The sequence below is a fragment of the Aneurinibacillus tyrosinisolvens genome (genome assembly GCF_001015055.1).
GTDB classification, from domain to species: domain Bacteria; phylum Bacillota; class Bacilli; order Aneurinibacillales; family Aneurinibacillaceae; genus Aneurinibacillus_A; species Aneurinibacillus_A tyrosinisolvens.
This window is the reverse complement of record NZ_BBWZ01000005.1, coordinates 1-230,686: the sequence shown is the minus strand read 5'-3', so window position 1 is coordinate 230,686 and position 230,686 is coordinate 1. Positions and strand designations below refer to the sequence as shown.

At 48.3% G+C, this 230,686-nt stretch carries 241 protein-coding genes and 12 pseudogenes (1 of these 253 cut by a window edge); 31 read left to right on the top strand and 222 right to left on the bottom strand.

What is annotated here, in order from left to right; genetic code table 11:
- The 60 genes and pseudogenes from fliQ to MBEAL2_RS07055 all read right to left on the bottom strand — a co-directional run.
- Positions 1-224 carry the 5' portion of a flagellar biosynthesis protein FliQ gene (fliQ, locus tag MBEAL2_RS07335; protein ID WP_047151656.1) on the bottom strand. It extends 46 nt beyond the left edge of the window, so 224 of the gene's 270 nt are visible here — the first part of the coding sequence; it begins with the start codon at positions 222-224; the stop codon falls past the left edge of the window.
- Between the two features lie 10 nt (positions 225-234).
- A complete protein-coding gene (gene fliP, locus MBEAL2_RS07330) occupies positions 235-996 on the bottom strand; it encodes a flagellar type III secretion system pore protein FliP (protein WP_082129805.1) in 762 nt (253 codons plus the stop codon).
- Entirely contained in the window at positions 993-1,556 is a 564-nt protein-coding gene (locus MBEAL2_RS07325) for a flagellar biosynthetic protein FliO (RefSeq protein WP_236692706.1), read from the bottom strand. The genes fliP and MBEAL2_RS07325 overlap by 4 nt, the downstream gene beginning before the upstream one ends.
- A 22-nt stretch (positions 1,557-1,578) precedes the next feature.
- Positions 1,579-1,938 carry a response regulator gene (locus tag MBEAL2_RS07320; protein WP_047151655.1) on the bottom strand — a complete coding sequence of 120 codons (360 nt, stop codon included), beginning with the start codon at positions 1,936-1,938 and terminating at the stop codon, positions 1,579-1,581.
- A 27-nt stretch (positions 1,939-1,965) separates the two neighbouring features.
- Positions 1,966-3,297 carry a flagellar motor switch phosphatase FliY gene (gene fliY / locus MBEAL2_RS07315; protein WP_047151654.1) on the bottom strand — a complete coding sequence of 444 codons (1,332 nt, stop codon included), beginning with the start codon at positions 3,295-3,297 and terminating at the stop codon, positions 1,966-1,968.
- A complete protein-coding gene (gene fliM / locus MBEAL2_RS07310; RefSeq protein ID WP_047151653.1) occupies positions 3,290-4,285 on the bottom strand; it encodes a flagellar motor switch protein FliM in 996 nt (331 codons plus the stop codon). The genes fliY and fliM overlap by 8 nt, the downstream gene beginning before the upstream one ends.
- A 46-nt stretch (positions 4,286-4,331) precedes the next feature.
- On the bottom strand, positions 4,332-4,796 hold the full coding sequence (locus MBEAL2_RS07305) for a flagellar basal body-associated FliL family protein (protein ID WP_047151652.1): 465 nt from the start codon (positions 4,794-4,796) through the stop codon (positions 4,332-4,334).
- Entirely contained in the window at positions 4,780-5,028 is a 249-nt protein-coding gene (locus MBEAL2_RS07300) for a flagellar FlbD family protein (protein ID WP_047151651.1), read from the bottom strand. The genes MBEAL2_RS07305 and MBEAL2_RS07300 overlap by 17 nt, the downstream gene beginning before the upstream one ends.
- Before the next feature lie 80 nt (positions 5,029-5,108).
- On the bottom strand, positions 5,109-5,933 hold the full coding sequence (flgG, locus tag MBEAL2_RS07295; RefSeq protein ID WP_047151650.1) for a flagellar basal body rod protein FlgG: 825 nt from the start codon (positions 5,931-5,933) through the stop codon (positions 5,109-5,111).
- A gap of 80 nt (positions 5,934-6,013) precedes the next feature.
- Positions 6,014-6,409 carry a TIGR02530 family flagellar biosynthesis protein gene (locus tag MBEAL2_RS07290; RefSeq protein ID WP_047151649.1) on the bottom strand — a complete coding sequence of 132 codons (396 nt, stop codon included), beginning with the start codon at positions 6,407-6,409 and terminating at the stop codon, positions 6,014-6,016.
- On the bottom strand, positions 6,406-6,906 hold the full coding sequence (flgD, locus tag MBEAL2_RS07285) for a flagellar hook assembly protein FlgD (RefSeq protein ID WP_047151648.1): 501 nt from the start codon (positions 6,904-6,906) through the stop codon (positions 6,406-6,408). The genes MBEAL2_RS07290 and flgD overlap by 4 nt, the downstream gene beginning before the upstream one ends.
- Positions 6,907-6,922: 16 nt before the next feature.
- The gene (locus tag MBEAL2_RS07280; RefSeq protein ID WP_047151647.1) at positions 6,923-8,239 is read right to left on the bottom strand and encodes a flagellar hook-length control protein FliK; all 1,317 of its coding nucleotides are present in this window, start codon (positions 8,237-8,239) and stop codon (positions 6,923-6,925) included.
- A 95-nt stretch (positions 8,240-8,334) separates the two neighbouring features.
- Positions 8,335-9,030 carry a MotE family protein gene (locus tag MBEAL2_RS07275; protein ID WP_052947544.1) on the bottom strand — a complete coding sequence of 232 codons (696 nt, stop codon included), beginning with the start codon at positions 9,028-9,030 and terminating at the stop codon, positions 8,335-8,337.
- A gap of 12 nt (positions 9,031-9,042) precedes the next feature.
- On the bottom strand, positions 9,043-9,495 hold the full coding sequence (gene fliJ, locus MBEAL2_RS07270; RefSeq protein ID WP_047151646.1) for a flagellar export protein FliJ: 453 nt from the start codon (positions 9,493-9,495) through the stop codon (positions 9,043-9,045).
- 9 nt (positions 9,496-9,504) lie between these two features.
- A pseudogene (fliI, locus tag MBEAL2_RS07265) lies at positions 9,505-10,819 on the bottom strand (flagellar protein export ATPase FliI).
- A gap of 4 nt (positions 10,820-10,823) precedes the next feature.
- Complete coding sequence (locus MBEAL2_RS07260; RefSeq protein WP_052947543.1) at positions 10,824-11,633, bottom strand: FliH/SctL family protein; 810 nt, start codon at positions 11,631-11,633, stop codon at positions 10,824-10,826.
- On the bottom strand, positions 11,626-12,639 hold the full coding sequence (fliG, locus tag MBEAL2_RS07255) for a flagellar motor switch protein FliG (RefSeq protein ID WP_047151645.1): 1,014 nt from the start codon (positions 12,637-12,639) through the stop codon (positions 11,626-11,628). The genes MBEAL2_RS07260 and fliG overlap by 8 nt, the downstream gene beginning before the upstream one ends.
- Positions 12,640-12,654: 15 nt before the next feature.
- Positions 12,655-14,244, bottom strand: a complete 1,590-nt coding sequence (fliF, locus tag MBEAL2_RS07250) for a flagellar basal-body MS-ring/collar protein FliF (RefSeq protein WP_047151644.1) — start codon at positions 14,242-14,244, stop codon at positions 12,655-12,657.
- Between the two features lie 28 nt (positions 14,245-14,272).
- A pseudogene (gene fliE / locus MBEAL2_RS07245) lies at positions 14,273-14,580 on the bottom strand (flagellar hook-basal body complex protein FliE).
- An 11-nt stretch (positions 14,581-14,591) separates the two neighbouring features.
- Positions 14,592-15,050, bottom strand: coding sequence for a flagellar basal body rod protein FlgC (gene flgC, locus MBEAL2_RS07240; protein ID WP_047151643.1), 459 nt, complete (start codon positions 15,048-15,050; stop codon positions 14,592-14,594).
- 2 nt (positions 15,051-15,052) lie between these two features.
- Positions 15,053-15,454: a flagellar basal body rod protein FlgB gene (flgB, locus tag MBEAL2_RS07235; RefSeq protein WP_047151713.1), complete on the bottom strand. Its 402-nt coding sequence runs from the start codon at positions 15,452-15,454 to the stop codon at positions 15,053-15,055.
- Between the two features lie 212 nt (positions 15,455-15,666).
- Positions 15,667-16,446, bottom strand: a complete 780-nt coding sequence (codY, locus tag MBEAL2_RS07230) for a GTP-sensing pleiotropic transcriptional regulator CodY (RefSeq protein WP_047151642.1) — start codon at positions 16,444-16,446, stop codon at positions 15,667-15,669.
- 23 nt (positions 16,447-16,469) lie between these two features.
- A complete protein-coding gene (hslU, locus tag MBEAL2_RS07225; protein WP_047151641.1) occupies positions 16,470-17,870 on the bottom strand; it encodes an ATP-dependent protease ATPase subunit HslU in 1,401 nt (466 codons plus the stop codon).
- Positions 17,871-17,885: 15 nt separating this feature from the next.
- Positions 17,886-18,431: an ATP-dependent protease subunit HslV gene (gene hslV, locus MBEAL2_RS07220; RefSeq protein WP_047151640.1), complete on the bottom strand. Its 546-nt coding sequence runs from the start codon at positions 18,429-18,431 to the stop codon at positions 17,886-17,888.
- A 25-nt stretch (positions 18,432-18,456) separates the two neighbouring features.
- The gene (gene xerC / locus MBEAL2_RS07215) at positions 18,457-19,359 is read right to left on the bottom strand and encodes a tyrosine recombinase XerC (RefSeq protein WP_047151639.1); all 903 of its coding nucleotides are present in this window, start codon (positions 19,357-19,359) and stop codon (positions 18,457-18,459) included.
- A gap of 48 nt (positions 19,360-19,407) precedes the next feature.
- Positions 19,408-20,736, bottom strand: a complete 1,329-nt coding sequence (gene trmFO, locus MBEAL2_RS07210) for an FADH(2)-oxidizing methylenetetrahydrofolate--tRNA-(uracil(54)-C(5))-methyltransferase TrmFO (protein WP_047151638.1) — start codon at positions 20,734-20,736, stop codon at positions 19,408-19,410.
- Positions 20,737-20,744: 8 nt separating this feature from the next.
- Positions 20,745-22,826, bottom strand: a complete 2,082-nt coding sequence (gene topA, locus MBEAL2_RS07205; RefSeq protein ID WP_047151637.1) for a type I DNA topoisomerase — start codon at positions 22,824-22,826, stop codon at positions 20,745-20,747.
- Between the two features lie 77 nt (positions 22,827-22,903).
- Entirely contained in the window at positions 22,904-23,461 is a 558-nt protein-coding gene (locus tag MBEAL2_RS33505) for a DNA-processing protein DprA (RefSeq protein ID WP_052947540.1), read from the bottom strand.
- Positions 23,370-24,011, bottom strand: a complete 642-nt coding sequence (locus MBEAL2_RS33500; protein ID WP_052947539.1) for a DNA-processing protein DprA — start codon at positions 24,009-24,011, stop codon at positions 23,370-23,372. The genes MBEAL2_RS33505 and MBEAL2_RS33500 overlap by 92 nt, the downstream gene beginning before the upstream one ends.
- A gap of 104 nt (positions 24,012-24,115) precedes the next feature.
- A complete protein-coding gene (gene sucD / locus MBEAL2_RS07195; protein WP_047151636.1) occupies positions 24,116-25,021 on the bottom strand; it encodes a succinate--CoA ligase subunit alpha in 906 nt (301 codons plus the stop codon).
- A gap of 20 nt (positions 25,022-25,041) precedes the next feature.
- Positions 25,042-26,202 carry an ADP-forming succinate--CoA ligase subunit beta gene (gene sucC, locus MBEAL2_RS07190; RefSeq protein WP_047151635.1) on the bottom strand — a complete coding sequence of 387 codons (1,161 nt, stop codon included), beginning with the start codon at positions 26,200-26,202 and terminating at the stop codon, positions 25,042-25,044.
- 238 nt (positions 26,203-26,440) lie between these two features.
- Complete coding sequence (locus MBEAL2_RS30060; protein ID WP_082129804.1) at positions 26,441-26,578, bottom strand: sporulation histidine kinase inhibitor Sda; 138 nt, start codon at positions 26,576-26,578, stop codon at positions 26,441-26,443.
- Positions 26,579-26,765: 187 nt separating this feature from the next.
- Positions 26,766-28,319: a YifB family Mg chelatase-like AAA ATPase gene (locus MBEAL2_RS07185; RefSeq protein ID WP_236692705.1), complete on the bottom strand. Its 1,554-nt coding sequence runs from the start codon at positions 28,317-28,319 to the stop codon at positions 26,766-26,768.
- A 169-nt stretch (positions 28,320-28,488) separates the two neighbouring features.
- Positions 28,489-28,851, bottom strand: a complete 363-nt coding sequence (locus MBEAL2_RS07180) for a YraN family protein (RefSeq protein WP_047151633.1) — start codon at positions 28,849-28,851, stop codon at positions 28,489-28,491.
- The gene (locus MBEAL2_RS07175) at positions 28,841-29,116 is read right to left on the bottom strand and encodes an EscU/YscU/HrcU family type III secretion system export apparatus switch protein (RefSeq protein ID WP_047151632.1); all 276 of its coding nucleotides are present in this window, start codon (positions 29,114-29,116) and stop codon (positions 28,841-28,843) included. The genes MBEAL2_RS07180 and MBEAL2_RS07175 overlap by 11 nt, the downstream gene beginning before the upstream one ends.
- Positions 29,113-30,630 (bottom strand): TP0910 N-terminal domain-containing protein, encoded by a 1,518-nt coding sequence (locus MBEAL2_RS28980; protein ID WP_052947538.1) that lies wholly within the window; start codon positions 30,628-30,630, stop codon positions 29,113-29,115. The genes MBEAL2_RS07175 and MBEAL2_RS28980 overlap by 4 nt, the downstream gene beginning before the upstream one ends.
- A gap of 48 nt (positions 30,631-30,678) precedes the next feature.
- Positions 30,679-31,449 carry a ribonuclease HII gene (gene rnhB, locus MBEAL2_RS07165; RefSeq protein ID WP_047151631.1) on the bottom strand — a complete coding sequence of 257 codons (771 nt, stop codon included), beginning with the start codon at positions 31,447-31,449 and terminating at the stop codon, positions 30,679-30,681.
- A gap of 124 nt (positions 31,450-31,573) precedes the next feature.
- Complete coding sequence (gene ylqF, locus MBEAL2_RS07160; RefSeq protein WP_047151630.1) at positions 31,574-32,476, bottom strand: ribosome biogenesis GTPase YlqF; 903 nt, start codon at positions 32,474-32,476, stop codon at positions 31,574-31,576.
- 20 nt (positions 32,477-32,496) lie between these two features.
- Positions 32,497-33,069 (bottom strand): signal peptidase I, encoded by a 573-nt coding sequence (gene lepB / locus MBEAL2_RS07155; protein WP_047151629.1) that lies wholly within the window; start codon positions 33,067-33,069, stop codon positions 32,497-32,499.
- Between the two features lie 127 nt (positions 33,070-33,196).
- Positions 33,197-33,544 (bottom strand): 50S ribosomal protein L19, encoded by a 348-nt coding sequence (gene rplS / locus MBEAL2_RS07150; RefSeq protein WP_047151628.1) that lies wholly within the window; start codon positions 33,542-33,544, stop codon positions 33,197-33,199.
- 142 nt (positions 33,545-33,686) lie between these two features.
- Positions 33,687-34,433, bottom strand: a complete 747-nt coding sequence (trmD, locus tag MBEAL2_RS07145; RefSeq protein ID WP_047151627.1) for a tRNA (guanosine(37)-N1)-methyltransferase TrmD — start codon at positions 34,431-34,433, stop codon at positions 33,687-33,689.
- A gap of 9 nt (positions 34,434-34,442) precedes the next feature.
- The gene (gene rimM / locus MBEAL2_RS07140) at positions 34,443-34,961 is read right to left on the bottom strand and encodes a ribosome maturation factor RimM (protein WP_047151626.1); all 519 of its coding nucleotides are present in this window, start codon (positions 34,959-34,961) and stop codon (positions 34,443-34,445) included.
- A complete protein-coding gene (locus tag MBEAL2_RS07135; RefSeq protein ID WP_047151625.1) occupies positions 34,951-35,376 on the bottom strand; it encodes a YlqD family protein in 426 nt (141 codons plus the stop codon). The genes rimM and MBEAL2_RS07135 overlap by 11 nt, the downstream gene beginning before the upstream one ends.
- 79 nt (positions 35,377-35,455) lie before the next feature.
- Positions 35,456-35,683 carry a KH domain-containing protein gene (locus MBEAL2_RS07130; RefSeq protein WP_047151624.1) on the bottom strand — a complete coding sequence of 76 codons (228 nt, stop codon included), beginning with the start codon at positions 35,681-35,683 and terminating at the stop codon, positions 35,456-35,458.
- A gap of 29 nt (positions 35,684-35,712) precedes the next feature.
- The gene (gene rpsP, locus MBEAL2_RS07125) at positions 35,713-35,985 is read right to left on the bottom strand and encodes a 30S ribosomal protein S16 (protein ID WP_047151623.1); all 273 of its coding nucleotides are present in this window, start codon (positions 35,983-35,985) and stop codon (positions 35,713-35,715) included.
- Positions 35,986-36,079: 94 nt separating this feature from the next.
- Positions 36,080-37,432, bottom strand: coding sequence for a signal recognition particle protein (gene ffh, locus MBEAL2_RS07120; RefSeq protein ID WP_047151622.1), 1,353 nt, complete (start codon positions 37,430-37,432; stop codon positions 36,080-36,082).
- A 10-nt stretch (positions 37,433-37,442) separates the two neighbouring features.
- Positions 37,443-37,787, bottom strand: coding sequence for a YlxM family DNA-binding protein (gene ylxM, locus MBEAL2_RS07115; RefSeq protein ID WP_047151621.1), 345 nt, complete (start codon positions 37,785-37,787; stop codon positions 37,443-37,445).
- 98 nt (positions 37,788-37,885) lie between these two features.
- Positions 37,886-38,881, bottom strand: coding sequence for a signal recognition particle-docking protein FtsY (gene ftsY, locus MBEAL2_RS07110; protein ID WP_047151711.1), 996 nt, complete (start codon positions 38,879-38,881; stop codon positions 37,886-37,888).
- A 323-nt stretch (positions 38,882-39,204) separates the two neighbouring features.
- Positions 39,205-42,764, bottom strand: a pseudogene (gene smc / locus MBEAL2_RS07105) (chromosome segregation protein SMC).
- 157 nt (positions 42,765-42,921) lie between these two features.
- Positions 42,922-43,998 carry an elongator complex protein 3 gene (locus MBEAL2_RS07100; protein WP_047151620.1) on the bottom strand — a complete coding sequence of 359 codons (1,077 nt, stop codon included), beginning with the start codon at positions 43,996-43,998 and terminating at the stop codon, positions 42,922-42,924.
- Positions 43,995-44,693, bottom strand: coding sequence for a ribonuclease III (rnc, locus tag MBEAL2_RS07095; protein ID WP_047151619.1), 699 nt, complete (start codon positions 44,691-44,693; stop codon positions 43,995-43,997). Before rnc ends, MBEAL2_RS07100 begins: the two co-directional genes overlap by 4 nt.
- A gap of 24 nt (positions 44,694-44,717) precedes the next feature.
- A complete protein-coding gene (gene fabF, locus MBEAL2_RS07090; RefSeq protein ID WP_047151618.1) occupies positions 44,718-45,959 on the bottom strand; it encodes a beta-ketoacyl-ACP synthase II in 1,242 nt (413 codons plus the stop codon).
- 120 nt (positions 45,960-46,079) lie between these two features.
- Positions 46,080-46,313 carry an acyl carrier protein gene (locus MBEAL2_RS07085; RefSeq protein ID WP_047151617.1) on the bottom strand — a complete coding sequence of 78 codons (234 nt, stop codon included), beginning with the start codon at positions 46,311-46,313 and terminating at the stop codon, positions 46,080-46,082.
- A gap of 36 nt (positions 46,314-46,349) precedes the next feature.
- Positions 46,350-47,090, bottom strand: a complete 741-nt coding sequence (gene fabG / locus MBEAL2_RS07080; RefSeq protein WP_047151616.1) for a 3-oxoacyl-ACP reductase FabG — start codon at positions 47,088-47,090, stop codon at positions 46,350-46,352.
- A 14-nt stretch (positions 47,091-47,104) separates the two neighbouring features.
- Positions 47,105-48,052 carry an ACP S-malonyltransferase gene (fabD, locus tag MBEAL2_RS07075; RefSeq protein ID WP_047151615.1) on the bottom strand — a complete coding sequence of 316 codons (948 nt, stop codon included), beginning with the start codon at positions 48,050-48,052 and terminating at the stop codon, positions 47,105-47,107.
- Between the two features lie 2 nt (positions 48,053-48,054).
- Positions 48,055-49,071: a beta-ketoacyl-ACP synthase III gene (locus tag MBEAL2_RS07070; RefSeq protein ID WP_047151614.1), complete on the bottom strand. Its 1,017-nt coding sequence runs from the start codon at positions 49,069-49,071 to the stop codon at positions 48,055-48,057.
- Positions 49,064-50,068, bottom strand: a complete 1,005-nt coding sequence (gene plsX / locus MBEAL2_RS07065; protein ID WP_047151613.1) for a phosphate acyltransferase PlsX — start codon at positions 50,066-50,068, stop codon at positions 49,064-49,066. Before plsX ends, MBEAL2_RS07070 begins: the two co-directional genes overlap by 8 nt.
- Before the next feature lie 8 nt (positions 50,069-50,076).
- Complete coding sequence (gene fapR, locus MBEAL2_RS07060) at positions 50,077-50,625, bottom strand: transcription factor FapR (RefSeq protein ID WP_236692712.1); 549 nt, start codon at positions 50,623-50,625, stop codon at positions 50,077-50,079.
- Between the two features lie 252 nt (positions 50,626-50,877).
- A complete protein-coding gene (rpmF, locus tag MBEAL2_RS30055) occupies positions 50,878-51,054 on the bottom strand; it encodes a 50S ribosomal protein L32 (protein WP_082129803.1) in 177 nt (58 codons plus the stop codon).
- Between the two features lie 108 nt (positions 51,055-51,162).
- The gene (locus MBEAL2_RS07055; protein ID WP_047151611.1) at positions 51,163-51,681 is read right to left on the bottom strand and encodes a YceD family protein; all 519 of its coding nucleotides are present in this window, start codon (positions 51,679-51,681) and stop codon (positions 51,163-51,165) included.
- Positions 51,682-51,850: 169 nt separating this feature from the next.
- Here MBEAL2_RS07055 and MBEAL2_RS07050 point away from each other — a divergent pair, with 169 nt between their 5' ends.
- A complete protein-coding gene (locus tag MBEAL2_RS07050) occupies positions 51,851-53,089 on the top strand; it encodes a nucleotidyltransferase (protein WP_369405475.1) in 1,239 nt (412 codons plus the stop codon).
- 18 nt (positions 53,090-53,107) lie between these two features.
- On the opposite strand, the gene MBEAL2_RS07045 is transcribed toward MBEAL2_RS07050, so the two are convergent.
- Positions 53,108-54,199, bottom strand: a complete 1,092-nt coding sequence (locus MBEAL2_RS07045) for a SepM family pheromone-processing serine protease (protein ID WP_047151609.1) — start codon at positions 54,197-54,199, stop codon at positions 53,108-53,110.
- Positions 54,171-54,974 carry a patatin-like phospholipase family protein gene (locus tag MBEAL2_RS07040; protein WP_047151608.1) on the bottom strand — a complete coding sequence of 268 codons (804 nt, stop codon included), beginning with the start codon at positions 54,972-54,974 and terminating at the stop codon, positions 54,171-54,173. The genes MBEAL2_RS07045 and MBEAL2_RS07040 overlap by 29 nt, the downstream gene beginning before the upstream one ends.
- Positions 54,975-55,117: 143 nt before the next feature.
- Here MBEAL2_RS07040 and spoVV point away from each other — a divergent pair, with 143 nt between their 5' ends.
- The gene (spoVV, locus tag MBEAL2_RS07035) at positions 55,118-56,341 is read left to right on the top strand and encodes a dipicolinic acid transporter SpoVV (RefSeq protein ID WP_047151607.1); all 1,224 of its coding nucleotides are present in this window, start codon (positions 55,118-55,120) and stop codon (positions 56,339-56,341) included.
- A gap of 21 nt (positions 56,342-56,362) precedes the next feature.
- On the opposite strand, the gene coaD is transcribed toward spoVV, so the two are convergent.
- A complete protein-coding gene (gene coaD / locus MBEAL2_RS07030) occupies positions 56,363-56,851 on the bottom strand; it encodes a pantetheine-phosphate adenylyltransferase (RefSeq protein WP_047151606.1) in 489 nt (162 codons plus the stop codon).
- Positions 56,848-57,423 carry a 16S rRNA (guanine(966)-N(2))-methyltransferase RsmD gene (gene rsmD, locus MBEAL2_RS07025; protein WP_047151605.1) on the bottom strand — a complete coding sequence of 192 codons (576 nt, stop codon included), beginning with the start codon at positions 57,421-57,423 and terminating at the stop codon, positions 56,848-56,850. The genes coaD and rsmD overlap by 4 nt, the downstream gene beginning before the upstream one ends.
- 383 nt (positions 57,424-57,806) lie before the next feature.
- On the opposite strand from rsmD, the gene MBEAL2_RS07020 reads away from it, so the two are divergent.
- Positions 57,807-58,301 (top strand): MgtC/SapB family protein, encoded by a 495-nt coding sequence (locus MBEAL2_RS07020; RefSeq protein WP_439644834.1) that lies wholly within the window; start codon positions 57,807-57,809, stop codon positions 58,299-58,301.
- On the opposite strand, the gene recG is transcribed toward MBEAL2_RS07020, so the two are convergent.
- From recG to MBEAL2_RS06990, 6 genes are all read right to left on the bottom strand, one after another.
- Positions 58,298-60,358: an ATP-dependent DNA helicase RecG gene (recG, locus tag MBEAL2_RS07015; protein WP_047151604.1), complete on the bottom strand. Its 2,061-nt coding sequence runs from the start codon at positions 60,356-60,358 to the stop codon at positions 58,298-58,300. The two genes, MBEAL2_RS07020 and recG, sit on opposite strands and share 4 nt — an antisense overlap.
- The gene (gene sdaAA, locus MBEAL2_RS07010) at positions 60,355-61,248 is read right to left on the bottom strand and encodes an L-serine ammonia-lyase, iron-sulfur-dependent, subunit alpha (protein ID WP_047151603.1); all 894 of its coding nucleotides are present in this window, start codon (positions 61,246-61,248) and stop codon (positions 60,355-60,357) included. Before sdaAA ends, recG begins: the two co-directional genes overlap by 4 nt.
- 53 nt (positions 61,249-61,301) lie before the next feature.
- Positions 61,302-61,970: an L-serine ammonia-lyase, iron-sulfur-dependent subunit beta gene (gene sdaAB / locus MBEAL2_RS07005; protein ID WP_047151602.1), complete on the bottom strand. Its 669-nt coding sequence runs from the start codon at positions 61,968-61,970 to the stop codon at positions 61,302-61,304.
- Between the two features lie 69 nt (positions 61,971-62,039).
- The gene (locus MBEAL2_RS07000) at positions 62,040-62,894 is read right to left on the bottom strand and encodes a DegV family protein (protein ID WP_047151601.1); all 855 of its coding nucleotides are present in this window, start codon (positions 62,892-62,894) and stop codon (positions 62,040-62,042) included.
- Positions 62,895-62,922: 28 nt separating this feature from the next.
- Positions 62,923-64,644, bottom strand: coding sequence for a DAK2 domain-containing protein (locus MBEAL2_RS06995; RefSeq protein ID WP_047151709.1), 1,722 nt, complete (start codon positions 64,642-64,644; stop codon positions 62,923-62,925).
- 20 nt (positions 64,645-64,664) lie between these two features.
- Positions 64,665-65,027: an Asp23/Gls24 family envelope stress response protein gene (locus MBEAL2_RS06990; protein ID WP_047151600.1), complete on the bottom strand. Its 363-nt coding sequence runs from the start codon at positions 65,025-65,027 to the stop codon at positions 64,665-64,667.
- Positions 65,028-65,255: 228 nt separating this feature from the next.
- Between MBEAL2_RS06990 and rpmB the strand changes: the two genes are divergently transcribed.
- Positions 65,256-65,444, top strand: coding sequence for a 50S ribosomal protein L28 (gene rpmB / locus MBEAL2_RS06985; RefSeq protein ID WP_047151599.1), 189 nt, complete (start codon positions 65,256-65,258; stop codon positions 65,442-65,444).
- Positions 65,445-65,640: 196 nt separating this feature from the next.
- Here rpmB and spoVM read toward each other — a convergent pair whose 3' ends face one another.
- The 19 genes and pseudogenes from spoVM to MBEAL2_RS06900 all read right to left on the bottom strand — a co-directional run bounded on the left by spoVM (position 65,641) and on the right by MBEAL2_RS06900 (position 85,036).
- Positions 65,641-65,718: a stage V sporulation protein SpoVM gene (gene spoVM / locus MBEAL2_RS30050; RefSeq protein WP_082129808.1), complete on the bottom strand. Its 78-nt coding sequence runs from the start codon at positions 65,716-65,718 to the stop codon at positions 65,641-65,643.
- A gap of 178 nt (positions 65,719-65,896) precedes the next feature.
- The gene (gene rpe / locus MBEAL2_RS06980) at positions 65,897-66,556 is read right to left on the bottom strand and encodes a ribulose-phosphate 3-epimerase (RefSeq protein ID WP_047151598.1); all 660 of its coding nucleotides are present in this window, start codon (positions 66,554-66,556) and stop codon (positions 65,897-65,899) included.
- Positions 66,557-66,558: 2 nt separating this feature from the next.
- Entirely contained in the window at positions 66,559-67,437 is an 879-nt protein-coding gene (gene rsgA / locus MBEAL2_RS06975; protein WP_047151597.1) for a ribosome small subunit-dependent GTPase A, read from the bottom strand.
- 14 nt (positions 67,438-67,451) lie between these two features.
- Positions 67,452-69,437, bottom strand: coding sequence for a Stk1 family PASTA domain-containing Ser/Thr kinase (gene pknB / locus MBEAL2_RS06970; protein WP_047151596.1), 1,986 nt, complete (start codon positions 69,435-69,437; stop codon positions 67,452-67,454).
- Positions 69,438-69,453: 16 nt separating this feature from the next.
- Positions 69,454-70,197: a Stp1/IreP family PP2C-type Ser/Thr phosphatase gene (locus MBEAL2_RS06965; protein ID WP_047151595.1), complete on the bottom strand. Its 744-nt coding sequence runs from the start codon at positions 70,195-70,197 to the stop codon at positions 69,454-69,456.
- Between the two features lie 13 nt (positions 70,198-70,210).
- Positions 70,211-71,251, bottom strand: a complete 1,041-nt coding sequence (rlmN, locus tag MBEAL2_RS06960) for a dual-specificity RNA methyltransferase RlmN (RefSeq protein ID WP_047151594.1) — start codon at positions 71,249-71,251, stop codon at positions 70,211-70,213.
- A 173-nt stretch (positions 71,252-71,424) separates the two neighbouring features.
- Entirely contained in the window at positions 71,425-72,339 is a 915-nt protein-coding gene (locus MBEAL2_RS06955) for a chemotaxis protein (protein WP_047151593.1), read from the bottom strand.
- A 287-nt stretch (positions 72,340-72,626) separates the two neighbouring features.
- The gene (gene rsmB, locus MBEAL2_RS06950) at positions 72,627-74,015 is read right to left on the bottom strand and encodes a 16S rRNA (cytosine(967)-C(5))-methyltransferase RsmB (RefSeq protein WP_047151592.1); all 1,389 of its coding nucleotides are present in this window, start codon (positions 74,013-74,015) and stop codon (positions 72,627-72,629) included.
- Positions 74,012-74,947: a methionyl-tRNA formyltransferase gene (fmt, locus tag MBEAL2_RS06945; protein ID WP_047151708.1), complete on the bottom strand. Its 936-nt coding sequence runs from the start codon at positions 74,945-74,947 to the stop codon at positions 74,012-74,014. Before fmt ends, rsmB begins: the two co-directional genes overlap by 4 nt.
- A gap of 44 nt (positions 74,948-74,991) precedes the next feature.
- On the bottom strand, positions 74,992-75,453 hold the full coding sequence (def, locus tag MBEAL2_RS06940) for a peptide deformylase (RefSeq protein ID WP_047151591.1): 462 nt from the start codon (positions 75,451-75,453) through the stop codon (positions 74,992-74,994).
- A 69-nt stretch (positions 75,454-75,522) separates the two neighbouring features.
- Positions 75,523-77,952, bottom strand: coding sequence for a primosomal protein N' (priA, locus tag MBEAL2_RS06935; protein WP_047151590.1), 2,430 nt, complete (start codon positions 77,950-77,952; stop codon positions 75,523-75,525).
- Between the two features lie 4 nt (positions 77,953-77,956).
- Positions 77,957-79,166: pseudogene (gene coaBC / locus MBEAL2_RS06930) on the bottom strand (bifunctional phosphopantothenoylcysteine decarboxylase/phosphopantothenate--cysteine ligase CoaBC).
- 102 nt (positions 79,167-79,268) lie between these two features.
- On the bottom strand, positions 79,269-79,466 hold the full coding sequence (rpoZ, locus tag MBEAL2_RS06925; protein ID WP_047151589.1) for a DNA-directed RNA polymerase subunit omega: 198 nt from the start codon (positions 79,464-79,466) through the stop codon (positions 79,269-79,271).
- Positions 79,467-79,469: 3 nt separating this feature from the next.
- Positions 79,470-80,087 carry a guanylate kinase gene (gene gmk, locus MBEAL2_RS06920; protein WP_047151588.1) on the bottom strand — a complete coding sequence of 206 codons (618 nt, stop codon included), beginning with the start codon at positions 80,085-80,087 and terminating at the stop codon, positions 79,470-79,472.
- 16 nt (positions 80,088-80,103) lie between these two features.
- A complete protein-coding gene (remA, locus tag MBEAL2_RS06915; RefSeq protein WP_047151587.1) occupies positions 80,104-80,364 on the bottom strand; it encodes an extracellular matrix/biofilm regulator RemA in 261 nt (86 codons plus the stop codon).
- Positions 80,365-80,515: 151 nt separating this feature from the next.
- Positions 80,516-80,893: a DUF1732 domain-containing protein gene (locus MBEAL2_RS28975; protein WP_052947537.1), complete on the bottom strand. Its 378-nt coding sequence runs from the start codon at positions 80,891-80,893 to the stop codon at positions 80,516-80,518.
- Complete coding sequence (locus MBEAL2_RS28970) at positions 80,887-81,393, bottom strand: YicC/YloC family endoribonuclease (protein ID WP_052947536.1); 507 nt, start codon at positions 81,391-81,393, stop codon at positions 80,887-80,889. The genes MBEAL2_RS28975 and MBEAL2_RS28970 overlap by 7 nt, the downstream gene beginning before the upstream one ends.
- A 53-nt stretch (positions 81,394-81,446) precedes the next feature.
- Positions 81,447-82,289 (bottom strand): diaminopimelate epimerase, encoded by an 843-nt coding sequence (dapF, locus tag MBEAL2_RS06905; RefSeq protein ID WP_047151586.1) that lies wholly within the window; start codon positions 82,287-82,289, stop codon positions 81,447-81,449.
- On the bottom strand, positions 82,286-85,036 hold the full coding sequence (locus tag MBEAL2_RS06900; RefSeq protein ID WP_047151585.1) for a calcium-translocating P-type ATPase, SERCA-type: 2,751 nt from the start codon (positions 85,034-85,036) through the stop codon (positions 82,286-82,288). Before MBEAL2_RS06900 ends, dapF begins: the two co-directional genes overlap by 4 nt.
- A gap of 256 nt (positions 85,037-85,292) precedes the next feature.
- Between MBEAL2_RS06900 and MBEAL2_RS06895 the strand changes: the two genes are divergently transcribed.
- The gene (locus MBEAL2_RS06895; protein ID WP_047151584.1) at positions 85,293-87,017 is read left to right on the top strand and encodes an Rqc2 family fibronectin-binding protein; all 1,725 of its coding nucleotides are present in this window, start codon (positions 85,293-85,295) and stop codon (positions 87,015-87,017) included.
- A gap of 9 nt (positions 87,018-87,026) precedes the next feature.
- Entirely contained in the window at positions 87,027-89,012 is a 1,986-nt protein-coding gene (locus MBEAL2_RS28965; RefSeq protein ID WP_052947535.1) for an oligosaccharide flippase family protein, read from the top strand.
- Between the two features lie 27 nt (positions 89,013-89,039).
- Here the strand turns inward: MBEAL2_RS28965 and MBEAL2_RS06880 are convergent, their stop codons facing one another.
- The 20 genes from MBEAL2_RS06880 to MBEAL2_RS06780 form a co-directional block, all read right to left on the bottom strand.
- Positions 89,040-89,219, bottom strand: a complete 180-nt coding sequence (locus MBEAL2_RS06880) for a hypothetical protein (protein WP_047151583.1) — start codon at positions 89,217-89,219, stop codon at positions 89,040-89,042.
- Positions 89,220-89,458: 239 nt separating this feature from the next.
- Positions 89,459-90,088: an orotate phosphoribosyltransferase gene (pyrE, locus tag MBEAL2_RS06875; protein ID WP_439644840.1), complete on the bottom strand. Its 630-nt coding sequence runs from the start codon at positions 90,086-90,088 to the stop codon at positions 89,459-89,461.
- Between the two features lie 2 nt (positions 90,089-90,090).
- Positions 90,091-90,816: an orotidine-5'-phosphate decarboxylase gene (gene pyrF / locus MBEAL2_RS06870; protein ID WP_047151581.1), complete on the bottom strand. Its 726-nt coding sequence runs from the start codon at positions 90,814-90,816 to the stop codon at positions 90,091-90,093.
- Positions 90,816-91,745, bottom strand: coding sequence for a dihydroorotate dehydrogenase (locus MBEAL2_RS06865; RefSeq protein WP_047151580.1), 930 nt, complete (start codon positions 91,743-91,745; stop codon positions 90,816-90,818). The genes pyrF and MBEAL2_RS06865 overlap by 1 nt, the downstream gene beginning before the upstream one ends.
- Positions 91,742-92,539 (bottom strand): dihydroorotate dehydrogenase electron transfer subunit, encoded by a 798-nt coding sequence (locus tag MBEAL2_RS06860; protein ID WP_047151579.1) that lies wholly within the window; start codon positions 92,537-92,539, stop codon positions 91,742-91,744. Before MBEAL2_RS06860 ends, MBEAL2_RS06865 begins: the two co-directional genes overlap by 4 nt.
- Complete coding sequence (carB, locus tag MBEAL2_RS06855) at positions 92,532-95,759, bottom strand: carbamoyl-phosphate synthase large subunit (protein WP_047151578.1); 3,228 nt, start codon at positions 95,757-95,759, stop codon at positions 92,532-92,534. The genes MBEAL2_RS06860 and carB overlap by 8 nt, the downstream gene beginning before the upstream one ends.
- Complete coding sequence (locus tag MBEAL2_RS06850) at positions 95,743-96,846, bottom strand: carbamoyl phosphate synthase small subunit (RefSeq protein WP_236692704.1); 1,104 nt, start codon at positions 96,844-96,846, stop codon at positions 95,743-95,745. The genes carB and MBEAL2_RS06850 overlap by 17 nt, the downstream gene beginning before the upstream one ends.
- Complete coding sequence (pyrC, locus tag MBEAL2_RS06845) at positions 96,846-98,144, bottom strand: dihydroorotase (protein ID WP_047151577.1); 1,299 nt, start codon at positions 98,142-98,144, stop codon at positions 96,846-96,848. The genes MBEAL2_RS06850 and pyrC overlap by 1 nt, the downstream gene beginning before the upstream one ends.
- A 240-nt stretch (positions 98,145-98,384) precedes the next feature.
- Entirely contained in the window at positions 98,385-99,767 is a 1,383-nt protein-coding gene (locus MBEAL2_RS06840; RefSeq protein ID WP_047151576.1) for a solute carrier family 23 protein, read from the bottom strand.
- 46 nt (positions 99,768-99,813) lie between these two features.
- Entirely contained in the window at positions 99,814-100,383 is a 570-nt protein-coding gene (pyrR, locus tag MBEAL2_RS06835; protein WP_047151575.1) for a bifunctional pyr operon transcriptional regulator/uracil phosphoribosyltransferase PyrR, read from the bottom strand.
- A 238-nt stretch (positions 100,384-100,621) separates the two neighbouring features.
- Entirely contained in the window at positions 100,622-101,551 is a 930-nt protein-coding gene (locus tag MBEAL2_RS06825) for an RluA family pseudouridine synthase (RefSeq protein ID WP_047151573.1), read from the bottom strand.
- A complete protein-coding gene (lspA, locus tag MBEAL2_RS06820; protein WP_047151704.1) occupies positions 101,544-102,011 on the bottom strand; it encodes a signal peptidase II in 468 nt (155 codons plus the stop codon). The genes MBEAL2_RS06825 and lspA overlap by 8 nt, the downstream gene beginning before the upstream one ends.
- 19 nt (positions 102,012-102,030) lie before the next feature.
- Positions 102,031-104,799, bottom strand: a complete 2,769-nt coding sequence (gene ileS / locus MBEAL2_RS06815) for an isoleucine--tRNA ligase (RefSeq protein ID WP_047151572.1) — start codon at positions 104,797-104,799, stop codon at positions 102,031-102,033.
- A gap of 170 nt (positions 104,800-104,969) precedes the next feature.
- Entirely contained in the window at positions 104,970-105,467 is a 498-nt protein-coding gene (locus tag MBEAL2_RS06810; RefSeq protein WP_047151571.1) for a DivIVA domain-containing protein, read from the bottom strand.
- Between the two features lie 90 nt (positions 105,468-105,557).
- Positions 105,558-106,328 (bottom strand): YlmH family RNA-binding protein, encoded by a 771-nt coding sequence (locus tag MBEAL2_RS06805; RefSeq protein ID WP_047151570.1) that lies wholly within the window; start codon positions 106,326-106,328, stop codon positions 105,558-105,560.
- A gap of 12 nt (positions 106,329-106,340) precedes the next feature.
- Positions 106,341-106,610, bottom strand: coding sequence for a YggT family protein (locus MBEAL2_RS06800; protein WP_047151569.1), 270 nt, complete (start codon positions 106,608-106,610; stop codon positions 106,341-106,343).
- Positions 106,611-106,628: 18 nt separating this feature from the next.
- The gene (locus MBEAL2_RS06795) at positions 106,629-107,063 is read right to left on the bottom strand and encodes a cell division protein SepF (protein WP_047151568.1); all 435 of its coding nucleotides are present in this window, start codon (positions 107,061-107,063) and stop codon (positions 106,629-106,631) included.
- 26 nt (positions 107,064-107,089) lie between these two features.
- A complete protein-coding gene (locus MBEAL2_RS06790) occupies positions 107,090-107,782 on the bottom strand; it encodes a YggS family pyridoxal phosphate-dependent enzyme (protein WP_047151567.1) in 693 nt (230 codons plus the stop codon).
- Positions 107,783-107,791: 9 nt separating this feature from the next.
- Complete coding sequence (pgeF, locus tag MBEAL2_RS06785; protein WP_047151566.1) at positions 107,792-108,616, bottom strand: peptidoglycan editing factor PgeF; 825 nt, start codon at positions 108,614-108,616, stop codon at positions 107,792-107,794.
- A gap of 54 nt (positions 108,617-108,670) precedes the next feature.
- Positions 108,671-108,967 (bottom strand): YlmC/YmxH family sporulation protein, encoded by a 297-nt coding sequence (locus MBEAL2_RS06780; RefSeq protein ID WP_047151565.1) that lies wholly within the window; start codon positions 108,965-108,967, stop codon positions 108,671-108,673.
- Between the two features lie 187 nt (positions 108,968-109,154).
- Here MBEAL2_RS06780 and MBEAL2_RS06775 point away from each other — a divergent pair, with 187 nt between their 5' ends.
- On the top strand, positions 109,155-109,940 hold the full coding sequence (locus MBEAL2_RS06775; protein WP_047151564.1) for a basic amino acid ABC transporter substrate-binding protein: 786 nt from the start codon (positions 109,155-109,157) through the stop codon (positions 109,938-109,940).
- A 54-nt stretch (positions 109,941-109,994) separates the two neighbouring features.
- On the opposite strand, the gene sigG is transcribed toward MBEAL2_RS06775, so the two are convergent.
- From sigG to nirB, 36 genes and pseudogenes are all read right to left on the bottom strand, one after another.
- On the bottom strand, positions 109,995-110,771 hold the full coding sequence (gene sigG, locus MBEAL2_RS06770; protein WP_047151563.1) for an RNA polymerase sporulation sigma factor SigG: 777 nt from the start codon (positions 110,769-110,771) through the stop codon (positions 109,995-109,997).
- Positions 110,772-110,884: 113 nt separating this feature from the next.
- Complete coding sequence (gene sigE, locus MBEAL2_RS06765) at positions 110,885-111,607, bottom strand: RNA polymerase sporulation sigma factor SigE (RefSeq protein WP_047151562.1); 723 nt, start codon at positions 111,605-111,607, stop codon at positions 110,885-110,887.
- Between the two features lie 23 nt (positions 111,608-111,630).
- Entirely contained in the window at positions 111,631-112,563 is a 933-nt protein-coding gene (gene spoIIGA, locus MBEAL2_RS06760) for a sigma-E processing peptidase SpoIIGA (RefSeq protein WP_047151561.1), read from the bottom strand.
- A 219-nt stretch (positions 112,564-112,782) separates the two neighbouring features.
- Positions 112,783-113,946, bottom strand: a complete 1,164-nt coding sequence (ftsZ, locus tag MBEAL2_RS06755) for a cell division protein FtsZ (RefSeq protein WP_047151560.1) — start codon at positions 113,944-113,946, stop codon at positions 112,783-112,785.
- A 36-nt stretch (positions 113,947-113,982) separates the two neighbouring features.
- Complete coding sequence (gene ftsA / locus MBEAL2_RS06750; RefSeq protein WP_047151559.1) at positions 113,983-115,260, bottom strand: cell division protein FtsA; 1,278 nt, start codon at positions 115,258-115,260, stop codon at positions 113,983-113,985.
- A gap of 118 nt (positions 115,261-115,378) precedes the next feature.
- Positions 115,379-115,741 carry a small basic family protein gene (locus MBEAL2_RS06745; RefSeq protein ID WP_047151558.1) on the bottom strand — a complete coding sequence of 121 codons (363 nt, stop codon included), beginning with the start codon at positions 115,739-115,741 and terminating at the stop codon, positions 115,379-115,381.
- Positions 115,742-115,745: 4 nt separating this feature from the next.
- Positions 115,746-116,480 carry a DUF881 domain-containing protein gene (locus MBEAL2_RS06740; protein WP_047151557.1) on the bottom strand — a complete coding sequence of 245 codons (735 nt, stop codon included), beginning with the start codon at positions 116,478-116,480 and terminating at the stop codon, positions 115,746-115,748.
- A 24-nt stretch (positions 116,481-116,504) separates the two neighbouring features.
- On the bottom strand, positions 116,505-117,257 hold the full coding sequence (locus tag MBEAL2_RS06735; RefSeq protein ID WP_047151556.1) for a DUF881 domain-containing protein: 753 nt from the start codon (positions 117,255-117,257) through the stop codon (positions 116,505-116,507).
- A complete protein-coding gene (locus tag MBEAL2_RS06730) occupies positions 117,241-118,014 on the bottom strand; it encodes a cell division protein FtsQ/DivIB (RefSeq protein WP_047151555.1) in 774 nt (257 codons plus the stop codon). The genes MBEAL2_RS06735 and MBEAL2_RS06730 overlap by 17 nt, the downstream gene beginning before the upstream one ends.
- A 110-nt stretch (positions 118,015-118,124) precedes the next feature.
- A pseudogene (gene murA, locus MBEAL2_RS06725) lies at positions 118,125-119,377 on the bottom strand (UDP-N-acetylglucosamine 1-carboxyvinyltransferase).
- Between the two features lie 14 nt (positions 119,378-119,391).
- Positions 119,392-120,297 (bottom strand): UDP-N-acetylmuramate dehydrogenase, encoded by a 906-nt coding sequence (gene murB / locus MBEAL2_RS06720; RefSeq protein ID WP_047151554.1) that lies wholly within the window; start codon positions 120,295-120,297, stop codon positions 119,392-119,394.
- 95 nt (positions 120,298-120,392) lie between these two features.
- Positions 120,393-121,493 carry an undecaprenyldiphospho-muramoylpentapeptide beta-N-acetylglucosaminyltransferase gene (gene murG / locus MBEAL2_RS06715; protein WP_047151553.1) on the bottom strand — a complete coding sequence of 367 codons (1,101 nt, stop codon included), beginning with the start codon at positions 121,491-121,493 and terminating at the stop codon, positions 120,393-120,395.
- A gap of 62 nt (positions 121,494-121,555) precedes the next feature.
- A complete protein-coding gene (spoVE, locus tag MBEAL2_RS06710) occupies positions 121,556-122,647 on the bottom strand; it encodes a stage V sporulation protein E (protein WP_047151703.1) in 1,092 nt (363 codons plus the stop codon).
- Between the two features lie 85 nt (positions 122,648-122,732).
- A complete protein-coding gene (gene murD, locus MBEAL2_RS06705) occupies positions 122,733-124,154 on the bottom strand; it encodes a UDP-N-acetylmuramoyl-L-alanine--D-glutamate ligase (protein ID WP_047151552.1) in 1,422 nt (473 codons plus the stop codon).
- Entirely contained in the window at positions 124,154-125,116 is a 963-nt protein-coding gene (gene mraY, locus MBEAL2_RS06700) for a phospho-N-acetylmuramoyl-pentapeptide-transferase (RefSeq protein WP_047151551.1), read from the bottom strand. Before mraY ends, murD begins: the two co-directional genes overlap by 1 nt.
- A 31-nt stretch (positions 125,117-125,147) precedes the next feature.
- Positions 125,148-126,629: a UDP-N-acetylmuramoyl-L-alanyl-D-glutamate--2,6-diaminopimelate ligase gene (locus MBEAL2_RS06695; RefSeq protein WP_047151550.1), complete on the bottom strand. Its 1,482-nt coding sequence runs from the start codon at positions 126,627-126,629 to the stop codon at positions 125,148-125,150.
- 81 nt (positions 126,630-126,710) lie between these two features.
- Positions 126,711-128,627, bottom strand: a complete 1,917-nt coding sequence (locus MBEAL2_RS06690) for a stage V sporulation protein D (RefSeq protein WP_047151549.1) — start codon at positions 128,625-128,627, stop codon at positions 126,711-126,713.
- A 93-nt stretch (positions 128,628-128,720) separates the two neighbouring features.
- The gene (locus MBEAL2_RS06685) at positions 128,721-130,889 is read right to left on the bottom strand and encodes a PASTA domain-containing penicillin-binding protein (RefSeq protein ID WP_052947534.1); all 2,169 of its coding nucleotides are present in this window, start codon (positions 130,887-130,889) and stop codon (positions 128,721-128,723) included.
- A 12-nt stretch (positions 130,890-130,901) separates the two neighbouring features.
- Positions 130,902-131,285 (bottom strand): cell division protein FtsL, encoded by a 384-nt coding sequence (gene ftsL / locus MBEAL2_RS06680; protein ID WP_047151548.1) that lies wholly within the window; start codon positions 131,283-131,285, stop codon positions 130,902-130,904.
- Positions 131,286-131,300: 15 nt separating this feature from the next.
- A pseudogene (rsmH, locus tag MBEAL2_RS06675) lies at positions 131,301-132,238 on the bottom strand (16S rRNA (cytosine(1402)-N(4))-methyltransferase RsmH).
- Between the two features lie 29 nt (positions 132,239-132,267).
- Positions 132,268-132,699, bottom strand: a complete 432-nt coding sequence (gene mraZ, locus MBEAL2_RS06670; RefSeq protein ID WP_047151547.1) for a division/cell wall cluster transcriptional repressor MraZ — start codon at positions 132,697-132,699, stop codon at positions 132,268-132,270.
- Positions 132,700-132,886: 187 nt separating this feature from the next.
- A complete protein-coding gene (locus MBEAL2_RS06665) occupies positions 132,887-134,149 on the bottom strand; it encodes an adenosylhomocysteinase (protein ID WP_047151546.1) in 1,263 nt (420 codons plus the stop codon).
- A gap of 19 nt (positions 134,150-134,168) precedes the next feature.
- On the bottom strand, positions 134,169-135,431 hold the full coding sequence (bshC, locus tag MBEAL2_RS06660) for a bacillithiol biosynthesis cysteine-adding enzyme BshC (RefSeq protein WP_052947533.1): 1,263 nt from the start codon (positions 135,429-135,431) through the stop codon (positions 134,169-134,171).
- On the bottom strand, positions 135,379-135,795 hold the full coding sequence (bshC, locus tag MBEAL2_RS28960; RefSeq protein ID WP_052947532.1) for a bacillithiol biosynthesis protein BshC: 417 nt from the start codon (positions 135,793-135,795) through the stop codon (positions 135,379-135,381). Before bshC (MBEAL2_RS28960) ends, bshC (MBEAL2_RS06660) begins: the two co-directional genes overlap by 53 nt.
- 99 nt (positions 135,796-135,894) lie before the next feature.
- Positions 135,895-136,452: a TetR/AcrR family transcriptional regulator gene (locus MBEAL2_RS06655; RefSeq protein WP_161798183.1), complete on the bottom strand. Its 558-nt coding sequence runs from the start codon at positions 136,450-136,452 to the stop codon at positions 135,895-135,897.
- Positions 136,453-136,551: 99 nt separating this feature from the next.
- Positions 136,552-138,108 (bottom strand): acyl-CoA carboxylase subunit beta, encoded by a 1,557-nt coding sequence (locus tag MBEAL2_RS06650; protein WP_047151544.1) that lies wholly within the window; start codon positions 138,106-138,108, stop codon positions 136,552-136,554.
- A complete protein-coding gene (locus MBEAL2_RS06645) occupies positions 138,101-139,021 on the bottom strand; it encodes a hydroxymethylglutaryl-CoA lyase (protein WP_047151543.1) in 921 nt (306 codons plus the stop codon). Before MBEAL2_RS06645 ends, MBEAL2_RS06650 begins: the two co-directional genes overlap by 8 nt.
- Before the next feature lie 12 nt (positions 139,022-139,033).
- Complete coding sequence (locus tag MBEAL2_RS06640) at positions 139,034-139,249, bottom strand: acetyl-CoA carboxylase biotin carboxyl carrier protein subunit (RefSeq protein ID WP_047151542.1); 216 nt, start codon at positions 139,247-139,249, stop codon at positions 139,034-139,036.
- A gap of 12 nt (positions 139,250-139,261) precedes the next feature.
- Positions 139,262-140,608 carry an acetyl-CoA carboxylase biotin carboxylase subunit gene (locus tag MBEAL2_RS06635; RefSeq protein WP_047151701.1) on the bottom strand — a complete coding sequence of 449 codons (1,347 nt, stop codon included), beginning with the start codon at positions 140,606-140,608 and terminating at the stop codon, positions 139,262-139,264.
- 165 nt (positions 140,609-140,773) lie between these two features.
- A complete protein-coding gene (locus tag MBEAL2_RS06630) occupies positions 140,774-141,442 on the bottom strand; it encodes an RsfA family transcriptional regulator (protein ID WP_047151541.1) in 669 nt (222 codons plus the stop codon).
- Between the two features lie 131 nt (positions 141,443-141,573).
- On the bottom strand, positions 141,574-142,101 hold the full coding sequence (locus MBEAL2_RS06625) for an enoyl-CoA hydratase/isomerase family protein (protein WP_269082446.1): 528 nt from the start codon (positions 142,099-142,101) through the stop codon (positions 141,574-141,576).
- On the bottom strand, positions 142,074-142,340 hold the full coding sequence (locus MBEAL2_RS33495) for an enoyl-CoA hydratase/isomerase family protein (protein ID WP_269082445.1): 267 nt from the start codon (positions 142,338-142,340) through the stop codon (positions 142,074-142,076). The genes MBEAL2_RS06625 and MBEAL2_RS33495 overlap by 28 nt, the downstream gene beginning before the upstream one ends.
- Positions 142,341-142,365: 25 nt before the next feature.
- Positions 142,366-143,274 carry a 5'-3' exonuclease gene (locus MBEAL2_RS06620; protein WP_082129799.1) on the bottom strand — a complete coding sequence of 303 codons (909 nt, stop codon included), beginning with the start codon at positions 143,272-143,274 and terminating at the stop codon, positions 142,366-142,368.
- Between the two features lie 125 nt (positions 143,275-143,399).
- Complete coding sequence (gene nasC / locus MBEAL2_RS06615; RefSeq protein ID WP_047151540.1) at positions 143,400-145,592, bottom strand: assimilatory nitrate reductase catalytic subunit NasC; 2,193 nt, start codon at positions 145,590-145,592, stop codon at positions 143,400-143,402.
- 15 nt (positions 145,593-145,607) lie between these two features.
- Positions 145,608-145,925, bottom strand: a complete 318-nt coding sequence (gene nirD, locus MBEAL2_RS06610; RefSeq protein WP_047151539.1) for a nitrite reductase small subunit NirD — start codon at positions 145,923-145,925, stop codon at positions 145,608-145,610.
- 13 nt (positions 145,926-145,938) lie between these two features.
- The gene (nirB, locus tag MBEAL2_RS06605) at positions 145,939-148,377 is read right to left on the bottom strand and encodes a nitrite reductase large subunit NirB (RefSeq protein ID WP_047151538.1); all 2,439 of its coding nucleotides are present in this window, start codon (positions 148,375-148,377) and stop codon (positions 145,939-145,941) included.
- 202 nt (positions 148,378-148,579) lie between these two features.
- Between nirB and MBEAL2_RS06600 the strand changes: the two genes are divergently transcribed.
- Positions 148,580-149,785, top strand: a complete 1,206-nt coding sequence (locus MBEAL2_RS06600; protein WP_047151537.1) for a nitrate/nitrite transporter — start codon at positions 148,580-148,582, stop codon at positions 149,783-149,785.
- A 76-nt stretch (positions 149,786-149,861) separates the two neighbouring features.
- Here MBEAL2_RS06600 and MBEAL2_RS06595 read toward each other — a convergent pair whose 3' ends face one another.
- Positions 149,862-150,218, bottom strand: a complete 357-nt coding sequence (locus MBEAL2_RS06595) for a Spx/MgsR family RNA polymerase-binding regulatory protein (protein WP_047151536.1) — start codon at positions 150,216-150,218, stop codon at positions 149,862-149,864.
- Between the two features lie 205 nt (positions 150,219-150,423).
- Here MBEAL2_RS06595 and MBEAL2_RS06590 point away from each other — a divergent pair, with 205 nt between their 5' ends.
- Both MBEAL2_RS06590 and MBEAL2_RS06585 read left to right on the top strand, forming a co-directional pair.
- Positions 150,424-151,128, top strand: a complete 705-nt coding sequence (locus MBEAL2_RS06590) for a helix-turn-helix transcriptional regulator (RefSeq protein WP_047151535.1) — start codon at positions 150,424-150,426, stop codon at positions 151,126-151,128.
- A gap of 116 nt (positions 151,129-151,244) precedes the next feature.
- The gene (locus MBEAL2_RS06585; RefSeq protein ID WP_047151534.1) at positions 151,245-151,532 is read left to right on the top strand and encodes a DUF2626 family protein; all 288 of its coding nucleotides are present in this window, start codon (positions 151,245-151,247) and stop codon (positions 151,530-151,532) included.
- A 58-nt stretch (positions 151,533-151,590) separates the two neighbouring features.
- On the opposite strand, the gene MBEAL2_RS06580 is transcribed toward MBEAL2_RS06585, so the two are convergent.
- From MBEAL2_RS06580 to MBEAL2_RS06560, 5 genes are all read right to left on the bottom strand, one after another.
- Positions 151,591-152,739, bottom strand: a complete 1,149-nt coding sequence (locus MBEAL2_RS06580; RefSeq protein ID WP_052947531.1) for a class I SAM-dependent methyltransferase — start codon at positions 152,737-152,739, stop codon at positions 151,591-151,593.
- A gap of 242 nt (positions 152,740-152,981) precedes the next feature.
- A complete protein-coding gene (locus MBEAL2_RS28955) occupies positions 152,982-154,505 on the bottom strand; it encodes a sensor domain-containing diguanylate cyclase (RefSeq protein ID WP_152667724.1) in 1,524 nt (507 codons plus the stop codon).
- A gap of 89 nt (positions 154,506-154,594) precedes the next feature.
- Positions 154,595-154,780 (bottom strand): cbb3-type cytochrome oxidase assembly protein, encoded by a 186-nt coding sequence (locus tag MBEAL2_RS06570; protein WP_047151533.1) that lies wholly within the window; start codon positions 154,778-154,780, stop codon positions 154,595-154,597.
- A gap of 157 nt (positions 154,781-154,937) precedes the next feature.
- Positions 154,938-155,573 carry an MBL fold metallo-hydrolase gene (locus tag MBEAL2_RS06565; protein ID WP_047151532.1) on the bottom strand — a complete coding sequence of 212 codons (636 nt, stop codon included), beginning with the start codon at positions 155,571-155,573 and terminating at the stop codon, positions 154,938-154,940.
- A 104-nt stretch (positions 155,574-155,677) separates the two neighbouring features.
- A complete protein-coding gene (locus tag MBEAL2_RS06560) occupies positions 155,678-157,012 on the bottom strand; it encodes a PhoH family protein (protein ID WP_047151531.1) in 1,335 nt (444 codons plus the stop codon).
- Positions 157,013-157,185: 173 nt separating this feature from the next.
- Here MBEAL2_RS06560 and MBEAL2_RS06555 point away from each other — a divergent pair, with 173 nt between their 5' ends.
- Positions 157,186-157,725 (top strand): YhcN/YlaJ family sporulation lipoprotein, encoded by a 540-nt coding sequence (locus tag MBEAL2_RS06555; protein WP_082129796.1) that lies wholly within the window; start codon positions 157,186-157,188, stop codon positions 157,723-157,725.
- 35 nt (positions 157,726-157,760) lie between these two features.
- Here MBEAL2_RS06555 and MBEAL2_RS06550 read toward each other — a convergent pair whose 3' ends face one another.
- The 9 genes and pseudogenes from MBEAL2_RS06550 to MBEAL2_RS06510 form a co-directional block, all read right to left on the bottom strand.
- Positions 157,761-158,216 (bottom strand): pyridoxamine 5'-phosphate oxidase family protein, encoded by a 456-nt coding sequence (locus MBEAL2_RS06550; protein WP_047151530.1) that lies wholly within the window; start codon positions 158,214-158,216, stop codon positions 157,761-157,763.
- Between the two features lie 405 nt (positions 158,217-158,621).
- Positions 158,622-160,748, bottom strand: coding sequence for a sigma-54-dependent Fis family transcriptional regulator (locus MBEAL2_RS06545; RefSeq protein ID WP_047151529.1), 2,127 nt, complete (start codon positions 160,746-160,748; stop codon positions 158,622-158,624).
- A gap of 85 nt (positions 160,749-160,833) precedes the next feature.
- A complete protein-coding gene (locus MBEAL2_RS06540) occupies positions 160,834-161,106 on the bottom strand; it encodes a hypothetical protein (RefSeq protein ID WP_047151528.1) in 273 nt (90 codons plus the stop codon).
- Between the two features lie 22 nt (positions 161,107-161,128).
- On the bottom strand, positions 161,129-161,563 hold the full coding sequence (locus MBEAL2_RS06535; protein ID WP_047151527.1) for a hypothetical protein: 435 nt from the start codon (positions 161,561-161,563) through the stop codon (positions 161,129-161,131).
- Between the two features lie 2 nt (positions 161,564-161,565).
- Positions 161,566-161,814 (bottom strand): YlaH-like family protein, encoded by a 249-nt coding sequence (locus tag MBEAL2_RS06530; protein ID WP_047151526.1) that lies wholly within the window; start codon positions 161,812-161,814, stop codon positions 161,566-161,568.
- A 133-nt stretch (positions 161,815-161,947) separates the two neighbouring features.
- The gene (gene speD, locus MBEAL2_RS06525; RefSeq protein WP_047151525.1) at positions 161,948-162,352 is read right to left on the bottom strand and encodes an adenosylmethionine decarboxylase; all 405 of its coding nucleotides are present in this window, start codon (positions 162,350-162,352) and stop codon (positions 161,948-161,950) included.
- Between the two features lie 177 nt (positions 162,353-162,529).
- Positions 162,530-163,036 (bottom strand): DUF4446 family protein, encoded by a 507-nt coding sequence (locus MBEAL2_RS06520; protein WP_152667723.1) that lies wholly within the window; start codon positions 163,034-163,036, stop codon positions 162,530-162,532.
- A 138-nt stretch (positions 163,037-163,174) separates the two neighbouring features.
- Positions 163,175-164,415, bottom strand: a pseudogene (locus MBEAL2_RS06515) (M20 family metallo-hydrolase).
- 61 nt (positions 164,416-164,476) lie between these two features.
- Entirely contained in the window at positions 164,477-165,871 is a 1,395-nt protein-coding gene (locus MBEAL2_RS06510; protein ID WP_439644839.1) for an aspartate aminotransferase family protein, read from the bottom strand.
- A 191-nt stretch (positions 165,872-166,062) separates the two neighbouring features.
- Between MBEAL2_RS06510 and MBEAL2_RS06505 the strand changes: the two genes are divergently transcribed.
- From MBEAL2_RS06505 to MBEAL2_RS06495, 3 genes are all read left to right on the top strand, one after another.
- Positions 166,063-167,013: a PucR family transcriptional regulator ligand-binding domain-containing protein gene (locus tag MBEAL2_RS06505; RefSeq protein WP_047151523.1), complete on the top strand. Its 951-nt coding sequence runs from the start codon at positions 166,063-166,065 to the stop codon at positions 167,011-167,013.
- Positions 167,014-167,138: 125 nt separating this feature from the next.
- Positions 167,139-167,702, top strand: coding sequence for a PucR family transcriptional regulator (locus MBEAL2_RS06500; RefSeq protein ID WP_047151522.1), 564 nt, complete (start codon positions 167,139-167,141; stop codon positions 167,700-167,702).
- A gap of 227 nt (positions 167,703-167,929) precedes the next feature.
- The gene (locus tag MBEAL2_RS06495; RefSeq protein WP_047151521.1) at positions 167,930-169,453 is read left to right on the top strand and encodes an NCS1 family nucleobase:cation symporter-1; all 1,524 of its coding nucleotides are present in this window, start codon (positions 167,930-167,932) and stop codon (positions 169,451-169,453) included.
- Between the two features lie 46 nt (positions 169,454-169,499).
- Here the strand turns inward: MBEAL2_RS06495 and MBEAL2_RS06490 are convergent, their stop codons facing one another.
- From MBEAL2_RS06490 to MBEAL2_RS06470, 5 genes are all read right to left on the bottom strand, one after another.
- Entirely contained in the window at positions 169,500-170,090 is a 591-nt protein-coding gene (locus tag MBEAL2_RS06490) for a hypothetical protein (protein ID WP_052947529.1), read from the bottom strand.
- 261 nt (positions 170,091-170,351) lie between these two features.
- The gene (locus MBEAL2_RS06485) at positions 170,352-171,239 is read right to left on the bottom strand and encodes a nitrilase-related carbon-nitrogen hydrolase (RefSeq protein WP_047151520.1); all 888 of its coding nucleotides are present in this window, start codon (positions 171,237-171,239) and stop codon (positions 170,352-170,354) included.
- Positions 171,240-171,253: 14 nt separating this feature from the next.
- Positions 171,254-172,639: a dihydropyrimidinase gene (gene hydA / locus MBEAL2_RS06480; RefSeq protein WP_047151519.1), complete on the bottom strand. Its 1,386-nt coding sequence runs from the start codon at positions 172,637-172,639 to the stop codon at positions 171,254-171,256.
- A 24-nt stretch (positions 172,640-172,663) separates the two neighbouring features.
- Complete coding sequence (gene preA, locus MBEAL2_RS06475) at positions 172,664-173,917, bottom strand: NAD-dependent dihydropyrimidine dehydrogenase subunit PreA (protein ID WP_047151518.1); 1,254 nt, start codon at positions 173,915-173,917, stop codon at positions 172,664-172,666.
- A 19-nt stretch (positions 173,918-173,936) separates the two neighbouring features.
- The gene (locus MBEAL2_RS06470) at positions 173,937-175,304 is read right to left on the bottom strand and encodes an NAD(P)-dependent oxidoreductase (protein ID WP_082129794.1); all 1,368 of its coding nucleotides are present in this window, start codon (positions 175,302-175,304) and stop codon (positions 173,937-173,939) included.
- Between the two features lie 221 nt (positions 175,305-175,525).
- Here MBEAL2_RS06470 and MBEAL2_RS06465 point away from each other — a divergent pair, with 221 nt between their 5' ends.
- Entirely contained in the window at positions 175,526-176,044 is a 519-nt protein-coding gene (locus tag MBEAL2_RS06465; RefSeq protein ID WP_052947528.1) for a hypothetical protein, read from the top strand.
- A complete protein-coding gene (locus MBEAL2_RS06460; protein ID WP_047151517.1) occupies positions 176,037-176,429 on the top strand; it encodes a hypothetical protein in 393 nt (130 codons plus the stop codon). The genes MBEAL2_RS06465 and MBEAL2_RS06460 overlap by 8 nt, the downstream gene beginning before the upstream one ends.
- Positions 176,430-176,550: 121 nt before the next feature.
- Here MBEAL2_RS06460 and MBEAL2_RS06455 read toward each other — a convergent pair whose 3' ends face one another.
- Together MBEAL2_RS06455 and MBEAL2_RS06450 are read right to left on the bottom strand one after the other, a co-directional pair.
- Positions 176,551-178,059, bottom strand: coding sequence for a leucyl aminopeptidase (locus MBEAL2_RS06455; protein WP_052947527.1), 1,509 nt, complete (start codon positions 178,057-178,059; stop codon positions 176,551-176,553).
- A 124-nt stretch (positions 178,060-178,183) separates the two neighbouring features.
- The gene (locus tag MBEAL2_RS06450; protein ID WP_047151516.1) at positions 178,184-178,783 is read right to left on the bottom strand and encodes a YkzI domain-containing protein; all 600 of its coding nucleotides are present in this window, start codon (positions 178,781-178,783) and stop codon (positions 178,184-178,186) included.
- Positions 178,784-178,936: 153 nt separating this feature from the next.
- Between MBEAL2_RS06450 and MBEAL2_RS06445 the strand changes: the two genes are divergently transcribed.
- Positions 178,937-179,569 carry a DUF1054 domain-containing protein gene (locus MBEAL2_RS06445; RefSeq protein ID WP_047151515.1) on the top strand — a complete coding sequence of 211 codons (633 nt, stop codon included), beginning with the start codon at positions 178,937-178,939 and terminating at the stop codon, positions 179,567-179,569.
- A gap of 49 nt (positions 179,570-179,618) precedes the next feature.
- Here the strand turns inward: MBEAL2_RS06445 and MBEAL2_RS06440 are convergent.
- A pseudogene (locus tag MBEAL2_RS06440) lies at positions 179,619-180,602 on the bottom strand (NAD(P)H-dependent flavin oxidoreductase); the annotation flags it as partial.
- Positions 180,603-180,843: 241 nt separating this feature from the next.
- Between MBEAL2_RS06440 and MBEAL2_RS06435 the strand changes: the two are divergent.
- Positions 180,844-182,313 (top strand): aminotransferase class I/II-fold pyridoxal phosphate-dependent enzyme, encoded by a 1,470-nt coding sequence (locus MBEAL2_RS06435; RefSeq protein ID WP_047151513.1) that lies wholly within the window; start codon positions 180,844-180,846, stop codon positions 182,311-182,313.
- A 67-nt stretch (positions 182,314-182,380) separates the two neighbouring features.
- Here the strand turns inward: MBEAL2_RS06435 and MBEAL2_RS30045 are convergent, their stop codons facing one another.
- Together MBEAL2_RS30045 and MBEAL2_RS06430 are read right to left on the bottom strand one after the other, a co-directional pair.
- Complete coding sequence (locus MBEAL2_RS30045) at positions 182,381-182,497, bottom strand: GapA-binding peptide SR1P (RefSeq protein ID WP_082129793.1); 117 nt, start codon at positions 182,495-182,497, stop codon at positions 182,381-182,383.
- Between the two features lie 229 nt (positions 182,498-182,726).
- The gene (locus MBEAL2_RS06430) at positions 182,727-183,020 is read right to left on the bottom strand and encodes a DUF3055 domain-containing protein (RefSeq protein WP_047151512.1); all 294 of its coding nucleotides are present in this window, start codon (positions 183,018-183,020) and stop codon (positions 182,727-182,729) included.
- A gap of 207 nt (positions 183,021-183,227) precedes the next feature.
- On the opposite strand from MBEAL2_RS06430, the gene MBEAL2_RS30040 reads away from it, so the two are divergent.
- Both MBEAL2_RS30040 and MBEAL2_RS06425 read left to right on the top strand, forming a co-directional pair.
- Positions 183,228-183,602, top strand: a complete 375-nt coding sequence (locus MBEAL2_RS30040) for a 4Fe-4S binding protein (RefSeq protein WP_161798182.1) — start codon at positions 183,228-183,230, stop codon at positions 183,600-183,602.
- On the top strand, positions 183,556-184,215 hold the full coding sequence (locus MBEAL2_RS06425; protein ID WP_047151511.1) for a FixG Ig-like domain-containing protein: 660 nt from the start codon (positions 183,556-183,558) through the stop codon (positions 184,213-184,215). The genes MBEAL2_RS30040 and MBEAL2_RS06425 overlap by 47 nt, the downstream gene beginning before the upstream one ends.
- 35 nt (positions 184,216-184,250) lie before the next feature.
- Here MBEAL2_RS06425 and MBEAL2_RS06420 read toward each other — a convergent pair whose 3' ends face one another.
- Positions 184,251-184,763 carry a MarR family winged helix-turn-helix transcriptional regulator gene (locus tag MBEAL2_RS06420; protein ID WP_047151692.1) on the bottom strand — a complete coding sequence of 171 codons (513 nt, stop codon included), beginning with the start codon at positions 184,761-184,763 and terminating at the stop codon, positions 184,251-184,253.
- A gap of 201 nt (positions 184,764-184,964) precedes the next feature.
- On the opposite strand from MBEAL2_RS06420, the gene MBEAL2_RS06415 reads away from it, so the two are divergent.
- The gene (locus tag MBEAL2_RS06415) at positions 184,965-185,453 is read left to right on the top strand and encodes a DUF1885 family protein (protein WP_439644830.1); all 489 of its coding nucleotides are present in this window, start codon (positions 184,965-184,967) and stop codon (positions 185,451-185,453) included.
- Between the two features lie 27 nt (positions 185,454-185,480).
- Here MBEAL2_RS06415 and MBEAL2_RS28950 read toward each other — a convergent pair whose 3' ends face one another.
- From MBEAL2_RS28950 to MBEAL2_RS31660, 7 genes are all read right to left on the bottom strand, one after another.
- Complete coding sequence (locus tag MBEAL2_RS28950; protein ID WP_152667721.1) at positions 185,481-185,966, bottom strand: hypothetical protein; 486 nt, start codon at positions 185,964-185,966, stop codon at positions 185,481-185,483.
- A gap of 86 nt (positions 185,967-186,052) precedes the next feature.
- A complete protein-coding gene (locus MBEAL2_RS06405) occupies positions 186,053-186,433 on the bottom strand; it encodes a DUF4912 domain-containing protein (RefSeq protein ID WP_047151509.1) in 381 nt (126 codons plus the stop codon).
- Between the two features lie 115 nt (positions 186,434-186,548).
- Complete coding sequence (locus tag MBEAL2_RS06400; protein WP_047151508.1) at positions 186,549-187,172, bottom strand: stalk domain-containing protein; 624 nt, start codon at positions 187,170-187,172, stop codon at positions 186,549-186,551.
- Positions 187,173-187,294: 122 nt separating this feature from the next.
- A complete protein-coding gene (locus MBEAL2_RS31665; protein ID WP_161798181.1) occupies positions 187,295-187,450 on the bottom strand; it encodes a hypothetical protein in 156 nt (51 codons plus the stop codon).
- Positions 187,451-187,601: 151 nt separating this feature from the next.
- The gene (locus MBEAL2_RS06395) at positions 187,602-188,015 is read right to left on the bottom strand and encodes a hypothetical protein (RefSeq protein WP_047151507.1); all 414 of its coding nucleotides are present in this window, start codon (positions 188,013-188,015) and stop codon (positions 187,602-187,604) included.
- Between the two features lie 75 nt (positions 188,016-188,090).
- Positions 188,091-188,645, bottom strand: coding sequence for a phosphatidylglycerophosphatase A family protein (locus MBEAL2_RS06390; RefSeq protein ID WP_047151506.1), 555 nt, complete (start codon positions 188,643-188,645; stop codon positions 188,091-188,093).
- A 174-nt stretch (positions 188,646-188,819) separates the two neighbouring features.
- Positions 188,820-188,996, bottom strand: coding sequence for a hypothetical protein (locus MBEAL2_RS31660; protein WP_161798180.1), 177 nt, complete (start codon positions 188,994-188,996; stop codon positions 188,820-188,822).
- A gap of 95 nt (positions 188,997-189,091) precedes the next feature.
- On the opposite strand from MBEAL2_RS31660, the gene MBEAL2_RS06385 reads away from it, so the two are divergent.
- The gene (locus MBEAL2_RS06385; RefSeq protein ID WP_047151505.1) at positions 189,092-189,541 is read left to right on the top strand and encodes a GNAT family N-acetyltransferase; all 450 of its coding nucleotides are present in this window, start codon (positions 189,092-189,094) and stop codon (positions 189,539-189,541) included.
- A gap of 37 nt (positions 189,542-189,578) precedes the next feature.
- Here the strand turns inward: MBEAL2_RS06385 and MBEAL2_RS06380 are convergent, their stop codons facing one another.
- A complete protein-coding gene (locus MBEAL2_RS06380) occupies positions 189,579-190,412 on the bottom strand; it encodes a PHP domain-containing protein (RefSeq protein ID WP_047151504.1) in 834 nt (277 codons plus the stop codon).
- Positions 190,413-190,438: 26 nt separating this feature from the next.
- The gene (gene fabI, locus MBEAL2_RS06375; protein WP_047151503.1) at positions 190,439-191,209 is read right to left on the bottom strand and encodes an enoyl-ACP reductase FabI; all 771 of its coding nucleotides are present in this window, start codon (positions 191,207-191,209) and stop codon (positions 190,439-190,441) included.
- A 205-nt stretch (positions 191,210-191,414) separates the two neighbouring features.
- Between fabI and MBEAL2_RS06370 the strand changes: the two genes are divergently transcribed.
- On the top strand, positions 191,415-191,636 hold the full coding sequence (locus tag MBEAL2_RS06370) for an aspartyl-phosphate phosphatase Spo0E family protein (RefSeq protein WP_047151502.1): 222 nt from the start codon (positions 191,415-191,417) through the stop codon (positions 191,634-191,636).
- 308 nt (positions 191,637-191,944) lie between these two features.
- Here MBEAL2_RS06370 and spo0A read toward each other — a convergent pair whose 3' ends face one another.
- The 29 genes and pseudogenes from spo0A to MBEAL2_RS06230 all read right to left on the bottom strand — a co-directional run bounded on the left by spo0A (position 191,945) and on the right by MBEAL2_RS06230 (position 215,329).
- The gene (gene spo0A, locus MBEAL2_RS06365; RefSeq protein ID WP_047151501.1) at positions 191,945-192,721 is read right to left on the bottom strand and encodes a sporulation transcription factor Spo0A; all 777 of its coding nucleotides are present in this window, start codon (positions 192,719-192,721) and stop codon (positions 191,945-191,947) included.
- A gap of 223 nt (positions 192,722-192,944) precedes the next feature.
- Positions 192,945-194,270: pseudogene (spoIVB, locus tag MBEAL2_RS06360) on the bottom strand (SpoIVB peptidase).
- Between the two features lie 133 nt (positions 194,271-194,403).
- Positions 194,404-196,128 carry a DNA repair protein RecN gene (gene recN / locus MBEAL2_RS06355; protein WP_047151500.1) on the bottom strand — a complete coding sequence of 575 codons (1,725 nt, stop codon included), beginning with the start codon at positions 196,126-196,128 and terminating at the stop codon, positions 194,404-194,406.
- Between the two features lie 18 nt (positions 196,129-196,146).
- A complete protein-coding gene (ahrC, locus tag MBEAL2_RS06350) occupies positions 196,147-196,596 on the bottom strand; it encodes a transcriptional regulator AhrC/ArgR (protein ID WP_047151499.1) in 450 nt (149 codons plus the stop codon).
- A 42-nt stretch (positions 196,597-196,638) separates the two neighbouring features.
- Positions 196,639-197,496: an NAD(+)/NADH kinase gene (locus MBEAL2_RS06345; protein WP_047151498.1), complete on the bottom strand. Its 858-nt coding sequence runs from the start codon at positions 197,494-197,496 to the stop codon at positions 196,639-196,641.
- 147 nt (positions 197,497-197,643) lie between these two features.
- Positions 197,644-198,459: a TlyA family RNA methyltransferase gene (locus MBEAL2_RS06340; RefSeq protein ID WP_152667720.1), complete on the bottom strand. Its 816-nt coding sequence runs from the start codon at positions 198,457-198,459 to the stop codon at positions 197,644-197,646.
- Entirely contained in the window at positions 198,460-200,343 is a 1,884-nt protein-coding gene (gene dxs / locus MBEAL2_RS06335; RefSeq protein ID WP_047151496.1) for a 1-deoxy-D-xylulose-5-phosphate synthase, read from the bottom strand. It abuts the gene before it with no gap.
- A 455-nt stretch (positions 200,344-200,798) separates the two neighbouring features.
- Positions 200,799-201,038 carry a hypothetical protein gene (locus MBEAL2_RS06330; RefSeq protein ID WP_047151495.1) on the bottom strand — a complete coding sequence of 80 codons (240 nt, stop codon included), beginning with the start codon at positions 201,036-201,038 and terminating at the stop codon, positions 200,799-200,801.
- 190 nt (positions 201,039-201,228) lie between these two features.
- A complete protein-coding gene (locus tag MBEAL2_RS06325) occupies positions 201,229-202,125 on the bottom strand; it encodes a polyprenyl synthetase family protein (protein ID WP_152667719.1) in 897 nt (298 codons plus the stop codon).
- Positions 202,122-202,367: an exodeoxyribonuclease VII small subunit gene (gene xseB, locus MBEAL2_RS06320; protein ID WP_047151494.1), complete on the bottom strand. Its 246-nt coding sequence runs from the start codon at positions 202,365-202,367 to the stop codon at positions 202,122-202,124. The genes MBEAL2_RS06325 and xseB overlap by 4 nt, the downstream gene beginning before the upstream one ends.
- Positions 202,348-203,726 (bottom strand): annotated as a pseudogene (gene xseA / locus MBEAL2_RS06315) (exodeoxyribonuclease VII large subunit). The gene xseB and the pseudogene xseA overlap by 20 nt, the downstream one beginning before the upstream one ends.
- Positions 203,727-203,750: 24 nt before the next feature.
- Entirely contained in the window at positions 203,751-204,614 is an 864-nt protein-coding gene (folD, locus tag MBEAL2_RS06310; RefSeq protein WP_047151493.1) for a bifunctional methylenetetrahydrofolate dehydrogenase/methenyltetrahydrofolate cyclohydrolase FolD, read from the bottom strand.
- Positions 204,611-205,600, bottom strand: coding sequence for a tRNA (adenosine(37)-N6)-threonylcarbamoyltransferase complex transferase subunit TsaD (locus MBEAL2_RS06305; RefSeq protein WP_047151492.1), 990 nt, complete (start codon positions 205,598-205,600; stop codon positions 204,611-204,613). Before MBEAL2_RS06305 ends, folD begins: the two co-directional genes overlap by 4 nt.
- A gap of 5 nt (positions 205,601-205,605) precedes the next feature.
- Entirely contained in the window at positions 205,606-206,034 is a 429-nt protein-coding gene (nusB, locus tag MBEAL2_RS06300) for a transcription antitermination factor NusB (protein WP_047151491.1), read from the bottom strand.
- Positions 206,035-206,187: 153 nt separating this feature from the next.
- The gene (locus MBEAL2_RS06295; protein WP_047151490.1) at positions 206,188-206,406 is read right to left on the bottom strand and encodes a DUF2273 domain-containing protein; all 219 of its coding nucleotides are present in this window, start codon (positions 206,404-206,406) and stop codon (positions 206,188-206,190) included.
- A gap of 10 nt (positions 206,407-206,416) precedes the next feature.
- Positions 206,417-206,983 carry an alkaline shock response membrane anchor protein AmaP gene (gene amaP / locus MBEAL2_RS06290; RefSeq protein ID WP_047151489.1) on the bottom strand — a complete coding sequence of 189 codons (567 nt, stop codon included), beginning with the start codon at positions 206,981-206,983 and terminating at the stop codon, positions 206,417-206,419.
- 43 nt (positions 206,984-207,026) lie between these two features.
- Positions 207,027-207,425 (bottom strand): Asp23/Gls24 family envelope stress response protein, encoded by a 399-nt coding sequence (locus MBEAL2_RS06285; RefSeq protein ID WP_047151488.1) that lies wholly within the window; start codon positions 207,423-207,425, stop codon positions 207,027-207,029.
- Positions 207,426-207,525: 100 nt separating this feature from the next.
- Positions 207,526-208,878 (bottom strand): acetyl-CoA carboxylase biotin carboxylase subunit, encoded by a 1,353-nt coding sequence (accC, locus tag MBEAL2_RS06280; RefSeq protein ID WP_047151487.1) that lies wholly within the window; start codon positions 208,876-208,878, stop codon positions 207,526-207,528.
- Between the two features lie 10 nt (positions 208,879-208,888).
- Complete coding sequence (gene accB / locus MBEAL2_RS06275) at positions 208,889-209,404, bottom strand: acetyl-CoA carboxylase biotin carboxyl carrier protein (protein WP_047151486.1); 516 nt, start codon at positions 209,402-209,404, stop codon at positions 208,889-208,891.
- A 224-nt stretch (positions 209,405-209,628) separates the two neighbouring features.
- A complete protein-coding gene (locus MBEAL2_RS06270; RefSeq protein WP_047151485.1) occupies positions 209,629-210,201 on the bottom strand; it encodes a SpoIIIAH-like family protein in 573 nt (190 codons plus the stop codon).
- Positions 210,202-210,213: 12 nt separating this feature from the next.
- Complete coding sequence (gene spoIIIAG / locus MBEAL2_RS06265; protein ID WP_047151484.1) at positions 210,214-210,840, bottom strand: stage III sporulation protein AG; 627 nt, start codon at positions 210,838-210,840, stop codon at positions 210,214-210,216.
- Between the two features lies 1 nt (position 210,841).
- Entirely contained in the window at positions 210,842-211,516 is a 675-nt protein-coding gene (spoIIIAF, locus tag MBEAL2_RS06260) for a stage III sporulation protein AF (protein ID WP_047151483.1), read from the bottom strand.
- Positions 211,517-211,528: 12 nt separating this feature from the next.
- Positions 211,529-212,716 carry a stage III sporulation protein AE gene (gene spoIIIAE, locus MBEAL2_RS06255; protein WP_152667718.1) on the bottom strand — a complete coding sequence of 396 codons (1,188 nt, stop codon included), beginning with the start codon at positions 212,714-212,716 and terminating at the stop codon, positions 211,529-211,531.
- 15 nt (positions 212,717-212,731) lie between these two features.
- Positions 212,732-213,121: a stage III sporulation protein AD gene (gene spoIIIAD / locus MBEAL2_RS06250; protein WP_047151482.1), complete on the bottom strand. Its 390-nt coding sequence runs from the start codon at positions 213,119-213,121 to the stop codon at positions 212,732-212,734.
- A gap of 13 nt (positions 213,122-213,134) precedes the next feature.
- The gene (spoIIIAC, locus tag MBEAL2_RS06245) at positions 213,135-213,338 is read right to left on the bottom strand and encodes a stage III sporulation protein AC (RefSeq protein ID WP_047151481.1); all 204 of its coding nucleotides are present in this window, start codon (positions 213,336-213,338) and stop codon (positions 213,135-213,137) included.
- A gap of 12 nt (positions 213,339-213,350) precedes the next feature.
- Positions 213,351-213,884: a stage III sporulation protein SpoIIIAB gene (spoIIIAB, locus tag MBEAL2_RS06240; RefSeq protein ID WP_236692702.1), complete on the bottom strand. Its 534-nt coding sequence runs from the start codon at positions 213,882-213,884 to the stop codon at positions 213,351-213,353.
- Complete coding sequence (gene spoIIIAA / locus MBEAL2_RS06235) at positions 213,860-214,696, bottom strand: stage III sporulation protein AA (protein ID WP_500778838.1); 837 nt, start codon at positions 214,694-214,696, stop codon at positions 213,860-213,862. Before spoIIIAA ends, spoIIIAB begins: the two co-directional genes overlap by 25 nt.
- On the bottom strand, positions 214,591-214,857 hold the full coding sequence (locus tag MBEAL2_RS32675; protein WP_236692701.1) for a hypothetical protein: 267 nt from the start codon (positions 214,855-214,857) through the stop codon (positions 214,591-214,593). Before MBEAL2_RS32675 ends, spoIIIAA begins: the two co-directional genes overlap by 106 nt.
- A 109-nt stretch (positions 214,858-214,966) precedes the next feature.
- Positions 214,967-215,329, bottom strand: a complete 363-nt coding sequence (locus tag MBEAL2_RS06230; RefSeq protein WP_052947525.1) for a CD1247 N-terminal domain-containing protein — start codon at positions 215,327-215,329, stop codon at positions 214,967-214,969.
- A gap of 111 nt (positions 215,330-215,440) precedes the next feature.
- Between MBEAL2_RS06230 and MBEAL2_RS06225 the strand changes: the two genes are divergently transcribed.
- A complete protein-coding gene (locus tag MBEAL2_RS06225; RefSeq protein WP_047151479.1) occupies positions 215,441-216,247 on the top strand; it encodes an alpha/beta fold hydrolase in 807 nt (268 codons plus the stop codon).
- 169 nt (positions 216,248-216,416) lie between these two features.
- Here MBEAL2_RS06225 and efp read toward each other — a convergent pair whose 3' ends face one another.
- The 3 genes from efp to MBEAL2_RS06210 form a co-directional block, all read right to left on the bottom strand.
- A complete protein-coding gene (gene efp / locus MBEAL2_RS06220) occupies positions 216,417-216,974 on the bottom strand; it encodes an elongation factor P (RefSeq protein ID WP_047151478.1) in 558 nt (185 codons plus the stop codon).
- 65 nt (positions 216,975-217,039) lie between these two features.
- Positions 217,040-218,110: a M24 family metallopeptidase gene (locus MBEAL2_RS06215; protein WP_439644829.1), complete on the bottom strand. Its 1,071-nt coding sequence runs from the start codon at positions 218,108-218,110 to the stop codon at positions 217,040-217,042.
- A 184-nt stretch (positions 218,111-218,294) separates the two neighbouring features.
- Positions 218,295-218,654, bottom strand: coding sequence for a c-type cytochrome (locus MBEAL2_RS06210; RefSeq protein ID WP_047151476.1), 360 nt, complete (start codon positions 218,652-218,654; stop codon positions 218,295-218,297).
- Positions 218,655-218,798: 144 nt separating this feature from the next.
- Here MBEAL2_RS06210 and MBEAL2_RS06205 point away from each other — a divergent pair, with 144 nt between their 5' ends.
- Entirely contained in the window at positions 218,799-219,749 is a 951-nt protein-coding gene (locus MBEAL2_RS06205; protein ID WP_047151475.1) for a DUF1385 domain-containing protein, read from the top strand.
- A 39-nt stretch (positions 219,750-219,788) separates the two neighbouring features.
- Positions 219,789-220,190 (top strand): SA1362 family protein, encoded by a 402-nt coding sequence (locus MBEAL2_RS06200; RefSeq protein ID WP_047151474.1) that lies wholly within the window; start codon positions 219,789-219,791, stop codon positions 220,188-220,190.
- Between the two features lies 1 nt (position 220,191).
- Here MBEAL2_RS06200 and MBEAL2_RS06195 read toward each other — a convergent pair whose 3' ends face one another.
- The 4 genes from MBEAL2_RS06195 to MBEAL2_RS06180 form a co-directional block, all read right to left on the bottom strand.
- The gene (locus MBEAL2_RS06195; protein WP_047151473.1) at positions 220,192-221,094 is read right to left on the bottom strand and encodes a patatin-like phospholipase family protein; all 903 of its coding nucleotides are present in this window, start codon (positions 221,092-221,094) and stop codon (positions 220,192-220,194) included.
- Positions 221,095-221,202: 108 nt separating this feature from the next.
- Complete coding sequence (mntR, locus tag MBEAL2_RS06190) at positions 221,203-221,625, bottom strand: transcriptional regulator MntR (protein ID WP_047151472.1); 423 nt, start codon at positions 221,623-221,625, stop codon at positions 221,203-221,205.
- Positions 221,626-221,739: 114 nt separating this feature from the next.
- Complete coding sequence (locus MBEAL2_RS06185; protein WP_047151471.1) at positions 221,740-222,231, bottom strand: YajQ family cyclic di-GMP-binding protein; 492 nt, start codon at positions 222,229-222,231, stop codon at positions 221,740-221,742.
- A gap of 127 nt (positions 222,232-222,358) precedes the next feature.
- Positions 222,359-222,904: a hypothetical protein gene (locus tag MBEAL2_RS06180; RefSeq protein ID WP_047151470.1), complete on the bottom strand. Its 546-nt coding sequence runs from the start codon at positions 222,902-222,904 to the stop codon at positions 222,359-222,361.
- 167 nt (positions 222,905-223,071) lie between these two features.
- On the opposite strand from MBEAL2_RS06180, the gene MBEAL2_RS06175 reads away from it, so the two are divergent.
- Together MBEAL2_RS06175 and MBEAL2_RS06170 are read left to right on the top strand one after the other, a co-directional pair.
- Positions 223,072-223,626, top strand: coding sequence for a hypothetical protein (locus MBEAL2_RS06175; protein WP_047151469.1), 555 nt, complete (start codon positions 223,072-223,074; stop codon positions 223,624-223,626).
- A gap of 116 nt (positions 223,627-223,742) precedes the next feature.
- The gene (locus MBEAL2_RS06170) at positions 223,743-224,222 is read left to right on the top strand and encodes a CarD family transcriptional regulator (protein ID WP_082129789.1); all 480 of its coding nucleotides are present in this window, start codon (positions 223,743-223,745) and stop codon (positions 224,220-224,222) included.
- 187 nt (positions 224,223-224,409) lie between these two features.
- On the opposite strand, the gene MBEAL2_RS06165 is transcribed toward MBEAL2_RS06170, so the two are convergent.
- From MBEAL2_RS06165 to MBEAL2_RS06150, 5 genes and pseudogenes are all read right to left on the bottom strand, one after another.
- Entirely contained in the window at positions 224,410-224,610 is a 201-nt protein-coding gene (locus MBEAL2_RS06165; protein WP_047151468.1) for a cold-shock protein, read from the bottom strand.
- A gap of 170 nt (positions 224,611-224,780) precedes the next feature.
- Entirely contained in the window at positions 224,781-224,918 is a 138-nt protein-coding gene (locus MBEAL2_RS33490) for a diguanylate cyclase domain-containing protein (protein ID WP_269082449.1), read from the bottom strand.
- Positions 224,919-225,003: 85 nt separating this feature from the next.
- Positions 225,004-226,266: pseudogene (locus MBEAL2_RS06160) on the bottom strand (sensor domain-containing diguanylate cyclase); the annotation flags it as partial.
- Between the two features lie 344 nt (positions 226,267-226,610).
- Positions 226,611-226,934, bottom strand: coding sequence for a YflT domain-containing protein (locus MBEAL2_RS06155; RefSeq protein WP_047151467.1), 324 nt, complete (start codon positions 226,932-226,934; stop codon positions 226,611-226,613).
- A 111-nt stretch (positions 226,935-227,045) separates the two neighbouring features.
- Positions 227,046-227,960 carry a HipA family kinase gene (locus tag MBEAL2_RS06150; RefSeq protein WP_052947524.1) on the bottom strand — a complete coding sequence of 305 codons (915 nt, stop codon included), beginning with the start codon at positions 227,958-227,960 and terminating at the stop codon, positions 227,046-227,048.
- Positions 227,961-228,233: 273 nt separating this feature from the next.
- Between MBEAL2_RS06150 and MBEAL2_RS06145 the strand changes: the two genes are divergently transcribed.
- From MBEAL2_RS06145 to MBEAL2_RS06135, 3 genes are all read left to right on the top strand, one after another.
- Complete coding sequence (locus MBEAL2_RS06145) at positions 228,234-229,004, top strand: alpha/beta fold hydrolase (protein WP_047151466.1); 771 nt, start codon at positions 228,234-228,236, stop codon at positions 229,002-229,004.
- 68 nt (positions 229,005-229,072) lie between these two features.
- Complete coding sequence (locus MBEAL2_RS06140; protein ID WP_047151465.1) at positions 229,073-229,549, top strand: YqeG family HAD IIIA-type phosphatase; 477 nt, start codon at positions 229,073-229,075, stop codon at positions 229,547-229,549.
- Between the two features lie 546 nt (positions 229,550-230,095).
- Positions 230,096-230,425, top strand: coding sequence for a hypothetical protein (locus MBEAL2_RS06135; protein WP_047151464.1), 330 nt, complete (start codon positions 230,096-230,098; stop codon positions 230,423-230,425).
- 82 nt (positions 230,426-230,507) lie between these two features.
- Here the strand turns inward: MBEAL2_RS06135 and MBEAL2_RS31015 are convergent.
- Positions 230,508-230,686, bottom strand: a pseudogene (locus MBEAL2_RS31015) (NADH oxidase); the annotation flags it as partial.

The window sequence follows — 230,686 nt, the reverse complement described above, 5'->3', positions numbered from 1 at the left end:
TCCAGCAGGTGGTTTAACATCCAGGGCCCAAATAGGATGAGCGCAAGCATTGTGGCAACAATTTTCGGAACAAAGGCAAGCGTTGCTTCCTGAATGGACGTCGTCGCCTGGAAGATGCTAACGAGTAAGCCTGCAACAAGGGCAATTCCTACCAGCGGGGCACTTGTCAGCAATACGGTAAAGACCCCTTTCTGGGCAAGAGAAATAATAAATTCCTGCGACAAACCTTTCACCTCATTGATAGCTTAATAGCAAAGATTTTACGACGAGATACCATCCATCTACGAGAATAAAGAGCAAAATTTTAAAGGGCAGTGAAATCATAACAGGCGGCAGCATCATCATCCCCATTGCCATCAGCACGCTGGCAACGACCATATCAATAACGAGAAAAGGGATAAAAATCATAAAGCCCATTTGCAGCGCTGTTTTCAGTTCGCTAATCGCATAGGCTGGAACGAGCGCCGTAAGCGGGATGTCCTTCACCGTTTTCGGCTTTGGCGCCTTGCTGTACTCAAGAAATAAATTCAAATCTTTCCCTCTTGTATGCTTCGTCATAAAATTCTTGAAGGGAAGCTCCGCCCTTTGTATGGCCTGCTCCTGTGTAATCTGTTTCTTAAAATAAGGCTGGAGCGCCTGGTTGTTCACCTCGGAAAAAGTAGGAGCCATAATAAAGAAGGTTAGGAACAAGGCCAGTCCAACAAGCACTTGCGTTGGCGGTGCTTGCTGCGTCGACAGGGCAGTCCTTGTAAAGGACAGGACAATTACAATTCTCGTAAAACACGTCATCATAATAAGAATGGATGGCGCAATGGACATTATCGTAAAAAGAAGCAAAATTTGCAGTGTGACGGATACATCCTGCGGATTATTGGACGTGCCGAATTTAATATCAACGCCCGGCACAACGACCTGGTTTGCCGCAAATGTTCTTTCTGGGAAGAACAGGAATAAAGCAGCTGCTGTAAGGATGAACAATAAATAAGTGCGTTTCATTTTTTGTTTCCATTCTCCCTATCGTCGAACAATTCTTCTTCCATCATTTCTCTGCGCTGCTTTGCTTCTTCTATCTTCAATTGAAAAGCGGCTTCGAAATCATCCGGTATTGCGCCCTTGCGCCTCTTCCTTAGCTGCTTCATCCATGATCCCACTGCTGCGATGCTCGGGGCCGGCTCTTCGTATTGAGCTTCCATCGATGCGAGAAGCGCCTGCACTTCTTCCGGATCGTTGATATGGCGTATGAGATTGACACTTTCCCCCACTCCGACGATGTAGAGAGAATCCCCGACCTGTACAACTTGCAGCGTTTTTTGCGGGCCAAGGGAGCATCCTCCTAACGTCCGGATAAACGATTTCCCGAAAAGGAGGGTCGAGCGCTTCCCCAGAAAACGAAGCAGTAAGTAAATAAATCCAATCATTAAAGCCAGAACAAAAATCGTCTGCAGAATCATTGCCGCTGTCGATGTGGCCGAACTTCCCACAAGCGCTTCCTGTTCACCCAGCGGCGTTTTCGTGGGCAGGGCAGGATTTGCTAGAACATGTACCTGGTTAGCCAAAAAGAAAACCGCCGTCATGATACTACCCAAGCGTTTTCTTAATCGCTTCAATTACACGATCAGCCTGAAACGGCTTTACAATAAAATCTTTTGCCCCGGCCTGAATCGCATCGATAACCATTGCCTGCTGGCCCATTGCAGAACACATAATAACTTTGGCATTCGCGTCGATTTTTTTAATTTCTTTTAAAGCAGTGATGCCATCCATCTCGGGCATTGTAATATCCATGGTAACGAGATCGGGCGTAAGCTCTTTATACTTCTCTACAGCCTGTGAACCGTCGCTCGCTTCTCCTACAACTGTAAAACCGTTCTTAGATAGAATTTCTTTAATCATCATACGCATAAAGGCTGCATCGTCTACAATCAATACTTTACTCATTCACTTCGTCCTCCCAATATGCCAATATTATTGTAATTTTTGAACGCGATCCCACTGGCTGATAATATCCGTGACCCTCACTCCGAAGTTTTCATCAATCACGACTACTTCGCCTTTCGCGATTAACTTATTGTTCACAAGTATATCTACCGGTTCACCGGCAAGCTTGTCCAGTTCTATGATAGAGCCGGGAGATAGATCAAGGATGTCTTTGATTTGTTTTTTTGTTCTGCCTAGCTCCACGGTTACCTGCAATGGTATATCAAGCAGCATACCAAGGTTTTGCGGATTCGCCTGTGCCATCCCTCCCGAATCAAAGGCGGAAAACTGCACCGGCTGCACATTCATTGGCGGTGGCTGATAACCGCCACCTGGTTGAGAGGGCTGCTGGTACATCGGCGGCTGCTGATAATACATCGGCTGCTGGTACGTCGGTGGCTGCTGGTACATCGGTGGCTGTTGATACGCCGGCGGCTGCACCGGTTGTTCAGGCATGTACCCTGGCTGCGCCGGCTGCTGGGGGGGATAAGGGTATCCCGTTCCCTGCGCCGCTACCGGATCTTCTCCCATTGGCATTGCTCCTTGAGCGGCTAACGGTGGCTGTTCCTGCTGCGGAGCTGGTGCCGTCTCTTCTGGAACCGGTGCCGCCGGTTCCTCGTCCATTCCCCCGATGAGTTGATTTATCATGGAACGGGCAAAAGGGACAGGAAGCAGCTGCATAAGGTTTGAATCAATCAAGTCGCCAACCTTCAGCCTAAAGGAAACCTTGACCAGGATATTGTCGTTTGGTATGTTCTCCGCACCTTCGCCTTGCGCCAAGTCCATCATATCAATGCCCGGGGGCGATATATTTACGAGTTTATTAAAAATGGTAGACATCGAGGTAGCGGCGGAGCCCATCATCTGGTTCATCGCTTCCTGGACGGCGCTTAGATGAATTTCCGACAATTCCTCCGGAGGAGCGGTTCCGTCCCCGCCCATCATAAGGTCCGCAATAATTTGCGCATCTTCTTTACGGATGACGAGCAAATTTATCCCTTGAAAACCTTCTGTATATTCTACATGCACAGCGACATAAGGACGGGGAAATTGCTCCTCAACATCCTCTCTTCGAATAGCCCCAACTTTCGGAGTCGTAATATCCGTTGCCTGGCCGAGGAGGCTGGACAGAGCCGTTGCTGCGCTTCCGAAGGTAATATTTCCAATCTCACCAAGGGCGTCCTGCTCGAAAGGAGATAAAAAGTCATCAATATCAGGCGTAGTCTCCAGGTCGTCTCCATTATCTTCGTTATCCTCTTCCAGGTTATTCTGCCGGAGCAGCGCATCAATTTCATCCTGGGATAGCATTTCCCTACTCATCTTCCCCCACCTCTTCCTCTAAAACATCCTCAATCATGATAGCCGTTTTTCCCTTTGCCGTACCGGGCCGTGCAAGGAATTTTGTTTTTTGGCCTACACGCACTTTCACTTTATCATCTGTCCCCTGGTCAAGCTGGACAACATCTCCAACACTCAGATTCAAAAATTCCCCAACAGATATCGTTGACGTGCCGAGTTCGGCAATGAGAGGGAGCTTCGCCTTTTGGACTCGTTCACGCAATGCCTCTATTTCACGCTCATCCCTTACTTTCTTCTGCGTAGACAGCCAGTAATGAGCTGATAATTTTACCATTAAAGGTTCCAGTACCACATGAGGCAAACAGAGATTAATCATTCCCGTTGTCTCACCAATCTTCGTACTAAATGAGATAACCGCAACCGTTTCGTTGGGAGACACAATCTGCATAAACTGCGGATTTACTTCCATCAGTTCCAATTCCGGTTCAATATCGATTACGTTTTTCCAGGCTTCCGCAAAGCTTTGCAAAGCCCGGCTAAAAATACGTTCCATTATAATCGTTTCGATCTCTGTCAGCGTTCCGACTTTATTGGGAGCTGTTCCCGAACCGCCCAGCAATCGTTCAAGCATCGCATAGGCAATGTTAGGATTTACTTCCATTACCATTCTTCCCTCAAGAGGTTCTGCTTCGAAAATATTAAGAATGGTCATTTTCGGGATGGAACGAATAAATTCTTCGTAGGGTAGCTGATCAACAGATGCGACACTTATTTGTACAAATGTTCGCAATTGAGCTGAAAAGTATGTAGTGAGTAACCTGGCATAATTCTCGTGGATGCGAGTAAGCGTACGAATCTGATCCTTAGAAAAACGAAGAGCCCTTTTGAAGTCATATACTTTTACCTTTCTTTCCGTGTCTTCTTTTTTCAGCTCTTCCGCATTCATTTCCCCTGAAGATATCGCAGCAAGCAGCGCGTCTATCTCCGACTGGGACAATACCTCTGTCATAAGTGTCACCTCCTTATTGTGCGGCTACAAACTAGCAAAAGTAAGACTATAAATCTACTATTTTATTCGTAGTAATCACTTGTACTACTTTGCCTTCCTGCATGACCCCGTTTAAATCTTTTTTCATTGTTTCCTGCATTTTGTCTATCCCTTTTGCATCCTTTATGTCATCAGGCTTCATCGAAGAAAGTGCTCTTATAATGATGTTATTCACCTGCGCTTTTCGCAACTCAAGTTCATTCTTTGCATTCTCGCCGTCCGCTTGAATTGCAAACTTAGCTACAATTAAAGTTCCGGTTGCAAGGTTTGTCCGGATTTCTTCGGTTTCATATGTTACTTTTTGAAACTCCGCTGCACTAACCTCTTTTTTCGTTTCTTGTGCCGCCGTCCCGGCAGGTGCCGGTTTTAGATACGTCTGCCACAAAACAAAGGTAACAACTCCAAGGAGAGTAATCGCAATAATAATAATAAGTGCAATATTAAATAGTTTATTCTTAAATAGATTCCCCATCGTCTGGCTCCTCCGACTCTTTCTCTCTAGTATGCATCGTTAACGCTTTGATTGCATTGATTTCTTTATAATATATACTTACCAGGGAAAGAACATCTGGCAAACTTTCTTTAACGACAAACTTTTTCCCATTTACTAGTGTAATGACGGTATCCGGCGTGGCTTCGAGTGTTTCAATGAGCAGCGCGTTGATCACATGCTTCTTTCCGTTCAACCGTGTAAGGTATATCATATAGCCTCCGAAAGGATAAATTGTATGGCTCTTTTTATAGATGAAAAGAGGGGAGGAACCCCCCTCTCCATCCTATTGCTTTAGCGCTTCAGGTTTACAAGTTCTTCAAGAATAGAGTCTGAGGTCGTAATAATGCGAGAGTTCGCCTGGAATCCGCGCTGTGTAATAATCATTTCAGTAAACTCTTCCGCTAAATCGACGTTTGACATTTCAAGCTCGCCGGCAATAACATCTCCTCGTGTGCCCGCCTTGGTCATCAGTTCAGTAACATCTCCCCCATCAGAAATGGTTACATCAGAAGCCGGGGTTGCTCTATATAAGGATCCGCCAACCTTTTCAAGCCCTCCCGGGTTTTGCACAAGGGCAATCCCGATTTTTCCGGCAGGGGTCGTTTGTCCGGCCTCATCCGTTGCGTTTACAGTTCCATCCGGTGCGATAGAATAGCTTTTCGTACCATCAGGCAGGGTGATCGGCGCGCCCCCCTCGTCTACAACGAGCATTCCGCTTGAAGTAACCAGCTGATTAGCAGCGTCAATCGTGAAGTTGCCTGCACGCGTCAAAAACATTTCTCCAGCATCCGCTGTAGGCCTAACAACGAAAAAACCGTTGCCGTGAATCGATAAGTCGGAGCCCACGTTTGTTACTTGAGGGGAACCGGGTGTATGGATAACATCAATGGAAGAAACCGTCGACCCAAGTCCGATTTGCTTACCGTTAATCCCGCCTGTTGCTCCCGCTTCTGCTGCTTTTCCTCCGGCAACTGTCTGACTCAGGATATCCTGAAACATGACCCGGCTCTTCTTGTAACCAACCGTGTTTACGTTTGCGATGTTATTTCCGATAACATCGAGCTTTGTTTGGAATCCGCGCATGCCCGCAACACCAGAATATAAAGATCGAAGCATTCTTATTTCCTCCTCTTAAATGTACCGCTTCTGTCAGTCAGCGGTACGGGGCTCCCTCAGTGAGGTCCGGCCCATCCTATTTATTCATTGACGATAATTGCACTATCGATGCTCGTAAACACATGATCCTGCATCGAATGGCTATCAACAGCTGTGATTACTTTTTTATTCGGCACACTTACGATATAAGCTACATTCTTCATCAGAATAAGAGATTCACGTGCACCTTTTTGCCCCGCTTTTTCAACTGCACCGGCCAGTTTCGTTAGCTCTTCCTGGTTTAGCGTGATTCCCCGTTTCTCCAGCCTTTGCAAAGCATGGTTAGAGAATTGAAGCTGCTCCGTCGTTTTCCCCTGAATTTTCTGCTGCAGTACATTTCCAAACGATTGTTCCGGCTGGACAGCCGTTTTTTTTCTTTGCTGAACCTGCGGCAGTGATTGAGGAAAATAAACTTGTCCTGCTTTTATTTGATTCATTGCCCTGTACCCGTGCCGGCCGGTGATTCTGGCGGTTTGGCGGACGGATCGGAAACCGTTTCGATCTTCGTCACATCCAGCTTTTTGCCGTCTTCAAGCACGGCCTGCGTTTTGCCGTCCTTCATGCTGACCGCGGAGACAATTCCTTCCCTGGTAACGTCTTTCTCTACCGCATTATCGCCGGTGCCTTCTGTTTCAGTCTCCGTCCAGGTAATCTTCTTGCCAATCATGTTTGAAAAACCGCCAATCGTTTGGGATTGGGCGAACTGGCTGAACATTTCATTGAGCTGTGTCATCTGCTCAAGCGAACTGAACTGTGTCATTTGCGCAATAAATTCCCGGTCCTGCAAAGGCTGTGTCGGATCTTGATTCTGCAGCTGTGTAACAAGAATTTTTAAAAAATCATCTTTCCCGAGCTTAGACTGTTCTTGAAACGATTTCTGTTTCGCATTTGAAAAAGATGCGGTATGGTTTACAGCTGTTTCAATCGTACTCATCCCGTCTCCCCCTTCCTCATGCAATTGTATTAATTTCCTTACTCATGCTGCTGCCTGCCGCAGGTTCATCCTCCTGGAGAAGGGAAGCCAAATCAAACACGGGAGCAGGCTCAGACGATTCCTCTTGCTTCTCACCCTGCTGTTGCTGGCGGGAATTTCCTTTCCCCTGATCCAGCATATCGTTGTTTGAAGCGCCTGCTGCTGTGGTACTGTTCTGGGAGACCTCTATTTTTTCTACATAAAGCCCCTGCTGTATGAGTGCGCTGCGCAGCTGATGAAGCTGCTGTTCCACCGCTTCTTTTCCTGCCGTACTGCTCGTTACGAAGTGAGCCGTTATCTGTCCGTTTAATGCTGTAATGCGGACGTCAACCTGGCCAAGGTTTTCCGGGAAAAGGCGAAGAGTCGTTTCCACTGCCCCGGTTCCACGGTTCACCTGGATTTGTCTTGCAACCATGGCTTCGATTTCTTTAGCGAAGAAGCGAGACGGAATTAAAGGCGTATCCGTGCTGGATTTCCATACTGTTTGATTCTTTTCAACACTGGCTGGCATTGGATTTTGTGACTGGTGATGGCCAACCTTTGTTGCCTCCCCGTCTTCTTGAACCGGCGTTTGGCTTGTTTCACTATCATTTGGCTGTTCCACAGGAGCCATTACTGCTCCCTTTGCCGGTACTTGTTTGGTATCTGCTTGAACCGGCGCTGTAGCCTGCTCTATCCTCGATCCAGTTTCCCCGGTAGTTGCCGCTGTCTGTTTGCCGGGTGAATTTAGCAAACGAAGAGCTTCCTGCACTTTTGCCAGAAAGTCCTTTGGCAGATTTCCCTCTTTTTCAGGCGAAAGGGAGGAAAGTAAATTCACAACCTTTTGTGTTAGTTCCGCTGCCCCTGGGAGGGTTTCCTTTTTCGCGCCGAGGTTTTGATAGATGGCTAACAGTTGCTGCGATGAAACAATAAGCTGCTGTTCCGCCGGGCGGGTGAGTTGTACCTGAATCTGGTTTTCACCGGTCATCAGTTGATATATTTGCTGCAAAACCGAATAAAGTTCCGGGCTTATCTCACTGTTATCCTTGCCAGGATCAGGCTGCGCCTTCATGAGAGCAAGAAGTGAATCGAGCATTTTCTCAAGGGCCGAGAGGTTTGTTTCTTCCAGCTGCTGTGCGCCTGTTCCGCCTGTCGAAATTTGTTCTTGCGGCACTGCCACTGATGTAATCGCCGCTACCGCAGATTCCATCTCTTTCCCAAATGAGCCCCCGTCTGTGCTGGCCGTTTTGTTTGCGGAGCCCGCTGCCGGGGAAATCGGCTTCTCTGCGTTCCCGTTTACTTGTATTGTCGTCATTTTTCCACCTCCTTTCCCCTAAATATATTGTAATCTCTTGTAAAATACAATAAAATCCGCGATTAATATGTCACTCATTTTTAGCTAATTCAGTATTACTTCTTCTTTGCATTTCCAAGAGAGGCAACCAGTGCCTGAATGCGTTTTTGCATGGAGGCAATATCCGCGTCTTTCGACAATGTCATATCTTTAAGCAGGATCGATAGATCAGCCGCTTTTTGCGGGTCCATTTTCGCAAAAATGGCAGCTCTTTCTTCCGGCTTCATAGCAAGCATTACATAGGATGCCTCCTGTAATGTCAGCTTTTCAATAATAGGGGCAGCTTTACCGGCGGACATTGATGTGTATGTTTTTGCTACGTCCTGAATTTGCTTTTTCCTATCTGCTGCTGCCGCCTCGCTGCCCGCAGCTGAAGCTTGTTTGAGGCTTGCTATCTGCTGCTCCAACTGCCTGATTGTTTGTTTATCATTGTTTGATGCCTCTTTAATCGCTGCAATTTCCTTGTCTTTGCTCAGAATCTGGGCACGTAATTCCCCGGTCGTGTTATCGTTCGTTCCTGACGTTTTTTTACCCTCTGTCGCTGTCGGAGGCGCAGGTGCAATCGAGTCTGGAATTACTTTTTCAACAACTGGGATTTGATTTAATCCTTTGGCCAGTACACCTACGACATTGTATCCGAACATCTGCGCGATAATCCCAGCCAAGACAACAGTAAAAAGAAGCGGGATAAAAACGATATAAAAGAACCACTCCAGTTTACTATAGGATTGCTCCTCACCCATCTCTTCCATAAGCAAACCTCCTTACTCCCGGCGAGCTGCCCTTTGCCTGTAATAGCGCGCGATTGCAATTTCGTCTAACTCCTTTTGTTCTGTCACTTTCATTGTCTCTATATATCTTACATACGACTTATCTTTAAGCTTGGACCACACTTTCTCATCCATCGCTTTCTCTGTAAGAATCTCCTGCTTGTACTCTACTTCTTTTTCTGCCTGGATCGTCGTATGATGTGCCTGCAAGACTAGCTTCTGCAAATGGTGTAAGTACTGGTAGGAGTCTTTCAGTTCAGAAAGAGAAATGCTCTCTTCATTCCGGATCATGCGCCGCTCCATCTCTTCTTTTGTCTGCTGCAGGGTGAACAGGCGCTTCTGTTCCACTTGAAGGGTCTGCATTGACTTGCTGTAGCTCATCTCAGCCTGCTCCTTCTCCTTCTCTTTCATATCCAGGATTTTCTGAAATGAATAATGAAATGACATAATCAACACCTACTTTTTCGTACTAAACGTAGCCGTAAGCGACGCAATCGCGTTATCGAGCGAAGAAATTTCGTCGGTTCCCTGGCCCGTATAATGCATAATAATGTCCCGGTATTTAATCGCCATATCAATATCCCGGTTTGCCCCCATTTTATAGGCTCCGATATTAATCAAGTCTTCAGCATCACGGTAGATAGCCATCAGCCGCTTCAACTCCCTGCGGCAGCATTATGCTCAGGGGTGACAATTTCTTTCATTACGCGGCTCACACTTCCTAATATATCAATGGCAGGGTAGTGGCCTGTGTGGGCAATTTTACGACTGAGAACAATATGTCCATCCAGTATCCCACGCACGGAGTCGGCAATCGGATCGTTCATGTCGTCTCCTTCTACGAGAACGGTATAAAAAGCAGTGATCGTCCCTTTAGAAGAAGTTCCCGCCCGTTCCATCAGCTTGGGCAGCATGGCAAAAACCGACGGCGTATACCCGCGGGTTGCGGGCGGTTCGCCAATCGCCAGCCCAACTTCACGCTGGGCCATTGCGAACCGGGTGACAGAATCCATCATCATCATAACGTTCAATCCCTGATCGCGGAAATATTCAGCAACCGCAGTCGTAAGCAGTGCTCCCTTAATCCTTACGAGTGCAGGTTGATCAGATGTGGCCACGATGACAACGGAGCGGCGCAGCCTTCTTCTCCAAGATCGCGTTCGATAAAATCAGCTACCTCTCGCCCGCGCTCTCCAATTAACCCGATGACATTAACATCTGCTTCTGTATTTCTTGCGATCATGCTCAGAAGGGTACTCTTTCCAACGCCGCTTCCGGCGAAAATCCCGATTCGCTGCCCTTTTCCTACGGTAAGCAGCCCATCAATCGCCCGCACACCAACCGAGAGCGGTTCCCTGATTCTGGGCCGCGCCAGAGGATTGGGCGGCTGGTTGTCTACGGGGTACTCCGCCATTCCTTTGGGTAAACTTCCGCCATTCATCAGCCTTCCGTTTCCATCGAGAATGTTCCCCAGCAGTTCAGGGCCGACTTTCACGGTGAGGGGCTTGCCTGTTGCTACTACATCACATCCCGGACCGATGGCCCCTAAATCACCGAGCGGCATGAGGAGGACTTTGTTATCTTTGAACCCTACAACCTCGGCAAGTGAAGGAGCCGCAAGCCCGGAAGGATAAATTTCACAAACTTCCCCGACACGAACATCCGGCCCCATCGATTCTACGGTTAGTCCGATAACCTGGGACACTTTGCCATTCACCCGTATTGGATTTATGTTGTGCAATGCAGATAAATACTTCTCAACATCCAGCATACGTTTACTCGCTTCCATTTGTCGTAAGGTCTGCTAACGCCTTTTTGATTTCCTCAAGCTGTGTGTCCACCCTTGCATCAACGCTTCCCAATGAGGTCCGAACCACACACCCGCCTTCGGTTATGGATTCGTCCGGAACAATCAACATCTCGATTTGACTGTCAAGCACCTCAAGCAGTTTACCACGGTTCTCCTGGACGTATTCATAGGCGTCCGGGCTTACCGCTACGCTCAATGATTTGTATTCCTGCGTTTGGGACAGGGCCTTGCGTATGAGAGCAAGCAGATTCTCTTTATCGGCAGCGAGCTGCTCACCGATAATCTTCCTGGCAATACCAAGCGTTAGATCCAGTACAAACGATTCGGCTTCCCCGATAACCGTTCGCTTCATAACCGGAGCTTCTTCGAGAATGGCCCTCGCCTGCTGCAGCGCTAATGAATACTCTTCGTACACCATGCGCTGTCCTTCCTCTTTACCAAGCTCAAGCCCCTGTTGAAACGCCTGCTCCTGCACCTGGGCGCGGACAGCTTCATCCTCCTGCCTTCGCTGCTCCCACCACCATTCAATCTCCTGCCTGGACTCATTCGCCGTTTGTTCCGTTTGCTGAACAGCATCCTGAATGATTTGTTCCGCCTGTTCCTGTGCCTGACGAATGACTTGGTCAACCCCGGTTGAAACCTGTGCATCCATATTTAGCGGAGCATCGCCATCCACCATATTGTCCTCAGGTTCAGCGGGCGCCTGTACCGGATGCTCAATAACACGTTTATTTCCCACTGTGGAATAAGAAGAAGATTTAATAATTCTAGACAATTATTTCATCTCCCCCACCACGGGCAATGATAATCTCACCAGATTCCTCAAGGCGCCTGATCGTTCCGACGATCCGCGTCTGTGCTTCTTCAACATCGCGCAGACGCACCGGTCCCATAAATTCCATCTCTTCTTTAAATGTATCAACCATACGCTTCGACATATTGCGGAATATAACGTTGCGCACCTCTTCGCTGGCAACCTTCAGCGCCAGCATTAAATCAGCATTTTCAATATCACGAATGACGCGCTGGATCGACTTATCATCAAGCGTAACGATATCTTCAAACACAAACATTCTTTTCTTGATTTCTTCCGCAAGTTCAGGGTCCTGGATTTCAAGCGTGTCCAGAATCACACGCTCTGTTCCACGGTCTACGTTATTCAGCACATTTACGACCGCTTCTACCCCGCCTGCCTGCGTGTAATCCTGTACAACGGTAGAAGAGAGCTTCTGTTCTAAAACATGTTCCACCTGGCTGATAACTTCCGGTGATGTGCTGTCCATTAAAGCGATCCTCCTGGCAACCTCAGCCATTCTCTCCTGCGGTAAAGCCGACAGGATAATCGCTGATTGTTCCGGTTCCAAGTAAGAAAGGACAAGGGCAATCGTTTGCGGATGCTCATTTTGAATAAAGTTTAAAATTTGTGCCGGGTCAGCCTTCCTGGCAAAATCAAAAGGCCGAACCTGAAGGTGGGCCGTCAACCGGTTGATAATATCGAATGCTTTCTGCTGGCCCAGCGCCTTCTCAAGGATTTCCTTCGCATAATTAATTCCGCCCTGCGAAATATACTCCTGGGCAACACAAATCTGGTGAAATTCCGTTAAAACCGTATCTTTTTCCGTAATATCTACTTTCCGTACATTCGCAATTTCAAGTGTTAGCTGCTCTATCTCTTCTTCACGCAAATGCTTGAAAACCTGGGCAGATACTTCTGGACCAAGCGAAATGAGAAGAATTGCGGCCTTTTGTCTCCCGCTTAATTCCTTTGCCGGCCTTGCCATGTCCATCCCTCACTTTTATTCATCTGCTAACCATGTGCGAAGCAAGCCGACAAATTCCTCCGGCCGTTGTTTGGCCAATTTTTCCAGCTGCTTGCGCACGATTGCCTCTTCCCCTTCATCGGCATATTCAAGTTCGGGAACTTCAAGCGGCGGAGCCTGCAGCACTTCTTCCTCTTCTTCCTGGTTCCTTCTGCGGCGAACGAGAATAAATGCAATGATACCGGCGATAACAACAAGGCCGATGCCGCCGTAGATCGCGATGTTTCTCCACATGTTATTAGCCGGCTGAGCAACCTGCTGCTTTCCGCTAAACGCCTGTGGGAACACGCTGATTCTGTCGTTAATTTGCTGCTGTGTGAATTGGGTTCCCTGAGAGGAGAGGGAAGCCCGCACCACATTTCCAAGCAATTGCTGAATACGATTCTGCGTGTCCGGAGTAAGGCTCGCCGGCTTTGTCGGATCCGGAGGCTCTACCCCTACATTAATCGTAATATCATCGATTTTGTACGGCTGCCCTACGATATTCTGCTTAACCCGGTTCACTTCACGATTGACCCGGTCCTCTGTTTTTTCGTATTGGCCGTCCCCGGTGCCTGCCGCTCCCGGATAGCCTGGAATTTGTGTTTGGCCCGTCCCGGCGGTTCCGCCAGCCTGGGCGCCTTTTCCACTGTACGTTTCCTGTATCTTCTCAGCGCTGATAATAATACCCTCATTGTTTTGCTTGTCAACAGGTTCGACAAGGTTTTCTTCTCTTTGTGTCTTGTCAAAATTCAGCTTGACGTACGTATATACAAAGACCTTGTCCCGTCCTAAGATCGTGCCAAGCATGTTTTGCAGGTTGCGCTGAATGTCCATTTCTATATCTTTTTTGATTTTTCGCTGTTTTTCGTACTGATCGAGGGCGTAAACATCCCCGTTATCCGTCTGAGGCTCCAGCATTTCGCTGTACTGGTTCATGATCACAATGTTTTCTTTCGGCAAGTTGGGCACGCTTTTGGAAACTAAATTATAAAGGGCATTAATCTGCGGCGCCTCCAGCTGCTTGCCGGGTTCAACATCAACAACAATCGATGCGGTAGCTTTTGATGCCTCTGCGTCCGGACGAATAAATACTTCCTTTGTTGGCATGGTGAGGACAACTTTCGCATCCCGTACGCCATCAACCGTCTTAAGTAAATCCGCAAGCTGTGTCTGCATAGCGTCGCGTTCCACGACATCAAACTGCCTGTCGGTCATGCCCATCCCGATATTCTGGCTGAAAATATCAAGCCGTACACCGTCCCCTTTCGGGATGCCTTTTGCTGTTAAATCGGCCGCCAGGTTATACTTGTCCTTCTCCGGAACAAGAACATTATTCCCCTGGATTTGATACTGCCCTTGATACCCCGAGGCATCAAGCTCCTGTTTAATCTGGGCGACGTCTACTTCGCTCAAGTTTCCGCTGAATAGCGGAACGTAATTCGGCCTTGATGCAATGTAAATAAATAACGACATCGCAATAATAAGAAATGCCGTAGTAGCTCCAATCAACATTCTTTGTTTATTTGAAAAGCGGCCCCAGAATGCTCCGATTCTCTCACGCCACTGCTGTAATCTCTCTTTCATCCTCCACCCCGCCAATGACCATTAATTGCTAAATTTGCATTCTCATAATCTCCTGATAAGCCTCTACCGCTTTGTTGCGGATTTGCAGAGTCATATCCAGGGCAATCGCTGACTTTTGCGAAGCATCATTACTTGATGCAAATCTTGAACCTGGCCTGTAGCAAGCCCCTGATTCATTTTATCCGCAGCGCCCTGCAGTTGGTTTACTTCATTTAGTGCGTTCTTTAAATAGGAAGAAAAAGAACTCGTCACTTCATATGGCGTCGCAACCCCAGGATTGCTTGCCGGTTCCTTTATTGTTTGAATCGGCAACCCTGATATAATTTTATCTATCATTTGTCTTCTCCTTATCTGCCAATTTCCAGAGCTTTTATCGCCATCGCCTTTGCGGCGTTCACTGCGGTTGCGTTTGACTCGTACGCACGCGTCGTTGACATTAAATCCACCATTTCTTTCAGCATATCAACATTCGGCATTGCCACATATCCGTCCGCATTCGCATCCGGGTGTGTCGGGTCATATACATATTTAAAAGGCGTGCTGTCAGGAACAATCTCTGAAACACGAACGCCGGCCGCTTGTGCAGTTCCCGCATTTCCCACCGCTGCCTGCAAAAAGCTGTCAAAGTTGGAATTGGTCTTTGGTTCAACAACCGCCAGCTTACGGCGATAAGGCTGCCATTGCCCGTTGACATATTCACCGCGCGTCGTGTTGGCATTCGAGATATTGCTCGATATTACATCCATACGCAGGCGGTTGGCTGTCAAGGCGGATGCGCTTATATCAAAACTGCCGAATAACCCCATCGCTATTTTCCTCCTCCGATTACGCTGCGCAATTTTGTGAATTGACCGCTTGTTTGCTGAACAAGCGCATTATACCAGAGTTGATTTTTTGCCAGATTGCTCATTTCATAGTCCAAATCTACATTATTATCCGAATTCTGCATGGGGCCCACTGAAGTATCTTTATGTAAACGGGGCATGATATTCTGCATCGACGGGGTCCCAAAAGTAAAATGTTTCGGATCTGTCCGGTACGCGGTAAAGGAGGTGCTGTTTTGATTCAATGCTTTCTGCAGCTCGTCCTCAAAAGATACACTCTCCGACTTATAGTGCGGCGTATCAACATTTGCGATGTTATTGCTGATGGCCTGCTGACGCATCGATGCAGCATCGAGCGCTCTTTCAAAAATCGACAAAGTGGGCATGGTAAGCACGCATTATTCCCCCAATATATAGATAAAACTTGTTCAATAGCTGAATCCTCAACCTACTATATTCCATACTACGACAAAATCTCCTGCATATTCGACAAATATACACAATTTAATTAACGATCTTATATTAGCAGATTGCAGTAAATGAACAAAGCCCTATCTTAAAGATAGGGCTAATTTACCGAACAAGTATTTTAACGTGTTTACGAAGTCTTTAATTTTTCTAATTCAGGCAGCAGCTTCTCATTCAAAATCTTAATGTATGTTCCCTTCATCCCAAGCGAACGAGACTCAATGACACCTGCGCTTTCCAGCTTACGAAGCGCATTGACAATCACGGAACGCGTAATCCCTACCCTGTCTGCAATTTTACTTGCAACGAGCAAGCCCTCCCTGCCATCCAGTTCTTCAAAAATATGTTCAACCGCCTCCAGCTCGCTGTAGGACAGAGAGCCAATCGCCATCTGTACGACTGCCTTGCTGCGCGCTTCCTGTTCAATCTCTTCCGCCCGTTCTCTCAGAATTTCCATTCCGACTACGGTAGCCCCTACTTCAGCCAGAACTAAATCGTCATCCGTAAATTTTTCGTTTACGCGGGCAAGTATGAGTGTGCCGAGACGATCCCCTCCGCCGATAACGGGTACAACCGTTGTTAAGGCATTTTTGAATAAATCTTTCATCTCAACCGGGAATGCAGTATATGGGCTTTCAATATCAAGGTTTGCAGACGTTTCGTCCACCCGCAGGAGCTGGGTGCTGTAATCTCCCGGAAAACGCTTCTCTTCCAGCATTTTACGAATGCGTTCATTATCCACTTCCTGCGCGATCGCGTGGCCAAGAATTTTTCCTTTGCGGCTGAGAACGAAAATGTTGGCTCCAATGATTTCGCTTAGTACCTCAGCCATCTCCATAAAGTTTACAGGGTGTCCTGCCGTTTTTTGCAGCAAGCGGTTAATGCGTCGTATTTTTGCAAGTAAGTCCATTGTTGTAAATCCTCCTTCATTTTCTATAATATATAACGGCTTAAATCGCGATCTTCCACAATGTCTTTGAGTTTCTCTTTCACATACTCAGGTGTAATTAAAATTTTCTCCAAGTTAATATCGGATGCCTCAAATGATAAATCTTCAAGCAATTTTTCAAGAATTGTATGTAATCTTCTGGCTCCGATATTATCTGTGTTTTGATTCACCTCAGTTGCGAGTGCCGCGATCTCCCTAACAGCTTCGTCAGAAAATTCAACTTTTATTCCTTCCGTCTCTAAGAGCGCGGTGTATTGTTTAATTAGGGCATTTCTCGGTTCCGTAAGGATGCGGATAAAATCCTCCACCCGCAGGCTTCCCAGTTCCACACGAATCGGGAAACGTCCCTGCAATTCGGGGATTAGATCCGAAGGCTTCGCCATGTGAAAAGCACCCGCGGCGATGAACAGGACGTAGTCTGTTTTCACAGGGCCGTATTTCGTTATCACGGTCGAACCTTCTACAATCGGTAAAATATCGCGCTGTACCCCTTCCCGGGACACTTGCGCCGAATTGGATTCCTTGCCCGCGATTTTATCAATCTCGTCGATAAAAATAATGCCTGATTGCTCTGCCCGCTGTACAGATTCCTGCATCACTTCATCCATATCGATGAGCTTCTGTGCCTCTTGAATTACGAGTACTTTTCTCGCTTCACGGACAGGCAGCTTGCGGTTCTTCATTTTTTTGGGCATGAAATTCCCAAGCATCTCTTGCATATTAATACCCATTTGTTCAATTCCTGAACCCGAAAACATATCCAGCATCGAAGGTGCGGCATCCTCTACTTCGATTTCAACGACCGTGTCCTCCAGCTGGCCCATCGCAAGCTGGTGAGCAACCTGCCGTCTTTCCTGGGACAGAGAAAGTTCTTCGGAATCAGGGGATTGCGAGGTCTGATTCGCTTCCTGGTTGCCAAAAAACATCTCAAGCGGGTTTTTAAACGATTTGTTTGCTTTTTTACCAGGCACGAGGACGTGAACAAGCCGTTCATTCGCCATCGCTTCGGCTTTATCTTTTACCTCTTCGGTCTTTTCCGCCTTTACAATTCGAACGGCCGTTTCCACGAGATCGCGCACCATCGATTCCACGTCTCTTCCGACATAACCTACCTCGGTAAACTTGGTAGCTTCTACTTTAATGAAAGGAGCACCGGTCAGTTTGGCCAGACGCCGGGCAATCTCTGTTTTCCCGACTCCCGTTGGCCCAATCATTAAAATGTTTTTCGGGACAATTTCGTCCTTCATATCTTCCGGAAGCAAATTTCTTCTATATCGGTTGCGAAGCGCAATGGCAACCGCCCGCTTCGCCTCTTTCTGGCCGACAATGAAGTGATCCAGCTGCTCAACAATTTGTCTGGGAGTTAAACGTTCCGTATTTTTCAAAGCACTTCCCCCCGGTTAGTCGATTTCTTCCACTACAAGGTTATGATTCGTATACACACAAATATCCGCGGCTGTCGTAAGCGCCGCTGTCGCCATTTCTTTGGCTGTCAGTGAAGGAGCATGCTGCTTGAGCGCCCTTCCGGCGGCCAGCGCGTAATTGCCGCCGGATCCGATTGCAAGAATCCCATCATCCGGTTCAATAATTTCCCCATTTCCGGAAATGAGCAGCATATTATCCTTATTCATCACAATCATCAGAGCTTCCAGCCGGCGCAAAACCTTGTCTAAACGCCAGTCTTTTGCAAGTTCTACAGCAGCCCGCTGCAAATTACCGTGATACTCTTCAAGCTTCGCCTCGAACTTCTCAAATAGCGTAATCGCATCTGCAACAGACCCGGCAAACCCGGCCACTACCTGCCCATGGTATAACCTTCTGACTTTCTTCGCTGTTTGTTTCATAACAACCGCATTGCCAAAAGTTACCTGGCCATCACCCGCCATTGCCGCACTTCCGTTATGTTGAACAGCAAAAATAGTTGTCGCATGGAAAGACATTTCCATTACATCGCCTCCGTTATGTATATCACTATGCCCGCGGATGAGCCTGATTGTATACCATACGCAATCGTTCCTTCGTTACATGCGTGTAAATCTGCGTTGAAGAAATATTAGAGTGACCCAGCATTTCCTGCACGCTTCGCAAATCGGCGCCATTGTCGAGCAAATGCGTCGCAAACGTATGGCGGAATGTGTGCGGGCTTACTTTCAAGAGCTCACTCGCCTGTTCGACATACTTGTTAATCATACGCCTCACGCTGCGATCGGTCAGCGGTTCTCCCCGCGCGTTCAAGAACAGAATGTCCGTTCGATTTTCCTTAAGAAGTGCCGGCCTTGCGTGCTGTATGTATTTCTTATACGCTTCAATGGCATACTTGCCAAGCGGAACATAACGCTCCTTCGCTCCTTTACCAAAAACAAGCGCAGTGCCAATGATCATATCAATCGAGCGAACCGTTAGGCCTGCCAGTTCAGACACGCGCATCCCGCTGCCGTATAACACTTCTAAAATGGTTCGATCGCGCATCCCGAGGTGTTTCGTTTCATCCGGAAGGCTTAGAAGCATTTCCACTTCCTTCGGGTACAGAAACGAAGGGAGGCGCTTCTCGATTTTAGGGGTTGAAACCATTTTAAACGGGTTGCTGTCAAGGTATTCCTCGCGCATAAGAAACCGGTAAAAGCTGCGCAGGCTTGAGAGCTTTCTTGCAATCGAACGGCGGGAATACTGTTTCTCGTTCAATGAAGAAAGGTATGCACGCACATGAACATAAGAAACAGCAGCATAGTCCGAGACAGCATGCTGCTTCATAAATTCCATAAAGGCAAGTATGTCCTTCTCATAGTTTATTATTGTAAGAGGTGAAGCGTTTTTCTCTATCTGCAGGTATTGTTTAAAGAGCAGAAGCATCGAATCAGGCTGCGAACCGTCCATTCTTTTACCTCCCTCACCGAGCAAATCAATAGTAACATATCCCATCCGTTAACTGCAACTTAAATTGTGGATGTTTCGAGAAAAATTCTGAATCTTATCAAGGGCTCGCTGCGCGTATTGTTCGTACCGTTCTTTTTTATTGCGTATTTTCTTTTCCAGAGGCGGAAATAACCCGAAATTGGCGTTCATTGGCTGGAAGCTATCCGGATTCGCGGTCGTAATATAGTGCGCCATACTGCCCATTGCTGTTTCTTTAGGGAATTCTACGGATTCAAGCCCGCGCGCGAGCCGCCCTGCATTAATGCCCGCAATCAAACCGGAGGCGGCGGATTCGACGTACCCCTCTACTCCTGTCATCTGCCCGGCAAAGAACAGGTCATCCCGGTCTCTGTATTGATACGAGGGGCGCATCAGCCGCGGAGAGTTAATAAACGTATTGCGATGGATGACGCCGTAGCGGACGATTTCCGCGTTTTCCAGCCCCGGAATCATTTGAAAGACCCGTTTTTGTTCCGGCCACTTCAGATGGGTTTGAAAACCTACGATATTATACAGGGTACCCGCACTGTTATCCTGCCGCAATTGAACGACGGCAAACGGCTGTTTGCCGGTTCGGGGATCCGTAAGGCCAACCGGCTTCATCGGTCCGAACAGCATCGTCTGTTTCCCGCGTTTTGCCATGACTTCAATGGGCATGCAGCCTTCGAAAAACACTTCCTTCTCAAATTCCTTGAGCGCAACCTCTTCCGCTGTTATAAGCGCCTCATAGAAAGCATCGAACTCTTCTTCGTTCATAGGGCAATTCAGGTAAGCCGCTTCTCCTTTGTCGTAACGTGAAGCGAGAAACACTTTATCCATGTTGATCGTTTCTTTATCGAGTATCGGTGCCGCAGCGTCATAGAAATAAAGGTATTCCTGGCCTGTCAGCCCTTTTAAGCAATTGGACAGGTCAGGGGACGTAAGCGGACCTGTCGCAATGATGACAATTCCATCCGGGATTTCCGTTATTTCTTCATTGCGTACCTCAATCCGCGGATGATTGCGAATACGGTCCGTCACCGCCTCGGCGAACTCGTGCCGGTCAACGGCAAGCGCTCCCCCGGCCGGTACCGCGCAATCATCTGCAGCATCGATAATAATCGAAGAAAAACGGCGCATCTCTTCTTTTAAAATCCCGACTGCATTGGTTAACGAATTCGCGCGCAGGGAGTTGCTGCAGACGAGTTCCGCGAACTTGTCGGTATGGTGCGCCGGCGTCTGTCTAACCGGGCGCATTTCATAAAGAGTGACCTCAACTCCCTGCTCTGCAATTTGCCAGGCCGCTTCACTTCCCGCAAGCCCGGCTCCAACGACTGTTACTTTCTTCATTGCTGTCATGCTCCTTCTTATGTTGTTTCTTCTTCGTAATCACAAACCGCACAGTTCACGGTTGTTCCCTTACCTTTGCTTTTGCCCTTCTTTTCAACGAGCATATTCTCACACTTCGGACATTTGCGCGGCAGCGGTTTGTCCCAGGAAACAAAATCACATTCCGGGTAGCGGTTGCACCCGTAAAACACCCGGTTCTTCTTGCTCTTCCGTTCTACGATTTGGCCTTCCGCACACTTCGGGCAGCTCACCCCGACTTCTTTTACAATCGCCATCGTGTTGCGGCAATCAGGAAAAGAGGAGCAGGCGAGAAACTTTCCGTACCGTCCCATTTTGTAAACCATCGGGCTTCCGCATTTATCGCAGGCAATATCGGACACTTCGTCTTCAATTTCCACTTCCTGCATATGCTGCTCCGCTACTTCAAGCCGCTTGGCAAACCCGCTGTAAAAGCCTTGAAGCACTTCAGACCAGCGGGCTTTCCCCTCTTCGATATGGTCCAGGTCATCTTCCATCTTTGCGGTAAACTCGGTGTCCAGAATTTCCGGGAAGAATTCTTCCATTAACCCGATGACAATCTCCCCGAGCTCAGTAGGCACGAAACGGCGCTCCTGCATTGCTACGTATCCGCGCTTCTGGATTGTATCAAGCGTTGGTGCATACGTGCTTGGCCTTCCGATACCTAGTTCCTCAAGCGTTTTAACGAGCCTTGCCTCTGAGTAGCGGGGCGGCGGCTGGGTAAAGTGCTGCTTCGGTTCTATTTCGCTAAGCTTAGGCTTCTGCCCCTCAACGAGAGGAGGAAGCATTTTATCGTCTTCCTTCTGGGCATCATCGGTTCCCTCTACGTACACCTTCATAAAACCCGGAAATTTGACCTGTGAACCGTTGGCGCGAAATTTTGCGCCCTCCACATCAATGTCCGCTGTTACGGTGTCAAGCACGGCTGCAGCCATCTGGCTTGCAATAAAGCGCTCCCAAATAAGCCGGTATAGCTTTAATTGATCACGCGACAGATATTCTTTTAAAGAGCCGGGATCTTTATTTATCAGCGTCGGGCGGATGGCTTCATGGGCATCCTGTGCCTTTTCTTTCTTGCTGAATTGTCTTGGCTCCGTCAAAGCATAGGCATCTCCGTATTCCTCGGAAATGTAGTTCTTCGCTTCTTCCTGCGCAAGGGGAGACAGTCTTGTCGAGTCCGTTCTCATATACGTAATGAGACCTACTGTTCCTTCTTTTCCGATATCGATTCCCTCATACAGCTGCTGGGCAACCATCATGGTCTTCGCTGCCCGGAAGTTTAACTTTCTGGCTGCCTCCTGCTGCAGAGAGCTTGTCGTAAACGGAGCGGCCGGGTTGCGTCTGCGTTCCCGCTTTTTCAATTCAACTACAGTATATTCACCGTTTTTTATTTTAGCCAGGAGCTGATTGACTTCCTCTTCCGAATGGAGTTCTGTTTTTTCATTATTATAGCCATAAAACTTAGCCTCAAAGCCTTCTTCCCCCGCTAGGAGGTGCGCGGTCACTGACCAGTATTCTTCAGGGATAAAGGCGTTAATCTCTTTCTCGCGGTCAATGATTAACTTGACGGCCACTGACTGCACACGTCCAGCGCTTAACCCCTTCTTCACCTTCTTCCAGAGAAGCGGAGAAATGTTGTAACCGACAAGCCGGTCAAGGATCCGCCGCGTTTGCTGGGCGTTTACACGATCCATGTCAATTTTTCTCGGATGTTTAAACGCTTCTTTGACCGCCTGCTTCGTAATTTCATTGAACACAACACGGCATGCTTTCTCTTCGTCTATATTCAAACTGTGGGCCAGATGCCAGGCAATCGCTTCCCCCTCACGATCCGGGTCAGCGGCAAGATAGATGTTTTTTACCTTTTTCGACGCATCGCGCAATTCTTTCAGTACATCGCCTTTTCCACGGATCGTTATGTACTTGGGCTCGAATCCGTCTTCCACATCTACACCCATTTGACTTTTAGGCAAGTCCCTCACATGGCCCATCGATGCTTTCACAATATATTTCTTACCGAGATATTTCCCGATTGTCTTCGCCTTTGCGGGAGACTCTACTATTACAAGCGAATCTGCCAAGCATGTTTCCCCCTTTTGGATGAAAAAGAATTCCTCCTATTATTTCTTACTTCCCTCTGGTTTGTCAAACAGCCGTGCTAGGGAGTAATGCGAACATATGCAGGCCCCGGCAGCTGCATGATTAGTTTTTTTACTTGCAACGATAACAGAATATAGTGCAAATAGGAAGAAGAAAATGAGGTTCGACACAAAACTTCTTCATACGACACCGGTTCCCACTGTATGGCTTCAAGGACAATGGACTCCTCCTTCGTAGCACGGCCGGACGCATTTGTACTTTCGGTCCCATTTATACTTTCATTTGTACCCGAAACGGTATCAGGATATTCTGACAGCACATCATCAATATTTTGTACCAATTTTGCCCCCTGCTGAATCAGCCAGTGGCAGCCCGCGCTTTTCGGAGAATGAATGGAACCGGGAACAGCAAATACGTCTCTTCCCTGGTCCCCGGCAAAATCGGCTGTAATAAGAGAGCCGCTGCGCGAAGCTGCTTCGACTACAATCGTCCCGCGCCCAAGTCCGCTTATAATGCGGTTTCTTTCAGGGAAGAAGCCTTTTTGCGGAACTGTCCCCGGTGCGTACTCCGAGAGCAGGAGCCCCTGGTCTTTTATTTTTTTCGGCGAGCTTTTCATTTTCTTTCGGATAGATCTGGTCGATACCGCAGCCAAGCACCGCAATCGTAACCCCATTTGCTTCAACGGCGCCCCGATGAGCCTCGCCGTCAATTCCTCTCGCCAGCCCGGAGATGGCCGCCCACTTTCTTTTCGCCAACTCCATCCCAAACTGCCTGGCAATGTTTTTGCCATAAACGGTTGGGTTTCGGGTTCCGACCAGAGCAATGGCCGGCATCGATAAAGACTCAAGCTTTCCCATAGCATACAGCAGTTCGGGAGGATCTGCAATTTCCCGGAGCCAAGCAGGGTATTCCGCATCGTTATATGCAAGCAGATGAATCTTGCGTTTGGTAAGCCATTCATATTTTTCTTTGCCGCTCTCAAGGGAAAAATCTCCCTTTATCTGTTCCGCTATCGTATTTGTTACACCGAGCCGTTCCTGTATTTCTCTTACATGCCAGGTCGAAAACCCGGCTGTCCACCCACCTTTCCTCGCTCTTCGCAGCGCCTTTCTCCCTACACCATCGAGTCCGGCGAGCGCCAATAAACCGTATTTGCTGTTTCCCATCTTCACTCCCCTTTCCCCATTAATTTCTACGCTTATCTGGGATTTCCTTCCAGTATATGATGACAAAAAAAGAAGCGCTGCAAGAGCACTTCTTTCTCCTCTATCTACTTCACTGTTTTACAAACATCGAGCAATCCGCGCTCGATGAGGGCATTGATCATCGTTACACCCATTTCTGAAGGTGTCTTGGCAACAGGAATACCACATGCTTCCATCGTTCTAATCTTCTCAGCGGCTGTTCCTTTCCCGCCGGAAATGATAGCACCAGCATGTCCCATGCGCTTTCCTGGAGGTGCTGTTTGTCCGCCAATGAAGCCGACAACCGGTTTCTTCATGTTCGCTTTCACCCATTCAGCCGCCTCTTCTTCCGCAGTACCGCCAATTTCGCCGATCATGATGACCGCTTCTGTATCCGGGTCTTCATTAAACAGCTTCAGGCAGTCGATAAAGTTCGTCCCGTTTACAGGGTCTCCACCAATACCGACAGCCGTGGATTGTCCGATTCCATTCGTAGTCAGCTGATGCACAGCTTCATATGTAAGGGTTCCGGAACGGGAAACGATGCCCACTTTACCAGGAGCATGGATATATCCGGGCATAATCCCGATTTTACTTTCCCCTGGTGTAATAACGCCCGGACAGTTTGGCCCGATAAGACGGGTTCTGCTGCCTTCCATGTAGCGTTTTACTTTTACCATATCAAGAACAGGGATTCCTTCTGTAATACATACCACAAGATCAAGATCTGCGTCTACCGCTTCCATGATAGAATCGGCCGCGAAAGCCGGTGGAACATAAATAACCGATGCATTCGCGCCTGTTTCTCTTACCGCCTGGACAACTGTATCGAAAACCGGGAAACCTTCAACTTCTGTGCCGCCTTTTCCCGGTGATGTACCGCCAACCATTTGCGTACCGTATTCACGGCAGCCTTTCGCATGGAATAAACCTGTCGCACCCGTAATACCCTGGGTAATGACTTTTGTGTCTTTATTAATAAGAATACTCATAACTCTCCAGTCCCACCTTTCTATTTCACCAAGGAAACAATTTTTTCGGCACCGTCTGCCATGGATTCTGCTGCAACGATATCTAAACCGGATTCATTCAGAATCTTTTTACCAAGGTCAACATTTGTACCTTCGAGACGAACAACGAGCGGACGGTTAAGCTGAACCTGCTTCGCAGCCTCAACAACACCCTCTGCGATAACGTCGCACTTCATAATACCGCCAAAGATATTGATAAAGATACCTTTTACGTTTTCATCGGAAAGAATAAGCTTGAAGGCTGCTGCAACTTTTTCAGCTGTAGCACCGCCGCCCACATCAAGGAAGTTGGCCGGGTTTCCGCCATAATGCTTAATGATGTCCATTGTTGCCATAGCAAGGCCTGCACCGTTAACCATACAGCCGATGTTTCCATCAAGCGCGATATAGTTAAGGTCATAGTTAGACGCTTCGATTTCTTTCGGATCTTCTTCATCGAGGTCACGAAGCTGTACAATATCCTGGTGGCGATAAAGCGCATTCGAGTCGAAATTTAACTTGGCGTCAAGCGCCATCACATTGCCGTCTCCCGTTACAACAAGCGGATTGATTTCGGCAATCGAACAGTCTTTGTCAACAAACGCCTGATAAAGGCTCAGCATGAACTTCGCTGCTTTATTTACAAGGTTTTTCGGAATATTGATTGAAAAAGCGAGTCTTCTTGCCTGGAACGCCTGCAGGCCAACCGCCGGATCAACAACTTCTTTGAAGATTTTCTCCGGTGTTTTCTCAGCCACTTCTTCGATTTCCGTACCGCCTTCTTCTGAAGCCATCATAACCACGCGGTTCGTGTTGCGGTCTACTACGATTCCAACATAGTATTCTTTCTGAATATCGCATCCTTCTTCAATAAGAAGGCGCTTTACTTCTTTTCCTTCAGGGCCTGTCTGATGTGTGACAAGCGTTTTTCCGAGGATTTCCTGCGCGTATGTACGGACCTCGTCCAAATTCTTCGCGATTTTTACGCCGCCCGCTTTTCCACGGCCACCGGCATGGATTTGCGCTTTGACTACATATACATTTGAATCCAGAGTTTTTGCTGCTTCAACCGCTTCGTTTACCGTAAAAGCTACTTTTCCGTTCGGCACAGCAACGCCGTACTGTTTAAGTATCTCTTTACCTTGATACTCATGGATATTCATTCTCCATCCTCCTAACCAAGATTTCCATAAAATAAACGCATTACGCTTATCTAGTGTAAGCTATTCTGCGCATTCAGTATAGCTTATTCGGCATGGTTCGGCAAATACCTGCCGATTTTTTTAAATTTTTCCACAACACTCGTTACCCTGTCCTGTGATTTCTGCACGAAAAAAGGGGCTGCGTACAAAAATAAAGAGACAGAAGTCAATCCTTCTACCCCGGATTTTTTCTGTCTCATTAATTGTATTGAGAAGGAACAAGCAAAGCCCGCTTCGCTATTTCATCCTCCAGCAATGCGATAAAATCATTTTCTAATTGCAACTTTACAGCTTTGCAGTAGGCATCCAGCAACGTTTCGTCTGAGAGTAATTTCATTCAAGTACCCTCCCTGCTACTTAATTATGATAATTATAATATTCAGACGAAGCTAGAACAATGACTCCCTATCCACAGCCATCTGTTAATAACATGTGCACATCATATTCGAATCCTTTATACGGTAAGGGAAAAATCTGTAGATAAACTTATCCACAGAAAACGCTGTCGAAAACTTTTTCTTTCGTCATTTTTTGCAATAGATCTGCTCAAGTGTCCGGTACTGAATCGCTTCAGCAATATGGGATTCATCGATATCCTTGCATTGTTCTAAATCAGCTATCGTTCGGGCAAGCTTCAAAATTTTATCGTATGAGCGGTGGCTAATCCCTAGTGCTTGATACAGGGAAGAGACCCATTTCTTTACGGGTGGCGAAAGAGGGATGTACCGCTCGATCCACTGTCCCTCCAATTCCGCGTTAAAACGGAAGGGAGTGTTTTTATACCTCTCCTGCTGCCTCCCCCTTGCCTCTATAATCCGCTCTTTCATTTGCCGGGATGTAAAGGACGAACCGGCTTGAAATTGCTCTGCAGGTACGCGCGGAACTTCCACCTGCACGTCGATTCTATCAACGAGGGGACCCGATATTTTTCTGCGGTACTGCTTTATTTGGTGCGGGGTGCAAGTACATTCATGTGAGGGCGTCTCGAAGCCGGAATACCCGCACGGACACGGATTAAACGCGGACAGGAGCAGAAATCGGCTGGGGAAGACCAGCTTTGCGCCGCTTCGAACGATCGTTATGTTCCCCTCCTCCATCGGCTGACGCAGCACCTCCAGTACGGATCGGGGAAACTCTGCCGCTTCATCGAGAAAGAGGACTCCGCAATGGGATAAGCTTATTTCACCCGGTCTCGGCTGCGTGCCCCCTCCCGTCATAGCGGCAGGCGTAACGGAGAAGTGCGGCGCACGGTAGGGTGCCAGCATCTCCTGCCCCCATCGCTCCCGCTGCATGCCTGCCGCACTGTATATCGTGCTGACAGTAAGAGACTCCTCTTCACTTAACGGCGGAAGAATCGTCCGAAAACGCCGGGCCATCATTGTTTTTCCTGTTCCCGGCGGCCCCATCATCAGCATATGGTGAAAGCCGGCGGCCGCTACCTCAAACGCGCGCTTTACGTGGGTCTGTCCCTTTACATCACTAAAGCAGTACGTATCAGGCACAGTATGTATGCGCCCGTTTTTATTCGGTCCACACACGAAAGGGAGAGAATCCATGGGTTTCTCAAAACAATCGACGCATTCTTTTAACGTCCGGATTCGCAAGATCGGCAGACGGGCCCGTTCTGCATCCTCCTTGCAATCGTATGGGATAACAACCCCGACGAGCCCTTGCTCCTTCGCCGCCAAAATCATCGGTAAAATTCCATGAATCGGCCGAAGTTTTCCTTCTAAAGACAACTCCCCGAGAAACAGCCAGCCGGCCATTTCGTTTTTTATTTTTATCTGGCTGCTTGCAAGCAAAATCCCAATCGCAATGGCACAATCAAGCATGGAACCCGCCTTACGAACGTCGGCAGGCGCAAGATTGATCGTTATTTTCTGCGCGGGAAATGAAAAACCGCTGTTCTTTATCGCTGCCCGTACCCGGTCTCTAGCTTCTTTTACAGAGGACGCAGCAAGCCCGCTCACCTCAAAGTACGGCAGCCCGTTTGATATATCCACCTCGACCTCCACACATACACCTTCAATACCGAGTACAGTTGCACTGTAAGCACAAGCAAACATGGGCGCTCTCATTCCTTTTTTATCCATAATACCATATTTTTACATATAATGTAAAAAAAATAACCTGCCGGGGAGCAGGTTATCATGAAGGAGGTGTTACACGTCGAGTACTATACAATATGCGTGAATAAAAGCCAGAGTGTTGGACATGTGCCCGGGTTTTTCAAAAAGGGGCGGATGTTTAGAAAGCGGAGGGGATATGGAGGATTTCAGGGCTGGCCTGCCGGTACGTTATAATGACCGCATCGAAGCGAATGCTTGCGGCATACTCTTCTCGCCACCTCATGTACGCAAGTGCGGTTTCCCGGATTTTGTTCTGCTTTGCCCGCGTAATAGATTCACCACCATGCCCGAAGGAATGGCTCCTTCTTGTTTTCACCTCAATAAACACAAGGGTGTTTGTATCCCGCATAATTAAATCGATTTCACCTGTCCGGGTGCGGAAATTAGCGGCCTCCAGCTGGAATCCAATGCTTTCGAGATAGCGGCAGGCGAGCTCTTCCCCTTCACGTCCCAGCTTCTTCCTTGCGTATTTATCCGCCATTTTGCTTCTCTCTTTGATCAGTCTGATACACAAAGGCAAGAATTTCAGCAACAACCTGGTACAGCTGGGCAGGGATTTGTTCATTGAGCTCGAGCTTGGCAAGAACTTCAACAAGAGAAGGATCCTCCTGAATCGGAACGAGGTTTTCCCTGGCTTTTTCGAGAATGGTTTCCGCCATATGCCCCTGTCCCTTTGCGATAACCCTCGGCGCCTCTCCCTCCTTTGGATTATAACGAAGCGCCACGGCATTTTTCCGCTGATTCATATGCGTAAATCAACCCCCTTGTAATTTACAAGACTTGACGAAGAGGCGGGATACGGCGCGCCTGCTGTCGGTTTTCCGGCAGCGGACTCCTGGCCGGGAAGCGGGAGCACACGCATGCCGGAGAGGCGATACCCCTGTTCATCCAATTTAGCCTCCAGTGAAGAACGCAAAGCCTGAACGATGGCGGGCAGCTTCTGCTGATTATTATACAGGCTGACAGAGAGGATTTTGTTTACGATCGATACATCAAGCATCGTCTCTCCGATGTTCTGCATCGACAGATAGAAAAAGAGCCGGCAATTGTCAGGGTCAAGTTCCCCCTGGGCTTTTTTTCTCGATTCAATCTGAATTAATGCGTTTTCCCCTTCCTTCTGTCCGGGGATAGGCAGCTGTATTGCAACCTGCACAAAGGCAGAGTTGTTGTCTCCTGCCAGCATGAGCTGTTGGCCTGTCAACTGCTGGACCATGTGCTCTAACTGTTCCCGGCTGCCCTGGTGCAGACTATTTACGTCAGGGCTTTGCAGCACTTGAAGCAGCGCCGATTTAACATTTTCCATCCGTACGGTGTCCGCCTGATTTATAGTGGCGGCCCCCTCCAAGATTTGACGTTCATGCTGAAGTCCGAGCCGGTTAAACAACTCCAGGACGGCGTTCTTTGCCTTCCCGCCTGCATCCCGGGCTATTTCTATATCGGCAGCGTTTTTCGCCAGGCCTGGGATTTCGTCCGTCCCTTCGCTTCTGCCCGCCTGCTGGGCAGGCAGCGTTGTTTGAGCCTTATCAGGGAGATAATTTGCCGGGTCCTGAGCCGGCACCGGGGCTGAGGATGATAGCATGGATGTCCACCGTTCGGCAGCGGCTTTTGCCCCTCCCAGCTGCATCACAAGCTGTTTCAACTGGTCGCGAAAAGCAGGGGGCATATCCTTCTTCGGATCGGCCAGCGCCTGCTGCAGCGTCTCAGTCAGCTTCCCCAGGCCGGTCTCCATATTCTGGCCGCCGTAAAAAGCCCGGACGGAGAGCACCGTGTCTTTTGTGACCGGGAGACCCTTCTTAAAAACGAGCAGGGCCGCGTCGATTGTCTCCTTATCCCCGCCAGCTTCTCCAATAACATCCTGAAGAAGCCGCATCGACTCCGGGCGGAGCGGAATTTTCTCGTCCAGTGCTCTCTGCAGCAGGGACAAACCTTCTTTGCTTACCTGTGAACCAATCGCTTTAGCCAGTCCCTCAATGCTCGGATCAGCCGCTTCCGCTGATTTCCCTGGCTGGCTAATCACCTTAAGTGTAACCGGGTTTCCTCCCGGCTGCACCTGAAGCCACGTCTTCTGTCCGAGCTCAAGTGCGGTCTCCAGCCGGGCTGTTACGGTTAGTCCGCCTAACTGTACGGTAGCCAGGTTGTCGGGAAACAGCTTCAGTACGGTTCCGCGGAAAATCTGTCCCGGCTGCAGTTCAATTTGCGGAACATTTACCGATGAAGCTGTCTGCCCCATTAAATAATTAACAATTGACCCGGGTATCATATCCCCTCTCCTCCCTTGATTCCATTCTTATTCGCTTTTTCTTTATGCTCATACCAGGACGCCGGCAAACGTTTTCCTGTGAATCGGTGTCGGACCTAAGCTTTTCAATGCTGCCAGGTGTTCTGCGGTGCCATATCCCATGTTGGACGCGAAGTTATACCCGGGATATTGCTCATCGTACTGGGCCATCATCCGATCGCGCCTGACCTTTGCTACGATGGAAGCAGCCGCAATGGATACACTTTTACCGTCGCCGCCGATGATGGGGTGCTGCTTCATATGCAAGCCGGGAATCGTCACCGCATCGTTTAGCGTCGCTGTCGCTTTTACATGCAGAGATTGGACGGCGGCCAGCATGGCTCGGAGTGTAGCCTGGTATATATTGATTTCATCGATGAGCGGAGCATCGCACATGCCGATGGAAACGCTAACCGCTTCTTCCATAATCGTCTCATACATCTTTTCCCGGTCTCCCGCTGGAACTTTTTTAGAGTCGTTAAGGCCCGGCAGGTAAAAATCCTGGGGTAAAATGACAGCCGCCGCAAGCACAGGGCCGGCAAGCGGTCCCCTGCCCACCTCATCGATACCTGCAATGTATACATGTCCTTCCTTCCAAAGCGCCCGCTCCATTGTACTCATTTCATCCCACTGTTTGGCCAGACGTTCCTCCTTTTCCTTCCGGCGCAGCCATTGCCTGTATGCATTTAATACCCCGGCGCGTGAATCCGCCGCCAGAACGGCTGCCTCTTCCGCTGCCAGCGCCTTTTGGCTGTCTAAATAAACCTTTATTTCTTTTATCGTCATCTGATGAATATTCAATGAGACCTTCTCCTCTTTTCTCTCACTGTTGACCTTGCGGTCTTTTTCTCTAGTACTTTAAAGCAAATATACTTTCTTATTCAGCAAAAAAACGCGCAGTTTTACACTGCACGTTCTCATTTTACTACGCATATGGATTGATTTCATCCATGCTAACCCGGGCCATTTCCACGGTGAAAGGATCATCCGGGCGCTCCAGCGTAATGTTTCCTATTTTTCCGCCCCGCATTTCGCGAAGGATGAGCTCGGACACCTTATCGTAATCAATATGTCCTCCGCCCACGATACAGCCTCTCCTGCGGCCTATTTCGTCCAGGATGGCCAGCTTGCTTTCCGGCAGCTCTTCCAGCTGGTAGCGCGCTTTAAATGGCTCCGCATAATGCATGCGCAAGTAGGCGACAACAAACAGGGCCACTTCCTGAAAATCGATGATTTCATCTTTAATCGCACCGCTCGCTGCAAGGCGAAGGCCTACGAGCGGGTCTTCAAACTTCGGCCACAAAATCCCCGGCGTATCAAGCAGTTCAAGCGATTTCCCAACCTTCACCCACTGCTGTGCTTTCGTTACCGCCGGGCGATCGCCCGTTTGTGCCACCTTCCGGCCGGCCAGCCGATTCATGAGCGAAGATTTCCCTACGTTCGGGATTCCCAGAATCATAGCCCGGATGGCTCTATCCTGCATTCCCTTGGCGCGGCGCTTTTCCATCATTTCTTCAACAAGGATCTGGCACTCCACCGGGATTTTGTTAACCCCTCTTCCGGACAGCGCATCAATCGGAAGCGCCTTGATGCCCCGGGAGGCAAAATACTGGATCCACTGTCTCGTTACTGCCTCGTCAGCCAGGTCCGATTTATTGAGTAAAATGAGACGCGGTTTGTCTGAAACAATCTCGTCGATCATCGGATTCCGGCTTGATAGTGGAAGCCTCGCGTCGAGCAGTTCAATCACGACATCGATTAATTTCAATTTTTCAGTAACCTGTCTTCGCGCCTTGGCCATATGACCAGGAAACCATTGAATCGTCATATGCCTCACCTGCTTTTCTTCTAGTTAAATTTTATTTTATTAAGCGGCCAGATTACGAACTCGGAACGGCCAACGACTTTGTTTACCGGTACCGGCCCAATCATCCGGCTGTCCGTACTGTTCCGGCGGTTATCACCCATAACGAAAATATGTCCGGGGGGTATTTTTTCTTCTCTAAAATCTTTCGTCAGCACATCATAGCCTGCCGCTTTGGCCTCTTTTTTATACTGCTGCAAGTACGGCTCATCCACCGGCTTGCCGTCAATATAAAGCTGATCATTCCTATATTCCACCGTCTGGCCTTCTGTGGCGATGACGCGCTTTATGTAATCCTTCTCTTCTGTAGCATGGAAAACGATAATGTCACCATGCTTTGGACTTTGAATATAATAGATAAGTTTGCTCACGATAAGCCGTTCCCCGTCCTCAAGCGTCGGCATCATCGAAGAGCCGCTTACGAGAACCGGCGCAAACAAAAACGTCCGTATAAGCAGCGCCAGAATCACGGCGATCCCAAGCGCTTTCAGCCATTCCCACGCTTCGCCCTTCGCCTTGCGGTTTTGCTTTGCTCCAGAGGAGGCCTCTTCAACCATTTTACTTCCTCCTTGTTTTCTGAGTCAGTTGAATGAGTCAATGTGTAAAAACATTACTTGTATAGCATACACGATAAGGCCAATAAAAGGCAAAAAAGGAGCTTGCAACCAAGCTCCTTTTCTCGCATTAACGGCGAATTTCTTTAATACGTGCTGCTTTACCCACGCGGTCGCGAAGGTAGTAGAGCTTCGCACGACGAACTTTACCGTAACGTACTACTTCAATTTTATCAATTTTCGGAGAGTGCAGCGGCAATGTACGCTCAACCCCTACACCGTAGGAAATTTTACGAACAGTGAAAGTTTCACTGATTCCGCCTCCGCGGCGCTTAATTACTACGCCTTCGAACACCTGAATACGTTCGCGTTGACCCTCGATAACCTTTACGTGTACACGTACTGTATCTCCAGGACGGAAACTAGGGATATCCGCTTTCATGTTGCCATTTGTAATTTCACGAATGATATGTTGCATAACCATTCCTCCTTCCAACAGATGTTCATTCCGTATAAGAAGTAGAGCCGGTTATGTTACCGGAACTTCAAGATAGGAAGAGGACCATCTTATTCTGAGCATTTTTGCCCACAAAGAGTATAATAACACAGTCAGAGTAGCTTTACAACTCCTGTTGTATTTCCTCGATTAATTTTTTCATTTCTTTGGTTAATTCCTGTCTCTCAAGAAGGTCCGGCCGGCGTTCCAGGGTGCGGCGTAATGACTCCTTCAACCGCCACCGCTCAATGTTCTCATGGTGGCCGGACAGCAGAATGTCCGGGACAGACAAATCGCGAAAGCTGGCGGGTCTTGTGTAGTGCGGATATTCAAGCAGGCCTGTGCTGTATGAATCCGTTACAGCTGACTGTTCATTCCCGAGTGCACCCTTCTGCAGGCGCACGAGACTGTCAATAATAACCATGGCAGGCAGTTCGCCTCCGGTCAGCACGTAATCTCCAATCGATACTTCATCGGTTACAAGGTGAGTTCGAATCCGTTCGTCATACCCTTCATAGTGTCCGCAGATGAAAATCAAATGTTCTTCTTTCGCCAATTCCTCGGCCAGCCGCTGATCGTACCGCTTTCCCTGCGGGCACAGCAGGACAACCCGCGGTTTTGCGGCCGCCGCCTCTCCATTCGCCTCGGTCAATGATTCTACAGCGTGAAAAATCGGTTCAGGCTTCAGTACCATCCCGCCGCCGCCGCCGTACGGTGTATCGTCTACCTGTCCGTGCTTATTTCCGGCATAGTCCCGGAAATTCACGACACGGAAAGAAACAAGTTCCTTCTGTACCGCCTTTCCGATAATACTGGATCCCAATACACCTGTAAACATTTCCGGAAAGAGCGTTAAAATATCAATTTTCATCCTGTCCTCCTAGATAAGTCCCGGCAGCAGATGGACAACAATGCGCTTCTGTGCAATATTGATTTCCTTTACAACATCCTCAATGTAAGGAATAAGAATATCCTTTCCTTTTTCCGGCTTGACTACCCACACATCATTGGCGCCGGGCTGGAGAATTTCTTCTACCAGGCCAAGCTTTTCGCCTTCTTCTGTGTACACCTGGCAGCCGATAATATCCTGGAAGTAGAATTCTCCCTCTTCCAGCGGCTCCCGTTCATCGCCTCTGACTTTTAATATGCCGCCTTTATACTTCTCCACCTCATTTATCGAAGTTACCCCTTTAAAAGTGAGCAGGTAAAAATTTTTGTGCTGGCGTGATGAAGCAATTTCTAAAGGTATCGGTTCAGCTGCAGACGGATGAAATAAATAAAGGGTTTGCCCTATCTTATAACGCTGCTCAGGAAAATCCGTTTCCGAAATGACCCTCGCTTCTCCTTTTGTCCCCTGCGTATTGACGAGTCTGCCGACTGTAAAATAACTATCTGCCATCGCGCTTTCCTCCTTCCCGTATTTCATGAACGATACCATCTAACAGCACAATTTCCGTTTCGCTCATTAGTTTGTCCCAATCGTCCCCTATTTTTATTTCCACATAGCTTTCCACCGTTGAATAATGAATTTCACTTCCGGATGGAAGACTTGCAATTTGTTCAAGCTGAAAGGAGATTTGCTCCAGCTTTTCCTGCCGGGCGCTCTGTTCCTTATGTATCCGCTGCTGTACAATTTCGAGCGCTTCCCGCCCTTTGCGCTGTGCCTCCAGAAATAACTTTTTCGACTGGAAGCTAAGCTGTTCGAGTTCAAGCTCATAGCGCTGCTTCATAACTAAAAATTCGTCCTGCATTTTCGCACGCGTATTTTCCGTCATAATCATGAAAACCTTCACCTGGCGTTTCACAGTAAGCACGATGGCATCCCTCCTGGTTGTGCATGCATGAATGGAAGAAAAAGCTGGGATTCATTCTCCCAGCTTTTCCAATTTCACACTATATGATTTCAATTGTAACACGGCGGTTTTGTTTCAAAGCCATCGCGTTCACAACTGTACGAAGAGACTTGGCAATCCGTCCCTGTTTTCCGATTACTTTCCCCATATCATCCGGGTGAACGGACAGGCGGTATACTGTGCTGCTCTCCTGTCCAATCTCTTGAACAGAAACGGATTCGGGATGATCAACAAGCGCTTTAGCAATCGTCTCAATCAATCCTATCACGAACAAGACCTCCCGTTAGCGCAAATAAATTACTTCTGGTTTCTTACTTCGTGGAACTTCTGAAGAAGGCCGGCTTTACGGAACAGAGTACGTACAGTATCTGTTGGCTGTGCACCTGTTGTTAACCATTTTAATGCTTTCTCTTCATTGATGCTTACTTCAGCAGGCTGAGTTACCGGATTGTAGGTACCGATTTCTTCGATGAAACGGCCATCACGAGGCGCTCTTGAATCTGCTACTACTACACGATAGAAAGGGGCTTTCTTCTGTCCCATACGCTTTAAACGAATTTTAACTGCCATTTTACAATTCCCTCCATGTTGTGTTTTACACAATAAAAATAATATTAACAAAGTCAGCTATGAAAGACAAGACTTATGTTTAAGAATAATCATGTTACTGCATGAACGGAAACTTGAAGCCTCCGCCCTTCTTCTTGGCTTTATCGGTCATTTTCGTAAACTGCTTCATCATTTTACGCATATCGTCAAACTGCTTGATAAGGCGGTTTACTTCCTGGACACTTGTGCCGCTGCCGGCCGCAATTCGCTTCCTGCGGCTTGCATTCATGATTTCAGGTCTGCGCTTTTCCTCGGTCGTCATGGAACGGACAATCGCTTCCACCCGCCCAAGCGCGCCTTCATCGACCTTCAAATCCTTCATGCCCTTCATTTTATTCATGCCGGGCATCATGTTCATAAGCTCATCGAGCGGCCCCATCTTGCGGACCTGCGCCATTTGCTCAAGGAAGTCTTCAAAGGTAAACTCAGCATTGCGCATTTTGCGCTCAAGCTCTTTGGCCTTCGTTTCATCAACATCCATCTGCGCTTTCTCAATGAGCGTTAATACATCGCCCATTCCGAGAATCCGGCTCGCCATCCGGTCCGGGTGGAACGGTTCAAGTGCATCCATTTTCTCACCCATACCGACAAACTTAATCGGGGTTCCGGTAACAGCCTTAACGGAGAGAGCGGCACCGCCCTTGGTGTCCCCGTCCAGTTTAGTAAGCACAACACCGGACAAAGCAAGCTGGCTGTTAAAGCTTTCAGCGACATTCACGGCATCCTGGCCGGTCATCGCGTCCACGACAAGCATAATCTCATCCGGCTTTACTACTTCTTTAATTTGCGCAAGCTCGCCCATGAGTGTTTCATCGATATGCAGGCGGCCTGCGGTATCAATGAGCACATAATCAAGATGCTCCGCTTTTGCGTGTTCAACAGCTGCTCTCGCAATCTCGACCGGATTTACCTGATCGCCCATTGAAAAGACCGGCATATTAAGCTGGTTCCCCAGCACCTCAAGCTGCTTAATCGCAGCGGGGCGGTATACGTCACATGCCACCAGAAGCGGCTTTCGATTTAACTTCCCGCGCAAATAATTAGCGAGCTTGCCGATTGTCGTCGTTTTACCCGCACCCTGGAGCCCCACCATCATGACAACGGTCGGCGGGCGGTTAGCAGTTGCAATCTTGCTCTGTCCTCCACCCATTAGCTCGGTGAGTTCTTCATTTACGACTTTGATAACCTGCTGTCCCGGGGTAAGGCTTTTTAGAACATCCTGGCCGATGGCCCGGTCCTTAACACGATTAACAAAATCTTTAACAACCTTAAAATTAACGTCCGCTTCAAGCAGGGCAAGACGCACTTCACGCATTGCTTTCGCAACGTCTTCTTCACTTACTTTCCCTTTGCTGCGAAGCTTATCAAATGTGGATTGCAGTCGGCTGGCTAAGCTTTCAAAGGCCATGGTCCGCCTCCTAATCTATATCCATTTCTAATGCAAGAAGCTTCCCGACCAGCGCACAGGCGTGCGATTCGGACCGCCCCTCAGTAGATAGTTCCTGCTGTAATTCATCCAGTAAAACGCGGCGCTTCTCATAACGGGTAAGCAAGCCTAGTTTGCTTTCATACTGCTCCATTACGTTCGCCACCCGCTTCACGTGTTCATAAACGGCCTGACGGCTGATTTCCTGCAGTTCCGCGATTTCGCTCAACGACAGGTCATCCTGGTAATACATTTCAAAGTATTGTTTCTGCTTGTCTTTCAACAGTTTTCCATAAAAATCAAACAGTAAATGAAGACGGTTCGTTTCCTCCAGCATGGGACCAGTCCCTCCTGTACGGAACTTCCTGTAAAGCGAAAAACCTTTACAGGAACTAATAATACAGAACACATGCCAGAGTGTCAAGTGTTTTCTCTTTACTCTCTCGCTTCTGCTTCTTCTCTCGCAATCGAACCGGCAAAAATAGCATGAACGAACTGCTCCGGATCGAACGGCTGCAAATCATCCATTTTCTCTCCGAGTCCTACATACTTGACCGGGATGTTCAATTCATTGCGGATGGCGATAACAATTCCGCCCTTCGCCGTCCCGTCCAGCTTCGTTAAAATAATGCCGGACAGATTTGCTGAATTGCTGAACGCCTTCGCCTGGTTCAGCGCATTCTGCCCCGTCGTCGCATCAAGGACAAGCAGTGTTTCGTGCGGTGCACCGGGTATTTCGCGCTGAATGACACGGTGGATTTTTGCCAGCTCTTCCATAAGGTTTACTTTATTCTGCAGGCGGCCGGCCGTATCGCACAGCAGAATATCAGCCTGCTTGGCACGGGCGGCCTGAATTCCGTCATAAATCACGGCCGCCGGATCAGAACCCTGCTGCTGCTTCACCACGTCTACACCAACGCGCTGCCCCCATACTTCAAGCTGCTCAATCGCGCCGGCACGGAACGTATCGCCCGCTGCAAGCACGACCTTTTTTCCCTGGCTTTTAAACAGGTTCGCCATTTTCCCGATCGTCGTTGTTTTTCCAACCCCGTTTACGCCAACAAACAGGATGACGTTCATCCGGCCGTCCTGAATGTCCAGAGAGTTGTCTTCGTCTTTATCCTGCAGGAGCCCGACCAGCTTCTCCGATAATACCGGCTGCAGGTCGACGGCATTCTCAATCTTCTGCTTGCGCGCTTCATTACGCAGCTCGTCGACAAGCTCCATTACCGTGTTCACGCCTACGTCCGCACTGATGAGGATTTCCTCCAGCTCTTCGTAGAAGTCCTCATCAATCTTTTTGTAACGGCGCACAAGGTCTTCCACTTTCTCAAATGCGCTGCGCGTCTTTGTTAAGCCATCTTTAAACTTGGTCGTTATGGCTTCGGTCTGGCCGGAAATCTTTTCTTTCAGTTTCTTAAAAAAGCTCATGGCTCCGCGTCCTTTCATATAAGAAAAAAGGGAGTTCATTCCACTTGCCTTTCCCTTCCGCGAGGAAGGAAGAACTGTCCGCTCCACCTCCCTGCGAGCAGCGCCCGCAAAACATCTGGGTAGTTCGATGATGGAGACAATTGCGGGCTTGTTCTGCTCTCCGGGAGGTTCCGCTGGGTCAGGAAGGCCGGACAGCGTGGACTGCCCTCCCTTTTTTCTAACGTTTTTGACCTTGCGGTCTTTTGCTCTACTACTTTATAGCAACATATAGTTTCCTATACGGTAAAATTATCCCGCTTACAACCCTGGATTTCACGCCCGGGCTATGAAACGAGAACTTCTTCTTCAAGCCGGACGGAGACGAGCCTGGATACCCCTGATTCCTGCATTGTTACCCCGTACAAAACGTCCGCACCTTCCATTGTCCCTTTCCGGTGCGTTACGACAATAAACTGGGTATCTTCGCAGAACTCGCGCAAATACTCGGCAAAGCGGGTTACATTCGCATCATCAAGCGCCGCTTCCACCTCATCCAGGACGCAGAAGGGAACCGGTTTTACGTGTAAGATAGAGAACAGCAGCGCGATCGCTGTCAGCGCCTTTTCTCCGCCTGACAGAAGAGCCAGATACTGCAGCTTTTTGCCGGGAGGCTGTGCTATGATGTCAATTCCGGTTTCCAGCAGGTTTTCCGGATTAGATAGCTGCAGGTCAGCACGGCCGCCGCCAAAGAGGCGCGTAAACACAACTTGGAAATGCTCGCGAATCGATTCAAACGTTTCGAGGAAGCGGCGGGACATCTCCTCATCAATATCCCCGATGACCTTATACAGCGTCGCTTTCGCTTCGCTCAAATCACGATGCTGCTCAAACAGGAATTGCTGGCGTTCATGCAGGCGCTCAAACTCCTCAATCGCTCCTAAATTCACCGTTCCAAGCTCTGCAATTTCCGCCTTAATCCCTTTGACAATCCGTGCGGTTTCCTCTGTATTTTCCGGGAGAGGGTAGGTGGCTTTCGCAAGTTCATAGCTTAGTTCGTATTCATCGCGAAGCTTATGGAGCAGGTTATCAAGTTCTACGTCCATTCGGCCAACCTTCACTTCACTCTTATGAAGCCTGTCCTCGATTTCTTTCAGTCTGCTGCGTTGCTCTTTCGTTTCGCTCTCATGGTCAGACAGAAGGTTGTACACATCCTGTCTTCTCTTTCTCTGTTCCTGAATATGGAGTGCGTACTGCTCTTTTTCTGTCCGAAGCGTGCGGATTTCACGATCTATCTTCTCCTCTTCTTCATCGCTTGTCGCCGCACCGCTATCCAGCAGCAGAAGCACTTTCGTTGTCGATTCGAGCTCCTCGGTCACAGAGTGCAATTCTTTTTCAAGACGCCTGTATTCATTCGTCCTCGCATCGTGCTGCTCTTTTCGGGCGGCAGCCTGTACCTTCAGATCTGTGATGCGTGAATTGAGCGCCTCTTTATCGGTTTCCTTTTCCCGTTTGTTTCTCTCCGCCGCCTCAATTTCCTGCTGCTTTTCCTGCTCGGCAATGGCCAGTTCCTCCAGTTGCTCCTCGATCATGGCAATGCGATGCTCTGCCTGTGCCTGCTCATTATCGAGGGCAGCCTGGTCCTGTTTGAAAAACTCCCACCGGTCTGCAATGCCCTTCTCAGCCGCATCCAACTCCCGCAGCAAACCTTTTACTTCCTGCTCCTCAAGGCGCAGTTTCTCCGATGCGTCTCTCATTTCTTCCTGGCTGTGCGACCACGCCTCTTCCTCGGCGGTTATCGTTTGCAGCTGATTGTAGAACGCTTCATTCCATTGTTTCTGTTTTTGTATTTCCGCATCCATCTGTTCAAGCTCGCGCTGCCTTCCAAGCAGGTGGTTTGACTTCTGCTGAACCGATCCGCCGCTCATGGAACCACCCGGATTGACCACATCCCCTTCCAGCGTAACGATGCGATAGCGGTACTGCATGTGGCGCGCCACCGCGTTAGCCTGCTCAAGATTGTGGGTAATAATCACATGGCCGAGCAGATTATAAATGATGTTTGAATACTTGTTATCAAAGCCGACTAATTCGGCAGCGATGCCTACCACACCGTCCATCTGGTCCACGCGCGCCCGTTCGGACGGAGGGAGGGTGCGCGGCTTCATTACATCAAGCGGGAGAAACGTGGCCCGGCCCGCCCCTCTTTTCTTTAGAAGGGCGATCGCCTGGCGGCCTACAGCTTCATTTCCAACAACGACGTGCTGCAACGCGCCGCCCAGCGCCGTTTCCAGCGCAATTTCATACTGTTTTTTTACAGAAATAAGCTCGGCTACCGCGCCTTCAATGCCGGCAAATCCCTTCTCACGGGCTCTTAATATTTCTTTAACTCCCTGCATAAAGCCGCTGAAATCGGTTTGCATTTCCTTTATTACATCGCGCCGGGAAAGGAGAGCATTCAGCTTATGTTCGCCTTCGCGCAACTGTTCGAGTATGTGCGATTTTTTCTCAGCCTGTTCTTTCTGCTGGGCCATTTGTTGTTTAAAGGCCAGCAGCGTTGCGGCGAGCTGTCCGGAAGCATCTGCCAGCTGCTGTTCAAGCTGTCCACGGCGTACGGACAGCCGCTCCTTCTCCTCGATAAGCTGCTGATTGTTTTCTTCGAGGCGGTGCCATTTCTTCTTGCTTGATTCTGCCTGCTGCTGGTAATGCCGCAGCTCGTTGCGCATGGAAGCCATCTGATTCAGAATTTCAATATAATCCGTTTTAGCCGCTCTACATCTCCGTCTGAAAAAGCGGTGTAGTTCACGTATCGTTTTTGCTCGAGCTGCAGCTCTTTCTCCAAACCTGTCAGCATTTCAGTTGATTGCTCCACCTGCTCCTTGAAGGAAGAAACCTGGGCCCGAAGCTCATCCTGTTTTTGCTGGAGGAGCACGGCCTTGCTTCTTGCATCCTGCTTATTCTTGCTGTAATTGCGCAGCCGCTCGCGCAAAACTTCGCGATACCCTTCTTTCTTCTCGCCCTCTTCCGTAACGGAAAGCAGGCGCTGCTGTAATTCTTCGAGCACTTGATCCTGCTCGCTCGCATGCTGGCGCAGATCAGCGATTTTGGCATCCATTTGGTTAATATCGGCCGCACACTCCACCTGTTCATTCGTCAGCTTCAGGGCCTGCGCCTTCATTTCTTCCCATTCTTCATGCAGCAGGTCGAATTGTCTCACGTATAACCCGACTTCATTCTGGGTCAGTGTATCTTTTAACCGCAAATACGCTTTTGCTTTTTCGGCCTGCTCAGACAAAGGCTCCATTTGTTCTTCAATTTCGCTCATAATGTCGTGAATTCGAACGAGGTTTTGTTCGGTTTCATCAAGTTTCTTTACCGCTTCTTTTTTGCGGGCCTTATATTTAACGATGCCTGCGGCTTCTTCAAATAAACTGCGGCGATCTTCTGCACGTGTGCTCAATATTTCTTCAATCCGCCCCTGTCCAATGACAGAATAAGCCTCTTTTCCGACACCCGTATCCATAAACAGCTCAATAATGTCGCGGAGCCGGCAGCTTTGACGGTTAATATAATATTCACTATCCCCTGAACGGTAAACACGTCTCGTTACCGTTACCTCGGTAAAATCCATTTTTAGTTTTTCGTCCGAATTGTCGAGCGTCAACGATACTTCACAGTAATTCACGGCCTTACGCGAATCACTTCCGGAGAAAATAATATCCTCCATCTTCGCTCCCCGCAGTGACTTGGCGCTCTGTTCGCCAAGCACCCAGCGGATCGCATCGGAAATGTTGCTTTTTCCGCTTCCGTTCGGTCCCACTACCGCTGTAATTCCCGGAACAAACTCAAGCTCCGTCCGCTCGGCAAATGATTTAAAGCCTACCAGTTCGAGGCGTTTTAAATACACCTTCTGCTGCCCCCTTTACTTCCCACAGCTTCCTCTGCTATTCTCTCTTCTTATGAATGTACCATTATACCATATGGGTTGTCACTACGGCGATCCTCATAAAAAAAACCGGCCTCCCTGTCATAACATGGGCGCCGGTGCATCTGTTGTTATTGATTTAGTGTAAGTTGGTAAAACCAGCCGTTTCTGCTTTTGCTCCTGCGTTTCTCCAGCTTATATGATAGCGGGTTTGCCGTCTGTCAAATAGCAGCACGGCCTCTCTTTCCCCGTAATGGGAAAGCACCCGCTTCCAGCCGCTGCCTTTGCGCCCCCGAAGTGCCGTTTCATCCGCCGGATGAATAACCACTTCCAGCCGCCCGCCGTTCTCATCCATCGCATGGTTTGTCTTTTCCATCATTCGGTTCAACAAGCGGGAGAACAGTACTTCTTCCACGAGTTGGCGAAACGAAGGATGGAATGGGCCCGCAAGGATCGTTCCCTCGCTCCGGAGGTCATCCGAGGAATGGAGCCCCATGCGAATGACAGGGATTCCAGCCTTTAAGAGAGGGAGCCACATATCCGCCACCCAGTTCACCGCTTCTTCGACGGTAAGAGGCTGATACTGATGTGTCACGTACAGCCATTCCAGTTCGGTTCCGGCTATCACGAGCGCCGGATAAATCCGCACAAAGTCCGGGGCAAGTGCTACAACTTTATCAATGGTACGCAGGCTCTTCTCAAGGGTATCCCCCGGCAATCCCGGAAGGATTTGCAGGCCAAGCTGTACGGATGGATAATTCCTTATCGTACGGACGGCTTTCTCTACATCTTCCGCACTATGGCCTCGCTTTGACATCTCCAGCACCTCATTATCCAGTGACTGGCAGCCAAGTTCAATCGTAGTGACACCATAGGAAAGCAGGTACTCCATAATATGGGGGGCAATGTAATCCGGACGGGTGGAAAGGCGGATGCCGTCGACCCGTCCCTTATCGGCATACCTCTTTGCGGTGCTGAGCAGCATTGTCTGGTACCCGCGGGGCAAGCCGGTAAAGCTGCCGCCGAAGAAAGCAATTTCTACCGATTGATTGGGCTGGACGGTCGCGAGCTGCGACTCAATCATTTCGCGAACGTTTTCTTCTGTCAGCAGATTCTCCCTCTTCTGGCCGGTAATACGCGATTGGTTGCAAAATACACAATCCTTCGGACAGCCCTGGTGCGGGACAAATACAGCGATGTTTACGTGCTGCTTCATTCAATCCCCTGCTCTGCTTTCAATTGATTCAACGCCATCGAAGCCGCATGCTGTTCGGCTTCTTTTTTCGAGCGGCCCATGCCCTGCCCGAGTACTTTTCCGTTTAATGTTACTTCGGAGACAAACTCTCTGCTGTGCGCCGGACCGCGCTCCAGAACAATGCGGTACTGTATTTCCCCAAGACTGTCATGCTGAATAAATTCCTGGAGCTGGCTCTTGTAATCCGTTACCCGGGTAAATTCTCCCTGGTTAATGCGGGGATACACATACTTCTCCAGAAAACGGAAGACGTGTTCAATCCCCTGGTCAAGGTATAGGGCGCCAATGAAAGCCTCAAACACGTCTGCAAGCAGTGCCGGGCGAAACCTTCCGCCGGTCAGTTCTTCCCCTTTGCCAAGCAGGATAAGCCTGCCGAACTGCAGTTGATTGGCGAACGTGACGAGTGACGGCTCGCAGACGATAGCCGCCCGCATTTTCGTCAGTTCTCCTTCTGCCATCTTCGGAAAATGAGTGTATAAAAATTGGGAAACGGTTAACTCAAGGACCGCATCCCCTAAAAACTCAAGGCGTTCATTGTCCTGAAAAGGTTTCCCCCTGTGCTCATTCACATAGGAAGAATGGGTAAAAGCCTGCCGCAATAACTTTTCATTCGTAAAGTGAACGCCAATCTCATCTTGAAACTGCTGAAAGTCCAATGTCTATTCACCACCAAGAACGTATCAATCCACGTATTTTTTCAAAATAATCGTAGCATTGTGGCCACCAAAGCCGAGTGAATTGGACATGACGACATTCACATCCATCTTTCTCGCTTCATTTGGCACATAATCAAGGTCGCACTCCGGATCGGGCGTTTCATAATTGATCGTTGGAGGAACAACTTGATCACGCAGGCTTAACACGCAGGCAACAGCTTCAACCCCGCCGGCCGCTCCAAGCAGGTGTCCTGTCATCGACTTGGTTGAACTGATGGCTACTTTATAAGCATGGTCTCCAAACGCCTTTTTTATTGCCATTGTTTCAAATTTATCATTGAGTTCAGTAGATGTCCCGTGAGCATTAATGTAATCTACATCTTCAGGCTGGATGGCAGCGTCCTTTAAGGCATGCCCAATGGCGCGTGCGGCCCCTTCCCCTCCCGGAGCAGGCTGTGTTAAGTGGTATGCGTCCGCGCTCATTCCATACCCAATGATTTCCGCAAGAATGGTGGCTCCGCGCTTTTGCGCATGTTCAAGCGATTCCAGAACAAGGACACCGGCGCCTTCGCCCATAACAAAACCCTCTCTGTTTAGATCAAACGGACGGCTTGCCTTCTGCGGTTCTTCGTTGCGGGTGGAAAGCGCTTTAGCACTGCAGAATCCGGCTACGGCCATGGGACGAACCGTTGCTTCCGCTCCCCCTGTAATCATCACATCTGCAATTCCGCGCTGGATGATTTTAAAGGCGTCACCGATCGAATGTGTGGCACTTGCACACGCTGTGATGGCTGCGCTGTTCGGCCCTTTGGCGCCGAGCATAATCGACACCTGGCCGGACGCCATGTTCGCAATCATCATCGGAATGAAAAACGGACTGACCCGGCGCGGTCCTTTTTCCATAAGAACCGTATGCTGGTCTTCCCATGTTCCAAGTCCCCCGATACCGGAGCCAATATATACGCCAACGTTCTCGGCGTTTTCTTCCGAAACGTTAAGTCCGGCGTCTGCTACCGCCATTTTCGCAGCGGCCATAGCAAACTGGACAAAACGATCCGTCCGTTTCATTTCTTTTCTGTCCATATAGTCTTCCGGATTAAAGTCCTTCACCTCGGCTGCGATTTTTGCCGGGTATTCAGAAGTATCAAAAGCCTTGATCAAATCAACACCGGACTTTCCCGCAAGAAGTCCATCCCAAAACGTTTTTGCATCGTTTCCAAGCGGAGTCACCGCTCCGACACCTGTCACCACTACACGATTGTTCATAACTTCACCTCGGAATATAATAAACAGCTCTTCTAATGCAGGCTGCCAAATGTGCTCACAATGAGGAGAAAGTCCCGCATTACAATACGGGACTTCTGCCTGTAAATAACAAAACAATAATTACTTGTGGGAATTTATGTACGTGATAACGTCACCCACAGTCGCGATCTTCTCTGCATCTTCGTCAGAAATCTCAAGGTCGAATTCGTCTTCTAATTCCATAACCAATTCTACTACATCAAGAGAGTCCGCTCCGAGATCATCCTTAAAAGAAGCTTCTTCTTTAATTTCAGATTCGTCAACACCGAGGCGATCCACGATGATTTTCTTTACACGGTCGAATGTATCTGCCAATTCCTTCACCTCCTCTCAAGGTATTATACGACACCATCACATGTACATGCCACCATCAACATGAAATACTTGGCCCGTCATGTAGCTCGCTTCATCAGAAGCGACAAATCTTACGAGATGGGCAATGTCTTCCGGCTTGCCAAGGCGCTGCAGCGGAATTTGGGAAAGAAGCGATTCCTTTGTATCATCACCGAGTACAGCGGTCATATCCGTATCGATAAAGCCCGGCGCAACAGCGTTTACGGTAATATTCCGGCTTGCCAGTTCACGGGCAACCGATTTTGTCATGCCGATAACTCCCGCCTTTGCCGCAACATAGTTCACCTGCCCCGGATTTCCCATTACACCCACAACGGAGGAGATGTTAATAATGCGGCCCGTGCGCGCTTTCATCATCGGACGGGTAACGGCTTTAATGCAGTTGAAAACGCCCTTCAGGTTTGTGGCGATGACTTGATCGAATTCTTCTTCCTTCATGCGCATAAGCAGGTTATCGCGGGTAATTCCTGCATTGTTAACGAGGATATCAATCTTCCCGAATTCACCTATTACCTGCTTTACCATTTCTTCTACCTGCGCTGCATCGGCTACGTCCGCACGAATGATAAACGATTTACGCCCTAATGCAGCGACAGCATTTGCTACTTCACGGGCTGCACTCTCGTTGCCTGCGTAGTTAATGGCGACATCCGCTCCATGGGCGGCAAGTTCGAGGGCAATGGCCCGGCCAATCCCTCTTGACGCACCTGTAACGAGTGCGGCTTTTCCCTGCAACATATGTACTCCTCCTTCTACTCCAGCGCTTTAAGCTCCTCGATTGCTTTTTGCAGTGTCGCTGCATCCTGAATGGCCAGCGTCCGTACTCTACGGTCAACTTTCTTTACCAGACCTGATAGAACGGTGCCCGGTCCTATCTCAATAAACAGTTCAACGCCCTGCTCCAGCATGAAACGCACGCTATCCTCCCAGAGGACAGGGGAAGCAACCTGCTCAATGAGTGCCGTTCTAATCTGTTCTTTGTCTTTTATCGCACCGGCCGATACGTTAGCTACTACATTAACCTTTGCATCTGAAATTTTATATTCAGCAAGCTTCTGTGCAAGCTTATCCGCTGCCGGCTCCATTAACGAGGAGTGGAACGGCCCGCTTACGTTTAGTGGAATGACCCGCTTGGCCCCTTCCTCCTTCGCCTGCGCACCTGCCCGGGCAACACCTTCGGCACTGCCGGAAATGACAATCTGCCCCGGGCAATTGAGATTCGCCAGCTGAACCGGATGGCCTTCACCGGTAATTCTTGTGCAGATGGCGGTCAGCAAGTCCCGCTCCATTCCCATCACCGCAGACATTGCACCCTGCCCAGCCGGCACGGCCTCTTCCATAAACTGCCCGCGTGCCCGTACGATTTGCACCGCATCCTCAAAGGACAGCGCTTCTGCAGCTACAAGCGCTGAATATTCCCCCAGGCTGTGTCCGGCTACAAAGTCAGGAGTAAGCCCGGCTCTCTCCTGCAGAACGCGCAAAACCGCAACGCTTGCCGTTAAAATGGCCGGCTGCGTGTTTGCGGTCAAGCGCAGTTCCTCCTCCGGCCCATTGAAACACAGGCCGGATAAGGAAAAGCCAAGCGCCCTATCAGCGGCATCAAATATCGCTTTCGCTGCCGCTTCTGTTTCGTACAAATCGGAGCCCATACCGACATACTGTGATCCCTGGCCCGGAAAAACAAACGCTACTTTGCCCATACTCAGTCATTCCCTTTCTCTTTAGTCGACCATTTCACCACAGAAGCGCCCCACGTGAGGCCTCCGCCAAACCCGACAAGCACAAGGGTGTCGCCTTCCTTAATCCGGCCCTCGCTTACCGCTTCATCAAGAGCAACCGGAATCGAAGCGGAGGACATGTTTCCGTAACGATTTAAGTTCACGATCACTTTATCGTCAGGCAATCCAAGCCTCTTCGTAGCGGAATCGATAATCCGCAGGTTTGCCTGATGGGGCACGAGGAAATCCACCTCTTCTTTCGAAATACCTGCCTTTACAAGCACAGCGTCCGAAGCGCTGTTCATCGCGCGGACAGCGAATTTAAACACTTCACCGCCGGCCATGTGGATATAGTTCTCACGGCTGCCCGGCTCTACTTTCGAAACAGGTTTGCGTGAACCGCCCGCCTCCAGCTTCAGCAACTCAGCGCCTCGTCCGTCCGCTCCAAGCTCAAAGGAGAGAAAGCCCATTCCATCCTCCACCGGTCCAATGACCGCGGCACCCGCGCCGTCCCCGAAAAGAACACACGTGTTTCGATCCGTCCAATCGGTAATCTTAGACAGCGATTCTACACCAACGACAAGGGCGTATCTGTACATCCCATTCTGAATAAATTGCGCGGCTACCGAAGCCCCGTAGAGAAAGCCCGAGCAGGCTGCCGATAAGTCAAATGCCGCCGCCTTCATCGCACCCAGCTTCTCCTGAACAATGCAGGCGGTAGACGGAAAAAACATATCCGGTGTGACAGTAGCAATGATAATTAAATCAAGGTCTTCCGGAGCAACCTTCGCTTTTTCAAGCGCCTGCCTGGCGGCTGCAAGCGCCATATCCGAAGACGCTTCATCCTCGCGGGCAATGCGGCGTTCGCTGATCCCTGTCCGGGTTACAATCCATTCGTCAGACGTGTCGACCATCTTCTCTAAATCCGCGTTCGTCAGCACCTTCTCAGGCAAATACCGGCCGGTCGCCAGAATTCCCACGGAACGTTTTTCATTAACCATTTAAATCCCCGCTTTCTCTTTGAATTTCCCTTGCGATGAGCGCATTAACATCCTGATCTATAAATTTCTTCGCCTGCTGTACCGCCGATCGTACCGCAAGAGCGTTCGAAGAGCCGTGTATTTTAATGCATGTTCCCTGCACACCCATGAGAAGTGCACCGCCATGCTCCGCGTAATCCATCTGCATCTTAATCCGCTTTAATCCGGGCTTGAGCATAAGGGCTGCAAGCTGGCTTGTAATCGAGCGGGTGAATTCTTCTTTCATCACAGAGAAAATGGTTTTTGCCATTCCTTCCATCGTCTTTAGGAGAATATTTCCCGAGAATCCGTCACAGACAACGACATCACACACGTGCTCCATAATGTCTCTTGCCTCTACATTTCCTACAAAGTGGACCGTACTGTTTTCCAGCAGCCCGTATGCTTCCTTCGTTAAGTCGTTTCCCTTCTTCGCCTCGGTTCCAACATTCAAAAGCCCCACACGCGGTTTCTCGACTCCCATTACTTTCTCCGCATAAATGCTGCCCATAACCGCGTACTGCAACAGGTGGGCCGGATGTGCATCCATATTCGCGCCCGCATCTAAAATAATAGCGCCGGCCCCATCGATCGTTGGAATCATCGGGCTAAGCGCCGGCCTGTCGATCCCTTTAATCCGCCCTGTGATTAAGAGACCCGCGGACATGAATGCGCCGGTATTCCCCGCCGAGATAATGGCATCCGCTTCTTTATTACTCACCATGGTAACTCCGACAACAAGCGATGAGTCTTTTTTGCGACGTACCGCCCTTACGGGTTCTTCATCCGCCATTATGACTTCGCCGGCGTGACGGATCTCAATGTTTTTTGGCGCCTGGACGAGCAGCGGACTTATCCGCGCCTCGTCCCCGATAAGCACAATCCGCAAATCCGGCAGCCCGCGGGCCGCTTCAACAGCTCCTTCTACTATAGCCCCGGGGGCGAAGTCCCCTCCCATCGCATCGATTGCAATAATCATATGTCCTCCTACTTGTCGATGGTTTCCGTGTCAAAATCTTTCATGCGAAGTACGCGAAACGTACCGCTAAACACGAGTTCATCCTGTACTCTAGTCTCCACCCGCACCTTGCTTTGGTCTCCCTGGGTTTCACGCACGAACGCCTTCGCTATTAGTCTTTCCCCAAGGCGGACAGGGCGAACGTAACGAATGCGCGCTGCTGCCGTTAACACAACGTCCGCATTAATAACCGCAACAGCGAGCGAGTTTGCCTGGGCGAAAATGTGATGCCCGCGGGCGATTTGCGTTCTTGAAAAAATATGTTCTTCTGTAATTTCCAGCAGGGAAATCGCCGACTCATCAAGCTGAACGTCGACCAGCTCGCCAACGACTTCCTCAAGGGAAAGCGATTTTACTTCATCAAGTGTTTGTTTCGCCACATTTTTAATGCGTTCTCTCACTTCAGGAATGCCGAGTTCAAGCCGATCAAGACGAATGGTCTGGATGCTTACCTGAAAGTGCTCCGCCAGCTCTTCATCCGTATAAAACGGGCTGCTTTGCAGTACCTTACCGAGCATTTCCTGTCGTTTTTTTTTTCGTAAGGCGAGCCATCCTGCTTCACCACCCACAGTCATCCTACGTACGATTCGCTGTTTTTATTACCAGCTACTAAGAGCAGTATATAAAAAAAGAAGGAAAATGACAACATTCTTTCGTCCTGCATAGACACTTATTTCTTGAACAGGCGAAAAAACCCTCCCGCTACAGAAAACATGTCAAAAAAACACAAAAAAAGACAGGATGGTTTCTCATCCTGTCTTTTACGGCAATTACGCGTTGTTAATTACCTGGTTTCCTTTGTATGTGCCACAACTCTTACATACACGGTGAGCAAGCTTCAATTCGCCGCACTCAGGGCACTTTACCATGCCTGGCACTTCTAATTTGAAGTGAGTCCGACGCTTGTTTTTACGAGTTTTGGAAGTTCGTCTTTGAGGTACTGCCATTTATCCCACCCCTTTATTAAATTACAATAAAGATCATTTATTTGATGGGACAAGCTATCCATCAAAACAACAATCATCATACCTGATTTTCCGCCGATTGAAAAGCCTTTATTTATCCTGCTTGCCAAAAAGTTCGCCAAGCACAGCCAATCGGGGATCAATACGTTCAATAACACAGCCGCAATCTTTCTGATTCCGGTCTGTTCCGCACTGCGGGCAAATCCCCTTGCAGTCGTCACTGCACACAAGCGCATTAGGCAGTGAGAGGAGGATAGCGGATTCGAGATATGGATTCACGTTAATTTCATCGTTTTCAAGCAGATGGATTTCCATCTCTTCATCCAGCTCAAGGTCCGTTTCCTTCCTGTCGATAAAGGTTTCCTTTAAGCTTACATTATAACTATAAGGGAAATGCTTTAAACACCGGGCACATTCAATCATGAGCACACCGGAAATATTTCCTTCTACAATATAAAGACCGGATGCGGCAAACGCCTGTCCTGTGAAGTGTGCGGGCTCTGCCCCAACAATGTGGGTATAGCGCCCTGCCAAATCCAGTTCAATCGTTTCATCAATTGGAAAACTGCCCCCGTGCAGCTGAAGCAGCTGGTTTTTCCGTATTTTCATCGAGGTTCACCCCATTCAAGCAACAAAGAATATTATATCTTTTTTTTAGTCATCCTGTCAACGTATGTTTAGTATCTCCCACCGAATGTTTGCAATGAGTTAAATCGCCTTCCTGCTTTTGTGGTAAAATGGAGGGAATTTATGCATAAAAACCATCTTATTCCCGGGAGTGAAATGCTTGAGAACAGTAGGTCTCGTCGTTGAATACAATCCTCTTCACAACGGTCACAAGTACCATTATGAACAGGCCAAACGGCAAACGGGCGCCAGTGCTGCCGTTGCCGTCATGAGCGGGCACTTCTTGCAGCGGGGGGAGCCTGCGCTCGTAAACAAATGGGCCCGAACGGAAATGGCGCTGCGGGCGGGTATTGATCTCGTCCTGGAACTGCCCTTCGTCTATGCAGCGCAAAACGCGGAGCAATTTGCTTACGGAGCCGTTGCCACGCTGCACGCTACCGGCGTCGTTGATTCCCTCTGCTTCGGTTCCGAGAGCGGGGATATTTCATGGATGACACCCCTGGCGAAATCCCTTGTCAACGAAACTGCCCTTTTCCAGCGGGAAATCCGGCAGCACCTGGCCACAGGCATTAGCTATCCCGCCGCTTATGGCAGAGCGGTAGAGGCGCTATTTTCTGCTTTACCCGATTTCAAAACCGCTGGAAACGTTACCGAACCGAATAACATTCTTGGCTTAAACTATTGCATGGCGCTGGCCCGCCTGCAGAGCAGCATGAAGCCCATCACGATTCAAAGGCAAAAGGCGGGGTATCATCAGGAAGAAATTACAGACGCCAGAATTGCCAGCGCCACCGCGCTTCGCAAAATCACAATGGAGGAGGGCTCCCTTGATGGAATTAAACCGTATGTTCCCGCATCAACGCTCGATGTATTGCAGGAAGAAAAACAATCCGGGCGGTTTCCTATGTCATGGGAGGCGTTTTACCCGCACCTGCAGCACCAGCTTATGATTCGCCAGCCCGGGGAATTAGCGGAAATATACGAGATGACGGAAGGGCTAGAGCACCGTATACATAGAAGCGCACGCACAGCGGGTTCGTTCCGCGCTTTAATGGAAGCGATTAAAACGAAGCGTTATACATGGAACCGGCTGCAGCGTCTCCTGCTGTACACCCTTTTCGGCTTAACGAGGGAGAAAATGATTCGATCCGGATTCCGGCAGGGGCCGGCCTACATACGCGTGCTTGGCTTTAGCGAAACAGGAAGAGAACTTCTAAAAACAATGAAGGACACGTGTGCGCTTCCGATTATAAGCAAGGTAAAAAAAGAAAAGCATCCGATGCTGGAATTTGACCTGCAGGCAGGAGCAATCTATGCGCTCGGCTATACTGCCCCTGTTCGCCAAAAAGAAATGCAGAGGGAATACGAGCAATCCCCTCTACGGCTGTAACGAGCAGGCTAAGCGGTATTATTTTTTAGGCGGCAGGCTGCGCAGGTAGCGGATTGCGTCGTCTATCGTTCTGACAGGCACAACCTTCATGCTTGTACCGAGTTCGTTCGCCGCCTTCTGTGCCTCTTCATAATTGGAGCGGTAGCCCGCCCCCGGTGGCACTACGTCATTCGGAGCGAGGAAAATATCGGCTTTTGTCTTATCTGCCGCCTGGATTTTATGCTCAATTCCCCCGATGCGGCCGACCGTTCCGTCTTCAAACATCTCGCCCGTACCGGCAATCCGGTATCCTTTGGTTATGTCCCCGCCGGTAACCTGGTTCAAAATCTCCAGGGTAAACATCATGCCGGCGGAAGGTCCGCCGATCGATTCGGCATAAATCGTTACCGCCTTCGGCAAATCGACAGTGCGCTTGGTCGCCGGAACAGAAGGGGAAAACATAATGCCAATCCCTGCCCGTGTTTCTTTTTGGCCCGGCGCGCGCGGGATGGCTGAGAGTTTCAGGCTCACTTCTTTTCTCTGCCCTTTTCTAACAATGCCGAGTTTTACCGTTTCCCCTGCTTTCCTCCCTTTTAGTGCGGCCAGCAGATCTTTTGGCGCAGGCGTCTTCTTCCCGTCCACTGTTTCAATAATATCTCCCACCTGCAAATACTTCTCGGCGGGCATTCCCGGTGTGAACAGCATGACCATCACGCCTTTGTCCGTTACTTTAACCGGCAGCCCTGCCTTTCGAAACGCCACAATCATAGCATTTTCCTGTGAATGCTTCATCACTTCCAGCTCACGTACATTGTACTGCTCATCCGTCTCATTCGGGCTGTGAACAGATTCCGCCTTTATTAAATCCGTATGGGGATCCGCTTTGGCATACAAATAGCCGAGTACGTTTGCCGGGCCCATTCTTACTGTTGTAAGCATGAGCGTCCCTTTTTCCGCCTTCTTCCCTCCCTGTACCGTCACGATTGGCTGCAGTTCAACGGCAGAACCTGGACGTATCATATAATATGAAGTCGGGCTCAGAGCCACGGCGGCGGCTATGGCAAAAACGAGCAGGGCGAGCGCATAAGGAACCCAGATCCTGTTAAAAAAGCGCGCGCGGTTGTTGTTCATTGCTATTCCTCCATTCCTCAATCTTTTGTTTAATATGCGGGATCATGAGCCGGGCAGCCGCCCTTCCTTCTTCAATAATCCGCTCAATATTTGTGAATGATGTCGAACTAAACTGCCCTACATCCGGCCGAATCATAATGTCGGCGTGGACCGTACGGTGGCGGAAAATCTCACGCTCCATCACTTCAATTGACTGGAAAATGACATCGAAGAACGTCCGAACCGGAACGGTGGAAGGGGCCAGCGCCACATCGACACCAATCGTTAGATCGGAGCCCATCGCCTTGGCGACCTCTATTGGCACCCGGTCCACGACCGCACCATCAACGAGCAGCTTGTCACCAAGCTTGTAGGGCACAAAGATACCAGGAATGGAGACGCTTGCTCTTACCGCTTCGTGGACCGGCCCCTCGGTAAAAACAATCCTCTCTCCTGTCACCAAATCGGTTGCAATGATGGACAGGGGCCGGGAAAGCTCCTCGATTTTTTTATTTTTCGTTAAAAGCATGACGACCTGGCGCAGCTTCTCCCCCGTTACAAACCCCGTGCCAGGTACCGTAAAATCGAGCCAGTGCTTACGCTTCAAATTGATAGCCAGCTTTTCCATCATCTCCGGTGTATAATCGCTGGCATACAGGGATGCGATGAGGCTGCCCATGCTGCTCCCCGCCAGAAATGCAGGTCTGATGCCGTGCTCCTCAAGCACTTCAAGAACACCGATATGGGCAAACCCGCGCGCTCCCCCCGCTCCTAATGCCAAGCCGATTTGCGGCATACCCTTCACCTCTTTCCCAATTTCATTTTATAAATACCGGGCGGCCTGTCATGGTTGGTCTATTTTACGTGTACCGTCCGTAAATATAACAGTAAGCCTGTATACCAATATCGTTTGTACGCCCGACAGTTAGGAGAAATGCCATGCGTTCGGTAAAACCGTATTTGACTACCCTTTTCTTTGCGATCTTTGGTTTTATTCTTGCCATTAGTCTTGTGATTTTTCCCGAGGCTTCCTTCGCGGCCTCCCTGCGGGGGCTTAAGATATGGTGGGATGTTGTCTTTCCGGCTTTGCTGCCCTTTTTTATTACTTCTGAAATCCTGCTTGGGCTTGGGCTTGCCCATTTCATGGGTGTATTGTTAGAACCTTTTATGCGGCCAGTATTTAACATTCCGGGTTCCGGCTCATTCGTCTGGACCATGGGATTTGCCTCCGGATATCCTGTCAGCGCTAAATTAACAACACGCCTGCGCGAAAGAAAACTCATCTCACGTGCCGAGGGAGAACGCCTCGTCTCTTATACTACGACAGCGGACCCGGTATTTATTACCGGTGCAGTAGCGGTCGGTTTTTTCCACAGCGTAAAAGTCGGCATCGTCCTGCTTGCGGTCCACTACGCATCGGCCATTCTTGTCGGTCTGGTTATGGCCTTCCACAACCGGAAAGAACCAGGAACACCGCATCAGATGAACGGGAAAGAGGCACGGTTGTACCAGGCGTTACGGGCGATGCATCGAGCGAGAATCCAGGATGGCCGGGCTTTCGGGAAGCTGATGGGCGATGCTGTTGCAGCCTCGCTCCAATTGCAGCTCATGGTCGGGGGATTTATGATCTTTTTTTCTGTATTTCTCTCCCTGCTAATGAAGCTGCATATCATCACCTTTTTCTCTCACCTTGCCGGCTTATGCCTATCGCTGGCCGGGTATCCGGCGGAGGCCTCCCAGGCATTCGTTTTCGGTTTATTCGAGGTAACGCTCGGCGCCAAGCAGGCAAGCGAATTATTCAGCTCGGATCTCGCTGTATTTGTTATCGCCTCCGGAAGTGCAATCCTGGCGTGGGGCGGGTTGTCCGTGCACGCCCAGGTGGCGAGCATTCTTGCAGAAACCGACATTCGCTATTTGCCTTTTTTAATTGGGCGTACCCTCCATGCGGTATTTTCTTTTTTCCTTACCTATACGGCTGGAAGCTATCTTTACAAGCGGCTGCAGGAGTATACAACTCTCGCCTGGGCGCCCAATCTTGATACAAGCCGGATGTCACTGTGGACGCTTCCTTCCTACCAGGCGCTGTCCACGCTCGCCTGTGCCGGTATCCTTATCCTGGCACTGTTCATTCTTCGCCTGAGCTTTCTACTGTACAGAAAATGACGAATGCAAAAGAACCCCTGTTTAACGGGGTTCTTCAAATTTTTCGCGCAGCGCTTTTTCGACGTTCGGCGGAACAAGGCTGCTCACGTCTGCGCCGTATTTTCCGACTTCTTTGACAATGCTTGAGCTTAAGAAGGAAAACTGGTTATTCGTCATCATAAAGAACGTCTCAATTTTATTGTCAAGCAGGCGGTTAATGGAAGCCATCTGCATTTCGTACTCGAAATCCGAAACCGCCCGCAAGCCTTTAATAATCGCGTTCGCACCCTTTGTATGCATGTAATCGATAAGAAGTCCGTTGAACGTATCGACCTCAACGTTCGGTATATCTTTCGTCGCTTCTTTTAGAAGCTCGATTCTTTCCTCTACCGTAAAAACAGGATTTGTTTTATTGCGGTTAATCAGTATAGAAATAATGACCTTATCGAACACTTTCGCCCCTCTTTGAATAATATCGAGGTGCCCATATGTAACCGGGTCAAAGCTCCCGGGACAAACGGCAATGCTCATACACCCTCGCCTCCCTTCTGTTCTTCCCTTTGATAAACTGTTATCGTTGTCTGCCCGTATGTAGACTCTCTCGCCTTGCTTAAGCTGCCGATCCGATCGCTTAAAATATCTTTTGCATCATGCTCGGCCACAATGACTGCATCCTTCGAGAGCAAGTTATGATCGTGCAGAATTGCGATTTGGCTCTCGATTTTCTGCTGGGCATAGGGCGGATCGAGGAAGACAATGCGAAACTGGATTTCCCGTTTAGCTAAGGCAGATAGGGCACGGTTGGCATCATTCCGGTATACTTCAGCCTGGCTATGAAATCCGGTGGCAGTAAGATTTTCATTCACGATGCTCACTGCTTTGCGATTGGCGTCAACAAAAATGCAGTGCTGTGCTCCTCTGCTGAGCGCTTCGATCCCAAGCCCCCCCGTCCCGGCATACAGGTCCAGTACATAGCCTCCATCGAAATACGGCCCGATTATATTAAAAATCGATTCTTTTACTTTGTCCACAGTAGGCCTTGTCCCTTTTCCCGGTACCGCTTGCAGCGGATGGCCTTTCTTTGAACCGGCTACCACTCTCATTGTTTCAACTCCCGTATCCATCTAATGACAGGTCGAAATTCCTTATCCATCGTACCATAAACCTATATTCCGGTAAATAATTGACAATTATTCTTCCCGCCTGCGTATATTCTTTTCCTGTTTCGTCCACAATAAAAATAGCAGCACGGTATTCTGTGTTGCTGACAACCGCGGAGAAGACTTACGTTTCCCCATAAGCTCTTCCTCCGGTTTCTCCTCTCCCATTATGCGATTCGGCTCCATTTGGTTCCGGATTGCCCGTTCGGTTTAATAACCGGGCGGTTTTTTTATTTACAGGCAAAAATAACACTCCTCTTTATTCATCGCCTCATAAGATAAAATTATGATACTATTAGAGGCATTGAAAAGAGGAGTGAACATTGTTGAAAGATATCATCCAGGCTATTACGTACCACGAACATTGGGAGATGTACGCGAGACTGGTGCTGAGTGCCGTATTTGGTTTTGTCATCGGCCTGGAGCGCACGAGCCGTTCAAAACCGGCAGGCATTAAAACATATACGTTCGTTACCGTCGCCTCTACCCTTCTTACCCTAATCTCTATTTACTCTGTGGAACGCTATTCTGTGCCCGGGCACACGATGATGGATCCGATGCGGTTAACGGCTCAAATTGTAAGCGGGCTCGGATTTCTCGGTGCGGGGCTCATTATCCAAAAAGGAAGATCTGTTAAGGGCCTCACATCTGCCGCAATGATTTTCTTCGCGGGTGGAATTGGGATTGGTGTCGGTGCCGGTTACTATGGGATGACGACCTTTGCCATGCTCCTCATGTATATTGTGATCGTTGTCGGGCATCGGCTTGAGCACAACCGAATGCTCCCCGATCAGCAGACGGATGACGAAGAAATTCGTTAATCCTTTATTTTCTCCAGAAAGTATTCATCCTGGCGCAAGTAGCGGCGAAGCGGAGAATATTCCGGTTCCTTCCAGAATCGCTTGCTGCCAATAAGTGCGGCCGCTTCTTCTCTTGCGACTTCGAGCATGCGGTAATCCTGCACAACGTCGGCGATTTTAAATTCAGGCAGCCCGCTTTGCTTTGTTCCGAAGAAATCCCCCGGCCCGCGCAGCTCAAGATCACGCCGGGCCACTTCAAATCCATCGTTCGTCTCGGTCATAATTCTCATTCGCTCTTTCCCGACTTCGGATTTCGGGTCCGCAATGAGGATACAGTACGATTGCTCCGCTCCGCGTCCTACCCGTCCCCGCAGCTGGTGCAGCTGGGCCAGCCCGAAGCGTTCCGCATCATAAATAACCATAACGGATGCGTTGGGCACATTCACCCCTACTTCAACCACGGTTGTAGATACGAGGACATGAATTTCGTTCCGGCTGAACTGCTGCATCACTTCGTCTTTTTCACGCGACGGCAGTCTTCCGTGCATCAATCCGACCTTAAACTCCCCGCCAAAATAGTGGGTAAGCTGCGTATGCACATCGATCGCGTTCTGCAAATCGAGCTTTTCCGATTCCTCAATCAGCGGCGAAATGACATACGCCTGCCGCCCCTTCTCCAGTTCTTTCCGAACAAAGCTGAGCACGCGATCCAGCATTGCATGGCGGACAAAATACGTCTCAATCGGCTTTCTCCCCGCAGGAAGCTCATCGATCGTTGACACATCCATATCGCCGAATGCGGTAATGGCCAGCGTGCGAGGAATCGGGGTGGCTGTCATAAACAAAACGTCCGGCTGCAGCCCTTTCTCTCTCAATATCCGCCGCTGCTCTACGCCAAAGCGGTGCTGCTCATCTGTAATGACAAGCCCAAGCCTGTCAAAATACACGTCCTCTTGAATGAGGGCGTGGGTACCGACAACTACATTCGTCATGCCTGACTGCAAGCCCGCAAGAATGTCCCGGCGCTGGCGCACGGTCGCACTTCCCGATAAAAGGGCCACTTCAATGCCCCATGGCTCAAGCAGCTCCCGTAACGACCCATAATGCTGCTCCGCGAGAATTTCCGTTGGAACCATGAGCGCACCCTGAAATCCGGCTGACACCGCAGCAAACAGCGCAATGGCGGCGACAACCGTCTTCCCTGAACCTACATCCCCCTGCAGAAGACGATTCATGCTATACTGGGCCCGCATATCGGTCAAAATTTCTTTTACTACACGCTTTTGCGCGTTCGTAAGCGGGAAGGGAAGTGCATGTACGAATTCGCCCACCCGATCCATGGCGATTTTCTGCGGGATCCCGCTCGTTGTCTGGCGATTTACCGCGTGGTATGCCTGCATCTTTAACTGAAACAAGAGCAGCTCCTCAAAGGCAAGCCTTCTTCTTCCCTGCTTCCCATCGTGAATACTTGCGGGATAATGAATATTGCGTATGGCTTCCCTGCGGGTCATCAGGCGGTACTTCTGAAGCAGAAAGCCAGGTAAAATCTCGTCAATCTCATCGCCGAACTGTTCAAGCGCCGTGGCGATCCACTTGCGTATTTGTTTAACCTGAACGGAGGCAACGGTTGAATAAACCGGCTGGATACTTCCTTCCTGTACAGGCACTTTACCTGTATCCATGAAGTGGTGTTCACTGACAACAAGCTGGAGGCGGGACCGCTCAAACTTCCCGGACAGCATAATTTCCCGGCCGGCCTGCAGCTGATTCTTGAGAAAATGGCGGTTAAACCAGATTGCAGTGACCACAACATTATCAACGACGACTTTTACGGATAGCTTGGATTTCTTTTTACCGAAAAAACGGGCGGCAGGTTCCCCGTACACCCTTCCGATTATCGTTATTTTCTCGCCTTCCTCCGCCTCCGCAAGGTCGCGTACCCGATAATCCTCATAGCGATACGGGAAATGCTCGAGCAAGTCGAGCACGGTTTGAATACGCAGAGCTGAGAGCTCCTGCGCTCTTTCAGCCCCGATTCCTTTCACCGCCGTAACCGGCTGTAGTAATTTCTCGCTCACTGTTTTTTATTCAGCGGCACCCCGAAAATTTTCGCTTCCAACTCGCGTCCTGTCGGTGTTGCCGCCAGCCCTCCTAACGCTGTTTCTCTCAATGTATGAGGCATGCTTTTTCCGATCCGGTACATGGCACCGATCACTTCGTCGCATGGAATGCGGCTCTCAATACCGGCCAATGCCATATCGGCCGCTACCGTTGCGATGGCGGCTCCCATTGCGTTTCGTTTTACACAGGGCACTTCTACGAGGCCGGCAACAGGGTCACAAACAAGACCGAGCAGATTTTTCAATGCGATCGCCGTTGCATTCGCGGACTGTTCTGCCGTGCCGCCGGCCATTTCAACGATCGCTGCGGCAGCCATGGCCGTAGCCGAGCCTACTTCCGCCTGGCATCCTCCTGCGGCTCCGGAAATAAAAGCATTGTTCGCAATGACAAACCCGATCGCTCCGGCTGTGAAAAGGTATCGCACCATTGCCTCTCTGTCCGCCCCGAGCTTCTGCGAGATGGAAAAAAGCGTTCCAGGGACAATCCCACAGGCACCGGCGGTCGGCGTCGCCACGATCGTTCCCATTGCCGCGTTTACCTCATTCGTAGCAATCGCTTTACTTACCGAATCAAGAATATCAGGTCCTGCAAGTGTTTTTCCCTTTTGAATATACGCTTGCATTTTCCTGGCGTCTCCTCCGCTCAGTCCGCTGCGGGAAGTGAAGTCCTCCGTAATCCCTCTCTGTACCGCCTGCTCCATAATATCTAAGTTGCGGTACATATCATTCATAATCGCTTCTCTTTCGCGCCCTGATACATCGATTTCCGCCAAAATCATAATTTCCGAAATTGGCTTTTCCTCGGACAGACTAAGTTCAACAAGCTCCGCTACCGTTTTGAATTTCATATGTTATTCATCCCTTCCTGTTTTTATCCTGCTGCAAGCCTTAGGCGGGGAGATTACGGCAACACGACGGAAGCACTTAAAATATACGGCATGGATTCAATCTCCTGCACAAGCTTTTCCGGAAGCTCCTGGTCGGTTTCAATAACCATAAGCGCCTCACTCCCCTTCGCTCTCCTTGCCATTTCCATCGCCCCGATATTAATCTGGTACTTCGTTAAAACATTCGATACACCCGCAACCATCCCAAACCGATCCTCATGCAAAACGAGCAGGGTGGGAGAATTACCGGAGAGCTTCAGCTTAAAGCCATTGATTTCGATAATTTCTATTTTGCCGCCTCCAATGGAAATTCCGACAATTTCCAGCATGTTTCCCGCTTTGTCCGTAAGCTTTACACGCGCTGTATTCGGATGCTCCGGTGTTTCTTCATCATCAATGCGAAATACCACTTCTACCCCCTGCTCATCAGCGATGGCAAGCGAGTCGACAATTCGTTTGTCAAACGTGTCAAAATCAAGCACTCCGCCCACGATGGCGATATCGGTTCCATGCCCTTTATGTGTTTTGGCAAAAGAACCGTAAAAGGTAATCTCTACTTTATCAGGCTGCCTGGCAAAAATGGTGCGGGCAACCCTGCCGATTCTTGCCGCACCTGCCGTATGGGAACTTGAAGGACCGATCATAACAGGTCCGATAATATCAAAAACGGTACGGTATTTCATTGCCTTTTCCCCTCACAGTAAAACATTCCTATCAAAGCATCTGATAGGAATGAAGAGTATATTTCTATATTATACTTTATACATCGTTACTGCCAGCAATCCGGGCCCTCCGTATGTGCCAATTACGGGTCCAAGCTGGGTTACAAGAACGTCCTGTGCCAGTGTAAACTCGTTCTCCACCTGCTCCTTAAGCACAAGCGCCTCGTCCTCCGTTGTCGTATGGATGACAGCGGCAACAACCGGAGCGCTTCCGGCGTATTCTTTACAAAGCTCGACAATACGGGAGACCGCTTTCTTTTTGCCGCGGATTTTCTCCACCGGGGTAACCTCGCCTGTTTCATCGAACGTCAAAATCGGTTTCACGTTCAGCAGGGAGCCGAGCACAGCGGATGCTTTCCCGATGCGGCCGCCCTTCTGCAAATACATCAGGGTATCCATCACGAAAAACTCCTTGCGGGTAGCGCTGATTCGCTGGGCGAGATCAAGGCACTGCTGCAGGCTTTTTCCTTCCTTAGCCGCCCGGGCTACCGCTACAACAATCGCGCCAAGTGCGTAGGAAGCGGTTCGGCTGTTGACGACATGGACTTTCACTTTATCCTCCACCATGTCTCTGGCGATGGTCGCTGTCTGGTATGTTCCGCTCAGCGCTCCGGATAGGTGGATGGAAATAATCTCGATATCCTCTCCCTCAGCGGCGATCCTTTCATACGTGTCGGTAAAATCGATCGGCGACGGCTGGGACGTAGTAGGGAGCTTCTGCACCCGCTGGAGTTTTTCGTAAAACTCATCGGTCGTCAGCGTTATTCCGTCCAGGTACGTCTTGTCTTCAATATTCACCTTTAAAGGGACAACATCAATATTAAGCTCTTGTGCCAATTCTTTTGGTATGTCCGCCGTACTGTCCGTTACAATACGTAGTCTCATCCTGTTTCCCCTCCCGGCTTTCATTCGGTTATTCAACAGAAATAATAAAGGAGTACAGAGGCTGTCCTCCGTTATGAATTTCAACCTCATATGATGTATAATCCGCACGCAGCTTCTGTTCAAGCCCATCCATTTCCGCCTCTTTGACACCCTCGCCGTATAGCACGGTAATCAGCTCCCCGCCGTCCTCCGTCATGCTGCCCAGGAGCTGCTCCGCCACCGCGCAGCGATCGGAGCCCGAAGCTACGATTTCCCCGTCAGAAATCCCGATATAATCTCCTTCCCGGATGGTAAGGTCATTCATCGTCGTATCCCTGACCGCGTACGTAACCTGTCCGGTTTTGACGTACGCCAGCGAGGCAGACATTTTTTCCTTATTGTCATCGAGTGAAGAGGCCGGGTCGAAGGATAGCATGGCCGACATTCCCTGCGGCACGGTTTTTGAAGGAATGACCGCAACCGGAATGTCTACCAGCTGTGCTGCCTGTTCTGCTGCCATAATGATATTTTTATTGTTCGGTAGAATGAGCACCCTCTCAGCCTTGCATGATTCGATGGCTTTCACGAATTGCTCGGTGCTCGGATTCATTGTCTGGCCGCCTTTGATAACAGTGTCGACGCCCAGGCTGCGGAAAATGTCTTCGATTCCTTTGCCGCTAACAACCCCGATAATGCTGTATGGCGCGCGTGGCTGCCCGGGCTGTGGAGGGAGTGAACTCGGCTCCGTAGAGATAACTTCTGTCATCTCTTCCACCTCGGAGGCATGCTGCCGCCTTTCTTCCTGCTTTCTCAATACTTCTTTGTGCTGCAGCCGCATATTTTCTATTTTTATCCGGTCGAGCAACCCGAATTTGTGCGCAAATGTAAGCACATCGCCGGGCTCTTCCGCGTGAATGTGGACTTTTACAAGGTCGTCATCCGAAACAACCAGAAGAGAGTCCCCGTACGAACTGATTTTTTCCCGGAATTCTACCTCGCTAAAGTCCATTGCGGGTGAAAGGTGAACCATGAATTCAGTACAATACCCGTGCTGGATGTCCGCCGGGTTTACAATGTGATGGATTTCTTCGCGCGCTTGTCCGAACGTTAAATCCGCCTCAGATACCGCTTCCGGTTCCCCGGTTTCCTCCGGTACAATTCCTTCCTTCAGTGCATAAAGAAATCCTTCATATATATAGACAAGCCCCTGGCCGCCTGAGTCGACAACCCCTACTTCTTTTAGCACAGGGAGCTGGTTTGGCGTATTGTCCAGCGCCTTTCTTGCTTCGTGCACAAGCGCTTCGATTACTTCTGCAGGGCTGGCTCCGCGCGCAGCTCTTTTCGCAGCCGCAGCCGCCTCTCTGGCTACGGTAAGAATCGTTCCTTCTACCGGTTTCATGACCGCTTTATACGCCATTTCTACCCCGTGCTGAAACGATTCGGCAAGCTGCCTTCCGTCCACTTCCTGTAAGCCCGACAGCCCTTTCGCAAAGCCCCGGAAAAGCTGGGAAAGAATAACTCCGGAATTTCCCCTGGCGCCCATAAGGAGGCCGCGCGAAAAAACAGCCGCGACCTTCTCTGCTGTTTCTTCCTTCGACCTGCGCAGTTCCTCAACACCGGACTGAATGGTTAAGTTCATATTTGTACCCGTATCACCATCAGGCACCGGAAATACGTTGAGGGCGTCTACCCTATTCACATGTTTTTCAAGGCGCTGCGCGCCCATTATATACATTTGACGCAGATCCTGTCCCGTCAACATTCTATTCATCACCTATAAATTCCCCCCAACTAGGTGCCCACTTCACGAACACCCTGCACATAAATATTCACACGGTCCACTGCCAGTCCCAACTGCTGGTCTAACGCATACTTTACCCGCTCTTGAACAATATGGGCGACTTCGGATATTTTCGTTCCATAGCTCACAATAATATAAAGATCAATCAAGACCATGCCATCCTGTTTACGTACTTCTACCCCACGGGATAAATTCTCCCTCCGCAGAATGTCGGCAATGCCATCCTTCATCGTCCGTCTTGATGACATTCCGATTAGGCCGTAGCATTCCATAGCTACCGCACCGGCAAGCGTAGCAACCACTTGCTCTTCTACTTCTATCGTTCCAAGTTCCGTGCTAATTTGAATGCTCATATCATTGCCTCCCTTTATCGATTTGCCCCAATGCCGCTCACCGTATGTACCTAAACTCCCCATCATTTTACTACAACGGGAATGGTTTTTAAAGGATGCCGGTAAATTCTATGTAAAGGATAACTTATTGACACCGCTATTGCTTTATTAAAATACGTATGATATCATACTTGAGTATGTTATGAGAGTCAAATTGAATGACTTCATCTCACAGGGGAGGTGAAATAAATGGCACGTGTATGTTATGTAACTGGCAAACGAGCAAAGAGCGGCAACAGCAGAAGCCACTCCAACCGTGCGAATAAGCGCACCTGGGGTGTTAACGTTCAAAAAGTACGCATTCTGGTTGATGGTAAACCAAAACGCGTTTACGTGAGCACAAAAGCATTAAAATCCGGTTTGGTTACCCGCGTTTAGTGATAGCGGATGCCTCCGTGGAACTTGGCGTATAAGAAAGCTTTATTCTTTCTTATACGCCAAAAAAGCACCCTTTGCGGTGCTTTTTTAGTAGATAAGAAAGTTATACTTTCTTAATCTACATAAGGGCAACTAAGGCTACCGCCAGCACCTGCGGCTTGGCGCTAGCCAAGTTTTCTTTATGTTATGAACCACGTTACCGCTTGCCCCCTCCCAAAATCGCCCGAATCAGCCCCCCCAAAAACCTCGGTAATTTAATCGTATAAAACCGCATGATGACCCCTCCTCATTCACGTACAGTTAATTTAGTATATTCATCCGAGCTCCATACATGTGTATTAATCTTACATACTATCCTATGCATTCGGTCTAACATATGCTTTTACCCTTCATAGTATGTAATAAAAAAACCTGAGCAGCAGGGAATTCTGCCATCCAGGTAACGAAGCCTCTTATTGACACGCCTGTTTAATCTCGTGAATTGCCTTTGCCCTGTCTGCCTGTCCGAACACCGCGTTTCCGGCCACCAGGCACGTCGCTCCCGCTTCTGTCACAAGGGCGGCTGTCTGCGCGTTGATGCCTCCGTCGATTTGAATTTCCACTTTATTTTCAAGCCCGTGCTCCTTGAGCATTCCCTTTAGTTTTTTAATTTTTGCCAGCACTTCCGGAATAAATTTTTGCCCGCCAAATCCGGGGTTAACCGACATCAGAAGAACCATGTCCAGATCGGCAAGCACATGCTGCAGTGTCTCCACCGGTGTCGCCGGGTTTAGGGAAACCGCCGCTTTTATCCCCTGGTCCTTAATATGGTAAAGCGTCCGGTGAAGATGCACACAGGCCTCCTGGTGAACCGTAATCATATCGGCACCGCTTTTGGCGAATTCAGGAATATAGAAATCCGGATTTTCAATCATAAGGTGGACATCAAGGGGAAGCCCGGTATGGGGGCGGATCGCTTTAACAACAAGAGGTCCAATCGTAATATTCGGCACGAAATGACCGTCCATAACATCAACGTGGATCCAGTCTGCTCCGCCCTTTTCTACTTCTTTTATTTCTTCCCCCAGCTTCGAAAAATCGGCTGAAAGAATCGAAGGTGCGATTTTTACCATCCTTAATACCTCGGCTTTCTGTCTTTAATCTCCTGCAAAAACTGTACATAATGCTTATAGCGGGACCGCATAATTTCTCCCTTATCAAGCGCGCTGCGCACTGCGCATCCGGGTTCGTTTATATGGTGGCAGCCCCGGAATTTACAGTTTCCGGAACGCTCTCTCATCTCCTTAAAATAATGGCTAAGGTCATTCGCTTCGATCGATTGGAAATCAAGCGAACTGAATCCAGGCGTATCGGCGACCCATCCGCCGTTAGGTAAATAAATCAATTCTACATGGCGGGTCGTATGCTTTCCTCTTCCTAGCTTATGGCTAATCGGTGCTGTTTCAAGCTCTAGATCACTGAACAGCGCATTAAGAAGAGAAGACTTTCCCACACCGGACTGCCCGGAAAAAACAGAAAGATGCCCGATGAGGTGGTCACGGATGGCTTCGATTCCGTTCTTGCCCTTCGAACTGGTGACAATAACCGGGTAACCAATCGTTTTATATTCCTTGCGAATTTGAGCGACTTTTTCCTCATCAGGCTGAAGGTCCGCCTTTGTAAGGCAAATGACCGCTTCGATTCCCGCCGCCTCGGTGTGAACGAGAAATTTATCGAGCAGCTGGGGGCTAAAATTCGGTTCCGCAAGCGAGAAAACAAGAATCGCCTGATCAACATTGGCAATCTGCGGCCGAATGAGTTCACTCGTCCGCGGCAGAACTTCTGTAACAACTCCGTCCGTTTTGCCTGCCGCTTCGTACAGCACTTCATCGCCGACCAGGGGAGTAATCCCCCTTTTCTTGAAAACGCCCCGCGCCCGGCACTGCCAGTACGCTTCTCCGTCTTGAACATAATAGTAACCTGCCAGCGCTTTAACAATACGGCCCTGCGGCATGACACCCCTCCCTTCTACTGGTAATCGCTATATTTGACCTGCTTTTGTTCGATCAATGTCCCATCCCTGTATACCTCAATTACTGCGTCTTTTTGCGGTGATACGACACACGGAATGGAGAACTGCATGCTTTTGTCGATCGGATACTTCCCTGCCGTGTGATTGTCTCCTCTCGCATCTGAAACTTTAATTTCAATGGTTGCCTTTTCACCTTGATTCAGATACACATCAACCGTCGCCTTTACGCTTTTCGCTTCACCCGGAAGCCCGGAGCTTACTTCAATTCTTACCGTCGTACCTTTTGTAACACGTTCGCCTGTCGGATACGACTGGGAAAGGACCGTCCCTTCAGGCTGATAGCTCGGTTTTCTTGAAATCTCAACCTGCAGGTTGTTCCGATCCAGTTTCGCCTGCGCTTCCTGTTCCGTAAACCCTACAAGCTGAGGCATGACAACTTTTTCCTTTCCTTTGCTTACGACAAGCTTTACCTCGGTCTCATCCGGAGCAATCTCGGTGCCGGCCGGTGGGTTTTGCTCTAATACCGTACCTGCCGGCTGCTCGTCATTACTTATCTCGTCCGTTGTATAGCTTTTGTATTTTGTCTGCAGCTCGCCTTCTATATCACCCAGTTTTTTTCCAACATAACCCGACATAGCGATTTTTTGTTTTCCCTGGCTGACGAACAGCTGGACCTCCGTGTTTTCCTTCACCAGGATATTCGCCGGCGGTGTTTGTTTAATCACGTGCCCTGCCGCTACATCTTTATTGTACTGCTGCTGAATGACCGGCTTCAATTTGGCATCTTCCAGCGTTTTTCTCGCCTGATCCAGCGCCATGTTTTGGACCGAGGGAACCTTGACGTCAGGGACTTTAAAGAGCGTTGTGGCGTAAAAAATGCCTGCGCCCACCAGCACCAGGAATAGACAAATCCCGGTCGTCCATAGCAGGGCCTTCTTCAAAGAACGCTTTGCCTTTCGGTCCCTGGATTCCTCATTTTCATCCGCCTGATCTTCCGGCTGGCCCCCGATGTTTCCTGCCTCCTCAGCTGACACTACTTCATCATCACTCCATGACCGCCTCCGCAGCATTTCCGGTTTAATAGCAGGGATAACGCGGGTAATTTGGGCGTCTTCCTCCTCCTCATATTTCTCCGGAAGAACATAGACAGCCTCATTTTTCCTGTCGGGAGAAAGGCATGTGCGTAAATCCAGAAGCATTTCATGCGCGGATTCGTACCTGTACATCGGTTCTTTTGCCAGCGCGCGGGTAATAATATTCTCAATGCTTTGCGGAATTTCCGGGCGCAGCTTGCGCGGAGGTATGTATGGCTCCTGCAGGTGCTTCAGAGCAACACTAATTGGAGAGTCTCCGGAAAACGGCAGTTCTCCTGTCAGCATCTCGTATATAACGATACCAAGTGAATACAAATCCGATTTCGCGCCTGCCATGACTCCCTTCGCCTGCTCAGGCGAGAAATAGTGAACAGACCCGAGCACCGAACCGGTATGCGTGATCGTGACGGATGAAACGGCCCGTGCAATGCCAAAATCAGTAACCTTAATACGCCCGTGTTTATTTATAAGAATGTTATGCGGTTTGATGTCTCTATGAATGAGTTCGTTTGTGTGTGCGTGGTCAAGCGCATCACAGATTTGAATCGCAATCTCAACCGCTTCTTTTACATCAAGCGGGGCGCTTTCGTTAATATATTTTTTCAGCGTCTTTCCCTCTACATACTCCATTACGATGTAGTAAATATCTTCTTCCTGGCCAAGATCATAAATATTTACGACATTCGGGTGGGACAGACTCGCCGCTGCCTGTGCTTCTCGATGAAAGCGCGCGATAAAGTCATCGTCATTGCCAAATTGGGAGCGCAGCACTTTTAAAGCTACGGTACGGTTCAACAATATATCACGAGCACGGTAAACGACGGCCATACCGCCCTCGCCAATCCGCTCTTCAATATCGTAACGACTACCGATTCTCTTTCCAATCATCAGAAGGCTCCCCCTTTCATCCTGTATACCCCGATGCATTACGCAGGAGAATGACAGTAATATTGTCTTCTCCTCCGGCTTTTAGTGAACAGGAAATCAACCTGTTCACCATATCCTCGAGGGAACCGTCCTGTAATATGTTTGTTATTTCATCGCTGCTTATTTTTCCGGACAGGCCGTCGGAACAGAGGAGCAGAATGTCGTTCGGATCCCAGTGCAGTACACTGTAGTCCGCTTTCACACTCGGTTCCGTTCCCAGCGCGCGGGTTAGGATATTCCGGCGCGGATGATTTGCCGCTTCCGTCGGTGTAATTTGCTGGCTCCGCAAAAGCTCATTTACAAGCGTATGATCATTTGTAACTTGCTGGAGCTTTTGCTCGCTATACTTATAAATCCGGCTGTCCCCGATATGGGCCAGAATGCCATACTGTTCATTCATAAGAGCGATGACTACGGTTGTACCCATTCCCCTGCATTCCTCATGCGTTTGGGCGTAGTCCAGAATTTTGTGGTTGGCAAGCCGGATCGCCTCTTCAAGCTTATCCTGCATTCCGCTCGGCGTCATATCAGCCGTGATTTTTTCTATCTGCCCGGCAATAATATCAACAGCCATCTGGCTTGCCACATCACCCGCCTGGTGTCCTCCCATACCATCCGCAACGATGGCGAGAACCCAACCGTTTTTATACTTGCGGATTGCGCCTGAATCCTCATTCATTTGCCTTACACAACCGATATGTGTCTGTATGGCTGACTCCATTCCGTCCTCTCCCCTACGTCTGTTTAGCGTGCTGGGCGCGAAGCTGGCCGCACGCAGCAGCGATATCGCTCCCGTGTTCACGGCGTATCGTTACGTTGATCCCCTTGGATTCGAGAATTTTTTTGAAGGTGAAAATGTCATTGCGAGCTGTCCGGACGTAGTTGCGCTCCGGAACATAGTTCACTGGAATTAAATTCACGTGGCACATGAGGCCTTTTAAGAGTTCCACCAGTTCTTCCGCATGCTCCGGCTGATCATTTACTTTTCCGAACAGCCCGTATTCAAACGTAAGCCGGCGCCCTGTCGTTTTAATGTAATACTCGCATGCGCGCATCAATTCGTCGAGCGGGTACCTTCGGTTAACCGGCATAAGCTTGGAACGAATTTCCGTATTCGGAGCGTGCAGGGAAATGGCCAGGTTAATTTGCGTTTTTTCATCCGCAAAGCGATAAATTGACTCAATAATGCCGCTTGTTGATACCGTAATGTGGCGCTGGCCGATATTCAGCCCTTGGTCATCGTTTATAATGCGCAGGAAAGCCATCAGGGCGTCATAGTTTTCAAACGGTTCCCCGATCCCCATGACCACAACATGACTCGCCCTTTCCTCGTGCTCATCGAGCGCTCTCTGCGCGGCAAGCACCTGCATCACAATCTCGCCCGGCTCCAGGTCGCGTTTTAACCCGCCCAGCGTCGAAGCGCAGAACGTACAGCCGATGCGGCAGCCGACCTGTGTCGTTACGCAAATGCTGTTACCGTAATTGTGGCGCATAATAACGGTCTCAATCGCATGCCCGTCATGGAGGGAAAAGAGAAATTTAATGGTCCCGTCACTTGACTCCTGCCGGGTAATTTCTTTCAATGCGTCCATCCGGAAGGCTGCTTCCAGTTTCTCCCGCAGTGCCTTGGATAGATTGCTCATGTCAGCAAAAGAATCGACGCGCTTCACATACAGCCAGTCAAAAATTTGTCCGGCACGAAACGCTTTTTCCCCGTTCTCTTCCAGCCACTTTTTCAGTTCAGGCATCGTTTTATTGTAAATAAATGGTTTCATTGTTTTATCACCAATTTCTTTCTTAAAAAGTTCAAATCATATTGTACCATATTTATCCCGCAAAAATCAGCAATTGATAACGCCAGCCAGCGGCAGCCCGCCGCTTATGTACATTATACCCTTCAAAAGCCAAAAAAGTATTCACCCCGTTTTTCACGGAGCGAATACTTTCCTTAGAGAACGAGACTGTCGATGACTTTGACAAGCTGGACGATTTCCGGCTTGCTCACCTGGGCTTCCGCTCCAACCGCCGCACCTTTATGTTGTAAATCATCAGTTATGAGGGAAGAGAAAATAACGACCGGCAACTTGTTTAACTGTTTGTCTTCCTTTATTCTTTTCGTTAAGTGATGCCCGTCCATTTTCGGCATTTCAATATCCGTTATAATGAGCTGTAGTTCCTTGGTTACATCAGCATTATCCCTGGTGAGCCCCTCAAGATAATTCCACGCCTCGCTCCCGTCATGACAGAACGTCAGGTTCACGTAGCCCGCTTCCTCCAATGTTTCCTGGATAAGCCGGCGCAATATCATGGAATCCTCCGCAATAAGAATCCTTTTGTCCGAGCGTTTCCTGGGTCCAAGCTCCTTCATTCTGCCCAGGTTAATCCCCGATTCAGGGCTGATGTCGACAACGACCTTTTCAAAATCGACAAGCAGAATAAAGCGCTCGTCATCCATTTTGATAATGCCGGTCGTGCTGCTCTCCAGCCCCCGTGAAAACTCATCCGGCTTCTCAATCTGCCCCCAGGAAATCCGGTGAATGCGGGCCACCGAGTGGACATGAAACGCGACTTTCATCTGGTTCAATTCGGCAATGATGAGCTTGTCCTGGCCCGGATGTTCGGAAGGAGGGTAGCCAAGCACTTTCGCTAAATCAATGACCGGCAATACTTCGCCCCTCAGCTGAATGATTCCCATCACGCAAGGGTGGCCCTTCGGCGTTCTGGTCAGCGGAAGCGGATTAATGACCTCTCTTACTTTAATGACGTTAATCCCGAAGCTGTCCTGTCCGATGCCGAACTCGATAATTTCAAGTTCATTTGTTCCGCTTTCCAGCAAAATCCCTTTGTTCTCTCTTATTTCCATCCTATTATCTCCTCCCGAGGCACTCGTCTGTTGAATTCGTTATCATGAAGGCCATACCGGAGCACTTCCGGCTAAACAGTAAGTTTTTCTGCTACATTAGGATTATCGTAATATTCATCCGCGTCTTCTATATACTAAATTACCTGCTCATATTTTACTACAATTTTGTTTCCCTGTTCTACTTGTGGCTGTTTTGTCATGATTTTGTTTCTTAATGCAAAAAGGAAGGCGCTTTGCCAAACACCTTCCTTTGTAAAACAGCACACTTGAATATGTCGCCGCTCTCTTTATTTTCTTTTTCTAAGCCGTGAAATAAAGAAGCCGTCCGTATGGAAATGGTGCGGCAGAATCTGGACATACCCTCTGCTAAGCACATCGTACTTCTGCCTTATTTCTTCCGGCATGTCCAGCATAAGGTCCCCGTCCATTTCCCATTCCGGGTGCTCAGCAAGAAAGCGCCTGATCAACGCTTCGTTCTCTTCTGCCTGCACCGTGCACGTACTGTAGACGAGCCTGCCATCAGGCGCAACCAGACGGGCGGCAGTACAGAGAAGCTCGTATTGTACGGCGCTAATTGCTTTCGCATCTTCCTGCCACTTGTGCCACTTGATATCCGGCTTGCGGCGAATGACGCCAAGGCCGGTGCACGGCGCATCGAGCAGCACGCGGTCAAAAGCTTCGCCCTGGAGGACTTCATCCGCCTTTCTTGAATCGGCCTGTTTTCCTGTAATAATCGAAATGCCGAGCCGGAATGCGTTCGCTTCAATCAGCTTGATTTTATGCGGGTGCAGGTCTAGCGCCACAATCTTTCCCTTGTTGTTCATCCGCTCAGCCATGTGCGTTGTTTTCCCGCCCGGTGCGGCACACAGATCAAGCACGCTCATGCCGGGCTGCGGTGCCACCGCGTGCGCAACGAGCATTGAACTTTCGTCCTGCACCGTGCAGGAGCCGCTCGTATAGGCCGGCAGCTCTCCGATATTCCCTACATCCTGCGCGATGACTCCCTCGGCTATTATAGAAGAAGGGCGGACCTGTGCATCCGTGACCTGCTTTTGGATCTGTTCGATTAATTCATCCCTTGTTACACGAAGCCGGTTCGCACGCAGGCTTAGTTCCGGAGGACGGTTGTTCTCCTCGCACATCTTCTCCGTTTCCTCTGCCCCATACTGCTCGATCCACTCCCGAACCATCCATTCGGGGTGGGAATGCAGAAGCGAGAGGCGCTTAACGCCAGGCAAAGACTCCGGTACCTGTACTTTCCCCGGCTCGCGCAAACGGGTGCGCAGCACGCCATTCACCATTCCGGAAATACCTTTATGTCCCCAGCGCTTGGCAATTTCGACCGCTTCATGCACGACGGCCCGCTCTGGAATACGATCCAGGTAAGAAATCTGATAAAAGCTAATCCGCAGCAAATTCCGGACCCAGCCTTCCAGTTTCCCCGGAGGCTGCTTGAGAAATTTTCCGAGCATCCAATCAAGCGTATTCAGGCGGCTGAGCGTACCGTAGACGAGTTCGGTGGCAAGCCCGATATCTCTGCGATCCAGGCTTGATTTGCCAAGCGCATTCTTTAATTCAAGGTTGCTGTAGGCCTGTTTTTCCTCGACATCTATTAATACGCGGACAGCCAGTTCACGGGCATTGGCCGGTTCAGGAAGCGAATTTCGTTTACTCATGGGCGCTGCTCCGTCACAAAACGCATCCCTGGAGCAAGGATAGCGCTTCCTCTTACATAATCAGAAACGAGCATCGCTTTCTTACCCGCAGGCTGTATCTCAATGAGGCGGAGCACTCCCTGGCCTGTCCGCACATCGATTCCTTCGGGCGAAACGGCAAGAATCGTACCCGGTTGTTCTTCTCCTGCTCCGGTTTCTTCGAGCACCTGTGCCTGCCAGATTTTCATGTTGTTGTCCTCAATGACGGTATAGGCGACTGGCCACGGATTCATCCCGCGCACCTGATTAAACAGTTCGCGGGCGGTTTTGTTCCAGTCAAGCCGCTCGTCCTCCCTTTTAATATTCCATGCGTATGTAACCTTTGTTTCATCCTGCGGCTGAGGTGTAATCTCTCCGGCAACAAGCTTCGGAATTGTTTCTAAAAGCAGCTTACACCCCGCCTGGCTCAGCTTCGAGAACATCGTTCCTGTAGTGTCGCTTTCCTCGATAGGAACACGCACCTGGCTTAACATATCCCCGGCATCCAGCTTTTCCACCATGTACATAATTGTGACGCCCGTTTCCGGCTGACCGTCCATAATTGCTTTATGGATGGGCGCACCGCCGCGGTAGGCCGGCAGCAGGGACGCGTGAACATTAATGCAGCCATAGCGCGGATACTCGATTAATTCATTCGGAAGGATCTGTCCGAAAGCCGCAGTAACGATTAGATCCGGCTCATAGGCAAGAATGTCCTGCACGCCGTCTACTTTCAGCTTCTCCGGCTGCAGTACCGGCAGGCCGAGCAATAGAGCCGCTTCTTTCACCGGAGGGGCGGCCAGCTGTTTTTTGCGGCCCTTCGGACGGTCTGGCTGTGTAACAACGGCGACTACCTTATAGTTCTCTCTTACTAACTTCTGCAAAGAGGGCACCGCGAAATCCGGGGTGCCCATAAAAACAATCCGCACTTATTTTCAACTCCTTGTGCCGTGCCGTTTTATTCTTCTTTTCCCGAGTATGTTTTGTCCGCAATATCGATGAACAATACACCGTTCAAATGATCAATTTCGTGCTGAATAGCACGGGCCAGCAATTCCTCCCCTTCAACGGTAATCTCGTTGCCATGGCGATCAAGCGCTTTTGCTTTGACCCATTTTGCCCGCCGTACATCACCGAGCAAACCGGGAATGCTCAGGCAGCCTTCAGGCCCAAACTGTTCGTCCTTTTTCTCGATGATTTCAGGGTTGATCATTTCGATAATCCCATCCCCTACATCAATGACAACGACGCGCTTCGTAATGCCCACCTGCGGCGCCGCAAGACCGACACCTTCCGCTTCATACATCGTTTCCGCCATATCCTCCAGCAGTTTATGGAGATTTGGAGTAAATTTCTTTACTGCTTTACATTTTTCCCGTAAAACCGGATCGGGATGTTTGACAATCATGCGAATTCCCATCGTCCTGTTTCCTCCTGTAATATAACCCTTATTTCCGTATTTCTATTTCGTCTGCCGCATGCTTATGCCTTACATCATCATTTGCGGATCAACATCAACCGCCAGCATCATGCCCGCCTTTTTCCGTTCTTCATCAAATGCGCGGACAATTCTTTGAATGGATGGTAAGACATGCGGATCGTTTTTATATTTTATCATGCATTGAAAGCGATATCTATCTTTGATTCGGGCGATCGGAGAGGCCACCGGCCCGAGAAGAAAAGCGCCTGGAGGAATGACCTCGCGCAGCTGCCGCGCAAATTTTTCCGCCATTTTAATAAGCAGGGGGACGCTTTCGTGTGCGAAGGTAAAAAGAACGAGCCGACAGAAAGGCGGGTAGTTTTTGTCCCGCCTCTGCTGAATCTCTTCAAGGAAGAACGATTCATAATCGTGCCGGCTGGCAAACTGGATGCTGTAATGCTCTGTATTGTATGTCTGCAGAATGACTTCCCCTTCCTTCTCGTGCCGGCCCGCCCGTCCGCCCACCTGGGTGACAAGCTGGAAGGTCCGCTCGGCGGCGCGGAAGTCCGGCAGATTGAGCATGCTGTCGGCAGCCAGGACGCCGACAAGCGTTACGTTCGGAAAATCAAGCCCTTTTGCAATCATCTGCGTACCGAGCAGCACATCCCCTTTGCCTTCCCGGAAATCCTGGAGCAGCCTTTCGTGCGCTCCCTTTCGCGACGTCGTATCTACATCCATACGAATGACGCGGATTCCAGGAAAATAACGCGCCAGTTCCTCCTCTACCTTCTGAGTGCCTGTACCGAAAAAACGGATATGTTCGCTGCCGCATTCCGGGCATATCTCGGGTTCACGCTCCGTAAAGCCGCAGTAGTGGCAGCGAAGGGTGCGGTTGCTCTTATGGTACGTGAGCGAAATGTCGCAGTGCGGGCACTGGACGACAAACCCGCAGGAGCGGCACATGACGAACGTGGAAAAGCCGCGCCGGTTCAGAAACATGACCATCTGTTCCTTCCGGGCGAGTCTCTCATTGATCCCGTCCATCAATGTTTTGCTGAACATTGTCCGGTTTCCGGCACGCAGTTCCTCCCGCATATCCACGACGTTCACTTTCGGCAGCGGACGGTTTTTTACCCGATCCGTCATCTTAAAGAAAGCGATTTTCCCCCGCGTCGCTTCATTATATGTTTCCATCGAAGGAGTAGCGCTGCCGAACAGCACGACAGCTTTATGATAAAGCCCCCGGTACTGCGCAACCGTCCTGGCGTGATACCGGGGCGTCTCCTCCTGCTTGTACGAACCCTCGTGTTCCTCATCCAGTATAATAAGGCCGAGATTGCGAAAAGGGGCAAAAATAGCGGAACGAGCCCCGATGGCGATCTTAACTTCCCCGCGGTGAATTCTGCGCCACTCATCGTATCGCTCCCCCTGAGACAGGCGGCTGTGCAGGACCGCTACCTGGTTCCCGAACCGGCCTTTGAACCGCTCGACCATCTGCGGCGTAAGCGATATCTCAGGCACGAGCAGGATCGTCTCCCTTCCCCGCGCAATCGTCCGCTCCATAATTTCTAAGTAAACCTCTGTTTTTCCGCTGCCTGTTACGCCGTGAATCAGGCAGGGAAAATAGGCAGGGGGGGACATGCCTTCGGCGATGCCTTCAATCACGGTCTGCTGCTGCGGGGTAAACGGATGCTTGGGAGCCGCCTTAAAAGTCCTGCCCGCGTACGGATCCCGGTAGTTCTCTACTTCCTCCCGGTGCAGAATCCCTTTATCCACAAGTCCCTTTACCGTTTGGTGGGAAATGCGAAGAAGCGAAAGCAGCTCCGGCTGGGAAATGGGGCCATAATAGTGAAGAAAATGGGAAAGGATTTCCTTCTGGCGGGTAGCCGATTTGGGCATCGCCTCTCTGAACCTCTCCAGATCCTCCGGCGGAACCGCAGGGGTAAGAACGGTGATTGTTTTTTTTGTAACCCGGTCGCCGACAACCTGTTCGACTGCCAGACGCCCGTTTTCCATGCCTTCCTTGATCCACTGTCCGGCCAACGGAAATTCTTTCAACAGTTTTCCCCACGATACCGGCTGGCGATTCCTGATGTATTCGTAAAATGCCCGCTCCTCCGGGAGGATAGCGGCGTAAATTTCTGTTCCCGGCAATAATGAGACCTGCTTTTCATAGCTGGATCGCAGCACCGCCGGAATCATCGATTGAAGCGCTGCATAGTATGTACACATATAACGCTCGCTAATTTTTCTGGCGAGATACACCATTTCTTCTGTGAGCGGAGGCTCTATATCAAGCACATCGAGAATATCCCGCGTTTTTTTTACCTCACTGGCAGGCGCGATTCCGATGACAAACCCCTGCAGCTTCCGGGCACCGAAAGGAACAGAAACCCGGCTGCCAACCTGGATGAACGGAAGCAGAGCAGAGGAGATTTTATAATCGAAGGGGCGGTCTGTTTCGACAACAGGGACATCAACAACAACCCGGGCATACATGCTTTTACACTCCCGCTGTTTTTGAAATGCCCGCCACTGCATCTAGAATTTTATGGGCAATGTCCGCCTTGCTCATTTGTGGAAGGGCAAAGCTGCGGCCATCCTTTGTATAGATTGTGACGATATTCGTGTCGGTTCCAAACCCTGCGCCCGCCTGGGTAACATTGTTCGCCACAATCATGTCTGTATTTTTCCGCTCCATTTTGCGCAAAGCGTTTTCCTGTATGTTTTCGGTTTCCGCTGCGAATCCAACGAGAACCTGGTGCGTCTTGCGCTTTCCCAGCTCAGCGAGAATATCGCGTGTTCTCTCCAGTTCGAGAACGGAATCACCCGGCTGCTTTTTCATTTTCTGGGCATAGACCGTTTTCGGACGGTAGTCGGCTACGGCGGCAGCCTTTATAACCACATTCATTTCTTCGTAGCGCGCAAGAACGGCCTGGTACATATCCTCGGCCGATTCAATCTCTACGAGCGTAACACCGGCCGCAGGTGTAAGATTTGTCTTGCCGCTCACGAGGGTAACGTCCGCCCCGCGCGCCGCAGCGCCTCGGCAATCGCATACCCCATTTTGCCGGAAGAATGATTTGTAAAGAAACGCACCGGATCGATCGCCTCTCTCGTTGCCCCCGCTGTTACAAGCACTTTTTTCCCGGCGAAATCCTGCTTTTCTGCCAGGGCGAAGTAAGACTCAATTTCATGCAAAATGTGAGGCGGCTCAGCAAGGCGGCCTTTGCCTGTCCACCCGCAGGCCAGGTACCCTTCCTCCGGCTCAATAAATCGGTACCCGTATCCCGCAAGCTGCTTCATGTTCTTCTGCACGGCTGGATGGTTATACATGTTGACATTCATCGCCGGCGCAATCCAAATCGGCGCCTTCGTTGCAAGCGACACAGTTGCAATGAGATTGTCCGCAATCCCGTTCGCCAGCTTCCCAATCATGTTGGCTGTCGCAGGTGCTATCAGAAACAAATCGGCCTCGTCCGCTAGATGGATATGAGAAATCTTCGAAGGATCGGGTTCTTGAAACGTATCCGTTAACACCGGATTCCTTACAAGGGATTGGAATGTAATCGGCTGGACGAACCGCGCTGCGGATTCCGTCATGAGCACCCATACATGCGCCCCCTTCTGCGTCAGCTACTGCACAGATCGGCTATCTTATAAATGGCAATTCCGCCGGTAACTCCAATAACAATCGTTTTTCCTTGAAGCATACATCGTTCACTCCCCACTAAAAAAACGCATCCCATCCCCGCGTCCAGTCATTCGTAGGCATCGGTTCGGATATGCGTTTTCTTATGTAGTAATCTTACTCTTTATTTCATTCTTTCAAATTGAATTTTCTTTGCGTTGAACTCTTCAAGCGCTGTTCCTACGAACTTGTGTGACACAGGCTTGTCAATCAAAAACTTGTTATCTTCCCGCATCTGGCGGGCACGCTTGGAAGCGATGCTCACGAGCGTATACTTACTGTCTACCTTCTGCAGCATTTCATCAACGGATGGATAAATCATAAATTAAAATACCTCCTCGATCCAGTTGCGGTATTTCGCAATCTGGCGTTCCTTCTTTAAATGTTCGGCGACGACAATCGCCTGGATGCGCTCACACGCTTTTTCCACTTCATCATTCACTACCACATAATTATAGTAATCCATCAGCTCAATTTCAGCTCTTGCTACGAGCATACGGTTCCGGATGCTGTCTTCCGTTTCCGTTCCCCGCCCGGTAATTCTGGAATGAAGCTCCTTCAAATCAGGGGGCGCAAGAAAAATAAAGATGCCTTCCGGAAACTTTTCCTTTACCTGGAGGGCGCCCTGCACTTCAATCTCCAGAATAACATCCTTCCCCTGTTCCAGCGTTTCTTCAACAAACTGGCGCGGTGTGCCATAGAAATTCCCCACATACTCTGCCCACTCAAGCATTTGATCATGTTCGATCATCGACTCAAATTCATCCCTGGACTTAAAGAAATAGTTGACCCCATCTATTTCTCCCTGGCGCGGCGCGCGCGTTGTCGCAGATACCGAATACACAAGATCCCTCATCTGCGGCCGCAGCGCGGCACATACGGTCCCTTTGCCTACACCGGAAGGTCCTGAAAGGACGAGCAATAACCCTTTGTCTTGCGTCATATAATCCCCCGTTTAGTTATTCGTCTGAATCATCATCTTTATTAGTTAATCGATGGGCCACCGTCTCAGGCTGAACAGCTGACAGAATCACGTGATCACTATCCGTCACAATGACAGCGCGCGTCCGCCTGCCGTATGTGGCATCAATAAGCATTCCACGATCCCGCGCTTCCTGAATGATGCGTTTAATGGGTGCGGATTCCGGGCTAACAATTGAGATAATGCGGTTGGCTGAAACGATATTACCAAATCCAATATTAATCAGCTTAATGGCCATGCTTTTGCGCCCCCCTGTTCTTGCGGGATAAGGTGGTGATCCCATCACAAGTCTTACCACGATATTTTGCCCTAATACCCGCGCGAAGCGAAAAGATATAAATCCCATCGTACGGTACGGGGTTCAGACAGTTACCTACTATTCTACTTCTTTATTCTATATTTTGCACCTGTTCTTTCACTTTTTCCAGTTCCGCCTTTAAAAGAACGACGCGGCGGCTGATTTCAAGGTGATTGGCCTTCGCCCCCATTGTGTTCACCTCACGATGGCATTCCTGCACGAGAAAATCAAGCTTTCTCCCGATTGGCTCTTTCTCCTCAACAATATGGGCGAACTGTGTGAGGTGGCTGTGCAGCCTTGTCAGTTCCTCAGAAATATCGGCGCGCTCGGCAAACAACGCCACTTCATTCAAGAGCCGGGCTTCATCCAGCTCGCATCTTCCTTCTATGTATTCCTGCAGCCTGGAAACAATTCGTTCTCTGTAATTGGAAGCAACTTCCGGAACAAACCGGCTGATTTGTTCTACCACGCTTTCATTTCATCCAGCCGGTTTAAAATATCATGGCGGAGAGCCTGCCCTTCTTTTTCCCTCATTTGAGCGAGAAGCAAAGCGGATTCTTCTGCCGCCTCCAGGAGAAGCGCCGAATACAGGGCAACATCTACATCCTCATCGACGACGCGTACAACATCCGGAAGCAGCATCATATCCTTAACAGACAACGGCTCACTTTCCCCAAGCATGGACGCCAGTTGTTCCGCTGTTTTCTTATACTGGAGGGCCAGATCCCAATTTACCTCAAGGGCGGAGCATGGGGCCGTCAGCTGCATCGTAACAAACACGTCCACACGCCCGCGTCTAATATGGCGAAGCACGCACTTTCTTACCTGATCCTCAAGCGCAGCCAGCTCTCGCGGCATGCGGATGGCGATTTCACTAAACCTGTGGTTGACCGAGCGCATCTCGACGACAAAACGGGCGGCATCGTTTTTCTTTTCCGCCCGGCCATATCCGGTCATGCTATATACCAATTCATTCACCTCTATCCAACGTAATGGAATTACGCAGAAAAAGCTTCTTTAGTTTACACGCCGGGCTTTACCCATTGCCCTGTGAACACCTCTTCAGCAGGGCCCGTCATATAGACATGGCCGTCCCGGTCGTTCCATTCGATATATAAATCGCCGCCGAGCAGATGAACCGTTGCGGCTCGTTCGGTTTTTCCGTTCAGCACGCCCGCAACGACGGTTGCACAGGCTCCTGTCCCACAGGCATATGTCTGCCCGCACCCCCGCTCCCATACACGCATATCGATATCTGTGTTTGAATTGACAGAGACGAACTCAACGTTCGCTTTACGGGGAAACATCGGATTGCTTTCGAGGAGCGGTCCCCACTTTTCAACATCAAAGCCGGGAGCGTCGTCCACAAAAATAACAGCATGCGGATTTCCCATCGAAACACCTGTGAATGCAAAACGGGTCCCGCCGGCGTCCAAAGGCTCATTAACGACTTGTTCTTGGCGGAGGGAGACCGGGATGCGGGAACCTTCGAGAATCGGCGCGCCCATATCTACTTTTACCTCTTTGGCACGGCCATTTTCCACGACGAGCCATACCTGCTGAATGCCGGCAAGCGTCTCGATCGTAAGGTGCTGTTTATCCGTCATATTGTGGTCGAAGACATACTTGGCGACACAGCGGATCGCATTGCCGCACTGTTCAGGTTCCGAGCCGTCCGCGTTCATAATTCGCATACAGAAATCCGCTTTACTGGAAGGAAGGATAAACACAAGGCCATCCCCTCCGATGCCAAAATGGCGGTCACATACTGCTGAGGCCAGCCGGCCCGCGTCCGGCGGCAGTGTTTCAAAATGGGCAACGACAATAAAATCGTTGCCCAAACCATTCATTTTCGTGAAATTCAAGCTTTTCCCAACCTTTCCTTCCTGCCTGTTTTTGCCCCTAGATAAGAGAAAACGCCTGTTGCAAATGTAGGAATTCCGGCCATAAGAAGAACAAACAGCCACTCGTATACCGTTAGCGGGACCGTATTAAAAATCGGCTGGAGAACAGGCAGGTAAATAACCGGAACGACGAGCACGATCGAAGAAAGCACGGCAAGTACAAGATATTTGTTTTGCAGCGGGTTGCGGCTGAAAATGGAAACCTCACTCCGGCAATCAAATACATGAATCAACTGGGCCATGACGAGCGTCGCAAAGGCAACCGTCTGAGCTCTTACCAAGTTGTCCGGGTGCGCTTCATACGTAATCCAGAAAGCAAGCAGCGTCACCAAACCGATCAGCACTCCGCGCGAAACAATTTTCCATGCAAGTCCCCGTGCAAATACGCTTTCTTTACGGGAACGCGGGGGGCGCTTCATCGTGGCTTCCTCCGGCTGGTCAATCCCGAGCGCCAGCGCCGGCAGCCCATCGGTAACCAGGTTTACCCAGAGGATTTGTATCGGAACGAGCGGGAGAGGAAGCCCTGCCAGCATCGCGAAAAACATAACCATGATTTCTCCAACGTTCGAGGCGAGCAGGTAGCGGATAAACTTCCGAATGTTGTCGTAAATCGTGCGCCCCTCTTCAATGGCCGCTTCAATTGTCGCGAAGTTATCGTCAGCCAGCACGAGCGACGCCGCTTCCTTCGTCACATCCGTTCCTGTAATTCCCATAGCAATGCCGATGTCCGCCGCTTTAATCGCCGGCGCGTCGTTCACCCCGTCGCCCGTCATTGCAACGACATGGCCCTTCTTCTGCAGCGCCTTCACGATGCGCAGCTTATGCTCCGGTGAAACCCGCGCATATACATAGACATTATCTACAATCGAATCGAACTCACTATCGGACATATTATATAAATCCTGTCCATTTACTGTCAACCCGCCCACGGGCAGGATTCCGAGCTGTTGGGCAATCGCTTCGGCCGTCGTCTGATGGTCGCCTGTAATCATGACGGTTTTGATGCCCGCGTTTCTGCATTTTTTGATTGCAAGTTTTACTTCAGCGCGCGGCGGGTCAATCATCCCCATCAAGCCCGCGAACACCAGATTCCGTTCGGCCGAATGCTCATTCTCGGGCTGTTCCCCGGGACGTAAATCACGGTAGGAAATGGCGAGCACACGGAGAGCCTTCTTCGCCAGCGCTTCATTCGCAATAATAATCTGGCGGCGAAGCGTCGGCGTAAGCAGCAGCGGCTTGCCATTCCATAAAATATGCGTGCAGCGGCTGAGAAGAACATCGGGGGCGCCTTTTGTTACGAGCAAGCTCTTCCCATAGCTGTCCTGGACCACGGCGGACATCATTTTGCGCGTAGAGTCAAACGGAAATTCACGGATTCTCTTCCATGTTTCCCCCACTATCTTCCGCTCAAGCCCGGCTTTGCCTCCGGCGACAAGCAAGGCTCCTTCGGTCGGATCCCCTGTAACAACCCAGTTTTCCTCGGCTTTTTTAAATAAGCCTTTCTTCTCCGCCGTCTCCCTTTCCAGGTAGGCGTTATTGCAAAGAACACCGAGATGGAGCATTTTGTAGAGTGAACCGTGGGCCTGCGCCCGCAGCGGGCGTCCGTTCTGGTAAAACTTGCCTTCAGGCTCGTACCCGGTACCGCTCACCTCGATGGTTGCATCTTCCAGCCAAATATGTGTAACCGTCATTTTATTCTGCGTGAGCGTCCCTGTCTTATCTGAGCATATAACACTGGCGCTGCCAAGCGTTTCAACGGAAGGCAGTTTACGGACAATGGCCCGCCGCTTAATCATCCGCTGGACACCGAGGGCAAGAGCGACGGTAACAATGGCAGGCAATCCTTCCGGGATCGCCGCGACAGCAAGGCTGACGCCAGCGAGGAACATAGCGTACGCGTTTTGCCCGTGGAAAATCCCCGTAGCGACAACGAGCGCTGTCAGGGCCAGCGCCACGACGATCAATATTTTACCGAGCTGCTCAAGCTTTAACTGAAGCGGGGTTTGTACCGTTTCTGTCGTCTGAATCAGGTCCGCAATTTTCCCCATCTCTGTCATCATTCCGGTCGTTAATACGACCGCGTGTGCCGTTCCTCCGGTAACGAGGGTTCCCATAAAGCCAATGTTCGTCTGATCGCCCAGCGGGATTCTCTCATGGGGAAGCATGGTGTCCGATTTTAAAACAGGAACCGACTCCCCCGTTAGTGCCGATTCTTCCACATGCACTCCGTTTGCGGATAGAAAACGGACATCAGCCGGGATGCGGTCTCCCCCTTCCAAATACACAAGATCACCAGGAACGAGAAGCTTGGCCGGTATATGTGCAAGCTGCCCGTCACGAATACAATACGCCATGGGAGCGGTGAGTTCTTTTAGCGCGGAAAGGGAGCGTTCCGCCCGGTATTCCTGAAAAAAACCGAGAATTCCGTTAATAATAACGATGGCAATAATAGCAATAGCATCTACATACTCACCGAGAAAACCGGAAATCAGGGTGGCAACGAGCAGCACAAGCACCATAAAATCTTTAAACTGTGCGAGAAAGAGTGTAAGAGGAGAAATTTTCTTCTTGTCCGCCAGCACGTTTTCTCCGAGGTGCTCCAGACGCCGTTTCGCTTCTTCTGCCGACAGTCCTTTTTTCATATCGGTTTTTAAAATACGCCCCAGTTCTTCTTCCGTGTAGCTAAACCAGTAGTGTTGTTTATCCATGTCCATTCCTCCTTTGTTCCGAACCTTCCTTCCAAGCTAACTTATTCTGACAAGCCGTAAAAAATGCTATCCTCTTTCTTTCCCCAAAATAAATAGCCCTCACCGTGTCCGGCGAAGGCTGTTCCTGGATCCTCTTAAATTAAGAACAAAAAGCAAGTTTATAGTATAATCTATACGTTGGCCATTTATATGGACATGCGCAAAGGTGAAATCACCTTGCCAGGAAAAACGATTGCAATGAAGAGGTGATAGGAAAATGGCTTTTGACGGTATTGTAACCCGGGCGATCACGCATGAGCTTCACGGGCTGCTCACAACAGGCAGGATTACAAAAATCCACCAGCCTACGGCAACCGATATTCTCATGCAAGTACGGACCCGCCAGGGAAACGTACGGCTGCTACTCTCGGCCAGCCTTAGCTTTCCGAGAATCCATATAACGAACGAATCATATCAGAACCCCCTGGAAGCTCCTATGTTCTGTATGCTGCTAAGAAAATACTGTGAAGGGGCCGTTATCGAATCCATTAAGCAGGTGGAAATGGAGAGAGTGATCCATATCGATATCCGCAGCCGGGATGAACTCGGTGACGAGCGAACAAAGCGCATCGTTCTGGAAATTATGGGGCGGCACAGCAATTTAATTCTGATGGACCCGCAATCCGGCTTGATTCATGACGGTCTGCACCATGTTACTCCCGCAGTAAGCCGGCACCGTGTTATTCTGCCGGGCAGACCATATGTAACCCCGCCTCCGCAGGAGAAGACAAATCCGCTAACAGTAAACGAGACAGCCTTTACAAAGCTGCTCGATTATAATCAGGGAAAAATCGACAAACAGCTTGTTGCTAAATTTTCCGGTGTTAGTCCGCTTGTTGCCGCCGAGATCGTCCACCGCGCAGGGCTTCCGACAAGGGAGGCTATGTGGAACGCTTTTTCCAGTGTTATGGAACCTGCCCTTGACCACCGGTATGTACCGAACATTACACAGGGAGAAGAAAAAACACATTTCTCCGTAGTCGCCTTGACTCACCTGGCTGATACGGCCGAAACGTTCAGTACGGTGAGCGAATGCCTGGAATCCTTCTACCATGGGAAAGCGGAGCGCGATGCTGTAAAACAGCGGATGCACGACTTGATTCGCCTCGTGAGCAATGAGCGGAACAAAAATATAAAGAAAATTGAAAAGCTCGTCCAGACGAAAAAAGAAGCGAAGGATGCAAAGCAATACCAGGTGTTTGGCGAACTTATTACAGCGAACATTTATCAAATTACTAGAGGCCAAACAGTAGCAAACGTGTTAAACTACTACGAGGATGATGCGCCTGAAGTTCCCATTCCGCTTGACCCGGCCCTCAGCCCTTCCGAAAATGCGCAGGCGTACTTTAAACGCTATACGAAGGCGAAGAACAGCCTTGCCGTGCTCGATGAGCAGATCGCTGCCGCGGAGGAAGAGGTAACGTATCTGGAAACCGTGCTGCAGCAGGTAGAAGGGGCAGGCCTTCGCGATATCGAGGAAATCCGCGAAGAATTAACGGAAGAAGGCTATTTACGGGCAAGGCCGGGCAAAGGCCGGAAAAACAAACCAAAGCCGCCTTCTGTTGAGCGTTACGTATCGAGTGAAGGTATTGAAATGTACGTGGGGAAAAACAACAAGCAGAATGACTATTTGACAAATCGCCTGGCGGCTCCGGATGATACATGGCTCCATACGAAGGATATCCCGGGCTCACACGTAGTGATCCGCGGCACTTCGTTTGGCGATTCCACTCTGGAAGAAGCCGCCCAGCTTGCCGCCTACAACAGCAAAGCAAAAAACTCAAGCCAGGTCCCGGTTGATTATACCCTTGTACGCCATGTGAAAAAACCGAGGGGCGCCAAGCCCGGGTTTGTCATTTATGAGCAGCAGAAAACACTGTTTATTACGCCGGACGAATCAGCGATCCGGAACATAATGAAAACAAAAAACACGATGTCTTGAGGAATTCTCATGAAAAAAAATTCTTTTTTAAAGGGCACGCTTATTTTAACGCTGGCGGCCATTGTTGCCCGCTTGCTCGGTGTTGCCCAGAGGGTCCCGCTCCAGCATATTATGGGGAACGACGGGATGAACTTATACACGATTTCGTACAACATTTATGGGATGCTGCTTATCGTTGCGACGCTTGGCGTTCCGAGCGCGCTCAGTAAACAGATTTCGGAGTATACTGCGATCGGCAAATACCATGAGGCATATCAAACATACCGGGCGGCACGGAATTTCGCCCTCGTAACCGGTGTTATTATGTTTTTCATCATGATGGCAGCCGCACCTTACTATGCACAATACACCCTGGCTCCACAGGCCGAACTGGCGATTCGCGCGATCGCACCGGCTATGCTTTTGTTTCCTCTAATTGCCATCATGCGGGGCTATTTTCAGGGGCTGCAGTACATGCAGCCGACGGGGCTGTCGCAGATTATTGAACAAATCCTCCGCGTGGCGACAGCCGTGGCCCTGCCTCTGCTGCTAATGTATTTAGGCTACAACAAAGACGTCGCGGTTGCCGGCGCTTCTTTCGGGGCTGTCATGGGGAGCATTGCCGCCTGTGCGGTGATGATTTATTTCTACAAAAAGAAACGGGCGGAACAAAAGCAGCGTCTCCGGGAACAGAAAACCCATACACGCCTAACGTATCGCGAGATTTACAAAAAGATGCTGCGGCTGTCCCTGCCGATTACGCTGTCCGCACTGGCTGTGCCCCTGCTTTATTTTATTGATTCCTCCACCGGGCTGCGCCTTCTGGTGCCGCATGATGAGCGAATCTCAGTTGTCGCCCAGCACAAAGAAGCCGTGATAGGGGGCAAAGATATTACGCTGCCGATTGCACCGAGTTTGTATCAGAACAAAACAACCATGGTGCCGCTGGAGGCCGTTGGCAGCGCGATGGGCGGCACCGTTACATGGGACAAGGCTCACCAGCAGGCAACCTATACGAAAAACGGCAAATCGTTTACGCTTCAAATGAACAAAATGGTTATCGTAAACAACCGGGCACTCGGCCCGCTCCAGCTGGCTGAGGGAACGAACATCGCGATGGTGCCGCTCCGCTTCTTCACTGAACAGCTGAGCGCTTATAATGATGCGATGGAAACGATGGGGATTCTAGGCGGGAGCGCGCAGTCGCTTGCCGGCCTCCCGATTATCTTTGCCATTGCCCTCAGCTCATCCATCATTCCAGTTGTTTCTTCCGCCCATTCCAGGAGGGATGAGAAAGAAGTGCAGAGGATGAGCTCAATGGCTCTGCGGATTGCGCTCATTACGGGTGTCCCGGCCGCCCTGTACCTGACCGTTGCCGCTTATCCGGTCAATGGATTTTTATTCAGCAATACGGCAGAAACGTATACGAAGGCGTCCCTTATTATCGCCTGTTTATGCTTTGGCACAATTTTTCAAATTATGATGATGACTTCCTCCGGCATTTTGCAGGGATTGGGCAGGACGGATTTGCCGATGCGGCATGTAGCCGTAGGAATTGCCGTAAAATGGGCGGGAAATTATCTATTCGCCCCGCTGCTTGGAATTTATGGCATTATTCTCGCTACAAGCCTGTGTTTTATCGTTATCATGGCATTAAACATCCGGGCGATTAACCATTATTCACGGTTATCCATACTCGGGGAGAAATGGCGGGGATTTATCCTCTCCGCCCTTCTTCTCGTCGCCATCGGGCTCGGAATTGTGGAAGCAGGCTTTATCATCCAGCCGCTCATCCCGATGCCTGCCTTCCTCTTTTTTGGCATAGAATCCATCATCGTTGCCCTTTTCAGTTTGGCGGGCTATGGCGTTGCCCTTTTCTGGCTAAAAGGCATCGATGTTCGGGAAATCACCTATTTTCCGCGGGTGGCGCAAAAAGCTTACCACGTACTTGCACGTTACCGGATTGTACCGGCATTTGCCGAACCGTTGGATCAACAAAAAAGCGGGCTTCCCTAATAGGGAAAGCCCGCTTTTTTATACTGGCTAGCAATGGGTGTTTTCATCCCGAATTTTCACTAACAGCCGGTCAATTTCGCTTATTTCAATTTGAATTTGTTCAACGATTTCTGTATCTGTAATTTGTTTGTTATTTATAAGCTCTGCTACGAATTCCTTCCAATTCTGATGCGATACATACAATGCGTCCCACTCTTTCTTATCCATCTCATCGATCCGCCCTCTCTACTGCTGATAAAGGAACATGGCTTTCGACAGGCTCGTATGAGAAGCGTTCTATCTATCTGTATCCCTAATTGACTTCGAAAGAACCCATACCTTTCTATATGATTATTCTTACCACTTTCGGGTATGCTAAAACACCAATTTCACTTTGTGTATAAATTCTTTTTAAAATCGAAAAAAAGCGGAAAACGCTGCAAAGTATGCGTTCCGCCTTTCCTTTGTTAACCCTGGTATTTTTCCGGGTTTTCCCGCCATGCTGCGAGCCTCTCGAGCTGATCCGGGCGGATATGCCCTTTCTTCTCTGCTGCCTCCAACAGCGCGGTGTAGTTGCTCAATGTTTGATAGGGGATTCCCGCTTCCGCAAACGCCCTGTCAGCTGCCGGGAATTGATAGGAGAAAATCGCAAGCACAGCAAGCACATCTCCTCCCGCTTCCTGCACGGCGCGCGCCGCTTCAATCGAACTTCCGCCGGTAGAGATTAAATCCTCAATGACAATCACCTTCTCACCTGCAGCCAGCTTTCCCTCAATCTGGTTTCCTTTCCCGTGTGCTTTCGGCTTCGACCGGACGTACACCATAGGAAGGTTCAGCTCCTCCGCTACCCAGGCTGCATGCGGGATTCCCGCTGTAGCGGTCCCGGCGATGACCTGCGCATCAGGATACTGCTCGCGAATGCGGCGGGCAAATGATTGATAAATAAATTTTCTTACTTCCGGATAAGACATCGTCAGCCGATTATCACAGTAGATGGGGCTTTTTATCCCTGATGTCCACGTGAACGGCTCGTCCGGCTGCAGTGCAACCGCGTTAATTTCAAGCAACTTTCCCGCTATCTCTTTCTCTGTATCCATCATTATTGTTCACACCCCCTAAGCGTTTGGATAATATGGTGCAGTGCCTGAGCCGGATTGTCCGCCTTCGTAATCGCCCTTCCGATTACGATATAGTCGGCCCCCAGCCTGAACGCCTGTTCCGGTGTCGTAATCCGGTGCTGATCGCCGGCGTCGGCTCCGACAGGCCGTATTCCCGGGGTAACGGTAAGAAAATGCGGGCCGCATGCTTCTTTTATGAGCGGCACTTCGAGCGGTGACGCTACAACCCCATCGAGACCGCTATCACGGGCCAGGCGGGCATACCGCGCAACCGTCTCTTCGACCGTCCCCTGAATCTGAAGTTCCTCGTTCAGCATCTGCTGGGTGGTGCTTGTCAGCTGAGTTACTCCAATTAATAAGGGTCGTTTGCTTCCGGAAGGTGTACCTTTCTCCAGTCCCTCTCGCGCCGCTTCCATCATTTTTCTGCCGCCGGCAACATGCACATTCACCATGTCAACCTCGAGGCCTGCCAGACTCTGCATCGCCCCAAGCGCCGTGTTCGGAATGTCGTGCACTTTTAAATCCAGGAAAACCGGGTACCCCTGCTCTTTCACGTGCCTTACGTAATCCGGCCCGGCGGCGTAGTACAGTTGCATGCCGATTTTCACATAAACACCGGTACCGGAAAGCATTTCTATACAGCGGCTGGCCTCGGTTATATTTGGAAAATCAAGGGCAACCATCACCCGCTCCTCCATTTTCCCCATTACTTCCACCCCGCTCCTGTAAGTTCTGATATGGAGTGAATACCGAGCCCGGTTAACTTTTCCTCCAGCTCATCGATGATTGTGGGGCAAACAAGCGGGTCCACAAAATTAGCCGTTCCAACAGCGACCGCGGAAGCGCCGGCCATAAAGAACTCTATTACATCGTCGGCCGTTTGGATGCCGCCCATCCCAATGATTGGGATGTTTACGTGCCGGCTCACTTCATAAATCATGCGAATCGCAACCGGCTTAATAGCCGGTCCGGAAAGCCCCCCAGAACCGTTCGCGAGTATGGGGCGGCGCGTTTTAAGGTCAATGCGCATACCGAGCAGCGTATTAATCATGCTCAGGCCGTCCGCACCCGCCTCTTCGACAGCTGCCGCAATGGCTACAACGTCTGTTACGTTCGGTGACAGCTTTACAAAAACAGGCACCTTGCTTACTTTTTTAATTTCCGCCGTAAGAGCCGCGGCGACTTCAGGGTCTGTTCCGAATGTAATCCCGCCGCATTTTACGTTCGGGCAGGATATGTTCACTTCAATGGCAGCAACATTCGGCGCCTGGCTTACCCTCTCCGATACCGTTACGTAATCTTCCGTCGTCGTACCCGCTACATTCACGATAACGGGCAGCTGCTTGAATTGCTCGAGCCATGGAAGCTCATGGGCCAGCACTTCATCGAGACCGGGGTTTTGCAGCCCGATCGCGTTCAGCATTCCGCCGGGTGTTTCCGCAACGCGCGGCGTGGGGTTCCCCTGACGCTCTTCCACAGTAGTCGCCTTCACCGCAACCGCGCCGAGACGGTTTAAGTCATAAAAGCGGGCGTATTCCTTGCCGAATCCGAAACAGCCCGAGGCCGGCATCACGGGGTTTTTCATCTCAATACCGGCAATGTTGACAGCCAGACGGCTGGAAGTAGACAGTGTCATGACAGCTTCACCTCCCCAAATGGAAACACGGGCCCGTCCGAACAAATTTTACGGTATTTTTTGCCCGCTCCTTCTTCCTGTACCGGACAGACGCACGCAAGGCAAGCGCCAATTCCGCAGCCCATCCGCTGTTCAAGCGAGATATATCCTTCTTTTCCGGCCGCCTGGTACCGATCCTGCAAAGCCCGCAGCATCGGAAGCGGACCGCATGAGTACAGTACATCCCACGCCCCGGCAGACAGTCCATACGCTTCCGTCAGCACATCGGTAACAAGCCCTTTTATCCCGTAAGTTCCATCTATTGTGGCAACATGGACCGTACCTATTTCCGACAGTTCTTCCTTCAGGAAAACTTGAGAAGCGGTGCCAAACCCGAGAACAAAAGTTATGTTTACCCCGCGTTTTTGTAATTCTTTTCCCAGGTAATACAGCGGGGGGACACCAATCCCTCCCCCGATGAGAAGCGCGTGCTCCCCCTTTCTGCGGCCTTCTACAGGAAATCCTTCGCCAAGAGGTCCAAGCACATCGAGCGGCTGCCCGGGCACATACCGGCTCAACACCTGGGTACCGTGCCCCTCCGCTCTGTAAATCATCGTTAGTTCATTTGCTGTTATGTCGACATCACAGATGCTGATCGGACGGCGCAGGAGTGGGTCAATTCCGGTTCCGCACTTCACATGGACGAACTGGCCGGGCTGCTTCATCAGGCTTACCTGTTCTCCCTGTACCTTGATGCGAAAAATCCGTTCCGCAATCTCCTCGTTAGAAACAACGATTAACCCATCCTTATTCATAAAGAGCAGCCTCCCTGCCCTGCTGGGAGACAGGCATCGATTCTGCCGTAAAGGTAATGGCCTCAAGCACCTTCAACAGCGCTCTTGCAGTATCAAGGGAGGTAAGGCAGACAACACCGTTTTCGACCGCCTCCCGGCGGATTCTAAAGCCGTCCCGTTCAGGAAGCTTGCCTTTCGTCAGCGTATTGATAACAAAGTTTGCCTGGCCGGTCCGAATAATGTCCAGCAAGTTCGGAGACACCTCATGCACTTTACGCACACGCGTAACGTTCATCCCCTCTTCTTCGAGGTAGCGCGCCGTCCCTTCTGTAGCCATTAGTCTGAATCCAAGGTCATTGAATCCTTGAATGATTTCTTTTGCTTCGTCTTTATCTTTGTCAGCAATCGTGACAAGCACGGATCCGTGGGTAGGAATGTGCATGCCGGATGCAATTAATCCCTTATAAAGTGCCTTCGCAAGGTTTTTATCGCGTCCCATGACCTCACCCGTTGATTTCATTTCAGGGCCGAGGGTCGTATCGACCCGGCGCAGTTTTGCAAACGAGAACACCGGTACTTTTACCGATACGTGGTCGGCTTCCGGATGATAACCCGGGGTGTATCCAAGTTCCGTAATCGTTGAACCGAGGATTACTTTTGTCGCAATGTTTGCCATCGGAATGCTTGTAACCTTGCTCAGAAAAGGCACGGTACGGGAGGAACGCGGGTTCACTTCCAGCACATAAGGTTTTCCGTTATGAATAACAAACTGGATGTTAAGCAGCCCTTTAATTTGCAGCCCTCTGGCGATACGCGTCGTCATCTCGATTAATTCTTCTTTCAGTGCCCGGGAAATGTTCTGGGCGGGATAGACGGCAATCGAATCACCGGAGTGGACCCCCGCCCTTTCGATATGTTCCATGATGCCCGGGATTAAAACGTTCTCTCCGTCACTAATTCCATCCACTTCAACCTCGGCTCCCTGCAAATACGTATCGACAAGCACAGGATGCTCGGGGTTAATTTTCACCGCTTCCTTCATATAGCTTAGAAGCTCCTGTTCGTTGTACACGATTTCCATGGCACGTCCGCCAAGCACATAAGAAGGGCGGACAAGCACCGGGTAACCAAGCACGGATGCGGCTCCTGCCGCTTCTTCAACCGACGTTACGGTTTTCCCCGGCGGCTGTGCGATGTCAAGCGAACGAAGGAGACGCTCGAACTTCTCTCTGTCTTCTGCCGCATCGATGTTCGCCAAATCTGTACCAAGAATCTTTATCCCGGCCTTTTCAAGCCCGGCCGCCAGATTAATCGCCGTCTGGCCTCCAAATTGGACGATGACGCCTTCCGGTTTCTCCTGCTCAATAATGTGGAGAACATCCTCAAGATACAGCGGCTCAAAATACAGGCGGTCCGATGTGCTGAAATCCGTCGAAACCGTTTCGGGGTTGTTGTTAATAATGACGGCTTCGTATCCCATTTCTTTCAGGGCCCATACCGCGTGTACAGTTGAATAATCAAATTCAATCCCCTGCCCGATCCGTATCGGTCCGGAGCCGAGTACGATGACGCGCGGTTTATTCGTTTCCTCCCGCTCATCTTCTTCTTCATACGTAGAGTAATAATAGGGGGTAGCGGCTTCAAATTCCGCGGCGCATGTGTCAACCATCTTGTAGACGGGGACAATGCCCATCTCTTTTCTTTTTGCGGTAATCTCTTCAGGCGAAATGCGTGTGGTTTCTGCGATTCTTCTGTCCGTGAAACCCATCCGCTTGGCCTGCAGCAGCATGTCAACATCAAATGTACCGACAGTTGCCGCGTTGCCCATCTCTCTTTCAAACCGGATGATGTTTTCAAATTTCGCGAGGAAGAAATAATCGATCTGGGTCAGGCTGTGCAGCTGCTCCATTGTCATGCCGCGCCGCAGGCCTTCCACGACAAGGAATAGCCGTTCGTCGTCCGCTTTTACAAGGCGGCGTTCGAGCTCTTCCTGCGCAAGGTCCGCAGCTTCAGGCAAATCAAGGCTGTGCAGGCCGATTTCCAGTGAACGGACCGCTTTATGCAGCGACTCCTCCAGCGTCCGCCCGATAGCCATCACTTCCCCTGTTGCCTTCATCTGCGTGCCGAGCTTCCTGTTGGCGGAAATAAACTTGTCGAACGGCCAGCGCGGGATTTTCGTTACGATGTAATCGAGCGTTGGTTCAAAGCAGGCGTACGTTTGCTGTGTAACCGGGTTTTTCAGCTCGTCCAGCGCATACCCTACCGCGATTTTGGCGGCCATTTTTGCAATCGGATACCCCGTTGCCTTCGAAGCAAGCGCAGACGAACGGCTCACCCGGGGATTTACTTCAATGATGTAATATTGGAAGCTGTGCGGATCGAGCGCGAGCTGAACGTTGCACCCTCCCTTAATGTTAAGAGCCCGAACGATTTTAAGGGAGGCTGAGCGAAGCATTTGGTATTCGCGGTCCGACATCGTCTGACTTGGTGCAACGACGATGCTGTCGCCCGTATGAATGCCGACCGGGTCAATGTTTTCCATGTTGCACACGACAATGGCATTGTCACTTGCGTCCCGCATTACTTCATATTCGATTTCCTTATATCCGGCAATGCTCTTTTCAACAAGGCACTGGGTAATCGGGCTGTATTTTAACCCGCTTGCCACGATTTCACGCAGTTCAGCTTCCGAATCGGCGATGCCTCCGCCTGTCCCGCCAAGTGTATAAGCCGGGCGGACAATGATCGGGTAGCCGATTTGATTTGCAAAATCGACCGCTCCCTCAATGGTGTGAATGATTTCGCTCGGCGGAATCGGTTCGTTAATCTCCTGCATAAGCGCACGAAACAGCTCACGGTCCTCCGCCTTCTTAATCGCCTCTAAGTCCGTCCCGAGCAGAAGCACGTTCTCCGCTTCCAGAATACCGGCTTCATCAAGCTCGATAGCAAGATTAAGGCCTGTTTGGCCGCCCAGCGTTGCCAGCAGTCCGTCCGGTTTTTCCTTCCGGATAATTCTTGCGAGGAACTCCTTTGTAAGCGGTTCAATGTAGATTTTATCCGCCATATTTGTATCCGTCATAATGGTAGCAGGGTTGCTGTTAACGAGGATGACCTCGTACCCTTCTTCTTTGAGCGCCTGGCAGGCTTGTGTGCCCGCATAATCAAATTCGGCGGCCTGGCCGATGACAATCGGCCCTGAACCAATGACGAGTATTTTCTGTATGTTATCGAGTCGCGGCATTTGCTTTTTCCCCCTTTACATGTAGAGCCACCTGCGCAAGAAATCGATCGAATAAATAGCCTGAGTCGTACGGTCCGGGGGCTGCTTCCGGATGGTATTGCACGGAAAACGCCGGGTGAATGTTATGCTTCAGCCCTTCTACTGTTCCGTCATTCAGCGCAATATGGCTAACAGAAAGCTCAGTACCTGCTACAGACGATTCGGTTACCGTATATCCATGGTTTTGTGAGGTAATAAATGTGCGCCCGCTTTCGAATTCCTTCACCGGGTGGTTTCCACCCCGATGGCCAAATTTTAGCTTCTCCGTATCAGCGCCGCACGCAAGCGCGAACAACTGGTGGCCAAGGCATATGCCGAACATCGGGTATTCTCCGAGTAATTCCTGAATCATCGCAATGGCTTCTGGCACGCTCTTCGGGTCTCCCGGTCCGTTCGATAGCACGATACCATCCGGGCGAATACGGCGGATTTCATCAGCGGTTACATTATACGGAACGACAATGACGTCACAGTTCCGGTTGGTTAACTCCCGCAAAATGCCGTGCTTGGAACCGAAATCTACGAGTACGACGCGGGGTCCCCGGCCCGGAACGGCAAACATACTCTTCGCTGATACCCGCGCAACCTGGTCTTCCATTAGCGGAGTCTTCAATTTTTCCAAAAGCTCCTCCACCGGGCCGGCAGAGGTTGTCAGAATTCCCTTCAGTGTTCCATGCTGGCGGATAATTCTTGTCAGCTTGCGGGTGTCGATTTCGGATATTCCCGGGATGTTGTATTCCTTAAGCAAAGCATCAACCGTCTGCTCGCCTCTCCAGTTGCTCGGGTATTCGCAATGCTCCCGTACGACAAAGCCGTGGACGAAGGGGCGGATTGACTCAAAGTCATCCCGGCTTATGCCGTAGTTTCCGATGAGCGGGTACGTCATTGTTACGATTTGTCCGCAGTAGGACGGATCAGAAAGCACCTCCTGATATCCTGTAATTCCGGTGTTAAATACAACTTCACCGACCGATTCATCCGTGGCTCCGAATGACTTGCCGGTAAAAACCGTTCCGTCTTCAAGAATCAACCGTGCTTTTGTCATCATTACTGCATCTCCTCCCCGTCATTTTCTTCCGCTGCCTGCCAGACAATGCGGCCTTCCGAAACTGTCAGTACAGGCCACCCTTTTAAAGCCCAGCCTGTAAACGGCGTGTTTTTCCCTTTGCTGGCGAACGACTGTGGATTTACTTCCTTTTCCGTTTCCAAATCGATTACCGTAATATCAGCAACTGCCCCCTCCTCAATGCTGCCCCACGGAAGGCCGAATACTTTTGCCGGAACCGTTGTCATCCTGTCAACAATTTCCTGCAGGCTGAACAATCCGGAAGCGACAAGCTTTGTATACAGAAGCGGAAAAGCCGTTTCCAGTCCCACGATGCCGAAAGGGGCGAGTTCCATCCCCCGCTGCTTCTCTTCTTCTGTATGGGGTGCATGATCCGTTACAATGATATCAATCGAGCCGTCTTTTAGGCCTTCCAGCAGCGCCTCCTGATCCCTGCGGGAACGAAGAGGCGGATTCATTTTGTAGTTTGCGTCTAGACCCGGGATATCTTCATCGCAAAGCAGGAGGTGGTGCGGGCACACCTCGGCTGTAACGCGGGCTCCCCGCTGTTTCGCCTCGCGGACCAGCCGAACGGATTCCGCCGTGCTAATATGGCACACATGGTAGTGAGCACCGGTTGCTTCCGCAAGCAGGATATCTCTTCCGACGTGGATGGACTCCGCCTCCGAAGGGATGCCTCTCAGTCCATGTTTTTGGCTGAATACACCCTCGTGAACGCAGCCCCCTTCCGCAAGGCTGTCATCCTCGCAGTGGGCAACAACCGGCAGGCCGAGCTTCTTCGCCGCTATCATTCCGTCTTTCATCATGCTGCTTGTTTGAATTCCTACCCCATCATCGGATAGAGCAATCACACCCGCGTCTTTCAAAGCTTTCATGTCCGTTAACTCGGTTCCAAGCTCTCGAACCGTGATAGCTCCGATCGGCAGAACCCGTACGCTGCCTTCTTCTCTCGCTTTTTTCGTGATACGTTGAACCGTTTCAGGCGTATCAATAACCGGGCGCGTATTCGGCATGCAGGCAACGGTTGTAAAACCGCCTCTCGCCGCCGATGCGGTCCCGGTCGCAATCGTTTCCTTCGCTTCAAATCCGGGTTCGCGCAGGTGAACGTGCATATCAATGAAGCCTGGGACGATAAGTTTTCCGGATATATCGATTTCCTGGTGTCCATCGTTCCCGATGCTCTCATCCATTCGCACGATGTTGTTTCCTTCGATTAGAATATCTTTTATGAATGTCTCACCGTTTTTAAGAAGCTGCCCATTTCGCAAAATAATGCCCATTGTTTCTCCTCCTGTTAATTAAAGTAGTTATAGTAAAAAAAGCTTCTTACCCGAGCGGAGTAAGAAGCCTTTACCTATGCATACCACCATCGCACTGAGACAGAACAGACTGCTTGACCTTTTTTTCCGCCTTTCGGGCGGGGCAGGCTGGCAGAAACTCCAATTCGGCTCAGGGGCTCAGGCTATGCATAGACACTGCGGCATCCTTACCAGCCTCACAGGACTGTGTTTAAAGGATTGCTATGATATTTTTGCATTTGCATTTGCTTTTGCAGTTAATTGTTCGTTCGCTTCACCAAACGCCACTTCTTTCCCGGGCAGCACCGCATGCAGGAATACACCGAGGAAGGTAGCCATGGCAATGTTGTCAATTGTCAGGTGCGCAATAAAATTGCTGAAAGTTATTTCGTGCAAATCCAGTTTAAATCCGCCAATTCCGGTAACGAGTACGATAGCAGAAATGACCATATTCCGTTTGTGAGAGAAGTCGATTTTATGCTCTACATACATCCGCATCCCTTGCGCAGCAATGATGCCGAATAAGACAATCGTTACACCCCCGAGAACCGGCTTTGGAATGGTCATGAGAAAGGCTCCGACTTTGCCCATGAAAGCGAATAGAATGGCAAAGCAGGCGGCACCGATGATAACCATCCGGCTGTACACCTTCGTAATGGCAAGGACACCGATGTTTTCACCATAGGTTGTGCTTGGAGGCCCGCCAAGGAAAGAAGCGATAATGACGGCAATCCCGTCACCCATGAGCGAACGGTGCAGTCCAGGGTCACGCATTAAATCACGGTTCATTACATTCGCCGTAACGAGCAGGTGCCCGATGTGCTCGGCGAGCGTGACCAAAGCGACCGGCGCAATAATGAGCGCGGCCATCCAGGCTGACGGTGAAGAAAACGCGTCGATGACATGTCCGGTTGCGAAGTGCTCATTCATCCATGCTTGCGGCGTAATGAACATTGGAGCTTTGTGCACACTTGCTAAATCAATCCACTCAGGATGGCGAAGCGCCGTATAAACATACCCGACAACCATGCCGGTAAGCACGGGAATAACCGAGAGAAAACCGCGGAAGAAAATTGTTGCAATCACCGTTGTAGCAAGCGTTACGAAGGCAACTTCAACCGCTGCAAGCGAATAGTCCGGTTTAGCCGGGTCACCCAGTGGATTGTTCAACGCCCAGCCGACAGCGACACCTGAAAGGCTTAAGCCGATGACGATAATAATCGAGCCGATAACGACTGGCGGAAGCAATCGATTCAGCCAGTTCACGCCGGACGATTTTACAATAAGCGCCACAATGAGGTAAATCACGCCTGCGAGCAAACACCCGAGCATCGCCGCGCCTACGCCCTGGCTCTTCGTTACTGTAATGATAGGCCCGATAAAGGCGAAGGAGGAGCCGAGGTAGTTGGGCAATTTTCCTTTTGTAATGAGTATAAACAGGAGCGTTCCAATCCCGCTTGTAAGCAGGGCAACGGATACATCCAGCCCTGTAAGAAGCGGGACAAGGACGGTTGCGCCAAACATGGCGAACAAATGCTGCAGGCTCAGCGGCAGCAATTTGTGAATCGGTACATTTTCATTAACATCAATAAAATCTTTTTTCATTTCCATTCTCCTCCCTTGTCAGTCTCTCAGGACTGTTTTAAAGGTTTTATTGGATTTCCTCGTTTTTCACAAGAATACTAACGCACTCCCTGCCATCAACTTCCTGCAGCTGAACCGTAATAATTTCTTCCTTCGAGGTCGGCACGTTCTTGCCGACATAATCAGGGCGAATCGGCAATTCTCTATGCCCTCTGTCGATAAGCACGGCCAATTGGATGAGCTCAGGCCGCCCGATATCCATGAGTGCATCAAGCGCGGCGCGCACGGTCCGGCCTGTGTATAATACGTCATCAACAAGAATTACCTTCTTATTATTTACATCTTCTGAAATGTGACTCCCATTAATAATCGGTTGATTATCTTTATGGGTTAAATCATCCCGGTACAGCGTAATATCAAGCTCGCCAATGGCAATTTGCTCCCCTTCGATTTGAAGGATTCTTTCCGCCAGCCGCTGTGCAATGTAGATTCCGCGTGTGCGAATGCCGATAAGCACGCAATCTTTAATCCCTTTATTCCGCTCGATAATTTCATGGGCGATCCGGGTCAGTGCCCGGCGCATGGCCGCTTCATCAAGCAGGACATTTTTTTCTTTCCATCCATCTATCGTCGCCATGGTTTCCCTCCTTATTACAATCGCAAGGTTACTTTATCAAAAAAAAAGCTTTCCGCCAGCGGCAGAAAGCTTTTCGGTTCGGTACACAGAAAGAAGGTATACGTATGCACGTAAACACCTGCTTATTCTGTCACCGAATCTCCCGGTTTCCTTGCCAGCCTCTCTGGACCGAATTAAAGGTTTCTTTGTAGTTAAATGAATTATGACACGAAGCGACAATGATGTCAACCTGTGTTTTTTATGCCTGCCGCAGCCTGGCAATGATTCTTTCCATATCTTCAGGCAGCGGTGCATGAAATTCTAAACATTCCCCGGTTGCCGGATGAACAAAGCCTAAATCACGGGCATGAAGCGCCTGCCCTTCAATCGGAAAATCGCTCTTCGGGCCGTATTTCGGATCCCCGACCAGCGGGTGATCGATATATTTCATATGCACCCGGATTTGGTGTGTCCGCCCAGTTTCAAGCTTTAGCTCAACAAGCGTAAAATCTTTAAAGCGCTCCAATACAGCAAAGTGCGAAACAGCAGGCTTGCTGTTATCGAACACAACGGCCATTTGCTGGCGGTTTTTCGGGTCGCGGCCAATTGGAGCATCGATCGTCCCTTTCTCATGGGAGATTACGCCATGGACAAGCGCCACGTAGCGCCGGGTTACCGAATGCTCTTTAAGCTGGGCCGCAAGCGATTCATGCGCTTTGTCGTTTTTTGCCGCCATAATAAGCCCGGATGTATCCTTGTCGATCCGGTGGACAATCCCCGGGCGCAGTACCCCGTTAATTCCCGATAAATCCTTACAGTGGTAAAGAAGAGCGTTGACGAGCGTCCCCGAATAATGGCCGGGTGCAGGGTGTACGACGAGGCCGCGCGGCTTGTTCACGACCACAACATCACGATCTTCATACACGATATCGATCGGAATGTTTTCCGGCTCCACATCGAGATTCTCCGGAGGCGGTACAGTAAGCACTACCTCGTCTTCTTCCTGAAGGCGATAGTTTCCTTTGACCGAGCTGCCGTTTACGGAAATAAGATTGTCTTTAATCCACCCCTGCAGCTGGCTGCGTGACCAATCCTCCTGGATAGAAGCAAGAAATTTATCAATCCGAACTCCGGCATCCTCCGGTTCGATTACCCAATCATACCGTTCAAATCGCTGCCTATCATCCATATGTTTTATCCCGTCCATCCGTCATTAAGTCTCGCAGCGCATCGATAACGAACAGCGCTACGCCAACGACAATCGCCGAATCAGCTACATTAAAAATCGGAAAGTTAATGAGCACAAAGTGCAGAAAATCTACAACTTCCCCCGTAAGCAGACGGTCATAGAAATTCCCGACTGCCCCTCCGAGGATAAGCGCCAGGGCCCATGAAACGAGGGTCTGGCGCCCGGCTACCTTCCTCAGGTACCAGGCAATTCCAATCACAACCGCAAGCGTAATAATGATAAAAAACGCCCGCTGGTTCTGCAGGATGCCAAACGCCGCACCCCGGTTGCGGTGGGAGGTGAGATGAAACACACCTTCCCAGAGTGGAATGGACTGGCCATACTCCATTTTTGTCACGACCAGCCACTTCGTGAAGCGGTCAAGCAAAAAAACAATAACGGCAATTCCATAGTAATAAATCACTTTATCTATCCCCGCTCTATGCTTCTACTTCTTCTTTTAACACCTCAGCGCATCGGCTGCAAAGTGTCGCATGTTCCGCATCGCTGCCTACATCCGGTGTAATATTCCAGCAGCGTTCGCATTTCTCGCCCTGTGCAGCCGTAACAATAACAGAAAGGCCTTCCAGCGCAACAGCGTTCTCAGGAGCCGTCTCCTCTACACCATGAAGGTGAATGTGGGATACGATAAATAACTCCTTCAAGTCATCGATCGCTTGAAGAGCTTCTCCTACTTCCGCTGTCGGATAGATGTCAAGAGCGGCGGCAAGCGATTGGCCAATCACTTTATCACGGCGCGCCTCTTCAAGGGCTTTCAACACTTCATCACGAACTTCAACCAGGCGATCCCATTTCGCTTCCAGTGCACTGTCGAATTGCTCAGGCTTCACTTCTGGCATATCAACAAGCTGTACACTCACCGTTTCGGCAGAAGGAATAAACTTCCACACTTCATCCGCCGTATGCGGGAGGAGCGGCGCCACAAGGCGAACGAGGTTAACGAGAATATCGTACATCACCGTCTGGGCGGAGCGGCGGCTGGCAGATTTCGTTTTGTCCGCGTACAGGCGGTCTTTTGAAATATCAAGGTAGAAAGAACTGAGTTCGATTGTGCAGAAGTTGTGAACCGTATGGTACACCGTGTGGAATTGATACTCATCGTATGCTTTCCGCACTTTTTCTACGACATGCTGGTTCTTGATCATCATATATCGGTCAAGCTCTTCTAATTCGTTATAGGCCACACGGTCAGCAGCCGGATCGAATCCTTCAAGGTTCCCCAGCAGGAAGCGGAACGTGTTGCGGATTTTCCGGTATACCTCGGCGATTTGGGCGAGGATGTTGTCCGAAATACGCACATCGGCCTGGTAGTCGACAGAAGCAACCCAGAGACGAAGGATGTCTGCGCCCAGTTTGTCCATGATTTGCTGAGGTACGACAACGTTTCCGACTGACTTGGACATTTTGCGTCCTTCTCCGTCCAGCGTGAATCCATGGCTTAACACCCCTTTATACGGCGCCTGTCCGTATACCGCAACGGATGTAGACAAAGAAGAGTTAAACCACCCGCGGTATTGGTCAGAACCTTCAAGGTATAAATCAGCCGGCCAGGAAAGACCGTCACGCCCTCTGAGCACTGCATCATGGCTTGATCCGGAGTCAAACCAGACGTCCATAATGTCCGTTTCTTTACGGAATTCCTTCCCGCCGCATTTCGGGCACGTGCTGCCTTCAGGAAGCAGTTCGGAAACGTCTTTCGCAAACCACGCAGAAGAGCCTTCCGCACGGAAAATATCCGACACTTTATTAATCGTATCATCATTAATGAGCGGTTCATTGCAATCCCGGCAGTAGAAAATCGGGATCGGAACGCCCCATGCACGCTGGCGGGAAATACACCAGTCTCCGCGGTCGGCAATCATATTATGAAGGCGCTGTTCCCCCCAGTGTGGAACCCATTTCACTTCTTTGATTGCTTTCAGCATTTGCTCGCGGAAGCCTTCGATCGAGGCGAACCACTGCTCTGTCGCACGGAAAATAATCGGCTGCTTCGAGCGCCAATCGTGCGGGTAGGAGTGTGTAATGAAACCTATGTGCAGCAAAGCGCCGACTTCTTTCAATCTCTCCGCAATCACTTTGTTTGCCTTATCGTAGAACAGGCCTTCAAAACCAGGGGCCTCTTTCGTCATCATTCCTTTTTCATCAACAGGGCAAAGAACGTCCAGACCGTATTTCTGGCCGAGAATGAAGTCGTCTTCCCCGTGTCCCGGTGCGGTATGAACACAGCCGGTTCCAGCTTCCAGCGTAACGTGCTCACCGAGCAGCAGCGGTGAGGTACGATCATAGAACGGATGGCGGCACACAACGCCTTCCAGTTCCTCCCCTTTGAATGTCGCTGCCACGGAATAATCTTCCCACCCGATTGTTTTCGCAACGTTTTCCAACAGACCGGAAGCAACCAGGTAACGTTTGTCCGCAACCTTTACAAGTGAATATTCGAAATCAGGGTGGATCGCAATCGCCAGGTTCGCCGGGATGGTCCACGGGGTCGTTGTCCAGATGACAACATTATCGCCTTCGGCCAGCTTGCCCTTTCCATCTACTACTTCAAAACTTACATAGATAGAAGCCGAACGTTTATCCTGGTATTCAATTTCCGCTTCCGCCAGCGCCGTCTCGGAAGAAGGGGACCAGTAAATAGCTTTAAGCCCTTTATAGATATAACCCTTCTTTGCCATTTCACCGAAAATTTTAATCTGGCGGGCTTCGTATTCAGGCTGCAGCGTAATGTATGGGTTCTCCCAGTCCCCTCGAACACCGAGGCGCTTAAACTGGCCCTTTTGCTTTTCTACATAAGAATAGGCATATTCAGCGCATCGCTCACGGAACTCTACAGCGCCTACTTTATGCCGGTCAATCTTTTCATTTTTAATGATAGCGTGCTCAATCGGAAGCCCATGCGTATCCCAGCCCGGTACATAAGGGGCATCGAAGCCTGCCATTGATTTATAGCGCACGATGAAATCTTTCAGCACTTTGTTGAGCGCGTGCCCGATATGGATATCACCGTTTGCGTATGGAGGGCCGTCATGCAGAATGAACTGAGGGCGTCCCTTGGTCCTCTCCTGTACCTTTGTGTACACATCTATTTCATCCCACCACTGCTGCATCTCCGGTTCACGTTTCGGAAGGTTCCCCCTCATCGGAAACTCTGTTTTCGGCAGGTTTAACGTCTTTCCATAGTCCATGCTCGTTCATCTCCTACTATGTAATTTCTTCGGCTTATAACCAGAAAATAGCCTTCCCGGCCCATAGTGCACGGGACGAGAAGGCTACGTAATATCCCTTTAGAAGTCTTCCGTATTTAAAAAAGTATAGAACAATCATTGACCAAACGTCAACTTTTTATGCTCGTCCTTTATGCTTCGCCCACCGGTTTGCTTAAATCTTCTTCGATTTTCTCAAAGTTTTCCCAATCCCCGTTATCAAGCATCTCTAATTGAGCTTCAAGGATCGAACGGAAGCGCATCCGGTAAACAGTGGCCCGTCTTTTTAATTCATCAATTTCTGAAACGAGCTTGTGGGATTTCGATAGAGCTTCGTTAATTAACCGATCTGCATTTTTTTCCGCTTCTCTTATAATGAGCTGCGCTTCTTTGCGCGCGTTGCTTTTCACTTCGTCTGCGGTTTCCTGGGCGATCACAAGCGATTTTTTTAGGGTTTCTTCAATATTAGCAAACTGGGAAAGCCGCTCGTTCAGCGTTGTAGTCCGCTCTTCCAGCTCTCGTTTTTCCTTCAGCATAAGATCAAATTCTTTAATAATCTGATCAAGGAATTCATTCACCTGATCCTCATCATAACCGCGAAAGGAGCGGCTAAATTCTTTATTATGGATATCCAATGGCGTGAGTGACACCGGGTCCACCTCCTCTAGTCTTAAACGTGTAGATTCGACAATATTAAACATAATCCCTGCCCATTCTTCAAATTAATACACGGTACTCAATCATAAACATCTGCCTCGATTTTTGTCCGTCCTTTTTTTCGTTTCCCCGCCAATCAGAGCCACCTTAAAACGCCCAAATCCCTTAAAGGAAACAACGTCTCCTTCTTCAAGCCGGTAGGATGGATCATTGATTTCACGCCAGTTCACTTTCACCCGTCCATTCTGAATCGGCGGTACGACCTTCGCTCTTGAGAGGTGAAAAACATCCCCCAGAATCGCATCTACACGAGGTGATTGCACTGTAAAGGAAAGTCGGCGAAACGATTGGGCGGGCACAGCCACCTGTTCAGGTTCGCTTATCTCGGCGGTTACCCGTACCCGGTGAACCTGCGTGAGGTTCAGGCGAACATAATCAGTGATTTCCCGGGCAACGATAATCTGGGCATAGCTGTCGTGGACAAGGATATCCCCGAACTTCTCCCGCTTAATCCCCAGACCGAGAAGCGATCCCAAGTAATCGCGGTGCTCAAGGTTGAGAAACTGATTGCTGCCCCTTATTGTCAGCAGGGCAAGTGCGTAATTGCCCGGGTCCGGCTCCATATATTCCGGATAAAAAATCCCCCGCACTCTCTCGGCATGGCCGTACCCTCCATACTCCGCGAAAAAAACCCCTGCTTCCCGCTGCGCTAGAGACCGGGCAATAAATGCCTGCCTCGGGTCGAGAAAATCCGTCAGGATTCTCTCGTACCGTCCGCTTACTCTTGCCGTCCACTCTAGAACGCGTTCTACAAAGGGGTGTTCATCCTGTCTAAAATGATGATATAAACTCATATCCCCTCACCATTACCCGCTGACGAGCATGGTAACAATACTGAATAAACCGATTTGGGCGAAATACAATGCTACAAGTGCAACAATCGGTGAAATATCAATCATCCCGAGCGGAGGAATAAACCGGCGGAAAATTTGCAAGTACGGTTCAACAAGCCGGCCGAGCAACTGGCCAAACGAGGTTTCACGAACCTGAGGTACCCACGACATAAAAATATAGATGATAATCATGTAATAATAAATATTAAACGCATACGAAACTAGATTTAATAATTGAACCATTTCTTCACCTCGACTGTTTTAGCCTTTATCTTCATACATTAGTTCCGTAATATTTCCCTGCATTTCCATATTTTCCGGAACACATAAAAATGTTTTATGCCCAATTTTTTGAATCTCCCCGTTAATAGCATAGACGGTCCCTCCGAGGAAGTCCACAATCCGTTTCGCCTGTTCCGAGGGTACCCGCTGCAGGTTGATAATGACTGCACGCCGTGAACAAAGCTGATCCGCGATTTCCTGTACTTCTTCATAAGACTTCGGTTCAATCAGCATAACGCGCGGTGCTTGTTCCTTTACTGCGTGAAGGCTTACCACATTGCCGCCCTGCTTTGTTTTCCTGGGCTTTATGTACTCTTCCTCCTCGTCCTCATACACCGGTTCATCGATAATTTCTTCGTACACTTCTTCGCCGCCAAGCCCGAAGAACTCTTTGATTCTATTTACGACGCCCATTCGAATCGCCTTCCTCTTTTGCAAAATTAGCTTCTTTCATCACCGACAAGCGTGGAACCTAATCGAATAAAAGTAGCGCCTTCCTCTACGGCTATCTGATAATCATTAGACATTCCCATACTTAAATGATGCAAAGGATCGTGCGGTATATCCCGGCGCTGCAGCTCATCGCGCAATTGCCTCAAGCCGCGGAATATCCATCTGGTTTCTTCCGGGTCGTCTACATACGGTGCCATCGTCATTAGGCCCACCGCCTGAATCTGGCGCATCGAGCTGATTTCTTCGATAAAATCCGATACCTCTTCCGGACTTAATCCATGTTTTGTTTCTTCCCCGGATATATTGACCTGTATCATGCACCTTGTTACAATGCCGTCCTGCTCCCCGCGCTTGTTTAATTCGCGGGCAAGGGAAAGCCGGTCCAGCGAGTGAAGGTAAGTAAATTTCCCAATAACCTCGCGCACTTTATTTGTTTGAAGGTTTCCGATAAAGTGCCAGACAGCCGAGTCACCAAGCTCGTTCCATTTTCGGACGGCATCCTGGGCACGGCTTTCTCCGATATGCCCAATGCCTGCCTGAAGAGCAGCCCTGGTTGTTTCAAGTGACACATATTTTGTAACAGCAACAATCTCGACATCGTCTGGCGAGCGTCCGGAACGGCCGCACGCTTCAGCGATGTTTCGCCGGATTTCCCGAAGATTTTCCTGAATATATGACAACAGTTATCCTTACCCCTCTTTCAACGCAATGAATGCGGTCATACGGCCGGTTTTTCCCCCTTCTTTTCGATGGGAAAAGAATAGATCGGTACGACAACTTGTACATAAATGACTGACTTCGATATGAGACGGCAAAACTCCTGCCTCTTCGAGCAAAATTCGATTTGTTTCCTGTAAATTTAACATATATTTATCTTCTTTTGTATGCTCTAATACAAGATGCGCTTTTGTATGCAGCACATTTCTGACGCGGCCGGCAACCATATCATTTACCTCGTAGCAGCAGCTGCCAATGGATGGCCCAATCGCCGCATAAATATCCGCCGGGGCGAGTCCCCAATTCTGTATCATCCTTTGAACCATCTTTTGCCCAATGCGCTCCACTGTCCCTCTCCAGCCTGCGTGGGCGACCCCAATGACACGCCACCCGGGCGCATAAAAAAAGAGCGGGACACAATCGGCATAAAAGGAGGCGAGGAATATATTCGGCCTGTCGGTCAGCAGTCCGTCGGTCTCTTTAATCGCGTCCTCCTGCCTCGTTCTTCCCAATCCTGCTTCCTCTTCAGTCACAATTCGAATATTGCTTCCATGCACCTGCTCCGCACACGTCCAAACAGAGAAAGGGTATCCGGCCGCTTCCGCCAGCTTCTGTCTGTTCATCCATACGTCTTCTGCATTGTCTCCTACATGGAGCCCGCAATTCAAGCTTTCATATTCATAGCGGCTAATCCCTCCCCGGCGTGTAGAAAACCCTGCGGTCAGTTCAGGCCAGCACGCTTCCCAGTCGGAAATACGCATTATGTTCTCATGTTTACCGGATTTGAACGGTTCCATACGATCCCCTCCTCATAAGCATCTTATCATTCCCTACAAGATAAGAAAAGATAATCACGCATGCGGGCGGTATACCCCCTGGGCTTTTTCCGGGTCGGTTAAAGGAAACGCTTCATCAAGGCGGACAAGGATGACGTCCTTGCCGATCTTTACAATGTTGCGCCATGGAATCATAATTTCTTCGCCCCCGCCAAAAAAGCCAAAAAATTTACCGTTGCCTTTCCCGGGTACAACAATCGATTCAATTCGGCCAAGCTGTGTGTTAATCTCCAGATCCGAAACTTGCCCCAGGTTTTTCCCATCCAGCACATTGACAACATCCTTCATTTGAAACTCTGATATTTTTACCATTCTTCATCACCCCACTCTTCCCCGAACGTTGTGTATGTAACTATTATATGTACAAATTTTAAGAAATGTCCTAAAACACCCGATTTCATTTTTTCTCTTGCCAATCAATCCACACCGTCGTATACTTATGCAATAAAGTTTATTAATAAACAAAATTATAAATGAATGCAACAGGAGGAGACATACCTTGAACAAAAAAATTCTTTCCTTATTTTTACTACTATTTGTGGTTATCATAGCAGGATGCGGGAATAAAGCAGAAGAAAAAAGCGTGTCATCAGCTGGTGTAAGCGGACAAAAAATAGCAGTGGGGACTGACGCATCATTTCCGCCATTTGAATCTATGTCCCCCACAGGTGAACCAGAAGGATTTGATGTTGATTTAATCAAAGCTGTAGCCGAATCCCAGGGCATGAATGTAGAGGTTAAAAATACCGGGTGGGATGCCATGATGAACGGGCTTGAGAATGGGTCTGTCCAGGTCGGTATTGCGGGAATTACCATTCGGGATGACCGTAAAAAGTCATTCGATTTTACTGCCCCTTACTTTACAGCCAAACAAGTTATTCTAGTGAAAGAAGAAAACAGCACGGTAACAAAGGTTGCCGATTTAAAAGGAAAGAAAATTGGTGCACAATCGGGAACGACCGGTGCTTTCCTAATTGAGGACACATTGGGTAAAGGCTACAGTGGATTAAAGGGGTATAAGGAGATTGCAGGAGCAGTTGAGGATTTGCAAAATGGAAGAATTGATGCAGTCGTTGCCGATAATGCAGTCGTAAAAAAATTTATTGATAAATTCAATTTGAAGAATGTCAAAATCATCGAAGACAAAACAGTACAGCAGGAAGAATATGGCATCGCCGTAAAGAAAGGAAACAAAGAACTTCTTGCCAAGCTTAACAAAGGGCTTGAGACGATTAAAGCAAACGGAACATACGATAAAATTTACGCCAGGCATTTCAGCAAATAAGAAGAACACGTAAAAACGCACTCGGCTTGAGTGCGTTTTTGTCTTTTCTATTTTTTATTGTACATATTTATGCATTTGGGAGATGGCGGCCTTCTCCAGACGGGAAACCTGCGCCTGTGAAATGCCGATTTCCTCCGCCACCTCCATTTGGGTTTTCCCTTCAAAAAAACGCATGGAGAGAATTAACTTTTCCCGATCCGTAAGACGGTGCATTGCTTCCTTCAACGCAATTTCTTCCGTCCACTGGCTATCCTTGTTTTTCTCATCGCTAATCTGATCCATCACAAAAATCGGATCTCCCCCATCCTGGTATATCGGCTCAAATAGCGATACCGGATCCTGAATGGCATCCAGCGCGAACACGACATCTTCTTTCGGCACATTCAATGCTTCGGATATTTCCATAATGGTAGGCTCCCTGGAATTCTTGTTGGTCAGCGTATCCCGCACCTGCAAGGCTTTATATGCGATGTCACGCAGCGACCGGGAGACCCGGATTGGATTATTATCTCTGAGATACCTGCGAATTTCGCCGATAATCATAGGTACGGCATAGGTAGAAAACTTAACATTTTGGCTTAGATCGAAGTTATCAATGGCTTTCATCAGCCCAATACAGCCAACTTGAAATAAGTCATCCACATATTCCCCCCGATTGTTAAAGCGCTGGATTACGCTAAGTACGAGACGCAGATTTCCGTTTACCAATTGTTCTCTTGCTGCATACTTTCCACTCTGCAGTTCTACAAATAATTCCCGCATATGTACGTTGGTTAACACGGGCAATTTGGAAGTATCCACTCCGCAGATTTCTACCTTGTTACGTGTCACGTGTTTTCCCTCCTGAAGGAGCCAGCGTTACTGATAAGTATCTCCTTGAGGGGGAAAATTATGCAGACTTATTCCCAGACAATCCCTTTTGAATTGCCTGATAATTGCCTTAGTTACAGCATCTTGTTGAACTCTTTTTGCAGCCGCTTAATAATTCTTTTCTCAAGCCTGGAGATGTATGACTGTGAGATGCCAAGCATATCTGCGACATCTTTTTGCGTCTTTTCTTCTTCTCCATTTAAGCCGAAGCGAAGCTCCATAATGACTCTCTCCCGGTCTGAGAGCTTATCCAGTGCTTTGTAAAGCAGCTTCTTATCAACCTGCTCTTCCAAATCCCGATAAATAATATCATTCTCTGTTCCCAGAACATCTGAGAGGAGAAGCTCATTTCCGTCCCAGTCGATATTTAGCGGCTCATCAAAGGATACCTCCGACTTTACCTTGCTGTTCCTTCGTAAAAACATGAGAATTTCATTTTCAATACAGCGGGAGGCATATGTTGCCAGCTTGATTTTTTTTTCGGGGTCAAACGTATTAACCGCCTTTATTAAGCCAATCGTTCCAATGCTGACTAAATCTTCTATGTTGATCCCCGTATTCTCAAATTTACGCGCAATGTACACAACGAGGCGCAAATTCCTTTCAATTAGCATCGCCCGAATTGCCGCATCTCCCGTATGGAGCTTGCTTAATAAGTATTCCTCCTCCTCACGGTTCAGAGGCGGCGGCAGAGCCTCACTTCCCCCGATGTAATGCACCTCTTCTGCTTTCGCTCCGATTTTTATGAGAAAGCGGTACAGCCACAGTTGGGCAACTAAACGCAATTTCATTATCATATGCTCCCTCCTTTTTTCAAACCTTACGATACGAGCGCCCGCGTTTCTTCCAGCGCCCTCGGGTGAACAATCGCCTGGTAGCTTCCATCTGAAGAAACCATGCCCGTACGAAGCCCTATCAACATTTTGCTCGTCTCATATTTTTTTTCACCTGCAAGTATACATACTTTATCAGGTCGAATCGCAAGCATAATGCTCATTTGGCTGGATACGGTCTTATAGGGGATAAGCCTTACGCGTTCAGTCCAGCCGCCCTCCAGCGCATAGATCTCCCCCTCCAGTATGGATTGCTCTATCTTTTGTTCATCCGGAAAGGAGGGCGGTAAAACTTCTTTCCATAAATTCATATCCATTATCGTTACAGGAGTACGCGATATCGGATCGTACAGCTGGTTTCCTGTATCGATAAACCCGGTACACGTAATGGAGCAGCCGTTCACTTCCACTTCTACCTGCACATACTGGACATCGGTCTGCCGGTTTGCCTTCATAGAGAAATACCCAAAGCGGGCAAGCCACCAGAACAAAGGAAATCCGATCAATAGCAATAGAAGGGTCGGTCCGGATACCGGCATGGATGAAGCATGTGTTGTAGTAAGAATCCCATTGATTATTTCTGTTTTGTCCTGCATAAGGTAATGAACGGCGAACAATCCGCCTGCAATAAATAGTGAAACCGCATAAAAAACAAGCAGCAATTGAAAAAAATGGCGGATCCGCACCCAGCGAAAGGCAATCAAAATCATCGCACAGGAGAAAAGACACTTGGAAAGAAAAGTGTAAGCGAATGATAGCGGCGGAAAAAACAAAAAGAGAGTATAGGCAGCCCCCAAAAAAGAGGAAAGAAACAAACGCATTTTATAGAGCGGCTGTCTGCAAATCCGCCCCGTTAACAGGAGAAGGCCATAATCAATTAGGAAATTCATAAGGAAGACTACATCTGCATAGATTGTCACATCCCTCTTTCGCCTCCTCTCCATACCCTTCCTGTATGTTCATTATCACACAGATGCAAAGAGTAATGTCCCTAAATCGTATGAAAAATTCAGACATAATATGCGGATAATTTTAGACAAACTGTGACAAGTGGTAAGTCGTACAACAGAAAAAAGCTATGGGTTTCTATAAAAACCCATAGCTTCTTAAGTCTCTGCTGTTTTTGAATTTATTAAAAACTATTTCTTTCGGCGGCGGTTGCGAAGGAATGTCGGGATATCCAGGTTGTCCATTCCATTTGCCGGGATTTGCCGCGGTTCAATGCGCGGTTCTTCCGCTTCCACCGATGCCACTGTTTGCTGGCGGGCTTTTTTCACGTTGTTTCCTGTATTCAAATCCTTATCCCTGCCGCCGAGCTGTGCCTGCGGGCGCGGAACGGCTTGCATTCCAGCGTATTCAAAGCCCGTGGCAATTACGGTTACAACAATTTCTTCTTTCAGATTCTCATTAATTACAGCCCCGAAAATCATATTGACTTCCGGATCAGAAGCCGATGCTACAATGTCAGCTGCCTCGTTTACTTCATACAAACTTAAGTTTGCTCCCCCGGTAATATTCATTAATACACCGTGGGCACCGTCGATGGATGTCTCAAGCAACGGACTGCAAATCGCCCGCTTAGCGGCTTCCGATGCGCGGTTTTCACCGGCTGCAATTCCAATCCCCATTAACGCCGAGCCTCTTTCCGTCATAATGGTCTTCACATCGGCAAAGTCGAGGTTAATCAATCCTGGAACGGCAATCAAATCCGAGATTCCCTGCACACCCTGACGCAGTACGTTATCTGCTTCACGAAACGCTTCCAGCATCGGTGTGTTCTTGTCCACAATTTCAAGCAGCCGGTCATTCGGAATGACAATGAGTGTATCTACCTTTTCCTTCAAAGCAGAAATTCCATTTTCTGCCTGCAATGCACGTTTGCGGCCTTCAAATGTAAACGGCCGTGTAACAACGCCGACCGTGAGCGCACCGATTTCTTTAGCGATTTCAGCGATGACAGGTGCCGCACCGGTACCCGTACCGCCGCCCATGCCGGCAGTAACGAACACCATATCCGCTCCACGGAGGGCCTGTTCCAGCTGCTCACGGCTTTCTTCTGCCGCCTTCTTTCCTACGTCCGGATTCGCTCCGGCACCCAGTCCCCTGGTTAGCTTCCCGCCGATTTGCAGCTTGTTTTGAGCCTTGGAAAGATTGAGAGCCTGGTAGTCCGTATTTACAGCGATGAATTCCACGCCCTGGATGCCGCCCTCAATCATGCGATTTACCGCATTGCTGCCGCCGCCGCCGACGCCGATTACTTTTATTTGAGCCATTGTATCCATTTCCAAGTCGAATTCCAACATGTGTTAAAGTCCCCCTCACTTATCGTGCAAACTTACTTAAATGAATTCACTAAACCAGTCCCTGACTTTTCTCATGACTCCACCCTGTTCTCCCTGTTCCTTTTGGGCTTTAGGGGCGGCATTTTGTTTCCTTGTATTTTTCGGTTGACTTGGTTTTACTTCCTGTTGCTGCGGCATCCGGTTCATATAATATTTCGAAGCATATTTAATGAGTCCAACGCCGGTCGTATAAGCCGGGTCCCTCACACCGATATAATCCGGGATGGCTACACGGACAGGCGCCTGCAGTTCCATTCGTGCGAGCTCCAGCAATCCTGGAATGTTCGCGACGCCTCCTGTAAGCACAAATCCGTTCGGAATCGTAGTATCGTAGCCGAGGAGATGAAGTTCATCTTCCACTAAATTGAAAATTTCTGCTGCGCGGGGTTCAATCACACTGGCTAATTCCACCTGTGAAAATTCTTTCTCCACATCACTGCCGATACGCTTTACTTGAAAAACTTCGTCATCACTCGCTTCTTCAAGAAGAGCGCATCCGTTTTGTAACTGTATTTGTTTCGCTTCCTCCGTTGTAGTGCGCAGACCAATCGCAATATCATTTGTAATATGGTCCCCTCCGATCGGCAACACGGAAAAGGCTGTTAATGTTCCCATTTCAAACACTGCTACCGTTGTCGAGCCCGCACCGATATCCACTAAAACAACACCTAAATTTTTCTCATCCTTCATCAATGCAATTTCACTGGATGCGAGTGGCATAAGATACATTCCGGCAATCGACAAGCCTGCCCGTTCTATGCAGCGCACGAGATTATGTATAACCGTTTTGGCTCCCGTGATTATCGTACCATCCATCTCAAGACGAACACCCATCATGCCTCGCGGGTCATTGATTTCGCCGTGGCCGTCTACGATGAATTGAACGGGAACGACATCAATAATTTCCCTTTCAGGAGGAACGGCAATCACCTGAGCTGCTTTCATAACACGCTCGATATCATCATCACTAATTTCACGGTTTTCGCTGGACACAGCGACAACACCCTGGCTGGCTTGCAGATGAATATGATTTCCGGAAATACCGACAATCACGTGGCGGATTGTTACATCCACCATTCTCTCCGCCTGTTCCACAGCTTCTCTTATCGATTTAACCGTCTCATCAATGTCGACGATCGCGCCTTTTTTGATTCCTTGTGACTCAGCTGTTCCGACGCCAACGATGTTAATGGTTCCACCATTAATCTCTCCAATGATTACCCTGACTTTGGATGTACCAATATCTAAGCTGATAATATAGCCATTGTTGTTCAAGATTTGGCACCTCCCTCAATCCTCTTATTTATTCATGAAAAGTAATCTACCTATTTTAGTTCCACACAATATGTTGTTTCCCTTTTTTTATAAAAGAAAAATTATAAAAAATGTGCAGTTATATTACAGAATTGTTTTCTTTGTCGCCAAACCAGCGCCCAATTAGAATCCGACGGATAACCGCAATGTTATTAAACAAGCGAACACCAAAGGCGAAAATGGCGGCAAGGTACAAATCAATCCCCATATATACGCCAAGGAAAGCAAGTCCTGCAGCCAGGAGCGTATTAAAAAAGAAACCGCTCATAAACACTTTAATATCAAAAAAGTTCTGCAGATAGGCCCGGATGCCGCCAAAAATGGTATCCAGAGCAGCTAGCACCGCAATGGAAAGATAACTGCTGTATTCAATCGGCACGCGAAATTCAAAAGAAAGGCCAAGCACAACGCCAACAATCAAACCGAGAACTGGTAGCCACATACCGTTACGACGCTCCTTTATGGTCCATGGGTTTCATGTACTGTGTCTTGGTGTTCCCCCGGTAAGCCGGAACCAGTACATTGTCCATTTTTGTAATAATAAACTTCTTATTCAGGAAGTGAAACCAGTCTTCCATCGATTCCCGATCGGATCCTGGAAGTTTCAGTGCCGCCTCAAGGCTTTGTGGTTCACCGATGACTTTCACCACATAAGGCATACTGATGGGCTTCGTGTCAATTTGAATGCCTTCTCCCACCACGCGAATGGCTGTATTTACAATCATCCGGTGGCCATTAATCGAGATGGCTTTCGCACCGTTTGCAAAAAGCAGGCTGGTCAAATCTGTTAAATCCTGATCGATGACAGGGGATTGGAGCTTCTGATCAGCGATCGCATTTGCCGGATTATCTTCTATCGTAATCGTTATACCAGGTCCGCTTGTATCTGCAAATCCATTCTCTTTCTTTATTCTGTTTAATTCATCCTGAATGACACTTAAGCTGCTGCCCTCATTTGCGGATGCCTCATACTCATTCAATAACTGGTCATATTTAGAAATATCATTCAAAAGTTTCTGGTGGTGCTCCATTTCCTTCTGCAGATTTTGCCGCAGTTGGAACAAATCCTGCTTCTCCGTTGCGAAAATAGGCTGTGTGGAGCGGTATTGCAGCACCAGCATGAAACCAATAATAATACTTATCACAGTAATTATGAATGGGACCTGCCGATTATTTTTCATCCTTTATCCCTTCCTCGGAACTTCTTATCCTTTTGTCGGGGGAAGTGAAACCCCAGCATTTTTGCCTGTCCCTCCAATATAGCCTGGCAATTCAATCTGTTCAGAATCCTTGATGGAGATCTCAATCGTCCGCTGCTTCAGGCTGTCAATGACTCCGCCGGGCATTTTAAGCGCGGTAAGAAGAGTATCCTTGTTGCCAATAGCTGAAACCACGAAAGGGGGGGCAAGCTTACTGTCATTTACAATCACTGTAGGACCGACACAGCGAACGCTTGAACCGCCCACCAGCCGCTGATCGTTCACGGCAATTCCTTCAGCTCCTGCAGCAAACAGTTCATTTACAACATCGCGTATATTTTGATCATGAACGATACCGTCAGCCACGTTGCTGAATTCCCGCGCGGTTTTGCTGTCATCCAGTGTAACCGTGACCCCCTGCCCGATAACGGGGACGAACCCGGCCTGCATTCTCATCTGCTCCAGTTCATTTAGAACCTGCTTGGAAACAACCTGCCTCTCTGAAAGTTCCCTTTCTTTCGTACTTACCTGCACCCTGATTTTCTGCAGTCTTTCTTCCAGCTGGTCGTTTGCTTCCTTCTCCTGGATAATCTTCTCATTCAATTTCACTTTCTTTTCCCACTCGCTATCGGTAGGCGCCGCCACTGATTTCCCCTGATACTGTGTGAATTGCACCGAATAAGCAACGATGAAGCCAAATATGAGAAGGACAAGTGTCAGGTACACATGAATCCGCCGGACGCTAAGATTTTTTTTCATTCGCTGTTTGCTGCTGCCTGTATGGTTCAAACCATTTCACCTCTGACATATTAATGATTCCTTCTGTTTTTCCTTCGCGTTTAAGCGTTTGAACAAAAGAAGGATACCAGGCCATATTTTCAGCAAAGTTCGTAATCGTGCTGTGAACCTCAAACCCGTCTTTCATAAAAAGGACAAGCCGCTTCGGATTGTTTGCTTCGGGCTGGTGATGGATTTCTGAAATTAAGCTCTTGGTGTTCGAATCCAGCTTAGTAAGCTCCTGCGCAAACTCGGGAAGCAGCCCCTCGTCCCGCCATGTGCGAATAATCGGCTTGTCCATTTCATTTTCCTTTACAGGATATTCCTTAAGAACAAAGCCGTTATTTGTGACCGGGAACAGTTCTCCCCGAGGGTTCATTAAGAGCGCAACCCGCGGCCGCTCTTTGACGCGAAGCTCAACTTTCCCCGGGAAGTGCTTCTTTACTTCCACGCTTTCAACCGCCGGAATCGAAGAAACGATAGAGGCTGCCACTTGCTCGGAATTTATAAACAGAAACTGCATATCAAACGTTACGTGCGATTGTTTAATCACTTCATCATCAGACACATATTTCACACCTGTAACCGTAATATCCTGAACCCTGCTGATCGAAGATTGAAAAAAAAGAATGACAAGAAGAACGACAAAAAAAAGCAGGACCAGTACGAGGATCTGGCGGTTTGTGTTTTTCTTCCTTTTTTCTTCGCGCAAGCGCGGAATCTTCTCAATCTTAGCCATACAAAGTTCCCTCGCTTTTTTGTCTTACTATCTTAAAAACTTAGAAAAGCGGCATACGATGAATATGCCGCTCCACGTGTACATAAATCCTTGTTAAATTTACGCTTGCTCTACGAAAGGCGCTTTATGCGTGCACCGAGGCTCGACAATTGCGTTTCGATTCTATCATATCCACGATCAATGTGATAGACATCCGTTACTTTCGTTTCTCCCTCCGCAGCGAGCCCTGCAATGACCAATGCTGCACCGGCCCGTAAATCTGTAGCCTGCACCACCGCACCGGAAAGGCGGGGAACACCACGAATAAAAGCAGTATTAAGATCAACATAAATGTCGGCGCCAAGGCGGCCAAGTTCATTCACATGCCTGAATCTGCCATCAAACACGGTTTCCTTTATAATGCTGCATCCATTCGCAAGAGACAGAAAGGCCATTGTCTGCGCCTGCATATCTGTCGGAAAACCCGGATAAGGTGCTGTCATAATTCGATCAACAGCCCGAAAGGAATCGCTCGCTTTGACTTTAATTATATCATGGCCATGTTCGATTTCAACACCGCATTGTTTAACAATATCAAGCAATGCAGCCATATGCATCAGGTTCGTATTATATAAAGTAATCTCTCCGCGTGTGATCGCCGCAGCCAAAAGCATCGTCCCGGCAACAATACGGTCCGGAATTACTTTATAATCAACCGACTGCAGGCGGCGGACCCCTTCGATAATAATCCGGTCCGTTCCCGCACCGCGAACGCGGGCTCCCAGCCGATTCAAGAAATTTTGCAAATCTATGATTTCCGGTTCACGGGCAGCATTGGACAAAATCGTCTCTCCCTCAGCCCGCACGGCGGCCATCATGATATTTTCGGTTGCTCCCACACTTGGATAATCTAGAAAAATCATACCGCCCTTTAATTTTCCTGCTGTACAGCGAATCAGGCCGTCTTCGGCAACAATCCTGGCACCGAGCGCCTCAAGCCTTTCAGATGAAGATTAATGCGCCTTTCACCGATGGCGCACCCTCCTGGACGGGACAGTATTACTTCTCCAAAGCGTGCCAGCAATGGCCCCATCAGGAAGATAGAAGAACGCATTTGACCCATTAACTCTTCCGGTACTGTATAAGAAGCAAGTGATGTTGTATCAACGTATACTGTAGTCGCCTCGTGAACACATGTTGCACCGAGAGCTTTTAAGATTTCGAGCATAACTTCGATGTCGGAGAGATGGGGAACATCATAGATGGTATAGGCACCTCCCGCCAGCACCGTTGCTGCCAGTATGGGGAGCGCTGCATTTTTAGCGCCTTGAATCCGCAGCTCACCCGAAAGAGGTAACCCACCCTCTATCGTAAATGTCTCCAAAATTTCACCTCCGTTTACCCCTCGCCCACCACCAGCACTTCAGGAACAAGTTTAACCTGGAAACGCTGTTCCACAATTTCCATCGCCTGTTCCATCAAGTCGAGGACGTCTTGCGCTGTTGCATTACCGCAATTCACGATAAAATTGGCATGCCTTTCGGAGATTTGCGCACCGCCGACGCGGAACCCTTTCAGTCCCGCGCTTTCAATGAGCCGCCCGGCATGATCACCCGGTGGGTTGCGAAAAACACTCCCGGCGCAGGGCATTGAAAGCGGCTGTGTATGGCGTCTGCGATCTTTATACTCCGCCATATGGCGGGCAATTTCTTTCCGATCGCCATAGGACAACTGAAATACCGCCCCTGTCACGATGCCTTTTATCTCCTGTAAAATCGAATGCCGGTAACGAAATGCCAAATCATCCGGTGTAAAAGTTACCAATTCACCATTTTCCAGCAACACTTCAGCATGCTTTAGAATTCGTGATACATCGGATCCGTGCGCGCCTGCATTCATATAAACCGCCCCACCCACTGTACCGGGAATACCACCGGCAAATTCAAGGCCGGTCAGCCCCTCTTTCCCTGCCATGACCGCCAACCGTATAAATGAATAACCGGCACCTACCTCTATCTCTTCCCCGTTAAAATTCAGGTGATTAAATCCGTCAGCCAGTTTAAATACTACGCCTCGTATTCCACCGTCCCGTACAAGCATGTTTGAACCGCGCCCTAAAACCGTCCAGGGAACCTTATGCTTGTATATGAGTTTCATACTGCGGGCAAGCGCATTCTTATCAGTCGGTTCAATTAGAATATCCGCAGGACCGCCAATTTTCCATGTTGTATGATTGGCCAGCGGCTCATCAATAAGCGTTGTTCCAATGTTTGCTTCTTCCAGCTCTTTAATCAGCTTCTGCATAAGTGAACCTCCCTCTTGGTAAATGCAGTTGTTCTGGATTCCAATGGGTCACGTGCCTAGGATAATTTATGCCGGCAGCGCCCACATGGTTCCATCTATGTACCCGTAATTGTTTTTAGTTCTTTATAAACAAGCTCGGCGGCTTCCGGTTGGCCGAGGGACCTTGCCGCTTTTCGCATTCCGGCATCCTTGCCGGAATCGCTTAAGATAGAATCAATCTCATCAAGAAGCCGTTCAGATGTTAGTTCCGTTTCCAGGATGACGCTTGCCGCTCCCTGTTCCTCAAGCCACCTTGCATTTTTCTCCTGATGGTTATTTGTCACATACGGAGAAGGAATTAAAATAGAAGGAAGCCCCAGTGAAGTAATTTCAGCCAGGAAGGAAGCGCCGGCACGGTTTACGATTAAATCTGTTCCCGCCAAAACCTCGGGCATATTATAAATAAAAGGCCGGACTGTAATATTGTCAGGTATTTTGCCCTGCTCCTCAATAACAGTCATTACTTTCTTGTAATGTACATCGCCGGTAACATAAATGAAATGATAATCCGGGTAACCTGGCAACTGCGGGATTAGATTGAGGACGGCGTCGTTAATCGCCCTGGCTCCTCTGCTTCCCCCCACAATTAAGACATGCTTTTTCCCCTGCGGGATACCAAGCGAGAGGAGCCCTGCGCGCCTGTCAGCCATTGCCACTTCCGTTGCCCTCGGGTTTCCGGTTATGACCGTTTTTTCTCTCGGAAAATAAGCGGAAGAACCCCCAAAGCTAACAGCAATTCTCGTTGCATAGCGGGAAAGAAATTTATTCGTTAAACCTGGAATCACATTCTGTTCATGAATAAGGGTCGGAATCCGCAGGGAACTTGCAGCGTATACCACAGGCCCGCATACATAGCCGCCTGTCCCAACTACCGCGTCCGGCGCAAACTGTTTAATCAGTTTTCTGGCGCGGCGGGCTGCCTTAATAAAACGAACGATCGTTTTAACATTCTCGAAGGACAGACTCCGCTTAAATCCGGTAATATAAACGGACTTAAAAGGAATTCCTTCCTTCGGAACGAGATCGGCTTCCAGCCCTCTCACTGTGCCGATATACAATACTTGTGAATCGGGTTCATGGCGTTTTATTTCTTTAATCAGGGCGAGGGCTGGATAAATATGCCCTCCGGTCCCTCCTCCACTAATTACAATTTTCATCGTATTTACCACCAATCTATGATTCGCTTCTCTATTTTTCTATTTCTATAAAACCAATTCTCCTATGCTCTCGAATAACGGGAAATATTAAGAAGAACTCCTATCCCTGTAAGCATTAATGTTAAAGACGAGCCCCCATAGCTAAGAAACGGAAGGGTAATTCCTGTAACAGGGAACATGCCTGTTACAACCCCTACATTAATGACGACCTGAATGGCTACCATGCCTATAATCCCTACAGCAAGCAGGCTGCCAAACAAATCAGGAGCTGTGATGGCAATTCTCATCCCCCGCCAGAGCAAAAGCAGGAACAAAAGAAGAACGGTCGTTCCTCCGATAAATCCTAATTCTTCCGCAAGAATAGAAAAAATAAAATCGTTATACGGCTCGGGAAGGTACAAAAATTTCTGCCGGCTCATTCCGATGCCAAGGCCCATAATTCCGCCAGGCCCGATGGCGTATAGCGATTGAATCAACTGGTAGCCTGCACCGAGCGGGTCCTGCCAGGGATCAATGAAGGCGGTGATACGCTTCATCCGATATGGCGCCGCAAGGATAAGGCCGGCAAATCCTGCCACACCAAGAAGCCCCAGTCCAAACAAATGCCTCATTCTCGCTCCGGCAATAAAAATCATAAGAACCGACGTGCCGAGCAGTACCGTTCCCGTACCCAGATCCGGCTGAAGCATAATCATGCCAAACGCAAGGCACACAATGCCAAGCGTAGGCACCAGCCCTCGCATAAAGGAGTCCAGCTTTTTTTGGTTATCTGATAGCCATTTCGCGAGAAAAACCGCCATGCCAAGTTTCGTGAACTCGGCGGGCTGGATCCCAAACGCACCTACACCAAGCCAGCTTTTCGCCCCGTTCACTTCTTTGCCGATGATTAAAACAACAACGAGCAGCACAAAGCAAATAATCAGTCCTGTTTTCGCCCATTTTTTCCACACCCAGTAATCGATGTTCATCATAACAAACATAGACACAATCCCAAGAATGGCAAAAATAAGCTGCCGCTTCGTGAAGAAGAAAGGGTCTCCTTTCTGTGCAGCAACCACGGCACTTGAACTGTATACCATGACCACTCCGATGGCAAGGAGAACAAATGTGACAATAACAATAATAAAATCAGGAGTCGAACGGGCCTTTGTCAAGCAAAACACCTCTACAGCACAGGATTTGCCTTCCCGCATGCATGTCCGTTCAATCACCTGATTCGATTAAACCTTCAAACAGCGGTTATCGGCTTGTTTTAAGCTTATGCACGGATTGCTTAAACATGCTTCCCCGCTCTTCAAAGGACGTATACATATCCCAGCTTGCACAGGCCGGCGATAATAATACAATGTCTCCCGATTGAGCCATCAGGTGGGCTTCAGCAACCGCATCAGTAACAGTATCGACGCGCTTGCAGTTGTTAATCCCTGCCTCCTGGCCTCTTGCCAACAATTTTTCTGCTGTTTGTCCATATGTAATCATGGCTTTTACATGCTTTTTCAAAAGAGGAACAAGTTCTTTGAAGTCGATTCCCCGGTCCAATCCCCCGGCAATCAATACGATCGGCGCTGTAAAAGACATAATCGCCCGGCTAGATGCTTCTGGATTCGTTGCTTTAGAATCATTATAATATTTTACCCCGTCAACGTCGGCAACAAATTCAAGCCGGTGTTCAACTCCGGCGAAAGTAGCAAGAACCGAACGAATGGTGTCAGGAGCAACGCCTGCCGCCCGTGCCATACAAACAGCAGCCAGCACGTTCTCCAAATTATGAAGGCCGGGAAGCGCTACGTCATCCACGGCTATGATTTTCTCCACAGGAGCAGCATCCGCCAGGCGTTCGGACAGGGGACCCGACTGCGGACGCCTAAACACCACATCGCCATTCTCAATATAGCTGCCCTGTTCTACCTCCCCCGCAGAACTAAACCAGAGAACCGTTGAACGAATACTCGGCTCAAGCCCACGGCAGATCGCATTGTCATAGTTAAGGACAGCAACATCTTCCGCGCCCTGATTCGCAAACAGCCTGCTTTTGCTATATACGTAATCTTCCTTTGTCTTATGGTAATCCAGATGTGCATCGTATACATTCAGCAGGCAGGCAATGGAAGGATGAAAATCCTGCGTTCCCTTTAATTGAAAGCTGCTGAGTTCCGCGATCAGCACCTGCCCTGCCTGGACACAAACAGCCTGCTCGCTCAGAGGTGTACCGATATTTCCGGCAACGACAGGAGAACGGTTTCCTTCTTCAAAAATACGCCCCAGAAGCGTGGTTGTTGTCGTCTTGCCGTTAGAACCTGTAATCCCAATAATCGGTGCATCCGACAAATGGTAAGCAATCTCTACTTCTGTTACGACTGGAATGCCAAGAGCCAGCGCCCGCTGCACTGGTGGAGATGTGTAGGGAATCCCCGGGTTTTTAACGACCATGTCAATTGTTTCATCCGGCAGGTTAGCAGGGTGTTCGCCACAAATAACCCGGATCCCTTCCCTTTCCAGTTCTTCCGCGGCCGGACATTCGCTTCTCGGTTTCATATCATTTACAAGCACATTCGCCCCGCACGCTTTCAACACCCGGGCAACGGCGGCACCGCTTTTCGCCAGACCTAATACAGCAATGTTCTTTCCGTTATATCGTTCTTTACCTTTATCAATTGTCATTAGCTTAACACCCCAATATAAACTCCCAAACTCGCGCACAGCAGCCCTGCCAGCCAGAACGTGACAACAACGCGCCACTCTGACCACCCACCCAGTTCATAATGATGGTGGAGAGGACTCATACGAAACACTCGCTTTTTTCGAGTTTTAAATGATATTACCTGGATGATAACGGAAAGTGTTTCCATGACGAACACACCTCCGATAATGACCAGGAGAATTTCTGTTTTTGTCAAAATCGCAATTCCCGCCAGCGCTCCCCCTAAAGCGAGCGAACCGGTATCACCCATGAACACTTTGGCCGGATGGGCATTGAATACGAGGAAGCCAAGCACCGCACCCACAACAGAGGCCGAGAAAATCGCAACGTTCATCTGGCTGCCCATCCAGGCGATAATCGCATAAGCGCTAAAAGCGATCGCGCTCGTTCCCGCGAGCAGGCCGTCAAGCCCATCTGTCAGGTTGACCCCGTTGGATGCTCCAATCGTCATGACTATCACAAGCGGCAGGTAAAGCCAGCCGAGATCAATCCCCCACTTCGTTCCGGGAATCGATACGGTCGTATCATATCCGTTTTTAGCCAGCACATAGTAAAACACAGCTCCAATAACAAGCTGGCCAAATAACTTTTGCTTTGCGGTTAGTCCTAAATTGCGTTTTAACGCGATTTTAATGAAATCATCAAGAAATCCGATAAGCCCGTACCCGAGCGTAATAAACAGTAGAAGGAAAATTTCTGTTGACTGATTCGCAAATTTAAGGACCGTGAACGTAAGGGCAAGCAGGATAATAATGCCCCCCATCGTCGGGGTTCCCGCCTTTTTCTGGTGGCCCTGCGGCCCTTCTTCTCTAATTGCCTGACCAAACTTCAAACGTCTCAGGATGGGGATGAAGAGTGGAGCGATTAATACAGCTATAAGAAAAGCTGCGGCAATGGAAAAGAATAAGACTCGTACAAGCATTCCGCATCCTCCTTTCTATTCTCTCCACACATTATTTGCCTTTTTCTAGTATGGCTTGGTGTGCCTCTTCTTTATCATCAAAATGAATGGTTTTATCTTTTAGTATTTGATATGTTTCATGGCCCTTTCCCGCAATAAGAACAACGTCCTCTTTATTTGCCTGCCCAATGGCAAACCGAATCGCTTCTCTCCGATCGGTAATCGCCCTATATCTCTTCGTATCTACGCCGTCTTTTGTCAGCCCGGCCACCATATCATTAATAATGGCTTCTGGTTCCTCAGAGCGCGGGTTATCTGATGTAATGATTGCCATATCGGCGTATTTCGCTGCGATGGACGCCATAAGCGGACGCTTGGTTTTATCCCGATCCCCTCCACAGCCTACGATACAGTACACCTTTCCTTTTGCAAATTCACCGATCGTTTTAAGGACATTCTCAAGGCTGTCAGGCGTATGGGCATAGTCAACGATTACGGTGTAATTCTGCCCGGCATCAAGCCTCTCAAAGCGGCCTCTTACTCCTTCTATCCTTTCAAGCGAGTCCCGGATTTGTTCCAGAGGTATTCCCTCAAGCAGACAGACAGACAGAGCAGCCAGCGTATTATAAACATTGAAATTACCGATGACTTTTAGTTTTAAGTCGACGCTTCCCTTGAAGGTTTCCACACGCAGCCGGGTTCCTTCCGCAGTAATGGAAATGTCATGGGCGCGCATGTCTGCTTCCTTGTTAATCCCATATGTAATTACCTGGGCGGCAGTGTATTTGAACAGCATTTCACTGGCTGGATCATCCGCGTTTATTACAGCAAACTTCATCCGCTTCCTATCATACTCATTGCCAAGCTGGGAAAACAATAGCCCCTTAGCATACAAATATTTTTCCATCGTTTCATGATAATCAAGATGATCCTGCGTTAGATTTGTGAATACAGCGGTAGAGAATTGAATGCCGCGCACACGGCCCATATCGAGCGCGTGCGAGGATACTTCAATTGCCGCATATTCCGCCCCACTGTTCCGCATCCAGCGAAAAGCCTGCTGCAGATCGTGTGCCTCAGGAGTCGTATTCTTTACCTCTACTGCCTCTTCTTCCAGACGCATTTCTATCGTTCCAATAATTCCTGTCTTATGCCCCGCTTCGCTAAGAATGCGCTCAATTAAATGTGTCGTCGTTGTTTTTCCATTCGTTCCCGTTACGCCGATGACTTTCAGTTCGCGGGTAGGCTGCCCGTAAAATTGATCGGCGAGGATCGCCAGTGCCCGCTTCGTATCCGGAACATATATGGCCGGCACACCGACGTGGATTTCCCGCTGTGCCAATACGGCTGAAGCGCCAGCTGCTACGGCTTTCTCTGCATACTCGTGGCCGTCAACCGTAAAACCGGGTAAACAAACAAACAAGTCACCCGGCTTCACTTTTCTTGAATCTACCTGGATTCCTGTAATTTCTATATCTACATCTCCCTGCGTGTGCCACAGGGTAAGCACAGCGAGCAAATGACCTAGCTGCATCCTCTTTCTCCTTCTTTCGTTTAGCGGTCACCCGCTCTTCGTTTAAAATAAACACCAGCATTTATTGTAATGCTCTTTTTCTTATTTGTCACCCAGATAGACACGAATGGTTGCCCCCTCCTCTACCCGCGCGCCCGGTTGCGGAGATTGATACGAGACCTTCTTACCAGTACCGGCAATGTCAAGCGGGAAAGTGTAGTAATTATTTACGATTTCTTCTCTTTCCATTCCGACAAGATTCGGAATTTGCACAATTTTTTTATTCGGATATTTGTATTTTTTCTCCATCTGGCTGCTTGTTCTTGGGGGGACTTTCATATACCGCAGCGCGGAATCCATTATATTCCGCACGATTGGCGCAGCAACCACACCGCCGAACTGAATGCCTCTCGGGTTATTGATTGCCGTATAAACAAGGATTTGCGGATCATCTGCAGGCGCAAAACCAATAAAGGAAACGATGTGCTTGCTCTTTGAATATACTCCGTTCTCTACGATCTGCGCTGTACCGGTTTTTCCGCCTACACGGTACCCGTCAATATAGGCGTTTCCCCCCGTCCCGTTTGCTACAACACTTTCGAGTGCGGTGCGGACTTTGGCGGACGTTTCAGGGGAAATGACCTGCCGTACCATTTGGGGTTTGTTCTCCTGGATGACTTTTCCCGTTTCCGGGTCGTTCCATGATTTGGCAAGGTATGGCTTCATCAGCTTCCCGCCATTAATCGCAGCTGCTACAGCCTGTACTTGCTGAATCGGGGTTACCGATACCCCCTGTCCGAAGGAAGTTGTCGCCAGTTCAACAGGGCCTACACGTTTGAGGGAGAACAGCACGCCGTTTTCTTCCCCGAGCATGTCGATTCCCGTTCTTTTTCCAAATCCGAAGTCTTTAATGTAATGGAACAGCCTCTCCTTGCCCAAACGCTGGCCAAGAAGAACAAAGCCGGGGTTGCAGGAGTTTTCCACTCCCTGAAGAAATGTTTGGTGCCCATGGCCGCCGCGCTTCCAGCAGCGCAGGTTCGCCCCGGCAACCTTTATATAACCAGGATCATCGAACGAATCCTTTTCTAAATCTACCTTTTTGTCTTCAAGTGCCGCTGCGAGGGTAATAATTTTGAAGGTAGAACCTGGTTCGTATGTCTTCCACACAGGCAGATTCCGGTTAAAAGTTTCTACGGGGTAATCTTTATAATGGCCCGGATCGTAATCGGGCCGGCTTGCCATCCCGAGAACCTCACCGGTTTTTGGGGAGAATGCGATCGTTAGCGCATCATCCGGCTGGTAAACGGTCATTGCCTGATCGAGTTCACGTTCGATGATGGCCTGGATATTCGCATCGATCGTCAGATGCAAATCCTTTCCGTCCATCGGCGGAGTGAACTTCTCCGCTTCTCCCACCATCCGCTCTCCTTTAGCGTTAGAGAGAAAAGAAATATGGCCCGGTTTTCCTTCCAGCTGTTTATTGTAAATCCGCTCCACCCCTGTAAGCCCCTGGTTCTCTATTCCTGTAAAGCCGAGGATATGAGCGGCAAAGGCCCCTTTTGGATAGTAACGCTGACTGTCTTCAGCCACCTGGATTCCCGGTAAATTAAGAGCCAGGATTTTATCGGCCGTCTCCTTTGACACCTTCCGTCCGCCAGGAACTCTCTCCAGCCGGCTGCTCTTGCTTATCTTTTTGAATATTTCCGTTTCGCTAACGCCGAGTATCTTGGAAAGCTTCCGTGCGGTACCAGCACGGTCTTTAATCTGTGCCGGAATAGCCATGATGGAAGGGACACTGATGTCATAGGCGAGCAGCTCCCCATTGCGATCAAAAATCTGTCCCCGTTTTGCTTCAAACTGAATATCGCGGCCCCATAAGTTCTCCGCGTTTTTAGTAAGCCAGGTCCCTTTCCAGATCTGAACATAACCGAGGCGCGTGATCAGCAGCAAAAAAAGCAGAAATCCGAGCAGTAAAGAAACAAAAATCCGACGTCTAACTGTAACTCCTGATACACGCAATGTCTTTCTCCTCCTCAACGAACAAGTTATTCTCAACAATAACCCTATTCGATGAATGGAAGAGATAGAACAGGCTTCCTTATTCTCAGGATGTTATTTTGGCGCTGCACCCGGTTCCGAGGGAGTGCCCGCAGACTTTGGCGAAAGTTCAATGGACAGTTTGTCACCTTTTTTCACCGTTGCGCCCGGCGGTATGCTTTGTGTAAGGACAAATCCCTCCCCTTTTACCTCCGTTACTTTTACGTCGAGCAGGGCAGCAATTTCGATAACGTCCCGCAGGGTTCTCCCCTTTAAATCAGGAAGCTTGACACCTGATTTCGATGTAACAAGGTATAGTTTCGCCCCTTTAGCCAGCTCATCTCCGGCCGCCGGATACTGGGAGAGTACTGTGTTTCCGCCTCCGAGAACTTCATAGGACAATCCGGCGGCACGGGCTAATTGCTTGCCTTCCCCGAGCGATTTTCCAGCCGCCGGGGGCACCGCAGCCGTTTCATCCTCTACTGTTATTGTTTTCCCGCTTGCCGTATCGGGTGACATCTTTAAATAGTGGAGGCTTTTTTCCATCACCGTTTTAAATATCGGTGCGGCAATGATTTTTCCGCCTGCAGACGGGTTGTCGATATCCGGTTCGTCCACAACGACATAAACGAGGAGTTTCGGATTGTCTTTTGGCGCAAAGCCAATAAAGGAATTGATATATTTGCCCGGCACGTAGCGGCCGTTATGTACGACCTGAGCGGTACCCGTCTTGCCTGCCACATGGTAATCGGGCAGAGCGAAAGGCTGTCCGGTTCCGTCTTTCTCATTTACTACCGCGTCAAGCAAGTCCCGCACCTGTTTAGAAGTATTTTCAGACACAACGCGGCGAACGACCCGTGGCTGGTTATCTATGATGGCTTTTCCCGTTCTCGGATCAATAATCTGTTTAATAATGTACGGTTTCATCAGCTTTCCGCCGTTTGCTACCGCACCCACTGCTGCAACCTGTTGAATGGCCGTAACGCCTACGCCCTGGCCGAATGACATGGAAGCGACGTCACGATCATAAGCATGCTCGAAATTAAGCAGCCCTTTCTCTTCTCCGGGAAGCTCGATCCCCGTCTTTTCACCGAAACCAAATCTTCTAATATAATCAAACAGTCTTTCTTTTTTCAGTTTTTCATAACCCAGGATAACAAAGGCTACGTTACTGGAGCGCTTTACACCTTCTTTAAAGGAAATGACGCCCCAGCCTCTCCCTTCATTATGGTCCCGAATCGGTTTACTGCCTTTAATTTTGTTATAAACTCCAGACATGTACTGATCATTTGCGTTAAACAGCTTTTCTTCGATCGCTGCCGACAGGGTGACAATCTTAAATGTAGAACCCGGTTCGAAGTTCGTACTGACAGCTGCGTTTCGATAGCTGTCCACCCCGGTCGGCGAGTTGGGGTCAAATGTCGGCCGGCTTCCCATCCCAAGAACCTCTCCTGTGTTCGGGTCTGCGACAATAACCGTCAAGCCCTTGACTTTGTATTGGCTGGTAGCGTTGTCCAGAGCTTCTTCTACATAATTTTGAACCTGGTGATCAAGGGTGAGAATCATCTTGTTTCCGTCAACTGCCGGCTTGTACGACTCTACTCCGTCCGGCAATTGATTGCCTTTTCGATCGGTTTTAAAGGTAAAGCTGCCTTTCTGTCCTTTCAATTGCTTGTCCTGGGCCCACTCAAGCCCAAGCTGTGCAATTCCGTCACGGTTCGTATAGCCGAGAACATGGGAAGCAAAGGAACCGTATGGATAATACCGGCGCGAGTCCTCGTATAATCCGATTCCAGGAAGATTAAGCGCCTTTACTTTGTCCGCTGTTTCTTTCGGAATCTTCCACCCGCCCGGGCGCAGTTCAACCTGCTTCCGGTCTTTGCTCTGAAGCCTTGCCAGAATTTGTTGGACCGGCATATTCAGGAGAGGGGCCAGCTTGTTCGCTGTTTCCACCGGATTCACTACGTAATTCTCATTCTTTTTCCCTTCCGAAAGCGCCTTGATTTGGGCAACCACTGTAAAAGCTTTTCCATTGTAAGCGAGCATTTGTCCATTCCTGTCAAGGATATCTCCCCGCTTCGGATTAATAGCGTCACTTCTTTCCCATGTAGCCTGCGCTTTTGCAAGCAGGGTTCCACTGTCCACATACTGCACCCAGAAAGTACGCGCAATAAGCAAAAAAAAGGAGGCCGTAAACAGCGCTCCCATGACCAACGTACGGCAACCAATTCTTTTCTTAACCATACACTTCTCCCCCTAATTCGAGGTTCGATTATCCTTGACCACGCGAACCGTATCATCATTCTTCGTAAGCCCCATCTGCTGTGCGACTTCCCGAATGCGGTCCGGTTTACTCAGCGCGTCAATTTGAACCTTTAACTCCCCGTTGGACTCACTCATCTTTTTAATATCCTTTTTCGCCTGGATAATTTGATAGTTATAGCTAGAAATCATCGTGTAGCGGGCAATTACGGAAGAGAGTACACTAACGAACAAAATAACGGCAAAAAAGTACATAAGCTTTTCGCCGCCGCTAATCCCCGGGCGGATGACGGTTCGTTTTTTTTGAAGCACCTTCTGCTTTGGCTTCTGCTTCGGGTTTATATTTGTCGCTAGATTTCCCTGGTTGTATGGCCTCAAACTCAGTCTCCTCCTCTATTCGGGCAGCTTTTCAGCAATGCGCAGCTTTGCAGATCTGGCCCGTCGATTTTCATCCTGCTCACTTGTCCCTGGCAGAACCGGTTTTCTCGTAATGACCTTCAAAATCGGTTTGTTACCGCAGACACACTGCGGAAACCCTGGCGGGCATGTGCATCCTTTACTGTACTCCTGGTACATTTGTTTACAAATACGATCCTCGAGAGAATGGAATGTAATCACGCTTGTCCTTCCTCCCGGCCGCAAAATATGTATGCTATCTTCCAGCGCTTCGCGGAACGCATTTAACTCGTCATTAACGGCAATCCGGATCCCCTGGAACGTTCGTTTTGCAGGATGCGGGCCTGTCCGCCTCGCTGCGGCCGGAATGGCGCGCTTGATAATCTCTACAAGTTCCCCCGTCGTTTCCACGGGCTGCTTCATACGCTGGTTGTTAATTTCTCTGGCAATCCTCCGGGAGAATTTCTCTTCCCCGTATTCGAATAAAATCGAGGCGATTTTTCCTCAGGCCACTCGTTGACAACCTCATAAGCCGTTAAATCCTGCTTCTGGTCCATTCTCATATCCAGCGGCGCATCTGCATTGTAGCTAAAACCCCGTTCTGCTTCATCAAGCTGCGGAGAAGAAACGCCTAAATCAAACAGTACGCCATCAACCTGCGAAATATTCAATTCAGCAAGCACATGCTTAATCTGGCGAAAGTTGCTTTTGACAAGGGTGACATGTTCCATATAAGGAGCAAGGCGCTCTTTCGCTGCCGCAAGAGCGGCATCGTCCTGATCGATCGCAATCAGGCGGGCCCCGCCGGTCAGCCTGGACGCGATCAGTGAGCTGTGTCCAGCTCCGCCTAACGTACAGTCAACATAGATTCCCCCAGGTTTAATTGACAACCCGTCTACAGCCTCCTGATGCAATACCGTGATGTGGTGGAACATTGTCTTTCCTCCCAATGATGACTAAATCCTTACAGATCAAAATCAACTATTTTTTCGGCGATTTCATTGAATGAATCCCCTGATTTTCCAACATACTCTTCCCACATTGCGGTGCTCCATATTTCGATTCGGCTGGAGACACCGATAAGTGTGCATTCTTTATCGATCATGCCATGGGCACGAAGAAGTGCCGGTATGTTTACTCTACCCTGCTTATCAAGCACGCATTCTGTTGCTCCCGAAAAAAACATCCGGGTGAAAGCTCGCGCATCTGCGCGGGTAAAAGGCAATGATTTCAGTTTCTGGGTAAGTACATTCCATTCTTCCGCGGGGTAGACAAACAGACAACGATCCAAGCCTCTTGTGATAATAAACCGTTCTCCAAGTTCCTCTCTGAATTTAGACGGTACCGTTAAGCGCCCTTTTTCATCAAGAGTATGCTGATATTCACCCATGAACACGCGCTTCACCCACCATGCTAAACTCTTTCCCCACTTTGTCCCACTTTGCACCACGTCTACATGTATTCTAGCTTACAATTGGAAATCCTTCTATAAAAATTTAAGATCTTTTGCAGATTTGCCACATACAATATAAAAAAAATGTCGAACGGGCTCGAAGGCCTGTTCGACATCTAGGTCATTAGTCTTATTCTTCTTTCCAGCTATCTAAATACTCCCTTTGTTCCTGGGACAATTTATCAATTCCAAGCCCAAGCGCTTCAAGTTTCAAGCGCGCCACCTTCTCATCTAGTTCATAAGGCACATTTAACACACGCGCTCCAATTTCTTCGTATTTTTCATTTACGTAGGCGAGGGAAATCGCCTGAAGCGCGAATGTCATATCCATAATCTCGGCCGGGTGTCCGTCACCGGCAGCCAGGTTCACAAGACGGCCTTCCGCCAGCAGGTAAATTTTACGTCCGTCCTCTAACACATGCTCTTCAATGTCTTTGCGCACGACACGCTTCGACACCGCAAGTTTTTCCAGTTCCGGCTTATTGATTTCAACATCAAAATGGCCGGCATTCGATAGGATAGCCCCATCCTTCATTACTGCAATATGCTCTCCGCGGATAACGTCTTTATTGCCGGTTACCGTTACGAAGTAATCCCCGTGTTTTGCCGCCTCAATCATCGGCATCACTTCAAATCCGTCCATGTAGGCTTCAATCGCTTTAATGCCGTTTATTTCCGTTACGATCACTTTTGCGCCAAGCCCTTTTGCACGAAGCGCTACCCCGCGGCCGCACCAGCCATAGCCTACAACAACAACAGTTTTACCGGCTACAACAAGATTCGTTGTCCGGTTGATGCCATCCCAAACGGACTGGCCTGTGCCATAACGATTATCAAACAAGTATTTGCAGTACGCATCATTGACTGCAATCATCGGGAACGTAAGCTGCCCCGATTTCTCGAGGGCACGGTTCCGGATAACACCTGTTGTTGTTTCTTCGCAGCCGCCGCGCACCTGCTTCATTAAATCCGGGCGCTCGGAGTGAAGAATCGTAACAAGGTCGCCACCGTCATCAATAATTAAATCCGGCTTTATTTCGAGTGTTTTAATGAAATGCTGCTTGTACTCTTCCGGATCCGGATTGTACTTAGCAAATACGGTAATGCCATCCTCTACGAGAGCCGCAGCCACATCGTCCTGTGTGGATAACGGATTGCTTCCTGTAATCGTAACTTCTGCACCGCCCGCTTTCACCACTTTAGCAAGATAAGCTGTTTTTGCCTCCAGGTGAAGGGAAATCGCTACTTTTAACCCCTTAAAAGGCTGTTCCTTTTCAAACTGTTCCCGGATTGTGTTCAATACCGGCATATGTTCTTTTACCCAGTCGATTTTCAAATGCCCGTTAGGTGCCAGGCTCATATCGCGTACGATGCTTTTTTCTACTGTATTCAAACTTCCAGCCTCCTACTTTTTAGTCGATGAATATGGCGTTGTGGTTCCTGTTTATTTCAAACGGATAAGAAAGAAACGCATTGAACCAGTCCATTCCATATTTATTAACATAACCAAATATATTGTAAACGCGTTCCTGTGGTTTGTCCATTGGAAACAACGCCGCCTCCGTACGTTCGAACTGGCGGAGGACCGACTCGTGCTTTTTCAGGAAAGCGCCGCTTATCTTCTTCTCATAGTAACCAACCTGTTCCAGAATTTTATCTACGTTTTTCTCCCCGAGATTTTTCAGCCCGAGTTCGATTTTCGCAGCGTCTTCGATAATTGGCTGATATAGCGCTTTAATCTGATTTTTCACTGCAGCAAGCTTTTCCTCAAGGTTGAACGTATTTTGCTGTTCCAGGTAGGCCACTCTCCTGGCATCAAGACCGGTAAACAGCTCCTCCACCGTCATATCATATTTCCGCATCGTTTTTTGCACCGTGCCTTCAATAAGGCTAAAAGTAAGGCGCGGGAGCAATATCGGCATCTCCAGTCCAAACAGTTCAAAATACCGCCGGTAAAGACCCCAGTATGCGATTTCTCCGGGACCGCCGATAAAGGCAAGCGTCGGAAACAGCAGTTCCTGCATCATCGGCCGGGTCACCACGTTGGTGCTAAACCGTTCCGGCTGCTCCTCTAACAGGACAAGAAGTTCTTCTTCCGTATAGGTTTCGGCGCCATCCCTCGTTTGATATGTTCCGTTCTGCCTTATAACTCCGATCCGCTGCCCCTGCCGGTAAAGGAAGAAATGCGCGTTATCGGATTCCGTTTCTACCTGCCTGTGGTAGCCGTGCGCTGCAAGACTGTTTCCCTGTTCCAGAACGGCGCGATTTAATGCCTCATTTTCTTTAATCACCCGGGAAAACCCGCGCTTTTCCAGCTCCCTGACAAAGGGGAGGGCCGAGTCAATCAATACAAGTCCCTTCTCGCCGAACAGCCAGGCCATAACTCTGGCAAAGAAGTCGGTAAGCGTCGTTGATTCCCTGGCAAAACCAAGCAGGCCTTTCCGAAGTTCCACCGAGAACTCCGTATCGATTTGCTCCGCAAAATACGTCTCGATAAACGCTTCCAGAAGCCCGTCTTCAACCTGTAGATGCGTGATCGAAGTTTTCCCTTCCGGCTCCATCCCGAGCTTTGCCTTTTTAATCTCATGGCTCGGGGTCTGAAGGTATACGTGGTTGACCTCCTCATAATCGTGATCTTCTCCCGCAATCCAAAAAACAGATGATTTTCTTCCCAAGCAAACGTTCCTGTAGTTCCGCTGTCCGGAGAAGGGTAAGCGCCTTATGGATCGTATAGAGCGGGCCGGTAAGAATGCCCGCCTGCTGCCCGCCTACGACTACATAGGTGTCACTTTGCCGAAGGTGTTCAATATTCTCCATTGCTTTCGCGTGGTTCCCAACGGCTTGATTGTAAGCACGCAGCCCATCTGCAAGCTCCTCCCGGTGGGAAACAGGGTATGAGGAGAGCCAGCTCAAACGCTGTGTATAGCTTTCCTGGCGATAAGGATCATACGAGTAATAGGATGACACTTTCTCGTAATCATATATGTAATCATGGACTAGCTTATTTGATAAAGGCATTTGTATTTGCTCTACGCGCAATGTATCTCATCTCCTATTTTTACAGTACGTAATAAAGTATAGTACGAAAAAAGAAAAAAAGGAAACGAGCATACAGTTGTATGTCTGTTTCCCATCCTCTTATAAATGATCCACGATGCTTTTAACTAAACTCATAATAAACCGGTGATTCTTATCCATCTCCTGCGGAAAAAACATCGCCATATGCGTAACGGATGCAATGTAGACGTGAACGCTGCGTTCCATCCACTCAGGATTTGCCCCAAGTTCAGCAAAGACGATGCGCAAATGCTTCTTCAACTGCTCAAGGGCGAGTGCCTGCGTTTTCTGTCCCTCATCCCGCAGCTGTGAATCACGGTTCGGGTCTTCGACAATCTCATGCCACATACCGATATGCCGGCCGACAAAAGACAGCAATAAATCGGTAATGCGTCGAAGTTTCTCCTCTGGCGAGGTACTGCCCCCGGTAATTGTAAAAATTTTGTTATCAAATTCATTCCATTGCTGCTCAAGAATGGCCTGGTAGAGCACCGCCTTATTTGGATAATAGTTATAAATGGTACCAACAGCGATTCCCGCGTCTTTCGCTATGGAACGCATGTCCGCTTTACGGTACCCATTCTCCATAAAAACTTTATTTGCAGCCGATAAAATCCGCTGCTGGAAAGAATTATCCATGCCCGTACCCCTCTGCTTCGTTCCCATATAGTAAAGAAGGCCAAATATAAATTTTGGCCTTCTTACCTTCTCTATTCTTTATTGTACCATATCTTTCTCTTATACAGGATAGACAGGATGCTTACGGCGGGCAAACGGAAGCTGTTTGCTGCTGTAAACTTCCAATCGTCCAATGAGCTCTTCCCGCAGCCGGCTGCCTTCGATGATCCCATCGATAACTAACTCGGAAGCGAGGCGGTATATATCGATATCCTCCTGGTACTCTTTTCGCTTTTCCATAATGAACGCCTGGCGCTCTTTCGGGTCTTCAATCGCATTAATTTTGTTGCTGTATACAGCGTTTACAGCTGCTTCCGGACCCATCACCGCAATCTGGGCTGTAGGGAGAGCCAGGCAGCAATCCGGTTCAAAAGCCGGGCCGGCCATGGCATACAATCCGGCTCCATACGCTTTGCGGACAATAATCGAGATTTTCGGCACGGTCGCTTCCGCCATAGCCGAGATCATTTTCGCCCCGTGGCGGATAATTCCCGCCCTTTCTACTTTCGTTCCAATCATAAAGCCTGGAACATCCGCAAGGAAAAGCACAGGAATGCCGAATGCGTCGCACAGATTGATGAAGCGCGCGGACTTATCAGCCGAATCTACAAACAGCACGCCGCCTTTTACCCGCGGCTGGTTTGCAATGACTCCGACCGGTTTTCCGTCCAGCCGGGCAAAGCCTGTAATAAGCTCAGCGGCAAATAGTTTCTTTATCTCATAGAACGAGCCTTCATCCACAACCGCCTCGATTAACTCATGCATATTAAACGGAGCATTCTGGTTGGTAGGCACGATTTCTTCGACAGAACGGCTGTCCGCTTTCGGCAGCTTCGCCTCGCGAACCGGCGGCTTTTCCTGAAAATTACCAGGGAAATAAGAGAGATATTGCCTTGCCGAAGCAATCGCTTCTTCTTCCGAAGCTGCAAGAACGTCTCCACACCCGCTTACCGTACAATGCATGCGCGCTCCGCCCATCTCATCAAGTGTAACCTTCTCGCCGATTACCATTTCAGCCATCCGGGGAGAGCCAAGGTACATGCTGGCATTGCCCTCTACCATGATAACAACATCACAGAAAGCAGGAATGTAGGCGCCGCCTGCAGCAGAAGGGCCAAACAGCACACATACCTGCGGAATCATTCCGGAGAATTTAACCTGGTTGTAGAAAATCCGCCCTGCTCCGCGGCGGCCGGGAAACATCTCGATTTGATCCGTAATGCGTGCGCCGGCAGAGTCAACAAGATAGATCATTGGGACGCGCAGCTTCTCTGCCGTCTCTTGAATGCGGATAATTTTCTCTACCGTGCGGGAGCCCCACGATCCTGCCTTTACAGTGGAGTCATTGGCCATCACACACACGGTTTGCCCGTTTACTTTTCCTATTGCCGTAACGACACCATCGGCCGGAAGATCGCCCGCCATGAAATTGGCAAACAGCCCATCTTCCAGCTGGAACTCATCGTCGAAAAGCAGCTTTAAGCGATCACGTACAAACAATTTGTTCTGTTCTTTGTTTTTTTCATGATACTTCTCTCCGCCCCCCCGTTGGATCTTCTCGATCCGTTCGTGGAGCGTTTGCTGAAGTTCGTTGTTTACCTGCCCGACATTAGCCATTCACACATTCCCCTTCCTTACCTGTTTTTTTCATCGCTTGCAGCACCCTCGAAGGAAGTGTGCGGCCAAGCACGCTTTCCATGAATACACCTGTTTGCACAAGCCCGTCCAGATCGACTCCAGTTTCCATTCCCATGGCGTGGAGCATGTAGACAATATCTTCGGTTGAGATGTTTCCCGAAGCACCCGGGGCATACGGACAGCCGCCGAGGCCGCCAATGGAGCTGTCAAACGTCCGGATCCCCGCCTCTAGCGCCGCGTATACGTTGGCAAGGCCGGTCCCCCTTGTATCATGAAAGTGTCCTGCAAGCCGGCCGCTGCCAAATAAATCAATCAACGAGCGAAAATTCTCCTTCACTTGCTTCGGATTCCCCACCCCAATGGTGTCCCCGATTGACACTTCATACGCTCCCATGTCAAGTAATTGTTCCGTTACACGCACGACAGAAGAAAGCGGAACGTCCCCTTCAAACGGACAGCCGAATGCAGTCGATACGTACCCCCGCACCTTTATCCCTTCCGCCCTCGCCGCCTGGGCAACCTCACGCAATACTGGGAACGTTTCATCTATCGATTTGTTGATATTGCTCTTGTTATGTGATTCACTGGAGGACATAAAGACGGCGATTTCTTTCATTCCGACTCCCAAAGCCCGCTCCAGCCCTCTCAGGTTTGGAACGAGCGCACTGTATACAACACCATCCTTCCGCTTAATCTGTGTCAATACATCCACAGCATCCGCCAGCTGAGGAATCCATTTCGGGTTTACGAAAGAGGTGGCTTCTATTTTCTGCAGACCGCTGCTGACTAATCGCTCAATCAGTTCAATCTTATGCGAAGTTGGAATAATTTCCTTCTCATTCTGCAGCCCGTCACGCGGCCCTACTTCAAAAAGGTTAACAAATTCTCCCATAACATCCTCTCCCTATCCTTCCAGCTCGATGAGCACGTCCCCTTCATTCACGAAGTCTCCGATACTTACTTTAACGGCTGCCACTTTCCCGCCGGCTTCCGCTGCAATCGGAACTTCCATCTTCATGGATTCGAGCATCACTACATCTGCTCCCGCCTGGACATCGTCCCCTTCATTTACTAAAACATTAATGACTGTTCCGGCCATGCTCGCAGTTACCTGTTTCATTCCCAATTCCTCCTAGTTTTTAGTCGTTTGTTTCATTTGTTGTACGAATTTGGTTGTATATACACCCTTTGCGAAGCTATCGTTGTCTAAAACTTCCGCCAGCATAGGCAGATTTGTTTTAATTCCTTCGATTTGATATTCTTCTACTGCCTTCCTGGCAAAATCGAGCGCCTCTTCGCGCGTCTCGCCGTACACGATAAGCTTTCCAATCATCGGATCGTAGAACGGTGTAATGGCAGAACCGGCTTCAACTGCATCATCGATACGGACACCCTGCCCCCGCGGCTGCTGATACGCTGAAATCGTACCCGGAGATGGCATGAATGTAACCGGATCTTCAGCGTAAATGCGCATTTCAAGCGCATGTCCGCGGGCCGTAATCTCCTCCTGCGCAAATGGCAACGCTTTCTTATCTGCAATGAGAAGCTGAAGCTCGACCAGATCAAGGCCTGTGATTTCCTCGGTTACCGGATGTTCAACCTGCAGGCGTGTATTCATCTCCAGGAAGAAGTATTCCTTATTTGCGTTCATAATGAATTCAACCGTGCCGGCTCCGGTATATTGTACAGCTTTTGCCGCCTGTACGGCCGCTTCACAAATCGAAAGCCGCGTTTCTTCATCAAGGAAAGGCGATGGGCTTTCTTCGATTACCTTCTGGTGGCGTCTTTGTATCGAACACTCTCGTTCAAATAAATGGATGATCGAACCGTGTTCATCACCCATAACCTGCACCTCGATATGGTGAGGGTCTTCAATATACTTCTCAATAAACATATCATCATTGCCAAAGTAAGCCTTTGCTCTCCCTTTGGAAGACTGAAAGGCTTTCGTAATCTCTTCGTCTGTATGGCAGATTTGCATACCGATACCGCCGCCTCCCGCGCTTGCCTTCAGCATGACCGGGTAGCCGATTTCATTCGCAATGGCGCACGCTTCCTCCACGGTAGCGATATTTCCATTGTAGCCGGGAACAACAGGAACCCCTGCGGCTATCATTTTGTTTCTTGCCCTGATTTTGTCTCCCATCTCTTCCATAACTTCAGGTTTCGGACCGATGAAAACAATGCCTTCCTCCAAGCATCTGCGGGCAAACTGCCCATTTTCTGACAGAAGACCATACCCGGGATGAATCGCATCCGCCCCGTTCTCTTTCGCCGCTTTCAGAATCGCCTCTATATTCAAGTAGCTTTGTGCTACAGGAGGAGGACCAATAAGCACAGCCGTGTCCGCTTCCCGGACAAAAGGCATGGAAGCATCCGCCTCCGAATGTACGGCTATCGTACGTATTCCCTTGTTTTTGCACGTTCTAATAATACGGCGGGCGATTTCCCCGCGGTTTGCAATAAGGATCGTTTTAATTTCCATCTGCTCACTCCTTATTCTACGAAAACGTTAAATTATTCTGACACTGTATGTTTCTTCTACACTTTACGTGCAAATCCCTTTTACTTTCTAAATTTTTTTTCGATTGAAAGCGAAACCAAAAATCCCCGGGATATATAACACCCCGGGGATTTTCTATCATTATCTGTAATCAACGCGCTCTAAATTTCCGTTGGCATCCATCTTAAAACGAGGTTTGATGTCCATCTCCTCTTCATCGCCGAGGATGGCCAGCTTACGCGCCCGATCCATAATTTGAATCAGTGCCCTGTAATCTTCATTTACAACCTGGTGATCCGATTTGACGAGAGATAACTCTCCCTTTAATCTCTCATTTTCCGCTCGCAGGTCTTCCACTTCCCGCGTTCTGGCTGCAAGTTCTTTCTCCGTATGTTTCATACGTTTCATAGCTTCCTTCTGGTTGCGAAGGAAACGGATGACTACTTCAAAAGAAAGCTCTTCTTCCATCTCGCTGCTGCGGGAAGCTGCAGCCGGAATGACAGCGGCATTTCCGCTTTCCGCTAGACTTGTATGCTCTTCATATGGAACGTGCGTATTCTCTTGGTATTTTCTTTTTGCTTTTTTCCGCTGCTGTCGCTGGGATTTTGCAATCTGGATAGCTGCTTCATAATTTTTACGAATGGTGCTATTCCAGCGAAATCCACAGGCGGCAGCCGTCCTGCCAAGGCGCGTCCCGACCTCTTCAAAGGCCGCGAGCTGCGTACCGCCTTCCCGAATATGACGAAGCGTGACCTCCGCCAGCAGCAAATCATCATCGGGCGTCCAGGCATCCTGACGTGTTGCTGTCATTTTAATCCCTCCGTTTAGTTAACTGCTTTAACTGGTTATCACTATCTGTATGCACTTGCTAGAATTCATAGAATGATTTTCTAGTAAAATAGTATGTCCAATCTTTTTTTTCTTTAAACGGAGGGAGGCATTTATTTTTGCTTTTTCTGTAAAAACTTCTGAACAATCCCATAGTGGGACTCCGAACCCCATAAATCGGAACAAAGATTTATTTCTTCCTCAATGCAAACTTCCTGCGGGAGCCTCGCATCAACCATTTTTGCTACCTTCATATATGCTTCAATGCTCGCAAGCGGCTGTGCTGCAATCTTAGCCGCAAACGCAAACACCTCGGATCGCAGCCTCTCGTGAGGAAAAACGCCATCAAGAAATCCAATTTCCGCTCCTTCACCCGCTTCAAACATCTCCCCGGTAAGAAGGAGAGACAGGGCTTTGTTCGTCCCTATTTTCTCCATAAGCCGTGTCCCGCTGCCCCATCCGGTAATGATATGCATACCGATCTGCACAAACCCCATACGAGCCCGGTTGCTGGCCATTCTAAAGCGGCAGGCGGCCGCAAACTCACTGCCTCCCCCAATGGCCGCACCGTTTATCATCGCGATGGTCGGCTTCGGAAAGCGGTCAATTCTGCTCAATAAGCGCGCGACACGCATGAGCATAGGATAAGACTTATCTTCGTACGTACGGAAAGAAACTGCGCTAAGTCACCGCCGGATACGAAAGCTTTATCCCCGGCTCCCGTGAAAATAACAACTTTCACGTCCCTGTCCGCCGCCAGCTCGTTTAAACGCTCATCCAGTTCCTCAACAAGCTCAAAGCTAATGGCATTCCTTACCTCGGGCCGATTTAATGTAACAAGCGCAATTCCGTCTTTCTTGTCTACTAATACTGTATTCACACCTATCCCTCCCTGCCTATTTTTTTTAAACAAAAAGCTCCGGTTCTTCCGATGTATGAGCTTGAGTTAAAATTAATTTCGCAAGACCTTTAAACTCCAATGCTTCAAATTGTTCTTTCACCTTTTCATAATCAACTTTCCAGCCACATTCGTTAAGCGAACATGTAATCGGAACGTCTGTTTTAATTCTGGCCAACTGCCTCGAGAGATGAAGCATTTCTATATCTGTTTCAATTTTTTTGCGAAGTCCAACGGAAAGGGAGGATATATTCCCCAGAATACCTTCGATCGTTTGATGTTCTTTCAATAATTTTAAAGCGGTCTTTTCCCCAATGCCCCTTACCCCCGGATAATAATCGCTTGGATCACCCATTAAAGCTTTTAAATCAATAACCTGTTCAGGAGTGATTCCCATTTCATTCATTAACAATTCAGGAGTATAAACAACATAGTTAGACAAACCTTTTTTCATGATTACCGCATGAACACGATCATTTATTAGCTGTAAACTGTCCCGATCGCTCGTTAAAATCCTAACATCTGCTTCACTGCCATAGCAGCGGGACAAAGTACCAATACAGTCATCCGCTTCGTATCCTTTTAAACCAATATTGGGAACTCCAAAGCTATTTACTACATCTTTGACTAAATCGAACTGCGGAAGTAATTCGTTTGGCGGTTCTGATCGGTTAGCCTTATAAGAAACATATAAATCGCTCCGAAAAGTTTTACTTCCCATGTCCCAGCAGCAAACTACATGACTGGGCTTAAATGTCTGAATAGCATCCCAAAAATATTTCACAAAACCATAAATGGCATTTGTCGGTACGCCTGAGCTCGTTTTCATAATATATCCATTATAAGAAGTCGCGTAATACGCGCGGAACAACAAAGCCATTCCATCAACAAGTAATACTGAATTAGAGTTTGGCAAGCATAATCTCCTCCGTTAATTTCACTGGTGTAATTATATCACAGTTGTTAATCCTTCCTTTCCATTATTAAACGCAAAAGAACCGGGAAACGGCTAAATTTAGTCGAATTCCCGGTTCCGTGAAATTAGATCAGTACCTCTTTTCTATCGTTTACGTCCTCTCGTTCTGCCAGTTTCTCTATTTCCTCCTTATCAAGAGGAGTCACTCGCACGGCACAAGCCTTAAATTCAGGCATGCGGCAATATGGATCAAGTTCAGGTAAAGTCAACCGATTCACACATCCTTCTTCTCCCCAATGGAAGGGAACAAATACGGTATCTTCCCGAATACCAGGGGAATACTTTACATTAAGAATGATTTCTCCCCTGCGTGATTGAACTTTTGCCTTCCCCTTGTCGGACAGGCCGAGTTTTTTTGCCGTATCAGGATGAATTTCTAAGAATGGTTCTGCTACTTTATTAAGCTCTGGTGTAATCCTTGTTTGAACTCCCGTTTGATAGTGAAATATGATTCGCCCCGTCGTAAGGGTAAGAGGGAAGTTCTCATCCATTGTCTCCCTTGGGTATTGATAGGGAACAGGGATTATACGAGCTTTGCCGTCTTTATGATAGAATTTTCCATCTATAAACATCCGTGGGGTACCGGAATGAGAGACAGTAGGACAAGGCCAGAAAACCCCCTTTTTCTGCTCAATCCGTTTGTAAGTAATCCCCGCATAATTAGCGAGGCCACCCTTACTGGCCCTTCGCAATTCTTCAAAAATCTGTTCTGCGCTATTGTACGGAAAATACCTTTCCTTTCCTAACAGGGCGGATATTTCACACAGAATTTTCCAGTCTAATCTTGTTCCCTTCGGTGGCTCTTTTACGGCACGGCGTAGAATAACGCGTCCTTCTACATTTGTCATGGTTCCCTCATCTTCCAGATACGTGGATCCTGGAAGAACGAGGTCGGCAAGAGCTGCTGTTTCAGACATTAAAGAATCTATGACAATCAAGAAATCGAGCTTCCGGAGGGCTGATTCTACCAGGTTCACATTAGGGCTGGAAACGACAGGATTGGATCCGAGAACGATGAGCCCTCTGATCTCCTTTCTCTCCATCATTTCAAACATCTCATAGGCTGATACCCCTTTTCCAGGGATAGAGTGCTCATCCACCTCCCAGACTTCGGCTATGTGCTTACGATGTTCTGGGTTTTCAATCAATCGATATCCGGGCAATTGATCTGCTTTTTGGCCATGCTCCCGTCCGCCCTGCCCGTTACCCTGTCCGGTTATCGCCCCATAACCACACCCACTCTTGCCAATTTTCCCAGTTAACAACACCAAATTAATAAAGTTTCGGACAGTCATGACCCCGCTGGCATGCTGCTCTACCCCTCTAGCCGTAAACACCATACCGGTTTGTGCCTTCCCATAAAGACGTGCTGCTTCAATGATTTGCTCCTTCGGCACCCCTGTTAAAACAGACACTTCACACAGATCAATCGAACGAGCAAAAGATTGCAGCTCGGGGCCGCCTTCCACCGACCGCTGAAGAAAGGTGTGATTAACATAGTCTTCCTCGACAATTACTTTAATCATCCCATTGACAAGAGCTGCATCCGTTCCGGGTTTTATTTTCAAATGAAGATCAGCGAGTTTAGACGTGCCAGTTTCCCTCGGATCAATGACAATAATTTTGCTTCCATTGGCTTTCGCTTTTCGGAAGTATGGCATCATCGTGGGCTGGCACTCTGCTACATTCGCTCCAGCAAGAATAATACACCCGGCCTGAGGAATCTCGCTTAGCGGATTGGTTAGGCCCCGATCGACACCAAAAGCCTGATTGGATGCTCCGGCAGCCGAAGACATACAAAAGCGACCGTTATAATCAATATGCTTTGTCTCTAAAGCCACACGGGCAAACTTACCAAGGAGATAGGCCTTTTCATTCGTCAATGCCCCGCTCCCATAAACCCCGACGGCATCCTTACCATGTTGAGCCTGAATGGAAGTGATTTTTTCACGAATCCAAGCATAGGCAGTTTCCCAGGATACGGGTGTGAACGATTGGCCGACTCTTAACAAAGGGGTACGCAAACGCGCAGGGTTTACTGCATGAGAGTGGGCATATATGCCTTTTGCACAGAGCTTTCCGCCTGATACTGGGTCACCCTTATCCGGCGTTGCATTGTAACGGCTTCGATGGACTATTTTTTCTTCATACAGATTCATTTTGCATTGCATACTGCAGAAAGGACACTGCGTCTCATACCGGTATTCTTTATGCTGCTGCTGTTCAAGCTGTCGATATCCCTTTAAAAAGTCAGACATAGCTTCCTCTCCTTTTTATATCATGATACAGACGTCTTCACCCTCAACTACCACTTCATACGTTTTGACACAGCCATGATCAGGAGCCTGGACGTGGCCATCTTTTAAGCCAATTTTCCAATCATGAAGCGGACAGAATACAAACTCCCCCGAAACGATCCCCTCGGACAGCGGTCCAGCTTTGTGAGGACAACGATTTTCTACAGCCTTGAACCGGCCATTGGGTAACCGAAATACAGCAATGGAATGCCCTTGTACTTCGACAGCCTTTCCAACATCCTCTTGGAATTCGTTTAGTTTCCCTACGTTCACTTGTACCTTTACCAGACTCATTGAATCGCCCCCCCTAATTTACAATTAGCGTATCAAACATCTTACGAACTTCACTTTCTTCAATCGCTTCTTTCCACGGATCTTTTGTCACAGCCAGCGCTTTATCCATCCTCTCAATCAATTCCCGGCGCGTGTCCGCACTGGCAAGGGTTTCCTGAATGACCTCCAACCCGACACGTTCTACCCAGTGAGAGGTTCTCTCTAAATACTTCGCCGTTTCCCGGTAATACTGCATAAACGCTGCAGACCATTCCAGGACCTCTTCTTCCGTTTTCACCTTGACAAACAGGTCACCGCCACGCAAATGAACGCCGCCATTTCCACCGACATAAATCTCCCATCCGCCATCTACTCCAACTACGCCGATGTCTTTGATGCCAGATTCAGCACAATTGCGTGGACAAGCAGATACGGCCATCTTTACCTTATGCGGAGTCCAAAGACGCTCAAAACGTTTTTCCATATCAATTCCCATTTGAATCGAATCCTGGGTTCCAAATCGGCAAAAACTCTCCCCTACGCAGGTTTTTACCGTACGTAAAGCCTTGGCGTACGCATGGCCGGATGGCATATCCAAATCCGCCCACATTTTGGGCAGGTCTTCTTTTTTCACGCCCAGTAAGTCAATACGCTGACCTCCTGTAATTTTTACCATCGGTACGTGATATTTTTCTGCAGCATCGGCGATTTTACGTAGCTGTTCAGAATTTGTTACTCCTCCATAGATCCGAGGAACAACCGAATACGTCCCATCATTTTGGATGTTTGCGTGAAGGCGCTCATTAACAAACCGAGAATGACGTTCGTCCTTATGTTCTTCCGGCCACACCATACCCAGGTAATAATTCAGAGCCGGACGACATTTCGAACAGCCTCCTTCCTGTTTCCACTCCAAAACATTCATCACTTCTTTGCTGGTCGTTAATTGCATGGAGCGAATAGCATCTACTACTTCATCTCGGCTGAGCGAGGTGCAGGAACAAACCGGCTCTTTTTCTACTGCCTGGAAACTGTCTCCAAGTGTATATTGCAGTAATTCCTGAACCAGTGGCTTGCATCCTCCGCAGGACCGGGAAGCTCCTGTACATCCTTTAATCGCTTCGACAGAATCCAATCCCTGTTCCTCGATGGCCTGGATAATATGTCCTTTGGATACACCGTTACATCCACAAATCAATTCATCATTTGCCATCACAGCCACATCGGAAGAAGTACTCTTCTTCTCGCCCTGGCCTGTGCCGAACAGAGTTTTCAACTCGGAAGCATCCGCTCCACTTCGTATGAGCTGGAACAAACGAGTTCCATCACTTGTATCCCCAAAAAGAACGGCACCAACAATCTTTTCTTCCTTTACGAGAACTTTCTTGTAAACTCCATTAAAATCATCCTGATAACGGTACGACCGTGTATCTGCTTGATCCATAAACTCACCTGCAGAGAATACATCCACCCCAGAAACTTTCAATTTGGTAGACAGCACGGATCCTTCATACGGTTTCGTCTCCACTCCACAAATCCATTTGGCCAATACATTTCCTTGTTCATAAAGCGGGGCTACCAGGCCATACACGATCCCACGATGCTCAGCACATTCTCCAACCGCATAAACGTCCTTTACATTTGTTTCAAGATAGTCATTCACCATGATCCCACGATTCACTTCAATGCCATGGTCCCTGGCCAATGCGACATTCGGGCGTATCCCGACGGCCATGACCACTAGATCAGCTTCCAGCTCGCTGCCGTCCTTGAAGCGAAGGCCTTCCACTCGGTCTGTACCGTATAGCTCCTCTGTTTGCTTACTCATCAAAAACTTCATTCCCTGCGCTTCCAATTCAGCCTGCAGTAACTTACTGGCTGTTGGATCGAGCTGACGCTCCATCAGGGTATCAAAAACATGAATCACTGTGACATCCATGGATAAGTTTAGCAGGCCACGTGCGGCTTCCAGGCCTAACAAACCTCCGCCTATTACTGCTGCTTTCTTATATTTCTTGGATGCTTCCATCATCATTTGGCAATCTTTGATATCCCGATAAGCGATAACTCCTTGTAAATCTGCACCTGGCAAAGGCAACATAAAAGGAGTAGAGCCAGTCGCCAGGATGAGATCATCGTAGTTCTGTATAATCCCTCCATCGGTATAGACACATTTGTTTTCGGTATCAATCTTTGTTACGGTTTGACCTGTATGCAATTGAATGTTGTTATCCTTATACCAATCCCAGCCATTTATAATAATATCGTCAAGCTTCGAATCTCCTGCTAATACATAGGAAAGCTGAATTCGATTATAGTTTGGATGAGGTTCCGTTCCAAAAATGGTAATATCGAACGATTCATCAGCAAGTTTCAAAATATGTTCGATGCAATTCACGCCTGCCATCCCATTACCAACTAACACTAATTTTCTGCTACTCACCGTTCTCAACCTCCTAATAGTTAATTCCATGAATTCTCATTGATTTTATTACATGGATGATGGTCGAGAAAGGATTGTGTCAGGTTTTATGACGCGGAATTTTCCGCAAATTCCAAAATAAAAACCATGTCAGGTTTTATAACGTAAATTACTAATTATTATCACGTATTATTTATAATCGGTCTGAGTTCGAAAATTAAATGGATAAAATTCGAAAGCGGAGGGATTGTAGATGAAATTATCTGAACTACGTAGAAGCGGGCACCCCCCAACCTTGTTGTCCGCCTTCTTATATTTTGATGTGAGCTTTATGATTTGGGTTTTAATGGGCGCACTGGGCGTTTACATTTTCCAGGATTTTGGCCTGTCTCCTGCAGAAAAGGGATTTCTTGTTGCTATTCCGGTTCTATCCGGTTCCTTGTTTCGTATTCTACTTGGGATATTAACAGATCGAATTGGGTCAAGAAAGACAGCTATCGGTGGAATGCTGGTCTCAATGATTCCGTTATTTTGGGGATGGTTAGCCGGCACATCCTTGTCGGAAATTTACGCAATTGCGATTCTTCTTGGTGTAGCCGGTGCAAGTTTTGCAGCCGCTTTGCCAATGGCCAGCCGCTGGTATCCTCCGCATCTGCAAGGATTAGCCATGGGTATTGCGGGAGCTGGTAATAGCGGAACACTGTTTGCCACCTTGTTCGGGCCCCGTTTAGCGGAGCATTTTGGATGGCATGGAGTAATGGGAATTGCACTCATTCCGTTATCCCTTGTTTTCATTACTTTCGCCCTTTTAGCCAAAGATGCTCCCAGTCAGCCAAAGCCACAACCGCTGGTCAGCTACTTTACATTGTTTAAACAAAGGGATATCTGGTACTTTTGCTTACTCTATAGTGTCACATTTGGAGGGTTTGTCGGATTAACCAGTTTTCTGAGTATCTTTTTCGTAGATCAGTATGGATTGCAGAAAGTTCAAGCAGGAGACTTCGTTACCTTATGTGTCGCAGCGGGAAGTTTCTTTCGCCCCGTTGGCGGATGGATCGCAGACCGTATAGGCGGTTCTCGCCTTCTTTCTATTTTGTTCATATTTGTAGCCTTATGTATGGTTGGTATTAGTCTGCTTCCTCCAATTTCACTGGTAACATCCTTACTGTTCATAGGTATGATGTGCTTAGGGATGGGAAATGGAGCGGTATTTCAACTGGTTCCTCAACGTTTCCAAAAAGAAATTGGAATGGTCACCGGGATCATTGGGGCAGCTGGTGGTGTCGGAGGATTCTTCCTCCCTACAATTCTTGGGATGTTGAAACAGTCTACCGGTACGTATGCTTCAGGATTTATGACATTTGCCGTCATTGCTATTGCAGCGCTTGCCGCTCTCATGATGGCACAAAGTGCGTGGAGAAGGACCTGGGTGCAAGAAGGTGATTCAGTAAAAGTCTAACCCTATATTTTAACATGCAAAAAGCCGACGGGCACTTTCCCGTCGGCTTTTCCGTTTGCAATAGCATCAACTTGCCTTATGCCAGTAAGTCTTGCATTGCAGTCCGATTGTATCCGATAATCAACTTCTCACCATCAAAAATGATAGGACGTCTAAGAAGCCGCGGCTCCTCACTAATCATTTCAAGTAGTTCAGACACAGTCATATCTTCAATATCCTTGTCGAGTTCCTTAAATTTACGGCTTCTTGTGGATAGAATATCATCCATCCCATTATGGGTCATTTTTATAATTTCAAGGAGTTCCTCCACGGATGGAGGTTCTTTAAACAAATGACGCTCATCATAATCGATGCCTTTTTCTTTTAGGAACGCTTTAGCTTTTCGGCAAGATGTACAGCTAGGATACGTGTAGAATGTAAGATGATGGTTCATCTCTGTCATCTCCTTGTCAACGATAGCGTAATCATTGAGACAATCAATCTATATTTGTGCGTTAACACTAACTAACAGTAATTAACTTAATTATATTATTAGACTTATTTCTATGTCAATAGTGTTTACAAAACTTTCATTTACCGTTTCCTTCATTTGTACTATAATTATCTCCAGTTATAGAAAAAAAATAGGGGGTTTTCCCATGGAAAACGAAACTTTAAAATTAACCAGCGTTTTGGCTGACCCCACGCGATTTTCCATATACCAGCATGTTGTTGCCAGCCATCGTGCGGTAACAGTACAGGAAATTGCCGAGCAATTTGAGATTCATCCGAATGTTGCCAGGCTTCACCTGACAAAGCTTGAAGACGTTAACCTGCTTGATTCAGCATCCGAGAAAACAGGGAAAGGCGGACGCCCCAGCCGTTTATATTCCTTATCCGAGCAAGTAGTCAGCCTGCAATTTCCACCCAGAGACTATCAACTACTAGCAAATATCGCAATAGAAACCCTCATCTCCCTTGGAGAAGCCGGGCAAAAAGCTTTACATGATATGGGCCGTAAATTTGGACACGAAGCAGCCAGACAAGCTATCGAAAAAGAGCGCATCAGCCTCTCGAACATAAGCGCGGAGCGTAAACTTGAAGCCATTCACCGCCTGATGCTTGCCCAGGGATTGAATCCGGAGATTGAGCAGGTAGATGACGCTACCATCCGCTTCCGTATATTCAATTGCACGTTTAAAGAAACAGCAGCCCGGAACCCCGATAGCATTTGCAGTATGCATCATGCTCTCTTGTTCGGAATCTTCGAGACGTTTTTCAACCAGAACACCCAGCTCATCGAAGAGAACTCCATGCTTGCCGGCTGCAAGTCATGTGATTATACAATGCTCAAAATCTCGTAACTGGTGCGTATGACATGTTAAAAAATCGACAAACCTTCGCGTTTACAGTGCTTTCTAACTAGATTATAATGAATTCTAGATTTGTATAGATATGTACTAAAAGGAGGGGAAATTGTATGGCACGTATGTATCGTGTACTGGCATTTTTTTGCTTGATCATTGCTCTTATGGCGTTATGGGGCGCACTGACTGGAATGGCTGCCTTGTTCTTCGCTCAAACCGGTATGTTCCTGGCTCTTAGCTTTGTTGATCTTTCCGAAAGAACGTATATGACGATTTTTATGACGTATTTACTTGTCGCGTTTACCGGCTTCATGTTCTACGCATTCTTCGGACATTATCCAAAAAGTCTTGATGAACACGCTATCACAGCACTAAACGCGGTATCTGCCTATTTATCTTAAGTATTAGCAAAAAAAGCAGGGTGCTTGCAAATGAAGGCACCCTGCTTTTGGGAATCGATTACTTTAGGAAGTTAAGCCCTTCTGCCATATCAAGCCCTTTCTCTTGAACCAGCACGCGGAACGTATCGCCCATCCCGCCGGGCATGATGAGCTGCCGCACAGCGCGGTTTCTTTTGGCGGTTTCATTTAAAAACGGGTCAACAGACGCGTGTTCCTGCAGCCTCTTCAAAATCCCTGCCCGCAGAAGAAACTCGCGCTGCGAATAAAGTCCGATCACTCGCATTCCCTGCTCTGCCCCCGTATCCATTAAAGCAGAGAAGTTAACATGTGCCGTAATATCCTGTTCTCCCGGTTGAAGGTAGGGGCTGCTGTTCATCGTATGCCCCTGGTAGCAAAGGAGCGTTCCTTCCTTCCTCTCCGGTTCATAAAGAATTTCCCTCTCATATCCGTAATCAATCGTTACGGCATACCCCTTCTCAAGCCATCTTCCTACTTCTTTCATCCATTGTATACTGGCCAGATTTACTTCCGTGCGGTAGCCTTCTATTTGCGGTATCCTTTCTCTGGCAACATAATCAAGAACGGCTGCTGCCGGTTCCTTTAGCTGCTCGATAAACCCATCTCTCTCATTAAGGGCCACATATATTTCGTACCACTTTCCCTTTCTGCACTCGATAAGATGCACCGGAAAAGCATCCGGAAGTTCATTCGAAATAAAAACACCGTTAAGATAAGGCACATCCTTTCGGGCTTCCTCTATCGTCCCATACCATGCAATGGAGATCTGTCCCTCAAAAGGAGCGAGCTTTTCTTCCTGGAGAGCTTTATGATACGCGCTTGCTTCGATCATAATACAGCTGAATTTACGCTCGCAAGCTTCACCGGTCAATTGCTGCAGACGGCTCAGCAGCTGAAAACTAAGGCTTCCGTCTCCACCGCCCATCTCCACTATATAGCATGGTTCGCGCATATCTTCATGTCTCAGCATATCCCATACGGCATCGGCCAAAGTTTCGCCATACACGGCCCCGACGGAGGAATTCGTATAGAAATCCCCCTGTTTTCCTATCTTTTTCGCTTCCTTATTATAGTACCCCCCGTTTTTCGCATACAATGCAAGCTCCATAAAATCACGAAACGGAATCGCCTTTTTATTTGAATCTCGAATTTCCTGCACAATTGTTCTATATAAAGCGCTCTCTCGCACACCCATCCCCCTCTTCCCTATTCATTATGTACGTTTTCCAAAATAAAAAGAAGGCATTTTTTGTTTTACACTATTGACATAGTTTAAAGACTAGTTTATCATGTAATTAACATCCCATATGAAAGACTCAGGGGCAAGTGCCCACCCTATTATGTTTTAACTCTAAATTCTAATCCTCCCCCTAAACACAACCTTCTACCCCGAAGGTTGTGTTTTTTTTATAGTAAAAAAAGAACCCGCTCTTACGAATGGGTTCTTTGCGCAATCCGAATTTGATTTTTCCCCTCATGCTTAGCCCGGTACATCGCATCATCAGCTCTCATGAGCAGCTCCTCGCGATCGGCCGAATGATCAGGGTACTGTGCGACTCCAATGCTGGCAGTTACAGAGAAAGAGAATGGAAGCATGCTAAGACTGTCCTGAATCCGATTTGCAATAAGAATCCCATTCTCCAATTCTGTGTTCGGAAGCAGCAATATGAGTTCCTCCCCGCCGTACCGTGCTACAATATCATTCTTTCTTACCTGCTCCTGGATTGTTTTGGCTGTCTCAATGAGCACATTATCCCCGGCAACGTGTCCATATGTATCATTAATCCTTTTAAAATCATCAATATCCATCATAATCAGGCATAGAGGTGTACGGTAGCGTACAGCCAGCGCGTATTCCTCCGCATACCGCTCCGTAAAATACTGGCGGGTGTGTAAGCGGGTAAGCCCATCGGTAATTGCGAGCATCCTGATATGCTCATACTGGCGGGCATTTGTAATCACCATTCCAAGCTGGCGTGCAATGACCATCAGAAAGCCAAGCTGCACCTCCGAAAACGTACGGTAATCTTTATTATCTAAATAGATAACGCCAAGCGGCTCATCCTTATAAATAATTGGGATCGTTGCATTGCTGTACAGCTCCAGCTTCTCCGCAACCTGCGAGCAGCGCTTGTCCTTCTTTCCATCCTGTACAACGACCGGATTTCCTGTAAAAAACGCTTCGACATGGCGGAAGTCCCGTCCTGTGCCGGAGAAAAGAAACAGGGAGTCTGCCCATTCCTCAGGGTAAGGGGAAGTCGAACAAGCAATTTCCACCTTGTTCTTCTCCCTGTCAACCTGGCCAATCATGACGCGTGCATCATCAAAAGCGGCCGAAATCTGCCAGCAGGCATCCTTGATTAGCATGGTTCTATCCGTTTCCACATCCGCAGCGTTTAGCATGATATCGTACAGCAATTTTAGCTTTCTTTCTTTATATCGCGAATCCTGTTCCCGCTGCCAGTTTTTCACCGCAATGCCGATTCTTTTCGCTACCTGCTCCAGGAACTCTGTCACACAGGCAGGGGGATAGCATTCATCTTCACGGAATACATACAAAATACCAAGTTCTTTCGCTTTATAGGAAATAGGCAAAATAAAGAGGGTTTGATATTCCAGTAATGGCAGGAGTGTAACTTCGACTTCTTGCCGCTTTGGATAGCAGATTCTTCCTGTACCTTTCTTAAGAACTTCTCTCTCAACCGCTTGTTCTGGAAGCAGATAACAATACCTGCTTTCCCGCCGGTCTGTATCTACCCACACTTGAAAATTCTGTTCCTCTTCTATTAAGGAAATACATGTACCTGCGCCCGTCTCGTTTCGAATTGTCTGAACAATGAAGTTGAATGCATCGATAAGATCTGTAGCTTCCGCAATATCATTGTTCAATTCGTTTAGTACACGCAGCAAATGTACATGGCGTTCCGCCATCTCGCACTGAGTCCCGCTGTTCAATCTAACCACTCCACCTGATACTTTCTTCTCCCTAATTGTGCATTGCTTTACAATTATCCTATATTGCCTGCCATGTTACAATCGCTGTTCTACTTCTTTACATTGAGTGGAACATCAACCAGGGACTCTTCTTCCAGCATCCTGTACTTAACGCCTTCAACATCCTCAAACTGGCCGGAATTCCTGGCTGCATACCACACAAGCAGCGAAGATCCGCTAAAACAAACCGTAACAATAAGCAACATCCAAGTGCCAATTGAAAAACCCATTAACATTGATTCACCATTCCTTTTTTTAAAAAGCGACCGTTATGAAAAACAGCAGCTTCTTACGAAGATTGTTATCATGATAGTAATAAGTTTATCAATATTTACAGTTTGAGTGCAGTAATAAATTGACAGAGGCTGTGAATTATGTGTGACAGGTTTACTGCTACCGTAAAATACCCGTGATAAACGGATTATGGGCTTTCTCAAAGCCGATCGTCGTTCCCTGTCCATGGCCCGGATAGACTTTCGTTTCATCCGGCAGTTCCATTAGCTTATCCTGAATGCTTGCAATCAGCTGTTCATAATTGCCCCCCGGCAAATCCGTACGTCCAATGGAATGCGCAAATAGTGTGTCCCCGCTAAATACATGTCCGTCAAATAAGAAAGACAGACCGCCGGGAGTATGGCCCGGTGTTTCCAGCACATCAATTTTCATTCCGGCAATTTCAAGCACATCTCCTTGCTTTGCTTCATATTCTGCAGGGGAAGCGCTCATTGCACCACCGACCATAGGCCAACGGGAGGATCCGTTTAAGTCAGGGTTACCTAACCATTCCTGCTCACTGGCATTGATGTATACCGGGGCTCCCGTCTTTTTGCGGATTTGTTCTAACCCTCCCATGTGATCAAAATGGGCGTGCGTCATCAGGATGGCCCGCACGGTATACTCTGCGGCTTTATCAAGCAGCTCCCCCGGATTCATTCCAGCATCAACGATAACGGCTTCCCTCGTCTCTTCATTTGTTATAACGTAGCAGTTTGTCTGCAAAGGCCCTAATGGAAAAGTAAAAATGCGCAAGAAAACCCCTCCTATTTCCTGTTTTTTTCAGTGTACCATGAACAGGGAAAAAATGAAAAACCCTGCCACGCTTATCATGAAGCGGACAGGGTATAACTTGTGTCTTACAGGAGGTCGGCTGCAAGCTGGGCAAGCGAGGAACGTTCTCCTTTTTGCAGCGCGATATGGCCTGACATCTTTTCGTTTTTAAATATTTCAACTACATAAGTGAGCCCATTGTTCACTTCGTCCAAATACGGATGGTCAATTTGCTGTGGGTCACCCATAAGGATGATTTTGCTATTCTCTCCTACCCTTGTTAAAATCGTTTTCGCTTCATGTTTGGTTAAATTTTGCGCCTCGTCTATAATAATGAATTGCTCGGGGATGCTCCGCCCGCGGATGTAGGTGAGCGCCTCTACCTGGATGCTGCCGAGCCCGGCTAAGATTTTATCGAGGTCCCCAGATTGCTTTGTATTGAAAAGATACTCTAAGTTATCATAAATTGGCTGCATCCACGGTTTAAGCTTCTCTTCCTTCTCCCCGGGCAAATACCCGATATCCTTTCCAAGAGGGACAATAGGCCTTGCTACGAGCAGTTTTTTGTACTCGTGATCATCTTCCGTCATCATGAGCCCCGCCGCGAGGGAAAGGAGCGTTTTTCCTGTTCCCGCTTTTCCCGTTAGCGTAACAAGGGGAATGTCTTTATTCAACAGAAGTTCCATTGCCATCTTTTGCTGGGCATTTCGCGCCTTCACGCCCCATACGATTTCGTCGCCAAACAACAGAGGCAGAAGGAGCCTTCCATCACCGCTTACCCGTCCCATTGCCGAGGAGGAGCCGCCTAATTCATCTTTCATAATAACAAACTCGTTTGGATGCAAGGAGACAGTAGGGAGAAACCGCTTTAATTCAAACGGGCCTTGCCCGTAGAAATGCTGGATGGTTTCAATTGGAGCCTTTACTGTTGTATATCCTTTGTATAAATTGGAGTACTCGTGAACAACGCGATCCGATAAGAAATCCTCGGCCGGCAAGCCAATGGCGTCTGCTTTGACCCGGAGAAGAGCGTCTTTGCTAACCAATATGACATCCCTGGGATTTTCCTTCTGTTGTTCTTCATGATGCAAATTCAGCGCCACCGCAAGAATACGGTTGTCATTCGTCATATCAAGGAATAACTCCTGCATTCTGGAAAAGGAGCGGTGATTTAATTCTACTCTGATATCGCCTCCGTTTTCCATTGTGACTCCTTTATGGAGTTGTCCTTTCAAGCGCAACTCATCCAGCAGTTTGGCAACGTATCTGGCATTTCTTCCTATTTCGTCCATTAATCTTTTTTTGGAATCAACCTCCTCTAGAACAATGGCGGGCAATATTACATCATTATCCTGAAATGAGAAGATTGCCATTGGATCCTGCAAAAGTACATTCGTATCTAAGACGTAGATTTTCTTCAATGTCTCGCCTCCCGGGCATGTATATGAATGCTTACTTTACTTTATGGTTCACGAGGGTTTGTTGTTATTGTATGTGATAAAAATAATTCTAGAAGGTAAAAACGGTGTATATATCATGAGTGTTGCGGAACACTACGTGTAACTTATCCCCTATTTAGAAAGGATGTTTTACCGTGAAATGGTTACTCTTTCTATTTCTTAGCATCGCCCTGACCGCATGCAATCAGAATCGATCCCAGCCTGCTCCGCAGGATGGAAAGACACAGGCGCAGCAGGGTCAGAAGGGTCAGCAGACCCAAAGGGTTCCGCAAACCCAGCCAACACCGCCAAAGCCACAGAATCCGGCAACAACAGCAGACCGCCTTTCCACCATTGCAGTAAAAGTGCCGGGTGTTAATGGTGCAACCGCGGTAGTGTTCGGCAAGGTCGCCATTGTCGGAATCGATGTGGGCGCCCGGCTAGATCGTTCACGTGTTGGAACCATTAAATATGCGGTAGCAAACGCACTTACAAAAGACCAGCAAGGAGCACGTGCCCTCGTGACGGCTGATGTGGACATTGTGCAGCGCCTGCGCGAAATGAACGCTGATATTCGGCAGGGACGGCCTGTGGCCGGCTTTGCTGAGGAACTCGCCGACATTGTAGGACGCATTATCCCGCAGACACCTAAACCACCGGTGAGCCCGGAGAGAACACATCCAGGCACCAAATAAAACCGGAGAACAGCAAAAAATGCCCGGTCGTCTGACTAGGCATTCTTAAGCGCTTCCATGACTTGATTATCCAGTTTGGCTGCAGCACGGGCATCATACGTCTTCTCATACTGAGGTTCAATAGACAGACGCGAGCCATAAAACATAACGTCCCGCACTTCTTCGATCAAGACTTCGAGCAGGGACAACTTTAGCGGAACCCCTTCCATTCGCGGGGCTTTTACACTCCCCATTCCAGCGATTGAGTATACCGAGCCTGCGGCGAATACATTTAACACAACACGGCTGTTGTGTATCACATTCTCGACAATGGAAGATCGGCTGTCAACTGCAAGAACGAGAGTGGAAGGGTTCTTTGCATAAACCCACGAAATCGCACTTATGTACGGAGCGCCGGATTGCTTGTTGATGGTTGAAAGCATGGCAAATCGCTCTTTCTGTAATAAAGGCAGTAACTCCTGGCTAAGGGATTGCGCTACAATTTCCGGCATAAGCAAACCTCCCCATTCTAAGGATACCTTTATTTTACATCAAACGATCGAAGCTTCTCAACCGCAAAATTAACATTTAGGACGCTTGCACAATGAACAATATGCTATGTCTTTCTGGAGAAGAAAGTATGAACTACCGCTGAAATGTATCCGTACATTCGGTTTAACTCCACTCGATTTGTAGGCTGTATGCCCTTTTTATCTTTGTTATTTTTCTCACCGGGTCTCTCCTTCCCGGCGCCGCGATAGTTCATTCCTTTATTTTCTCTTGCATTATATACTTGCAAGCTTCATGCCAATTCTTAAAATAAAAAATTCAGGCATAAACAGGGCGATTTAGCACACCGACGATGCAATACCGATGCAATATCGATGCAAAACGCATCAAAATCGCATCAAGTTGCATCACTTTATTCCATTTGGCTGCTTTCGTATTTTTTTTAACCGGCGGACAACCGTTGATTGATGGATGCCCAGTATTTGGGCTACCTTCCTCGTACTCTTATATTGCCTGTAAAGCGCAGCCAGTTCTTCCTCTTCCTTCTTCTCCTGCCGCACCGGAACTTTTACCCGTTCGTTTTCATCCTCCAGATCCGCAGGAAAAGCAATGGATGGCATTCGAGCTTCAAGCATCATTGCTGGTAGATGCTTGATTTCAATAATCGGATCCACCGTCGTAACAATCAATCTTTCGATTATATTTTCCAGTTCGCGTACGTTTCCCGGCCACCGGTAGGCCTGCATGGCATCAAGCGCATTGTAGGATATCCGTTTGTCGAGGTGGTGCTTGCTATTAAACTTGGCAAGAAAATAATGAATTAACGGAAACAAATCTTCTGTCCGCTTGCGCAGCGGAGGAATTTCAACCGGCACGACATTAATCCGGTAATATAAATCCTCCCGAAACATCCCCATTTTTACCCTTTCCATTAAATTCGCGTTTGTCGCGGCAATCAACCGGAAATCAACTTTCCTCCCGCCTACATCTCCGATCCTTGTTACGTGCTTTTCCTGCAAAACGGTAAGCAGCTTTACCTGCAGGTCAAGGGGCAGCTCACCGATTTCATCAAGAAAAAGAGTCCCGCCATCCGATAATTCAATAAATCCTGGTTTTCCTTTCTGATGGGCACCGGTGAACGCTCCTGGTGCGTATCCGAACAATTCAGACTCCAGAAGACTTCCCGGAATGGCCCCACAGTTTATCGATATGAACGGCCCTTTGCTCCTGAGGCTTCGCTGGTGGATTAATTTAGCCAGCACGCCTTTCCCAACTCCTGACTCTCCGAGAAGAAGGATGGAGGTGTCAACCTGTGCGATACGCATACACATCTGGACAATGTTGCGCATCTCTTCACTTTCTGCAATCATCCCTTCAATTTCCATCTGCTGGGCTCTCAATACTTCCAATTCCGAATGATATCTCTCGGACAGTCTTTTCGCCTCATCCAACTCCGCTTTAACACGGTTCAACTGGCTTAAATCCCGGCAATTCATCACGACCTGAAGAATATCTCCTGTTTCATCATCCACAATCGGCGTCCCTGTTGACAAGAGCACTCCGCCGTCTGAAACTTGCTGAATGACCGTTATCCTTTTTTTGCTTTTAATCACCATTTTACTAACCGCCTGAGAGATAACGCCTCTTCTCTCCAGCTCCTCCTCCTGCATTCCAATCGCTTCACTCGCAGGAATGCCTGTCACTCTGCTGAAGGCCTGATTGAAGTGGCGAATAACGCCGTTGTGGTCCGTCACCACAATTCCATCGTGTGAAGATTCAATAATCGTATCAAGTTCACGATTTAATTTCTGGACGGCCGTTAGCTCCTCAGAAACGCCTTCCAGCTCGGTAATATCCTGCATTACACTTGCCATTCCGATTTTCTTTCCCTCGTCCGTCACAATCGGGGTGTGGTTAATGAGCAGCTTTCGTCCGGCATAGTCGAGGCGGACCATGTGTTTTTTTTCGGTGGAGAGAAGAAGGGTAAGAAGAGGGCCTTCGGAAACGAGTTCTGTCAGCGGCTTCCATGCCATTTCTTTCTGCTCAATTCGCAGGAGCCGCTCTGCGGCCTGATTAATGGAAAGGACTTCTCCCTGAAGGTTGACGGCAACAATCCCGTGATACGTTGATTGTAGAATGGCGTCCAGCTGGGAAATCGTTTTTCGTGTCTGGTGTTCAAAAGCGCGCAAAATGTCAGTCCGCGTTAAAATGCCCACCAGCTTCCCATTCCGGTCCGTAACAGGCAGGCGGCCGGCCTCAAGCTCCTCATCCCATCCTTCATAAATTTGCTGATCGTTGTACAGCGTAACAAGGCGGGTTTGCATTAACTGCTCGACGGGCGTCTCCTCTGGAAGGTGGTGCTTCATCGCCCGGAAGATATGTGATTTAGTAAGCAGCCCAATGAGTTTGTGTTCCGTATCTACGACAGGGAGCCCGTCAATCCGGTTCTCAACGAGCAGGGAAGCAGCTCTGCTAATCGTTTCCTCTTTATATAACACAATGGGATTCGCCGTCATATAATCGCGTACCCACATACCATCCACCTCCCGTATTCTCTTTTCATTTTATACTAAAAAGGATGGCATTGTTCGCCATCCTTTCTAAAACTTCTTATTCTTCTTATTTTCCATAACGCGGCTCGGTTTCAATTGAAGAAAGCAAATGTTCAATCGACTCGCGATCATAAAAACGAGTCTTTGATTTCCCGTCTGCTGTATACTTCACGTGATACATTGTGTCGTCAACTGTATACTCCAGGTTTTCCAGCTTATGCTCTTCTTGCAATATCGAATAAAAAAAGTCACTTGTTTTTTGTGCGGCCGTATCATCCGGCCGCGCATCTGCGACCACTTTTATTTGCAAGTAATCAAATAAAGCGTTTTCAATTTTCATTCGTCTCCTCCTCCTCTTCGTTTTATTCTTTAATAAGAATGACGTGGAAGCCGGATTGCAGCCAGGCTGCTATAAACTGAAGCACTTCCGCTGTCGGCGGGCTTTCCAGATCATCTGCTTTTTGCAAAAGCGACAGCGCCTCCAGGGGGGATAGAAGTGAATCAAGGAACTGTTCCCCGCAATGCGAGAGAAGCCAGGTCTGCCCGTCAAAAGTAATATCCCCTTGTTCAGCAAGGGTAAAGTCAGCCGCCGTCCCGCAGAATGGCCGCTCGCAGCCGGGCTCATCCGGTTCGTCGGGAAGAATTGCGGCCTTTACCAGAGGCAGCAGCCGGGGGTGAATCGCCCGCAGCCTTTCGCAAAGCGGGCGGAGAAACTGTTCAGAGTAAGGTTTCCTCTCTTCCTTGAGAACCCACCCATTTGAGGCGTGCACAATTGGCGTAATCCATAACATTGTCATGCTCACCCCTCATTTTCGCGCAGAGGCGGTGAATTTTTTCTTCTGTAGCGGGCGAGCAGAAGCACCACAACCGCAACGGAGAGGGCCGGAATCATCGGCAGTCCGAATGCATTTAGAATAGAGAGCGGAATCGTTCCAACAAACAGCACAGCATACACAATCGCCGCCTTCAGAATAGGTAAACGCCGGGCAAAGCCCAATTGATACGTAACAGCCATGAGCAAGAACAATACAATAAATTGCCAGGACATGTTTTTCTCCCCTAACTATACAATGCTTTCCTCTTTTTCATATTAAACTACTTTTACGAATGAGTACACAGCTTGATGCGGCTTATTTTATTTATCCCGCCAAAATAAAAAAAGAGAGATAAACCCTCTCTCTTTACGGCTGTTCAATGTATTCACGTTTTATTTCTGGAGTAACAATCTCTATTTCGCCTACGCCGCGGATTAATTTCTTCGCGTAGTATGATTTCGGTTGTAAAATAGAAACCATGTAGTCAATGGCAATTTGCGGATCCACTGTTTCACCGCAGGTGTAACAATCGAGTGCGGCAAAACCTTTCTCAGGATAGGTATGGATCGAGATATGGCTCTCCGACAGCATAACAAGCACGGTTGCTCCCTGCGGGTCGAATTGCTGTGCCTGAACAGAAAGAACAGTCGCACCGCATGCTTCCGCAGCTTCCACCATATGCTGTTTTAAAAACTCCGCGTTGTTTAAACGCTCGAACTCCACTCCCCATACGTCAATCGCTACATGTCTGCCGAAAGTTGAATATTCCATCTTCCGGTCCCCCTTCCTAGGATGAGTATTGTAAACATCGCTAGGACCTACGTCATTCACCACGGGGGCAAGTGAGTTATTGTATAATCCCACCCTTTAAGTGAATCCTGGTTCCTAATGTTATTTTCCCTAACGAAAAATAAAATAACATGTATTCAGGAAAGTTGCAATAGTTTTTTACGAATCGCTCCGCCCATTTTTTGCTGCAAGAACGAGTGCCTGTTTTTCTTCTTCTGACATTTGATATACGGACACGCCTTTATCGATCGGCTTGGCGTATACTCTTGATTCATCTCTTCCATAAATGCTTGTTAACACAACGCCGCTGTTGCTGTCATCAACAAGCGCCAGCGAGAAGCTGAGATCGCTGCCTTCGTTTTGAAAAGCCGCATATCTGACGAAACCCATGCGGCCCTTATGGTGCCGGAGCGCTGCCTGCATTTGTTCAACCAGATCATTGCTTTCCTGCTGTGAATGGCTGACCTCATCCATTCTGTCAAACAGCTTTTCCAGAATTTGTTCAAGATTTTCTCTCGACGTTCCCTGGGTAAGCCTTCGAAACTGCTTCTTCAATCGGCCGAACTTTACTGAAAGTACAATGTTCCATATGAATAGAACCAAAAATAAAAGCAGTAAAACGCCCGCCATCCCCGCTACGATCTCCTTTGTGAACCATCCATCCACTACTGTTCCATCCTTTCACCGCAAAAAATCCACAACACGTATATTTTATATCAGATTGCCTTCTTATGACCATAACAAATAAAAGAAACAAAAAGAACGGGACATGGAAGAAGTCCCGTTCTTTGTTTCAAAGAAATGCTATTCCATAGAGCCGATTAGCTTTAAAGCGGTTCGATAGAGCAGTTCTGTGCCAAGCGAAATATCCTCATATGTGGAAAACTCTTTCGGATTATGGCTAATGCCATCCTTGCACCGCACAAAAATCATACCATAGTCGCATGCGTATGACATGGCAAGCGCGTCGTGAAACGGACCGCTCATCAATTCTGGTGCGTCGATGCTCATCTCCCCGCATGCCTGGCGCATCATTTCTTTAATTGGCTCCGCACAGTACCTGGGCTCGCTATTCGTATCCTCCCGAATCGTGTACGCCAGCGTATGCTCCCTTGCAATGTCGTCAATGGCCCGGCGAAGCTCCTTCTCGTAGCGGTCACGCCGCTCAATATCGATGTCCCGCAAATCAACGGTAAACAGTACCCGCTCAGGGATAATGTTGCGCGAATCGGGGAACACCTGGAGATTCCCTACGGTTCCGACCGTCGGTGCTTCCGGGTCTCTTGAAGCCATTTCGTGGAGTTTCGTAATGGCTTTGGCTGCACCTACGAGCGCATCCCGGCGCATCGGCATCGGAACCGATCCTGCATGCCCGGCAAATCCAACCATTTCAACGGTGAGCCAGAGAGGACCGGAAATTCCGGTCACAATACCGATCGGGCGATCCAGCGATTCCAGCACCGGGCCCTGCTCGATGTGCAGTTCCAGATACGAACCGACCTTCCCTTCCGGATATTCAGATTCATCGAATTTGGAAGGATCACAGCCAAAATCAAGAAGGGCCTGCCTTCGTGTTACCCCGTCTTTGTCTGTCCGCTCCAGCTCGCCCGGTTCCAGTTTACCGAGAATGCCCCGGACACCGAACAGCCCTTTATTAAAGCGGCAGCCTTCTTCATCACAAAACGCGGCGACTTCGATAGGGACATCGGGGACGATTCCGTTCTCCGCCATCGTTTGCACGGCTTCAATGCCCCTAACACCCCAATGACGCCATCAAATCGTCCCCCATACGGCTGGGAATCAATGTGCGAACCAATCATAAGCACAGGCGCACCCGGGTTTTTCCCTTCCAGACGGCCGATGAGGTTGCCGAAGTCATCGATGCGCGCTGTCATTCCTGCTTCTTCCATCCACAGTTTCACGGTTTCTACGGCTATTTTGTCTTCTTTCGATAACGCTAAGCGGCATACGCCGGTTTCTTCGATTTTTCCGATTTTGGACAGTTCATTAATGCGCTTTTCCAACCGTTCGCTGCTTACGTTCAGATGAAGAATGGTCAAATTCCTTCCCCCGTTTCCTGTTTTATTTAGCCCAAGAACAGCAGCATTACAGGGTGCTGCTTTGGACGAGCAGTGTAGAGAGCGCCTCTTTTAACGCATTGACAATGAAGTCCAGTTCTTTATCCGTTGTAACGAACGGTGGAGAAAGCGTGAGCACATTTTCATACTGCGGCACTGTTTCGCTGTTTTTGCCCATCATGAGTCCGCGCTTTTTGCATTCTGTAAGCACCTGGGCTACTTTTTGCGGAGCAGCCGGCTGTTTCGTAATTTTATCCTCCACCATTTCAATGCCCGCCATAAAACCGAATGTGCGAATATCGCCCACATTTGGGTGATCAAGCAGGGCATCCAGCTTATTTCGCAGCTGTATCCCTAAATATTCAGCCCGCTCCACCAGTTTTTCCTCTTCGATAATCTCAAGGTTTTTCAATGCCACCGCACAGGATACCGGATTTCCGCCAAATGTGTTAACATGCCGGAAATGGTTGTCTTTGCCCGGTTCTTTGAAGCTCTCATAGAGCTCGGCCCGGACGGCTGTAGCGGACAGCGGGGAATACGCACTCGTAATTCCTTTCGCCATCGCAACGATATCCGGCTTTACGCCATAGTTTTGGTGGCCGAAATTTTTTCCGGAACGGCCGAATCCGCAGATGACTTCGTCAACGATAAGCAACACGCCGTACTTGTTGCAAATTTCCCGTACTTTGCTTAAATACTCTGGAGGCGGCACAATGACGCCGCCTCCGGTGATGACAGGCTCAAGGATAACCCCGGCTACCGTCTCCGCGCCTTCCCAGTTAATCACATCCTCATAAATTTGTGCGCAGTCAATATTGCACTCCCCGTATGTTTTTCCGAACGGACAGCGGTAGCAGTACGGGGGAGGCACATGCTGGAACCCGGTCCCCAGCGGCTCATACTTAATTTTTCTGTTTGCCTGGCCCGTTGCTGCCAGGGCTCCCATCGAATTGCCGTGGTACGCCCGATGGCGTGAGATGAATTTATGCCGCGTCGGCTCTCCATTCTGGTTGTGGTACTGCCGGGCGATTTTGAAGGCTACTTCGTTCGCATCCGAACCGGAGTTGGAGAAGAAAATCCGGTAGTCACCCTGCAGCCATTCACTCACTTTGTCTGCCAGCCGAATCGCCGGCACGTGGCTCTGGTTGAGCGGGAAGTATGCGAGTGTTTTCATTTGTTCGGCGGCCGCCTCCGCGATTTCTTCCCTTCCGTGCCCGACGTTCACACACCATAGGCCCGACATACCATCCAGGAAACGGTTGCCGTCAATGTCGGTAACCCAGCTTCCTTCTCCTGATACAGCAATCACCGGATTCGGGTTATGAGGAGAAATATGGTGCCACAGTTTCTCCTGATCTTTTTTCAATAGTTCTTCTTTGTTCCACTGTTCGCCCCGGGGCGCGGAATTTATTTCTTTTGTCATGCCGCTTCTTCCCTTCTCCATTATGAAATTCTTAAGTAAGGCCGTTTCTATTTGCGGTGCACTCATATTCACTGCACCTCCTTATTTCATTGCTATACACCAATATTAAACAAAATTCAGAACATTTTCATTATGCATTTTGTCTGATAATATGAATGGTAACTATACATTATGTATAAGGGGCGAAGCGTATGATTAGCATAAAGGAAATATTGAACCGGCCGCTGTTCCGCTGCGCAGAGCTTCTGGCAGGCAAAAATGGAATCGGCCGCACCGTCGGGTGGGTTCATATTGTTGATATTAAAAACGCCGGCCTTTATATTAACCGGGATGATTTGATTTTATCGACCGGGCTCGGCCTTATCGGTACGAGTGAAGCAGAACGGAAAGAATACTTAAAGGAGCTCGTCCAGAACGGAGTTGCCGGCCTGTGCATAGAGCTTGGCGATTATTTTGAGCAGCTTCCAGCAGACATGGTCACCATGGCAGACGAACATGATTTCCCGCTCATTGTTTTTACGAAGCGTGTGCGGTTTGTAGAGATTACCCAGGATATTCATTCGCTTCTCGTAAACAACCAGCTGGAAGTACTCAGAAACCTGACTGCCTTCTCGCAAGAGCTTCAGCGTCTCACTGTCCAATCAACAGGAATTTCCCCCATCCTTGCTGCCCTGCACCGCTACACCTCGCATCAGGTCATCTTCTACTATCCTTCCGGGGTAAGTTTATTCGCACCGGCTGTCGAGCCATCCGCGGGAAAGCACGTAACGGGACTGTACCAGGATGCTCTGGCAGGACAGCACCATGCTTCACCGCTCGGTGCTGTCCTGCAATTGGATGCCCAGCGTTTTCTTCTTTCACAGCCCGTTACTTCAATGGGGCAAACCGCTGCCTATCTCGGTCTCTTAATGAACGGGGAAAAGGTATCCGAATCATTGTTAATGGCTCTTGATTACGCAGTAAAATCGATTACGAGTTTTTTATTGCGCCGCCTATTCCTGGAAGAAAAAAAGATGGAAAGCCAGAATCTATTTATCCAGGAAATTATAAACGGCACGGTGACGGATGAAGAACAGGCTCTTGAGCAGCTCGGCTTCCCCCCTCTTCTCCTCATCTTTTTATTGCCGGAATCGTATACATAGAGCAATCCTTCCTCCGCTATGAAGGAGAAAGCATTGAATCGATTTATCAGGATATTGTACTGCTCTCTCGCTCCCTGCTTGGAAAACAGAGGCTTCATGCCCTGCTTATGCTGAGAGGGAAAAAGGTGTATGTGCTTTGTATTACGAAAAAAAAGGGCTCGCTTAAGACAATAAAGAACCAGCTGGAAGCTTTTATTATTCAATTCCAGCAAGCCTTGGTGCATATGTTTGAAGAACAGGTAAAAACCGTTATCGGCTTCGGCCAGGCTAAGGAAATGCTTATCCTTGCCAAAGAAAGTTTTGAAGAAGCCGAAGAAACAGTGAAGGTGAACCAAAGCCTTCCTCATTCTTCCCGCTTTTTTTATGAAGATTTAGGACTTTACCAGCTCCCATTAAAAATCAAAAACACGGCGTTTATCCCCTCTTTTATTACAGCCCATATCGGGCCTCTGCTCGACTATGACGAACAAAACAATTCCCAGCTCGTCGAAACGCTTCGCATCTACTTGAAGCATATGGGTTCTAAACAATTGGCGGCACAGGAGCTTTTCATTCACCGGCAAACACTATATCACCGCCTGGAGAAATGCAAAGAATTGCTGGGGGATAACTATGTAGAACCGGAAAAACGCCTCTGCATTGAAGCCGCTATCACCTTTTATACGTTTTCCGGAAGAGAACCGGGATAGCATTTCCTTCTTCTCCGAATTTTCTAAATATTTTGTTGACTACTTATTCACAACTAATTATAATCAAACCTGAAACCTTGCTATATTTTCTAGGCAATAAAAACTATCAAGGTTTCATTTTGATAACTTTAAAAAATATAACAGGGGGTGTTTAAAAAAATCAACGGTGTTCTCCCTCATTTTCGTTCACTGTGCTGTTATTTGTATTACTTCGAAGGAGGAGAGATATGAAAACGCAGATCGAAACGAACGGAATTGTTACCCTGGTTCCTGAAGTATCAGCGGAGATGGAAGGCAGTCCGCTCTGGAATGAGGATTTACGCCCTACAACAACAGAAGAACACTCATGGAAAGGATTTAACTTTGCCGCGCTGTGGATCGGAATGTGTCTTTGTATTCCTACTTACACGATGGCGAGCGGTATGATTAGTCTGGGAATGAACTGGTATCAAGCCATCTTTACCATTTTCCTTGGTAACATTATCGTGTTAATTCCCATTCTCCTCAACTCGCACGCTGGAACTAAATTCGGCATTCCTTATCCTGTTTTTGCCCGCCTCTGGTTCGGATCCAAGGGGGCCCATATTCCCGCCATGGCCAGGGCGATTGTCGCCGCAGGATGGTTTGGGATCAATGCGTGGATTGGAGCCGGTGCGATCGATACGCTTTTATCCGCTTCTTTTTCCTTCTGGCAGGCGCTGCCCGGTCATACAGCCATCGTGTTCGCTCTGTTTTGGCTGTTGAATGTCGGCATTGCATACAGAGGTCCTGAAGCCATCAAGGTCCTTAGCGCCATCGCCGCTCCGGTTCTTGCCATTTCAGCGATTATTCTGCTTATCTGGGCGTTTACTACCGCCGGCGGCTTAGGGCCGATGCTGTCCGCTCCTTCAAAGTTTACTTCCACAGGCGAATTTTTAAAGTACTTCTTCCCTGCCTTGACCGGCGTCATCGCCTTCTGGGCGACCATGGCGCTGAATATTCCGGATTTCTGCCGCTATGCAAAAAACCAAAAAGCGCAGGTGGTTGCGCAGAGTTTTTCGCTTCCGCTCACCATGGGAGTATTTTCTTTTATCGGCATCGCTGTTACGTCTGCCACTCTCGTAATTTTTGGCGAGGCACTCTGGGATCCCGTTCTCCTGCTCGCAAAATTCCCGCCCTTTGTTATCTTTTTAGGCACGCTGGTCATCGTTATCTCTTCCATTACGATTAACGTCGGAGCCAATGTGGTTGCGCCTGCACGTGCCATCGAAAACCTGTACCCGCAGCGCATCACATTTGCCATGGGCGCCATCATTACCGGACTGTTTGCGATTTTAATGCAGCCCTGGTATATTATGTCTAACTTTGGCAACTATATTTTCGGCTGGCTGGGTACGTACGGGGCACTTCTGGGGCCGATTGACGGAATCGCGATCGCCGACTATTGGATCGTACGGCGCAGGCGGATGGCGTTGAAAGAATTGTACATGCCGGACGGGCGCTACAGCTATACATCAGGCTTCAACATGAACGGTGTATACGCCCTCATCATCGGAGTGGCCATCCCTATGCTGGGTCTATTTATTCCGCCGCTCCGCTTTATGTGGGACAATGCCTGGACGTTCGGCCTGTTTATTTCCATCATCGCGTACGTTTATTTAATGCGTGGGGATAAAAGCATTTTAAGCAAAGAAGAATACGAAACGATTACCGAAACGAGAACAGATACAGGCACTTCCGGTGCGATCGTTGACACTGAAGTTGCCCAATAATAAAAGACTCCCTGGTTCGCTATTGTGCCAGGGAGTCTCTTATTATCTAGATAGCTGTGTGTCTGCCACCCGTACGGTATTGGTGCCTTAAATCGGAGAACGTATAGTTCTGCAAATCCTCTAGATTATAAACAAAATCCAGCTCCACCTGGCTAATCTGTTCGCCAGGATTGTAAGCAATATAATAGGTCAACTCATCGCTAATGTGATATACCACACCATCGTAGCCAAGCGTTATCAGATATTCCCGGATGATATTCCCGGCCCAGCGGCTTAATTCCATTCCTTCCTGCTCCAAAACCTCTTTCTCAATGGTTCCATTCGGATACTTCCATGCAAGGGCCAGGCTTCGCAACTCTTTCTCCCCGAAACAGCCATCGAGCCGCATCGGGTTTCGAAAATGAACGGTCTGCCGTATGACGCTTCCTTTGTCACTGTTTACTTCAGCGTGACAGTATGCGTATTCCGCAGCTATGGTGTAATTGCTTACAAGATAAACACCACACCCAAATACCGCTTTAATTTCAATCTTGTTCAAAAACTTTCTTTCTTCAGCACCGGCGTAGTGCTGCTTGCCTACTGCTTCCATCGCCTCTGACAGACAGATTCCCCTGTAAGCTACTACGTGCTCTTCCATTCTTTGTCCCCTTCCTTCTTCCTATCAGAATAAGAACACCTCACAATTATCCTACCTATCTGTGTTTTTCTCTATAAGCTATCATTTGGAAGGCGGTGCAATCTCTCAAAAATAAATCCCTATATTATTATTTTAGAAATTTTTAAAAAAATATACCATATATCTTTCTCAATCTCAATTATGTACGATAAAGCAGTCACGTATTTTTCACAAAAAAGAAAGAAGGAAGCGGAGAATGCTTCCTTCTTTCCTTGCTCTCTTCTATAGCTGGGATGCAAGGTTCGCGTACGTTTCAGGGCGCCGGTCACGGTAAAACTGCCATTGATCGCGCACTTCGTGGATGACATTCCGATCCATAATACCGATAATAACTTCATCTTTATCCCGGCTGCCCGTTGCTACGAATTCGCCGCGCGGGTTGACCAGGTAGCTCTGCCCGTAAAACTCGCCCATGTTCCAGGGTGCTTCAAAACCTACGCGGTTGATCGCCGCTACGTAGAAGCCATTAGCAACGGCGTGTGCCGGCTGTTCAAGCTTCCATAAATATTCTGATGTCCCTGCTACGGTTGCGGAAGGGTTAAAGACGATCTCGGCTCCATTTAATCCGAGCAGGCGCGCTCCTTCCGGGAAATGCCTGTCATAGCAAATGTAGACGCCTACCCTGGCGTATTTCGTATTAAACACCGGATAATCCTCATTCCCGGGCTTGAAATAGTACTTCTCCCAGAAACCTGTGCCACCTTCTCCGGCCGCTACGTGCGGAATGTGCTTTTTGCGGTATTTGCCGAGGTACGTACCGTCCGCGTCAATGACCGCTGCCGTATTATAGTAGACACCCTCCGCCGCTTTTTCATAAATAGGCAGCACGATGACCACGTCGTTTTTCTTCGCGACTTCCTGAAACAGCTTGGTTGTCGGCCCTTCAGGAATCGGTTCTGCTGCCTCATACCACTTTGTCGTCTGCTCCGCGCAAAAGTATGGCCCGTAGAAAATTTCCTGCAGACAGATGATTTTGGCTCCCTTGGCTACCGCCTCGTCCACAAGCGCCAAATGCTTTTCAATCGCTTTTTGTTTATGCACTTCAACGGGCTCATCACCGTGCACATCGTGGCTTGCCTGAATGAGGCCGATTACAACTTCTTTCGACATAATAACCCCTCCCATTAATACTGCTGGAACAGCTGTCTTTTTAAATAGTGCCCTCTTCCCTTTTGGCCGCGGAACTGCTTGTCTTGTACAATCACTTCTCCACGCGATAGAACAGTGACAGGCTCCCCGGTAACCTTCATCCCTTCAAACGGATTGTAGTCCACATTCATGTGATGGGTTGCTGCAGAGAGCGTGCGTTCGGCCTTCGGGTCAAATACAACAATATCCGCATCGCTTCCTACGGCAATCGTCCCCTTTTTCGGGAACAAGCCGAACAGTTTTGCGGCATTCGTAGATACCGCGTTCACAAACGTATTCAGCCCGATTTTCCCTTTATGAACCCCTTCTGAATACAGAATGGAGAAGCGGTCTTCAATAAGCGGGCCGCCGTTCGGAATTTTGGTAAAATCATCTTTCCCCAAATCTTTCTGCCCTTCAAAGTTGAAGGAACACTGATCTGAGCCGACGGTCTGGAGGCTTCCGTTCCGCAGGGCTGCCCACAGCTCTTCCTGATTACATTTCTCCCGGAGCGGAGGGGACCAGACGTATTTGGCACCTTCAAATTCAGGTTTTTCGAGAGCGGTCACGTCGAGTACAAGATACTGGGGGCACGTTTCCCCCCACACTTTAAACCCTAGTGCCCGTGCCTCTTTTATTTTGTTGGCCGCCGCCGCACAGGAGACATGTACGACATAAATCGGTGCGTCTGCTAGCGCAGCCATTGCAATTGCCCGGCCTGTCGCCTCTGCTTCCGCTTCCGGCGGACGGGTCACTGCATGGTAATACGGGGATGTGTTTCCTTCCTGCAGCGCTTTTTTAGTTAGAAAATCGATGACATCTCCGTTTTCTGCGTGCACCTGTACGAGCGCCCCTAGCTCTTTCGCCTTTGTCAGCGTTTGAAATAGCGTTCCGTCATCTACCTGGAACACATTTTTGTAAGCCATGAACAGCTTAAGGGATGTAATTCCTTCTTCCTGCACAACAGCCGGCAGTTCGTTCAGCACATTGTCATTCATTTCACTAATCATAAGGTGAAAGCTATAGTCAATAATCGCATTTCCCGCCGCTTTTTTATGCCACGTACTCACCGCTTCTTTCAGCGGTTTTCCTTTCTGTGTCAGGCAAAAATCAACAATGGTCGTCGTGCCGCCAAAAGCGGCCGCGCGCGTCCCGGTTTCAAAGTCGTCAGCGGTCGTCGTGCCGCCGAACGGCATATCAAGATGGGTATGGGGATCGACGCCGCCGGGGAAAACATAGCAGCCCTTCGCATCGATGATTTCCGCATCCGGGACATCGATATTTTCAGCGATCGATACGACCTTCTCTCCCTCAATGAGAATGTCCGCTTCATAAATATCCGAAGCAGTAACGACCGTTCCTCCCTTGATTACTTTGGCCATTTACGGTTCCTCCTTTTTTATTGATTATGAATTCATCATCGCCGTCCGCTCTCTCCATGTAAGCGGCGGCTGTTCGCTCGGCACCTCTACCATCGTGATGCAGTCTTCAATTGGGCAGACGATGGAACAGAGGTTACAGCCAACACAATCTTCTTCCCGTACGACCAGTTTTTCGTTTCCTTCTGCCGTTTGCACAATTTCGATGCACTGGTGGGATGTATCCTCACAGGCGATGTGACAGCGATTGCAGTTTATACAGGAATCCTCGTCAATTTGAGCGACAATCTTGTAATTCAAGTTAAGATTGCCCCAATCGGAATAACGCGGCACCGATTTTCCTACAATGTCCATAACGGAAGCGATGCCCCGTTCATCCAGATAGTTGTTCAGCCCTTCGGTCATATCTTCCACAATGCGGAATCCATACAGCATGGCGGCCGTACAAACTTGAATGCCGCTGGAGCCCATCAGCATAAACTCCACTACATCCCGCCAATTGGAAATGCCGCCAATTCCGGAAATCGGAAGGTCTACGAGCGGGTCGCGGGCGCATTCAGCCACCATATTGAGCGCGATCGGCTTAACTGCAGGGCCGCAGTAGCCTCCATGTGCGCCTTTCCCGTCAACATGCGGAATTGGGTTCCACGTATCAATGTCGACACCCATCAGGCTATTGATCGTATTAATCATGCTGATGGCATCGGCGCCCCCCTGCCTGGCTGCCCGGGCCGTGTAGCGAATGTCTGTAATATTCGGTGTCAGCTTGACGATAACGGGCGTCTGCGCTACTTCCTTCACCCATTCCGTTTGCTGCTGCACGAGCTCCGGCTGCTGTCCGACCGCAGCGCCCATTCCCCGCTCCGCCATTCCGTGCGGGCAGCCGAAGTTGAGCTCCAGTCCATCCACACCGATAGCTTCGACCGCTTTGACCAGTTCATGCCATCTTTCGCGGCTCGGTTCCATCATTAAGGAGGCGATCAAAGCGTGGTTGGGGAATTTTCGTTTTACCTCTCTCATCTCTTTCAGATTATCTTCCAGCGGCCGGTCCGTAATCAATTCAATATTGTTAAACCCAACCGTTTGCCCGTTGTATTTCAGACCGGCAAAACGGGAGGTTACATTGACAATCGGGTCGCCAAGCGTTTTCCAGACTGCACCGCCCCATCCCGCTTCAAATGCCCGTTCTACCTGGTAGCCCGTATTTGTCGGCGGTGCGGAAGCAAGCCAGAATGGATTGGGTGCTTGAATGCCTCCGAGCGTAATTCGTAAATCAGCCATAAGAGAACCCTCCTTGGTTTTATGCCATCGCTTCTTTTTGGGCAGACATATATGCCTTATGAATACCATGCGCTGCTTTTTTGCCTTGCTGCGCCGCATCGACCACCATGGCCTCCGCATTCCCTAAACCAAAAATACAATCACCGGCCGCAAAAATCTTCGGGTGGGACGTCTGGTTTTGTTCGTTCACTTTGACAATTCCCCGGACATGCTCAAGGCCGAATGCTTCAATGAGCGGAATTAATTTATCCTGTCCGATCGCTTTAATGACACTGTCCACTTCTACCGTAAACTCGGAGCCTTCTACTTTTACCGGGCGCGGGCGTCCTGACGCATCCGGTTCGCCAAGTTCCATGCGCACGCACTCCAGTGCCTTCACTTTTCCGTTCTCGTCACCGATAATCCGGTTCGGCGCTGCAAGCCACCTGAATTCTACGCCTTCCTGTTTGGCGAATTCATATTCGAATTCGTATGCGGTCATTTCGCTTTCCGTACGGCGGTACATCATCGTCACACTGTCCGCCCCGAGGCGCCGCGAACAGGTCGCAGCATCAATGGCGGTATTGCCCGCGCCGATGACAACGACACGCTTCCCGACTGAGAGCGAGGCAAGCTGCTTTGTTTTTGTATCTTCCACAAGCTGAATCGCATCGTAAACGCCATCCAGCTCTTCTCCTTCAATCGCCAAATCAGGCACCCTGCCAAGGCCGACGGCGAGGACGACGTAATCATATCCGTCCACAATTTCGTCTACCTGAATGTCTTTTCCAATGGTCATATTTGTAAGGATCGTGACGCCAAGCTTTTCGACCTGCTCTACCTCCCACAGTGCAACCTCTTGCGGCAAGCGGAACGACACGATGCCGTATGTATTCAGTCCACCCGCTTGAGGTTTTGCCTCATAAACAGTGACATCGTAGCCGAACCTGGCTAATTCTCTTGCAGCCGATAATCCTGCCGGGCCGCCTCCTATGATCGCTGCGGTTTTTCCATTGCTCTGTCCTTTTTCAAACAGGGTTATATCCCTTTTCATCGCCCAGTCGGTAGCATAACGCTGGAGCCTTCCGATCATAATGGGAGAGGAAGCATGGTTGAGCACACAGGCCCCTTCACACAGTTCAGAAGTAGGGCACACCCTTGCACAGCTTGCGCCTACCGGGTTGGACTCCATAATAACGCGCGCTGAACCTTTCATATTTCCAGAAGCAATCTTTTTAATGAAAGAAGGGATATTAATGCCGGTCGGACAAGCTTTAATACAGGGAGCATCGTAGCAATAGAGACAACGATTCGATTCATCCATTGCATCTTTCTCCCGCAGGCCGGGAATAAACTCCTGGAAGTTTCGTTCAAGCTTTTCAATTGGAATAAAGACCGGCTGGTTCAAAATACTCTCCTCCTTTGATAAAGCTGTATTAATTATTAAATTTTCAGAACTTTATATTTATATTATAATACTTAAAATGCAATATCAACATTTTTAATTGCATATATAAATATTTATGATGAATATCAAGAGCTTATTGAGACTTAGGCAATCTTTGATAAAATAAAATAAGAGCGAGTTTATCTTCCAAAATGCTCGTACTTTTGAAAGGATACAAGAGAATGGATTTAGAAATACATATTGAGAACCTCAAACGGGAAATTCAGGAAAAACAGAAATTGCTGGCCGAGCTTGAGGAAAATTTAAAAAGCTGCAAAGAACAGAATGAACTCCGGAAACAATATATCGCTTCCAAAGAAATTATTGACTACGTACAGGAACGATCCGGGAAGCTCATTAACATGTCCACAATTAAGCGCTGGACAGACGAGGGATACCTTGGCGAAGTCATTGACGAACGCGCGCAGTTTTGGGCCCTAAAAACAAAACAGGGAAAAAAACGAAACTTATATAATAAATCGACCGTGTTTTCTTTTCTCTATACGAAAGGATACATCGCCCCGTATCACGATATATTGGATGAAGTGCAATATTGTGGAGACAACAGGCGGCTCCAGGCTACTGTAATCAGTGTTCGATTGGAAAAAGGGCGGTTTTTATATAAACTTCAGCTTCCGGATTATACGGTGCTGGAGGATGTGGACGAAATGCGATTGGAAGGTGTAGAGGGCGATGGTTAGCATTGAAATCAAAAACACAAATGAAAATATTCTGATTGCGCGGAAAATAAGAGATGAAAATAAGCACGCGGCGAATCCATTCAATTTGCGCTTCAGCGAGGATAACAGCAGCATTATAATAGAAGGGGAGAAGCTTGTTATTCCAGAAAAAAAACTTCTGATTGAGGAAATGCAAATACACGGTATCCTTCGGCCATACGGAAACGGTTTTGAAATTACAGACGGGGAAAAAGGAAAGACGGTAAATCTTCACTTAGATGCTGAACTGGTCAAAGAAATTAATACGATTCGCAGTTATGTAAAAAGCAAAACACAGCACGATGTTCTGCTTGAGCTGTTTAAAAAGGGACTTGAACAGTTTAAAAGAGAAAACGAGGTAGAGTAAGAGTAATTTCTCTTCCATACTTTACATCGACATATAGTTTTAAAATAACTTGACTCTTGCAGATTTTCATTAAAACCCTAAAAAAGGGAGGACAAGTGGAATGAACTCCCTTTTTTCTTGTTTACTTTCCGCCAAAACGCAGGGCCAGCTGGAGCAGCGTCCGGACGGCTACCCCTGTCGCCCCGGTTGGGTTGTGCCCCTTATCCTTATCCGTTGTGGCTGTCCCTGCAATATCAAGGTGAGCCCACGGCGTGTCCCCGGCAAACTCCCCAATGAAAAGAGCACCCTGTATCGACCCGGCAGGACGACCGGCATCATTCTTAATATCCGCAATCTCACTTTCGATGTATTCCTGATACTCTTCATACAAAGGCAGCTGCCATACCTTTTCTCCCGCCAGGCGTGCGGCTGCTTTTACTTCTTCCAGCCACTCTTCGTTGTTCGTCATAACCCCGGTTGCAACGTGCCCAAGTGCGGATATAACGGAGCCGGTCAATGTAGCTACATCGATAAGTTTGGTGGCCCCAAGGTGCTTCGCATAAGCGACCCCATCTGCAAGAATTAACCTTCCTTCCGCATCCGTATGTACAATTTCAATCGTTTTTCCCGCAAAAGAAGTAATCACATCAGCCGGCTTCAGGTTGTTTCCGGCGATCATGTTTTCACATGTTGGAATGACTGCAATCACATTGACATGCGGCTGCAGCGCGCCAATGGCGTCCATTGCACCGATAACCGCCGCCGCACCGGCCATATCCGTTTTCATTTCTCCCATGTGTTCGTCCGGCTTTACCTGAATGCCGCCCGTATCGAAGGTAACTCCTTTTCCAACGTATCCGAGCACTTCTCTACTGTCAGCTGCACCATAATATTTCATCACTATCATCTTCGGCTCATTTGTGCTGGCCTGTCCCACACCAAGAAGCGCTCCCATCCCGAGTTCCTCAAGATCCTGCTTATGGAGCACTTTAACCTCAAGATTTCGCCTGTGCGCAACTTCTTTCGCTTTCTCTGCCAGAATTGCCGGCGTCATTTTATTGCCCGGCTCATTTACAAGATCCCGGGTAAAATTGGTTGCATGCGCGGCCGCATCCGCCCGATCAAGCCCGCCTTGAATCGCATCTCGCTCCAGCTCCTCGCTTACAACTAAAATAAAATCCTGGATCGCGGGCGCTTCCGTTCCCTTCTTCTTATAACCGGTAAATGTATAGGTACCTAACTCGACACCTTCAACAACACCCTGGACAATATCAACCGGGTTCCAGAATTTCTTCTCCACATAATAATTGGATACGCCGAATGCGATATTTTTTATCCCCTTTTTCTGTGCATGTCTTGCACCAATTCCGATGGCATCCCGCACTTTTTCCACAGTCAGCTTGTTTTCTTTTCCTAGGCCAACCACAATCGTACGTTTCGCTGGGATTTTCCCCCAGTTGTGCAATAGCGTAATTTCTCCGAATTTCCCCGTAATCTCTTTCTCCGCAATGAGCTGGGAAATCCGGTGTCCCAATGCGTCATCTACCGTTTTCGTATATCCTTTCACATTGTCCTGGTCTTCACAGTACGTGACAATGAGACAGTCCGTCGCAATCGATGACATTCTTTCGGTGGAAATTTTGATTTTCACGGTACAGCACCCCCATCTAGTAATAAATCAGCCATTCGTATGCATAATGCACACAAAAAAAGCATACTTATCCTAAGTATGCTAATTCTGCAAAAAGGCCTTAATTTCCTTCCCATCTGGCTTCCTAAACTTCGAGCATGATTCGCTCCTGGTGCAGCTGGCAAAGCTTGCTCTTTGATACCTCAATCTGCCCTTTGTTCTGTACTTGCAGAGCTTCATAAAGAATGGCTAATTCATAGTCAATTTCAAGCTCCAATACAGGGATCCTTTCTTCAGCATCACAGCGCTTCAGTGCTTCCATCACGTCCTCTAGCGTTACTGTACATTCTTTCTCAAAAATGACCTCCCGCTGTCCTCCCGATATTTTAATAATTCGATCGGCTTCCCCATACCGAATTCTCTGCACAACAAGCTGTCCGCCAAAAAACATTTTTACAACGGCATGCCCTTTGGATTGCTCAATAAAATGCTGAAGAATTTTCTCAAAGCTCTGGTCTTTAATATTGTAATGCCGGTTGCGCAACCGATAACGGCGACCGACCTTTTTAAACGTGAACCGATGTGTTTCATATCCTGTTTGAACGGAGAGGAAAAAGTATTTGCCCGTTTCTTTCCATGCGACCGTTATGCCCTGCTCCGCCAGTTGCGCTACGAGTTCTTGAATCTGACTCTCCGTAAACCACAGTGCCACATCGCTATATTCAACCTGGTCGTATGCATGCATGATTATCCCTCCATTTTACTAAATATTCTGAAATTTTTGTTTATCTCATTTTATAATAGATAAACTATAAAAGCAATGGGAATTTGTTGTTTAACATTGTATGAGCGATATGGTAGGATCATGACAGTTATGTGAAATAGGAGGAGAAACCGTATGAGCTTCAAGGGATTTTCACAAGAAGATTTTGCTGTATTTACCATCCCGGGCCTGGAAGCCCGAATGGAAGCTTTAAAAGCATCCGTTCGCCCAAAGCTGGAGGAGCTGGGTGCCTACTTTGCTCCGCTGCTTTCAAGCGAAATGGGAGATGAAATGTTTTACCACACAGCCAAGCATGCAAGGCGGACCGTCCATCCCCCGGTTGATACGTGGGTGGCCTGGGCTGCGAATAAAAGAGGCTATAAAATGCTGCCGCATTTTCAGGTTGGCCTGTGGGAAACCCACCTATTTGTCTGGTTTGCGATCATTTATGAATCTCCGTTAAAGCCCGACTTTGCCCGGCAGCTTGAGCAGCACCGTACAAGCATCCTTCCTCACCTTCCGGAAGAGTTTGTATGGTCGCTTGACCACACAAAGCCACAGGTGTTTTCAAGCTCGGAAATGGATGAAGCCAAAATAACGGACGCTATACATAAATTAAAGCATGTGAAAAAGTCCGAAATCCTTTGCGGAATTACGATCGACAGGCATGACCCCATCGTTTCCGACGGACAGGCACTGCTGGAAAAAATAGAACATACGTTCCTCACATTAAAGCCGCTGTATGAACTATGCCGTGTTTCGGTGTGACGAAAAAAAGAAGGGGGTGCGATTTTTCCGTGCCCCCTTCTTTTTCACCTTAAACCTGGTTACTTACCTTGAAACTCTCATTGATACGCAGTCTGGCCGCATCCGCCTGGGCAAACATGTCATCAAAGAGCTGCTGTACGGTCGGTACATCGTTGATCAAGCCGATAACCTGCCCGGCCCAACCGTACCCGGCCGCCTCATTGCCATCATAAATATATTCACGGTTCGCCCTGCCGCTAACCATATCTTTAATATCCTCGTACGTTACACCTTCCTGCTCACGTGAAATGATGCTAAGCGCGTGTTCTGTCTTCAGCACACGGCCCGGAGCTCCCAGCGTCTTCTTAATAATAACAGTATCTGTTTCTTTTCCTTGAAGGATGGCCTGCTTGTACGCTTCGCTCGCGTGCACGCATTCCTGCGTGGCAATAAACCGTGTACCCATTTCAATTCCTTCCGCGCCGAGCGCAAGCGCCGCAAGAAGCCCCCTGCCGTCACCGATGCCGCCGCTCGCCAGCACGGGAATGGAAACGGACTCTACAACGCGCGGAATAAGCACCATCGTACCGATATCGTCACGGCCCAAATGGCCGCCGCCTTCCTGTCCTACCGCCATGACCGCGTCCGCTCCGAGCTCTTCTGCCTTCTGCGCCTGGCGCACCCCGGCAACGAGGACAAGCGTGCGAATGTTTTCTCCTTGAAGACGCTCGAATATCGGCTTGGGATTTCCGCCTGTTACCGAAATCGCGGCAACCTTCTCTTCAATCGCCACCTCCAGCATTTCTTCATACGGACGGCCATGCTGGCCAATGGCAAAATTCACCCCGAAAGGCTTATCCGTCAGCGTGCGTACTTTTTGAATTTCAGCCCGCAGCTTTTCCGGCGTTCCGAGCGTCATCGCCGTAATCTGCCCAAGCCCGCCGGCGTTTGAAACGGCAGCCGCTAATTCTGCATACGCAAGGTAAGCAAGCCCGCCTTGGACAATCGGATATTTAATCCCAAAAATTTCAGTTACACGTGTGTTCATGTCGCTCTCCCTCTCTTTATTATGGTTTCTCTTCTTTAGGTATTCGCTTTATAAATAGCAAATCCTTTAAATTTTTAAACAATATGCGTATAAACCCTGCCCGAACATGAATAAATTTGCAAGGAATCGCTTGCATTCGGGCATCATTTTGATATACTCAATTTGTTTGTTATCATAAGCTTGTTTGTTATAATTAGCTGCAATCACAACGAGTGGTACGTACTATGAAGGAAATGGGGAATGAAGCATGGATCAATCTAAAACTCCCCTGTTTACAGGGCTCCTGGAACATGCTCGGCGCAATCCGATCCAGTTTCACATTCCTGGCCACAAAAAAGGAGCCGGTATGCACCCGGAGTTCCGCGATTTTATCGGCCAGAATGCACTTTCAATCGATTTAATTAACATTGCTCCTCTTGATGATTTGCACCATCCAAGAGGCATGATTAAAGAAGCGCAGGAACTTGCCGCCGAAGCCTTCGGCGCTGACTATACGTTTTTTTCTGTGCAGGGAACAAGCGGAGCTATCATGACAATGGTAATGGCTGTTGTCGGTCCGGGAGAGAAAATTATCGTTCCGCGCAATGTGCATAAATCTGTTTTGTCTGCGATTATTTTCGCGGGCGCCATTCCGGTATTTATCCACCCGGTAATGGACGCCAACCTTGGTATCGCACACGGCATTACAACAGATTCTGTGCGAAAAGCGCTTGAACAAAACCCGACTGCTAAAGGGGTTGTCGTTATCAATCCAACCTACTTTGGGATTGCGGCAAACTTAAAAGAAATTGTGGATGTTGCGCATGAATTCAACGTGCCTGTCCTCGTAGACGAAGCCCACGGGGTACACATTCACTTCCATGAAGGGATGCCGATGTCTGCCATGCAGGCAGGTGCCGATATGGCCGCAACAAGCGTCCACAAGCTCGGGGGGTCCATGACCCAGAGCTCTGTACTTAACGTACGGGAAGGATTGGTTTCCGCCAATCGCGTCAAATCTGTTATTAGTATGCTGACAACGACATCCACCTCGTACCTGCTTCTTGCATCGCTTGATGTTGCAAGGAAACATCTCGTTGAGAAAGGAAAAGAGATGATGGACCGTGTGCTCGAGCTGGCTGCATATACGCGGGAGGAGATTAACAGTATCCCCGGTCTATACTGTGTAGGAAAAGAAATTCTCGGCGATGTCGCCACCTATGATATGGATCCTTCGAAGCTGATTATTCAGGTTCGCGGAATCGGCCTCACAGGGCACCAGGTGGAAGTGTGGCTGCGTGAGAAATATAATATTGAAGTTGAACTGAGCGATTTGTATAACATCCTCTGCCTTATCACACCGGGAGATACGATTCTTACGGTAACAACGCTCGTACAGGCGCTGCGCGAGCTTGCTCGTATTCAGCTTGGACAAAGCGCTGTAAAGCCTTTTACCGTACACCTGCCGAAAATCCCTGATTTGTCTCTGTTACCGAGAGAGGCTTTCTATTCCGAGACGGAGATTGTTCCTCTAAGGGAAACTGCCGGCCAGATTATGGCAGAATTCATCATGGTTTACCCGCCAGGCATTTCAATATTAATGCCCGGTGAAATTATTACGCAGGATAACATCGACTACATTATGGAAAATCTCGAAGCCGGCCTTCCCGTCCAGGGGCCGGAGGACGAATCGATTGAAACGATTAAAGTAATTAAGCGGACTCAGGCCATTAAATAACAGGAACTATCCGCAAAAAAAGGCCCCTCGTTTGTTTAAGCGAGGGGCTTTATCTATTCTCGTTCCACTATTTTTCTTCTTCACATGTCGGGCATCCGGAGCCGGATGCGTAAAGGACTTGTACTTTGTCATTTTCATAATGTTCGATAATCTTGTCACAATGTTGGCATACAATCGTTCCCATAGCATTCAACCTCCATTTTATATCGTAATAATGAATTAGGTTATACAACATCGAAAGTAAATCCGATTTAATGTGTTATATTGATACTATAATATGACATACTAATTTCGTCAACGGGTTTTCATTAATTTTTTTTCCACACCGTAAAAAAGGGCCTTCAGTCGTAAAAACTGAAGGCCCTCTTCGTATGCTGCTATTCATTTTCACAGTCGCAGCGCGTGGCATGCGATTAATACTGTGGGATTATTGTGTCCGTGAGAGGGAGCTGGCTTTGCAAAAAGATAGATAACTCTTGCGCTTCCTCATCATTTCCAATTGAGAACTTCTCCTTCAATACGCTGATGTTTTGTGCATCCTCCGTGCATAACAGTGAGGATCGGCCGGTTTGCATGCAAATCACCAGAGGCTTTCCAAAAAATTGATTCGTGTACACAAGACCGAAATCATAACGGGCGTTATCAGAAACAAATCCTATGAAGTTTACTTTTGTTGTTTCTGTCGTGTCATAAAGACGCTCGAACATTTAGAAATCCTCCTTTTTTTTTGAATTTACTGTTAATTCATTCTACCATACCTATAGTGTTTATGGAACAGAAATATATAGAAATAGGCGGAAGGTCACAAACTGTTCACTTCACCTTACACAGCCTGTTGTGCGACAATAAATTATAGCAGTACACATGCTTCATTTACAGAGAAACAAAAGAAAATTGGATAAAGGGTGGGCATTGTGAAAAAACGTACGATTACGCAAATTTCTATACTCTTATTATTTTTTATTGTTCCCCTGCTGGATATTTTCCGCATTGATTTAGTAGATTTACACTTTTACGTATTGCGGCAGCGCTTTTCTTTCAGCGACGGGCTCATTTTGCTGCTCACCGTTCTTCTGCTTGTTTTTGCATTCGTCTCCATTGCGCAGTGGTTTGGCCGGCAATTCTGCGGCTGGATGTGCCCGCACAATACATTCTCCGGCTATTTAACGAAAATCACTCACTCAAAAAGGCTAAAAAGAAAACAAATCGCTCTGCACCGCCCTCGATGTCGCTCTATCCATCATGTTTGCTCCGCTTATTGGATTCAGCATGATCGCTTACTTCTATAACCCCTCCGACCTGCTGCACGAAATTATAAACTTGGATACGTCCGCCTGGTCTCTCTGGGCTTATAGCATTACATCTGTCTTCTTCTTTGTGATGATTAACCGGTTGCGCCATCATTTTTGCCGGAACGCCTGCCCATATGGCATGCTGCAAATGATCCTTTCAGATAAAAACTCGCGCAAAGGCGGTGTTCGCAATATGTTCCGCGGCGCCGGCCTTGCGCTGACAATTCTCATGATGGTTCTGGCTTCCTTCCTGCTCTTCGCCATCTACACAAACATAGGATTCGCCATAAGCATCGGCAAAAATCTCCAAGGTGTGCCTGTACAGGGCCGAATCATTTATACATACAATCTTCAAATTGAGAACCTAAAAAATAAACCGGCTGTTTTTCATATTAACTATGAAAACATTCCCGCTGCGTGGAATCTGAAAATCCCTGAAGAGGCGCCTAATGAGGTAAAAACCGGGCCAAATTCCACAAAGTCGATCCCCCTCCTGTTCCGCGTTGATCAGGCGAGCATAGGGCAAAGCAATATAATAACGGTTAAAATTGCGAATGAGGACGGAAAAGAAATCACACGCCAAATTAATATTTTTCCCATTAAGAAGTAAAAAAAGGCCCCGGTTCTCGGGGCCTTTCATTATCCTTAGGTCGCAGCCAGCCTTCTCATTTTATCTTCTCCCTCACGGATCCAGTTAATCCTATCCTGTCCGTGGAGTTCACCCGCCAAAAATTCGAGGCATTCATAGAACAAAGCGGAAACATTTCTTCCATACTTTGTTTCAAGATTCCCCAATGCCTGTGTAATGCGGAATACGTCTGGAGCCTGGAGGCGGCTATCCTCAATAATTCGTTTTCCCTTGTCAGTCAAGTAAACATTAACAACGCGGCCGTCTTTATCACTCTTCTCAATGGTAACAAGTTCTTTTTCCATCATCTTTTTTACATGAATAACAACAGAAGACGGATGCCAGAATGTCCAGTCGGCAATCTGGGTTACACGTACTCCTTCATAGCAATAAACAATCCAAAGAATGTTAAGCTGTACCGCAGAATCAAGGTCCAGCCTCCGGGCAGCCGTCTCCCAGTCATCCTTGTTCACAACGGAAATCGCTCTGAGTATGTTCAACACTTCATGCAATTCATGTGTATCGGTCATTCTATTTTCCACCGCTTCCCCCTCTTCTCCACCGATAAGAATAAATATAATTTATTTTATTTATATATAATAGTATATTTTTCTAAAAATTTAGTCAACATCTTATTATTACCTTTTATGTTCCACTGGCTTTTCGGTTGTCAAAGGGAGGAGGGGATGCTAAACTGAAAAATAGGATGAAAATAGAAATCGGGAGCAGGAGTGAGTCGATTGGGCAGAAGTGCGTACATAACATTCGTTGAAGGTTCAACCGTTCAACAGGTGTCCTTGCAGGATGTGAAGGAAAAAATAAATCATTACATAGACATGGTAAACAAAACAGCTAAGCAATTGGACTGGGAGTATAATAACGCTGCCTTTCCTTACACGATTGTAGAAAAACCGGAGGCCCGCGGACAGTGGCTTTACTTGCAGGGAAAGGACAGCAAGCTGTACAAATATATACTGGTCGGGGTCGGCTCCCGCCAGATTGAGAAAAAAGCGGCACAGCCGAAAACCGATGCAGATGAGGAAACCTCTTCTGTTAGTACGCCCACCCAGGAACATTACATACAGATTACACTGACTGAGGAATCGACGCACGGTGATAAAGGAAAGGCAAATGAATTTTGTAAACATCTAGGGAAGGAATACAAAGCACAGGTCCAGCTGTTCAACGATCGTGTGATGTATTATAATCCCCGAAAATAAAAAGCACCGTCTCATGACGATGCTTTTTTATTTTCCCTGTGCCGTTATATAGTCCCTTACTTTTTGCAGCTTCACGTATTCTGCCTTCTTCAAACTATACTCGTAGCCTGCATATAAATAAGCTGCTTCTGCCAGGCTGCAAGACGCATGGCAGACTGCCCCTTCGGTCGAATACGGATTGTCGAAAATAACCTGCCAATCTCCCTTTCTTTCCGAAATAGGAATTTGTGCCAGAACCGCTATTTTTCGTTCATAGATGAAGTGAAACTCTTTCCAGATTCCATCCCACGACGGGCTGTATTGGGCGGGAGAAGGAACGGCCTGTTTTGCTTTCGTGAAGAAATCGTTCCACTCTTCCAAATCCGCTTCAGTAGCCGAGGCGCGCAGTTCGTTCTCCAGCTGAAAAACAATCGACTGCACCGCTTTGTACCCGTTCTCTTTAATTTGCTTTGCAGCTTCTTCTTCGCAGCCGTTGCCTTTAATGAATTCGATAATGGATTCCGTCTTCGTCATATTCTCCCTCATCTTATGTAAAGTAGTCGCTTCCTGCGTAAGAACTGTTTGTAAAGACAAAAAGGCAGATGCGCTCTGCCCTTTCATTATCCTGCATAAGGAAGAATCCGTTCGGATTGTTTCAGCGAATAATACCGGCCATCCACCATGCGTACACCTAATTCCACACAATATTCCCGGGTGCATTCCATTCCGTATAGAAGCCAGTTTGATGCCTGAAAATTAATGTCGAAATCAACATATTTATCAAGGCCATCATTCTTTACCATTCGGTCGGTTATGTCATACAACCGGAGCACAAACGGCAATTCAGAAACCGGAATCGCAAACCGCTGCTCAATGGCCTCCTTCTGTGGGTCTCTCACGTCCCATGATGCCACAAGCGACTGTGTATCTTTCCATGCAACACATATGTTCGGTCCATCCAAATTATTTTTGGAGGTGCGCCTCTTAGGCTTTGCTTTCATTCGCTGCTCTCTTTCCTTTCTATAATAAAATAAAATTGGCATTGTCTTACATCTGATATTTACTTTTTATTATACCATTTGTATATGCGAATAGAAACATTCCGGTCTGCAAATTTTACTGAGAGTGAATAATGTTTTCTCCGACCATACGGTACTCTCCGCTGCTTCCTTCTTTCATAATTAACTGAACCTTATAGTCCCCTGACTGCTTAAATTTTAATCCCTTTACGTGGTGTGTATAGAGAAAAGCGGTTCCGTTGCGCGCAGTCGAGTAGCTCTGCGGGTAGCTTACATATTCTTCCGTTCCCGAAGGGCTGCGTACAACAATTTTAAATACAATCGAATCTATCTTTGGCACATTATCTATGTCTGCAAATATGTCAAAGGAAACTGTATTTCCTTTTGATACGACCATAAATGGCGACTTAATTTGATAATCTTTCCGTTCTGTTTCTCCAATTTCGGACGCCACAATCATATTGACGTTTGGCTTAATGAGCGAAGTCTGGCCGGTCGCCTCATCCTTTTGTACGAAAGCGCCCATTTTTTCCGCGGCGCTCTCAAGCGGAAGCATTGTCGTGTTATTGACTACAAAAGCAGGAGGGTTTTCCCCATTTAGGCTTGCACCATTAATTTGCACGTCAGCTACAGGGTACTTGCCCATATAAACGTTTCCTGATGCCGCTGCCACTCCCGACACGAACAGGGAAGATAATAGGATTAGCGCTTTTCGTTTCATGTTACTCCCTCTTTTCCGATTCATTCACCTACTTTCTTATACGCTTGTTAAGCTGCTTTGTTTTTCTCTCGCCGGCTCTTTTTTGTATTTGTATAATTCATACAAAAGGGAGGCTGTGTTCCTTACGCAATCCGCTTATTCCCACCGTTCCTGCCATCAATCGGGAATTCCTTTGGAAGATCGATAGAAACTCTCCACGCCACTTGTTTTTGCAGAACGTATTCCATAATGGCTGAAGCTCCAAGAAAGGTGATCAAGTCCCAATTCCAAGGGTTCATTTACCTCGCCTCCTGTTTATTTATATCTTATGCATCATACTGAACATGAGAGCTACTTCTTATTTTCTCCAGTGATATTTTTCCGGATGATAAAAAGCCTCTGCAAAATCTGCAGAGGCCTGAAGAACTTTTATTCGATTAAAAAACTGTATTACTTAGAAAAGACACTGAACAGTTTTTGATAGCCTGTAACAATGCTCTGGTAATATCCAGAGATTTTATCAGCTATTGTCGCTGTCTCTTCCTCATCAATTTTGCCGTCACCATTTAGCATTCCGTCTTGAGGCTGTGTGACTTTACTGGCAGCATTATCAGCTTCAGCTTTCACGGCTTCCCCGGTCTGTTTTACCTCTTCTGCTTTGTTTTCAATTGTGTCTGTTGTTGTTTTCACATCAGGAGTATTGGCTGTTTCATTTTCTTTATTTACTACAGGTGTTAGGCTGATTCCGCCTGCTCCGGTTGCTTTTTGAACTTGTTCAGATGCATTCGTTACCGGCTCCGCAGCTTTTTCGCTCTGTTGAGCTTTACTATCAGTTGGCTGCTCTTTATTTATATAGTTATCCAAAGATTTTTTATAATATCCAATTAACGACTCATATTCGAACGTGCTCTTTCATAAAATATTTGCAAATTACTAATGTTATTCAGCCTGCTTATTATTATGTTGCGTGTTCAATTGCCGTTCTCGCTCCGCTTCTTCTTCATCCCGCAGGCGGTGTGCCATCCGGCTAGAGGCAGAGGCGGCGATACTTGCGACGAGATCATCGAGAAAAGTATGCACCCCGTTTCCTCTCTTCGTGTCCAGCCTCTTAATAATACCGATTTTCTGCTTATCAAGATGACCAAATGTAGTGACCGCAATACTTCCATAACCAAATACGGAGCCGAGGGCAAGCGTTTCATCGCAGCCGAATAGCCCTTCATCCATCTCCACAATAGATTGCAGCGGCTCTGACATCATTCTTTTCTCGGCCATGATATCCAATTCAGTCCCAACAAGGATTGCATGCTGGACCTCCCTTTTTTCTAAAACAGCGTAGACGCTTTCAACGCATGCATCCATTTTTAACCCAACATTATATGGGGCCTGCATCAAGTAGACAACTTCTGCTATATCTTCAATCATAACTCCCCGTTCATCCAGGCGTTTTAATGCAGCTGTTCGTACGTCCCTGCTGTGTACCTGTTTTTTCATTATTATCTGTCCCCTCTCCGAGCCAATGACAGCGTAAAAAAAGTACTTATTACATCATATCGCCGGCCAGGCCCATCAATGACAGTGCTAAACGCACAATTCTTTTAGAAAGGGGGGGCATGGAAAGGAGGACGGTTTTTACAAAATGGGCTATACTATAAATAAAAACCGGCCCTATGGCCGGTCTTTGTGGTCAAACTCAGGTTCTTTTCCCGCTGGGACAGACTCTCCGGACAATGTCCATTCCGGGTAATCACTTACCCGATTCACAACAACTACTAACAAATAGCTGACCATGAATAATAAAATGAGAGCAATAAAGGAAAATACAACAATATAGACAAGTTCCATACATAACAACCTCCTAACGGCACTACTTGTAGGTTGTACATATGGCAAGTAAAATATACCAGCAATTTCATTTGTGAAAAACAGGAGATGATCGCATGGCAGGATATACAGTCAAAGCAGTGAATGAACAGGTTATGAAAGAGAAGGCCTTAGAAGTTCGCCGCCTTGTGTTTATTCAGGAGCAAAACGTACCCGAAGAATTGGAAATCGATGAACATGATGAGGAAACAAACGGAGCTGTCCGGCACTTTATTGCCCTGGACGAAAGCGGACAGGCAGTCGGCACGGCAAGGCTGCGCGCGTATAATAAAGGAATCGGCAAGGCGGAAAGGGTCGCCGTCCTTCCATCCCACAGAAGCGGGGGTGTAGGTTACCTGTTGATGAAGAAGCTAGAAGAGGAAGCCAAACAGGAGGGCTACCATTCGATTAAGCTCCATTCCCAGACGCATGCCCGGCCTTTCTACGAACGGCTCGGCTACGAGGCTCAAGGCGATATCTTTATGGATGCGGGCATCGAACACATCGAGATGATTAAATCCTTATAATTAGAGAAAGGCGCAACGAATGCGCCTTTCTCTTTTTTCACTTGCCGGCAAGTTCTTTTAGCCTGCGAACCGTGTCCACTGTCGTGGACCGTTCACCAAGATCCCCATGAAACACTTTCCCGTTCCGAAATCCATGGAAATCGGAGCCTGCGGTCTTCAATAAGCTATGCTTATCCGCCATTTGTTCGTATATCTTCTCATCTTCTTCGCTATGATCAGGGTGGTGAACTTCGATCCCCTTCAACCCGTAGGCGATGAGCCGCTCGACTAACTGCGTATCATTGTACAAACCAGGATGGGCAAGAATGGCAACGCCGCCTGCTTTGTGAATCATATCGATTGCCTCTTCCGGAGAAATGCGCGGAGGATTTACATAAGCGGCACCATCCTGGCCCAGGTATTTATCAAACGCTTCCTGCATGGAAGAAACAAAGCCTTTTTCAACGAGCACCTCAGCAATGTGGGGGCGCCCTATGTTGCCTGTTTTTTCTTTTTTACGGCTCTCGACCTCCGCCATCGTAACGGGAAATCCAAGTTCATTCAGCTTTTCAACGAGCATGCGGTTTCTTATGTTGCGCACATCCCGCAGGCTTTCCAGGCGCGTAAGAAACTCAGCATCCTCGATGTTTATATAATAGCCCAGCACATGAATATCCCTGCCTCCATCAACAGAGCTGATTTCAATTCCCGGGACGATTTCGACCCCTAGCCTTTCCCCTTCCCGTATTGCATCAGGAATAGCGGCTACCGTATCGTGATCCGTGATGCCTAAAGCCGTAAGCCCTCTATTTTTTGCCCGCTCAATTGATTCCTGTGCGGTACATGTACCGTCTGAAGCTACTGTATGTGAGTGAAGATCCACTTTTCCCATTGTATTCACCTCTTGTTTAGAAAGCATTATCCCATGATATTGTAGCCTGCATCGACGTGGAGGACTTCCCCTGTGATGCCCCGGGATAAATGGCTGAACAGGAAGAGAGCTGCATCTCCCACTTCTTCCTGATCGATTGTGCGGCCAAGCGGCGCCTTTTCCGGGACTCCTTTTGTTAAATCGTTAAAGTTGCGTATGCCTTTTGCCGCAAGGGTACGAATCGGACCGGCAGAAATAGCATTGATGCGGATGTTCTGCTTCCCAAGGTCAGCGGCAAGATAGCGCACACTCATATCGAGTGCGGCTTTAGCCACGCCCATTACGTTATAATTCGGTACCACCCGCTCACCGCCAAGGTAAGTTAATGTGACAATGCTGCCCCCGCCACTCATGACCTCCTGTGCTGCATTCGATACCGCAACAAGCGAATAAGCACTAATATCGTGAGCAAGAGCGAATCCGGACCGGGAAGTGGACACAAATCCGCTTTCAAGGTCTTCCGATTTGGCATAGGCGATGCAATGCGCAATCCCGTGCAGGACGCCAACCTCTTCTTTTACTTTAGAGAACGCTTCTTTAATATCTTCATCGCTCGTCACATCGCACGAAATAAGGATCGTGCGTTCCTGCCCAAGCGTGGAGGCCAGTTCCTCTACATTCTCCTTCAGGCGTTCACCCTGGTATGTAAATAATAAGTTCGCACCTGCGGCATGCAGTGAACGGGCAATCCCCCAGGCAATACTGCGCTTATTTGCCACGCCCATAATGAGTATGTTTTTTCCTTTCAAAATATCCATTCCGAATTTCCTCCTATGTATAAATTTACAGGCTGCTCTTTCATCCATACATATTTTACCGTTCCATTCACTATATTAAAATAAAAAGCTTACCTGCCCTTTGATTGTTTAATAATAGGGTTTCAAGCAGAGCCACAGGTGGTAATAAATTGGAAATTAAATCTGATGCCTATCACTCATTTTATGTTAAGGAGAGGAAGACCTTATGCTGCAGGTTTATGTTTCAAATCAGGAGGCAAGTCATTTCCACCCGCTAGAGGAATCATTGCACGACGAAATTGCTGCCCTTCGGGAACAGATGCACAAGGTCGCAGAGCAGAAAAAAAACCTTTCTGATCCTGCTGTCGTAAAAATCAGCCAGCTGCTGGATCAAAAATTAAACCTATATGATCGGGCAACGAATAAAGCATCGCTTTGCTTAACGTAAAAACGGTACAATCGTGGACAGAATGAGTGCCAAAGCCATAACAAAATACAAAATCTTCGACATTTTTTTCACTTCGCGGCTCACTCCCCTGCTGCGAATTTGCATAATATAAAAATAAAAATATCATTTTCTGGAATTGATTTCAATCATAAAGAAAACTTGGCTAGCGCCAAGCCGCAGGCGCTGGCGATCGCCTTAGTTGCCCTTATGTAGATAAGAAAGTTATACTTTCTTATCTACTAAAGAAAAGAAAGCCGTTTCATCGAAGCGGCCTTTTTCATGTATACGTTTATTATAACAAATACTGCTTAACTCACCTGGTGTTCAATGCGAAGCTTGTCCGCCACCATGGCAATGAATTCGGAATTCGTTGGCTTTGCCTTGCTGTTGCTTACTGTATACCCGAAGAATTTGCCGATCGACTCCATATTCCCCCGGCTCCACGCTACCTCAATCGCGTGGCGGATGGCACGCTCAACACGGCTCGCCGTTGTGTTAAATTTTTTTGCGATTTCCGGGTACAATATTTTTGTAATGGAACCGAGCAATTCTACGTCATTGTATACCATAGTAATGGCTTCACGCAAATACAAATACCCTTTAATGTGCGCAGGCACTCCAATTTCGTGAATGATGTTTGTGATGTTTTGGTCCAGGTTTCTTCCCTTTGGCGGCATAGAAGGAGTTTGCAGGCTGCGGACGGCAGGGCTCGTCCCGGCTACCTGACGCAGGCGGTTGGCCAACACATCCATGTCGAACGGCTTAAGAATGTAGTAAGCGGCCCCAAGTTCTACTGCTTTTTTTGTAATTTCTTCCTGGCCGAACGCAGTCAGCATAATAATCTTGGGCATCACGGGCAATTTCATGCCGCGTATTTGTTCCAGAACCGCCAAACCGTCAAGGTGAGGCATGACAATATCCAGAATTAAAACATCAGGTAATGTATGATTCAAGAGGTTCAGTACCTCATTTCCATTGTAAGCAACACCTACAATTTCTATATCTGCCTGAGCGTTTAAATACTCCCGAAGCAATTCAGTAAATTCACGATTATCGTCTGCAAGAATGACCCTTATATTATTCAAGTTTCTTCGCTCCTTTTATGTGTCTGTATTTATTATAGGATCGGCACGTCTCAATCGTGCGTTTCACACATGTATGCCAGGTGCAGCCATCATTTTTTTCTCCGCCTTCTAACTTCGACGCAGTCCTAGCATATCCTGCATAAAAATGCTTATTAGTTTTCGACGTATATCCTATAATTTCGACTTTTTGCAGAAGGAGTCGGATAAAAAAACTCAAGGCTGGTTAGCTCGCCTTGAGTTCTTCTGTTGACTGGTCATCCGTGTTAATTCCGGCATCCTGCAGCATCCACTCAATAAATGTTCCGTATCCGCTTGTCGGATCGTTGACGAACACATGCGTCACCGCTCCGACTAATTTGCCGTTTTGGACAATGGGGCTTCCGCTCATTCCCTGCACGATCCCGCCTGTTTTCTTAAGGAGCACAGGATCGGTTACTTTAAGAATTAACCCTTTGGTCGCAGGGTACTTCTGGGGAATGACGTTTACAATTTCGATTTTGAATTTTTCAACGGTCTGTCCGTCCACGACCGTATAAATTTCGGCTGGACCCGGCTTCACCTGTTCGGTAAGTGCGATAGGAATCGCCTGGTGTTCCAGGTTGTTCTCCGGCAGCTTTTGCATTTTGCCAAAAATGCCAAATGGCGTGTTTTTCTCAATATTGCCCAGCTTGACATTTTTCGTTTTTAAATGTGGCATATTTTTCTCCCGGCATTCCGTTCTGCCCTCTTTGAATGGAAGTTACACTGGACTGGACAACATGCCCGTCTCCGACAGCAATCGGCTTTCCGGTATCAATATCAGAGATGACATGGCCAAGGGCTCCATACTTCGTGCTTTTGGGCTCGTAAAAGGTAAGCGTTCCTACCCCGGCAGCCGAATCCCGGATGAAAAGGCCCATCCGGTACGATTTTTCTTTTTCGTCCAGCACAGGGGTTAATTCAACGTCCATCTTTTCTTTGCCGCGTGTAATTTCCAGCTGGACCGGATTGCCCTCCTTCCGGACTCATTAACCAGCTTGCCTACTTCTTCCATGTCATTAATGTAAATCCCATTTACCTTCGTAATCATATCGCCCACGCGGATATGGGCAAGTTCTCCCGGCGATATCTTTTTGCCTTTGCTGTCCACTAAATGATGGCCAACAACAAGAACCCCGACGGTGTGCAGTTGTACTCCGATTGACTGTCCGCCTGGAATAACCTTCAAATCCGGGAGTACTTTTACATCAACCGTCTTAATGGGAATGCTGGCAACTTTTAGTGTGACCTTTGCATCGCCCGGTTTGCGTGACTGAATGGTAAGCGGGTGGCGCAAATCAACCTGGCTGACACGATTTGCGTGGTCTAGCTCAATGACCTCCGGGTTGCTCGTTTCCAGCGTGCCCATAACCGGAGCGGTGAGTGACAATTGCTCAAGGGAGCCCTGGAACGTTCGGATTTTCTCCGGGAAGGACGCAAATTGCTGAAAAGGGGCTGATGAGAAAGTGAAAAGAGCGAGTGCAAGTAAAATGCAGCCTAGTACTGTATTCTTTCTGTTACGGGTGTTCAACGGGTCATCACGCTCCTACACGTTCCCTACCTACACCTCCATATTTCTGTACTACTAATGTTTCCGTACGCGGCTGCATTTATAACACGGTACCCTTAAACAATGTATTCCTTTTGCCCCTCCTGTTTAGTAATCAACCCAGTTTTTCTTTGATTAGCGCTGCCTGGGCCAGCATTTCCCTGGCATGTTCCCTTGTTGTTTCCGTGACTTCAACGCCTCCAAGCATTCTTGCAAGCTCGATGACCTGTTCCTCATACGTGAGCTGCTCAACGCTTGTCTGGGTTTCCTGCTCGTCCATTTGTTTTTCAATCCGCAGGTGGGCATCCGCCATGCTTGCCACCTGCGGCAGGTGCGTAATACAAAGAACCTGCCGCCTGCGGGAAACGCGGACAAGCTTCTCCGCAATCGCCTGGGCCGCACGTCCGCTCACCCCGGTATCGACCTCATCGAAAATCATGGTATCAATATTTTCCGCATCCGCCAGAATGGTCTTCATCGCCAGCATGATACGGGACAGCTCCCCGCCTGATGCGATTTTGGAGACAGGGCGCAGCGGCTCCCCGGGGTTCGGAGCGATAAGGAACTCGACCTGGTCGATCCCTCTGGATGTAAGGCGGAATTTGGTCCCTTCGATATCAAGTCCTTTCGGATCTTCTTCCTGGGTGACCGCAATTTCAAACCGTGCCCGTGACATATGCAGATCCTTTAGCTCCTGTTCGATGGCTGCGGACAGTGTATGTGATACTTTCGCGCGAATCTGGGACAGCTCGATCGCTTCCACTGCCAGGTCCAGGGCCGTCTCCCTAAGCTTCTTCTGCAATTCTTCAATCCGCGAGTCCCGGTTCTCCATGCCGTCCAGTTCATCTTCAATCGATGCCGCATATTCGAGAATTTCATCTACGGAAAGGCCATACTTTCGTTTCAAACGTGTGATTTCATCCAATCGGCTCTCGATTTGGGACAGCCGCTCCGGATCAAATTCGATGTTGTCGCGGTAGGCCCTTATCGTTCGTGCCGCCTCCTCAATTTGGTAGAACGCGTTCTCAATCATCTGATGTGTTTCGCGCAATTCTTCATCATAGGGCAGCACCGTCTCCAAATTGGCCATTGCGTTACTCACCCAATCAACCCCGCGCTGTTCCCCAACAAGCGACTGATAGGCATCTTCGAGACCCCGTACCATTTTCTCACCGCCGGTCAGGCGCTTTCTCTCCTTGTGAAGTTCCTCATCTTCTGTCGGCTTAAGGTTCGCAGACACGATTTCCTCCAGTTGAAACCGGTACATATCCATGCGCTGCACCATTTCCCGCTCATTGGAAGAAATGTAGTCAAGCTCCGAACGCAGCTCCTGATAGCGGCTATACAACTTGCCGAACTCCCGGAGAGCCGGGCTCGCTTTTTCATCACCAAAAGCATCAACCCAGTCGATGTGGCGCTCTCCCTGCATGAGGGACTGGTGTTCATGCTGCCCGTGAATATTAATGAGCCACGGGGCAAGTTCACGCAGCATCGCCAGCGTTACGAGCTGCCCATTAATGCGGCAAATCGTTTTCCCTGCGTTTGTAAGTTCACGGCGTACGATGATCATACTTTCTTCCGTTTCCACCCCAAGCTGCCGCAAAATACCGAGTGCAGGAGCTTCACCTTCGAAGTCAAACAGCCCCTCAATTTCAGCTTTTTTGCAGCCATAACGGATGTAATCAGAAGAACCTCTTGCTCCAAGGAGCAGGCCGAGTGCATCAATTAGAATCGATTTTCCGGCACCGGTCTCACCGGTTAAGATAGTAAGCCCCCGCCCAAAGGAAACGGAGACTTGTTTAATTACTGCAAAATTTTTGATGGTTAATTCAAGAAGCATCGCAAAGACCCTCCTCGCCTAAAGCATGTCAATAAAACGCTGCGACATTTCGTCCGCATTTTCTCTGCCGCGGCAAATAATAAGAATGGTATCATCCCCGCATATCGTACCGAGGATTTCCGGCCATTCCAGGTTATCGATTAAAGCACCGACGGCATTGGCATTCCCCGGCATTGTTTTCATTACCAGCAGGTTGTCTGTCTTATCGATGCTTATAAAGCTGTCGATAAGCGTCCGCTTCAGCTTATGCTGAGGGTTAAAGCGTTGATCCGCCGGCAGGGAATACTTATATCTTCCGTCGTTTGTCGGCACTTTCACAAGGTGCAGTTCTTTAATATCTCTTGATACGGTGGCCTGGGTCACGTTAAAACCCGCTGCGCAAAGAAAGTCCACAAGTTCATCCTGTGTTTCAACGTCATTGCGTGTAATAATTTCCCTGATTTTTATATGGCGCTGGCCCTTATTCATACTTTTCCCTCCATGTTAAACCTCAGTGGCGGATAGCCCTGTCTACGGACCTTCCCCCTGCAATTTTTTCCGGACGACCTCAAAAAAACTCCGCTCTTTCCATTTAATTAGTGAAGTCATATGCGGGGAGCGGCGGATGACAATTTCATCATCCAGCTCCAGCGGGTAGCCCAGTTGGCCGTCAATCGTAAGTCCAATATCCTGGTGCGTGGCATCAACTACGACATGTATTTCTTCATCACAGGGAAGAACCATCGGTCTGGCCGTGAGGGAATGCGGTGCTATAGGTGTAAGTAAAATCGCGCTAATATACGGGACGACAATCGGCCCTCCCGCAGACAGCGAATAAGCGGTTGAGCCTGTTGGGGTGGAAACAATAATGCCGTCACCGTTATATGTCCCTACATACAAATCATCAACATATACTGTACACTTAATCATCCGTCCAAAGCTTCCTTTGGCAATGCCGATATCGTTAAGTGCGACCGATTGATTGATGCGGTTTCCATTTCTTATAACTTCCGTCTCCAGCATCATCCGGTGTTCCACGCAATAATCCCCATTCAAAATCTGATCAACAGCATGCGGTAAGTCATCCGGCTCCGATTCCGACAAAAATCCGAGGTGCCCGAGGTTAATCCCGAGGATCGGAATGGAGTGCGGAGCAATTTCCCTCGCTAGCCCGATAAGTGTACCGTCTCCGCCAAGCACGAAAATAATATCAACATGCTTATGAAAATCCGCAATCGGAAGCGCGAGGTCCTGTCTTTCTATGTGGTTCGCTACGACTTGATCAATGTATACGCCGGCGTTCTTCTCTTCAAGAAGCCTTACAAGCTCACGTGCCACAAGCCAGGCATTCGGTTTATCCTTATTCATTGCAATTCCAATGGTTTTCAAAAAAAACACCTCAATATAAAAGGGTAAACAGCGAACAGCATTTTTCTTTTCCTATTATACCTTTTTTCAAAAAGAAATGCATAAAAATGCAAAAAGAGGCGGCAGGTTAGTGCCACCCCTTGGACGCTCATTCACACGCCGGTTCCATTAAAACGTTGCATGCGCCTCACGGACAATTTCGTCCATTTTCCCTTCCCAATCGATTTGGGCAGCAGGCAGGTAGGACCATTCAAGGTCGAAAAGAAACTCAATGTTTCCTTCTCCGCCTGTAATCGGAGAGAAGGAGACGCCTCTCATGTGAAAGCCGATTTGCTGGCTAAATTGCAGCGTATTCCGCAGAACTTCCCTATGAACAGCCGGATCGCGGACAACACCATGCTTTCCAACCTGATCCCTGCCAGCCTCAAACTGCGGCTTAACGAGCGCCAGCACACGGGCCCCCTCATCAAGGAACTCCTTAAGGACGGGAAGAATGAGGCGGAGAGAAATAAACGATACATCGATGGTGGCAAACTGCACCTTTTCCCCCTGCCACTCCTCCGCCTTTAAATGGCGGAAGTTTGTCCTCTCCATAACGACAACCTTTTCATTTTGCCGCAGCGACCAGTCTAACTGGCCATACCCGACATCAATTGCATACACAAGCCGTGCCCCGTGCTGCAGAGCACAGTCCGTAAATCCGCCCGTGGAAGCGCCGATGTCCATCACAACCGCATCGGTCAAGTCAATATTAAATGTCCGGAGCGCCTTCTCCAGTTTCAGCCCGCCCCGGCTGACATACGGGTGAACCTGTCCCTTGACGGAAATCGGCTTCTCTGCATCCACTTTTGTTCCGGGCTTGTCATACCGTTCGGTTTCCACATAAACGAGGCCCGCCATGATTGCGGCCCTCGCTTTTTCTCTGCTTGGAAAAAATCCTTCCTGGACAAGCCGTACGTCAATTCGTTCTTTTCTTGCCATCAGCTACGCTCTTTGCCTCCTCGCCGGCCATAGGGAGCGGACTTTCTGCGCCACGTTTTCCGGCGTTAATCCCGTTTCCGCTCTCTGTTCGCCCACGCTTCCGTGCTCTACGTAATAATCCGGAATCGCCATTGGCTCCACGACCATATCGTGGTAACCGGCCCCTGCATAATGCTCAAGCACGGCACTGCCGAAGCCGCCCTTCAAAGACCCTTCCTCAAGCGTAATCACGCTGTATCCGTCTCTTGCAAGCGCATTAAGCAATTGTTCGTCAAGGGGTTTGGCAAAGCGCGCGTTAATGAGCATCGGCTGGATTCCTTCGGCCTTCAACAGGTCAGCCGCTTTGTAGGCGGTAGGCACCATGTTTCCGAACGCAACGATAGCGACGTGCGCTCCTTCCCGAAGAACCTCCGCTTTACCAATCGGAAGCACCTTCAGTTCTTCATCCATCTTTACGCCCTCTCCGTTCCCGCGCGGATAGCGGAATGCGATAGGGCCTTCCTCGTAGTGAAGCGCCGTATTTACCATATGCTGCAGCTCATTTTCATCCTTCGGCATCATAATCGTCATATTTGGAATGCTTCGCAGATAAGCGATGTCGTACACACCCTGGTGTGTCTCGCCGTCGGCTCCAACAAACCCGGCACGATCAATCGCAAACGTTACATTTAGATTTTGCCGGCATACGTCGTGAACGAGCTGGTCATATCCGCGCTGTAAGAAGGTCGAGTACACAGCGAACACCGGCTTTAACCCCTGTGTAGCAATGGAGGCTGCCATCGTCGTCGCATGCTGCTCGGCGATTCCAACGTCGAAGAAACGTTCCGGAAACTTTTTAGCGAACCCGGTAAGCCCTGTGCCGCTCGGCATTGCTGCCGTAATCGCAATAATGCGCGGATCATCGGCAGCCAGCTTCTCGATCGTTTTGCCGAAGACGCTCGTGTAGCTGGGAGGCCCTTCTGCCTTATAGACTTCTCCGCTCTCTATTTTATATGTGCCGACTCCATGGAATGTATCTGAGGCGGCTTCTGCAGGCGCATAGCCCTTTCCTTTTTTCGTGATGACGTGAACAAGGACAGGCCCTTTGGTGTTTTCCGCCTGGCGCAGGGTTTCTATCAATCCTGGTAAATCGTGGCCATCGATCGGTCCGAGATAAGTAAAGCCTAATTCCTCAAACCAAACCCCGGGAACAACGAGATATTTCATGCCATCCTTTAGCCGCTCCGCCATTTTAGCCACCGTGTTGCCGACGGCGGGTATCTTTTTGAGCAAGTATTCCGCTTCCTCTTTCGCTCGCTTATAGCTGCCGTTCGTCCTTAATTTACCAAGGTAATTATGCAGAGCCCCGACATTCGGAGCGATGGACATTTCATTATCATTTAAAATAATCGTCAAATTTTTACCTTCGTGGCCGATATGGTTAATCGCCTCCAGGGCCATCCCGCCTGTTAGAGCGCCGTCTCCGATGATAGCAATGACATTATGTTTTTCTTTTTTCAGGTCACGGGCAATCGCCATTCCCATCGCTGCTGACAGGGAGGTGCTGCTGTGCCCGGTTTCCCACACATCGTGCTCGCTCTCATTTCGCTTTGGAAATCCGCACAATCCTTTGTATTGGCGCAGGGTGTCAAATTGCTCCATACGCCCTGTCAGCATCTTGTGGACATACGCCTGGTGCCCTACATCCCAGATAAACTTGTCCTGTGGGCTGTTAAAAAGATAGTGCAAAGCAAGCGTTAGCTCTACAACGCCAAGATTCGGTGCCAGATGCCCTCCAGTTACGGAAAGGTTGGAAACGAGAAACTCTCTTATTTCCCCGGCAAGTTCAGTTAACTCGGCAATATTTAGTTTTTTTAAATCCTCAGGGGAGTTGATGGTCGATAACAAGGAAAACTCCTCACTTTCGCGCGTTTCATTCTAGTATACTATACGGTGAAATTAACAACATGGTATCACAAACAAAAAATAAAAACCAATTGACTCTAACGTTTTTAACCTTACGGTCTTTTTCTCTATGACTTTAAAGCAAGATATACTTTCTTATCAGTAAAAAAGCCGCAACCAGTATGGTCACGACCCGCCGTCGATATGTAAGAGAGTGGTCACTCTGCGAGTAAAACCTGTGTCTTAGGTCCAGTAGGATTTCCCAGAAAAGACACCCCAACGTCGCCGTTACGGGCGGTTTCCCTTTACGCTTCTCTCAGCTCCGTCACCGGAAGCCGGACTGGATTGCCACTTAGTACACACTTCAATCCTCACAAAGCTACGCTGCGTGCGAACAGTCTAGGAGATTTCCTCTACAGCCCTGAACCGCCTTCCTAGCCTCTTTTGCAGTACAAATTTCATGCCGCACCGAAATCGTATTTTTTGGCCAAAAAAAACGCGAATCCTGAATCCGGCAATCCCTTCTGCACCACGCAAGGCAGGCTACGCTGTACGTTCACTCCTGCGCAAACAGCAAACAGGACTGGATACAGGTTCATACCCCAGGCCATGGCAAGCGATGCTATCGCGATGCCACGCACCTGGGCCTCCGCGGAAGGAGGGTCAACGCCCACATGCCATTGTGGATCGCCCTCCAACCTTAACCCCCACCACAGACCCCCGACTGGGCGTCGTGAGCCTGCACCAGGGACTTCATCGATGTGCCCTTTGGCGGATTTTTAGCCCCGCCTTCAGAAAGGGTAGACTGACTAGAATACTGCACCACTCTTCAGGTACTTTAAATTATAGCATAAATACCGGCTTTCAACAATGAATCAAGCCTCATTACTAGTGGTCGCGCTGGATGATAAAAGCAGCGAGGGAATGCAGGAGGCTGTCGCTTGGAAGCTGAGCTTCCCTTAACGCCTCCCCGGCATCCTCGATTAGCGTATGCAGAATCGCCGTTGATTCCTCCAGCCCGAGCAGAGCCGGGTACGTTGATTTGCTGCGCTCTGCATCGCTTCCCACCGGCTTGCCGATTTTTTCTTCGTCACCGATGACGTCAAGAATGTCATCTTTTATTTGGAAGGCAAGCCCGATATTGTTTGCATACCGGGTAAGCGAGGCCAGCTGGCGCTCGGAGGCGCCGGCCAGTATGGCCCCGGCGCGCGCGCAGAACACGAGCAGATCAGCGGTCTTATGCTGGTGAATATACTGCAGTTCCGCTAGGGAAAGCTGCTTGTTTTCCGCTTCCATGTCGGCGGCTTGCCCGCCAACCATTCCCTTCGCCCCGGCGCAGGAGGCAAGCTCGGATATAATCCGCAGAAGACGAGAGGCTGGAACTCCGAGGTTTTCCGCCCGGCAAATCACCTCGAATGCATAGGTGAGAAGAGCGTCCCCCGCTAGAATCGCCATCGCTTCCCCGTATACTTTATGGTTCGTCGGTTTTCCCCGGCGAAAATCATCATTATCCATTGCCGGTAAATCATCATGAATAAGCGAATAAGTATGAATCATTTCAATCGCACAGGCAATCGGAACCGCCGCATCAGCGGGTTTATCAAAAGCTTCAAGCGTGGCAAGAACAAGAACCGGGCGCAGCCGTTTCCCCCCCGCCTGCAGCGAATACGACATCGACTGGCGCAGCGCCTCAGGTATATCCGGGGTATCGAGTGATTTTAACAGGTGGTCTGTAATTAGGGCCGCTTTTTCGTTTATGTATTCTGCAAGGCGAGCATCCCTCACTCTTCTTCTCCCTCCAATTCGAACGGAACAACCTTCTGCTCCCCTTCCTGTTCAAGCAGCATTTCTATTTTTTGTTCAACATCGCTCAGCTTGCTGCTGCACGTTCGCGAAAGCTCCATTCCTTCCTGAAAAAGAGCGATGGCCTTCTCCAGCGGCACCTCCCCGGCTTCTAATTGTTCCACAACCTCTTCCAGCTTCTCCATCGCCTCTTCAAACGGCAAATCATTCTTTTTCTTGGCCATCTATCTTCTCTCCTTCAATTCCCCATACTTGGCAATCCAGCGTTCCGTTTCTAAGCTGTACCTTAATCGGGTCACCCGGATTGACATCGTTTACGCTTTTCACGAGCTGGCGCTCCTGAATCCCATCTTTAAATACAAGCGAATAGCCGCGGTGCATCACCTTGAGTGGACTCAGCGCGTCCAGCTTTGCGAGTTTCCGATCGAGCTGCTCTGAGGCAGTATGCAGCGCTGTCTCCATGGCCCTCTTCAAGCGTTCCGTCTGCTGCAGGACGCTGTTCTGGGCACGCTCAACCTGAAGCCCGGGATTGTGCCGCAGAAGAGATTGGTGCAGCTCGTTCCATTCACTTCGTTTCTGCCTGTTGTACTGAATCCCCGCTTTGTTCAACCGTTCCTGCAGCCGATCAAGCTGCTGTTCATACTGAACGATCTGCCTTCCAGGCTGGCGGAAGATATAAGAACGCTGAATCTTTTCCAGCCGCTGCCGCATATGCCTGACCTGGTAGCGAAGCGAGGTAGACAGCCGTCCCGATAACCCCTGAATCCTCTCCTTCAGTTCGAGGATATTAGGCACAGCGATCTCAGCGGCGGCTGTAGGTGTGGCGGCACGCATATCAGCGACGAAGTCGGCAATCGTAAAGTCGGTTTCGTGCCCAACAGCAGAAATGACCGGAATGGCGGAATCAAAAATGCTCCGGGCAACCGATTCTTCATTGAACGCCCACAATTCCTCGATGGAGCCGCCGCCCCGGCCAACGATAATGACATCCACCTCTCCGCGTTCATTCAGCTGTCTGATGGCCCGGCTGATGCCGGGGGGCGCATACTCCCCCTGCACAGCAACCGGGAACAGCAAAATATGGCCTGCCGGGTACCGCCGTTTGATTGTGGTAATAATATCGCGTACAGCTGCACCGGTCGGCGACGTAATGACACCGATGGTCCGAGGATATGCCGGGATGGCCTTTTTTCGTTCCGGCGAAAATAATCCTTCTTTTTCAAGGCGTTCCTTTAATTGTTCATATGCGAGATACAGGCTCCCTATTCCATCGGGCTGCATTTCTTTTGCATACAGCTGGTACTGCCCGTCCCTCTCATACACAGAGATGGAACCTCGGATTAAACCCGGGTTCCGTTCTTGGGGATAAATTTAAGGTACCGGTTATGTCCGGCGAACATGACGCCTTTCATCCGGCTCTCCTCGTCTTTGACGGTGAAGTACATATGTCCGCGGGAGTGGTGGGTGAAATTCGAAAGCTCACCCCGGATCCACACATCCTGCAGCAGTTCGTCAAACTCGATCGTGTCTTTAATGTACCGGGTAATTTCTTTCACAGAAAAAATCTGCCGGTTTTCGTTCACTGCGCTCGCCCTTCCTGTCTCCCGTTATTGCTGCGGCAGACCCGCGAGCCTCTTTGCCGCTTCTACGGTATTTTTTAAAAGCATCGTAATCGTCATCGGGCCGACGCCGCGCGGCACAGGGGTAATGTAGCCGGCTGCCTCTTTAACGGATTCAAACTGCACGTCGCCGACGAGCTTCCCGCTCGCTGCCCGGTTCACGCCTACGTCAATAACGATAGCGCCCGGTTTTATGTATTCTGCACCAATCATTTCCGCTCTTCCAACGGCAACGACGAGAATGTCGGCCTGTTTTGTCACCGAAGCTAAATCCTGTGTGCGTGAATGGGCGATTGTTACGGTTGCGTTTTCCTGCAATAATAACATAGCTACCGGTTTTCCTACAATATTGCTTCTCCCGATGACAACCGCATGCTTGCCAGAAATTTCCTGCCCTGAACGCTTGATGAGTTCAATAATACCATGGGGCGTGCACGGTAAATAGCAATCGTTCCCAATTAACATATTCCCCACATTCACGGGTGTAAATCCATCCACATCTTTATCGGCCCGGATTTTATCAATGACTGCCTTCTCAGAAATATGAGCAGGCAAAGGGAGTTGTACAAGAATTCCATGAATGTTCGGATTTTCATTAAAAGCTTCGATTAAATCCAATAGCTCACCCTCGGTAATCGCTGCTTCTTTGTATACAACCTCAGAATAAATCCCGGTTTCTTCACACCCTTTAATCTTTCCTTTTACATACGAGTGCGAAGCGGGGTCGTCACCGATGAGAATCACGGCTAACCCCGGAAGAATTCCATGCTGCTTTAAACCGTTTACTTCCTCCCGTAATGCGGCACGAATATCGTCCGCTACTTCTTTTCCGCTTATCACCGTTGCTGTCATAAATAAAACCCCCTGTCCGCTTTTTCTCGTTTCCACCTTGCAAGCCCGATTCGGGCTACACCAAACGCGTTGTCCCCTGCATAGGCAGGATCTGCAAAATAAAGGCGTGCTTTTACCGCGGGATGGACTAATCTTTTCACGAGGCGCTCCTTGATATACCGATTCGCTGAAACCCCGCCGACGATAAGCATATCGCGCGGAAACCCATTCTCCGCTGCCCTTCTTAGTACTTTTTCCAGCGTGGCCGCAATGCATTTTTCAGCCGCCCGGGCGATGAGCGGCGGGCTTACCTCTTGCTTTACTGCCCGCATCAGAGCAGCCTCCGGTCCCGAGAAACTAAAGGAATAGCCGGAAACGGAAGAAGGAACCGAGAAGGCTTCCGTTTCCGGATGCTCATCTGTCTTCGCAGCAAGCTGCTCAAGGTACGGACCGGCAGGAAAGGGAAGTCCCAGCGCGACGCCAACCCGATCAATTAATTGTCCTGCGTGCAAATCGTTCGTCTCTCCTATGCATTCAATCTCGTACCCGTCGGCCGTGCGTTTGCACGCGAGCAGCTCACTTGTCCCCCCCGACAGATGTACAGCCAGAAATTCATCCGCCACAAGCGGCGTGTCCGTTGTACATTCCCCTGCCGCGATATGTCCTTCCTGGTGGGACGTATAGTAGAGCGGAATTTGAGTAAAATGGGCGAGCATCTCTGCCGCCATCTCTCCTGCAAGAAATACCGGCATATAACTGCCTGCCACAGGTCTCGGGCTCCGGCTGACAGCCACGGCGGCAAGGCGCTGGCCTTCCACGGCCATTTTCCTGGCAAGCGTTGGCAGGCGCTTGACATGCTGAAAGAGAGCTTCAGACTGCTGGAGCCCTCTTTCGCCTGCCTCAACGGACAGCAGTTGCTTTTCTTCCGCCACAATTTTCCCTTCAGTGTCAACGAGACAGAGAGATGTGCGGTAATTGCTCGTATCAATTCCTAGGATAACGTCCATAGGCGCTATTCCTCTTGTTTGCCCTTTTCAATGTCTTTGGCCATGCTCGATAGCACACCGTTAATGAACTTCGGGGAATCGTCTGTTCCAAACAGCTTAGCCAGCTCAACCGCTTCATTAAGCGTCGCACCGACCGGGATATCATCCCGGTACATCATCTCATACCCTGCGAGGCGCAGGATGGCCCGATCGACATTGGCCAGGCGGCCAACTGTCCACCCCCGCAAGTTCTGGCTTACGATCTGATCGATTTCGGCCTGGTGCCGGACCGCCCCTTCAACAAGCGCGGCAAGGAATTGTGTATCCGCATCTTCCCGGCTTACCTCATCGTTTTCCTCCATCAGGTTTCCCAGTACTTCCTTTGGATCCGTCTGCGTCATATCAATCGAAAACAATACTTGCACTGCTTTCTCGCGAGATTCACGTCGATTCATTAGCAACCACCTTTTGTATTATCCGTATTTACTATCTTTACCCACTACTAAATTACCATTCCTCAAAAAAAGCGCCAAATCCTTTTTATTGTAAGGAATTGACGCTTTCATTTACAATATACCGGAAGTATCTCCCTTTCACATTTTCACCTGTTATCGCTTCGTAAACTTTCCGGGAAGAATTCGATCCAGCACTTCTCCAAGGTCCTCTTCGTTGTCAAACTTACGTCCGAAGTAAAATCCCGTCGCTACAAACACCGAGAATACAATCGTTTTAAAAAAGCCTACGAGTAGAAACAGCAAACCGAAAATGAAACCTGCTGTTATGCCAATGGCCTTTCCCCTGTTCTCCATAATAAATTGCCAGAACATAGGCATCCCTCTATTCCACACGCCGCACGCGTGTTCCCGTATTCGCCTGTGCTACCTCAGACACAAGCACAGTGACCTCGGAGATTACCACGCCTGCAATCAATTCCACATGCTGCTTCACGCCCTGTTGAACCTGCTCCACAAGCACAGGGATCGGGGTGTCTCCGTCCACTGTAACTTTAATGTGAACCGATGTACCGTTTTCCTCCGGTCTTACTTTTGCTTTCAAGTCCCGTATGCCGCGCACCTTTTTTGCGGCATGTGCGGCCAGGCTTTCGAGCGTGTCAATCGTGATGCGGACATCACCGTATTCCGTCGTGCTGCGGACAGCTGGCGGAGCAGGCTGGCGTCCGGCTCCCCTCAGGCTTGTGAACAAAAACTTAACACTAATTAAAAAGAAAATGGCTGCAGCTGCAAAATAAATAAGACTCGTCCGGGATGACGAATACATTTCTTCGATAATCGCCATGACGTATTCGTAAGAAATAAGGTTTAGGCTTGTAGCCATAACAAATAAGGAAACAACAACGAGTGCCAGGCTGTAGAGCGTTAGAATAAAGCGATCAAATAAATTCACGAACGTCCTCCTTCAAATAAGCAAGACCCCCTATGGAGCCTTTCTAGCGAACGCGGTGTGCCTCTTCGGATAATGCTTTCTTTTCCTGTTTTAAATGAACATCCACAATATGTACATTCACCTGCGTTACAATAAGGCCCGTCATGTTCTGGATAGAATCCCGAACATTATCCTGCACCTTCTGTGCTACGTCAGGGATTTGCTGTCCGAATTCAACAATAATATAAAGATCGATTGCCGCTTCCTTATCTTTCACGTCCACCCGCACGCCGCGGCCTGTTTTACGGCCCAGGCGCTCTACTAAATCACCTACGATTCCGCTGCTTAGCCCGGCTACACCGTCAATTTCGGATGTTGCCATATGGGCGATGACTTCGATAACTTCAGGGGCAATCTCAATTCTTCCCAAATCAAGCTGTGAAAATTCAATACCTGCTTCCAATAAATAACACCTCCTTCAAAGATTTATTCTACGCCTATTATAGCAACCATCACGCTATAAGACAATTTTGCTCTTTGAAAGGAGGTGTAGTTTTTGCAGCCTACTCTTCTATTTTCAAATCATACGTTTCAAGGAATTTCGTATTGAAATTGCCTTCCACGAACATTTCATGTTCCAGAAGCTTTAAATGGAACGGAATGGTTGTGTGCACGCCATCGATGACCGTCTCGGCCAGCGCCCGCTTCATGCGCTGGATGGCATCGTTGCGATCCTTTCCCCACACAATGATTTTGGCAATCATCGAATCATAGAAAGGCGAGATTTGGTACCCTTCATATGCTGCACTGTCAACGCGGACGCCAAAGCCTCCCGGTGGGAGATAGGAGCGGATCGTTCCCGGGGACGGCATGAATTTCTTGGCAGGGTTTTCAGCATTAATCCGGCATTCAATCGCCCACCCGATAATTTCTACCTCTTCCTGCTTGAAAGACAGCGGATGACCTGCGGCGACCATAATTTGTTCCTTTATCAAATCAATGCGGGTAATCCACTCTGTAACCGGATGTTCTACCTGGATGCGGGTATTCATCTCCATAAAATAAAACTTCCCGTCTTTATCCAGCAGAAACTCTACCGTGCCGGCTCCATGGTAATTCACAGCTGCGGCAGCCGCAACAGCAGCGCTTCCCATCTGGTGACGCGTCTCTTCATCGAGAGCAGGCGAAGGCGCTTCTTCCACCAGCTTCTGATGCCGGCGCTGAATCGAGCAATCCCGCTCACCCAGATGGCACACATTCCCGTGTTTGTCCGCGATAACCTGAATCTCAATGTGGCGCGTATCCTCAAGATACTTCTCCAAATACACACCCGGATTCCCGAACGCTGCCTGCGCCTCAACCTGCGCCTGGCGAACGGAAGAAATCAATTCCTCCTTCGTACGGGCAACGCGCATTCCTTTTCCGCCGCCGCCTGCGGTCGCTTTTACAATAACAGGATAGCCCGCATCTTCTGCGACACGGATCGCTTCATCAATGTCGGTAATCAGGCCATCCGTTCCCGGCACGATTGGGACCCCTGCATTTTTCATCGTTTCGCGGGCGATGTTTTTATCTCCCATTTTCACGATAGCCTGCGGCTCGGGGCCGATGAACGTAATGTTGCACGCGGCACAAATTTCTGCGAAGTCCGCATTCTCAGCGAGGAACCCATACCCCGGGTGAACAGCGTCCACTCCGGTTGTTGTCGCTACGGTCATCAGATTTGTCATATTTAAATAGCTGTCTTTGGAAGCCGTTGGCCCAATACAGTACGCCTCATCTGCCAGCCGTACATGCAGAGCGTCTTTATCAGCGGTTGAATATACGGCAACCGTTTTAATCCCCAGTTCATGGCACGCGCGAATAACCCGGACAGCAATCTCTCCACGATTAGCTATTAAGACTTTTTTAAACATAGAAATCCCCCTATTCCGGCTTCACGAGGAAGAGAGGTTGTCCATACTCTACCAGCTGCCCGTCTTCAACGAGAACTTTTACGATTTCTCCGGAAACTTCAGCTTCGATTTCATTAAAGAGCTTCATCGCTTCAACAATACAAACAATCGTATCGTTCTTCACCTTATCACCGGCCTGAACAAAGGCAGGCGCGCTCGGTTCTCCTGATTTGTAGAAAGTGCCGACCATAGGTGACGTGATTTTATGTAAATTCGCATCTTCCACATTAGCGGACGGCACTGCAGGTGACGACGGTGCGGACTGTGGTGCAGGTGCTGCTAGCGGCGCAGGTGCCAGTTCGGGAGCCGGTGCGGCTGCCTGGACTTGCGGCACTTGCGGTGCAGCGGGAGCCGGCGCAGCTGCTGCCGCACTTTCTGTTCCCTTCTTAATGGAGATTTTCATCCCCTCTTCTTCAATCTTAAATTCTGTAATATTTGATTGGTCTACTAGTTTGATGATTTCTCTAATTTCATGGATCTTAAACATGCAATGCCCACTCCTAACTTATTTTTCTATGTACTTGCACAGAATTCAACACTTGTATTATAACATAAAGCAAAAACTTTTTGGCGAGGCGGAATTGAATTATTTCTCAATTCACACACCCATCCTGTCTGCCGATTCCCCTTATGGCACTGCGCCATCGCTATGCAATAAAACAAGGATAGGGCTGCGAAAATTGACAATTCCGCGGCCCTATCCTTATGTTCTTACGGCTTGTAGCTGACTACAATGTTGTTGCCAGGCACCTTCATATGCTGTTTTACGAGGCTGATGATTTCGACAGCCTTTTCTTTTTTGAGTGAATTTGCCTGTACTATTACACGTACCATATCATCTTTCGCGATAACGACGACATTCTTATAGCTGCCCGCTGACTTTACAAGTTCCTCTACCTGTGTTTGGTTGTCTTTCAGGGCAGCCAGTTCATCGTATTTTTTTCTTGCCTCAGCAATCGTTTCTGATTTTGCATCGCTGTTCGACATCACTTCCATAAAGCGGTCCATTTCTTGTTCCTGTCTGGCGTCTCTATCCATTTTATAGCTGATGAAGTAGTCATCCGACGGCGCGGCGGCCGGCGTTTCCGGCGCAGCCTCTTTCGTGCTCACGCTGATGTCCTTGTTTCCCCCCACCAGATCCCCCTGTGTTTTGCCTGCATCATTCGTGTTGCCGGTCGCTACAGGAACCTGCTGTGAAGGACCCTGAAAAAGATAGTAAGCGGACAGGACAACGAGAATTGCCAGCATGGACAGCAGCCAAACGGTTTGTTTTTTTAATACCATGTTACATCCTCCTTAAGGTTTTTTAGGTAAAATCGAGATTTTATAAGAGGGAACGGCAAGCACTTTCTGTACGGCTTCAAGGATCCAGGCTTTCACCTGGAGATTCTGGGCACCTGATGCAACGACAACGACCCCGCGGACCCTGGGCTTTACCGTTTTCAAAACAACCGGCTGCTCGTCTTTGTCTTTTCTTGTGATAACAACCTGCTCCTGGCTGGATTCATCGTTAATTTCCCGTGTAGCACCCTTATCCGCTTCCTTCGTCACCTGGCTATGCTTGTTCCGGTTTTTCTCTACAACAATTTCTTCCGTCGAATCGATATTTACCATAACCGAAACCTGTCCTACCCCGTCGATACTTTGCAGAACATCCTTTAGCTGTTTTTCATACATCGCTTCATATTCTTCCATTGTATAGGATTCGTGGTTTTTCTGGGCAAGCACAGCCGTGCTCTCTGCCGGTTCGGGGGGCTTTTTCGGCGTATTCTGCAGTCCGTTAAAAAAAGAACTCAGGATCATAACCGCAATTCCGAGCGCTCCTATAATAAGCAGCGTTTGAATTCCAGCCGGCCGCTTTCGCGTTCCATCTTCGTCTCCCTTTATCCGTTTCCACTTCTCACTCCATTTCTCTCCCGCCATGTTATCCTCCCCCCCTCTCCCGCCATCTGACATCAACCGCGTTGTCGGGCACGTTCCAGGACAGAGAAAGCGAAGATCGAATTTCTTTCTGAAGCGGAGATTGCTCTCCCATTACGGCGACGGTTTCCTCCCTTGGACGATGGTCTTTAGCAGGGTTAATTTCTACCTTAACTGGCTCTACAGGCTTGATGTCCACTCCCTCCTTTCCTGTCCCGGGGTCCGGAGATTTTGCATCCCGGTTAAGGACAATCACCATTTCTCTAATTGGCTGCTTCCCTTCTTTATCTGCAGCCTGCACCTTCACTGTGACAGAATCAACCGCTACCTTATACTGCTGTTCCACCTGTTTTTTAACAAGCTGGCTGATTTGAGATTCCACATATGCGGCCGCGGTTTGATTCTGATTTTCCGTCAATTGCCCGGCGAGCTTCTCCACCCGCTGGAAATCAAAGGAGGCTCCCTTGTTCTCCATCGTCTGCAGTACGAGATCGTCAACTGAAATGTCCTTTTTTACGATATCAAGCAGCGGAGAGAGCAATGTCAGCATGATGATTAGCCCCATGACGAGCTTTACATACTTGCCGTACGTCGTGCTCGGGAGAAGCAAATCAAGAAAGGTGGCCAGCAGGACAAGAAGAATAATTTTTTTTAACCAGAGTGTAATGGCTGCTATCATTGCACACTCCCCTTACCGCATCATAACGGATACGTTTGCGGCGGAAATAATAATCGTCACAGCAAGAAAAAACATTAAACTTACGGTAGCGAGGGCAGCAAATACATAAATCAGGTTTTTGCCGATAATGCTCAGACAAGAGAGGATCGGGCTGTTTCCGAGCGGCTGCATGACCGCTGAGGAAAGGTTGTAGATGAGAGCAAGCGCGATAATTTTAAGCGCAGGAAACACCGAGATGAAGACGATGAGCAAGACACCGGCGATTCCTACCGTATTCTTGATAAGCAGCGATGCCCCTACGACCGTATCCGCCGCGTCCGCAAACATTCTTCCGACAACCGGGATAAAATTGCCGGCGACATACTTCGCTGTCCGAATCGCCACTCCATCCGCAACAGCCGTTGCCGCCCCCTGGATTGAAATCACACCAAGAAAAATCGTCAAGAAACTGCCAAGAAGGCCCAGGCTTATTGTCCGCAGCAGCTGCGCCAGTCTGGTGAGCTGATACTTGACAGAGAACGTGCTGACAATGCTGAGAACGGCCGACAGAAAAAGCAGCGGAAAGATGACGCTGGAGATTAAAATGCCGCTCGTGTTAATAAGAAAGATAATCATGGGGTGAAACATCGCAGCGGATGTTATGCTCCCGGTAGAAGCAAGCAAAGCAAGAACGAGCGGCATCAAGGCAAGCATGAAGCCTACAATATCGTCAATGGCCCCCTGGGCGAACCCGATCGCAATCCGGAAGCTATTAATCGCAAGGATGATAAGGACGATGTAAGAAATCGCGTAGGCAACAGAGCTTACGGCATTTTTTTCAAACGCGGTCTGCAGCGTCTCAAGCACCATGGCAAATACGGTGATAATGAGAATGGCTCCCAGCAATTTTCCGTTTACAAGCAATTCGTGAAACAAGAAGGACAGCATTCCTTTCAGCACACCGGCCAGTGTAATGGTGTGCTCGCCGGTCAGCATTTCAAACAGGCTTTTCCCCTGGCTCTCCGGGAGATATCCGTTGTATTTATCGAGCAGGTTCTTCCAGAACGCTTCAATTTCCTGTGTGTCCAGGCGTTCAATCTGGCTATTTACCACTGCCTCCTGCGGGGAAGCAGCAGCGGACGCGCTCGTTATGCTTTGCATAAGCAGAAAAACGAAAATCCCGAATCCGGCCAGCCAGTGCAGCATACGTTTCTGCTTCATTTTCTTCACACCTTTTTATGAAGGGAGTAGCTGGATAATGGTTTCAATAATGACGGAGAGAATCGGAATCGCCATAACCATAATGAGCACTTTTCCCGCCAGTTCAATCTTAGAGGCAATCGCACCCTGGCCCGCATCCCGCGTGACCTGTGCTCCGAATTCCGCAATGTAGGCAATGCCGATAATTTTAAGAATCGTATCAAGGTACACGATATTTAAGTTGGCCTGCATCGCCATTTTCTCAAGCATGCGGATGACGTCTGAGATTTTGCCGATGAGAAACAGGAAGATAATAATCCCTGTAAACATGGCGAGAACAAAGGCAAACATCGGCTTTTGTTCCTTAATGACTAAGCTTAAGATAGCAGCAATGATACCGAGCCCGACTACTTGAATAATCTCCATTCGCTTCCCGCCCTTACCGGAACAGAAAAACCCGCTTAATTTCTTGAAATAAGTCATTAATGAACGATGCCACCATAAACAATACGACAATGAATCCAATTAGTGTTACCCAATGAGCCCAGTCTTCTTTGCCGGATTGTTTCAGTACGGTATGAATCATGGCGACGATGATCCCCATCCCCGCGATTTGGAAAACGGCATTCACGTCATACCCCATGTTCTCCACCTCTCAATATAGTAAGATCACAATCAGGAGACCACCTAATATACCGAGGCTTTTGCACACCTTCTCGTATTTTTTCTGGCTATCCCTCGCATTGTTTTCTTCGCTCTGTAAATTTATAACCGTTAGCTTTAAATGCTTCTGCTGATCCTCCCTGTCACTGCGCCCGAGAATCCCTCCCAGGTGGAGCAGTACTTCCTTCTCCGGTTCTTTAAGTGCGGTAGCAGGCCATACCTCATTCACGGCTTTTCTCCAGCATTCTTCCGTCGTGTCTGCCTGCTCCTCCAGCATCTCGCTCGTTCTTGCAAACAAACGGGCGACATCTCCCTGTACTCTCCGGGAAATGCTGTGCAGCGCCAGGTGAAGCGGGGTGGAGCCGTATACGATTTCCGTTTCAAGAATTTGCAGGCCCATTCGCAGCTGGCGTATTTGCAAGGGCCGCTTAGCGAAGCGCCCCGCCATCCGCATTCCGATAAGTGTTCCTGATAACAGTACCGCCGAGGCGCCGAGAAGCTTCAGCATCGCATTCGCTCTCTGCATTCCTTGAAGCTCTCGTCGTAAAGCGCGGCAACCGTACCTGCCTTCGGACTGGAGGTAAGGACAACGTAACGGTGAAAAACGCCGGATTGCAGAATACGGGAGAGGAGCGGCCGACGCGTAATGTCCTTTATATCCCTGCCGTGAACGCTCGTAATCACGCTGATCCCTGCGTGGATCGCTTCTTCCAGGGCGTATCCGTCTTCCGTCCGTCCGATCTCATCTGTGATGAGAACTTCCGGAGACATGGAGCGGATCATCATCATCATCCCTTCCGCTTTCGGACAGGCATCCATCACATCTGTTCTGGGGCCCACGTCTTTTTGCGGAATCCCCCCCACACAGCCCGCAATCTCCGAGCGCTCGTCGACAATGGAAACTTTCTTCGCCGGGAGCGCTTTCGATCCGTAGCTAATTTTTCTCGCTAAATCCCGGAGCAGCGTCGTCTTTCCGGATTGAGGCGGTCCGATAATGAGCGTATTTGCAACGAGCCCGTTTTGTATAATGAGCGGCAGAACCGGATCGGCTGTCCCCTGCTTCTCGCGTGCAATCCGTATGTTAAAACTAGTAATGTCACGAATAAGCTTCACGCTGCCTCCCTCCAGAACGGCCTTTCCCGCAATTCCCACGCGATGCCCGCCCTGGATTGTAATATATCCCCGCCTCATCTCCTCCTCCATCGTATAAAGTGAATGCTGGCTCAGCCGATTCAGAAGCTGTGCCGCCTCTTCCCGTGAGAAAAATACCGCTTCCGCAGGTCCTGCACTCCATGGCCTCTTTCGGATAGAAACCAGGTTCTTCCTCCCGCAACACATTCCAGCGGCCGTTCTGCACGGAGCCGGATTTCCTCCATTGCCGCCAATTCGACTGCCGGCAGCAGGCTCAACCGCCTGCGAACCGTATCGGGCAGTATACGTAAAATATCATCAATCACCTGTGTCGCCCCTTTTTGTCCAACCATACTTATCACATTCATATGGTAAGCCTGGCCACTTTATGACAAAGAAAGGGCAGGAATTCCTTCCTCCCCTAAAAACAAGAAAGCAGGCAGGGAAAATCTCCTGCCTGCTGTATGCATTCATTCATTAATTAAGCCTGCTGCCTACCGTGTATCCATCAGGAGCATACAAATCATCCTCATGGAGGTAAATTTCATCAATCATGTCATCGTCATCATCATTGAGGGCGAATTCATATTCATCGTCGTAATCATAATCTTCGTATTCCTCCTCATCGAAGAGGAAGGCTTCTGTTTCGGCAAGGTCTTCATCAATGGCTTCGATGTACTCCTCCTGTTCATCGAGGCGCGCATGCGCATCCATAAGGGAGTCGTTCATTTCCTCCATAAAACGTATCATGTGGTGAATGAGCTGGCCTTCTTTACTTTTTTCTATTTCCATCCCATCTGCAAGTCCACGCAAGTAAGAAATTCTGCTTTCAGTATCCATTGTAAAAACTCCTCCTTTCCGATTCGTTTTTAGTATGGCTTTTCAGCGGAGATTTAACCCCATTCTTTTCGGATACACTACAAACGGTGTACGGAAAGGAGAGGTGGCCAATTGCCGCATATTAACATTCAGAACACACCTTTATATTACGAAGAAACAGGGAAAGGATTTCCTATTGTCTGCCTGCATGGGCTGGGGCTCTCTCATGTAAACTGGCGCGGCCAGGTTGACTACTTCTCCGATCGCTTTCGCGTTATTACATACGATGTACGGGGACACGGACGGAGCGGGATTTCCCTGCAGATTCCAGCGGACCAATACCTTAGAACACTTACTGCCGATTTAAAGGAACTGCTTGACTATTTGGGGATCGAGAAGGCTCATTTTCTCGCTTATTCTTCTGGAACCGTTATTTTGCTCCATTTCCTGCTTTCACACAGTGAACGGTGTGAGAGGGCTGTTCTAACCGGTGCGTTTCCAAAACTCGGCACGATGTACCGTTACAGTAAGTTTACGGCTTCTTATCTTGCCTCACTTGTAAATGCTACCCGGTACGAAGCACATGGCGTGGCAAAAGTAAACGGAGCGAATCAGCAGCAGGTTCATCAATTCAAGGAGCAGGCATTGAAAGTCCGCCGCTCCGAAACGCTTTTGTTTTTGCGCTCGCTCTTCACCTACGACATTACGACGTCTTTATCCCGAATTCAAACCCCTGTTCTGCTCGTCTACGGGGAAAATGAACGCAAAATGATGAAATACCGGCACACGCTTCTCACCTCTCTTCCCAGAGCAGAAGCATGCCTGCTCCCCAGGATATCGCATGCCTGCCCAACGAAGGCATGCGATACATTTAACAGGATCGTAGAAGACTTTTTATTACCGGATGGAGAAAATCAAGGGCAAAATCATCGAGAATAACACTGCCAGCTCCAGGCATGACACGTCTGTGCAGGAGATTGTACAGGCGATTCAACAAATGGCAACCTCGGTCGACTCCATAAACAATTTTGCAGAGGGTAACCTGTAACTGAGCAGCGAAAAATAACCCTCACGCCTATAACAGGCATGAGGGTTATTTTTCGTGCGATTAAGCGCGGGATACGTATTCTACATTGCGGGTGTCGATACTTAGTTTGTCCCCTACGTTTATAAAGAAAGGAACCTGTACAACAAGACCGGTTTGGAGCGTTGCCGGCTTCGTGCCGCCGGATGCGGTATCTCCCTTAATGCCCGGTTCTGTATCCGTAACTTCAAGTACGACCGTATTCGGAACTTGCACACCGAGAATCTCGCCTTCATATGATACGATATTAACGTTCATATTCTCAAGTAAGAATTTCAATTCCTGCTCAATCTGGTTCGTCGGCAGGCTAAGCTGATCATATGTCTGTGTATCCATAAATACATGCTCGTCGCCGGAAGCGTACAAATATTGCATTTCTTTCGTTTCAATTCTTGCTTTTGCTACTTTCTCGCCCGCACGGAATGTTGTTTCTTTAATTCCGCCACTGCGAAGGTTACGAAGCTTTGTCCGTACAAAAGCCGCGCCTTTACCAGGCTTCACATGCTGGAACTCAATTACAGAGAAGATGTCCCCATCATGCTCTATTGTTACGCCCGGACGCAAATCGTTTACTGAAATCATGAATAAACCTCCTACAAGCCTGTTATTATCCTGTTTCTTAACTTTCAAATTATAACACAAAACCATTAAGAAAGAACAATCAATTCCTTCGGTGATTTCGTAATTATTTCGCAGCCATCTTCCGTAATAAGGACGTCGTCTTCAATACGGACACCGCCTGTCCCTTCGATATAGATGCCGGGTTCAACCGTGACCATCATCCCCGGAGCGAGAATTTGATTTCCACGCATAGAAAGCGCAGGACCTTCATGGACTTCAAGCCCGATGCCGTGTCCTGTGCTGTGGCCGAAATATTCACCATACCCTGCTTCCTTAATAATATCGCGTGTCAGTGCATCGGCCTGAATCCCCGTCAATCCGGCTTTCATATGCTGTACGCCGTTTAGCTGGGCTTTGAGGACAACATTATAAATTTCCTTTAGCTTATCGCCTGGTTCACCAACCGCAATCGTCCGTGTAATATCGGAGCAGTATCCTTTATAATATGCGCCAAAATCGAGCGTAATCATATCTCCTTTTTCAATTGCTTTTTCCGAGGCAACCCCATGCGGCAGAGCGGAACGCAGGCCGGAAGCAACAATCGTGTCGAAAGAAGAAGACGATGCGCCTTGAGAACGCATATGGAATTCCATTTCATTCGCCACCTGAAGCTCGGTCATTCCTGGTTTGATAAAGGAAAGGATGTGGGTAAACGTATTGTCCGCAATCGCTGCGGCTTCTTTAATAATGGCAACTTCATCCGGAGTCTTAAGCAGCCTGAGCTCCTCAATAATGCTTGAAACAGGGACCAGCTCAACATTTGGATTCAGCGCTTCCAATCGCTCAAAAAGCGCATAGGTCACATGATTTTTCTCAAAACCGAGCTTTTTGACTCCATACTGCTTCACTCTTGCCGCTACCGTTTCTACGATGTCAGCTTCGTGGCGGATTACATCGAATCCTTCCGCCTGCTGCGCGGCTTGTTCCACATAGCGAAAATCAGTGATTAATTCGGCGCCTTGCTCAGTGATGAGGCAGTAACCGGAGGAACCGGTAAACCCTGTTGTATACCGTCTGTTGTAGGCGTTTGTTACGAGTAAGCCGTCAATATTATGCGCGTCCAACTGTTTGCGGATTGCATTAATTTTTGCCGTCAATTCCATCATCTCCGATTTATAGTATGCTTTAAGGTGTGCTTGTTAAGATAGCGAAGCATCTATAACATTATCCTAAGTATAGAAAATTATATTTTCATATACAATAAGAAAAGAGCACCCCTCACAGTCATTAGCAAGAGATGCTCCCCGCAGCCAACGTGTGCTGGCTATGTACAGCGTATTATTATTTCTGATTGGAAAGATAAACGGCTACCTTCTCCACCTCATCGTCCTTAAGAAGTCCGCCAGGCATCATCGTGCCCTTGCGCCCTTCTTTAAGTACTTTTGCAATCTCATCTTTGGAAAGGCGGGACCCGACATCCGTTAGCTTCGGACCTGCGCCGCCTTCAAGGTTTCCCCCATGGCAGGATATGCATTTTCCTTCCGTAATTTTCTTAGCATCATCTGCACCAGTGCCTGCTGCCGCTTGCCCTTGATCGGCAGGCTTATCCGCAGGGGCATCGGCGGCTTTCTGCCCGCCGCCGCAGGCCGATAGACCGATAACAAGCGCCAGCAGTAAAGCTGCACCCAATAATTTTTTCATATACTCACCTCCCCCCATAACCATATTTATCATCCCTTCCCTTAATTATCAATAGCTGTTGCAAGAATGTTCGTTTATCTCCATACTTTTGCTAGAATCCTTACATTAAATAAGATAAAATAAAGGGTAAGGAAGGTGTTTAACTTGTCAAAACAAATTCAACCCGCTTACGGCGGCCAGGCAGTTGTTGAGGGCGTCATGTTTGGCGGCAGAAACTATACTGTAACCGCCGTTCGCCGCAAGGATGAAACGATCGAATATTACGAGGAACGAAAACAGGAAAAACCATGGGTGAATTCCTTCAAAAAAATCCCTTTCATCCGGGGAATTGTAGGGTTAATTTCTGCGAGCGCCAATGGCTCGAAGCACCTTAACTTCTCTACCGAGCGTTACGACGTTGCTCCCGGTGAAGAAGACGACAGCGAAAATGAAAAGCAGGCCTCTAAGCTCACGATGATTTTGGGTGTTGCTGTCGTCGGCGTCCTGTCCCTTATTTTCGGAAAGCTGATGTTTACCGTTGTGCCTGCCGTCCTTGCTGATGTATTGTTTAAGCATTGGGTAACGAACAATATTCTTCAGAATTTAATTGAAGGCGGCATTAAAATTATTCTTCTGCTGACCTATATTCTCGCCATCGCCCAAACCCCTATGATTAAGCGGCTTTTTCAGTATCATGGGGCGGAACATAAAGTGATTAATGCTTATGAAGCCGGGGTAGAATTAACAGTAAAGAGGGTACAGCAATTCTCCACCCTCCATTATCGGTGTGGAAGCAGTTTCATTATTTTCACCGTCCTTGTGGGCGTTGTTATCTACTCGTTCTTCCACTACGATTCACTATGGGAGAGAGTTTACCAGCGTATTTTACTGTTGCCTGTTGTTATCGGCGTCTCTTATGAAACTCTGCAGGCGACGAATAAATTGCGCGATGTTCCTTTTTTACGCATACTTGGCTATCCGGGTCTCTGGCTGCAAAAAGTCACAACGCGGGAACCGGATGATAAACAGGTGGAAGTTGCCATCGCCTCATTCAAGCGCATGCAGGAATTGGATGAAGGGAAGGCTAAAGAGGATTTAGTTTCTGTCAGCTACTAATTCGCTTGGGTTACACATCTAATGAAATGAGGTGTTAGGGTGTCGCGGAAATCTCAGGTCGTTACTGTCGTATTGTTTGCTCTTGTCGGAGTCGGATTGGCAACCCAGCTTTATAAGGATCCATGGGGCCTCGTTAAATCAATTTTAATTATGGCCGCTATCGGGGGGCTTCTCTACTTCTTGTTCAACCGTTTTCTTCCAGGAGGCTCAGGGAGAACGAGTACGGGCGATGCAGGCTACCAGAAAGCGCTGAAGCAGCAGAAACAGCGGAATAAGCGCTCGCAGCAGGGACAGCAATCCACACCGCTGATTCCTTCCTCCACGAGTAAATTAAAGAAAATGAACCGACTGAAAGCATCGGCGCGGCGCAACCATCCGTTTCGTGTCATTGATGGGAAGAAAAACAAACAGAAGAATACGGAAAAAACAAAAACCTCTTGATTTAAGAGGTTTTTCTTTTCTTCCGAAGAGCGGGCAAGCGTGTGAAAAAATCGTGTGCAGCCTCATTTCCGGATTCGTATAGCCAGTCTCTCTCCTCCTCCGTTAAATCAAACTTCGTGGTGGAGATTCCGTCAGTCGGAATAAATACGGTGCGCGCGGCGTGCTGCTTCTCAACGTACCTTTGATCATGAGCCTGCATCATCGTCCGCAGCATCGCGTGTACATAATCCGGAAAATTAGAAATAGGATACGGTTCAGCTTCATAGCCGGCAGAGAGCCGAAACCCGATTGTAGGGTAGTCCAGCTCCGTGTTCTCCCCGAATATCCATAAAGGGAATTTGCTTAAAATGCCTCCATCTACAATGTACACGGGAGCATTTCCGTTTTTCAAAATAACCGGCTGCAGGTAAAAAGGCAGGCTTGCACTCATCCGGATCGCGAGTGCGACCGAGAACGTGGAAGGATCGTATCCGATTTTATCTAAATCATCAGGAATAACAAGGAGGCGCCCATCCGTAATGTCGGAGGCGATGATTTTCAGGCTCCCAGCCGGTAAATCGCCAAACGTGCATACGTTTTTGCGGCGCAGCTGTTTTTCTACCCATTTATAAAGATAGTCACCTGTATACATTCCTTTGCAAACCCATAGATTTACCCAGGGGCCAATGAAAGGGATCCGGGCAATTCCCTGTTTTTTCTGCAAAGCGACATAATTGAATTCCTTCATAAGCTGCCGCAGTTCCTCGGCCGTAAAGCCGGCGGCCAGCAATCCGGCAATGATTGCACCCGCCGAAGTGCCCGCTACCCTGTTCCAACGAAAGCCTTGCTGTTCGAAAGCCTGGATTGCGCCTACAAAACCAATACCTTTAACACCGCCGCCTTCAAACACAGCATCTATTTTCATTTGGTTCCCTCCCGCTGTATCGCCTTCTGTATACAATTTACTCCAGGAGATGGATTTTAAGAATAAAAAAGAGACCCGAAGGCCTCTGCTCGTTCCATTATTGACGATTTATGACTCGCTTTCCGCTTCCATTAAGCGGCGAAGATCGGCTACGCGCTCCGGCTCTTCCTGGAAATATTGAACTAGGCATTCAATACAGGTAATGGAATCCCAGCTTAAATGATGCTCGATTCCTTCCACGTCATCAAAAATAACTTCTTCAGATACACCGATAATGCGCAGAAAGCTCTCAAGCAAAGCATGTCTATCAACAAGCCGCTTCCCCATTTTTTTCCCCTTCGTGGTCAGCACGAGTCCGCGGTACTTCTCATATACTAAATACTGGCTTTTATCCAGCTTTTGCACCATTTTTGTTACGGAAGACGGGTGAACGTTCAATGCTTCCGCGATATCGGAAACACGCGCATACCCTTTCTCTTCAATAAGTGTATAAATTCTTTCGAGATAATCTTCCATACTTGGAGTTGCCATTCCGTTCCCCCATCCCTGCGACTCTCTTTGCGATTCCTATTCACTTCCTGTCCTATTATGATACCGTACTTTGAAAATGACATGCAAGAAAATCAGGTAAAATACTCAATTCCACTATCTAAAGTTAATGAATTGCAAATCAAGCGGAAAATCTTCATTTTTCAACAGGGCCATGACCTGCTGGAGATCATCCCTGCTTTTGCCTGTCACCCGTACCTGATCGTCCTGAATCTGGCTCTTTACTTTAAGCTTGCTGTCTTTAATGAGCTTGTTAATCTTCCTGGCATTATCAGCGTCAATCCCCTGAGCGATTTTTCCCCGCTGGCGCACGGTACCGCCGGATGCCTGCTCGACTTTGCCGTAGGAAATGCTTTTAAAGGAGATGCCCCGCTTAATTAATTTGGAATCGAGTACCTCCTTTACCTGGTCTAGCTTAAAATCGCTGTCCGATAGGATGACAAGCTCGTCTTTTTCGAGTGTAATGTTACTTTTGCTCCCCTTGAAATCATAACGTGTCTCGATTTCCTTCATCGCCTGGTTTACCGCGTTCGTTACTTCAGCCAAATCGACTTTGGACACAATATCGAATGAATTTTCCTTGCTCATCGTATTCCTCCTTAAAATCATCTGTTCTTGTATGTATAATGCTATCGTATCAAATTTTTTATCAGGATGGGAATCGATATCTCTACTTTTTCTTAGAGCGATCATATATAAAGCCCGTTTCGCTTAGTTAGGAAACGGGCTTCTCATTGGTAATTTTAATAAATCGATCATACTGCCGTTCGGTCATGCGGAGCTGGGTGAACGCTTCTTTAATTGCATTTACATTGTTTTCCTCAATCCCCTGAAAAAGAAGCTCCGGGAACGCTTTATACCTGTCCACAATCATAATGTAGGTGTTATACATATTTAGTGCGCCCGGCTCCGGCCTTGGGATTGACATGGCGTGCTTGACGGCAGCCCGATAGGAGTTTTCCACGCTCCCAACCCGCTGCTCCCAGTCCTTCTGGTCGAATTCTCCCTGAAGCTGTCCCTGCAATTCGGCACTGGCGAGCAATAAATCATTCATGTATTCCAAAGCCTGCTTGCCAAACTGCGGTGAACTCTGGGCTGGCTCATCCAGCGTAGAATCCGGTACGGTGATTATCTGCAAAGTCCCCTTTTCCTCCGCCGCTTGGGAAGGGGCGTCCATATGGTTCGCCTGTCCGTTAGAGCAAGCCGTAAGAAACAAGGTCATCACACTGCCAACAATAAATAGAAATCGGTTTCGTTTCAAAATATCTCCTCCCTCCCAAGATATATATGGAAGGGAGGGACAAATCATTACCTCATCGTGTGTCCCTAGTGAATAATACACCATTGGAGTAAGAGCAGGAGGAAGAATCTCTTCTCATATCTTGCAGGACAAGCTAATACAATGGCTATAAAGGAGGGTTAAAACAAATGAAAGCAACGATTTCTATCACTATTGTCCTGCTTTGTACAGCTGCACTCACCGCCTGCAGTTCTGAAAGCAAATTCGAGCCCGTTGCCCACTCCAATGTTCAGAAGCAAGAAGCGCAAACGATAAAAAGCATGCCACTCAATCCATCCGCCTCTACAGCTGTAAACGCTAATGATAAAATGTTTATTCAAGACGTTGAAAATTCGATAGATACATTGCAAAAGACGCTGAAAGAATTAGACCTTATCCTTTCCGAAACCCAGCACAACGATGAACTTGATGAAGCAAAAGAAAGCGTGGATATAGCCAGGCAGGAGGTGCTCTACCTATGGAATAAAATCCATAACGATTCTAAGCCCGAAAGCGCTAACCTTAAAAAGATAAAAACAAGCTACGAGGGGATTCTTACGAAATTCAGAAAAGGGCTAACTTACCAGCTAGATGGAATGCGGGTTGTAAACTCAGTGAAAATCATGGAGGGAATCGATATCACGAACAAGGCAAAAAGCAGCTTGAACGAACTTGTGATGAATATAAAAAAAGAAAAAGGGTAATTTTTTTCAAAAATTCTATTGACTTATTTCATTTTTATATGATATCATTTTATTTTTGCCAAAACAGTCTACATATGCTATTATTGAAAAAGGCACTTTATCGGAGGTGAGTTTTTTTGTTTGAAATAGGTGACAAGATTGTTTATCCAATGCATGGTGCAGGCGTGGTCGAAGCTGTAGAGGAAAAAGAAATCCTGGGAGAGAAACAGCGCTATTATATTATAAAAATGCCGATTGGCAGCATGAAAGTAATGGTTCCTGTAAAGAAAGCATCAGGTCTTGGTATACGTCTCGTTGTCGATGCGCATACGCTGGAGAATGTATTGCTTCTTCTCCATAATGAAGAATCCGATAAATTAATTCCGTGGAACCAGCGGTATCGCCTGAATATGGAAAAAATGAAAACAGGCAATATACAGGACAGTGCCGAAGTGGTCCGAGATTTAATGCGCAGAAACGAAGAAAAAATCCTTAATACAAGCGAGAAAAGGATGTTGGACAGCGCGCGGCAAATTTTAATTAGTGAACTGGTGCTAGTCAAAGGGTTTACGGAAAATCAAGCAACTGATTTGTTGGATAGGGAAATCAACTATTAGAAATAACAGGCTAAACCTATTTTTATGATAGAAGCATAAAGCATTGATTGCACCCGAAAAAACTAGCCTGAAGGCTATTTTTTTTGCCGGCTATCTATCGATTATCCAGACAGCAAAAAAGGCTGCTAACATGATGATGTCAGCAGCCTTCCCTCATATCGTTACAATATGATTGGTTTATTACCTATTATAACTTAACAACGTTTGCAGCTTGAGCTCCACGGTTGCCTTGTGTAACGTCAAAACTTACTCGCTGTCCTTCTTCGAGGGATTTGAATCCATCTCCTGTAATGGCAGAAAAATGTACAAATACATCCTCTCCACCTTCAACTTCAATAAAGCCAAATCCTTTTTCTGCATTAAACCATTTTACTGTACCTGTGTTCATGTAAGAACCTCCGCAAATTTAGTATAATATGTTAGTTAATATTGAATATAAAAATAAAAATTCACATATTATCACGGGCTGTATACAAATTGAAAATATAACCCCTGATAACATGTGAATTATAAAAATCAATATATAATTAACGTTTGAATTCATTATAGCATACGCTTTTAATATGACAAGGCAGCATAAACAATCGTACAATTTCTCCCTGTTTTTTTCGCCTCATACAATGACTGATCGGCTTTTTTCACTAATTGTGAGACATCGGTTACCCCATCCGGATAGGAAGCAACGCCGGCGGAAATCGTAACTGTTTCCCCGTACGCTGATGCTTTGTTCTATGCTTTTTCGCAAGCGTTCCGCCAGCTCAAAGGCCTCGTTTTTGCCGGCATGAGGAAGCAGGATAACAAACTCTTCTCCACCTACACGGCAGCATATATCCTGTTTTCGCACGGTTTGCCGTATTTGATCGGCAAGAAACGTAAGCACATGATCCCCTGCCGTGTGGCCAAACGTATCATTAATCCTCTTAAAATGGTCGATATCCAATAAAATAATAGAGCAGGCAATCTCATTTTGTTTCCATTCTTGTATTTGTTTATCCATCGTTCTCCGATTGGCAAGCCCCGTCAGCGGATCAGTCACGGATTCGTGCATAAAGTGGTTAATTTCTTCATGCAGGGAGTCCAGGCTATAGGTAAGTGCCTTCTTTAGTTGAAGGGCCTCGTAATACCAGGCAAAGATGCTATCGACATTTCCTTTTTGTCCTTTTTCTATGCTGCGCTCCGCATAGTACGACAGCTGCTGCAGCGGTTTCGCAATCCACTTAACAAGCCACGAAATGATAAGGATGGAAAGCAGCAGAGAAGGCAGTGCTGTCAGTATCATATCTTTAACCATTTTATCAGACGGGGCAAGGGCCATTTTTACAGGGCGCTGTGACACGACTCCCCAGTGGGCGGTTGGGACAAAAGCGTATCCTGCCAGCATATCTTCCCCTTTCGTGTTAATGATACGTTCGGCGCCATTTTCTCCTTGCATGAGCTTTTGAACAATGGCATTCTTTATTATGACCTCATTCACACGCTCCTGCTTTTGGTGATAGATAACACGGCCATCCGGGTTTATAACATATACATAGGAACCATCATGGTAAAAGTGACGGCCCATCAATTGGTTTAAAGCACTGCCTTTTTTCAGGTACAGCGTTCCACCAACCAGGCCAACATAGTTTCCCTGCCTGTCATGAATGGGATAGGAAATAAAAATGACCAATCTTCCGGTAATAGCCGTATATGGCTTGGAGATGAGCGGTTTTCTTTCCTTTAGTGCTTGTTCTGCCCCGGGGGATGTTAATACTTTCCCTACCATGTTAATCGTTTGTGATGAGGTAGCTAAAATCTTTCCGGTTTTATCGGCAATGATGACCGAGTTAAACGTATTCGTTTGTTTTTGTAACCGATCTGCTTCGTTGAGGAGTTTTCCTGTATTTTTCATAAAAGGAGAAATCTCCTGCGCGCTCACCTGCAGTGTTTGAAGCGTATTATTTAAAAACGAATCAATCGTTGCTGCGAGCTTTAACGCATAGACGCGGTTTGTTTCCAGTGTGTTCGTAATAAGGGCCTGTTTGCTTACACGGTAACCGGCGATCATACTGCTAAAGAATGTTACAGAAACCGAAATGATGACGATAAATAAAATTAAGTGCCACAAAGAAATGCGTATTCTCCTCATTCTCTTTCCCTTCTTGCTATCTAAAAACTTCTACGATTTTATCATACAATCCTGAATGTTCCAACTAAGTTTTGCAAGTCCTCTGCCATTTTGGATAAATACATTTTGTGGGGCCTGCCTGTGAAGTGTGTTCAGAATGAATCATTTCTTTGTCTCCTTATTATCTAAAAATTGACAACATATAAAGCGGGGGTGTTCCTAAACAGGCTAAGCCGTTCCTTACATCGGAACGGCTGCTATGCTTGTTCAAACTATTATGTTACTTAAACAAATGGGGGAGTGGGACCTTTGTTATTATTTTTTACAACTAACAGAACTTTGCCTTCATCCAGCTTAGCTTCATAATGATCCGCTTCTTCTGGGCTAAAGTCAAGGTTTTGCAACACATTGCGCGGTCCTTCTCCATTTCCCTGGTCCTTTAAAAATTTAGGCACGCTAGTAATGTCCGTTAGGTCCAAAGCGGTTTCAGTCTCATGAGCGAGAATATACATGTTCCCTTCTGTATACCTTTTATCCTTTAAGTTGCTAATATCTTGATAAAGTGCGGCTAGGTTATCATACTCTTTTACGAAACAGTCATCATTCATTCTGCATCCGCCTTTCTCAATTATGGATAAGACACTACTATACCTTTCCCATTTCAATGAACGTGAAACAAACAGCCCTGAATGTCTAAAGGAATGCGGCCTCTCGTTTGTTCATAAAGTATTGTAAGGTCTTGAAGTGAACGAAGAATAGTATCCGGTTGAATAATACCCGGTCGGATACGAACTGCTTTCCCGAGCAATGTGCCTCTTTTTCATTTTTCGCCTGCTTTTTTTGTTGATCAGCACTCGTGATCGGCTATCGTTCTTTTTATATTCCTTCATCCATCGGTTTACAATCACATGCAAATTTTCCTGGCGATATAAGAGGAGCTTTATCACAATTTTTTTCTTACTGGGAGATAAAACCGAAACAGGCATCGATTTCACTATCTTCTTGATTTTATAAGCAGGGATGCTTTGTATCTGTTCTATAAAAGGAGACAGCTGCTGATAGCTATAAATATAAGAGCGTAGTCCTTGCACATAATGTCGATTATATTTTGTTACATGATTCCAATAGGAAGAATTCCATGGGACCCTTCTCCATTTCATGGCACCTAATAACGCGAATCCATGATCAATAAGATAAAAACTATATTTGTTTCTTTTAGGAAATGTAATAAGATTTTCTCCGTGTCTGTCTACATTGCATATCCAAATATCAAACACGAATGTCTTTAAAAGCTGTTGAGGATTATCAATATGCTTCATAATTGGACTATTTAACTTTTTGCTAAGCTCAGCCCAGGTATAATGACGCCGGGCTGGCCGGACAATGGAAACAACCCCTCGCCTTCTTTCAATTTTCGCCAGTTTAATCTTCGCCGCCTTCAAGTTAAGCGCCCTTGCCAGGCGATAAGAAATTAATTCATTAGCAAGGAGAGGTCCGGCATATTTCTTGCTTTTTTTATCCAGTATCTTAAAATATCCTCTCTGTGTTTTCCTATTCTTAGTACGGGTAACAACCCATACCGTGCTAATCTTCCGAGAGAGTTTTCGCACAATTTTCCATTTACCTTTATGCATCTATTGCCCTCCCCTTTTTTTTCCTTTCTACCTATAAAGTATTTACAACTATATGATTCAGGCACGGCAAAACTTTCCTAATTAATGAGAATGTCAGCTTTTTAATGTGATCAAGATGATTAGGCATCAATAGACAACCTTTTGATGAACATGCAGTAAATAGGTAATCAGACTGAAAAAGCAGGGCAAACTACACAAAGAGAAAAGCAGAAAATTCATCCGTACAAGCCACCTTGCTGGGTGAGTTTACGTATAACCGAGGTGATATCATTTATGGCAAAGATAAGAGTGAATGGAGTTTTCTTGCACTATATTGTTCAAGGAAAAGGGACCCCCATTATTTTTATTCATCCTCCTATACTCAGCGGTGTAAATTTTAAATATCAGCTTGATGAGCTATCAAAGTATTTTACCGTAATAATTTTTGATATAAGAGGCCATGGAAAAAGCCAACCTTCTACGCAGACGTTGACCTATTCACTCATTGTTGAAGATATGAAAAAAATCATGGACCATCTGGGCGTGGATAAAGCATTCGTATGTGGATACTCAACAGGAGGTTCCATTGCTCTTGAATTTTTGTTAACAGCTCCTGAGCGGACATTAGGCGGCATTCTTGTTGGCGGAATATCAGAGGTAAATACTTGGCAGTTAAAAAATAAAATCTCCTTGGGGATTGCGCTTGCCAAGGTTGGGGCCATTTCCACACTTGCTTTCTCTATTGCTTGGAGTAATTCGAATACAACAGCAATGTTCTGGAAATTATTAAGAGACGCTAAAAAAGCCAATAAGAAAACAGCAGAAGAGTATTACCGATACAGTTTGACGTATAACTGTACAAATCAACTGCAGAGCATTCCCTTCCCTGTTTTGCTGGTGTACGGGGCGGAAGATAAAGATTTTCATTCTTATGGCCGGCTTATCCATACAAATTTGGCGAATAGTGAATTCAAATTGATACCAAAGGTAAAACATCAGATTCCCACAAAGACACACAAGGAATTAAACAATCTAATCAAACAGTTTATTTTTTCTTCTAAATGAATATTTCAAAATGAAGGCAAACTATATACGACTGGCTTACTATTACATCCCTACAACGGAGGAAGCTTATGCCTATTTTTAAACCTTCCCAAATTGCGCACTCGATTTATGAAATAGACGGAGATACGCTGCAGCGGGCAGGAATTAAAGGAATCATACTTGACTGGAATAATACATTAATGAAAAAGAAATCTGAGTCAGCATCGGATTCGCTAAAAATATGGCTAAAAGACTTTCAGTCCCGCTATGCGATAAAGCTGGTTATCGTCTCGAACAGCAAACCTCCGACGCGAGGAAACGGGCTGATTAATGAGATTCCGGCTTTGTTTGAAGCGGGCAAACCGAAGAAAAAAGCATTTCTTGCCGCCTTGGATATCCTCGGAACCCGTAGAAACGAGACAGCGGTTATTGGCAATGGCATTATTACTGATTTGTGGGGCGGAAACCGGCTAGGGATGTACACGATTTTCGTGTCTCCTTCATGGACGCAGCCTCGGTTTATAGGGGCGATAAAACGGCTAGTGGTAAAAGTGCTTCGAGTATAGACGAACATCCTGTTCGCCGTCACTCTAAACGTTGTTATCGCATGTGCATGTGAGTCATAAAGAGTAGAAATAGAAACCCTTGGTTCACCAGCCAGCGGGTTTCTTGCTGTTTTGTTTGTGCAGATTATCGGACTTTCGAGCAAAAAGGGCAAACGCCCAACACTTGTCCAAACCCATTCACATAATCTAATACTATCTCTTGCATAAAAGGGAGGGAAAAGTATGGCAGGTTTTGGATTTGATGAGGAAATCGGGATTATTCTCGTACTGTTCATCCTACTCGTGATTATTGCGTGTGCATGTGATTAAGGAAAGGGGAAAAGCCGGATATCTATTCATCCGGCTTTTTTTAGTATATAGTATAAGGCCATAAATTTTTCAATTACGTACATAGCAAAAAAAGAAATAAACGAACAATGACACTTTTGTTCTCTAGAAAAAATTGTCCAGTCACAAGTGAATATTTACCAGCAAAAATTCGCTTGTATGTATGTTAGGATGGAACAAGAGTTAGAAAACACCAAATTTCAGATTAGGAGTGATAAAATGAAAAGACTTCTAGGAGCTACTCTTCTTGGTGCATCTCTGCTGGTATTCAATGTAGGAAGCGCAAGTGCAGCGTCCACTTGCCCATTCGCCAACGGGGCACAAAATTTCGGTTCTAACACCGGAACACAACAATTGAATCCTGCTAATGATCAAGGATTAAATAATTTAGTTCAACAAGCTTTTGCTAATAACAATAACATTACAGGAGTACCGGCTAAGCAGTCTAATTGTCCGGCTCAATTATTTAATGCGCCAGCTTCGCAGCAAGCAAAAACACCGGCACAATCTTTTAGTGGATTCCCATCTTTCATGAACTGTTTCAAGTAATACATGCCAAAAGGACAACTGCTTGCTGTCCTTTTTCTTTTAATAAGCTAGAACAGAACTAACGGTTTCGCTCTCGCTTCCCTTAACTGTGCAAACCTCCCTTCAACCAGGGACGATGACGATAGGGACCGATCGGGATTTGGATGAGGCTGGTTTTTCCTTGCAGCTCCATTTTATAAATTTCATCACACGAATTCACATCAAACCCGAGGAGAGGATGTCCTCCCATCCCGATGGCGCATGCCGTCAGAAGTAGCTGTT

Coding starts and splice junctions, on each gene's coding strand:
- fliP (WP_082129805.1), bottom strand. CDS start 996: ATGAAACGCACTTATTTATTGTTCATCCTTACAGCAGCTGCTTTATTC.
- MBEAL2_RS07320 (WP_047151655.1), bottom strand. CDS start 1,938: ATGAGTAAAGTATTGATTGTAGACGATGCAGCCTTTATGCGTATGATG.
- fliY (WP_047151654.1), bottom strand. CDS start 3,297: ATGAGTAGGGAAATGCTATCCCAGGATGAAATTGATGCGCTGCTCCGG.
- fliM (WP_047151653.1), bottom strand. CDS start 4,285: ATGACAGAGGTATTGTCCCAGTCGGAGATAGACGCGCTGCTTGCTGCG.
- MBEAL2_RS07305 (WP_047151652.1), bottom strand. CDS start 4,796: ATGGGGAATCTATTTAAGAATAAACTATTTAATATTGCACTTATTATT.
- MBEAL2_RS07300 (WP_047151651.1), bottom strand. CDS start 5,028: ATGATATACCTTACACGGTTGAACGGAAAGAAGCATGTGATCAACGCG.
- flgG (WP_047151650.1), bottom strand. CDS start 5,933: ATGCTTCGATCTTTATATTCTGGTGTTGCGGGCATGCGCGGATTCCAA.
- MBEAL2_RS07290 (WP_047151649.1), bottom strand. CDS start 6,409: ATGAATCAAATAAAAGCAGGACAAGTTTATTTTCCTCAATCACTGCCG.
- flgD (WP_047151648.1), bottom strand. CDS start 6,906: ATGAGTACGATTGAAACAGCTGTAAACCATACCGCATCTTTTTCAAAT.
- MBEAL2_RS07280 (WP_047151647.1), bottom strand. CDS start 8,239: ATGACGACAATACAAGTAAACGGGAACGCAGAGAAGCCGATTTCCCCG.
- MBEAL2_RS07275 (WP_052947544.1), bottom strand. CDS start 9,030: ATGGAAGAGATGGGTGAGGAGCAATCCTATAGTAAACTGGAGTGGTTC.
- fliJ (WP_047151646.1), bottom strand. CDS start 9,495: ATGTCATTTCATTATTCATTTCAGAAAATCCTGGATATGAAAGAGAAG.
- fliG (WP_047151645.1), bottom strand. CDS start 12,639: ATGGCAAGGCCGGCAAAGGAATTAAGCGGGAGACAAAAGGCCGCAATT.
- fliF (WP_047151644.1), bottom strand. CDS start 14,244: ATGAAAGAGAGATTACAGCAGTGGCGTGAGAGAATCGGAGCATTCTGG.
- flgC (WP_047151643.1), bottom strand. CDS start 15,050: ATGGGGTTATTCGGCAGTTTTGATATAAGCGCATCCGCCTTGACAGCC.
- flgB (WP_047151713.1), bottom strand. CDS start 15,454: ATGCCCACTTTGTCGATTTTTGAAAGAGCGCTCGATGCTGCATCGATG.
- codY (WP_047151642.1), bottom strand. CDS start 16,446: ATGGACTTACTTGCAAAAATACGACGCATTAACCGCTTGCTGCAAAAA.
- hslV (WP_047151640.1), bottom strand. CDS start 18,431: ATGGAAATGTCTTTCCATGCGACAACTATTTTTGCTGTTCAACATAAC.
- xerC (WP_047151639.1), bottom strand. CDS start 19,359: ATGGACGGTTCGCAGCCTGATTCGATGCTTCTGCTCTTTAAACAATAC.
- trmFO (WP_047151638.1), bottom strand. CDS start 20,736: ATGACAGCAATGAAGAAAGTAACAGTCGTTGGAGCCGGGCTTGCGGGA.
- MBEAL2_RS33505 (WP_052947540.1), bottom strand. CDS start 23,461: ATGAAAAGCTCGCCGAAAAAAATAAAAGACCAGGGGCTCCTGCTCTCG.
- MBEAL2_RS33500 (WP_052947539.1), bottom strand. CDS start 24,011: ATGGGAAACAGCAAATACGGTTTATTGGCGCTCGCCGGACTCGATGGT.
- sucD (WP_047151636.1), bottom strand. CDS start 25,021: ATGAGTATTCTTATTAATAAAGACACAAAAGTCATTACCCAGGGTATT.
- sucC (WP_047151635.1), bottom strand. CDS start 26,202: ATGAATATCCATGAGTATCAAGGTAAAGAGATACTTAAACAGTACGGC.
- MBEAL2_RS30060 (WP_082129804.1), bottom strand. CDS start 26,578: ATGAAATTACTCTCAGACGAAACGTTGCTGGATGCCTACTGCAAAGCT.
- MBEAL2_RS07185 (WP_236692705.1), bottom strand. CDS start 28,319: ATGAGAGCGCCCATGTTTGCTTGTGCTTACAGTGCAACTGTACTCGGT.
- MBEAL2_RS07180 (WP_047151633.1), bottom strand. CDS start 28,851: ATGGCGGATAAATACGCAAGGAAGAAGCTGGGACGTGAAGGGGAAGAG.
- MBEAL2_RS07175 (WP_047151632.1), bottom strand. CDS start 29,116: ATGAATCAGCGGAAAAATGCCGTGGCGCTTCGTTATAATCCAAAGGAG.
- MBEAL2_RS28980 (WP_052947538.1), bottom strand. CDS start 30,630: ATGATACCCGGGTCAATTGTTAATTATTTAATGGGGCAGACAGCTTCA.
- ylqF (WP_047151630.1), bottom strand. CDS start 32,476: ATGACGATTCAATGGTTTCCTGGTCATATGGCCAAGGCGCGAAGACAG.
- lepB (WP_047151629.1), bottom strand. CDS start 33,069: ATGGTTGAAGAGGCCTCCTCTGGAGCAAAGCAAAACCGCAAGGCGAAG.
- rplS (WP_047151628.1), bottom strand. CDS start 33,544: ATGCAACATATCATTCGTGAAATTACAAATGGCAACATGAAAGCGGAT.
- trmD (WP_047151627.1), bottom strand. CDS start 34,433: ATGAAAATTGATATTTTAACGCTCTTTCCGGAAATGTTTACAGGTGTA.
- rimM (WP_047151626.1), bottom strand. CDS start 34,961: ATGGCAGATAGTTATTTTACAGTCGGCAGACTCGTCAATACGCAGGGG.
- rpsP (WP_047151623.1), bottom strand. CDS start 35,985: ATGGCAGTTAAAATTCGTTTAAAGCGTATGGGACAGAAGAAAGCCCCT.
- ffh (WP_047151622.1), bottom strand. CDS start 37,432: ATGGCCTTTGAAAGCTTAGCCAGCCGACTGCAATCCACATTTGATAAG.
- ylxM (WP_047151621.1), bottom strand. CDS start 37,787: ATGCTGGAGGAAACGAACCGTCTTCATTTACTGTTTGATTTTTATGGA.
- ftsY (WP_047151711.1), bottom strand. CDS start 38,881: ATGAGCTTTTTTAAGAAACTGAAAGAAAAGATTTCCGGCCAGACCGAA.
- MBEAL2_RS07100 (WP_047151620.1), bottom strand. CDS start 43,998: ATGAAGCAGCACGTAAACATCGCTGTATTTGTCCCGCACCAGGGCTGT.
- fabF (WP_047151618.1), bottom strand. CDS start 45,959: ATGAACAATCGTGTAGTGGTGACAGGTGTCGGAGCGGTGACTCCGCTT.
- fabG (WP_047151616.1), bottom strand. CDS start 47,090: ATGTTGCAGGGAAAAGCCGCACTCGTTACAGGTGCGTCAAGAGGGATT.
- fabD (WP_047151615.1), bottom strand. CDS start 48,052: ATGGGCAAAGTAGCGTTTGTTTTTCCGGGCCAGGGATCACAGTATGTC.
- MBEAL2_RS07070 (WP_047151614.1), bottom strand. CDS start 49,071: ATGGTTAATGAAAAACGTTCCGTGGGAATTCTGGCGACCGGCCGGTAT.
- plsX (WP_047151613.1), bottom strand. CDS start 50,068: ATGATTATTGCAATCGATGCGATGGGAGGGGACTTCGCCCCCGGGGCT.
- fapR (WP_236692712.1), bottom strand. CDS start 50,625: ATGCTCGGTAAGGTACTGCAAAGCAGCCCGTTTTATACGGATGAAGAG.
- rpmF (WP_082129803.1), bottom strand. CDS start 51,054: ATGGCAGTACCTCAAAGACGAACTTCCAAAACTCGTAAAAACAAGCGT.
- MBEAL2_RS07055 (WP_047151611.1), bottom strand. CDS start 51,681: ATGAAAATACGGAAAAACCAGCTGCTTCAGCTGCACGGGGGCAGTTTT.
- MBEAL2_RS07045 (WP_047151609.1), bottom strand. CDS start 54,199: ATGAACAACAACCGCGCGCGCTTTTTTAACAGGATCTGGGTTCCTTAT.
- MBEAL2_RS07040 (WP_047151608.1), bottom strand. CDS start 54,974: ATGCCGCAAATCGGCTTGGCATTAGGAGCGGGGGGAGCGCGCGGGTTT.
- spoVV (WP_047151607.1), top strand. CDS start 55,118: ATGCGTTCGGTAAAACCGTATTTGACTACCCTTTTCTTTGCGATCTTT.
- coaD (WP_047151606.1), bottom strand. CDS start 56,851: ATGAGCATTGCCGTTTGTCCCGGGAGCTTTGACCCGGTTACATATGGG.
- rsmD (WP_047151605.1), bottom strand. CDS start 57,423: ATGAGAGTGGTAGCCGGTTCAAAGAAAGGCCATCCGCTGCAAGCGGTA.
- sdaAA (WP_047151603.1), bottom strand. CDS start 61,248: ATGAAATTCAAAACGGTAGCGGAGCTTGTTGAACTTAGTCTGTCCGAG.
- sdaAB (WP_047151602.1), bottom strand. CDS start 61,970: ATGAAATACCGTACCGTTTTTGATATTATCGGACCTGTTATGATCGGT.
- MBEAL2_RS07000 (WP_047151601.1), bottom strand. CDS start 62,894: ATGAGACTACGTATTGTAACGGACAGTACGGCGGACATACCAAAAGAA.
- MBEAL2_RS06995 (WP_047151709.1), bottom strand. CDS start 64,644: ATGAATAGAATGTTGACGGGACAGGATCTGCGTCAAATGTATATAATG.
- MBEAL2_RS06990 (WP_047151600.1), bottom strand. CDS start 65,027: ATGAGCATTCAAATTAGCACGGAACTTGGAACGATAGAAGTAGAAGAG.
- rpmB (WP_047151599.1), top strand. CDS start 65,256: ATGGCACGTGTATGTTATGTAACTGGCAAACGAGCAAAGAGCGGCAAC.
- spoVM (WP_082129808.1), bottom strand. CDS start 65,718: ATGCGGTTTTATACGATTAAATTACCGAGGTTTTTGGGGGGGCTGATT.
- rpe (WP_047151598.1), bottom strand. CDS start 66,556: ATGGTAAAAATCGCACCTTCGATTCTTTCAGCCGATTTTTCGAAGCTG.
- rsgA (WP_047151597.1), bottom strand. CDS start 67,437: ATGCCGCAGGGCCGTATTGTTAAAGCGCTGGCAGGTTACTATTATGTT.
- pknB (WP_047151596.1), bottom strand. CDS start 69,437: ATGATTGGAAAGAGAATCGGTAGTCGTTACGATATTGAAGAGCGGATT.
- MBEAL2_RS06965 (WP_047151595.1), bottom strand. CDS start 70,197: ATGGAGTCAGCCATACAGACACATATCGGTTGTGTAAGGCAAATGAAT.
- rlmN (WP_047151594.1), bottom strand. CDS start 71,251: ATGAAACCATTTATTTACAATAAAACGATGCCTGAACTGAAAAAGTGG.
- MBEAL2_RS06955 (WP_047151593.1), bottom strand. CDS start 72,339: ATGGAAATAAGAGAGAACAAAGGGATTTTGCTGGAAAGCGGAACAAAT.
- rsmB (WP_047151592.1), bottom strand. CDS start 74,015: ATGAGTAAACGAAATTCGCTTCCTGAACCGGCCAATGCCCGTGAACTG.
- fmt (WP_047151708.1), bottom strand. CDS start 74,947: ATGGGCACCCCGGATTTCGCGGTGCCCTCTTTGCAGAAGTTAGTAAGA.
- def (WP_047151591.1), bottom strand. CDS start 75,453: ATGGGAATTCGCATGATTGTCAAACATCCCGATCCGGTTTTACGGGAA.
- priA (WP_047151590.1), bottom strand. CDS start 77,952: ATGTATGCCCGGGTTGTTGTTGATGTCCCTGTTGTCGAAACAGACCGC.
- rpoZ (WP_047151589.1), bottom strand. CDS start 79,466: ATGATTTATCCATCCGTTGATGAAATGCTGCAGAAGGTAGACAGTAAG.
- gmk (WP_047151588.1), bottom strand. CDS start 80,087: ATGACGCAAGACAAAGGGTTATTGCTCGTCCTTTCAGGACCTTCCGGT.
- remA (WP_047151587.1), bottom strand. CDS start 80,364: ATGGCCATTAAGCTGATTAATATTGGATTTGGTAATATCGTTTCAGCC.
- MBEAL2_RS06900 (WP_047151585.1), bottom strand. CDS start 85,036: ATGGATAAACAACACTACTGGTTTAGCTACACGGAAGAAGAACTGGGG.
- MBEAL2_RS06895 (WP_047151584.1), top strand. CDS start 85,293: ATGGCTTTTGACGGTATTGTAACCCGGGCGATCACGCATGAGCTTCAC.
- MBEAL2_RS28965 (WP_052947535.1), top strand. CDS start 87,027: ATGAAAAAAAATTCTTTTTTAAAGGGCACGCTTATTTTAACGCTGGCG.
- MBEAL2_RS06880 (WP_047151583.1), bottom strand. CDS start 89,219: ATGGATAAGAAAGAGTGGGACGCATTGTATGTATCGCATCAGAATTGG.
- pyrE (WP_439644840.1), bottom strand. CDS start 90,088: ATGGATACAGAGAAAGAGATAGCGGGAAAGTTGCTTGAAATTAACGCG.
- pyrF (WP_047151581.1), bottom strand. CDS start 90,816: ATGGGGAAAATGGAGGAGCGGGTGATGGTTGCCCTTGATTTTCCAAAT.
- MBEAL2_RS06865 (WP_047151580.1), bottom strand. CDS start 91,745: ATGACACTGTCTACTTCCAGCCGTCTGGCTGTCAACATTGCCGGTATT.
- MBEAL2_RS06860 (WP_047151579.1), bottom strand. CDS start 92,539: ATGAATAAGGATGGGTTAATCGTTGTTTCTAACGAGGAGATTGCGGAA.
- carB (WP_047151578.1), bottom strand. CDS start 95,759: ATGCCGCGACTCGATAACATACAGAAAATACTCGTCATTGGTTCAGGG.
- MBEAL2_RS06850 (WP_236692704.1), bottom strand. CDS start 96,846: ATGATGACAAAAGCACGGTTGATTCTTGAAGACGGAACGGTTTTTACC.
- pyrC (WP_047151577.1), bottom strand. CDS start 98,144: ATGGGCATTATTTTGCGAAATGGGCAGCTTCTTAAAAACGGTGAGACA.
- MBEAL2_RS06840 (WP_047151576.1), bottom strand. CDS start 99,767: ATGAAAAAAGATTTTATTGATGTTAATGAAAATGTACCGATTCACAAA.
- pyrR (WP_047151575.1), bottom strand. CDS start 100,383: ATGGCGACGATAGATGGATGGAAAGAAAAAAATGTCCTGCTTGATGAA.
- MBEAL2_RS06825 (WP_047151573.1), bottom strand. CDS start 101,551: ATGGATGATAGGCAGCGATTTGAACGGTATGATTGGGTAATCGAACCG.
- ileS (WP_047151572.1), bottom strand. CDS start 104,799: ATGGACTATGGAAAGACGTTAAACCTGCCGAAAACAGAGTTTCCGATG.
- MBEAL2_RS06805 (WP_047151570.1), bottom strand. CDS start 106,328: ATGAGTTTATATCATCATTTTAGACAGGATGAACACCCCTTTGTAGAA.
- MBEAL2_RS06800 (WP_047151569.1), bottom strand. CDS start 106,610: ATGGTTCAATTATTAAATCTAGTTTCGTATGCGTTTAATATTTATTAT.
- MBEAL2_RS06795 (WP_047151568.1), bottom strand. CDS start 107,063: ATGGGCGTCGTAAATAGAATCAAAGAGTTCTTCGGGCTTGGCGGCGAA.
- pgeF (WP_047151566.1), bottom strand. CDS start 108,616: ATGGAACCGTTCAAATCCGGTAAACATGAGAACATAATGCGTATTTCC.
- MBEAL2_RS06780 (WP_047151565.1), bottom strand. CDS start 108,967: ATGGTAAAAATATCAGAGTTTCAAATGAAGGATGTTGTCAATGTGCTG.
- sigE (WP_047151562.1), bottom strand. CDS start 111,607: ATGATAATGAAATTGCGTTTAGTTGCCCAACTGTGGCTGTACCGCTTT.
- ftsZ (WP_047151560.1), bottom strand. CDS start 113,946: ATGTTGGAATTCGACTTGGAAATGGATACAATGGCTCAAATAAAAGTA.
- MBEAL2_RS06745 (WP_047151558.1), bottom strand. CDS start 115,741: ATGTGGCTACCAGTTCTCGGTTTGATTGTTGGCGTTGTGCTTGGCCTT.
- MBEAL2_RS06740 (WP_047151557.1), bottom strand. CDS start 116,480: ATGAAAAATAATCGGCAGGTCCCATTCATAATTACTGTGATAAGTATT.
- MBEAL2_RS06735 (WP_047151556.1), bottom strand. CDS start 117,257: ATGAAAAAAAATCTTAGCGTCCGGCGGATTCATGTGTACCTGACACTT.
- MBEAL2_RS06730 (WP_047151555.1), bottom strand. CDS start 118,014: ATGGCTAAGATTGAGAAGATTCCGCGCTTGCGCGAAGAAAAAAGGAAG.
- murB (WP_047151554.1), bottom strand. CDS start 120,297: ATGCAGAAGCTGATTAAAGAGCTGGAAGAAGCAAACATTGGAACAACG.
- murG (WP_047151553.1), bottom strand. CDS start 121,493: ATGAAAATTGTAATTAGTGGAGGAGGGACCGGAGGGCATATTTATCCA.
- murD (WP_047151552.1), bottom strand. CDS start 124,154: ATGACAATTGATAAAGGTAAAGAACGATATAACGGAAAGAACATTGCT.
- mraY (WP_047151551.1), bottom strand. CDS start 125,116: ATGCTTGTACGAGTCTTATTCTTTTCCATTGCCGCAGCTTTTCTTATA.
- MBEAL2_RS06695 (WP_047151550.1), bottom strand. CDS start 126,629: ATGCAGCTAGGTCATTTGCTCGCTGTGCTTACCCTGTGGCACACGCAG.
- MBEAL2_RS06685 (WP_052947534.1), bottom strand. CDS start 130,889: ATGGTTAAGAAAAGAATTGGTTGCCGTACGTTGGTCATGGGAGCGCTG.
- MBEAL2_RS06655 (WP_161798183.1), bottom strand. CDS start 136,452: ATGGATAATTCTTTCCAGCAGCGGATTTTATCGGCTGCAAATAAAGTT.
- MBEAL2_RS06650 (WP_047151544.1), bottom strand. CDS start 138,108: ATGGCTAATGTCGGGCAGGTAAACAACGAACTTCAGCAAACGCTCCAC.
- MBEAL2_RS06645 (WP_047151543.1), bottom strand. CDS start 139,021: ATGGGAGAATTTGTTAACCTTTTTGAAGTAGGGCCGCGTGACGGGCTG.
- MBEAL2_RS06640 (WP_047151542.1), bottom strand. CDS start 139,249: ATGAAACAGGTAACTGCGAGCATGGCCGGAACAGTCATTAATGTTTTA.
- MBEAL2_RS06630 (WP_047151541.1), bottom strand. CDS start 141,442: ATGACAGCAACACGTCAGGATGCCTGGACGCCCGATGATGATTTGCTG.
- MBEAL2_RS06625 (WP_269082446.1), bottom strand. CDS start 142,101: ATGCTCATGCGTGTCGCGCGCTTATTGAGCAGAATTGACCGCTTTCCG.
- nasC (WP_047151540.1), bottom strand. CDS start 145,592: ATGTCTGACTTTTTAAAGGGATATCGACAGCTTGAACAGCAGCAGCAT.
- nirD (WP_047151539.1), bottom strand. CDS start 145,925: ATGAGTCTGGTAAAGGTACAAGTGAACGTAGGGAAACTAAACGAATTC.
- nirB (WP_047151538.1), bottom strand. CDS start 148,377: ATGGAATTAACTATTAGGAGGTTGAGAACGGTGAGTAGCAGAAAATTA.
- MBEAL2_RS06600 (WP_047151537.1), top strand. CDS start 148,580: ATGAAATTATCTGAACTACGTAGAAGCGGGCACCCCCCAACCTTGTTG.
- MBEAL2_RS06595 (WP_047151536.1), bottom strand. CDS start 150,218: ATGAACCATCATCTTACATTCTACACGTATCCTAGCTGTACATCTTGC.
- MBEAL2_RS06590 (WP_047151535.1), top strand. CDS start 150,424: ATGGAAAACGAAACTTTAAAATTAACCAGCGTTTTGGCTGACCCCACG.
- MBEAL2_RS06585 (WP_047151534.1), top strand. CDS start 151,245: ATGGCACGTATGTATCGTGTACTGGCATTTTTTTGCTTGATCATTGCT.
- MBEAL2_RS06570 (WP_047151533.1), bottom strand. CDS start 154,780: ATGTTAATGGGTTTTTCAATTGGCACTTGGATGTTGCTTATTGTTACG.
- MBEAL2_RS06550 (WP_047151530.1), bottom strand. CDS start 158,216: ATGCCGGAAATTGTAGCGCAATCCCTTAGCCAGGAGTTACTGCCTTTA.
- MBEAL2_RS06545 (WP_047151529.1), bottom strand. CDS start 160,748: ATGTGGGTACGCGATTATATGACGGCGAATCCCATTGTGTTATATAAA.
- MBEAL2_RS06540 (WP_047151528.1), bottom strand. CDS start 161,106: ATGAAAATTGAAAACGCTTTATTTGATTACTTGCAAATAAAAGTGGTC.
- MBEAL2_RS06535 (WP_047151527.1), bottom strand. CDS start 161,563: ATGACAATGTTATGGATTACGCCAATTGTGCACGCCTCAAATGGGTGG.
- MBEAL2_RS06530 (WP_047151526.1), bottom strand. CDS start 161,814: ATGTCCTGGCAATTTATTGTATTGTTCTTGCTCATGGCTGTTACGTAT.
- speD (WP_047151525.1), bottom strand. CDS start 162,352: ATGGAATATTCAACTTTCGGCAGACATGTAGCGATTGACGTATGGGGA.
- MBEAL2_RS06510 (WP_439644839.1), bottom strand. CDS start 165,871: ATGACAAAAGAAATAAATTCCGCGCCCCGGGGCGAACAGTGGAACAAA.
- MBEAL2_RS06505 (WP_047151523.1), top strand. CDS start 166,063: ATGATTAGCATAAAGGAAATATTGAACCGGCCGCTGTTCCGCTGCGCA.
- MBEAL2_RS06495 (WP_047151521.1), top strand. CDS start 167,930: ATGAAAACGCAGATCGAAACGAACGGAATTGTTACCCTGGTTCCTGAA.
- MBEAL2_RS06490 (WP_052947529.1), bottom strand. CDS start 170,090: ATGGAAGAGCACGTAGTAGCTTACAGGGGAATCTGTCTGTCAGAGGCG.
- MBEAL2_RS06485 (WP_047151520.1), bottom strand. CDS start 171,239: ATGTCGAAAGAAGTTGTAATCGGCCTCATTCAGGCAAGCCACGATGTG.
- hydA (WP_047151519.1), bottom strand. CDS start 172,639: ATGGCCAAAGTAATCAAGGGAGGAACGGTCGTTACTGCTTCGGATATT.
- preA (WP_047151518.1), bottom strand. CDS start 173,917: ATGGCTGATTTACGAATTACGCTCGGAGGCATTCAAGCACCCAATCCA.
- MBEAL2_RS06465 (WP_052947528.1), top strand. CDS start 175,526: ATGGATTTAGAAATACATATTGAGAACCTCAAACGGGAAATTCAGGAA.
- MBEAL2_RS06460 (WP_047151517.1), top strand. CDS start 176,037: ATGGTTAGCATTGAAATCAAAAACACAAATGAAAATATTCTGATTGCG.
- MBEAL2_RS06450 (WP_047151516.1), bottom strand. CDS start 178,783: ATGCATGCATACGACCAGGTTGAATATAGCGATGTGGCACTGTGGTTT.
- MBEAL2_RS06445 (WP_047151515.1), top strand. CDS start 178,937: ATGAGCTTCAAGGGATTTTCACAAGAAGATTTTGCTGTATTTACCATC.
- MBEAL2_RS06435 (WP_047151513.1), top strand. CDS start 180,844: ATGGATCAATCTAAAACTCCCCTGTTTACAGGGCTCCTGGAACATGCT.
- MBEAL2_RS30045 (WP_082129793.1), bottom strand. CDS start 182,497: ATGGGAACGATTGTATGCCAACATTGTGACAAGATTATCGAACATTAT.
- MBEAL2_RS06430 (WP_047151512.1), bottom strand. CDS start 183,020: ATGTTCGAGCGTCTTTATGACACGACAGAAACAACAAAAGTAAACTTC.
- MBEAL2_RS06425 (WP_047151511.1), top strand. CDS start 183,556: ATGTTTGCTCCGCTTATTGGATTCAGCATGATCGCTTACTTCTATAAC.
- MBEAL2_RS06420 (WP_047151692.1), bottom strand. CDS start 184,763: ATGACCGATACACATGAATTGCATGAAGTGTTGAACATACTCAGAGCG.
- MBEAL2_RS28950 (WP_152667721.1), bottom strand. CDS start 185,966: ATGACGAAGACGGAATCCATTATCGAATTCATTAAAGGCAACGGCTGC.
- MBEAL2_RS06405 (WP_047151509.1), bottom strand. CDS start 186,433: ATGAAAGCAAAGCCTAAGAGGCGCACCTCCAAAAATAATTTGGATGGA.
- MBEAL2_RS06400 (WP_047151508.1), bottom strand. CDS start 187,172: ATGAAACGAAAAGCGCTAATCCTATTATCTTCCCTGTTCGTGTCGGGA.
- MBEAL2_RS31665 (WP_161798181.1), bottom strand. CDS start 187,450: ATGAACCCTTGGAATTGGGACTTGATCACCTTTCTTGGAGCTTCAGCC.
- MBEAL2_RS06390 (WP_047151506.1), bottom strand. CDS start 188,645: ATGAAAAAACAGGTACACAGCAGGGACGTACGAACAGCTGCATTAAAA.
- MBEAL2_RS31660 (WP_161798180.1), bottom strand. CDS start 188,996: ATGGAACTTGTCTATATTGTTGTATTTTCCTTTATTGCTCTCATTTTA.
- MBEAL2_RS06385 (WP_047151505.1), top strand. CDS start 189,092: ATGGCAGGATATACAGTCAAAGCAGTGAATGAACAGGTTATGAAAGAG.
- MBEAL2_RS06380 (WP_047151504.1), bottom strand. CDS start 190,412: ATGGGAAAAGTGGATCTTCACTCACATACAGTAGCTTCAGACGGTACA.
- fabI (WP_047151503.1), bottom strand. CDS start 191,209: ATGGATATTTTGAAAGGAAAAAACATACTCATTATGGGCGTGGCAAAT.
- MBEAL2_RS06370 (WP_047151502.1), top strand. CDS start 191,415: ATGCTGCAGGTTTATGTTTCAAATCAGGAGGCAAGTCATTTCCACCCG.
- recN (WP_047151500.1), bottom strand. CDS start 196,128: ATGCTTCTTGAATTAACCATCAAAAATTTTGCAGTAATTAAACAAGTC.
- ahrC (WP_047151499.1), bottom strand. CDS start 196,596: ATGAATAAGGGCCAGCGCCATATAAAAATCAGGGAAATTATTACACGC.
- xseB (WP_047151494.1), bottom strand. CDS start 202,367: ATGGCCAAGAAAAAGAATGATTTGCCGTTTGAAGAGGCGATGGAGAAG.
- folD (WP_047151493.1), bottom strand. CDS start 204,614: ATGACAGCAACGGTGATAAGCGGAAAAGAAGTAGCGGACGATATTCGT.
- MBEAL2_RS06305 (WP_047151492.1), bottom strand. CDS start 205,600: ATGGACGTTATCCTAGGAATTGATACGAGCAATTACCGCACATCTCTC.
- nusB (WP_047151491.1), bottom strand. CDS start 206,034: ATGAATCGACGTGAATCTCGCGAGAAAGCAGTGCAAGTATTGTTTTCG.
- MBEAL2_RS06295 (WP_047151490.1), bottom strand. CDS start 206,406: ATGTTCTGGCAATTTATTATGGAGAACAGGGGAAAGGCCATTGGCATA.
- accC (WP_047151487.1), bottom strand. CDS start 208,878: ATGTTTAAAAAAGTCTTAATAGCTAATCGTGGAGAGATTGCTGTCCGG.
- accB (WP_047151486.1), bottom strand. CDS start 209,404: ATGTTTAAGATCCATGAAATTAGAGAAATCATCAAACTAGTAGACCAA.
- MBEAL2_RS06270 (WP_047151485.1), bottom strand. CDS start 210,201: ATGGTATTAAAAAAACAAACCGTTTGGCTGCTGTCCATGCTGGCAATT.
- spoIIIAG (WP_047151484.1), bottom strand. CDS start 210,840: ATGGCGGGAGAGAAATGGAGTGAGAAGTGGAAACGGATAAAGGGAGAC.
- spoIIIAF (WP_047151483.1), bottom strand. CDS start 211,516: ATGATAGCAGCCATTACACTCTGGTTAAAAAAAATTATTCTTCTTGTC.
- spoIIIAE (WP_152667718.1), bottom strand. CDS start 212,716: ATGAAGCAGAAACGTATGCTGCACTGGCTGGCCGGATTCGGGATTTTC.
- spoIIIAD (WP_047151482.1), bottom strand. CDS start 213,121: ATGGAGATTATTCAAGTAGTCGGGCTCGGTATCATTGCTGCTATCTTA.
- spoIIIAC (WP_047151481.1), bottom strand. CDS start 213,338: ATGGGGTATGACGTGAATGCCGTTTTCCAAATCGCGGGGATGGGGATC.
- spoIIIAB (WP_236692702.1), bottom strand. CDS start 213,884: ATGCAGAGAGCGAATGCGATGCTGAAGCTTCTCGGCGCCTCGGCGGTA.
- spoIIIAA (WP_500778838.1), bottom strand. CDS start 214,696: ATGTGTTGCGGGAGGAAGAACCTGGTTTCTATCCGAAAGAGGCCATGG.
- MBEAL2_RS32675 (WP_236692701.1), bottom strand. CDS start 214,857: ATGAATGTGATAAGTATGGTTGGACAAAAAGGGGCGACACAGGTGATT.
- MBEAL2_RS06230 (WP_052947525.1), bottom strand. CDS start 215,329: ATGGATACTGAAAGCAGAATTTCTTACTTGCGTGGACTTGCAGATGGG.
- efp (WP_047151478.1), bottom strand. CDS start 216,974: ATGATTTCAGTAAACGATTTGCGTCCGGGCGTAACAATAGAGCATGAT.
- MBEAL2_RS06210 (WP_047151476.1), bottom strand. CDS start 218,654: ATGAAAAAATTATTGGGTGCAGCTTTACTGCTGGCGCTTGTTATCGGT.
- MBEAL2_RS06195 (WP_047151473.1), bottom strand. CDS start 221,094: ATGAAAATAGATGCTGTGTTTGAAGGCGGCGGTGTTAAAGGTATTGGT.
- mntR (WP_047151472.1), bottom strand. CDS start 221,625: ATGGCAACTCCAAGTATGGAAGATTATCTCGAAAGAATTTATACACTT.
- MBEAL2_RS06185 (WP_047151471.1), bottom strand. CDS start 222,231: ATGAGCAAGGAAAATTCATTCGATATTGTGTCCAAAGTCGATTTGGCT.
- MBEAL2_RS06175 (WP_047151469.1), top strand. CDS start 223,072: ATGAAAGCAACGATTTCTATCACTATTGTCCTGCTTTGTACAGCTGCA.
- MBEAL2_RS06165 (WP_047151468.1), bottom strand. CDS start 224,610: ATGAACACAGGTACAGTAAAATGGTTTAATGCAGAAAAAGGATTTGGC.
- MBEAL2_RS06155 (WP_047151467.1), bottom strand. CDS start 226,934: ATGAATGATGACTGTTTCGTAAAAGAGTATGATAACCTAGCCGCACTT.
- MBEAL2_RS06150 (WP_052947524.1), bottom strand. CDS start 227,960: ATGCATAAAGGTAAATGGAAAATTGTGCGAAAACTCTCTCGGAAGATT.
- MBEAL2_RS06145 (WP_047151466.1), top strand. CDS start 228,234: ATGGCAAAGATAAGAGTGAATGGAGTTTTCTTGCACTATATTGTTCAA.
- MBEAL2_RS06140 (WP_047151465.1), top strand. CDS start 229,073: ATGCCTATTTTTAAACCTTCCCAAATTGCGCACTCGATTTATGAAATA.
- MBEAL2_RS06135 (WP_047151464.1), top strand. CDS start 230,096: ATGAAAAGACTTCTAGGAGCTACTCTTCTTGGTGCATCTCTGCTGGTA.